The organism is Maritalea mobilis (genome assembly GCF_004363175.1).
GTDB lineage: Bacteria > Pseudomonadota > Alphaproteobacteria > Rhizobiales > Devosiaceae > Maritalea > Maritalea mobilis.
In genome coordinates this window covers 272,193-502,878 of sequence record NZ_SNYR01000003.1, presented here as the reverse complement: position 1 = coordinate 502,878, position 230,686 = coordinate 272,193, and the positions used below count along the sequence as shown (strand labels likewise).

The 230,686-nt window shown below is 52.2% G+C and carries 225 protein-coding genes, 1 tRNA gene and 1 pseudogene (1 of these 227 running past the window's edge); 101 read left to right on the top strand and 126 right to left on the bottom strand.

The window, feature by feature from the left end; translation table 11 throughout:
- From ATL17_RS15105 to ade, 7 genes are all read left to right on the top strand, one after another.
- Positions 1–1,131: the 3' portion of a 2-oxo acid dehydrogenase subunit E2 gene (locus ATL17_RS15105; RefSeq protein WP_133573645.1), read on the top strand. Its footprint begins 465 nt before the window's first position; the window shows 1,131 of its 1,596 coding nt (coding positions 466–1,596); its start codon lies beyond the left edge, outside the window; the stop codon is at positions 1,129–1,131.
- 140 nt (positions 1,132–1,271) lie between these two features.
- Positions 1,272–2,705, top strand: coding sequence for a methyl-accepting chemotaxis protein (locus tag ATL17_RS15100; RefSeq protein WP_166639059.1), 1,434 nt, complete (start codon positions 1,272–1,274; stop codon positions 2,703–2,705).
- Positions 2,706–2,816: 111 nt separating this feature from the next.
- Positions 2,817–4,358, top strand: a complete 1,542-nt coding sequence (locus ATL17_RS15095; RefSeq protein WP_133573643.1) for an ABC transporter ATP-binding protein — start codon at positions 2,817–2,819, stop codon at positions 4,356–4,358.
- Positions 4,355–5,440 (top strand): ABC transporter permease, encoded by a 1,086-nt coding sequence (locus tag ATL17_RS15090; RefSeq protein WP_133573642.1) that lies wholly within the window; start codon positions 4,355–4,357, stop codon positions 5,438–5,440. Before ATL17_RS15095 ends, ATL17_RS15090 begins: the two co-directional genes overlap by 4 nt.
- Positions 5,440–6,360 carry an ABC transporter permease gene (locus ATL17_RS15085; RefSeq protein WP_133573641.1) on the top strand — a complete coding sequence of 307 codons (921 nt, stop codon included), beginning with the start codon at positions 5,440–5,442 and terminating at the stop codon, positions 6,358–6,360. Before ATL17_RS15090 ends, ATL17_RS15085 begins: the two co-directional genes overlap by 1 nt.
- A 48-nt stretch (positions 6,361–6,408) precedes the next feature.
- Entirely contained in the window at positions 6,409–7,482 is a 1,074-nt protein-coding gene (locus ATL17_RS15080) for a BMP family ABC transporter substrate-binding protein (RefSeq protein WP_133573640.1), read from the top strand.
- Positions 7,483–7,599: 117 nt separating this feature from the next.
- Entirely contained in the window at positions 7,600–9,306 is a 1,707-nt protein-coding gene (gene ade / locus ATL17_RS15075; RefSeq protein WP_133573639.1) for an adenine deaminase, read from the top strand.
- 240 nt (positions 9,307–9,546) lie between these two features.
- Here the strand turns inward: ade and guaD are convergent, their stop codons facing one another.
- From guaD to uraH, 6 genes are read right to left on the bottom strand one after another with little or no spacing between them, the layout of a single operon-like run.
- Entirely contained in the window at positions 9,547–10,860 is a 1,314-nt protein-coding gene (gene guaD, locus ATL17_RS15070) for a guanine deaminase (RefSeq protein ID WP_133573638.1), read from the bottom strand.
- Positions 10,861–10,871: 11 nt separating this feature from the next.
- Complete coding sequence (locus ATL17_RS15065) at positions 10,872–12,095, bottom strand: urate hydroxylase PuuD (protein WP_133573637.1); 1,224 nt, start codon at positions 12,093–12,095, stop codon at positions 10,872–10,874.
- Positions 12,085–12,927: a xanthine dehydrogenase accessory protein XdhC gene (xdhC, locus tag ATL17_RS15060; RefSeq protein ID WP_133573636.1), complete on the bottom strand. Its 843-nt coding sequence runs from the start codon at positions 12,925–12,927 to the stop codon at positions 12,085–12,087. The genes ATL17_RS15065 and xdhC overlap by 11 nt, the downstream gene beginning before the upstream one ends.
- Positions 12,927–15,233, bottom strand: coding sequence for a xanthine dehydrogenase molybdopterin binding subunit (gene xdhB, locus ATL17_RS15055; RefSeq protein WP_133573635.1), 2,307 nt, complete (start codon positions 15,231–15,233; stop codon positions 12,927–12,929). The genes xdhC and xdhB overlap by 1 nt, the downstream gene beginning before the upstream one ends.
- Positions 15,233–16,711, bottom strand: a complete 1,479-nt coding sequence (gene xdhA / locus ATL17_RS15050) for a xanthine dehydrogenase small subunit (RefSeq protein WP_133573634.1) — start codon at positions 16,709–16,711, stop codon at positions 15,233–15,235. The genes xdhB and xdhA overlap by 1 nt, the downstream gene beginning before the upstream one ends.
- A gap of 2 nt (positions 16,712–16,713) precedes the next feature.
- Positions 16,714–17,073 carry a hydroxyisourate hydrolase gene (uraH, locus tag ATL17_RS15045; protein ID WP_211197767.1) on the bottom strand — a complete coding sequence of 120 codons (360 nt, stop codon included), beginning with the start codon at positions 17,071–17,073 and terminating at the stop codon, positions 16,714–16,716.
- A 184-nt stretch (positions 17,074–17,257) separates the two neighbouring features.
- Here uraH and puuE point away from each other — a divergent pair, with 184 nt between their 5' ends.
- Genes puuE through ATL17_RS15030 form a run of 3 tightly spaced genes read left to right on the top strand, consistent with a single transcriptional unit; the run spans position 17,258 to position 20,029 of the window.
- Entirely contained in the window at positions 17,258–18,703 is a 1,446-nt protein-coding gene (puuE, locus tag ATL17_RS15040) for an allantoinase PuuE (RefSeq protein ID WP_133573632.1), read from the top strand.
- The gene (locus ATL17_RS15035) at positions 18,704–19,528 is read left to right on the top strand and encodes a bifunctional allantoicase/(S)-ureidoglycine aminohydrolase (protein WP_133573631.1); all 825 of its coding nucleotides are present in this window, start codon (positions 18,704–18,706) and stop codon (positions 19,526–19,528) included.
- The gene (locus tag ATL17_RS15030; protein ID WP_133573630.1) at positions 19,529–20,029 is read left to right on the top strand and encodes an ureidoglycolate lyase; all 501 of its coding nucleotides are present in this window, start codon (positions 19,529–19,531) and stop codon (positions 20,027–20,029) included.
- A 186-nt stretch (positions 20,030–20,215) separates the two neighbouring features.
- On the opposite strand, the gene ATL17_RS15025 is transcribed toward ATL17_RS15030, so the two are convergent.
- Entirely contained in the window at positions 20,216–20,659 is a 444-nt protein-coding gene (locus tag ATL17_RS15025) for an Lrp/AsnC family transcriptional regulator (RefSeq protein ID WP_133573629.1), read from the bottom strand.
- A gap of 243 nt (positions 20,660–20,902) precedes the next feature.
- Here ATL17_RS15025 and ATL17_RS15020 point away from each other — a divergent pair, with 243 nt between their 5' ends.
- The 6 genes from ATL17_RS15020 to ATL17_RS15000 all read left to right on the top strand — a co-directional run bounded on the left by ATL17_RS15020 (position 20,903) and on the right by ATL17_RS15000 (position 25,816).
- Positions 20,903–22,018: a saccharopine dehydrogenase family protein gene (locus ATL17_RS15020; RefSeq protein WP_133573628.1), complete on the top strand. Its 1,116-nt coding sequence runs from the start codon at positions 20,903–20,905 to the stop codon at positions 22,016–22,018.
- Between the two features lie 227 nt (positions 22,019–22,245).
- Positions 22,246–22,419 (top strand): hypothetical protein, encoded by a 174-nt coding sequence (locus ATL17_RS16955; protein WP_166639058.1) that lies wholly within the window; start codon positions 22,246–22,248, stop codon positions 22,417–22,419.
- An 87-nt stretch (positions 22,420–22,506) separates the two neighbouring features.
- Entirely contained in the window at positions 22,507–23,286 is a 780-nt protein-coding gene (locus ATL17_RS15015) for an ABC transporter ATP-binding protein (RefSeq protein WP_133573627.1), read from the top strand.
- A gap of 48 nt (positions 23,287–23,334) precedes the next feature.
- On the top strand, positions 23,335–24,057 hold the full coding sequence (locus tag ATL17_RS15010; protein ID WP_133573626.1) for a transporter substrate-binding domain-containing protein: 723 nt from the start codon (positions 23,335–23,337) through the stop codon (positions 24,055–24,057).
- Positions 24,058–24,176: 119 nt separating this feature from the next.
- Positions 24,177–24,980, top strand: a complete 804-nt coding sequence (locus tag ATL17_RS15005) for an ABC transporter permease (RefSeq protein ID WP_208111223.1) — start codon at positions 24,177–24,179, stop codon at positions 24,978–24,980.
- Positions 24,977–25,816 (top strand): ABC transporter permease, encoded by an 840-nt coding sequence (locus ATL17_RS15000; RefSeq protein WP_133573624.1) that lies wholly within the window; start codon positions 24,977–24,979, stop codon positions 25,814–25,816. The genes ATL17_RS15005 and ATL17_RS15000 overlap by 4 nt, the downstream gene beginning before the upstream one ends.
- 12 nt (positions 25,817–25,828) lie before the next feature.
- Here the strand turns inward: ATL17_RS15000 and ATL17_RS14995 are convergent, their stop codons facing one another.
- The 3 genes from ATL17_RS14995 to amaB form a co-directional block, all read right to left on the bottom strand.
- Positions 25,829–26,683, bottom strand: a complete 855-nt coding sequence (locus ATL17_RS14995) for an SMP-30/gluconolactonase/LRE family protein (protein ID WP_133573623.1) — start codon at positions 26,681–26,683, stop codon at positions 25,829–25,831.
- A gap of 161 nt (positions 26,684–26,844) precedes the next feature.
- Complete coding sequence (locus tag ATL17_RS14990) at positions 26,845–28,074, bottom strand: pyridoxal phosphate-dependent aminotransferase (protein WP_133573622.1); 1,230 nt, start codon at positions 28,072–28,074, stop codon at positions 26,845–26,847.
- 11 nt (positions 28,075–28,085) lie between these two features.
- Entirely contained in the window at positions 28,086–29,567 is a 1,482-nt protein-coding gene (gene amaB / locus ATL17_RS14985) for an L-piperidine-6-carboxylate dehydrogenase (protein WP_425462436.1), read from the bottom strand.
- Positions 29,568–29,779: 212 nt separating this feature from the next.
- On the opposite strand from amaB, the gene ATL17_RS14980 reads away from it, so the two are divergent.
- Entirely contained in the window at positions 29,780–30,715 is a 936-nt protein-coding gene (locus tag ATL17_RS14980; protein WP_133573620.1) for a LysR family transcriptional regulator, read from the top strand.
- A gap of 5 nt (positions 30,716–30,720) precedes the next feature.
- Here ATL17_RS14980 and ATL17_RS14975 read toward each other — a convergent pair whose 3' ends face one another.
- Complete coding sequence (locus ATL17_RS14975; protein ID WP_133573619.1) at positions 30,721–31,302, bottom strand: PAS and helix-turn-helix domain-containing protein; 582 nt, start codon at positions 31,300–31,302, stop codon at positions 30,721–30,723.
- Between the two features lie 156 nt (positions 31,303–31,458).
- Between ATL17_RS14975 and ATL17_RS14970 the strand changes: the two genes are divergently transcribed.
- Positions 31,459–33,402 (top strand): acetoacetate--CoA ligase, encoded by a 1,944-nt coding sequence (locus tag ATL17_RS14970; protein ID WP_133573618.1) that lies wholly within the window; start codon positions 31,459–31,461, stop codon positions 33,400–33,402.
- 29 nt (positions 33,403–33,431) lie between these two features.
- Here ATL17_RS14970 and ATL17_RS14965 read toward each other — a convergent pair whose 3' ends face one another.
- Positions 33,432–34,532 carry a M24 family metallopeptidase gene (locus ATL17_RS14965; RefSeq protein ID WP_133573617.1) on the bottom strand — a complete coding sequence of 367 codons (1,101 nt, stop codon included), beginning with the start codon at positions 34,530–34,532 and terminating at the stop codon, positions 33,432–33,434.
- A 188-nt stretch (positions 34,533–34,720) separates the two neighbouring features.
- Here ATL17_RS14965 and ATL17_RS14960 point away from each other — a divergent pair, with 188 nt between their 5' ends.
- On the top strand, positions 34,721–34,903 hold the full coding sequence (locus ATL17_RS14960) for a hypothetical protein (protein ID WP_133573616.1): 183 nt from the start codon (positions 34,721–34,723) through the stop codon (positions 34,901–34,903).
- Between the two features lie 22 nt (positions 34,904–34,925).
- On the opposite strand, the gene ATL17_RS14955 is transcribed toward ATL17_RS14960, so the two are convergent.
- The 5 genes from ATL17_RS14955 to hutI all read right to left on the bottom strand — a co-directional run bounded on the left by ATL17_RS14955 (position 34,926) and on the right by hutI (position 42,694).
- A complete protein-coding gene (locus ATL17_RS14955; protein ID WP_133573615.1) occupies positions 34,926–37,358 on the bottom strand; it encodes a hypothetical protein in 2,433 nt (810 codons plus the stop codon).
- Positions 37,359–37,469: 111 nt separating this feature from the next.
- Entirely contained in the window at positions 37,470–39,140 is a 1,671-nt protein-coding gene (hutU, locus tag ATL17_RS14950) for a urocanate hydratase (RefSeq protein WP_166639057.1), read from the bottom strand.
- Positions 39,141–39,149: 9 nt separating this feature from the next.
- A complete protein-coding gene (hutG, locus tag ATL17_RS14945; RefSeq protein WP_133573613.1) occupies positions 39,150–39,950 on the bottom strand; it encodes an N-formylglutamate deformylase in 801 nt (266 codons plus the stop codon).
- The gene (gene hutH, locus ATL17_RS14940; protein ID WP_133573612.1) at positions 39,951–41,480 is read right to left on the bottom strand and encodes a histidine ammonia-lyase; all 1,530 of its coding nucleotides are present in this window, start codon (positions 41,478–41,480) and stop codon (positions 39,951–39,953) included. It abuts the gene before it with no gap.
- A complete protein-coding gene (gene hutI, locus ATL17_RS14935) occupies positions 41,477–42,694 on the bottom strand; it encodes an imidazolonepropionase (protein WP_133573611.1) in 1,218 nt (405 codons plus the stop codon). The genes hutH and hutI overlap by 4 nt, the downstream gene beginning before the upstream one ends.
- Positions 42,695–42,785: 91 nt before the next feature.
- On the opposite strand from hutI, the gene ATL17_RS14930 reads away from it, so the two are divergent.
- From ATL17_RS14930 to ATL17_RS14910, 5 genes are all read left to right on the top strand, one after another.
- The gene (locus tag ATL17_RS14930) at positions 42,786–44,156 is read left to right on the top strand and encodes a formimidoylglutamate deiminase (protein WP_133573610.1); all 1,371 of its coding nucleotides are present in this window, start codon (positions 42,786–42,788) and stop codon (positions 44,154–44,156) included.
- Between the two features lie 7 nt (positions 44,157–44,163).
- Entirely contained in the window at positions 44,164–44,892 is a 729-nt protein-coding gene (locus ATL17_RS14925) for a histidine utilization transcriptional repressor HutC (protein ID WP_133573609.1), read from the top strand.
- Between the two features lie 68 nt (positions 44,893–44,960).
- The gene (locus tag ATL17_RS14920; protein WP_133573608.1) at positions 44,961–45,557 is read left to right on the top strand and encodes a hypothetical protein; all 597 of its coding nucleotides are present in this window, start codon (positions 44,961–44,963) and stop codon (positions 45,555–45,557) included.
- A gap of 90 nt (positions 45,558–45,647) precedes the next feature.
- On the top strand, positions 45,648–47,801 hold the full coding sequence (locus ATL17_RS14915; RefSeq protein WP_133573607.1) for a methyl-accepting chemotaxis protein: 2,154 nt from the start codon (positions 45,648–45,650) through the stop codon (positions 47,799–47,801).
- Positions 47,802–47,885: 84 nt separating this feature from the next.
- Positions 47,886–48,368: an MmcB family DNA repair protein gene (locus tag ATL17_RS14910; RefSeq protein WP_133573606.1), complete on the top strand. Its 483-nt coding sequence runs from the start codon at positions 47,886–47,888 to the stop codon at positions 48,366–48,368.
- Here ATL17_RS14910 and ATL17_RS14905 read toward each other — a convergent pair.
- The 5 genes from ATL17_RS14905 to ATL17_RS14885 form a co-directional block, all read right to left on the bottom strand.
- A complete protein-coding gene (locus ATL17_RS14905; protein WP_133573605.1) occupies positions 48,365–49,336 on the bottom strand; it encodes a hypothetical protein in 972 nt (323 codons plus the stop codon). The two genes, ATL17_RS14910 and ATL17_RS14905, sit on opposite strands and share 4 nt — an antisense overlap.
- Before the next feature lie 6 nt (positions 49,337–49,342).
- Positions 49,343–50,314 carry a hypothetical protein gene (locus ATL17_RS14900; protein WP_133573604.1) on the bottom strand — a complete coding sequence of 324 codons (972 nt, stop codon included), beginning with the start codon at positions 50,312–50,314 and terminating at the stop codon, positions 49,343–49,345.
- Between the two features lie 20 nt (positions 50,315–50,334).
- On the bottom strand, positions 50,335–51,924 hold the full coding sequence (locus tag ATL17_RS14895; RefSeq protein WP_133573603.1) for an MBL fold metallo-hydrolase: 1,590 nt from the start codon (positions 51,922–51,924) through the stop codon (positions 50,335–50,337).
- A gap of 97 nt (positions 51,925–52,021) precedes the next feature.
- Positions 52,022–52,576 carry an ActR/PrrA/RegA family redox response regulator transcription factor gene (locus ATL17_RS14890; RefSeq protein WP_133573602.1) on the bottom strand — a complete coding sequence of 185 codons (555 nt, stop codon included), beginning with the start codon at positions 52,574–52,576 and terminating at the stop codon, positions 52,022–52,024.
- A 78-nt stretch (positions 52,577–52,654) separates the two neighbouring features.
- Positions 52,655–53,968, bottom strand: coding sequence for an ActS/PrrB/RegB family redox-sensitive histidine kinase (locus ATL17_RS14885; protein ID WP_246028731.1), 1,314 nt, complete (start codon positions 53,966–53,968; stop codon positions 52,655–52,657).
- A gap of 173 nt (positions 53,969–54,141) precedes the next feature.
- Here ATL17_RS14885 and ATL17_RS14880 point away from each other — a divergent pair, with 173 nt between their 5' ends.
- From ATL17_RS14880 to ATL17_RS14865, 4 genes are all read left to right on the top strand, one after another.
- Entirely contained in the window at positions 54,142–54,597 is a 456-nt protein-coding gene (locus tag ATL17_RS14880; RefSeq protein ID WP_133573601.1) for a DUF2852 domain-containing protein, read from the top strand.
- A 131-nt stretch (positions 54,598–54,728) separates the two neighbouring features.
- A complete protein-coding gene (locus ATL17_RS14875) occupies positions 54,729–55,478 on the top strand; it encodes a M48 family metallopeptidase (RefSeq protein ID WP_133573600.1) in 750 nt (249 codons plus the stop codon).
- Between the two features lie 82 nt (positions 55,479–55,560).
- Positions 55,561–56,067 carry a TetR/AcrR family transcriptional regulator gene (locus ATL17_RS14870; protein WP_133573599.1) on the top strand — a complete coding sequence of 169 codons (507 nt, stop codon included), beginning with the start codon at positions 55,561–55,563 and terminating at the stop codon, positions 56,065–56,067.
- A gap of 8 nt (positions 56,068–56,075) precedes the next feature.
- The gene (locus ATL17_RS14865; RefSeq protein ID WP_133573598.1) at positions 56,076–56,768 is read left to right on the top strand and encodes a DUF1295 domain-containing protein; all 693 of its coding nucleotides are present in this window, start codon (positions 56,076–56,078) and stop codon (positions 56,766–56,768) included.
- A gap of 24 nt (positions 56,769–56,792) precedes the next feature.
- Here ATL17_RS14865 and ATL17_RS14860 read toward each other — a convergent pair whose 3' ends face one another.
- The gene (locus ATL17_RS14860) at positions 56,793–58,871 is read right to left on the bottom strand and encodes a transglycosylase domain-containing protein (RefSeq protein ID WP_133573597.1); all 2,079 of its coding nucleotides are present in this window, start codon (positions 58,869–58,871) and stop codon (positions 56,793–56,795) included.
- Positions 58,872–59,045: 174 nt separating this feature from the next.
- On the opposite strand from ATL17_RS14860, the gene ATL17_RS14855 reads away from it, so the two are divergent.
- Entirely contained in the window at positions 59,046–59,522 is a 477-nt protein-coding gene (locus tag ATL17_RS14855; RefSeq protein ID WP_133573596.1) for a GNAT family N-acetyltransferase, read from the top strand.
- Between the two features lie 25 nt (positions 59,523–59,547).
- Here the strand turns inward: ATL17_RS14855 and gyrB are convergent, their stop codons facing one another.
- The 6 genes from gyrB to mutM all read right to left on the bottom strand — a co-directional run bounded on the left by gyrB (position 59,548) and on the right by mutM (position 68,277).
- A complete protein-coding gene (gyrB, locus tag ATL17_RS14850) occupies positions 59,548–61,977 on the bottom strand; it encodes a DNA topoisomerase (ATP-hydrolyzing) subunit B (protein ID WP_133573595.1) in 2,430 nt (809 codons plus the stop codon).
- Between the two features lie 147 nt (positions 61,978–62,124).
- The gene (gene recF, locus ATL17_RS14845) at positions 62,125–63,258 is read right to left on the bottom strand and encodes a DNA replication/repair protein RecF (RefSeq protein ID WP_133573594.1); all 1,134 of its coding nucleotides are present in this window, start codon (positions 63,256–63,258) and stop codon (positions 62,125–62,127) included.
- 23 nt (positions 63,259–63,281) lie between these two features.
- Positions 63,282–64,406 carry a DNA polymerase III subunit beta gene (dnaN, locus tag ATL17_RS14840; RefSeq protein WP_133573593.1) on the bottom strand — a complete coding sequence of 375 codons (1,125 nt, stop codon included), beginning with the start codon at positions 64,404–64,406 and terminating at the stop codon, positions 63,282–63,284.
- Between the two features lie 195 nt (positions 64,407–64,601).
- On the bottom strand, positions 64,602–66,038 hold the full coding sequence (gene dnaA / locus ATL17_RS14835; RefSeq protein WP_133573865.1) for a chromosomal replication initiator protein DnaA: 1,437 nt from the start codon (positions 66,036–66,038) through the stop codon (positions 64,602–64,604).
- 903 nt (positions 66,039–66,941) lie between these two features.
- Complete coding sequence (gene rpsT / locus ATL17_RS14830; RefSeq protein WP_133573592.1) at positions 66,942–67,208, bottom strand: 30S ribosomal protein S20; 267 nt, start codon at positions 67,206–67,208, stop codon at positions 66,942–66,944.
- 187 nt (positions 67,209–67,395) lie between these two features.
- On the bottom strand, positions 67,396–68,277 hold the full coding sequence (gene mutM / locus ATL17_RS14825) for a bifunctional DNA-formamidopyrimidine glycosylase/DNA-(apurinic or apyrimidinic site) lyase (protein ID WP_133573591.1): 882 nt from the start codon (positions 68,275–68,277) through the stop codon (positions 67,396–67,398).
- Positions 68,278–68,421: 144 nt separating this feature from the next.
- Here mutM and ubiE point away from each other — a divergent pair, with 144 nt between their 5' ends.
- From ubiE to ATL17_RS14785, 8 genes are all read left to right on the top strand, one after another.
- Entirely contained in the window at positions 68,422–69,189 is a 768-nt protein-coding gene (gene ubiE / locus ATL17_RS14820; protein WP_133573590.1) for a bifunctional demethylmenaquinone methyltransferase/2-methoxy-6-polyprenyl-1,4-benzoquinol methylase UbiE, read from the top strand.
- Between the two features lie 11 nt (positions 69,190–69,200).
- Positions 69,201–70,724 (top strand): 2-polyprenylphenol 6-hydroxylase, encoded by a 1,524-nt coding sequence (gene ubiB / locus ATL17_RS14815; protein ID WP_133573589.1) that lies wholly within the window; start codon positions 69,201–69,203, stop codon positions 70,722–70,724.
- Positions 70,725–70,740: 16 nt separating this feature from the next.
- Positions 70,741–71,952, top strand: coding sequence for a bifunctional phosphopantothenoylcysteine decarboxylase/phosphopantothenate--cysteine ligase CoaBC (gene coaBC / locus ATL17_RS14810; RefSeq protein WP_133573588.1), 1,212 nt, complete (start codon positions 70,741–70,743; stop codon positions 71,950–71,952).
- Positions 71,949–72,407 (top strand): dUTP diphosphatase, encoded by a 459-nt coding sequence (dut, locus tag ATL17_RS14805; RefSeq protein WP_133573587.1) that lies wholly within the window; start codon positions 71,949–71,951, stop codon positions 72,405–72,407. Before coaBC ends, dut begins: the two co-directional genes overlap by 4 nt.
- Before the next feature lie 28 nt (positions 72,408–72,435).
- Positions 72,436–73,170, top strand: a complete 735-nt coding sequence (locus ATL17_RS14800) for a DUF2259 domain-containing protein (protein WP_133573586.1) — start codon at positions 72,436–72,438, stop codon at positions 73,168–73,170.
- Positions 73,171–73,173: 3 nt separating this feature from the next.
- Positions 73,174–73,914 carry a molybdopterin-synthase adenylyltransferase MoeB gene (gene moeB, locus ATL17_RS14795; RefSeq protein ID WP_133573585.1) on the top strand — a complete coding sequence of 247 codons (741 nt, stop codon included), beginning with the start codon at positions 73,174–73,176 and terminating at the stop codon, positions 73,912–73,914.
- Positions 73,915–73,945: 31 nt separating this feature from the next.
- Entirely contained in the window at positions 73,946–74,899 is a 954-nt protein-coding gene (locus ATL17_RS14790; RefSeq protein ID WP_133573584.1) for a Gfo/Idh/MocA family protein, read from the top strand.
- A 100-nt stretch (positions 74,900–74,999) separates the two neighbouring features.
- A complete protein-coding gene (locus tag ATL17_RS14785; protein ID WP_133573583.1) occupies positions 75,000–75,413 on the top strand; it encodes a VOC family protein in 414 nt (137 codons plus the stop codon).
- A gap of 26 nt (positions 75,414–75,439) precedes the next feature.
- Here ATL17_RS14785 and ATL17_RS14780 read toward each other — a convergent pair whose 3' ends face one another.
- From ATL17_RS14780 to fabA, 3 genes are all read right to left on the bottom strand, one after another.
- On the bottom strand, positions 75,440–76,171 hold the full coding sequence (locus ATL17_RS14780; protein WP_133573582.1) for a metallophosphoesterase family protein: 732 nt from the start codon (positions 76,169–76,171) through the stop codon (positions 75,440–75,442).
- A gap of 214 nt (positions 76,172–76,385) precedes the next feature.
- Positions 76,386–77,612, bottom strand: coding sequence for a beta-ketoacyl-ACP synthase I (gene fabB / locus ATL17_RS14775; RefSeq protein WP_133573581.1), 1,227 nt, complete (start codon positions 77,610–77,612; stop codon positions 76,386–76,388).
- Between the two features lie 36 nt (positions 77,613–77,648).
- Entirely contained in the window at positions 77,649–78,161 is a 513-nt protein-coding gene (gene fabA / locus ATL17_RS14770; RefSeq protein WP_133573580.1) for a bifunctional 3-hydroxydecanoyl-ACP dehydratase/trans-2-decenoyl-ACP isomerase, read from the bottom strand.
- Between the two features lie 283 nt (positions 78,162–78,444).
- Between fabA and ATL17_RS14765 the strand changes: the two genes are divergently transcribed.
- Positions 78,445–79,242, top strand: a complete 798-nt coding sequence (locus ATL17_RS14765; protein ID WP_208111222.1) for a PhzF family phenazine biosynthesis protein — start codon at positions 78,445–78,447, stop codon at positions 79,240–79,242.
- 124 nt (positions 79,243–79,366) lie between these two features.
- Complete coding sequence (gene irrA, locus ATL17_RS14760; protein ID WP_133573578.1) at positions 79,367–79,813, top strand: iron response transcriptional regulator IrrA; 447 nt, start codon at positions 79,367–79,369, stop codon at positions 79,811–79,813.
- 12 nt (positions 79,814–79,825) lie between these two features.
- Here irrA and ATL17_RS14755 read toward each other — a convergent pair whose 3' ends face one another.
- Positions 79,826–80,398: an SH3 domain-containing protein gene (locus ATL17_RS14755; protein WP_133573577.1), complete on the bottom strand. Its 573-nt coding sequence runs from the start codon at positions 80,396–80,398 to the stop codon at positions 79,826–79,828.
- A 146-nt stretch (positions 80,399–80,544) separates the two neighbouring features.
- Between ATL17_RS14755 and ATL17_RS14750 the strand changes: the two genes are divergently transcribed.
- Together ATL17_RS14750 and ATL17_RS14745 are read left to right on the top strand one after the other, a co-directional pair.
- Positions 80,545–81,546: a 2-hydroxyacid dehydrogenase gene (locus ATL17_RS14750; protein ID WP_133573576.1), complete on the top strand. Its 1,002-nt coding sequence runs from the start codon at positions 80,545–80,547 to the stop codon at positions 81,544–81,546.
- Between the two features lie 4 nt (positions 81,547–81,550).
- Positions 81,551–81,913 carry a hypothetical protein gene (locus ATL17_RS14745; RefSeq protein WP_133573575.1) on the top strand — a complete coding sequence of 121 codons (363 nt, stop codon included), beginning with the start codon at positions 81,551–81,553 and terminating at the stop codon, positions 81,911–81,913.
- A gap of 70 nt (positions 81,914–81,983) precedes the next feature.
- Here ATL17_RS14745 and pnp read toward each other — a convergent pair whose 3' ends face one another.
- From pnp to rimP, 9 genes are all read right to left on the bottom strand, one after another.
- Positions 81,984–84,119 (bottom strand): polyribonucleotide nucleotidyltransferase, encoded by a 2,136-nt coding sequence (gene pnp, locus ATL17_RS14740; RefSeq protein WP_133573574.1) that lies wholly within the window; start codon positions 84,117–84,119, stop codon positions 81,984–81,986.
- A 222-nt stretch (positions 84,120–84,341) separates the two neighbouring features.
- On the bottom strand, positions 84,342–84,611 hold the full coding sequence (gene rpsO / locus ATL17_RS14735) for a 30S ribosomal protein S15 (RefSeq protein ID WP_133573573.1): 270 nt from the start codon (positions 84,609–84,611) through the stop codon (positions 84,342–84,344).
- A gap of 128 nt (positions 84,612–84,739) precedes the next feature.
- Entirely contained in the window at positions 84,740–85,666 is a 927-nt protein-coding gene (gene truB, locus ATL17_RS14730; protein ID WP_133573572.1) for a tRNA pseudouridine(55) synthase TruB, read from the bottom strand.
- Positions 85,667–85,681: 15 nt separating this feature from the next.
- Positions 85,682–86,086 (bottom strand): 30S ribosome-binding factor RbfA, encoded by a 405-nt coding sequence (gene rbfA / locus ATL17_RS14725; RefSeq protein ID WP_133573571.1) that lies wholly within the window; start codon positions 86,084–86,086, stop codon positions 85,682–85,684.
- 46 nt (positions 86,087–86,132) lie between these two features.
- Entirely contained in the window at positions 86,133–86,567 is a 435-nt protein-coding gene (locus tag ATL17_RS14720) for a hypothetical protein (RefSeq protein WP_133573570.1), read from the bottom strand.
- Between the two features lie 107 nt (positions 86,568–86,674).
- Positions 86,675–89,320 (bottom strand): translation initiation factor IF-2, encoded by a 2,646-nt coding sequence (infB, locus tag ATL17_RS14715; RefSeq protein WP_133573569.1) that lies wholly within the window; start codon positions 89,318–89,320, stop codon positions 86,675–86,677.
- 11 nt (positions 89,321–89,331) lie between these two features.
- Positions 89,332–89,958 carry an RNA-binding protein gene (locus ATL17_RS14710; RefSeq protein ID WP_133573568.1) on the bottom strand — a complete coding sequence of 209 codons (627 nt, stop codon included), beginning with the start codon at positions 89,956–89,958 and terminating at the stop codon, positions 89,332–89,334.
- Positions 89,959–89,977: 19 nt separating this feature from the next.
- Complete coding sequence (gene nusA / locus ATL17_RS14705) at positions 89,978–91,597, bottom strand: transcription termination factor NusA (protein WP_133573567.1); 1,620 nt, start codon at positions 91,595–91,597, stop codon at positions 89,978–89,980.
- A gap of 27 nt (positions 91,598–91,624) precedes the next feature.
- Positions 91,625–92,254 carry a ribosome maturation factor RimP gene (rimP, locus tag ATL17_RS14700; protein WP_133573566.1) on the bottom strand — a complete coding sequence of 210 codons (630 nt, stop codon included), beginning with the start codon at positions 92,252–92,254 and terminating at the stop codon, positions 91,625–91,627.
- A 183-nt stretch (positions 92,255–92,437) separates the two neighbouring features.
- Here rimP and ATL17_RS14695 point away from each other — a divergent pair, with 183 nt between their 5' ends.
- Positions 92,438–93,295, top strand: coding sequence for a DUF6544 family protein (locus ATL17_RS14695; RefSeq protein ID WP_133573565.1), 858 nt, complete (start codon positions 92,438–92,440; stop codon positions 93,293–93,295).
- A gap of 3 nt (positions 93,296–93,298) precedes the next feature.
- Here ATL17_RS14695 and trmB read toward each other — a convergent pair whose 3' ends face one another.
- The 20 genes from trmB to ATL17_RS14595 all read right to left on the bottom strand — a co-directional run bounded on the left by trmB (position 93,299) and on the right by ATL17_RS14595 (position 116,403).
- Positions 93,299–94,012, bottom strand: coding sequence for a tRNA (guanosine(46)-N7)-methyltransferase TrmB (gene trmB / locus ATL17_RS14690; RefSeq protein WP_133573564.1), 714 nt, complete (start codon positions 94,010–94,012; stop codon positions 93,299–93,301).
- 20 nt (positions 94,013–94,032) lie between these two features.
- A complete protein-coding gene (gene metK, locus ATL17_RS14685; protein WP_133573864.1) occupies positions 94,033–95,202 on the bottom strand; it encodes a methionine adenosyltransferase in 1,170 nt (389 codons plus the stop codon).
- Between the two features lie 155 nt (positions 95,203–95,357).
- Positions 95,358–95,792 (bottom strand): helix-turn-helix domain-containing protein, encoded by a 435-nt coding sequence (locus tag ATL17_RS14680; protein ID WP_281275900.1) that lies wholly within the window; start codon positions 95,790–95,792, stop codon positions 95,358–95,360.
- Complete coding sequence (gene lnt, locus ATL17_RS14675; RefSeq protein ID WP_133573562.1) at positions 95,793–97,412, bottom strand: apolipoprotein N-acyltransferase; 1,620 nt, start codon at positions 97,410–97,412, stop codon at positions 95,793–95,795.
- 142 nt (positions 97,413–97,554) lie between these two features.
- A complete protein-coding gene (locus ATL17_RS14670; protein ID WP_133573561.1) occupies positions 97,555–98,670 on the bottom strand; it encodes a hemolysin family protein in 1,116 nt (371 codons plus the stop codon).
- 63 nt (positions 98,671–98,733) lie between these two features.
- The gene (ybeY, locus tag ATL17_RS14665) at positions 98,734–99,219 is read right to left on the bottom strand and encodes an rRNA maturation RNase YbeY (RefSeq protein WP_133573560.1); all 486 of its coding nucleotides are present in this window, start codon (positions 99,217–99,219) and stop codon (positions 98,734–98,736) included.
- 6 nt (positions 99,220–99,225) lie between these two features.
- Positions 99,226–100,242 carry a PhoH family protein gene (locus ATL17_RS14660; RefSeq protein WP_133573559.1) on the bottom strand — a complete coding sequence of 339 codons (1,017 nt, stop codon included), beginning with the start codon at positions 100,240–100,242 and terminating at the stop codon, positions 99,226–99,228.
- A 61-nt stretch (positions 100,243–100,303) separates the two neighbouring features.
- Positions 100,304–101,641, bottom strand: coding sequence for a tRNA (N6-isopentenyl adenosine(37)-C2)-methylthiotransferase MiaB (miaB, locus tag ATL17_RS14655; protein ID WP_133573558.1), 1,338 nt, complete (start codon positions 101,639–101,641; stop codon positions 100,304–100,306).
- Between the two features lie 113 nt (positions 101,642–101,754).
- Complete coding sequence (locus tag ATL17_RS14650; protein ID WP_166639056.1) at positions 101,755–102,561, bottom strand: lysophospholipid acyltransferase family protein; 807 nt, start codon at positions 102,559–102,561, stop codon at positions 101,755–101,757.
- 1 nt (position 102,562) lies between these two features.
- A complete protein-coding gene (locus ATL17_RS14645) occupies positions 102,563–103,012 on the bottom strand; it encodes a Fur family transcriptional regulator (protein ID WP_208111221.1) in 450 nt (149 codons plus the stop codon).
- 36 nt (positions 103,013–103,048) lie between these two features.
- Positions 103,049–103,525 (bottom strand): ribosomal protein S18-alanine N-acetyltransferase, encoded by a 477-nt coding sequence (gene rimI / locus ATL17_RS14640; RefSeq protein WP_133573556.1) that lies wholly within the window; start codon positions 103,523–103,525, stop codon positions 103,049–103,051.
- Positions 103,522–104,214: a tRNA (adenosine(37)-N6)-threonylcarbamoyltransferase complex dimerization subunit type 1 TsaB gene (gene tsaB, locus ATL17_RS14635; RefSeq protein WP_133573555.1), complete on the bottom strand. Its 693-nt coding sequence runs from the start codon at positions 104,212–104,214 to the stop codon at positions 103,522–103,524. The genes rimI and tsaB overlap by 4 nt, the downstream gene beginning before the upstream one ends.
- Positions 104,215–104,292: 78 nt before the next feature.
- Entirely contained in the window at positions 104,293–104,856 is a 564-nt protein-coding gene (locus tag ATL17_RS14630) for a NifU family protein (RefSeq protein WP_133573554.1), read from the bottom strand.
- Positions 104,857–104,987: 131 nt separating this feature from the next.
- On the bottom strand, positions 104,988–105,548 hold the full coding sequence (locus ATL17_RS14625) for a universal stress protein (protein ID WP_342775954.1): 561 nt from the start codon (positions 105,546–105,548) through the stop codon (positions 104,988–104,990).
- 3 nt (positions 105,549–105,551) lie between these two features.
- Positions 105,552–106,589, bottom strand: a complete 1,038-nt coding sequence (gene trpS / locus ATL17_RS14620; protein ID WP_133573553.1) for a tryptophan--tRNA ligase — start codon at positions 106,587–106,589, stop codon at positions 105,552–105,554.
- Between the two features lie 114 nt (positions 106,590–106,703).
- Positions 106,704–108,269: a murein biosynthesis integral membrane protein MurJ gene (murJ, locus tag ATL17_RS14615; protein WP_133573552.1), complete on the bottom strand. Its 1,566-nt coding sequence runs from the start codon at positions 108,267–108,269 to the stop codon at positions 106,704–106,706.
- Entirely contained in the window at positions 108,269–111,100 is a 2,832-nt protein-coding gene (locus ATL17_RS14610) for a [protein-PII] uridylyltransferase (protein ID WP_133573551.1), read from the bottom strand. The genes murJ and ATL17_RS14610 overlap by 1 nt, the downstream gene beginning before the upstream one ends.
- The gene (gene mutS / locus ATL17_RS14605) at positions 111,093–113,891 is read right to left on the bottom strand and encodes a DNA mismatch repair protein MutS (protein WP_133573550.1); all 2,799 of its coding nucleotides are present in this window, start codon (positions 113,889–113,891) and stop codon (positions 111,093–111,095) included. Before mutS ends, ATL17_RS14610 begins: the two co-directional genes overlap by 8 nt.
- An 85-nt stretch (positions 113,892–113,976) precedes the next feature.
- Complete coding sequence (gene olsB / locus ATL17_RS14600; protein WP_208111220.1) at positions 113,977–114,939, bottom strand: l-ornithine N(alpha)-acyltransferase; 963 nt, start codon at positions 114,937–114,939, stop codon at positions 113,977–113,979.
- A 186-nt stretch (positions 114,940–115,125) separates the two neighbouring features.
- Positions 115,126–116,403 carry a penicillin-binding protein activator gene (locus ATL17_RS14595; RefSeq protein ID WP_133573549.1) on the bottom strand — a complete coding sequence of 426 codons (1,278 nt, stop codon included), beginning with the start codon at positions 116,401–116,403 and terminating at the stop codon, positions 115,126–115,128.
- 169 nt (positions 116,404–116,572) lie between these two features.
- Between ATL17_RS14595 and rsmI the strand changes: the two genes are divergently transcribed.
- Genes rsmI through ATL17_RS14575 form a run of 4 tightly spaced genes read left to right on the top strand, consistent with a single transcriptional unit; the run spans position 116,573 to position 119,486 of the window.
- The gene (gene rsmI / locus ATL17_RS14590) at positions 116,573–117,463 is read left to right on the top strand and encodes a 16S rRNA (cytidine(1402)-2'-O)-methyltransferase (RefSeq protein ID WP_133573548.1); all 891 of its coding nucleotides are present in this window, start codon (positions 116,573–116,575) and stop codon (positions 117,461–117,463) included.
- Entirely contained in the window at positions 117,460–117,837 is a 378-nt protein-coding gene (locus ATL17_RS14585) for a YraN family protein (protein WP_133573547.1), read from the top strand. The genes rsmI and ATL17_RS14585 overlap by 4 nt, the downstream gene beginning before the upstream one ends.
- A 10-nt stretch (positions 117,838–117,847) precedes the next feature.
- Entirely contained in the window at positions 117,848–118,795 is a 948-nt protein-coding gene (gene gshB / locus ATL17_RS14580; RefSeq protein WP_133573546.1) for a glutathione synthase, read from the top strand.
- A 46-nt stretch (positions 118,796–118,841) separates the two neighbouring features.
- On the top strand, positions 118,842–119,486 hold the full coding sequence (locus tag ATL17_RS14575) for a MarC family protein (protein WP_133573545.1): 645 nt from the start codon (positions 118,842–118,844) through the stop codon (positions 119,484–119,486).
- Between the two features lie 2 nt (positions 119,487–119,488).
- On the opposite strand, the gene blaOXA is transcribed toward ATL17_RS14575, so the two are convergent.
- A complete protein-coding gene (gene blaOXA / locus ATL17_RS14570) occupies positions 119,489–120,289 on the bottom strand; it encodes a class D beta-lactamase (protein ID WP_133573544.1) in 801 nt (266 codons plus the stop codon).
- Positions 120,290–120,479: 190 nt separating this feature from the next.
- Between blaOXA and ATL17_RS14565 the strand changes: the two genes are divergently transcribed.
- The 4 genes from ATL17_RS14565 to ATL17_RS14550 all read left to right on the top strand — a co-directional run bounded on the left by ATL17_RS14565 (position 120,480) and on the right by ATL17_RS14550 (position 124,220).
- Positions 120,480–121,589: an S-(hydroxymethyl)glutathione dehydrogenase/class III alcohol dehydrogenase gene (locus tag ATL17_RS14565; protein WP_133573543.1), complete on the top strand. Its 1,110-nt coding sequence runs from the start codon at positions 120,480–120,482 to the stop codon at positions 121,587–121,589.
- Positions 121,590–121,886: 297 nt separating this feature from the next.
- Entirely contained in the window at positions 121,887–122,726 is an 840-nt protein-coding gene (fghA, locus tag ATL17_RS14560; RefSeq protein ID WP_133573542.1) for an S-formylglutathione hydrolase, read from the top strand.
- Between the two features lie 4 nt (positions 122,727–122,730).
- Entirely contained in the window at positions 122,731–123,435 is a 705-nt protein-coding gene (locus ATL17_RS14555) for an alpha/beta hydrolase (protein ID WP_133573541.1), read from the top strand.
- Positions 123,436–123,557: 122 nt separating this feature from the next.
- Complete coding sequence (locus tag ATL17_RS14550) at positions 123,558–124,220, top strand: hypothetical protein (protein WP_133573540.1); 663 nt, start codon at positions 123,558–123,560, stop codon at positions 124,218–124,220.
- Here ATL17_RS14550 and ATL17_RS14545 read toward each other — a convergent pair.
- On the bottom strand, positions 124,217–125,125 hold the full coding sequence (locus ATL17_RS14545; RefSeq protein ID WP_133573539.1) for a LysR family transcriptional regulator: 909 nt from the start codon (positions 125,123–125,125) through the stop codon (positions 124,217–124,219). The genes ATL17_RS14550 and ATL17_RS14545 overlap by 4 nt on opposite strands.
- Before the next feature lie 462 nt (positions 125,126–125,587).
- On the opposite strand from ATL17_RS14545, the gene ATL17_RS14540 reads away from it, so the two are divergent.
- The 3 genes from ATL17_RS14540 to ATL17_RS14530 all read left to right on the top strand — a co-directional run bounded on the left by ATL17_RS14540 (position 125,588) and on the right by ATL17_RS14530 (position 127,932).
- Entirely contained in the window at positions 125,588–125,794 is a 207-nt protein-coding gene (locus ATL17_RS14540) for a hypothetical protein (protein ID WP_133573538.1), read from the top strand.
- Between the two features lie 70 nt (positions 125,795–125,864).
- Entirely contained in the window at positions 125,865–127,385 is a 1,521-nt protein-coding gene (locus ATL17_RS14535; protein WP_133573537.1) for a YifB family Mg chelatase-like AAA ATPase, read from the top strand.
- 4 nt (positions 127,386–127,389) lie between these two features.
- A complete protein-coding gene (locus tag ATL17_RS14530) occupies positions 127,390–127,932 on the top strand; it encodes a DinB family protein (RefSeq protein ID WP_133573536.1) in 543 nt (180 codons plus the stop codon).
- Positions 127,933–127,938: 6 nt separating this feature from the next.
- On the opposite strand, the gene ATL17_RS14525 is transcribed toward ATL17_RS14530, so the two are convergent.
- Entirely contained in the window at positions 127,939–128,505 is a 567-nt protein-coding gene (locus ATL17_RS14525; RefSeq protein ID WP_133573535.1) for a hypothetical protein, read from the bottom strand.
- A gap of 57 nt (positions 128,506–128,562) precedes the next feature.
- Here ATL17_RS14525 and ATL17_RS14520 point away from each other — a divergent pair, with 57 nt between their 5' ends.
- Together ATL17_RS14520 and ATL17_RS14515 are read left to right on the top strand one after the other, a co-directional pair.
- Positions 128,563–128,982, top strand: coding sequence for a GNAT family N-acetyltransferase (locus ATL17_RS14520; protein WP_133573534.1), 420 nt, complete (start codon positions 128,563–128,565; stop codon positions 128,980–128,982).
- 130 nt (positions 128,983–129,112) lie between these two features.
- Complete coding sequence (locus tag ATL17_RS14515; protein WP_208111219.1) at positions 129,113–131,191, top strand: S9 family peptidase; 2,079 nt, start codon at positions 129,113–129,115, stop codon at positions 131,189–131,191.
- Positions 131,192–131,287: 96 nt separating this feature from the next.
- On the opposite strand, the gene aceA is transcribed toward ATL17_RS14515, so the two are convergent.
- On the bottom strand, positions 131,288–132,577 hold the full coding sequence (aceA, locus tag ATL17_RS14510) for an isocitrate lyase (protein ID WP_133573533.1): 1,290 nt from the start codon (positions 132,575–132,577) through the stop codon (positions 131,288–131,290).
- Positions 132,578–132,704: 127 nt separating this feature from the next.
- Complete coding sequence (locus tag ATL17_RS14505; protein ID WP_133573532.1) at positions 132,705–132,959, bottom strand: hypothetical protein; 255 nt, start codon at positions 132,957–132,959, stop codon at positions 132,705–132,707.
- A 162-nt stretch (positions 132,960–133,121) separates the two neighbouring features.
- On the opposite strand from ATL17_RS14505, the gene ATL17_RS14500 reads away from it, so the two are divergent.
- Entirely contained in the window at positions 133,122–134,534 is a 1,413-nt protein-coding gene (locus tag ATL17_RS14500) for a helix-turn-helix domain-containing protein (protein ID WP_133573531.1), read from the top strand.
- A gap of 370 nt (positions 134,535–134,904) precedes the next feature.
- Here ATL17_RS14500 and hemW read toward each other — a convergent pair whose 3' ends face one another.
- From hemW to rph, 3 genes are read right to left on the bottom strand one after another with little or no spacing between them, the layout of a single operon-like run.
- Positions 134,905–136,068, bottom strand: a complete 1,164-nt coding sequence (gene hemW / locus ATL17_RS14495) for a radical SAM family heme chaperone HemW (RefSeq protein WP_133573530.1) — start codon at positions 136,066–136,068, stop codon at positions 134,905–134,907.
- The gene (gene rdgB, locus ATL17_RS14490; RefSeq protein WP_133573529.1) at positions 136,061–136,699 is read right to left on the bottom strand and encodes an RdgB/HAM1 family non-canonical purine NTP pyrophosphatase; all 639 of its coding nucleotides are present in this window, start codon (positions 136,697–136,699) and stop codon (positions 136,061–136,063) included. The genes hemW and rdgB overlap by 8 nt, the downstream gene beginning before the upstream one ends.
- Before the next feature lies 1 nt (position 136,700).
- Positions 136,701–137,426 (bottom strand): ribonuclease PH, encoded by a 726-nt coding sequence (gene rph / locus ATL17_RS14485; protein ID WP_133573528.1) that lies wholly within the window; start codon positions 137,424–137,426, stop codon positions 136,701–136,703.
- 282 nt (positions 137,427–137,708) lie between these two features.
- On the opposite strand from rph, the gene hrcA reads away from it, so the two are divergent.
- Positions 137,709–138,782 carry a heat-inducible transcriptional repressor HrcA gene (gene hrcA, locus ATL17_RS14480; RefSeq protein ID WP_166639055.1) on the top strand — a complete coding sequence of 358 codons (1,074 nt, stop codon included), beginning with the start codon at positions 137,709–137,711 and terminating at the stop codon, positions 138,780–138,782.
- Between the two features lie 84 nt (positions 138,783–138,866).
- Complete coding sequence (gene grpE / locus ATL17_RS14475; protein ID WP_425462432.1) at positions 138,867–139,490, top strand: nucleotide exchange factor GrpE; 624 nt, start codon at positions 138,867–138,869, stop codon at positions 139,488–139,490.
- A 45-nt stretch (positions 139,491–139,535) separates the two neighbouring features.
- On the opposite strand, the gene ATL17_RS14470 is transcribed toward grpE, so the two are convergent.
- On the bottom strand, positions 139,536–139,955 hold the full coding sequence (locus tag ATL17_RS14470) for a GFA family protein (protein ID WP_208111218.1): 420 nt from the start codon (positions 139,953–139,955) through the stop codon (positions 139,536–139,538).
- Between the two features lie 130 nt (positions 139,956–140,085).
- Between ATL17_RS14470 and ATL17_RS14465 the strand changes: the two genes are divergently transcribed.
- Positions 140,086–142,128 (top strand): putative bifunctional diguanylate cyclase/phosphodiesterase, encoded by a 2,043-nt coding sequence (locus tag ATL17_RS14465; RefSeq protein WP_166639054.1) that lies wholly within the window; start codon positions 140,086–140,088, stop codon positions 142,126–142,128.
- Here ATL17_RS14465 and ATL17_RS14460 read toward each other — a convergent pair.
- Positions 142,125–142,739, bottom strand: coding sequence for an alpha-ketoglutarate-dependent dioxygenase AlkB (locus tag ATL17_RS14460; protein WP_133573525.1), 615 nt, complete (start codon positions 142,737–142,739; stop codon positions 142,125–142,127). The two genes, ATL17_RS14465 and ATL17_RS14460, sit on opposite strands and share 4 nt — an antisense overlap.
- Positions 142,740–143,029: 290 nt before the next feature.
- Between ATL17_RS14460 and dnaK the strand changes: the two genes are divergently transcribed.
- From dnaK to ATL17_RS14420, 10 genes and pseudogenes are all read left to right on the top strand, one after another.
- Positions 143,030–144,940, top strand: a complete 1,911-nt coding sequence (dnaK, locus tag ATL17_RS14455) for a molecular chaperone DnaK (protein WP_133573524.1) — start codon at positions 143,030–143,032, stop codon at positions 144,938–144,940.
- A 70-nt stretch (positions 144,941–145,010) separates the two neighbouring features.
- Complete coding sequence (gene dnaJ / locus ATL17_RS14450; RefSeq protein ID WP_133573523.1) at positions 145,011–146,159, top strand: molecular chaperone DnaJ; 1,149 nt, start codon at positions 145,011–145,013, stop codon at positions 146,157–146,159.
- A gap of 78 nt (positions 146,160–146,237) precedes the next feature.
- Positions 146,238–146,783, top strand: a complete 546-nt coding sequence (locus tag ATL17_RS14445) for an NADPH-dependent FMN reductase (RefSeq protein WP_133573522.1) — start codon at positions 146,238–146,240, stop codon at positions 146,781–146,783.
- Between the two features lie 3 nt (positions 146,784–146,786).
- A complete protein-coding gene (locus tag ATL17_RS17195; protein WP_342775953.1) occupies positions 146,787–147,140 on the top strand; it encodes a histidine phosphatase family protein in 354 nt (117 codons plus the stop codon).
- Positions 147,141–147,167: 27 nt separating this feature from the next.
- The gene (locus ATL17_RS17190) at positions 147,168–147,413 is read left to right on the top strand and encodes a hypothetical protein (protein WP_342775952.1); all 246 of its coding nucleotides are present in this window, start codon (positions 147,168–147,170) and stop codon (positions 147,411–147,413) included.
- Positions 147,414–147,987: 574 nt separating this feature from the next.
- A pseudogene (gene pyrF / locus ATL17_RS17130) lies at positions 147,988–148,683 on the top strand (orotidine-5'-phosphate decarboxylase); the annotation flags it as partial.
- 6 nt (positions 148,684–148,689) lie between these two features.
- Positions 148,690–149,205, top strand: a complete 516-nt coding sequence (locus ATL17_RS17125) for a GNAT family N-acetyltransferase (RefSeq protein WP_342775962.1) — start codon at positions 148,690–148,692, stop codon at positions 149,203–149,205.
- 66 nt (positions 149,206–149,271) lie between these two features.
- Positions 149,272–150,078 (top strand): 4-hydroxy-tetrahydrodipicolinate reductase, encoded by an 807-nt coding sequence (gene dapB / locus ATL17_RS14430; RefSeq protein ID WP_133573520.1) that lies wholly within the window; start codon positions 149,272–149,274, stop codon positions 150,076–150,078.
- 3 nt (positions 150,079–150,081) lie between these two features.
- Positions 150,082–150,696, top strand: coding sequence for a 2,3-bisphosphoglycerate-dependent phosphoglycerate mutase (locus ATL17_RS14425; protein ID WP_133573519.1), 615 nt, complete (start codon positions 150,082–150,084; stop codon positions 150,694–150,696).
- Between the two features lie 45 nt (positions 150,697–150,741).
- Positions 150,742–151,365: a LysE family translocator gene (locus ATL17_RS14420; protein ID WP_133573518.1), complete on the top strand. Its 624-nt coding sequence runs from the start codon at positions 150,742–150,744 to the stop codon at positions 151,363–151,365.
- Positions 151,366–151,563: 198 nt separating this feature from the next.
- Here the strand turns inward: ATL17_RS14420 and ATL17_RS14415 are convergent, their stop codons facing one another.
- A complete protein-coding gene (locus ATL17_RS14415; RefSeq protein ID WP_133573517.1) occupies positions 151,564–152,439 on the bottom strand; it encodes a methylated-DNA--[protein]-cysteine S-methyltransferase in 876 nt (291 codons plus the stop codon).
- Positions 152,440–152,762: 323 nt separating this feature from the next.
- The gene (locus ATL17_RS14410; protein WP_133573516.1) at positions 152,763–153,257 is read right to left on the bottom strand and encodes a DUF2244 domain-containing protein; all 495 of its coding nucleotides are present in this window, start codon (positions 153,255–153,257) and stop codon (positions 152,763–152,765) included.
- Positions 153,258–153,514: 257 nt separating this feature from the next.
- Between ATL17_RS14410 and nth the strand changes: the two genes are divergently transcribed.
- Positions 153,515–154,180: an endonuclease III gene (nth, locus tag ATL17_RS14405; RefSeq protein ID WP_133573515.1), complete on the top strand. Its 666-nt coding sequence runs from the start codon at positions 153,515–153,517 to the stop codon at positions 154,178–154,180.
- A gap of 351 nt (positions 154,181–154,531) precedes the next feature.
- Here the strand turns inward: nth and coaA are convergent, their stop codons facing one another.
- From coaA to hisB, 7 genes are read right to left on the bottom strand one after another with little or no spacing between them, the layout of a single operon-like run.
- Positions 154,532–155,488: a type I pantothenate kinase gene (gene coaA, locus ATL17_RS14400; protein WP_133573514.1), complete on the bottom strand. Its 957-nt coding sequence runs from the start codon at positions 155,486–155,488 to the stop codon at positions 154,532–154,534.
- 9 nt (positions 155,489–155,497) lie between these two features.
- Complete coding sequence (locus tag ATL17_RS14395) at positions 155,498–155,815, bottom strand: phosphoribosyl-ATP diphosphatase (RefSeq protein WP_133573513.1); 318 nt, start codon at positions 155,813–155,815, stop codon at positions 155,498–155,500.
- Positions 155,816–156,601, bottom strand: a complete 786-nt coding sequence (hisF, locus tag ATL17_RS14390) for an imidazole glycerol phosphate synthase subunit HisF (RefSeq protein ID WP_133573512.1) — start codon at positions 156,599–156,601, stop codon at positions 155,816–155,818.
- Positions 156,598–157,329, bottom strand: coding sequence for a 1-(5-phosphoribosyl)-5-[(5-phosphoribosylamino)methylideneamino]imidazole-4-carboxamide isomerase (hisA, locus tag ATL17_RS14385; RefSeq protein ID WP_133573511.1), 732 nt, complete (start codon positions 157,327–157,329; stop codon positions 156,598–156,600). Before hisA ends, hisF begins: the two co-directional genes overlap by 4 nt.
- Positions 157,330–157,341: 12 nt before the next feature.
- Positions 157,342–157,989, bottom strand: coding sequence for an imidazole glycerol phosphate synthase subunit HisH (gene hisH, locus ATL17_RS14380; protein WP_133573510.1), 648 nt, complete (start codon positions 157,987–157,989; stop codon positions 157,342–157,344).
- The gene (locus ATL17_RS14375) at positions 157,986–158,429 is read right to left on the bottom strand and encodes a DUF2628 domain-containing protein (RefSeq protein WP_133573509.1); all 444 of its coding nucleotides are present in this window, start codon (positions 158,427–158,429) and stop codon (positions 157,986–157,988) included. The genes hisH and ATL17_RS14375 overlap by 4 nt, the downstream gene beginning before the upstream one ends.
- Before the next feature lie 9 nt (positions 158,430–158,438).
- Entirely contained in the window at positions 158,439–159,026 is a 588-nt protein-coding gene (hisB, locus tag ATL17_RS14370; protein ID WP_133573508.1) for an imidazoleglycerol-phosphate dehydratase HisB, read from the bottom strand.
- 197 nt (positions 159,027–159,223) lie between these two features.
- Between hisB and hslV the strand changes: the two genes are divergently transcribed.
- Genes hslV through hslU form a run of 3 tightly spaced genes read left to right on the top strand, consistent with a single transcriptional unit; the run spans position 159,224 to position 161,608 of the window.
- Positions 159,224–159,787, top strand: coding sequence for an ATP-dependent protease subunit HslV (gene hslV, locus ATL17_RS14365; RefSeq protein WP_133573507.1), 564 nt, complete (start codon positions 159,224–159,226; stop codon positions 159,785–159,787).
- Positions 159,787–160,278 (top strand): GNAT family N-acetyltransferase, encoded by a 492-nt coding sequence (locus tag ATL17_RS14360; RefSeq protein ID WP_133573506.1) that lies wholly within the window; start codon positions 159,787–159,789, stop codon positions 160,276–160,278. The genes hslV and ATL17_RS14360 overlap by 1 nt, the downstream gene beginning before the upstream one ends.
- A gap of 19 nt (positions 160,279–160,297) precedes the next feature.
- Entirely contained in the window at positions 160,298–161,608 is a 1,311-nt protein-coding gene (hslU, locus tag ATL17_RS14355) for an ATP-dependent protease ATPase subunit HslU (protein WP_133573857.1), read from the top strand.
- A gap of 31 nt (positions 161,609–161,639) precedes the next feature.
- On the opposite strand, the gene ATL17_RS14350 is transcribed toward hslU, so the two are convergent.
- From ATL17_RS14350 to ATL17_RS14305, 10 genes are all read right to left on the bottom strand, one after another.
- Complete coding sequence (locus ATL17_RS14350; RefSeq protein ID WP_133573505.1) at positions 161,640–163,046, bottom strand: nicotinate phosphoribosyltransferase; 1,407 nt, start codon at positions 163,044–163,046, stop codon at positions 161,640–161,642.
- Between the two features lie 228 nt (positions 163,047–163,274).
- Positions 163,275–163,817 carry a fasciclin domain-containing protein gene (locus ATL17_RS14345; RefSeq protein WP_133573504.1) on the bottom strand — a complete coding sequence of 181 codons (543 nt, stop codon included), beginning with the start codon at positions 163,815–163,817 and terminating at the stop codon, positions 163,275–163,277.
- Between the two features lie 280 nt (positions 163,818–164,097).
- Entirely contained in the window at positions 164,098–164,643 is a 546-nt protein-coding gene (gene msrB, locus ATL17_RS14340; protein ID WP_133573503.1) for a peptide-methionine (R)-S-oxide reductase MsrB, read from the bottom strand.
- Between the two features lie 68 nt (positions 164,644–164,711).
- Positions 164,712–165,284, bottom strand: coding sequence for a fasciclin domain-containing protein (locus ATL17_RS14335; protein WP_166639053.1), 573 nt, complete (start codon positions 165,282–165,284; stop codon positions 164,712–164,714).
- A 164-nt stretch (positions 165,285–165,448) separates the two neighbouring features.
- Positions 165,449–165,820: an RNHCP domain-containing protein gene (locus tag ATL17_RS14330; protein ID WP_133573502.1), complete on the bottom strand. Its 372-nt coding sequence runs from the start codon at positions 165,818–165,820 to the stop codon at positions 165,449–165,451.
- Positions 165,821–166,135: 315 nt separating this feature from the next.
- On the bottom strand, positions 166,136–166,870 hold the full coding sequence (locus ATL17_RS14325) for an anti-sigma factor (RefSeq protein WP_133573501.1): 735 nt from the start codon (positions 166,868–166,870) through the stop codon (positions 166,136–166,138).
- A complete protein-coding gene (locus tag ATL17_RS14320; RefSeq protein ID WP_133573500.1) occupies positions 166,860–167,426 on the bottom strand; it encodes a sigma-70 family RNA polymerase sigma factor in 567 nt (188 codons plus the stop codon). Before ATL17_RS14320 ends, ATL17_RS14325 begins: the two co-directional genes overlap by 11 nt.
- Positions 167,427–167,509: 83 nt before the next feature.
- Entirely contained in the window at positions 167,510–167,887 is a 378-nt protein-coding gene (locus ATL17_RS14315; RefSeq protein WP_133573499.1) for a helix-turn-helix domain-containing protein, read from the bottom strand.
- Positions 167,884–168,525: a Smr/MutS family protein gene (locus ATL17_RS14310; RefSeq protein WP_133573498.1), complete on the bottom strand. Its 642-nt coding sequence runs from the start codon at positions 168,523–168,525 to the stop codon at positions 167,884–167,886. Before ATL17_RS14310 ends, ATL17_RS14315 begins: the two co-directional genes overlap by 4 nt.
- A 3-nt stretch (positions 168,526–168,528) precedes the next feature.
- Complete coding sequence (locus tag ATL17_RS14305) at positions 168,529–169,275, bottom strand: Tim44/TimA family putative adaptor protein (RefSeq protein WP_133573497.1); 747 nt, start codon at positions 169,273–169,275, stop codon at positions 168,529–168,531.
- Positions 169,276–169,422: 147 nt separating this feature from the next.
- On the opposite strand from ATL17_RS14305, the gene ATL17_RS14300 reads away from it, so the two are divergent.
- Entirely contained in the window at positions 169,423–169,899 is a 477-nt protein-coding gene (locus tag ATL17_RS14300) for an FxsA family protein (RefSeq protein WP_133573496.1), read from the top strand.
- 82 nt (positions 169,900–169,981) lie between these two features.
- Complete coding sequence (secB, locus tag ATL17_RS14295; protein WP_133573495.1) at positions 169,982–170,476, top strand: protein-export chaperone SecB; 495 nt, start codon at positions 169,982–169,984, stop codon at positions 170,474–170,476.
- A gap of 6 nt (positions 170,477–170,482) precedes the next feature.
- On the opposite strand, the gene dnaQ is transcribed toward secB, so the two are convergent.
- From dnaQ to ATL17_RS14275, 4 genes are read right to left on the bottom strand one after another with little or no spacing between them, the layout of a single operon-like run.
- On the bottom strand, positions 170,483–171,178 hold the full coding sequence (gene dnaQ / locus ATL17_RS14290) for a DNA polymerase III subunit epsilon (RefSeq protein ID WP_425462431.1): 696 nt from the start codon (positions 171,176–171,178) through the stop codon (positions 170,483–170,485).
- A 36-nt stretch (positions 171,179–171,214) separates the two neighbouring features.
- Positions 171,215–171,829, bottom strand: coding sequence for a dephospho-CoA kinase (gene coaE, locus ATL17_RS14285; protein ID WP_133573493.1), 615 nt, complete (start codon positions 171,827–171,829; stop codon positions 171,215–171,217).
- Positions 171,822–172,661, bottom strand: coding sequence for a shikimate dehydrogenase (locus ATL17_RS14280; protein WP_133573492.1), 840 nt, complete (start codon positions 172,659–172,661; stop codon positions 171,822–171,824). The genes coaE and ATL17_RS14280 overlap by 8 nt, the downstream gene beginning before the upstream one ends.
- Complete coding sequence (locus ATL17_RS14275; protein WP_133573491.1) at positions 172,658–173,254, bottom strand: Maf family nucleotide pyrophosphatase; 597 nt, start codon at positions 173,252–173,254, stop codon at positions 172,658–172,660. The genes ATL17_RS14280 and ATL17_RS14275 overlap by 4 nt, the downstream gene beginning before the upstream one ends.
- A gap of 440 nt (positions 173,255–173,694) precedes the next feature.
- Between ATL17_RS14275 and hemE the strand changes: the two genes are divergently transcribed.
- The 8 genes from hemE to ATL17_RS14235 all read left to right on the top strand — a co-directional run bounded on the left by hemE (position 173,695) and on the right by ATL17_RS14235 (position 182,199).
- Positions 173,695–174,729, top strand: coding sequence for a uroporphyrinogen decarboxylase (gene hemE / locus ATL17_RS14270; RefSeq protein ID WP_425462430.1), 1,035 nt, complete (start codon positions 173,695–173,697; stop codon positions 174,727–174,729).
- 4 nt (positions 174,730–174,733) lie between these two features.
- Entirely contained in the window at positions 174,734–175,159 is a 426-nt protein-coding gene (hemJ, locus tag ATL17_RS14265; protein ID WP_133573489.1) for a protoporphyrinogen oxidase HemJ, read from the top strand.
- Between the two features lie 150 nt (positions 175,160–175,309).
- Positions 175,310–176,575, top strand: coding sequence for a transcription termination factor Rho (gene rho, locus ATL17_RS14260; protein WP_133573488.1), 1,266 nt, complete (start codon positions 175,310–175,312; stop codon positions 176,573–176,575).
- Between the two features lie 18 nt (positions 176,576–176,593).
- Complete coding sequence (gene mnmE, locus ATL17_RS14255) at positions 176,594–177,886, top strand: tRNA uridine-5-carboxymethylaminomethyl(34) synthesis GTPase MnmE (protein ID WP_133573487.1); 1,293 nt, start codon at positions 176,594–176,596, stop codon at positions 177,884–177,886.
- Between the two features lie 46 nt (positions 177,887–177,932).
- The gene (gene mnmG / locus ATL17_RS14250; RefSeq protein ID WP_425462435.1) at positions 177,933–179,822 is read left to right on the top strand and encodes a tRNA uridine-5-carboxymethylaminomethyl(34) synthesis enzyme MnmG; all 1,890 of its coding nucleotides are present in this window, start codon (positions 177,933–177,935) and stop codon (positions 179,820–179,822) included.
- Positions 179,819–180,472: a 16S rRNA (guanine(527)-N(7))-methyltransferase RsmG gene (gene rsmG / locus ATL17_RS14245; protein WP_133573485.1), complete on the top strand. Its 654-nt coding sequence runs from the start codon at positions 179,819–179,821 to the stop codon at positions 180,470–180,472. Before mnmG ends, rsmG begins: the two co-directional genes overlap by 4 nt.
- Positions 180,473–180,496: 24 nt before the next feature.
- Positions 180,497–181,297 carry a ParA family protein gene (locus ATL17_RS14240; protein ID WP_133573484.1) on the top strand — a complete coding sequence of 267 codons (801 nt, stop codon included), beginning with the start codon at positions 180,497–180,499 and terminating at the stop codon, positions 181,295–181,297.
- A gap of 11 nt (positions 181,298–181,308) precedes the next feature.
- The gene (locus ATL17_RS14235) at positions 181,309–182,199 is read left to right on the top strand and encodes a ParB/RepB/Spo0J family partition protein (RefSeq protein ID WP_133573483.1); all 891 of its coding nucleotides are present in this window, start codon (positions 181,309–181,311) and stop codon (positions 182,197–182,199) included.
- A gap of 24 nt (positions 182,200–182,223) precedes the next feature.
- Here the strand turns inward: ATL17_RS14235 and ATL17_RS14230 are convergent, their stop codons facing one another.
- Positions 182,224–183,102, bottom strand: coding sequence for a LysR family transcriptional regulator (locus ATL17_RS14230; RefSeq protein ID WP_133573482.1), 879 nt, complete (start codon positions 183,100–183,102; stop codon positions 182,224–182,226).
- An 82-nt stretch (positions 183,103–183,184) separates the two neighbouring features.
- On the opposite strand from ATL17_RS14230, the gene ATL17_RS17260 reads away from it, so the two are divergent.
- Positions 183,185–183,373 (top strand): DUF1127 domain-containing protein, encoded by a 189-nt coding sequence (locus tag ATL17_RS17260; protein ID WP_133573481.1) that lies wholly within the window; start codon positions 183,185–183,187, stop codon positions 183,371–183,373.
- Positions 183,374–183,527: 154 nt separating this feature from the next.
- Here the strand turns inward: ATL17_RS17260 and holA are convergent, their stop codons facing one another.
- The 3 genes from holA to leuS are packed head-to-tail and all read right to left on the bottom strand — an operon-like array spanning position 183,528 to position 187,655.
- Positions 183,528–184,550: a DNA polymerase III subunit delta gene (gene holA / locus ATL17_RS14220; protein WP_133573480.1), complete on the bottom strand. Its 1,023-nt coding sequence runs from the start codon at positions 184,548–184,550 to the stop codon at positions 183,528–183,530.
- Positions 184,547–185,050, bottom strand: coding sequence for a hypothetical protein (locus ATL17_RS14215; RefSeq protein WP_133573479.1), 504 nt, complete (start codon positions 185,048–185,050; stop codon positions 184,547–184,549). Before ATL17_RS14215 ends, holA begins: the two co-directional genes overlap by 4 nt.
- Positions 185,037–187,655, bottom strand: coding sequence for a leucine--tRNA ligase (gene leuS, locus ATL17_RS14210; RefSeq protein WP_133573478.1), 2,619 nt, complete (start codon positions 187,653–187,655; stop codon positions 185,037–185,039). Before leuS ends, ATL17_RS14215 begins: the two co-directional genes overlap by 14 nt.
- Before the next feature lie 169 nt (positions 187,656–187,824).
- Here leuS and ATL17_RS14205 point away from each other — a divergent pair, with 169 nt between their 5' ends.
- From ATL17_RS14205 to ATL17_RS14195, 3 genes are all read left to right on the top strand, one after another.
- Positions 187,825–188,493: a YggS family pyridoxal phosphate-dependent enzyme gene (locus ATL17_RS14205; protein ID WP_133573477.1), complete on the top strand. Its 669-nt coding sequence runs from the start codon at positions 187,825–187,827 to the stop codon at positions 188,491–188,493.
- A 131-nt stretch (positions 188,494–188,624) separates the two neighbouring features.
- The gene (locus tag ATL17_RS14200; protein ID WP_133573476.1) at positions 188,625–189,308 is read left to right on the top strand and encodes a response regulator transcription factor; all 684 of its coding nucleotides are present in this window, start codon (positions 188,625–188,627) and stop codon (positions 189,306–189,308) included.
- Positions 189,309–189,337: 29 nt separating this feature from the next.
- Positions 189,338–189,793 carry a Crp/Fnr family transcriptional regulator gene (locus ATL17_RS14195; RefSeq protein WP_133573475.1) on the top strand — a complete coding sequence of 152 codons (456 nt, stop codon included), beginning with the start codon at positions 189,338–189,340 and terminating at the stop codon, positions 189,791–189,793.
- 1 nt (position 189,794) lies between these two features.
- On the opposite strand, the gene ATL17_RS14190 is transcribed toward ATL17_RS14195, so the two are convergent.
- From ATL17_RS14190 to ATL17_RS14170, 5 genes are all read right to left on the bottom strand, one after another.
- Positions 189,795–190,598: an exodeoxyribonuclease III gene (locus tag ATL17_RS14190; RefSeq protein ID WP_133573474.1), complete on the bottom strand. Its 804-nt coding sequence runs from the start codon at positions 190,596–190,598 to the stop codon at positions 189,795–189,797.
- Between the two features lie 87 nt (positions 190,599–190,685).
- Positions 190,686–191,309 carry a LolA family protein gene (locus ATL17_RS14185; RefSeq protein WP_166639051.1) on the bottom strand — a complete coding sequence of 208 codons (624 nt, stop codon included), beginning with the start codon at positions 191,307–191,309 and terminating at the stop codon, positions 190,686–190,688.
- A gap of 90 nt (positions 191,310–191,399) precedes the next feature.
- Complete coding sequence (locus ATL17_RS14180; RefSeq protein ID WP_133573472.1) at positions 191,400–194,042, bottom strand: FtsK/SpoIIIE family DNA translocase; 2,643 nt, start codon at positions 194,040–194,042, stop codon at positions 191,400–191,402.
- Between the two features lie 163 nt (positions 194,043–194,205).
- On the bottom strand, positions 194,206–195,510 hold the full coding sequence (locus tag ATL17_RS14175; RefSeq protein ID WP_208111217.1) for an ammonium transporter family protein: 1,305 nt from the start codon (positions 195,508–195,510) through the stop codon (positions 194,206–194,208).
- 26 nt (positions 195,511–195,536) lie between these two features.
- Positions 195,537–195,875 carry a P-II family nitrogen regulator gene (locus ATL17_RS14170; RefSeq protein WP_133573471.1) on the bottom strand — a complete coding sequence of 113 codons (339 nt, stop codon included), beginning with the start codon at positions 195,873–195,875 and terminating at the stop codon, positions 195,537–195,539.
- 275 nt (positions 195,876–196,150) lie between these two features.
- On the opposite strand from ATL17_RS14170, the gene ATL17_RS14165 reads away from it, so the two are divergent.
- The gene (locus tag ATL17_RS14165; protein ID WP_133573470.1) at positions 196,151–197,386 is read left to right on the top strand and encodes an FAD-dependent monooxygenase; all 1,236 of its coding nucleotides are present in this window, start codon (positions 196,151–196,153) and stop codon (positions 197,384–197,386) included.
- Here ATL17_RS14165 and ATL17_RS14160 read toward each other — a convergent pair.
- Genes ATL17_RS14160 through trxA form a run of 3 tightly spaced genes read right to left on the bottom strand, consistent with a single transcriptional unit; the run spans position 197,383 to position 199,138 of the window.
- Positions 197,383–197,577 carry a Trm112 family protein gene (locus tag ATL17_RS14160; RefSeq protein ID WP_133573469.1) on the bottom strand — a complete coding sequence of 65 codons (195 nt, stop codon included), beginning with the start codon at positions 197,575–197,577 and terminating at the stop codon, positions 197,383–197,385. The genes ATL17_RS14165 and ATL17_RS14160 overlap by 4 nt on opposite strands.
- Entirely contained in the window at positions 197,577–198,200 is a 624-nt protein-coding gene (locus tag ATL17_RS14155) for an LON peptidase substrate-binding domain-containing protein (RefSeq protein WP_133573468.1), read from the bottom strand. Before ATL17_RS14155 ends, ATL17_RS14160 begins: the two co-directional genes overlap by 1 nt.
- Positions 198,201–198,208: 8 nt before the next feature.
- Positions 198,209–199,138 carry a thioredoxin gene (gene trxA, locus ATL17_RS14150; RefSeq protein ID WP_133573467.1) on the bottom strand — a complete coding sequence of 310 codons (930 nt, stop codon included), beginning with the start codon at positions 199,136–199,138 and terminating at the stop codon, positions 198,209–198,211.
- Between the two features lie 241 nt (positions 199,139–199,379).
- Here trxA and ATL17_RS14145 point away from each other — a divergent pair.
- Positions 199,380–199,454 (top strand) — tRNA-Gly (locus ATL17_RS14145).
- Positions 199,455–199,534: 80 nt separating this feature from the next.
- Here ATL17_RS14145 and ATL17_RS14140 read toward each other — a convergent pair.
- The 4 genes from ATL17_RS14140 to ATL17_RS14125 all read right to left on the bottom strand — a co-directional run bounded on the left by ATL17_RS14140 (position 199,535) and on the right by ATL17_RS14125 (position 202,971).
- Positions 199,535–199,726: a DUF2783 domain-containing protein gene (locus ATL17_RS14140; protein WP_133573466.1), complete on the bottom strand. Its 192-nt coding sequence runs from the start codon at positions 199,724–199,726 to the stop codon at positions 199,535–199,537.
- Positions 199,727–199,735: 9 nt separating this feature from the next.
- Positions 199,736–201,349, bottom strand: coding sequence for an FAD-dependent oxidoreductase (locus ATL17_RS14135; protein ID WP_133573465.1), 1,614 nt, complete (start codon positions 201,347–201,349; stop codon positions 199,736–199,738).
- 31 nt (positions 201,350–201,380) lie between these two features.
- The gene (locus ATL17_RS14130) at positions 201,381–202,331 is read right to left on the bottom strand and encodes an MBL fold metallo-hydrolase (protein ID WP_133573464.1); all 951 of its coding nucleotides are present in this window, start codon (positions 202,329–202,331) and stop codon (positions 201,381–201,383) included.
- A gap of 208 nt (positions 202,332–202,539) precedes the next feature.
- On the bottom strand, positions 202,540–202,971 hold the full coding sequence (locus ATL17_RS14125) for an Lrp/AsnC family transcriptional regulator (RefSeq protein ID WP_133573854.1): 432 nt from the start codon (positions 202,969–202,971) through the stop codon (positions 202,540–202,542).
- 150 nt (positions 202,972–203,121) lie between these two features.
- Here ATL17_RS14125 and rocF point away from each other — a divergent pair, with 150 nt between their 5' ends.
- A complete protein-coding gene (gene rocF, locus ATL17_RS14120) occupies positions 203,122–204,048 on the top strand; it encodes an arginase (protein ID WP_133573463.1) in 927 nt (308 codons plus the stop codon).
- A 48-nt stretch (positions 204,049–204,096) separates the two neighbouring features.
- Here rocF and ATL17_RS14115 read toward each other — a convergent pair whose 3' ends face one another.
- Entirely contained in the window at positions 204,097–204,534 is a 438-nt protein-coding gene (locus ATL17_RS14115) for an Lrp/AsnC family transcriptional regulator (RefSeq protein WP_133573462.1), read from the bottom strand.
- 150 nt (positions 204,535–204,684) lie between these two features.
- Here ATL17_RS14115 and putA point away from each other — a divergent pair, with 150 nt between their 5' ends.
- Entirely contained in the window at positions 204,685–208,245 is a 3,561-nt protein-coding gene (gene putA / locus ATL17_RS14110) for a bifunctional proline dehydrogenase/L-glutamate gamma-semialdehyde dehydrogenase PutA (RefSeq protein WP_133573461.1), read from the top strand.
- 398 nt (positions 208,246–208,643) lie between these two features.
- Here putA and rplS read toward each other — a convergent pair whose 3' ends face one another.
- The 7 genes from rplS to ffh form a co-directional block, all read right to left on the bottom strand.
- Positions 208,644–209,156: a 50S ribosomal protein L19 gene (gene rplS, locus ATL17_RS14105; RefSeq protein ID WP_133573460.1), complete on the bottom strand. Its 513-nt coding sequence runs from the start codon at positions 209,154–209,156 to the stop codon at positions 208,644–208,646.
- Between the two features lie 144 nt (positions 209,157–209,300).
- Positions 209,301–210,218: a hypothetical protein gene (locus ATL17_RS14100; protein ID WP_133573459.1), complete on the bottom strand. Its 918-nt coding sequence runs from the start codon at positions 210,216–210,218 to the stop codon at positions 209,301–209,303.
- Between the two features lie 95 nt (positions 210,219–210,313).
- On the bottom strand, positions 210,314–211,012 hold the full coding sequence (trmD, locus tag ATL17_RS14095; protein WP_133573458.1) for a tRNA (guanosine(37)-N1)-methyltransferase TrmD: 699 nt from the start codon (positions 211,010–211,012) through the stop codon (positions 210,314–210,316).
- A complete protein-coding gene (gene rimM, locus ATL17_RS14090; protein ID WP_133573457.1) occupies positions 211,009–211,551 on the bottom strand; it encodes a ribosome maturation factor RimM in 543 nt (180 codons plus the stop codon). Before rimM ends, trmD begins: the two co-directional genes overlap by 4 nt.
- 44 nt (positions 211,552–211,595) lie before the next feature.
- The gene (gene rpsP, locus ATL17_RS14085; RefSeq protein WP_133573456.1) at positions 211,596–212,000 is read right to left on the bottom strand and encodes a 30S ribosomal protein S16; all 405 of its coding nucleotides are present in this window, start codon (positions 211,998–212,000) and stop codon (positions 211,596–211,598) included.
- Positions 212,001–212,053: 53 nt separating this feature from the next.
- Positions 212,054–212,566, bottom strand: coding sequence for a GNAT family N-acetyltransferase (locus ATL17_RS14080; RefSeq protein WP_133573455.1), 513 nt, complete (start codon positions 212,564–212,566; stop codon positions 212,054–212,056).
- Complete coding sequence (gene ffh, locus ATL17_RS14075) at positions 212,566–214,140, bottom strand: signal recognition particle protein (RefSeq protein WP_133573454.1); 1,575 nt, start codon at positions 214,138–214,140, stop codon at positions 212,566–212,568. Before ffh ends, ATL17_RS14080 begins: the two co-directional genes overlap by 1 nt.
- 313 nt (positions 214,141–214,453) lie before the next feature.
- On the opposite strand from ffh, the gene dapF reads away from it, so the two are divergent.
- Genes dapF through ATL17_RS14050 form a run of 5 tightly spaced genes read left to right on the top strand, consistent with a single transcriptional unit; the run spans position 214,454 to position 219,689 of the window.
- Positions 214,454–215,320 (top strand): diaminopimelate epimerase, encoded by an 867-nt coding sequence (dapF, locus tag ATL17_RS14070; protein WP_133573453.1) that lies wholly within the window; start codon positions 214,454–214,456, stop codon positions 215,318–215,320.
- Positions 215,317–216,579, top strand: coding sequence for a tRNA (N(6)-L-threonylcarbamoyladenosine(37)-C(2))-methylthiotransferase MtaB (mtaB, locus tag ATL17_RS14065; RefSeq protein WP_133573452.1), 1,263 nt, complete (start codon positions 215,317–215,319; stop codon positions 216,577–216,579). Before dapF ends, mtaB begins: the two co-directional genes overlap by 4 nt.
- 9 nt (positions 216,580–216,588) lie before the next feature.
- Entirely contained in the window at positions 216,589–217,995 is a 1,407-nt protein-coding gene (gene ftsY / locus ATL17_RS14060) for a signal recognition particle-docking protein FtsY (RefSeq protein WP_133573451.1), read from the top strand.
- Positions 217,995–219,089 (top strand): threonine aldolase family protein, encoded by a 1,095-nt coding sequence (locus tag ATL17_RS14055; RefSeq protein ID WP_133573450.1) that lies wholly within the window; start codon positions 217,995–217,997, stop codon positions 219,087–219,089. The genes ftsY and ATL17_RS14055 overlap by 1 nt, the downstream gene beginning before the upstream one ends.
- Positions 219,090–219,689, top strand: coding sequence for a septation protein A (locus tag ATL17_RS14050; protein WP_133573449.1), 600 nt, complete (start codon positions 219,090–219,092; stop codon positions 219,687–219,689).
- Here ATL17_RS14050 and ATL17_RS14045 read toward each other — a convergent pair.
- The 5 genes from ATL17_RS14045 to ccmA are packed head-to-tail and all read right to left on the bottom strand — an operon-like array spanning position 219,686 to position 222,529.
- Positions 219,686–220,237, bottom strand: coding sequence for a DsbE family thiol:disulfide interchange protein (locus tag ATL17_RS14045; protein WP_133573448.1), 552 nt, complete (start codon positions 220,235–220,237; stop codon positions 219,686–219,688). The two genes, ATL17_RS14050 and ATL17_RS14045, sit on opposite strands and share 4 nt — an antisense overlap.
- Positions 220,238–220,242: 5 nt before the next feature.
- On the bottom strand, positions 220,243–220,425 hold the full coding sequence (locus tag ATL17_RS14040; protein ID WP_133573447.1) for a heme exporter protein CcmD: 183 nt from the start codon (positions 220,423–220,425) through the stop codon (positions 220,243–220,245).
- The gene (locus tag ATL17_RS14035; RefSeq protein ID WP_133573446.1) at positions 220,422–221,207 is read right to left on the bottom strand and encodes a heme ABC transporter permease; all 786 of its coding nucleotides are present in this window, start codon (positions 221,205–221,207) and stop codon (positions 220,422–220,424) included. The genes ATL17_RS14040 and ATL17_RS14035 overlap by 4 nt, the downstream gene beginning before the upstream one ends.
- A gap of 3 nt (positions 221,208–221,210) precedes the next feature.
- Positions 221,211–221,876 (bottom strand): heme exporter protein CcmB, encoded by a 666-nt coding sequence (gene ccmB, locus ATL17_RS14030; RefSeq protein ID WP_133573445.1) that lies wholly within the window; start codon positions 221,874–221,876, stop codon positions 221,211–221,213.
- Positions 221,873–222,529 carry a heme ABC exporter ATP-binding protein CcmA gene (gene ccmA, locus ATL17_RS14025; RefSeq protein ID WP_133573444.1) on the bottom strand — a complete coding sequence of 219 codons (657 nt, stop codon included), beginning with the start codon at positions 222,527–222,529 and terminating at the stop codon, positions 221,873–221,875. Before ccmA ends, ccmB begins: the two co-directional genes overlap by 4 nt.
- A gap of 179 nt (positions 222,530–222,708) precedes the next feature.
- On the opposite strand from ccmA, the gene acnA reads away from it, so the two are divergent.
- Positions 222,709–225,384: an aconitate hydratase AcnA gene (acnA, locus tag ATL17_RS14020; protein ID WP_133573443.1), complete on the top strand. Its 2,676-nt coding sequence runs from the start codon at positions 222,709–222,711 to the stop codon at positions 225,382–225,384.
- 55 nt (positions 225,385–225,439) lie between these two features.
- Here the strand turns inward: acnA and ATL17_RS14015 are convergent, their stop codons facing one another.
- Complete coding sequence (locus ATL17_RS14015; protein WP_133573442.1) at positions 225,440–226,036, bottom strand: NAD(P)H-dependent oxidoreductase; 597 nt, start codon at positions 226,034–226,036, stop codon at positions 225,440–225,442.
- A gap of 79 nt (positions 226,037–226,115) precedes the next feature.
- Between ATL17_RS14015 and ATL17_RS14010 the strand changes: the two genes are divergently transcribed.
- The 3 genes from ATL17_RS14010 to ATL17_RS14000 all read left to right on the top strand — a co-directional run bounded on the left by ATL17_RS14010 (position 226,116) and on the right by ATL17_RS14000 (position 228,171).
- Entirely contained in the window at positions 226,116–226,676 is a 561-nt protein-coding gene (locus ATL17_RS14010; RefSeq protein WP_133573441.1) for a TetR/AcrR family transcriptional regulator, read from the top strand.
- A 56-nt stretch (positions 226,677–226,732) separates the two neighbouring features.
- On the top strand, positions 226,733–227,467 hold the full coding sequence (locus tag ATL17_RS14005; RefSeq protein ID WP_133573440.1) for a DUF1223 domain-containing protein: 735 nt from the start codon (positions 226,733–226,735) through the stop codon (positions 227,465–227,467).
- Positions 227,468–227,823: 356 nt separating this feature from the next.
- Positions 227,824–228,171 carry a DUF2794 domain-containing protein gene (locus ATL17_RS14000; RefSeq protein WP_246028737.1) on the top strand — a complete coding sequence of 116 codons (348 nt, stop codon included), beginning with the start codon at positions 227,824–227,826 and terminating at the stop codon, positions 228,169–228,171.
- A 553-nt stretch (positions 228,172–228,724) separates the two neighbouring features.
- Here ATL17_RS14000 and ATL17_RS13995 read toward each other — a convergent pair.
- The gene (locus ATL17_RS13995; protein ID WP_133573439.1) at positions 228,725–229,492 is read right to left on the bottom strand and encodes a Bax inhibitor-1/YccA family protein; all 768 of its coding nucleotides are present in this window, start codon (positions 229,490–229,492) and stop codon (positions 228,725–228,727) included.
- A 218-nt stretch (positions 229,493–229,710) separates the two neighbouring features.
- Between ATL17_RS13995 and thpR the strand changes: the two genes are divergently transcribed.
- Entirely contained in the window at positions 229,711–230,250 is a 540-nt protein-coding gene (gene thpR, locus ATL17_RS13990) for an RNA 2',3'-cyclic phosphodiesterase (RefSeq protein WP_133573438.1), read from the top strand.
- Positions 230,251–230,686: the final 436 nt, after the last annotated feature.

Genomic DNA, 230,686 nt, shown 5'->3' with positions numbered 1-230,686 from the left:
ACCGTTGAAATCCCCTCACCCGTGCAAGGTGAAATCACCTGGTTGGGCGCAGAGGTTGGCGATGTGGTTTCCGTTGGGTCGGAAATTGTGAAGCTGGCGACTTTGGATGGCGAAAGCGGGTCACATGAGGCTGATATTCATGTGATTGAAAATGATACCACGCCGGAACCAAGTGCTGTGCCCGCCGCGACCCCAGAAGCAGACAGCAAAGCAGAAGTGTTGCCGCCACGGACCTCTGGCGAAAAAGTGTTGGCGGCGCCTGCTGTGCGCAGCCGCGCCAAATTCCTCAATCTGGATTTGAGCCAATTTACGGGCACAGGGCCAGAAGGCAGCATCAGCCACGAAGATTTGGACCGCTACTTGCTGAGCCAGCAGGCTAAGGGTGGCAGCGCCGCCGCGAGCAAGCCTGCCGCGCCTTATGCGGGCACGGGCGACGAGCCAACCAAAGACGTTAAAGTGGTAGGCCTTCGGCGAATGATTGCGGAAAAGATGAGCGTGGCCAATGCCCGCATTCCGCACATCACCTATGTGGAAGAAATTGACGTGACCGAACTAGAAGGGTTGCGGCAAAGCCTGAACGCGCAAAAGGATGAAACGCAAACCAAGCTGTCGCTTTTGCCATTTTTGATGAAATCGATGGTGACGGCGCTTTCTGAACAGCCTGGCATCAATGCGCATTTTGACGATGATAATGGCATTGTGCATCAGTTTGAGCATGTGCATGTGGGCATTGCGGCACAAACCAATAATGGCTTGATGGTGCCTGTGGTGAAGAATGCGCAAAATCACGGTCTGTGGTCGAGCGCGAAAGAAATCGCCCGGTTGGCGCAAGCAGCCAAGGATGGCAGCGCCAAACGCGAAGAACTGACCGGTTCAACCATCACCATCACCTCACTGGGGGCATTGGGCGGCGTGGTGAACACGCCCGTGATCAACCACCCGGAAGTGGCGATTGTGGGCGTCAATAAAATGATGACCATGCCGAAGTGGGATGGGGAGAAATTTGTGCCACGCAAAATCATGAACCTTTCCTCCAGCTTCGATCATCGCGTGGTGGATGGATATGACGCGGCGGTGTTTATTCAGCGGGTCAAATCATTGCTGGAAAAGCCCTTGATGATTTTCTCGTAAATCAAACTTCGCTATATTTTTGAAGGCCGCTTCGTTGAAAAATGAAGCGGCCTTTATTTTTTCTTACGCTTAATTAAGGTAAATATTTCGTAACTTATTATCCATAAGCTGGCGCATATTTTTCGATCTGGATGAATGTTTTGAGCCAAATTGCACGCGCCGACCAAGCCAATCATGATGAAACAACCTTGGCCGATATTGGCCACCGGGTTGAACGATTGGGCATTGAAATCGCCGATGTGAATGGCGTGGTGAGTGAGCTCGCCGCCCTCGGTGTACAACAGGCGCAAAATGTGAGCACTGTTACCCGCACCTCGCACCAAGTGCTGGCCACCAACACGAAGCTCGCCCAATCCATGGCCGAGGCTGTGCATTCGGCTGAGCAAGCTGAACAGATTTTGCACGACAGCACGGCGCAAATTCAAACCACCATCACCAAAAACAATAAATGCATGCAAGAGCTGAGTGCCAGCAGCCTGCATTTTAAAGAAAGCTTGGGCGCGGTGGATGGCAATGTGCAAGAAGTGCAAGTGGCCAGCCGCGCCATCGCGCAAATTGCCCGCGAAACCCAATTGCTTTCGCTCAATGTCAGTGTGGAAGCGGCGCGGGCCGGCGATGCGGGACGTGGCTTTGCGGTGATCGCCGCTTCAGTGAAAACCTTGGCTGACCAGATTCAAGGTTTTGCCGATCAGAATGCGCAAAATTTGGAAGAGTTGGTGACGGTGTTGACCGGGCTGCAGGAACGCAGCCAGCAAAGCGCACAAACAGCGACCAAAGCGATTGATGAAGCCAAGGCTGCGCAGGAAGCCAGCACCCAATTGACTCATTTAAGCCAAAGCGTTTCCAAATTGGTGAGCGATATTGAAGGGCTGAAGGCTCCAGTGGATGAGAATATCCATGCCTCAAAATCCATTAATGACGAGTTGAGCAGCTTGGACCAAAGCGTGCAGCATTTTGAAAAGCAGCTTGGTCAACTCACGTCACGTGCGGATTCTATTTTGGACATTTCTGAAGATTTGATGGTGTTTATTGCCCAGTCTGGCGTGGAGACGGGTGATACAAAAATTATCCGCATTTGCGAACGCGTGGCGCGAAAAATTGAAGAGCTGATGGATCAGGCTGTGGCTCATGGTACGCTTAATTCAAGAGCTGCGTTTGATCGCCAATATAAGCAAATTCCCAACACCAATCCGGCGCAATATTTCACTGAATATGTGGATTGGACCGACCAGCATTGGCAGCCCATTTTTGAAAAGGTGTTGAGCATGGACCCGCGCATTGTGTTTTGTGCGGCAGTTGATGTGCAGGGCTATTTGCCCACCCACAATAAGGCCTATTCGAAAGCGCCGGGCAGTGACGCAGAGTGGAACGCAGCGAATTGCAGAAATCGACGCATATTTGATGATCGGACCGGCTTGGCTGCGGCGCAAAACACCAAACCATTTTTGGTGCAAACCTATCGTCGCGACATGGGCAATGGCCAATTTGTGCTGATGAAAGATGCCTCGGTGCCAATCCAAATTTCTGGACGCCATTGGGGCGGTTTGCGTATCGGTTATAAAGTGGAACAATAGGCTATTATTTTTGCCAATTGGTCAAACTATCCACAATTGTTTTCAAGTAGCTTGCACGATTTTCGCTAAATCGTCATAATCGCCACAAGTTGGGCATGTGGGCGATAATTTATGACGACAAATGGCGGGGGGACGTTGCTGGCGCTTGATGGCATTTCCAAATATTATGGAAGCTTCAAGGCCAATGACCAGATCAACTTTGCAATTCAGGCTGGTGAGATCCACGCCCTGTTGGGGGAAAACGGGGCGGGCAAATCCACTTTGGTGAAAATGCTCTATGGCAGCTTGCAACCCGATGAGGGGCGCATTTTGTGGCAGGGCAAGCCAGTTCATATCAGCAATCCGGCAGAAGCACGCGCCTTGGGCGTGGGCATGGTATTCCAGCATTTCTCGCTGTTCGATGCCCTCACCGTGGCGGAAAATATTGCGCTGGCCATGCCGAAAGATCAGAAATTATCTGACATTGCGAAACGGCTTGAAGCTGTTTCGAAAGAATATGGCCTGCCGCTGAAAGCCGATGCGCGTATTCATGATTTATCAGTGGGCGAACGCCAGCGGGTGGAAATTGTGCGCTGCTTGCTGCAAGAACCAAAATTGCTGATTTTGGACGAACCCACATCGGTGCTGACCCCGCAAGAATCGGAAGATTTGTTCAAGGTGCTGCGTCGCCTTTCGAGCGAAGGCACGGCAATCCTCTATATCTCGCACAAATTGGCGGAAGTGCAGGCGCTTTGCCAAAATGCCACCATTTTGCGCCATGGCAAGGTGGTGGGCGAGTGTGTGCCCGCTGAGGAAACCCCGCTGAGCCTGGCCAAAATGATGGTGGGCGATGATATTCATGAAATTGCGCCCCGCGCGACCACCAGCGACGGCGCAGAAGTTATTTTGCAAGTCAGCGACCTGACCGCTGACGGATTGACCGGATTTGAAACCAGCCTGAAGCACATCAATTTTGGCGTGCGCATGGGCGAAGTGGCTGGCATTGCCGGGATTGCGGGCAATGGCCAAAGCGAGCTGTTTGCCGTTTTGTCTGGTGAGCGCACCAGCGCGCCGGACATGGTGAAAATTAATGGCGAGCCTGTGGGGCATCTCTCCATTTTGCAGCGTCGCAAAAAGGGCGCCATGTTCGTTTCAGAAGAACGGCTGGGCCATGCGGCTGTGCCGGAAATGAGCCTTTCTGACAATGTGGTGTTGACCCGCCACGGGTTGGAAAAGGATTTGCAAACCGGCCCCTTTATCCGCCACGGCACCGCAAAAAGGTTGAAAGACAAAATTGCGCAAATGTTTGATGTGCGCAAAGGCAATGACGACCCGACCGCTATGTCACTCTCCGGCGGGAATTTGCAAAAATTTGTGCTGGGCCGCGAAGTGATGGCCGGGGCCAAATTGGTGATTGTGAACCAACCCACTTGGGGTGTGGATGCCGGTTCGGCGGCGCAGTTGCGGCAAAATCTGATTGATCTGGCGGCGGCTGGCGCGGCGATTTTGGTGATCTCACAGGATTTGGATGAGTTGTTTGAAATCTCAGATCGGTTGGCGACGATGGCCGAGGGCGAACTGTCTGATTTTGTGCCAACCAGCCAGACCAACCGCAATGAAGTTGGGTTGAAAATGACCGGGGCCTTTGTGCCAGCAGAGGGAGCAAGCGCATGAGACTTGAACTGATTAAGCGCAGTGCGCCCGCCCCCGCTATGCGGTTTCTTTCGCCACTGTTGGGGCTGTTTCTGGCGTTGATTGCCGGGGCCATTATGTTTTCGGCATTGGGAAAAGCGCCAGACCGCGCCCTTTATGCCTTTTTTATCGAACCCATTTCAGAAATGTGGAGCGTGCATGAATTGCTGATCAAGGCAGCGCCTTTGATCTTGATGGGCGCCGGGCTTTGCATTTGCTTTCAATCGAACAATTGGAACATTGGAGCGGAAGGCCAAATGATTGTGGGCGCGATTTTTGGGGCCGCGCTGCCAATTTTGCTGCCTGATGTGCAGAATTTTTTGATCCTGCCGCTGATGCTGATTTTCGGCATTATGGGCGGCATGCTTTATGGCTTCATCCCGGCGCTGTTGAAGGCCAAGTTTAAAACCAATGAGATTTTGACCAGCCTGATGCTGGTTTATGTGGCGCAAATGCTGCTGGATTGGATTGTGCGCGGACCTTGGCGCAACCCGGAAGGGCTGAACTTTCCAGAATCTCGCCGCTTTCATGAATGGGCGCGCATTCCCGAAATGATGCCCGCGGATGGCCGCGCCAATTGGGGTTTTGTGATTGCCATTGTGGTGGCGATTGCTCTTGGCGTAATGCTGGCAAAAAGCCTGAAAGGCTTTGAAGTGAAGGTGATCGGCACCAGCCCGAAGGCGGCGCAATTTGCCGGGTTTGACGCGAAGAAGATGATCTTTTTCTCTTTCCTTTTGGCAGGCGGCTGCGCCGGGTTGGCAGGCATTATCGAAGTGGCAGGGGCCACCGGGCAATTGCGGCCAACCGTGTCGCCCGGTTATGGCTTTACCGCCATTATCGTTGCCTATTTGGGGCGTTTAAACCCGATTGGGGCCATTGTGGCTGGGCTTGTGTTGGCGCTGACTTATTTGGGCGGTGAAGCGGCGCAAATCAGCCTTGGGCTCTCCGACAAAATTGCACGGGTGTTCCAAGGTTTGATCCTGTTTTTCGTGCTCGCCTGTGACACGCTTATTCTTTACAAAATCCGGCTCAGTTTCGGCGCCGCGCAAAAAGGAGCCGCATAATGGGCATGACAGAAGCGATTTTGTTGACCATTGCCACCGCGGCCACGCCGCTTTTGATTGCGGCGATTGGCGAATTGGTGGTTGAACGCTCAGGCGTTTTGAACCTAGGCGTTGAAGGCATGATGGTGATGGGCGCCGTGGGCGGCTTTGTGATCGCCAGCCTAACAGGCAATCCTTGGATTGGTGTGCTGGCGGCGATTGCACTGGGGGTGATCACCTCCCTGCTCTTTGCCTTTCTAACGCTGAGCTTGGCTGCGAACCAAGTGGCGACAGGCTTGTCGCTCACCATTTTGGGGCTTGGTGTTTCCAGCCTGATGGGCGAGCAATTTGTAGGCCAAGCGGGCAAAAAACTTGGCAATCTGGACTTTCCCTTTTTGACCGACTTGCCGCTGGTTGGGCCGCTTTTGTTTGGCCAAGACCCGATCTTTTATATTTCCATCGCGCTGGTGTTCGGCGTGAGCTGGTTTTTGTTCCGCACCCGCGTGGGGCTGACATTGCGCTCTATCGGCAACAACCATCATTCAGCCCATGCGCTGGGCATTCCCGTGTTGCGCTATCGCTATTTGGCGGTGATGTTTGGCGGGGCTTGCGCCGGGCTGGCGGGCGGACATTTGTCGCTGGTTTACACCCCGCAATGGGTTGAAAATATGACTGCTGGGCGCGGCTGGATTGCGCTGGCGCTGGTGGTTTTTGCCTCTTGGCGGCCTGCCCGCGTTTTAGCTGGCGCATATTTATTTGGTGCGGTATCTATTGGACAATTACACGCGCAAGCGTTGGGAATTGCAGTGCCCTCACAATTGCTCACCGCGTTGCCATTTTTGGCGACCATTGTGGTGCTGGTGCTGATTTCACAGAATGTTCGGGCGACGTTGATCAACACGCCCGCAATGCTTGGTCGGCCTTTTGTGCCTGATCGATAAACAATAAAAGTTTGGCATGTTGCCAGACCAAACCTCGGAGGTGAAGAGATGAAAAAACTGCTGATCGGACTTGCTGGCGTTGCCGCAATGTCGCTTGGCATGGCTGCTTCTGCTTTGGCAGAAGACCCCATGAAAGTTTGCTTTGTTTATGTTGGTTCAAAAACTGACGGTGGCTGGACCCAAGCCCACGATATTGGCCGCCAAGAACTGCAAGCACATTTTGGCGACAAAATTGAAACGCCTTTCATTGAGAATGTGGCAGAAGGCCCACAGGCTGAAGGCGTTATCGAACGTTTCGCCCGTTCTGGCTGTGAATTGATCTTCACCACAAGCTTTGGCTTTATGGACCAAACAATGGCCGTTGCTGAGCGCTTCCCTGATGTGAAGTTTGAGCACGCCACTGGCTATAAAACATCAGAAAACGTAACCAGCTATAACTCACGCTTTTACGAAGGTCGCTATATTCTCGGCCAAATCGCTGCGAAAACCAGTGAAAAAGGCGTAGCGGGTTATATCGGTTCATTCCCAATTCCAGAAGTTGTGCAAGGCATCAACGCGTTCACTTTGGGTGCCCAAAGCGTGAACCCAGATTTCAAACTGAAAGTGGTTTGGGTGAACTCATGGTTTGATGCGGGCAAAGAAGCCGATGCAGCCAAAGCCCTGATCGACCAAGGCGTTGATATTTTGACCCAGCACACTGACTCCACCGCGCCAATGCAAGTGGCAGCAGAGCGCGGCATCAAAGCATTCGGCCAAGCATCTGACATGATTGCAGCCGGCCCAGAAACTCAATTGACCGCGATTGTGGACACTTGGGGTGCTTATTACATCAAGCGTGTGCAAGATGTGATGGATGGTACTTGGGAAAGCCAGTCAACATGGGATGGCTTGGCAGAAGGCATTCTTGAAATGGCGCCTTACACCAACATGCCAGACGATGTGAAAGCCATGGCGGAAGCCACAGAGGCGGCCATCGTTTCAGGCGAATTGAAGCCATTTACAGGCCCAGTGAACAAGCAAGATGGTTCTGTTTGGTTGGCTGAAGGCGAAGAAGCTGAAGATGGCGTTTTGCTTGGCTTGAACTTCTATGTTGAGGGCGTTGACGATCAATTGCCTCAATAAGGCTGAAAAGCTTGGTTAAGTTTAAGGGCGGGTCTTTTGATCCGCCCTTTTCTATTGGGCTTATACCGTTTATAATATTTGACCAAACGATAAAATAATTAGTTGGGGGAGCAGGCGATGGATAAGGCAGAACTGGCCAGAATGATCCAAGCGGGTGCGGGCAAACGCAAAGCGGATCTGGTGATCAAAAATGTGCGTCTGCTCGACATCATCACCGGGGAAATCGCCGATAGCGATATCGCCATTGTCGGCAACCGGATTGTGGGTACCCATGCCAGCTATGACGGCGAGCGGGAAATTGATGGCGCGGGGCGCTACGCAGTGCCGGGCTTTATTGACACCCATTTGCACATTGAAAGCTCGCTGGTGTCGCCAATGGAGTTTGACCGCTGTGTGTTGCCTTACGGGCTGACCACCGCCATTTGCGACCCCCACGAAATTGCCAATGTGCTGGGCGCGGATGGGATCAAATATTTTCTCGACGCGTCGGAACGCAGCTTGATGGACATTAAGGTCAACCTTTCCTCCTGCGTGCCTGCCACAGCGTTCGAGACATCTGGCGCGGAGTTGCTGATTGAGGATTTGCTGCCCTATCGCGACCATCCGAGCGTGATCGGGTTGGCGGAATTTATGAATTTTCCCGGCGTGATCAACACCAATGATGACGTGCTCGACAAGCTGTTGGCATTTCAGGATGGGCATATTGATGGCCACGCGCCATTGCTACGGGGCATGGATTTGAACGGCTATCTGGCCGCAAAAATCCGCACAGACCATGAATGCACCAGTGCTGACGAAGCGCGGGAGAAGATGCGCAAAGGCATGGCGATTTTGATCCGCGAAGGGTCCGTTTCGAAAGATTTGAATGCGCTCGCGGAGGTGCTGACCGCGGAAAGCTCCAGCTTTATGGCGCTCTGCACCGACGACCGCAATCCGCTGGATATTCACGAAGAAGGCCATTTGGACAGCTTGATCCGTCGCCTGATCGCCAAAGGCTGCCCGACACATCACGTTTATCGCGCAGCAAGCCATTCGGCGGCGCGGATTTTCGGCCTCGATGATCGCGGGATCGTCGCGCCGGGCTGGCTAGCGGACATTGTGTTGCTCGATGATTTGGAGCAATGCGCGGTGAGCGATGTGATCAAATCCGGCCAGTTGGTTGATGACGACGCGTTTGCGGCGCGGCCCTCGCTTGAGCCGATTGGGCTCAGTTCGATGAAGGCGCAAAAGACCAACCCCGATCAGTTTAAGGTGCCGGCCAGTGAGGGGAAAAACCTGACCCCGATGATGGGCGTGAAGCCGGGGCTAATTTTGACCTATCGCGAAGAAGGCGTGCTGCCACGCGAGGACGGCATATTGCAACCGGACCCGGCGCAGGATGCCATTCAAGTGAGCGTGGTGGAGCGGCATGGCAAAAATGGCAATATTGGCCATGGGTTTGTGAAAGGGTTCGGGCTGAAACAGGGGGCGATTGCCTCGTCGGTGGGCCATGACAGCCACAACATCACTTTGGTGGGCACCAACCCGGACGATCTAAGCACTGCGGCCAACCGCATTATTGAAATGCGCGGCGGCTTTTGCGTGGCGCATGAAGGTAAAATTTTGGCGGAGCTGGCTCTGCCTATTGCTGGGCTGATGAGCGAGCTGCCGTTTGAAGAAGTGGCCCATGCCTTGGAAAAGCTGCGTGATGCGGCGCATGGGCTGGGGTGCACCCTGCCTGAGCCGTTTTTGCAGGTGGCGTTTTTGGCATTACCCGTGATTCCGCATTTGAAGATGACGGATTATGGGCTGTTTGATGTGGATGCGTTTGATTTTGTGAAGTGAGATCGAGCTGGGCGTAAATAAACCAGCGCTCCTGTGTAACCGTTGGTGCTGCATGGATTACCGGATCAAGTCCGGTAATGACGGTGGGGCAAGGTATAGGTTTTAAACAGAAGCAAACTCACATGAGCCGCTGAGCGCACAAAACCCACCAGGCCGCCCCGGACCTGATCCGGGGCCTATTTGCCTATATTTGCGATGATATTTGGTCCCGGCTCAAGGCCGGGACGGCCGCTGGGAGTGTCACCCGGTTAGCTTGGACTTCAGCGCTTCGCCAGCGACATAGGTTTCCATGATGGCGCGGTCGTCGCCCATGGTTTGCAGGAGGAAAAGTTCTTGTTCCAAATCGTGCACTGTTTCCATGCGCAGCTTCATCACCGGGGTTGCTGCGGCGTCGAGGACGATAAAGTCGGCATCGCTGCCTTCGTCCAACGTGCCGATACGGTTTTGCAGGGAAAGGGCTTCGGCGTTGCCCAATGTCGCTTGGTAAAAGCTGACCAGAGGGGGTAGGCGTTGGCCTTGCAGTTGCAGCACTTTATAGCCTTCATCCATGGTGCGCAGCATGGAGATGGACGTGCCGCCACCAATATCGGTGGCCAAGCCAATGCGGCCCTGTTTTTGGTCGCCTTCCATATTTTGCCAATCGAAATGGCCTGAACCGATAAACATATTTGAGGTGGGGCAGAAGACGGCCACCGAGTTTGTATCAAACATAGCGTCGCGCTCGCGGTCGCTCATATGGATGCAATGACCGAATAAGGATTTGTCGCCCACCAGCCCGTATTTTTCATAGATGCCAAAATAGTCGCCAGCTTCAGGATAAAGCTCATTGGTGAAGGCGATTTCGTTTTTGTTTTCATTCAAATGGGTTTGAATATGCAGGTCTGGAAATTCTTTCGCCAACGTTCCTGCGGCTTCCAACTGTTCTGGGGTGGAGGTGATGGCGAAGCGCGGGGTGATTACATAATAATTGCGGCCCAGACCGTGCCACTTTTCAATGCCGGATTTGGTATCGTCATAGGAGGATTGCGGTGTATCGGTGAGCGCTTCTGGCGCTTCACGATCCATCATCACTTTGCCGCCCAGCATCAACATATTGCGGTGGGACGCGGCGCTGAAATAGGCATCGACGGAGCCGGGATGCACCGAGCAAAAGGCGCTGGTGGTGGTGGTGCCATTGCGGATGAGTTCATCCATTAAATGGTCTGCAATACGCGCGGCATGAACCGCGTCGCCGAAACGTTGTTCTTCCACGAAGGTGTAAGTGTTCAACCATTCCAACAGCGATCCAGCATAGGAGGCCAGCACCTGCATCTGCGGGAAATGAATGTGCGGATCGATAAAGCCGGGCAGGATCAGCTTGCCGCGATGATCATCAATCTGAACATTTTGGGCGGCTTGGGTTTTCACCTCATCATAGATGCCCATGGCCGCAATGGTGCCATTGCGCACCAGCAAGGCGCCATCTTCAATATAGCGATAGGCGCTATCATCATCGCGCGCCTGCGGTTTCGCGTGGAAGCTCAGCACGCGCCCACGGACTAGTTTTTCACTCATATTGATCGGTCCTACTGATTTACGCTTTCATACCATGCCACAAGCAACTCGCGCTCTTCCGCTGACATATAGGTCACATTGCCCGGCGGCATAGCGTGGCTGCGCCCGGCTTGGATATAAATCTCTTGCGCGTAAGCGGCAATGGCTTGGTCATTATCCAAAATGACATTTTTCGGCGCTTGATGCACCCCATCCCACACTGGCTCTTCGGTGTGACACATGGAGCAACGGCCCAACACCGTGTCGCGCGCCTCTTCAAATTGAGCGGATGCCATATAGGGTGCGGCATTGAGGGTGGCCATTTTATCTTCGGTGAGGCCCGAGATTTTCGGATTGGTGGACAACCACATGATCAAAATAAACAGCACCGCAGACAGGAACCACGGCCAACCCAAAAACTTGCCGCTTTCGTGCTTGGTGTTGAAGAAATGGCGGATCAGCACGCCGATCAAGAAGATCATTGAGGCGATCACCCAATTATATTGGGTGGCGAAGGCCAGCGGATAATGGTTCGACAACATCAAAAACAGCACGGGCAGGGTGAGATAATTATTGTGCACAGAGCGCTGTTTGGACTGTTTGCCCAAGGCTGGATCAGGCTCCTTACCGGCCTTTAAATCATCCACGATCACTTTTTGATTGGGGATGATGATGAAGAACACATTGGCCGACATGATGGTGGCGGTGAAGGCACCCAAATGCAGCAATGCGGCGCGGCCCGTGAACATCTGCGTGTAGCCCCAAGCCATGAAGACCAGCACGCCAAACAGCAGTACCATCAGGCCCGTATCGCTTTTGCCAATGGGGGATTTGCACAGGAGATCATAAATGATCCAGCCCCCGGCGATGGAGGCGACCGACAGGAAGATGGCGAGCGGCACACTCATATCCATCACATTGCGGTCGATAAGATAAAGATCGGCCCCGACATAATAGACAATGGCGAGCATGGCGAAACCGGAGAGCCAGGTGGTGTAGGCCTCCCATTTAAACCAGATCAAATGTTCGGGCATATGGTCGGGCGCGACCATATATTTCTGGATATGGTAGAAGCCACCGCCATGGACCTGCCATTCCTCACCGCGCACGCCCTTGTGCAGTTTCGGGTTGGGTTTGAGGCCCAAATCCAAGGCGATGAAATAGAAGCTGGAGCCGATCCACGCAATGGCGGTAATCACATGCAACCAGCGCACGCCAAAGGCGATCCATTCGTAAAAAATTGCACTATCTGGCATATTCGCCCCCTAATTTCAACTTGGTTGCTTGCGCCTGCGCTGCCTGTTGCTCAATCAATTCTGCCGCCACCAAAGCCGCGATCACTTCAGGCCGTTTATCTTTGACCTTGGCACCGCCAATGGGTAGCACCAATTGATCGAATGACGCCTTTGGATAGGCATCGGCCAACCACGACCGGAATGTGTTGCGCTTTGATTTTGAGCCGATCATGCCGACATAGAAAAAGCGGTTCATGGCCAAGGCTTCGCCCGTGATCATAAAGTCTAGCGCATGATCATGGGTGAACACCACCACGCCTGCCCCCTCCGGCGCGGTGCGCAATTCGGCTTCGGGTAGCGGGCTGAGGCGTTTTTCAATGCCATCGATTTTGGCCAGTTCTTCGGCGCGCTGATCGATCAAGATCGGCTTGAAGGGCAGCGGCTTTAGCGCCTGTGCCAAAGCGCGGCCCACATGGCCTGCACCAAAGATGTAAATTGGTGTTTGCGCTTGGACTTCGTCGCGCAAATTCTGTTCAAAGATTTGGGCGGCACTCGCATCCAAACGACGCAGAGAGAAAGTAAAATGGCCACCGCAGCATTGACCGATTTGCGGGCCGAGCGGCAACTCGATCTCGCGATGGGTTTGGCCGTGCCGCAACATTTTACGGGCTTCATCCATCATCATATATTCGGCTTGGCCGCCGCCAATTGTGCCAAACACATCCGACGCGCTGACCACCATTTTTGCGTCACTATCGCGCGGGGTGGAGCCTTTGATGGCGAGAATTTCCACCAAGATGGCTTCGCCCTTCGCCTGTGCCCAGAATTGCTGCCAAACGGAAATCGCCATCATCAGCGCTGCCCTTTCAGCCTTTCCACCGCCATCAAAATGCGCTCCGGCGTCGCCGGAGCATCTAGGCGCGGGCAGGTTTTATAATCGTCCACACTGGCCACGGCCATAGACAATGCTTCCAGCACCGACACAGCGAGCATAAAGGGCGGTTCACCCACCGCTTTGGAGCGCTTGATGGTGCGCTTTTCGTTTTTCGACCAAGTGACCAATTTGGTGATGAAGTGGCGTGGTCGATCCGACGCGAGTGGGATTTTGTAGGTGGAGGGCGCGTGGGTTTTCAGCTCGCCCTTATCGGAGAACCAAAGCTCTTCTGTGGTGAGCCAGCCCATGCCCTGAATAAAGCCACCTTCAACCTGCCCTAAATCAATCGCTTCATTGATCGAGTTGCCCACATCATGGAGCAAATCCACACGGTCCACAAAATATTCGCCCGTGAGCGTGTCGATCACCACTTCGGACACAGCCGCGCCATAGGCGTAATAATAGAACGGTGTGCCGCGCCCGGTTTCACGGTTCCAGTGAATATCTGGCGTTTTGTAAAATCCGGCGGCAGAAAGATGTACGCGCTCCATATAGGCGGCGGCGATCAGTTCTTCGAACGGCACTTGTTTGCCTGAGCAATCCAGATGCTCATAGCCAAACTTCACGTCTGCTTCTTCGATCTGGAATTTGTCGGCGGCAAAACGCACCAACCGAGCTTCCAATTGCCGCGCCGCATCGGCAGCGGCCATGCCGTTCAAATCCGTGCCGGATGACGCGGCGGTGGCGGAGGTGTTGGGCACTTTGTCGGTGCGCGTGGCGCTGACTTTAACGCGCTTGGGGTCGACCTGTAATTCATCGGCCAGCACTTGCGCCACTTTCGAATAAAGCCCTTGGCCCATTTCCGTGCCGCCATGATTGAGCAGGATGGAACCATCTTTGTAAATGTGCACCAATGCACCCGCCTGATTGTACCACGTGGCGGTGAAGGAAATGCCGAATTTAACCGGGGTGAGCGCGATGCCGCGCTTCAGATTTTTGTGGGTCTTGTTGAACGCCAGCACCTTTTGGCGTCGGGCCTGATAGTCAGAACTTTCTTCCAACTCATCCACCACTTGAGCGATGATGTTATCATCAACAATTTGGTGATAAGGCGTTTTGTTGCCTGTGGTCGGGCCATAAAAATTGGCGCGGCGCACCTCAAGCGGGTCTTTGCCGAGCTTATAGGCGATCTCTTCAATCACCCGTTCTCCCCCCAGCAGTCCTTGCGGGCCGCCAAAACCGCGGAAAGCGGTGTTGGACACAGTGTTGGTTTTCAGCGGGCGCGAGCGCAACTCGACATTTTCAAGGAAATAGCAATTGTCCGCATGGAACAATGCGCGGTCTGTTACCGGGCCGGAGAGGTCAGCTGAAAAACCGCAGCGGGCGGCAAAGTCGGCATCCAGCGCGTGGATTTTGCCGCTTTCGTCAAAACCCACCTCATAGGTGGCGAGGAAATCATGGCGCTTGCCCGTCATCACCATATCATCGTCACGGTCCGGGCGAATTTTCACTGCACGTTTGTATTTTTTAGCGGCGATGGCTGCGACACAGGCGAACAGCGAAGCTTGTGTTTCCTTGCCGCCAAAGCCGCCGCCCATGCGCCGCACTTCCACATTCACTGCGTGCTGGTGCGCACCCAAAGCGTGGGCCACCATATGCTGCACCTCAGAGGGGTGTTGGGTGGAAGAGATGACTTTGACCGTGTCGTCTTCGCCCGGGATGGCCATGGCGATATGGCCCTCGAGATAGAAATGATCCTGACCGCCAATTTCCATTTCGCCTTTGAGGCGCAATGGGGCCTTTGCCATCGCCTGCTTCACATCACCATTTTTCAAGGTGAGCGGCGCGGTGACAAATTCACCGCCTGCTTTTTCGGCAGCGCGAATATCGAGAATGGCAGATTTTTCCTGATAGCTGATTTTGGCTTTTTTCGCCGCGCGGCGGGCTGCATCGCGATGGGTGGCAATCACCGCAAAAACAGGCTGGCCGAGAAACAGCACCTCTTTGTCTGCAAAGATCGGATCATCATGTAACCCGGTGGGGCTGACATCATTTTCACCCGGAATATCACTGGCGGTGAGCACTCCCAACACGTTTGGATGCGACAGCACGTCGGTGAAATCGATATTTTCGATGGTACCGGATGCGATGGTGCTGAGGCCGATATAGGCGTGCAGCGTGCCGGCTGGTTCATTGATGTCATCAAGATAGTCGGCAGCACCGGCCACATGTTTATGGGCGGATTCGTGCGGTTTTGGACCAAGGGCGGATTGCTTTTGGCTCATCAATTCACCTCCACCAATGCGGCTTGGCGCAATGTATCTAAACTTTCCGCTTCACCAAAATACTCATCATAAAAGCGCAGCAGCAGATTTTTCGCCACTTGCTGGCGATAGGCCGCGCTGGCCCGCATATCGGTCATCGGGGTGAAATCCTGATCAAAAGCATCCAGCGCATTTTCAAATGTGTCGCGGGTGAGCGGTTGGCCATTCAGCGCAGCTTCTACATTGTCCGCGCGTTTAGGCACGCCCGCCATGCCGCCGTAAGCGATGCGCAAGCTGCCAATCTTGTTGCCGTCTGTTTCAAGGTGGAACGCAGCGGCGACGGCGGAAATATCTTCATCCCGGCGTTTGGAAATTTTATAGGCCGCAAAGTGCGCTTCAGGCTTCGGCAATGGCACTTGAATTTGCGCCAAAAACTCGCCGGGCGCGCGATCTTGCTTGCGATATTCGATAAAGAATTTTTCCAACGGCAATTGGCGGGTTTCTTCGCCTTTTTGCAGCGTGATGGTTGCCCCCAATGCGATCAGTGCTGGTGGCGTCTCGCCAATGGGGGAGCCATTGGCAATGTTGCCACCGATGGTGCCCATATTGCGCACCTGAGCGCCGCCGATGCGCCGCCAATAGGCGCTGAGCTGTGTCAGTTTTTCATCAATCAGCGGCAGCAGATCCGTGTAGGTTACACCGCCATTGATGATCAGCTGGCCATCTTTTTCCTGAACCGCATCAAAATCACGAAGCGCTGTTAGAAAAATGGAAGGGGTGATTGGGCGCATAAATTTGGTGACCCAGAGGCCCACATCGGTGGCGCCAGCGACCAAAGTTGCATCTGGGTGCGCCACATAAATTTCGGCCAATTGTGCCTTAGTCTTGGGCACAAAGATTTTGTCTCCATCGCTCTCAATGGCGATGGGCGAGTCATTTTGCAGCGCTTGCAAGCGGTCGATATTTTGCTGGCGTTCCTTGACCAGAAAATCCTGCTCCAAGCTGCCGAATTTTACGATATTCCGCGCGGCTTTGACGATGGGCTGATAGCCCGTACATCGGCAGAGATTGCCCTGCAAAGCTTCCTCAATCTCGGTTGTGGTCGGGTCAGCATTTTCCATCCACATGGCATAGAGCGACATAACAAAGCCCGGCGTGCAAAAACCGCATTGGGAGCCATGATGTTCAACCATAGCTTGCTGGATTGGATGCAGCCCCTGATCGCTTTTCAGATGTTCGATGGTGACGATGTGGGTGCCGTGCAAACTGGCGACAAAGCTGATGCAGGCATTGACGGCCTGGTAGCGCAGCTTGCCGTTTTTCAACCGTCCCACCAGCACGGTGCAAGCACCACAATCCCCTTCGGCACAACCTTCTTTTGTGCCGCGGAGTGTTTTTTCAAGACGTAAAAAATCAAGTAAAGTTTGGTCTGATTTGAGCTTTTCGAGCTCTATGATTTCATCGTTCAGCCAAAAAGAAATTTTTGAATCGAAGTTCAAAATTAGCTCCCTCGATAGGTGGAATAGCCATAAGGCGACACCAAAAGCGGCACATGATAATGGGCATCGGGCTGGGCAATCACAAAGCGCACGGGCACTTCATCCAAAAACGCACCATTCGGCTCTTCAACGCTGTGGCTTTTAAAATAATCTGCCACCATAAAGCGCAATTCGTAGGTGCCGGTTTTTAAAACCCCTTCCAACAGCGGCCCATCAACGCGGCCATCATGATTGGTGCGGGTTTCCAGAATTTTTTCGGCAGTGCCATTGTTCAGCTCAAATAGGCAGAGCTGCAATCCGCTTGCGGGGCAACCGCGCGCTGTGTCCAACACATGAGTTGTGAGTTTGCCTGTCGCCATAATTACCTCCCCCTATTGCATGCATTTTTGCCGTGTTTCTGGGGGTTATGTCAAGAAATTTTAACAATTGGTCAAAAAATTACTGCCGCCCGGCATTTCCCCCTAGGCGCAAATCATCGCTTCATGCATAGTGCATGCTATATGGGATTTCGCCAACGCAAAAATATCAGCATAAAGGGTGGAGCAAATGAGCGATAAACCGCAACGCTATGAACGGGATATGCGCGGCTATGGCCGCCGCAAACCAGCGGTTCAATGGCCGAATGGCGCCAAGATTGCCGTGCAATTTGTGCTCAATTATGAAGAAGGCGGCGAGAATTGCCTGTTGCATGGTGACAAGGCATCCGAAGCCTTTTTGTCTGAAATTGTAGGCGCACAGCAATGGCAGGGCCAGCGCCATTGGAACATGGAAAGCATCTATGAATATGGCGCGCGCGCCGGGTTTTGGCGGGTGCATGAGCTGTTTACCCAATTTGATATGCCGCTGACCATTTATGGGGTGGCCACCGCGCTTAAACGCTCGCCCGAGCAAGTGGCGGCGATGCAGGAGGCGGGGTGGGAAATTGCCTCACACGGGCTAAAATGGATCGAATATAAGGACTTCACCGAAGCCGAAGAGCGCGCCCATATGAAAGAAGCGATCCAGCTGCATTATGAGGCCACGGGCGCTTATCCCAAAGGCTGGTATACGGGCCGCTGTTCGGACCATACGGTGGCGCTGACCCAGGAAATGGGGTGCTTTGATTATGTGTCGGACAGTTATGCGGATGATCTGCCCTATTGGCGGGCACCCCATGGCGAGGCACAACAGCCACAATTGATTATCCCCTATACACTGGACACAAATGATATGCGCTTTGCTGCGGTGCAGGGCTTTAATAGTGGCGACCAGTTTTACTGCTATTTGAAAGATAGCTTTGACGCGCTTTATGCCGAAGGCGAAACGGGGGCGCCGAAAGTGCTGAATATCGGGCTGCATTGCCGCCTGATCGGCCGCCCCGGGCGGATTATGGCGCTACGGCGTTTCCTCGACTATATCCAATCTAAACCCGATGTTTGGGTGGCGCGACGCATTGATATTGCGCACCATTGGATGGAGCATCACCCTTATGCAGCACCAAAATTTGACCTGGTGAATATGAGCCGCACGACCTTTGTGGAGCAGTTTGGCGGCGTGTTTGAACATTCGCCTTGGATTGCAGAACGGGCCTATGAATCTGAGCTTGGTCCGGCGCATGATTGTGCCATCGGCATACATGCGGCATTGGCGGCGCAATTTAGAAAAGCGCGGGAGAGCGAGCGGCTTAAAGTGTTGAACGCACACCCGGATTTGGCGGGCAAGTTGGCAGCGGCGAAACGGTTGACTGAAGACTCGACCAAGGAGCAAGCCGGTGCTGGGCTTGACGCTTTGACGGATGATGAGCGTGCCACTTTCACCGAGTTGAACGAGACTTATACGGCCAAGTTTGGTTTTCCCTTTATCATTGCGGTGAAAGGGCTGAACAAGGATCAGATTCTTGAACAGTTTAAAAAGCGCGTGCATCATGATCGGGATGAAGAATTTGCAACGGCGTGTCAGCAAGTGGAGCGGATTGCTCTATTGCGGCTGAAAGACATGTTTGGGGAGGACTAGATGAGCCAATATTATACGCCCAAAGGTGGCCTGCCGCCGCAAACGCAATTGCTGACCGACCGCGCCAAATTTACAGACGCTTATGCGGTGATCCCAAAAGGGGTGTTTAGCGATATTGTCACGTCCAACCTGCCTCATTGGGACAATACCCGCGCCTGGATAATTGCGCGGCCACTCAGCGGCTTTGCGGAGACCTTTGCGCAATATGTGATGGAGGTTGCCCCCGGCGGTGGCAGCACCCGGCCAGAGCCAGACCCAAGCGCTGAAGGCGTTTTGTTTGTGACCGAGGGCGAAGGCACGCTGACACTTGACGGAGAACAGCACAAACTGGGCGTGGGGTCATATGCCTATTTGGCAGTGGAGGCGGACTGGCAATTGGCGAATGATTCAGATGCACCGCTTCGGTTTCATTGGATTCGCAAAGCCTATGAAACAGTGGATGGGATCGATGCGCCAACGAGCTTTGTGACCAATGAGAACGACCACGACCCCATCCCTATGCCAGATACGGATGGCGCTTGGGCCACCACGCGCTTTGTGGACCCCAGTGATGTGGCCCATGATATGCATGTGAATATTGTGACTTTCCAGCCCGGCGGCGTGATCCCTTTCGCGGAAACCCATGTAATGGAACACGGGCTTTATGTGCTGCAGGGCAAGGCGGTTTATCGGCTGAATGAGGATTGGGTTGAAGTGGAGGCGGGCGACTTTATGTGGTTGCGCGCCTTCTGTCCGCAAGCCTGCTATGCGGGTGGGCCGGAGCCATTCCGCTATCTACTTTACAAAGACGTGAACCGGCATATGAAGCTGAAATTGGGGGCATAAATGGAAGTTCCGTTTATTCCTATCAAGCCGCTGACCATCGAAGCCTTTGCGCCGTTTGGCGAAGTGATTGATCTGGACAAGGCTGATCATTTTCCGATCAATAATGGCATGTGCACCCGCTATAATGATTTGGCGACGGTTGAGCTGGGTGGTGTAGAGCCCCGACCGCTGGTGAATATTTTCCGTGGCAAGCCTTATGATATTCCCCTGCACCTCAAAATGGTGGAGCGACATCCGCTCGGCTCACAGGCTTTTATCCCCATGAGCAAGCGCCCGTTTTTGGTGATTGTAGCGCCGGATGAGGCGGGCACGCCGGGCAAACCAGAGGCTTTTTTGACTCAATCTGGGCAAGGCATCAATTTGAAAATGGGCTGTTGGCACGGGGTGCTGACCACATTGGAGCAGACCAGCGATTTTGTGGTGATTGATCGGGGTGGGCCGGGAGAAAATCTGGAAGAATTTTATTATGAGCCGGGCTTTTTGGTTGGGTTTGCGGATTAGAGGCTTTAGACAAGTGCTCTTCCGTCACCCTAGACTTGATCCGGGGTCCAGCCTCGGCACTCTAGCCACTAGTGCATTGCCCATTTGGTCAAGGCTACATGGATTACCGGATCAAGTCCGGTAATGACGGTGGTGGATGAGGATATTTTGTACGGTGGGTCGTTTTCTTTATCCGGTGGATCTGGTTTACCGCCGATCGAATTTACGACCCAGCACCAGCGACGTCTGCGTGCGGCGGACGCCGGGGATGAGGGCGATTTCGTCGATGATTTCGTCAATATCTTCGAGCTGCGGTGCTTCGACTGACAGGTGCAAATCATATTCGCCATTGATGGCGAGGCAGAGTTTGATTTCAGGGAAGTCTTTCAGCTTATCGGCGATCTGCTTGCCCTGCTGCTGATGCACCTCGATCATCACCAAGGCTTCCACATGTTGGCGGCCCGGATCTTCCGCCAATTGTACTGTGTAGCCTTTGATATAGCCCAAGCGCTCGAGTCGAGCGATCCGCTCATGCACCGTGGTGCGGGCAATGCCGAGTTTTTTGGCAATATCAGAAGTTTTGGCGCGGGCGTTAAATTGCAATTGGGCAATCAATTGCCGATCCAATTCATCCCGTATGGGCTTTTCCATGCCGCCGCTCCCTTCCGACAAATAGTCAAGCATATGATAAAGTGACGATGAGCAAGTTTTTGCCAAGGCGCAAGTGCATCAGGTGGTTAAGCGCGTGTTGCGCAGCTCTTTTTCGTCATTTTGTCGGATATAGCAACCAATTTCCGTCATTTCATCTTGATTATGGCGGTTCAGATTCTATGCGCTGACAGTGCGCGCTGGCACAATTTTACCAGTTTAAAAAATCAAACCAGAGGGACAGATATGAATTGGGATGTTTTGATTGTTGGCGCAGGTAAAATTGGCCGCATGGTGGGCGTGGTTTTGGAAAGCCAGCCTGAATATAGCGTGACCGTTGCCGACACCAATGAAGCTGCCTTGGCGGAAGTGGCCAAATTGGGCCTGAAAACGGCCAAAGTGGACGTGACCAATGAAGATGAATTGGTGGCTGCCCTTAAAGACAAAAATGCCGTGTTGAGCGCTGCACCCTACTTTTTGACCCCTGCTATCGCGACGGGCGCGAAAAAAGCAGGTACACATTATTTCGACCTGACGGAAGATGTGAAAGGCACCAAGTTTGTGATGGACTTGGCCAAAGACGCTGACACTGCCTTTATGCCACAATGTGGCTTGGCGCCCGGTTTTGTGGGTGTTGCGGGTTATCACTTGGCGAAGCAGTTTGACAAGGTTGAAGATTTGTCCATGCGCGTTGGTGCGTTGCCACGCTACCCAACAAATGCGCTGAAATATAACATCACCTGGTCAACCGAAGGCATGGTGAATGAATATTGCAACCCATGTGAAGCTTTGGTGGATGGCAAGTTGGTGGAAGTGCCACCACTTGAGAATTTGCAGACATTCACATTGAACGGCACCGACTTTGAGTGTTTCAACACTTCTGGCGGTTTGGGCACCTTGTGCGAAACGCTTTCAGGCCACGCGAAAAACGTGTCTTACCGTTCGATCCGCTATCCGGGCCACCGCGATATTTTGAAAATTTTGTTGCAGGATTTGAAGCTGCAAGAGCGTCAGGACTTGATGTGCGAAATTTTCAACACGGCTTTGCCAGTGACCAAGCAAGACACGGTAACCGTGTTCTGCACCGCAACGGGCACCATTGATGGCAAATATGAGGAAAAATCTTTCCTCAATGTTTCCACCCCAATGGAAGTGGCTGGCAAAGAGTGGACCGCCATTCAAATCACCACTGCTGCCGGCGTGACCGCAGCGATGGACTTGATGCGGACAGGCAAATTGCCAAGCAAAGGCTTTGTGCGCCAAGAGCAAATCAATCTGGATGAGTTTTTGGACAATCGGTTCGGCGGCATGTTCCTGGGCAAGCCGTTGGCCACCAGCGCTGCGACAACAAAAGCGGCATAATTGTTTAAAGGGCGGGCTTTTGTCCGCCCTTTCCATTTCGGCGATTTTACCTAAGCAAAGTGCGAAATCTTTATTGAATTTTGTGCAAAATAATGACTATTCAGTCAAAATATAATCGGTCATACTGACATGGAACATATCGCAAATTTTGAATTTGCGGATAAAGCGTTGTGAGGGCAGCGCAAATCGGGCCCGAGAAATTGGACCTGATGCGAGGGAGGACATGATTGATGCTTTTGACCCTGACCATTGGTCCGGCAAGGCTGTTGAGCGTTTTTGCGCCATCTCATCTATTGTGTGCAGGCATGGCCCGCGCCAGCATTTTGCGGCGCTGGGGCAAATTTGTTCGACCTCTTGGCTGCACCTTTTTCACGCAAAAACTGATGGATCACTCCCCCTAATTGGGTAGGGTGCGCGGCAAAAGCCAATTGTGCGCCTGCTAAATTTGGGCTAGATCGGTTATTAGCGATCAAAGAATGAAAGAAAATATGTCGGACACGCAAACACCTGTCATTGAAGTACGCGACCTTCACAAAAGCTATGGCAATCTTGAAGTGCTTAAAGGCGTCGACCTTGTGGCCCATAAGGGCGATGTGGTGAGCTTGATCGGCTCTTCAGGCTCTGGCAAATCCACCTTGTTGCGGTGTGTCAATTTGTTGGAAGACAGCCAGCAAGGAGACGTGATTTTTGATGGGGAGCCTGTGCATTGGAAAGGTGAAGGGTTAAACCGTCACCCCGCTGACAAGGCGCAAGTGATCCGCATTCGCACCAATTTGACCATGGTGTTTCAGCAATTCAATCTTTGGGCGCATATGTCCATTTTGCAAAATGTGATGGAAGCGCCCGTCACCGTTTTGGGCGAAGACCCTGCGGTGGTGGAAGAGCGTGCGCGCATGTTGCTGGACAAAGTGGGCATTGGCGACAAGTGCGACAATTATCCCGCTCAACTTTCTGGCGGGCAGCAACAACGGGCCGCGATTGCGCGGGCTTTGGCGATGGAACCGCAAGCGCTTTTGTTTGATGAACCAACATCTGCGCTAGACCCAGAGTTGGAGCAAGAAGTGGTGAAGGTGATCAAGGATTTGGCCAAAGAGGGCCGCACCATGATTATCGTGACCCACGATATGCGCTTGGCTGCAGATGTTTCTGACCATGTTATCTTTTTGCATCAGGGCCGCATTGAAGAACAAGGCACCCCTGATGAGGTGTTTAAGAACACCAAAACCGAACGGCTACAGCAATTCTTGAGTGCGACCGTTCCGGCATAACCAACTCAAGATCTCTTTATAAAAGAGGTTAAACCAAGGGAGACTAAAATGAAAAAATTGATGCTTTCCGTTGCTGTTTTGGCAATGAGCACAAGCTTTGCGATGGCGGACACTGTGCGCCTTGGCACCGAGGGCGCTTACCCTCCATATAACTTCATCAATGATAGCGGTGAAGTTGACGGTTTTGAGCGCGAGTTGGGCGATGAGCTTTGCAAGCGTGCAGAAATGGATTGTGAGTGGGTTACCAACGATTGGGATTCAATCATCCCTAACTTGGTATCTGGCAACTATGACGCGATTATCGCAGGTATGTCTATCACACCTGAGCGTCAGGAAGTTGTTGATTTCACACAGAACTACACACCTCCATCACCTTCAGCATATGCTGCGTTGAGCGCTGATGTTGATCTTGACGGTGGCGTTGTTGCTGCACAAACAGGCACTATTCAAGCTGCGCACATCACCACAACTGGTGCGACATTGCTTGAGTTTGCAACACCTGACGAAACTGTTGCTGCTGTGCGCAATGGTGAAGCAGACGCAGTGCTTTCAGACAAAGACTTCTTGATCCCATTGGTTGAAGATTCAAATGGCGACATGGTTTTTGTTGGTGACGACGTACCTTTGGGTGGCGGCATCGGCATGGCTTTCCGCAAGTCTGATCCAGACATGCGCGGCAAGTTTGATGCAGCAATCCAATCCATGAAAGATGACGGCACATTGAACGAGCTGATCATCAAATGGTTGGGCGAAGACTCACCACGCTTCTAAGAAATTGAGGAAGGGCGGGACTTGTCTCGCCCTTTACCTATATGTTTGAATTCTGCGCAAATCCCGACCAAATTGAAGGCTTAACCTGGCTGACCTGTTATCTGACAACAGGCAAGCATATGAGCTTTTATGCCTCATTTGGCACTGTGTTGTTGCTGTTGGCTGTTACCGCGCCAACCGCCTTGTTATTCGGCTTTTTTGGCGCGTCTGCTGCGCGGTCGCACATTGCACCGCTGCGCTGGCTCGGCAAAGGTTATACCGCCATTGTGCGCGGTGTGCCCGACATTGCCTTTTTCCTTTTCTTCGTGATTGCGCTCGACCAAGCCTTTGAATATGTGCGCCACAAAACCCTGTGCTCGGACTGGACCGAACCGGTGCGGCAAGGCAATGATTTTGTGGTGTGTGCGGCGGCGAAATTGCCGCTTTCCACTTCCCCGCAATGGGTGCACGAAACTTACGGCTTTATTCTTGCCGTGCTGACCTTTGCCATTGTGTTTGGCGCCTTTGCTGCCAACGTGCTTTATGGCGGCATGCGCGCTGTGCCTCATGCGCAGCTGCAAACTGGCGAAGCTTATGGCATGACGCAGCGCCAAGTGTTTTGGCGGATTTTGATGCCGCAAATGTGGGTTTATGCGCTTCCCGGCCTGTCTAACCTTTGGATGATTTTGATCAAAGCGACGCCCTTGCTGTTCTTGCTCGGGGTTGAGGACATTGTTTATTGGGCGCGGGAATTGGGCGGCTCAAAAAGCTCCGCCTTCTCCTATCCGCACCCGGATTGGCGCATCTATTATTTCTTGGGCCTTTTGGTGTTCTATCTCGCCATGACCAAGATTTCTGAAATTGTGTTTGAAAAACTCATGGATCGTTTGAACCTTGGCCAAGCTACCACTGGCGGCAAATCACTTGCGGGAGGTTCAGCATGAGTTGCATTGAAACCATCCAAAATTATGCCTTCCGCTCCATGGGTTTTGGTGAACGCCTGTTACCGCGCTCGGACTTTACCTTATGTGACCAATTCACCCTGATCGGCTCGGGCTTGATCTGGAATGTCTATTTCGGCGTGTTGGCGCTTTGCTTAGGCTTCTTCCTCGCCGTTGCCGTGGCGATGGCCAAAGCCAGCAAGAACCCGTTTTTCCGCGTGCCTGCAGAATGGTTCATCTTTATTTTCCGCGGCTCACCGCTCTTTATTCAGTTCTTCTTTGCTTATGAGCTGTTTGTGTTGTTGCCGAAATTGGGCACCGACATCAATCTGGGCTTTGTGGAAATCACCGTGGAAACACGCTGGCTGACCAAAGCGTGGCTTGGGGCATTGATCGTGCTGTTCCTCAACACGGCAGCCTATTCCGGGGAGATCTTCTACGGCGCGCTTAAATCCATCCCGAAAGGCGATGTGGAAGCTGCCGATGCCTATGGCATTACGGGATGGCCGCGCTTTAAAAAGATCATTTGGCCAACCATGTTGCGCCTCGCCTGGCCGGCTTACACCAATGAAGCGATTTTCCTGTTTCACGCGACAACACTGGTATTCTTTTCCGGTTTTCCAAGCTGGCAACAGCGCGGCGATGCGCTTTATTACGCCAATTATTTTGCGGACAAGACCTTCAACCCGTTTGTGCCTTATCCGATTTTGGCCTTCTATTTTATCTTGCTGACGCTATGTGTGATCGGCATTTATGGAATGATCAATAAGCGCTTGAATCGGCACTTGCCGGAAAATCAAGTGCGCCGCATTAAGGTGCGGCCGCAGATTATTCGCTAGATTTTGGTGCGGTCAGTCTAGGCTGACCGCATATTCTGCTTGCCCCTTCACCACATTTTTCAAGCAAAAAACCTGGCCATCTTGCGCGCTTGGCGGGTTTAGATTTTCAAGGGCTGAGGTGAGGTAAAGGTCCGTAAAGTCGGGACCGCCAAAAGCCGGGCAAGTGGGCTGCTTTGCGGGCACGGAAATGCGCTGCACTTCATAGCCCTGCTCATTATATTCCACGATGCAGGATGCGCCCCAAAGCGCGATCCAGATATGGCCATTTTGATCCACCAATGCCCCATCTGGGTTTAGCTTTTTCTTGCGTAAATCCACATGCACGATCGGCTCGCCCAAGGGCCACCCCTCCGCATCCAGCATTTGCTTCCACACCAGATGAGTTGGCGTGTCTGTGTAATATGCGCATGAACGATCATGGGCGAAGCAGATCGAATTGGGAATCGCAACGTCTGGCACCAACAGGCGCAATTCGCCTTGGTAGAAGCGATAAATGCCCCCCTTCTCTTGCGTTGGATCGGTTTTGGACATGGTGCCAATCCAAAATCCACCCCACGGATCGATGCGTCCATCATTTGAGCGACGGGAGGGCACATCCTTTTCCAAATCCACCAGATGGGTTTGCGCGTTGGTTTCGAGATCATAGGTGAAAATTTGACTCTCAGAAGCGATCACTAATTTGGTTTCATCCAGCCAACCTGCGGCCGTGACAATCTCATCAAACGCCCATTCCAGCGCTTGCCCATCCTTTTGCGAACGTAATTTGCAATTGGGGATATCGAACCAAAAAAGCTGTTGCCGCAAAGGGTGCCAAAGCGGACCTTCGCCCAATGTGTTTTGTCGTTGATCAAATGTCTGTGCAGCCATTGTGCGCTCCTCCGCCTCTTAAATCTATGGCTAGCAAATCGAGACGGAGGGACAAGTCGGAAATGGACCGATTGGACAGATTTCGGACAAAAAAACCCGCCAGTACAAAGACTGGCGGGCAAGAAAAGATCTTTTAAAAAGATCCTTCTGTGGGAAGTTGTTTAAGCCAGAGCGCTTACCGCTTTTTGAATGCGGGATATCGCTTCGACTAATTCTGTTTTTGCTGCTGCGTAGGATATACGAAAATATGGTGAAAGTCCAAAGGCTGAGCCCGGCACGATGGCCACGTGGCTTTCTTCCAAAATATAGCGGCAAAAGTCGCTATCGCTTTCGATGGTTTTGCCGCTAGGCGTTTTCTTACCGATCAAGCCTTCGCAAGAAGCAAAGGTGTAAAATGCACCTTCCGGCACACGGCAGGTAACGCCTTCAATTTCATTGAGGCCAGCCACCACCAAATCGCGTCGCTCCTGGAACGACAAGCGCCGTTCCTCCAAAAAGCTATTGTCGCCATTCAGGGCTTCAATCGCTGCGGCTTGCGACACGGAAGAGGCACAAGATGTGGACTGTGACTGCATTACAGCCATGGCCTTGATCAATTCAACCGGGCCTGCGCCAAAGCCGATGCGCCAGCCTGTCATGGCGTGGGATTTGGACACGCCATTGACCAAAAGAATGCGGCTTTGCAGTTCAGGGGCCAATTGTGCTGGGGTGACGAATTTGAAATCATCATAGGTGATGTGTTCATAAATATCGTCGCTGACCAACCACACATGCGGATTGCGCTTGAGCACATTGAGCAAGGGCATCATTTCATCAGCCGAATAGGCGGCACCGGACGGGTTTGATGGCGAATTGAGCATTAACCATTTGGTTTTTGGCGTGATCGCCGCCTCCAACTGGTCTGGCTGCAAGCGGAAGCCTTTTTCGCCTGGGCATTGCACCAACACCGGCACGCCGCCACACACTTCCACAATATCTGCATAAGTGGTCCAGAACGGGGTGGGGATGATCACCTCATCGCCCGGATTGATCGTTGCCATAAAGGCATTGAACAAAACTTGCTTTGCCCCGGCAGACACGGAAATGTTGGCGGGCTGATAGGTCAGCCCATTTTCCCGTGCCAGCTTGTCGCAAATGGCCTTTTTAAGCTCAGGCGTACCGTCAAGCGGGGTATATTTGGTTTGCCCCGCTTCAATGGCAGCAATGCCTGCTTGTTTTACATGATCCGGGGTATCAAAATCGGGCTCACCTGCGCCCAATATGATGACCGGGTGCCCCTCGGCCCGCAATTCGCGGGCACGAGTGCTGATTTTGATGATCTCAGAAACCGATAGTTTGGCTATGCGGTTGGCCCGGAAAAAGCCGGGATGAGAAACCAGATCGGCGGCCATTTATGTCGTCCTTACTCAATGTCAAAGCTAACGCCCTGCGCCAATGGCAAGGCTGTGCCGTAGTTCACCGTGTTGGTGGCGCGGCGCATATAAGCTTTCCATGCATCAGAACCGGATTCGCGTCCACCCCCAGTTTCTTTTTCACCACCGAAGGCGCCACCAATTTCAGCACCTGAAGTGCCGATATTGACGTTGGCGATGCCACAATCTGAGCCAACAGCGGAGAGGAACTTCTCAGCTTCACGCACATTGAGGGTGAAGATACAGGAGGAAAGACCCGCGCCCACTGCATTTTGCATTTCTAGCGCGTCATCAAAGTCAGAATATTTGGTGACATAGAGGATTGGCGCGAATGTTTCTTCAAACATTGGGCCAGTTTGTTCTGGCATTTCCACCAAGGCTGGACGGTAATAATATGACGCGTCGCCGTTCACATCTACACGCTCGCCGCCAGTTACGGTGCCGCCAGAGGCTTTAGCAGATTCAAGCGCCTTGTTCATATTGTCGGCTGCATCTTTGTCGATCAGCGGGCCAACCAAGGCATCTGATTTCAATGGATCGCCAATGGTGACGCCGAGATAGGCTTTTTTCAACCGGGCAACCATGTCGTCATACATGCTTTCATGCACGAACAGGCGGCGGGTTGTGGTGCAGCGCTGACCTGCGGTGCCCATGGCACCAAATGCGATGGCGCGCACGGCCATATCCATATCCGCTGATGGGCAAACGATGCCCGCATTGTTGCCGCCCAATTCCAAAATGGTGCGGCCGAAGCGTTGCGCCACGCGTGGGCCAACTTGACGACCCATACGGGTTGAACCTGTTGCAGACACCAGCGCCACTTTTTCGTGATCTACCATCACTTCGCCACCGTCGCGCTCGGCCACGAACATGGTGGCCAAACCTTCTGGTGCGTCGCCAAATTTGGCCAAAGCACGATCCAAAATCGCTTGGCAGGCCAAGGCGGTCAAAGGTGTTTTTTCAGATGGCTTCCACACGGTTGAGTTGCCACACACCAGCGCCAAAGCCGCGTTCCAAGACCACACGGCCACAGGGAAGTTAAAGGCAGAAATGATGCCAACCACGCCAAGCGGGTGCCATGTTTCCATCATGCGGTGATCCGCGCGTTCAGTGGCGATGGTCAAACCGTAAAGCTGGCGAGAAAGACCAACAGCGAAATCGCAAATGTCGATCATTTCCTGCACTTCGCCCAAACCTTCAGACGGGATTTTGCCTGCTTCAAGGCTAACCACGCGGCCCAAATCTTCTTTAGACGCCCGCAATTCTTCGCCCAACAAGCGTACCAATTCGCCGCGACGTGGGCCTGGCACTGTGCGCCAAACTTTGAACGCTTCATGCGCTTTTTCAATTTGCGCTTTGATTTCAGCAGCGCTTGATGTTTTTACTTCGGCAATCTTTTCGCCATTGGTGGGAGAATGAACAGCCAAATCGCCGCCTTCCAAAGCAGCTTGGGACACGCCCAATTTGCCCATCAATTCAATGGTTTCAGATTTGAGTGAAGATGCTGACATATTCTATCCCCTTTGGCATTTGCCATTGTTCGTTATGATTGACCGGTTTCGCCGGGGCGAACCCAATGCGCAAAATGTGGCTGGTCAAGTCGAAAAAATTCATTATTCTCATGATAACTTAGGCAAACACCCTAAAGAAGCAATGTTTTTTCATTACTTCATGAGGAAAAATAATGCATACCAGTCGGCGCAACTTTCCTTCGATCAACACGCTCAGCGCATTTGAGTGCGCAGCGCGGCACTTGAACTTCACCCGTGCGGCGGAGGAAATGAACCTCACCCAGAGCGCAATTTCGCGTCAAATACGCGACCTTGAACTGCAATTGGGCGTGACGCTTTTTGAACGGGTGCGCAAACGGGTTGTGCTGACCGAAGCGGGCGCGCGCTTTTTGGCTGACGCGCGTTATCTGATCGAGCAAACCGAAGGGCTGGTTTATCGCACCATGGCCGCGGCAAAGGCTGAGGCCATGTTGTCTATCGCCACGTTGCCGACCTTTGGTTCTCACTGGCTGGCCCCGCGCCTGCCTGATTTTTTGGCAGAGAACCCAGATCTCGCCATCAATATTGAAAGCCGCTGGTCGCCTTTTGCAATGCAAGACCAATTTATTGATGTGGCGGTGCATTTTGGTCGGCCGATTTGGGCCGGCGCAACGTGCCATCCGCTCTGCGCTGAAATGATGGTGCCTGTGGCGGCACCGAGCTTGGTGAAATTGCATCGCTTGAACAGTGCGCAAAAACTGGTCAATACGCCGTTGCTGCATTTGCAAACGCGGCAAACCGGCTGGCGCGACTGGTTTGAACAGCAGGGCATTGAGAACAAGGAGCCGTTTAAAGGCCATCGCTTCGACCAATTCTCCATGATCATTGAAGCCGCATCGGCGGGCATGGGCGCAGGGCTTTTGCCGTTCTATCTGATCGAACAACAGGTGATGCAGGGCAGCCTTAAAGTGATCGACCCTACGCCGCTAAACACCGAAGACGCTTATTTTCTAGCGATTCCGGACGATAAGGCGGAGAAACCCGGCGTGGTCGCCTTTACCAAATGGATTCGCAAACAGATCAAAAATCCGGTGATGCATTTGGATGAGGTGGATAGCCCGATCGCCTAAATATGTTATCGCGCAGAATGATGCGCAGAGAACCAGGCAATCAGTTCTGCCGTATTTCTAACACCTATCGCCTTCATCACCCGTGCGCGGTGTGCTTCCACTGTGCGTTTGGAGAGGTCTAACTCCTCCGCAATCACGGAGTTGGTTTTGCCTTGGGCGACAAGCGCCACGATCTGGCGTTGACGGTCAGTCAACTCATAACCGGATGTGGCAATGGCGCGGGGCAATGGCTCAAAGCAATAAACCGCCTTGGCAAAGGGATTTGCCGATGTCATGGACCGCCCGCGGACCTTGCACCAAAAGCGGGTTTGATCCGCTTTGATCATGATCCGTTCATCATAATAAGTGATGCCCATGGTCATGTTGGTGGACCACATTTGGCCTGTGCGCACAAAGTCCTCAAAATTTGGATAGAGCAAATGGAAGCTCTTATTGCGCAATTCGGCACGACCATAGCCGAAGAGCCGCGCAAATTCTGCATTACATTCCAGAATGATACGATGTTCCGCATAGACAAGCGGCACCGGCATTTCGTGTAAATTGAAATTATATTTTGACTGGGACTGGACGGTTGCGTTGAGGACCATGATGATTGCCCGGCTCTGTGCTTTCTTGTTCAGCAAATGCAGCGGCGGAAGCGCCCTGCGATATACCGTATAAATACGACTAACGCTTGGGTTTTGACAAGCATTATGGTTTGATCACATCACTAAATCTTGGAAAAATGGCTTTTGGGAGGACAAATGGCCAACGATATTTTGTGGACACCATCCAAAACCCGTCAGCAAAATGCAAATTTGTGGGCCTTTGCGGAAAAGACCAAGGCGCTGCACAATTGTGCACCAGACGATTATGACGGATTGCTGCGCTTTTCCATTGACCAACCGCAAGCATTTTATAGCTCCCTGTGGGACGAACTTGGCATCATTGGCGAAAAGGGTGAGCGCACCCTGATCGAAAATGATGATATTCGCAAAGTACGCTTTTTTCCTGACGCCAAGCTGAACTATGCCGAAAATGCACTGAAAAATGCGGATGGCCGTATCGCCATTATCGGCCATCGCGATGATGGCACACGGCGCGAGATTACCCGGAAGGGTCTTTATGATCTGGTGAGCCAGCTGGTGCAGGCCATGAAGGCGAAAGGCGTTGAGAAGGGCGATCGCGTGGGCGCGATTGTGACCAATGATATCGAAGCCATCGCCCTTTATTTGGCCAGTGCGGCCATGGGCACCATTTGGGCGTCCTGCTCGCCGGATTTTGGGCCGGAAGGGGCGACGGACCGACTGGCGCAGATCGAACCTAAAATTTTGTTTGCGGTGCCGCATTACAATTATGCGGGCAAGCATATCAATGTGGCGCCGAGCATCAATGCGGTGGCAAAGGAAGCCAAGATTGAGCATGTGGTGTTGCTGGATACGCCAAAGCCGAACGCCCAATATGAGATTGCGCACCAAACGCTTGATGAATTTATTGCGCCGTTCGCGCCGAGCGAAATTGAATTTGAGCGCATGGATTTTGACGCGCCGATGGTGATCTTGTTCTCCTCTGGCACGACAGGCAAACCCAAATGCATCATGCATCGCGGTGCGGGGCTTTTGATCCAGCATTTGAAAGAACTGGTGCTGCACAGCGATGTGAAGCCAAACGATAATTTCTTTTATTTCACCACCTGCGGTTGGATGATGTGGAATTGGCTGGTGACCGGCTTGGCGGCAGAAGCCACCCTGATCACTTTTGATGGAAATCCATTCTACCCCAAAGCACCGCGCCTGCTGGATTTGATCGACCAAGAGCAGATCAATATTTTCGGCACGTCCGCCAAATATATTGATGCGCTGAACAATTTGAATGTGAAGCCGCGTGAGACCCATTCATTGGCGAGCTTGCGGGCAATCCTGTCGACCGGCTCTCCGCTATTGCCAGAGAATTTCGACTATATTTACCGCGACTGGAAGGACGATGTGCAATTGGCCTCCATTTCTGGCGGCACCGACATTTGCGGCTGCTTTATGGGCGGGGTGCCCACCAAGCCGGTTTATCGCAGTGAGTTGCAAGGCGCGCAATTAGGGTTGGATCTTGCCATCCTAGACGATGATGGCAATGAGTTGATCAATCAGCCGGGTGAATTTGTGTGTCGCAATGCGCACATGTCCATGCCGATCGGCTTTTGGGGCGATGAAGATGGCGAGAAATATCGCAGCGCCTATTTCGACAAATTTGACAATATGTGGGCCCATGGCGACTTTGTGGAAAAGACAGACCATGGCGGCTACATCATCCATGGCCGTTCAGACGCGACGCTGAACCCGGGCGGGGTGCGCATCGGCACAGCCGAGATTTATCGGCAAGTGGAAACGATTGATGAGATTGAAGAAGCCATTGCCGTTGGCCAAGATTGGCAGGGCGATCAGCGGGTGATCTTGTTTGTGCGGCTTAAAGACGGCGTGAAACTTGATGAAGATTTGATCAAGCTGGTGAAAACACGCATCCGTACTGGTGCAACACCACGGCACGTGCCAGCAAAAGTGATTGCGGTTGCGGACATTCCCCGCACCCGTTCTGGCAAAATTTCGGAGATCGCGGTGCGCGACGTGATCCATGGGCGCAAGATCAAAAACACCACGGCCTTGGCCAATGTGGAGTGTTTAGACGCCTATAAGGATTTGGCTGAATTGAAGGCATAAAAAAGGGGCCGATCGGCCCCTTTTTCATTTCAGTCTTTGGAAATCACAATGTCTCGCGAACGCTCCGAGAGCACTTCTGGCCCATCAGCGCGGAGATAGACAATCTCTTCCAACCGGATGCCGAATTTTCCCGGCTGGTAGATGCCCGGTTCAATGGAGAACACCATGCCTTCATCCAAAATCACATCTGATGAGGCTGAGATGTAAGGCTCTTCGTGGATTTCGATGCCGAGGCCGTGGCCTGTGCGGTGACTGAAAAATTCGCCATAGCCCGCCTCGGTGATCACATCGCGCGCGGCCTTGTCCACGTCAGAGGCTTTGACGCCCGGCTTGCACGCTGCCAATGCAGCTTTAACCGCAGCTTCCACCACATCATGCACTTCTTGATAATCATCGCGCAGCGTATCAACCGCAACCATGCGGGTGATGTCGCTTGGGTAGCCTTTTGTGGTGCCGCCAATATCAACCACAACCACATCGCCTGATTTCAACACACGATCTGAGGTGTGGTGATGGGGGAACGCGCCATTTTCATTGGCACCCACAATGTCGAATACAGGTTTGGCGCCTTTAGACATGAAGTGTTCTTTTACGGCTTCTGCAACCTCACGCTCCGTCACGCCGGGACGCGCGGTTTTTGCCGCAATAGCCTGTGCTTCATCCGCGATTTGAGCGTTCAATTTCAGCAGTTCATATTCGGCTTCGGTTTTGCGCATACGCAACGCGCCGACCGTTGATTTGGTGAACTGATGTGCCGCGCCATCCAACTTGTCGAGCAAGTTCAAGGCGAAGTCCGCGCGCATGGTTTCGTCAAGCACAACTTGCTTCACCGCACCGCCCGTGACGTTGGCGAGGGCTTTCTCCAAGGCAGCAGTTGGGCCTTGATCATCTGCCCACTCGAAAAACTCAATGTCCGTATGTTCGCGCACTGCATTTGCATTGAGTGCTGGCATCACAAAGGCTTCGTTTTCTTTGCCGATCAACAGCAAACACATGCGCTCATCCGGGTAAGGCGAATAGCCCAAGAGCCATTGCGTGTGTGCGGTTGGCCCCAACGCCACCAGATCAATATTCTGCGCGCTCATTTCATCGCGCAAACGCTTAAACTTCTGCGCCACAACCTCGTTCATAAGTCCCCCTTGGGCATAAATTACCTTTAGTAAAATTATTTTAGTATTGGTAATATTTATTTGAAAGCGGGTCAATCACCCAAAAGATGGATTGGGTGCAAACAAGGCGTTTCACTTGACCAAGGTCAAACCCCTTCACACAATCATTCTCTATAAGGACTGTGTTTTAATTCATTTGGGGGAAGAAAATGAATAAACTGATTGGCATGTTGTGGATTATTTCAGGTTCTGCAATTGCAGGCGCATTGGTGATCGCCGTTTTGGTGACTCAGATGGTGCCGAATATGGGATTGGGCATCGCAGCGGCAGCCATTTTGGGCTATGTGCTGGCTATCCCCTTTTCCTACATTTTGTCGAAAAAGATGAAATAGCCAACACTTCAATTTTTAGATTTTAGCGCGCACGGCAAGATAGGCGGGTTGTTCCGCCTTCTTCCAACACCAATTCCTGATTGGTGATTTTGGCGCGCACATCGCCCCACACATTGGCAAAGCCGCCATTCACCCGCGCGCGGTGCAAGGCATATTGATCATTCACATAGGCAGTGCCTTTGTTTGGCTCGATCAACGCCACCACTTCACGACCAGAACAGCTATAGCTCTTGGCCACGGCGTCAGGGTCTGCCCGGCCCATGGTCGGCTTGATGCTATATTCCACATCGGCATTTGGTGCGACCATGGTGGTTAGGCATCCGCCGCCAGCGGACCGTACTTCAAAGCCCTGCCCGGCAGATCGGGTAAGCTGTAACCGTGCACTTGGCGGCACTTCCCGCACAAATTGGCGCTGGCCATTGGGGCTTATTTCATAGACTTCAACATGTTGCCCACGATCATTTTTAAACCCGATGGAAATGGCGCGGTTGCCCAAAGGCTGACTGTTGGCAGATAAGCCGCACATAAAGTTCGGATCTGCCTGATAATTGCTCAACACCTGACGTGCCGCAGCGCTTTGGGTGTTGATGTTGATCTTCACATTTGAATCAGACTGCTGGTTGATCAAATCAAAGATATTGATGATGGTGTCCACCGTGTCGTTGCCTGTTGAAGGACGGTCGGGTGACACACCAAAATCATCATCGCCGCCATCCCCAATGTCGGGTTGTGACGCCGGGCGACAGCCGTTCAAGAAACGGCGGATGGCCGTGCCGCTACCTTTGAGTGAGTAGATTGCGGTTTGCTGATCATTGACGCTCCAGCGCACAATGTTGCCCAGGGCAAGCGCCCGCCAAACCGGATCACGCGTGTCGATGGTGGCAATGGGCAGTGCGCCCCAATCAAACCCTTCCACTGACCGGGTGTTCGCCCGGATGCGGCCTGTTTCATCGCCTACGCGCCAATCCACATTGACGCGACGGTTATCAGCTAAGCCACGTGGCGCTGACGCAAACATGATGCGCACCACATCATCTTGCGGAGTGCAGCGTGCTTCAATGCCGATACGGTCTGAACTGAGATCGCCAAACACCAGGCGCAAGTCGCCATCGCGACGTGATGGCGGTGTGCTCCATTGCAGGCTGCTATCATCTGTCACGTCGCCATAAACAGATGGGCCGTTGAAGCGGCTGTTACAGGCTTGAACGAACTCACGCACTGGCCCTGCACTGCCGCTGAGGGACAGCACAAGCCGATGATTATCATTGGCGATTGCTGTGAAGGTGGCGCCAGAGATGAGGCCATTCCACAAGCGATCATCTGTAGACCGCGAAAAGCTTGGTGCCGCGCCAGAACCGACAGGCGATTGCCCACGGTCACCGTTTACAACACCATTATAGCGGCCCGTGGTCCAATTGATGCGTGTACGGCGTGGTAGATCGGCGCGCGATGGATACCCATCCAAATAGATGGTGGCCCGGCGGGACCCCGGCTCACACACGGCACTAAAACCCGTGCGGTTAAAGCTACGCGCTTCAAATTTCAGCGCAGCAATATCGTTTTCATTTTGCGCAGGGATAAAGCGCCAGCTATAGCCCGCCCGCAATGAGGTGTCAGAGGCGAATTTTGGCTTTGGCGTGATGGTCACATCAAAGTTGGAGCCACATAGATCAAGCTGGCCTTCACCCGATGCCCCTGAGGCGAAATCGACTTCCAAATTGCCAGTGCAATTGATGCCTGAATTGTCAGCGAAAACGCGGGTCCGCGCATCATTGCCAATATGGCGAATGATGTTCAATTTTTCGCCATTTAGCTTGATGCCTGTGACCTTGTCGTCACCCCCAGAACGGACTGTGAGAATTTCATAATAGCGTTGTGGCTCAACATCCAAAATCACTTCATTGTTGAAGGCACAAAGGTCTACGGTACGTTTGAAATTGTCAGCACCGGACAAGGCTGCGGACAATTCGCCCACACATTTGAAGCCTGACGGGCCACGGCGAATATCAAATTCTACCCGGTTTGAATTGGCAAAGGCGGTGAACGGTTGTGGCTTTCCATCGAAGCTGAGCGCCAGAATGCGCACATTTTCTTGCGATGGCACAATGGTGATGGTGCGCACAGATGGACCAGAGCCTGTGTCGCCAAAGCTCAGGGCGACCTGCCATTCTTCATCGCATAAATTCAGTTGTTTGCGTAGGAAGCGGCCATTTTTGGCGATCAGCGACAAGGTGGCATAACACTGATTTTCATTCTCCAACTCAATGAAGGCATATTTGCCTGCCTGCGCCACGATGTCTGCGCGCTGGCCATTGATGAAGGCTGATTGCAGCTCAATATTGGCTGGTTTGGTTTCAATGGTGAGAATGCGCGCTGCCGCCGCGCCTTGCACCAGAAATAGAATAGAAAGAATCGCAACGCCGATTTTGGCGCCGAAAGAATTGAGCTTTTGCATGTCCGTCTCCTCAAGCGCCCCCGCGCCTTGCCCAAGACTACTATGCAATTTCAATTTTGTCGAAATTATGTAGGTGAGGCGAAAGCTTAGCACTTCCGCCCCATCCGAAAGTTAGAGAATGCCCGGCAGGTTCAAACCTTTTTCGCGGGCGCAATCTTGGGCGATTTCATAGCCCGCATCTGCATGGCGCATGACGCCGGTGGCCGGATCGTTCCACAAAACCCGCTCCAACCGCTTGGCGGCTTCTGGTGTGCCATCGGCGACGATCACCACGCCTGCATGTTGCGAATAGCCCATGCCAACACCACCGCCATGGTGCAACGACACCCAGGTGGCGCCGGAGGCTGTGTTCAACAGTGCGTTGAGCAATGGCCAATCTGATACCGCGTCTGATCCATCTTGCATGGCTTCGGTTTCGCGGTTTGGCGAGGCGACAGAGCCGCTGTCCAAATGGTCTCGGCCGATTACCACCGGCGCTTCCAATTCGCCATTGGCGACCATTTCATTGAAGGCTAGACCCAAACGATGGCGATCTCCTAAGCCGACCCAACAGATGCGGGCAGGAAGGCCCTGGAACGAGATGCGTTCGCGCGCCATATCCAACCAGTTGTGCAAGTGCTTATTGTCGGGCAACAGCTCTTTCACTTTTTGATCGGTTTTATAAATATCCTCCGGGTTGCCGGACAGCGCCGCCCAGCGGAACGGACCGATGCCCTGGCAGAAAAGCGGGCGAATATAGGCAGGCACAAAGCCGGGGAAATCAAATGCGTTTTCCAAGCCTTCATCCTTGGCCACTTGCCGAATATTGTTGCCATAATCCACGGTTGGGATGCCCCGCGCGTGGAAATCGAGCATGGCTTGCACCTGCACCTTCATGCTGGCGCGGGCTTCCTTTTCTACCAATTTCGGATTGCTTTCGCGCTTGTCGCGCCACTCAGCCATGCTCCACCCAATAGGCAGATAGCCATTGATGGGATCGTGGGCGGAGGTTTGGTCGGTGACAATATCTGGCCGCACGCCGCGCTTGACTAGTTCAGGGAAAATTTCCGCTGCATTGCCCAACAGGCCAACTGATTTGGCTTCGCCTGCCTTGGTCCAGCGGTCGATCATCTCCAACGCTTCGTCCAAGCTTTCAGCTTTTTCGTCGATATAACGCGTGCGCAGGCGGAAATCGATGCTGTCGGGATTGCACTCAACAGCCAAGCAGGATGCGCCCGCCATCACCGCAGCAAGCGGTTGTGCGCCGCCCATGCCACCAAGGCCGCCAGTGAGAATCCATTTACCCTTTAGATCGCCGCCATAATGCTGTCGACCGGCCTCTGCAAAGGTTTCATAAGTGCCCTGCACAATACCTTGGGAGCCGATATAAATCCATGAGCCCGCCGTCATCTGGCCATACATGGCCAAGCCCCTTTTATCGAGCTCGTTGAAATGATCCCAATTGGCCCATTTGGGCACCAAGTTTGAATTGGCAATCAAAACGCGCGGGGCGTCGGCGTGTGTCTTGAAGACACCAACGGGCTTACCCGATTGCACCAGCAAGGTTTCATCGGTTTTCAGCGTTTTGAGGCTATCAACGATCTTGTCAAAATCGCCCCATGTGCGGGCGGCGCGGCCAATGCCGCCATAAACCACCAATTCATGGGGATTTTCCGCCACGTCCGGATCGAGATTGTTCATCATCATGCGCATGGGCGCTTCAGTGGTCCAATCACCACAGATCAGGTCTGGCCCGATGGGCGAGCGAACGGTGCGGGCATTTTTGCGTGGATTGTCAGTCATCATTTCCTCCTATGCCGCGGCGGCGCGGGCGGCTTCGTCCAGCAAAGCCTCTAAGATTGATTTGAGAATGGGGCGCAGGTGGGCGCATTTTTCCGCATCCAGCGCCCATGGGGCATGTTCTGTTTTAAGATAAGCGCTTTGGGCAATTTCCATTTGGAACGCGCAAATATTTTGGTCGGGTTGACCATAATGACGCGTGGTCCAGCCGCCTTTAAAACGACCGTTCCACACACTTTCAAAACTGCTTTGTTGGGCAATTTCAAAGGCACGTTTTTCCATTTCAGGGAAGAGTGTTGCGCCTTCATTTGTGCCCAGATTAAGTGCGGGCAAAGTGCCTTCAAACAGGAAAGGCAGTTCGCTGCGGATGGAATGGCCATCATAAAGCACCGCAAAACCGTGCTTGGCTTTTATCCGCGCAATCTCTTCGCGGATGGCGGCATGGTAGGGCGAATGAAAGGCGATGCGGCGGGCTTCAATCTCTCCGGGCGTTGGCTCCTGCCCTAGGTGATAGAGCGGTTGCCCTTCAAAATCGATGGTGGGGCACAGGGTTGTGGTGTTCTGCCCGGGATAGAGCGACACGCCCTCGGGGTCGCGATTGGCATCAATCACATAGCGGGAGAAGGTGGCGCGAATGGTGGTCGCTTCCGGCATCAAGCCTTCATAGACCTCATCGATAAACCAGTCTGTATCCACCAGCGCGGTGCCGCGTTCATTCAGCCGCCCAGCAATATCGGCTGGCACAAAGGTGCCCACATGGGGGAAGGCCAGAATGAGTGGGCTATCGCCACGGTTGAGGGTGAACGGCTCCATCTACGCCTCCAGCGCCAGATCAATATGCGCAGCCGCCAGCAAATGCGGTTGTTGCACCAATTGGCCTGCTTTCACCAAATCTGGGGAGATGTAGCGATCATCGTCCAAGGCGCTCACCTCATGCTGCACCGCTTCAATTGCCGCCTGCAACGGCGCGGAGGTGGTGAGCGGCGCCCGCAAGCGTATGCCTTGGGCAGCAGAGAGCAATTCAATGCCCAAAATGTGGGAAAGGTTCTGGTTCATATCCAGCAAGCGCCGTGCGGCATGGCAGGCCATGGACACATGGTCTTCCTGATTGGCGCTGGTGGGCGTTGAATCGACAGAGCACGGCGCGGCCTTTTGCTTATTTTCAGACATCAGCGCGGCTGAGGTGACCTCAGCAATCATAAAGCCGGAATTGAGCCCGGGATTGGGCGTGAGGAAGGCGGGGAGGCCGAAGGACAAAGCCGGGTCGACCAGCAGGGCGATGCGCCGCTGGGCGATGGCGCCCATTTCAGAGATCGCCAAGGCGATCTGATCAGCGGCGAAGGCCACAGGTTCGGCGTGGAAATTGCCGCCGGAGATGATTTCATCTTCGCTCACCACCAGCGGATTGTCGGTCACCGCATTGGCTTCCACCCGCAATGTGTCGCCCACTTGCCGCAACAGGCCAATGACCGCGCCCATGACTTGAGGTTGGCACCGCAGGCAGTAAGGATCTTGCACTCGCTCATCGTTTTCCAAATGGCTGTCGCGAATTTGGGAACCGGAGAGCAATGCCCGCAATTGTGCTGCCGCATCAATTTGCCCTTGATGGCCGCGCAAGGTTTGGATCATTTCATGGAAGGGCGCATTTGACCCCATTGCCGCATCGGTGGACATAGCCCCGGTGAGGAGGGAAATTTTGGCCAAATGCCATGCCTCAAACAAGCCTGCCAGCGCCAAGGCGGTGGAGGTTTGCGTGCCATTGATCATGGCCAAACCTTCTTTCGGGCCAAGCACCACTGGGTCCAACCCAGCGCTTTTTAGGGCGTCTGCGCCGCTCATGCGTTGGCCTTGGTAAAAGGCTTCGCCCTCGCCGATCATCACCGCTGTCATGTGGGCCAAGGGTGCGAGATCACCGGACGCGCCGACTGAGCCTTGCCCCGGCACCATAGGGGTGACGCCTTTTTCGAGCATATTTTCGATCAGCTCGATCAGCTCCCACCGCACACCGGACGCGCCGCGCCCGAGCGAGAGCAATTTGAGCACCATCATCAAGCGCACAATATTGGCGGCCAAAGGTTCGCCAACGCCGCTGGCGTGCGAGAGGATCAGATTGCGTTGCAAGGTGGCCGTATCTTCCACAGCGATGCGGGTTTTGGCCAATTTTCCAAAGCCCGTATTCACACCATAAACCGCTGGTTCGCCCTTTGCGGCTTTGGCGATGATCGAGGCTGCGCGTTCCACGGCGGGTTTGACGTCCCGGTCCAGTTGCACGGGCGTGGCAGTGCGAAAGATTTCTTCCAATTGGGTGAGGCTGACCTGCCCCGGTTGCAAGATCATGCTCATAATTTGCCTCCAAAAATACGCGCTTTGAGGGGATTGAATCCAATGCGGTAGCTAAGTTCTGCGGGGTGCTGAATGTTCCAAATGGCAATGTCCGCCCGCTGCCCAGCGGTCAAGGTGCCTCGATCCGCAAAGCCAAGGGCTTTTGCGGCGTGGCGAGTGGTGGCCGCCAAACATTCGTCCGGCGTCATGCGGAACAGGGTTGCCCCCATATTCATGGTCAATAAAAGTGAAGTGAGTGGCGAGGAGCCGGGATTGCAATCTGTGGCCAATGCGATGGGCACCTGATGGCGGCGCAACAGTTCGAGCGGCGGCAATTGGGTTTCGCGCAAGGTGTAAAATGCCCCCGGCAACAGCACCGCAACCGACCCAGCGTCAGCCATGGCTTTTACGCCCGTTTCATCCAAATATTCCAAATGATCTGCAGACAAAGCGCCATAAGAAGCAGCCAGCGCTGCGCCGCCTAAATTGCTGAGTTGTTCCGCATGCAGTTTAATCGGCAAGCCGAGCTTTTGTGCAGCGTCGAACACGATTTTCATCTGTGCGGGTGAGAAGGCGATGCCTTCGCAGAACCCGTCGACGGCGTCGATCAAACCTTCTGCGTGCAGTTGCGGCAATATCTCTTCGGCGACCAAGCGGATGTACTCATCGGGCCGATCTTTATATTCTGGCGGTGTAGCGTGGGCACCGAGGAAGGTGGTGCGCACTGTAACATCGCGCAATGTGCCAAGCTGGCGCGCGGCCAACAGCATATTGCGCTCGCTCTCTAAATTGAGGCCATAGCCAGATTTGACTTCGATGGTGGTGACGCCTTCGGCGATCAGTGCGTCCAACCGGGGCAAGGCGCTTTCAGCCAGCTGATCAACACTGGCAGCGCGTGTGGCTTTCACCGTGGAGATGATGCCGCCACCTGCGCGCGCAACTTCTTCATAGCTTGCGCCTTCCAACCGCATTTCAAATTCGTTGGCGCGGTCGCCACCAAACACAATATGCGTGTGAGAATCGATGAGGGCTGGCGTTGCCAGAGCGCCGTCAAAATCTTCGCTGTGCCATGTGCGATGATCCAATGGGATGTCCTGCGCGGCTCCCACCCAAGCGACCTTTTCTCCATCAATGGCAAGGGCACCATTTTCAATGACACCGCCATAATTCTCGCCATTGGCGATCATCGGGGCGATGCGCAAATTGGTGAGCACATATTGGGTTGGCTTCGCCATGGAAGAGATCCTTTTGCCGGGATTTATCATTGCGCTTTATTCAAATATGTATATGCTTATTTTTATTATGTCCATACATATTAGGTGAGATATGTCGTCGCTATTTGTGAAAACTGCATTGCTGGGCACAGGCTGGGCGCAAAATGTGCGCATTGAATGGAATGCAGACCGCATCACGCAGATTGAAACCGATACCGAAGTGCAAGCCAGTGACCTTGATTTGAGGGATCAAATTCTGCTCCCGGCAATTGGCAATTTGCATTCTCACAGTTTTCAACGCGCCATGGCGGGGCTTACGGAATATCGAGGCGACAGTCGCGACAGCTTTTGGAGCTGGCGGCACCTAATGTATCAATTTCTGGATCAATTGACCCCCGGCGACCTTTACACGATTGCGCGGTTTGCCTTTATGGAAATGCTGGAAGCGGGCTATAGCGCGGTGGCGGAATTTCACTATGTGCACCATCAAGTGGGCGGCGCGCTTTATGATAACCCAGCGGAAACCAGCCATGCGATTATCCATGCGGCGCAGGATGTGGGCATTGGCCTCACCCATTTGCCTGTGTTTTATGCCTATGGCGGCGTGGACCAGCGTGCCCTGCAGGGTGGGCAAAAGCGCTTTGGGCACACAATGGATCAATTTGAAAAGTTGCTCGGTGACTGCGAACAATTGTTGCGCAAAATGCCTGATGATTATCGGTTGGGGCTGGCCCCACACTCATTAAGAGCGGCAAGCCAAGAGCAACTTGATCACTTGGCGGCGCTGCGGCCAAATGATCCGATCCATATGCATATTGCCGAGCAATTGGCAGAAATTGATGAGATTGAGCACCATTATGGTCAACGCCCCATGTCATGGTTGATGACCAACTATGATGTAGATGCGCGCTGGTGTTTGATCCATTCCACTCATTTGACTGATGATGAAACCCAACAATTGGCTAAGTCTGGTGCCGTGGCGGGGCTTTGCCCGATCACAGAGGCCAATTTGGGTGACGGAATTTTCAATGGTGTTGAGTTTCTGGAACTGGGCGGCACATTCGGCGTCGGGTCGGATTCCGATATTCGAATTACCCTGAGCGAAGAGTTGCGGGTGTTGGAACATTCGCAACGTTATCGCCACAAGGGCCGCGCCATGTTGGCCCCTGCCAATGGTTCCAATGGCGCCACCCTGTTTAATGGTGTGGCCAAAGGCGGCGCTCAGGCGCTTGGCCGGGACCATGGGGCGATTGAAGTGGGCAAGCTGGCAGACTTTTTCACCCTTGATCGTGACCGCATGCTGGGCCACGGGCTGACTGGTGATCGGCAATTGGAGCATTGGGTTTTTGCCAGTGACGACCGAGCGATTGATCAGGTCTGGTCCGCCGGGCGGCACATGGTGACGCGTGGGCAGCACAAAAATCATGACGCGATCCGCGCAGACTATATTGCCTGTTTGAAAAAACTGCGGAGCGAATTATAAGCAAGCTATGACAGAACGCGCTTCAGCCTCCCCCTATCTCACCATCAAGAATGATTTGCTCAGCCAAATCCGCAGCGGCCAATTGCGCCCGGGTGATGCGGTGCCGCATGAAGAAACCATTGCCCAGCAATATGGGGTGGCGCGCGCGACGGTACATCGGGCGATGCGGGAATTGGCAGAAGAAGGTTTTGTTGAACGCAAGCGGCGTGCAGGTACGCGGGTCGCTGCTGTAGGCGGCCGCACCACCAAGGTGGATATTGCTTTGGTGCGCGATGAAATTGAGCGTACGGGCGCGCCTTATCGTTTCAAGATTCTCACCCGCAACGTGTTGGTCGAAGATGATTTCGCCCAGCGCATTTTGCGGGTCAGCAGTAAACAGCCAGTGCTTTATCTCGAGATTTTGCACTATGCCGGTGACCAGCCCTATCAGTTGGAAGAACGCTGGATCAATTTAGACGTGGTGCCGAGTGCGGAAACCCAACCTTTTGACGCCACCAACCCCAATGAATGGCTTATTGCGACCATGCCATATGCCGAGGCGGAACATAAATTTTCAGCACAGAATGCAACGGCGAACCAGGCCAAGGCGCTTGCCCTTGCCGAAGGGGACGCTCTGTTTGTGATTGAGCGCCGCACCGCGCTCGATGCGAAAATGATCACCTATGTGCGCATGCTGCATCCGGGGCAGACCTATGCGATGGCAGCCACCAATTTCAGCCTGTCGACAAAAAATTAACTCAGTTGTGATAAGGGCTTAGCTACCGCGCAGGAAAGAGGGATTTTTGCGCGTGGTTAGGGGTTTTCATGAGTTCTTTTGATGTGGCGACCAATATGGGCGGCAATGACGCTCAAATTGCGCTGATCAATGATTTGGCACGGGATTTGGGCTTTCGTCAGATTACGCCCTATCTTAACCTATTGGCCGTGGAAGAACTTACCCGTAAGGTCCCGAACAATTTTTTCCTGTTTGCCACTGATGGCGAGCTGGGGCAGATCAAGTCTCAAATCCAAAATATCCGCAACAGTTCGCGGCCCCGGGTGCGCTTTTCGCCACTGATCTGCTTTGTGGAAGTGCCGCTGCCCATGTTGATTTCGCAATGCATCCAAATTGGGTTTGACGACATTCTCACCCTGCCTTGGGATCCGGCGCAAATGGTGCCGCGCCTGCGCAGACAGATCAATGCGCCGATCACTTTTTATGAAACTTCCACCTACTTTGGGCCGGATCGGCGTCGGTTTAGTCAAAAGCGAGCTGGCTCGACCATTTACAAGAAAAGCCAAGGATATCGCCGCATTGATATTCGACGCGACCCTGTGCACGGCGTTCAAATTTTAGGCGACAGCACGGTGGGCCACGTGGCCAAACGCCATAGCCATCTCTCCACCAATGTGGCGATCTAAGCAATAATCCTTATCTTTACTGGAAACTGCAATTAACCAAGATTGCAGGACAATGGCCCGCATAGATTTATCTGATTGCGAGCGATTGCCATGTTTAAATTGCCTACCTTAAAAATTGCAGCCCGCCTGCCACTTGCCCTTTCCATTTCTGCCCTCGCCATTGGCATGGGGCTTGGCACTGCGAGCTTTTTAATCAGTTCTCAAACCGTGCACGAGATGACCAAGAGTAAGTTGGAAGCGATTGTTGAAAGCCGCGCCATTGCCCTTAAACGCTATTTTGCGCAAGTGCGCGACGATTTGCTTTTGCAGGCCGAAAACCCTGTGGTGGTGGATGCCAGCAAAGATTTTGCCAATGCCTGGCAGCAGATTGAAGGTGATCCGCAAACCATTTTGCAACAGGGCTATGTGGCGCAAAACCCTTTTCCTGTGGGTGAAAAGGACAAGCTGCAAAAAGCAGAGTTGGGCCTTTGGTATGACAGCGTGCATGCGCGCTACCATTCCTATTTCAGCAATTTAATGCGCCGAAATGGCTATTATGATGTGTTCCTGTTCGATGTGGCGGGCAATTTGACCTACACCGTGGCCAAAGAAAATGACTATGCCACCAACTTTGCGGCCAATGGCGGCAAATGGGCTGAGTCAGATTTGGGTGGTGCGTTTCGCAGTGCGGCGAATTTAGCGCCCGGCGAATTCTCTTTCTTTGATATTGCCCCTTACGCCCCCAGTCAGAACTTGCCAGCGACTTTTATGTCGACACCATTGATTGACAAGTCTGGCACCCGTGTTGGAGTGTTGGCTTTTCAACTGCCAGTGGACGAGTTTACCACCATCATGCATGACAAAACCGGGCTTGGCACAACAGGCGAAACCTTTATCGTTGGTGCCGATCACATGTTCCGAAATGATTCAGCCTTCACCGAAGAAAATGATATTTTGAACACCAGCCTCGATTATCAGGCTATTGATGACGCGTTGGCCGGGCAACGTGGCTTTGCCACCACCGACACCTATCGCGGTCAGGATTTTTATCTCTTCACAGAACCTTTCAGCTTCGCTGGGGTGAGTTGGGCCGTGGCCGCCGTTAAGGGGGTTGCTGAATCCAATGAGCCTGTGGTTGCTTTGCGCAATTTGATGTTGATGATCGGGGCCGGTATTTTGGCCGTGATCATTGTCGCTGGCATCCTGTTTGCCCGTACCATTACCCGCCCGATTGCCCGGCTTTCTTCAACCATGAACGAGCTTGCCCAAGGCAAGTTGGATGTAGAAATTGAAGGTGCAGACGGTCAAGACGAAGTGGGCGACATGGCCCGGGCCGTGGATGTGTTCAAGCAAAATGCGATTGAGCGCCAACGGCTAGAAGGCGAAAGTGCCGCTGAAGCACAGGCCCAAGCCCAACGGCAAAAACGCGTGGAAGAATTGATCACCCACTTCCGCACCACAGTTGGTGATGCGCTTGAAATGGTGACGGCCAACAGCGCGCAAATGACCAATACGGCCAATATGCTCAATGAAATTGCCAACAATACGTCTGGGCAAGCGGGCGATGCCGCCAATGCTTCAAAAGAAGCGTCTACCAATGTGAAAGCGGTGGCCGCGGTGGCAGAAGAATTAGCCGCTTCCATTGAAGAAATTTCGCGACAGGTTGCCAAAACCAATACAATCGTCAATTCAGCTGCGGAAGCGGCGCAGTTGACGAATGGTCGGGTGACCCGCTTGGCCGATGCCGCACAAAAGATTGGCGATGTGGTGGCGCTTATTCAGGATATTGCAGAACAGACCAATCTGTTGGCCCTTAACACTTCGATTGAAGCGGCGCGGGCGGGCGAAATGGACAAGGGCTTTGCGGTGGTGGCCACCGAAGTGAAATCACTGGCCAATCAAACCGCTAATGCCACAGAAGAAATTTCCAACCAGATTACGGAAATTCAGGAAAGCACCAAAGATGCGGTGGCGGCCATTGAGCAAATCGCCAGCACCATGACCGAGGTGACACAATATACCACGTCCATCGCCTCCGCTGTGGAAGAACAGGGCGCGGCAACCGCAGAAATCAGCCAAAGCGTCACCCAAGCCGCAACGGGCACGGAACAGGTTACCGGGTCAATCAACACGGTCACCACTGCGGCGGACGAGACCAACCAAAGCGCCAATCAGGTGTTGGTGGCCTCGCAGGATATGGCGCAGCAGGCGCAAACCTTGCGGACAACGGTCGACAAGTTTTTGACCGAAGTTGCGGCGGCTTAAACCCACATCAAAAGGCACTCCACTTCGGGGTGCCTTTTGATTTTGCCGCGTTGCGCAGCACATATTTTGCGCTAAACTTGCGCGATGACCCAAGATTCGCTGCAAAATTTGCCCCCCATTGTGGATGGAAGACAATCTGAAACCGCGCTTAAAGTGCAACGCGGCTGCATGCGGTTTTTGCGTGCGCAACATGACATAACCTGCTTTGCTGAAGTGCCACTGGCCAATGGGCGGCGTGCGGATTTGCTGGGCGTAACGCCAAAGGGCGAAATTTGGATTGTGGAGATCAAATCCAGTTTGGAAGATTTTCGGGTAGACCAGAAATGGCCCGAATATCACGAGTTTTGTGATCGCTTTTTCTTCGCCAAACCGCCAGAGTTGGCTGCTGAAATTTTTCCCGAAAGTGAAGGCCTCATCGTTGCTGACGGACATGGCGCTGATATGATCCGCCCCTCCGGCCTCGACAAAATGGCCCCCGCACGCCGAAAAACCTTGATGATCAAACTGGCCCGCCTCGGCGCCGACCGCATCCACAGCCTGATGGACCCCGGCCCCAGCGCGCTTTAATATCGCTGCGGCGCGAAGTTGCGCCAAGGGCGCAATCTGAACGCTGTAATCTCTGAATCAGAAATATTGGCAATGGCAGGCGCATCTGTTTGTTGATCAAGCTGATTGAGCGCATTCAGCCGACGCTGGGCGGCCAATGTAACATTTTCCAAACGCTGCGGATCTTTTGATGCGAATTCAGACGATGAGAAATGAGGGTGGAAATTGATTTCGTAAAATTGAGGCCTGCCTTCAACCAAGCCAAAATCCACCCGACCATATTCAATATTGGCCAATTCAAAAACGCGCCTTACTTCGTCCTGAAACGCATTTTCCTTCATTAATTTTGCTTCAAATGCACTCGCATCTGGCGGCATATGATCGACATCACGATATTTCACATACCATTTTTCATCAAAGAGCATCATGTTGAAGCTGATGGTTTGATCGATACGATAGGCCGCCAGCTTTGCATAGAATTCGCCTTGATATGGCACTGCGCAAAACTCAATCACGACGAGGTCGTCAAGCGGCTCTCCCTTTTGCTCAAGTTCAGTCAGTGCGTCATCAAGCGCATCCTGATTTTCAAGCAATTGCGTGAGCGGCGGTAAGCTGACGGACAAGTGACGCACAAAAACTGGAAACCGATTTGGTTGCGGCGCGTCGCTGGCCAAATAAGCATTAAATTGATTGACCCCATGGTCATAAAGCGTGCGAAGCAACCGATAGCGGTTTTTGGCTGCGGCCGGATCGTTCAGCGCCTTAAACCCGGCGCCCGCCTCATTAATGTGATGATAAATTTTGCTTGCCAAACGGCGCTCGCGTGGGTGCAATCGATCGATAAAAGTGAAAATATATGTCGCCGCGGGTAACCGCCGGGTGCGGAAGAGCCAGCTGTAAGTTTTGTGCTTGTACGCTGGCGCATCAGGAAAAACTTTAAACCCATGCAGATTGCCACGCTGCCGGTTTGGGCCGATAAAAATAAGCATAAAAACTCAATATCTTTGGGGTGCAAAATTTCGCCAAGGACGAAGGCGAAAGGCTGTTATCTCTGAATCTACAATATTTGCAATGGGTTGAGCAGATGATTTTGAGACCAAAGCCTTCATCGCATCCATACGACGACGGGCAGCAAACTTTGCATTTTCCAACCGCACCGGGCATTTGGACTCATATTCCGACATCGTGAATTGCGGATGGAAATTGATCTCATAAAATTGCGGGCGACTGTCGACCAATGAGAAATCGACGCGGCCATATTCAATTTGCGCTAAATCGAAAACCGTCTTGGCCTCGTCCATCCATTTGTTTTCGCGCAACAGCTTTGCTTCAATTTCCGCAGAGTTGGGCGGCATGGTGTCAACTTCGCCATATTTCACATACCATTTCTGGTCATAGAGAAACAAATCCAGCATATATCGATCATCGATCCGATAGGCTGAAAGCTTGACGAAATAGTCTTCCATATAAGGCTCAGCACGATATTCGATGACAATCAAATCATCTAAAGGTTCCCCGGTCTGAGCTAGTTTTTCAATCGCGATTTCCAACTCACTTTGTGAGTAAATCAGATCTGTGACTGGCGGCAAACTGACTGACAAATTGCGCAGGAAAACGGGGAACTTAGCGGGTTGTGGCGCTTCATCTGCGCGATAGCCATTGAAGTCATTTATGCCCGCGCCATGCAAAGCCCGTAAAATCCCCAGCCTATTTTTGGCTTTGGCGGGATCATTTAGGGCTTTAAAGCCAGTTCCGGCAGCATTGATGTGGCGATAAATCTTGGCCGCCAATTGCCGTTCGCGCGGGTGCAAACGGTCAATAAACGTGAAGATATAGGTCGCTGGGGGCAAGCGGTGTGTTCTGAATAGCCAATTATAGGTTTTGTGCTTGGTCGCCGGCGCATCCTGAAACGCCTTAAATCCAAGCACGTTACCGCGTTGACGGTTGGGTCCGATGAAAATGATCACCTAGCTTGTTCCCGTCGCACCTAAGCTTTGTCCAGTTCAGCGCGGAGGCGCTTCATTAGGTTTAGGCGTTTTTTGTCACTTTGTTCTTCGGTGAGAAGATGGCCGAGCTCGATGGAGAAGCGGGCATATTCGGCGGACCAATCTTGCGTGAATTGTTGCGGATCGATGCGCAGATGCTCGGCTTGATGCACTTCGCCAACGCCGTTGGCGCGCAGTTCAAACTGATCATCCAATTGTGGTGCTATCACCTTGTCTGGCCCCAAGCCTTTTTCGCCTAAAGCCTGTTTCATGGCATCGCGGCTTTCATCTTCCCCATGGGTAAGGAAAATTGCACCGTGCGCGGGCAAGCGTTCGGCAATCCAATCCATCAATTCGGTATGATCACCATGGGCAGAATAGTTGCCGATGGAGCGAATGGCGGCGCGCACAATGTGGTTATTACCATGGATGCGCACTTCATTTTTGCCCGATTTGATCACATGGCCTAATGTGCCCGGCGCTTGGTAGCCAACGAAAAGCACGGTGGATTTTGGATCAGAAATATTGTTGCGCAAATGGTGTTTGATCCGCCCGGCATCGCACATGCCAGAGGCGGCCATGATGATGGCCCCGCCATTGATCCGGTTGATGGCTTTACTCTCTTCCACCGATTCAACAATACGGAACCGATCATCGGCAAACAGCTCTTCAGGGTTTAGTTCCACATCTTGCAGGTCAGCCGCATGGCGCTTGAACACGGAGGTGACGCGGCGCGCCAAAGGCGAATCGAGGAAAACCAATTGCGGGTCAATTTCACCCCGTTTGATCAAGAGGCCGATATCGTGCAGTAATTCTTGACTGCGCTCGACCGCAAATGCGGGAATGACCAAATTGCCACCACGGGCCAGAGCCTGATTGATCTCTTTTTTCAGTGCAGTGCGGCGTTCTTCTAGGGAATAGTCATCTCTATCCCGGCCACCATATGTGCTTTCGCACAAAATGTAGTCAAAGCCAGATGGCGCGTGAGGCTCGAGATAAAACACTTTTTCATCCGGGCCCAAATCGCCAGAGAACAGCATTTTGATGGTCTTGCCCTGTTCATCTTGCACATGCACTTCAATGGAGGCGCTACCTAAAATATGCCCCGCATTCCAAAAGCGTGCTTTTACACCGGGGCCGGGTTCAAACCATTCCTCATAGGGATGTGCTTTAGACCGCGCGATGGTTTCTTCTGCATGCTCGCGGGTGTAGAGCGGCTCGATCAGTTCTTCGCCTTTGCGTGCCCGTTTACGGTTCTGCCGTTCGGCCTCATATTCTTGAATGCCCGCGCTGTCTGGCAGCAAATAATCCATCAAACCGGTTGTGGGTGCGGTGCCATGAATAGGGCCTTTAAAGCCATGCTTGACCAATTTGGGCAACAGGCCCGCATGGTCGATATGGGCATGGGTGAGCAGCACATAATTTTGTTTGGCTGGGTCGAACGGGAAAGGTTTGTCGTTAAGCGCGCGCACGGCTTTGTTGCCTTGAAACAGGCCGCAATCCACAAGGAATTGACCACCCGGATGGGTGACCCGATAGCAAGATCCGGTGACGGTGCCTGCTGCACCATGGAAAGATAAAACAACGCTCATTTTAAAAACCTTTGTGATTTTTCCCGTGTCCGTTGCTTATGTTTAGCAGCCGGATGGCACGGAAAAAAGACAAAGTGCGTTGATTTATCGAAATGTTTTAGCGTGGGGCGCGTTTTGCCAAAATGCGTTGCAAGGTGCGGCGATGCATATTAAGGCGTCGTGCGGTTTCCGACACGTTGCGGTCGCACAATTCATAAACCCGCTGAATATGCTCCCAACGCACCCGATCTGCCGACATTGGATTTTCTGGCGGATCGGCCTTGATCTCATCTTCATCAGCCATCAGCGCTTTGAACACGTCGTCCGCATCAGCCGGCTTGGCAAGATAATCCACAGCCCCCAATTTTACGGCAGTTACGGCGGTGGCAATATTGCCATATCCAGTGAGCACCACAGTGCGCGCGTCTGGCCGCTTTTCTTTCAGCGTGGACACCACATCCAGCCCATTGCCATCTTCAAGGCGCATATCCACCACCGCATAGGCGGGAGGGTTGGATTTAACCTGTGCCATGCCTGCGGCAACGCTGTCTGCCGTGCGCACATCAAAGCCACGCTTTTGCATGGCGCGTTCAAGCCGGGTCAAAAAGGGTTTATCATCATCCACAAGCAGTAAGGACAAATCTTTGTCCAAAAGTTCGGGCACACTGGTCATTGTCGTATCCTCGCAATTGATACTTTATGGCACTATTTCGACCCTAAGGTCAAAACCATCTCGACGAATACGTTTAAATCACTCATTGAGTTCAATCACCTGTCTTGGCCATGCTATTTTGACGCAGGCATGGCGGCCTTCATCGCGGTTGTAAAAGTCGAGGTGGGCGCCCGTGCGCTCCAACAAGGTTTTCGCGATAAAGATACCAAGGCCAAGGCCTCCGGGCTCAGTGGGGTCGCTATCTTTCATATCTTTTGGCCGGGTGGTGAGATAGGGCTCGCCCATACGCATCAGCATATCCTGAGTGTAGCCAGGCCCATCATCACAGATGGATATTTCCAACATCTTGTCGGTCCACCGCACCTTCACCTCAACACGGCTTTGAGCGAAATCTACCGCGTTTTCGATAAGATTACCCAAGCCGTAGATCAGGCCCGAATTCCGCGCCATTTTTGGTTCCTGCCCATCGCCTTGGGCATCAATATCAATATCGATGCCAAAAAAGCGCTGGGGTTCAGACACTTCAGCCACTAGATCACTGGGGCTAAGTTCGTAAAAATGCTCTTCATTGGTGTTGAGGTTGCGCAGTTTTTGCAAAATCTCGCGACAGCGGGTGGCTTGCTCGGTGATCAGTTCCAAATCTTTTTTCAGCGATTGCGGGTCGTCCAGATCGGTCTGCATCTCTTTTGCAGCAAGGGCAATGGTGGCCAGAGGCGTGCCAAGCTCATGTGCGGCGGCGGCGGCCAAGCCATCGATGGCAGAGAGGTGCTGTTCTCGCGCCAGCACCAATTCTGTGGCGCTAAGGGCATCAGCCAATTGCCGCGCTTCGTGGGCTACCCGGTTGGTATAGGCCGCGGTGAAGGCCACACCGCACACCAAGGCGACCCAAATGCCAAACACATATAGATTATTGATGGAGAACGGTTCCGCCCCGCTCCATGGCAGTGGCATATGAAACAGGCCCAACAATGAAATGATGGCCACGGCCAAGGCACTTAGCGCCAAGGTCCAACGATAAGGCAAAGTGGTGGCCGACACGCTGACCGGTGCCAGAAGCAACAAAGCGAAAGGGTTATAAAGGCCACCGGTTAGATAAAGCAGCCCACCCAATTGCAATGAATCATACGCCAATTGGATGGCAGAGACTTGCGACCGCAGACGCAAGGTGGCGGGAAACCGCACCAGCAAAAACACATTTAGCCAGGCAGACATGGCAATCAGGGTGAAACAGGCGGCCAAGGGCAGTTCATAATTGAGCAAAAATGCCACCACCAGCACCCCGGCGCTTTGCCCCGCGACGGCAAGCCAGCGTAAACGCACCAGCGTTTCAAGGCGCAATCTATGGTGGCCGCTATAGGCCAAGGCGGGTGCTGTTTGTTCTGAATCGGTCAATTTTGGCTCCCGAATTTGAATGGGCCGCGGAAATTTTGGGGCATTTTTCCCCGTTTTACGGGCCGCTGGGCGTTGCTTTGTGCTTTTTCAAGACCCTTTTTGCAAAAAATTGGTGCTTGAAGCCACCAAAATCGCGCCCAAATCTAAGTCATCGTTGATGAAGAGGTGATACAATGAGCACACAATTGATTAAACCAGAATGGTCCCCATTGACCATTGGTCTTATGGTTCTTGGCTTTATTATTTTCTGGCCGCTTGGCTTGGCCATGTTGTTCTACATCTTGTGGGGCGAACATTGGGGCGGCTCAAGCGACAAAGCCGAAAAATGGATGAAAAACCAAAAGCACAAAATGAAGGGCTGTCGCGGTTCTAAACATCGCCGTGGCGCAACTGGCAACGCTGCTTTTGATGAATATCGCGAAGCCGAAATTCGTCGCATTGAAGAAGAGCGTGCCCGCCTTGAGCAAGAGCGTGAAGAGTTTGAAGATTTCTTGCGCAATTTGCATATGGCCCGTGACCGTGAAGAATTTGATCGCTTTAAGTCTGAACACCGCGCAAAGCGCCATGATGACGACGAAGATGATCGTTTTTCCCGCCGCGATGATGAAAAGAAACGCGACGACTATTAAAATCTAGCTTCCTCCCTGCCCTTGCGCTTGCCCCCGAAATAAGCGCAAGGGACCCCTGACCCCCAAAACTGATCTTAAGCGGATCTGGCACCCTATTTAGGGTGCCTTTTTTGTTGCCAAAGCAGGTTCATTTGCGCGAAATTCAAATCATGATGTTGAAACGTCGCCAAGCGATTCCCGACAGGCTGACCCTTGATCTCACCGCAGGTTCGGTGGATGTTTTGGTGCGCCAAAATGCGCGGGCCAAACATTATCGCTTATCGCTGCATCCCAAACATGGCCCCACTTTGACAGTGCCGAAACGTGGCAATTGGCCCGATGCGCAGGATTTTTTGCGACGGCATCATGATTGGCTCAATCAACGCATGGACAAGATTGCCTTGCCTCGCCTAGTTGAGCCGGACATGGCGCTTCCCTTGCGTGGGGTGCCGCATATTTTGGGCCGTACCGAGCAATTGCGCGGTTTGGTGCAAATAGATGACGCGCTACAGCGAATTGACGTGCCGGGGGCGCCTGAACACTTTGCCCGCAAGTTGGGCGATTGGTTAAAGGCGCAGGCGCGGCAGGATTTGGAACGGCAAGTGCAGCTCCACGCGGCGCGTTTGAAGCTTTCGCCCAAGGGGATCACCATTCGTGATCAAACCAGCCGTTGGGGATCTTGCAGCTCTTCGGGCCAATTGAATTTTTCGTGGCGATTGGTGTTGGCGCCCCCCTTTGTGCTGGACTATGTCGCCGCGCATGAGGTGGCGCATTTGCGTGAAATGAACCATTCACCCCGCTTTTGGCGCACGGTGAAAGAGACCTTGCCAGACATGAAACTTGGTCATGATTGGCTGAAGGAAAATGGGCGCGAGCTGATGCGCTATCAAATCACCCGTTAGATATTTTTGTTCTTTTTCTTGACGCACGCAATTTTAGCGCCTACATACAAACCGACCGGTCGGTTTGTATGTGGAGACTTAAATGGCGCAGCTCAAAGATCAATTATTGGACATCGCTTTCGATATGTTTTTGGCCCAAGGCTATGATGGCGTGGGGCTTAGCGAGGTGATCAAAAAAGCGGGTGTTTCCAAAGGCGCGCTCTATCATCATTTCAGCTCAAAGGACGATTTGATCGACCAGGTGTTGCAGCGTTATTTTCTCGATGGCTTTGCCGCGATGGATTTTGAGGCCTTTGCCAATGCCTCGGACACGGATCAACTTCACCTGTTGCAGACTGGCTATCAATCCATGTTCGGCGACACCGCCACTTTCAACAAATATGGGCTGGCCCGGTATTTCGCGCTGTTTTTTGACAGTATGGCGCGCAACCAAAAATTTGGAGATGCGATCCGCAGCTATTACACGAAAATTGAAACTGCTTTGTCTCCGCAAATGCTGTCTCTTTTGCGCCAGATGGAAGGTGAGATTTATCTCGCCGCCATCCACCATCGCCAACCTGATTTTTCATTCCTCCCGCACAAAGATTGAGGTGCATTATGCTTGAGCTATATGGTTCAAAATCAAAATCTGTTCCGCAAAAAATCACCATCACATTGATAGAACTGGCACTGATCGGGCTTTCGGCATGGATCATGTTTGGTAGTGGCGGACCACTGATCGCCAATCTGGTTGACTGGTCGTTGCCCGCAACTACCCCCACCCGCTACGGCGTGATCTTGGCCTTCAATATCGTCATTTTACTACGCATGGGCTTTATGATGTTTTATCTGATGAAGCGCACTTTGCCTTGGTCTGAAGCCTTCGCTGTGCCCGCCGCTTTTGCCCTCTATTATGTGGGCTTCGCCATTTTGGTGCTGCCGAATGATGCGCCGCTGGGAATGGTTGATTATGCGGCAATCGCCTTGTTTGCGCTTGGCTGCCTACTCAACACATGGTCCGAACTGCAACGGCATGTTTTCAAGCAAGACCCGGCAAATAAGGGCAAGCTTTATACTGGCGGGTTGTTCGCCTATTCCATGCACATCAATTTTTTTGGCGATATTGTTTGGGTGGGTGCCTATGCGCTGATCGCCGGGCACTGGCTGGGCGCCGCCATTCCGCTGATGCTGTTTTGCACTTTCGCGTTTTACAATGTACCGCTGTTGGATGCCTATTTGCGCGACCGCTATGGCGAGCCATTTGAGGCCTATGAAGCACGGACCAAAAAACTGATTCCGTTCATCTATTAGGCGAGCAAGATCATCTTCTCGCGCCTAGTTGCGCGAGAAGATTTCATTGATCAAATCACCAAGATTGCGGCGTTGCCCCTCTTGCGGCTGCGCCTGCCGATTGGTCATCGGCTCCAACACTTGATTCTGATTGTCAAACCGCACATTGCCGCCCGGAATTTGCGCAACGGCTAAACCTTCATGGGCTTCTTGCATAAAATCGTGCCAGATTTGCACGGGGATATTGCCGCCGCTTGCCTTGGTGGGGGTGTCATCATCATTACCCACCCATACGCCGGTGACGAGGCGCGCGCTATATCCCACAAACACAGCGTCACGGTTCTTTTGGGAGGTACCCGTTTTACCCGCGATGGGCCAATTGCCAAACTGTGCTTTGCGGCCTGTGCCCACTTCCACGGCATGCACCAACATGTCATTCATCATGGGGATATATTCAGGCGCGATCACCTGACCGGGGCCCACAGGTTCGTGATTGTAAAGCACTTCGCCATCGGCGGTTTCAATGCGCGAAATAACCCGCGCGATAATGCCCTCGCCACCATTGGCAAATGGCGCATAGGCTGCGGTGAGCTCAAGCAATGAAATGCCTGTTGTGCCCAACGCGCTTGAGGGCACCGCATCAATATTGCTGGAAATACCGAGCTTATAAGCGGTTTGCGCAATCTGGCGTGGGCCAAGCTCAATGGCCAATTTGCCCGCAACAACGTTGGACGACATGGCCAATGCATCACGCAATTGAATGCGCCCGCGATATTTGCCGCCTGCATTTTCCGGCGACCAATTCTGGTAGGTGAATGGCGCATCTTCCACCACTGTGTCTGGCCGATAGCCGTTTTCCAACGCGGTGAGATACACAAATGGTTTAAACGCCGAGCCAGATTGCCGCCGTGCAGTGACCGCGCGGTTATATTGGCTTTGGGTATAATCAATACCGCCCACAATGGCCTGCACTGCGCCATCCGGGGTCATAGACACCAGCGCGCCTTGGCTAAAGGCTCGTTCTTCGCCCTGTTCCCGCACAATTTCTTTGATCAGGAATTCAGCCTGTTTCTGCATTTCCCAATTGATGGTGGTGTAGACAATCACGTCCTGATTCACTTCACCCAGATAGTTATCCATCAAGGTTTCCACCCAATCGGCCACATAATATTCAGTGCCGGTGACGCGGGTGCGGATGCGTTTGTTGGGATCAATAGCGGCCGCTTTTGCCTCAGCTTCTGAGATGTAGCCTTCTTCCGCCATGGCATTGAGCACCAGGCGGGCCCGGGCAGCTGCCCCTTCGGGGTTTTTGTTCGGCGCCAGACGTGACGGCGCTTTGAGGAGGCCCGCCAAAATGGCGGATTCGCCCAAGGATAGATTACGGGCAGACTTCCCGAAATAACGCTGGGCTGCCGCCTCAATACCATAAGAGCCTGCGCCAAAATAAACCCGGTTCAAATAGAGCTGCAAAATTTCGTCTTTGGTGAAGTTCTGCTCCAACCAAACGGACAAAAGCGCTTCTTGAATTTTCCGGCCATAATTTTGGTCTGGCGTTAGGAATAGATTTTTCGCCACCTGTTGGGTGATTGTGGAGCCACCGCCCGTGATGCGGCCTTCAATCGTGTTGTTAACGAAGGCTCGGGCGATGCCGATCGGATCGACCCCGAAATGGTCGTAAAAGCGCCGATCTTCAATCGCTAACACGGCAGCAGGCACGAAATGCGGCAATTCATGAATGGAGACCGCTTCGCCCCCCATTTTACCGCGGTTGGACAATAGCCGCCCGTCGGCCGCAACAATGCGAATATTGGCCGGGCGATCCGGAATGGCCCATGTGTCAGAGGATGGCAATTGCATGCCATAATAGGCGACAACGCCGATGACCGCGATGCCGGCCCAAACGCCCAGAACCACGCCCCAATAGAATAGCCGCCGAAAGACCCGCCAGAAGGTCCATTTCTGCTGCTTTTTCGCCTTACGACGTGTTGTTTTCTTTTTCGGAGCAGCTGTTTTCGCCGCCGCTTTGGTTTTGGTGCGCGTGCCAGACTTTTTGCCTTTGTTCGCGCCCACACGATCAGCGGTGGTTAATTTCAGGTCGGATGATTTGGATGGTTTACGCGCCACCAACAGCCCTCACGGATTTGATTAAAAGTCGAGGAAAGTGCTTTAACAATGTAATTGTGGCCGGTTTATGGGGTGTAAACATTTTTGCAACACCGCATTTTTCTCTCTCGCTGCCCTTTGCATGCGCACAGCCATCACCTTAAAGAAGGCTTTTGGCCAAATTGTGAGCAAGTGATGAGTTCTTCCCTTTCCATTCGTACGGCGCGCAAAGAAGATATAGCTGCGCTATCCGACATTTTGATCGCAACATTTGAGCAAGTGTGGCACCCCCGGCTTACTGGCCCCGGCATTGAAAAGGGCAAAGATTTCCCCACGCGTGTGCTTGATTATCTCGAGCAATATGTCGCCGACATTTATGTGGCAACATTGGATGACAAGCCTTTGGGGATGATCCATTGGATTGGTGACTTTGTGGCTGCTTTGCATGTGTCGCCTGCAGCGCAAGGCAAAGGGGTTGGCAGCTCACTGTTGGCCTTTGCCGAGCAAGAGATTGTCAAATCGCATGGTCAGGTGCGACTGGAAACCGACAGTTTTAACGTTCAGTCCCGCGCATTTTATCAAAAGCATGGGTTTGAGGAGATTAAGCAATATCCCGATGAAGAATGGGATAGCGGGTTCACCACGATCTTGCTGCAAAAGCCCCTAAAATAAAAAAGGCGCCCTAAGGCGCCTTTAACTATACATCGAGGTTGGCCACGCTCAGGGCATTTTCCTGAATAAATTCACGCCGCGGCTCAACCAAATCCCCCATCAATTTAGAGAAGGTCTCGTCTGCCACATCGCTTTCTTTAATGTGCACACGCAGCAAAGAACGAGCGTTTGGATCGAGCGTTGTTTCCCACAATTGGTCGGGGTTCATTTCACCCAGCCCCTTATAGCGCTGCATAGAGATGCCCTTGCGGCCAAAGCTGGTCATCGCATCATAAAGCGAGAACGGACCAAAAATCTGCTGGTGCTGTGCTTTACGTTCCAGCTTGGCCAAACCTTCAAACAGATTGCCCAAATAGCTGGCCAGTTTTTCCAGATTGCGCGCATCGGTTGAGCGCAGCAAGCCGCTGTCAATTTTATGGCTTTCCAACACGCCACGCACAGTGCGTTCAAAAATGTAACCTTCAGCCGGGTCAAATGTTCCCTGCCAACCTTGCTCCGTTTCGGCTGATACAAGATCAAGTCGCTGCGCAACGGTGTTGGCCATTTTTTCGCCCTTGGCTGGGTCTTCAAACACTTCAAGGCTCAGCGCGCCGGAGATTGCGCATTGCTCTACAATCTGCCGATCATAACGTGCATTCAGACCATTGATGGTGTGCACCATATCCCGGCTTTTGCCAGCCAGATCGAGCAAATCTTGCCCCGTGTGAGTGACGCCTGCGGCAGTGATCAGCGCAGCATCTTCCAAACCAGTGTTTAGCAAATATTCTTCGAGTGCTTTCTCATCTTTCAAATATTGCTCTGATTGACCGCGACGCACTTTGTAAAGCGGTGGCTGCGCGATATAGACGTGGCCATTTTCGATCAATTCAGGCATTTGCCGATAGAAGAAGGTGAGCAACAGCGTACGAATGTGCGCCCCATCCACGTCCGCATCGGTCATGATGATGATTTTATGGTAGCGCAATTTTTCGATATTGAACTCTTCGCGCCCGATGGATGTGCCGAGCGCCATCACAAGGTTGCCAATTTCTTGGCTCGATAGCATTTTGTCAAAGCGCGCCCGCTCAACGTTCAAAATCTTACCACGCAGCGGCAAAACGGCCTGAGTGCCCCGGTCACGGCCCTGAGTGGCCGATCCGCCCGCACTATCACCCTCCACTAGGAAGAGTTCTGATTTGGCCGGGTCTTTTTCCGAGCAATCTTTAAGCTTGCCTGCCAGATAGGACACATCCAACGCGGTTTTACGCCGGGTCAGCTCCCGCGCCTTGCGCGCAGCTTCACGCGCCGCAGCAGCTTCGGCCACTTTTGAGATGATGTTCTTAGCTTCCTGCGGATGCTCTTCAAACCATTGGTTCAAACGCTCATTGACCACTGATTCCACCACGGGGCGGACTTCGGAGGACACAAGCTTGTCTTTGGTTTGAGATGAGAATTTCGGGTCCGGCACTTTAACGGACAGCACGCAGGTCAGGCCTTCACGGCAATCATCGCCTGTCAGCGACACTTTTTCGCGCTTAAGCACGCCTGAGCTATCCGCATAGCCTGTGACTTGCCGGGTCAACGCCCCGCGCAAGCCCGCCAAATGGGTACCGCCATCGCGCTGCGGAATATTGTTAGTAAAGCACAACACGTTCTCGTGGTAACTTTCGTTCCACCACAAGGCCAGCTCAACGGTAATGTCGTCTTTTTCAACGGTGATATAGATCGGGTTTTCAATCAGCGCCTGCTTGGATTTGTCCAAATAGCGGACAAAGGCTTCCAAACCGCCTTCGTAAAACAGCTCAACTTCTTTATCTTCGCCGTGGCGTTGATCTCGCAAGATGATGCGCGCGCCGGAGTTCAAGAAAGCCAATTCGCGCAAACGATGCTCGAGCGTATCATAGCTAAACTCCACCATGGTGAAGGTTTCAGGCGAGGGCAGGAAGGTCACTTTGGTGCCTGTTTCGTCGCCAGCATCGCCAACCACTTCCAAAGGTGCGTCTGCCACGCCATGGGTAAAGCGCATGCGGTGCACTTTGCCTTTGCGCTTCACTTCAAGCTCCAACCAGATTGAAAGCGCATTCACCACAGAAACGCCCACGCCGTGCAAGCCGCCCGACACCTTATAGGAGTTGGAATCGAACTTACCGCCCGCATGAAGCTGGGTCATGATCACTTCGGCAGCAGAAACGCCTTCTTCTTCGTGAATATCGGTTGGAATGCCGCGACCATTATCGGTGACAGAGACAGAACCATCCGGGTTCAATGTCACGGTCACATAGTCGGCATGGCCAGCAAGCGCTTCGTCAATCGCGTTGTCCACCACCTCATAGACCATATGGTGCAAGCCAGAGCCATCATCGGTGTCCCCGATATACATGCCCGGCCGTTTGCGCACCGCATCCAAGCCCTTGAGCACGCGAATGCTTTCCGCACCATATTCATTATCTTGAGGGGTCTGATTTTCTTCGCTCATTTGCACCGAATCACAATCTGTTTAGCTTCTCTTTTTCTAGACCTTTTTGGCCCTAAACCAAAGCGTTGCAGCCCGATTTTGCCGCTTTTTCTTGGGATTGTCGCCCCTTTTGGCCACTCAAGGCGAAATTGTCATAAAATTATGATGCTAAAGCGCCAATTGAGCGTCTTTTACCGCGATGAACTGGGCCTCGTCGCCCAAGGCTTCAAACAGCATTTTGTCGGTGCCCGTCATCCAACATTGGGTGCCCAATGCGTTGAGAATCTCAAACAAGGCCGCGCGACGCGACGGGTCCAAATGCGCAGCGATCTCATCCAGCAATAAGAGCGGCGAGATATGGGTGATCTGGCGCACCAGCTCGGCCTGCGCCAAGATAAGGCCGATGAGCAAGGCTTTTTGCTCGCCCGTGGAGCAAAGCCCGGCTGGCATTTGCTTATCGACGTGCGTGACCTGCATATCCGTGCGATGCGGCCCCAAGGTGGTGCGGCCAGCACCGCGATCAATTTGGCGGCGATTGCGCCATAAATCAGTCAGGAAGCTCTCTAAGGCACTCGAGGAGACAAACTCCTCCTGCAATTCATCTTGCGCTGCAAGGGCCACATAAGCCGCAGGAAACGGCGCATTGCCGCGTGTTTTATCCAGCAATTGGTTGAGATGGGTGATCATATCCACCCGCGCAAAGTGCATTGCCGCTGCATGGGTGGCCATTTGCGCTTCAATCGCGCTCATCCAGCCGGGGTCAAAATCTGTTTCCAGCAGCTTATTGCGCTGGCGCATGGCCTTTTCAAAAGCATTGGCCTCTGCCCCATGGCTGGGGATGAGGGTCATCACCAATCGGTCAAAGAAGCGGCGGCGATCGCCTGCGGGCCCGGTGAACAAGCCATCCAGCGCTGGAGTCAGCCAAAGAATGCGGGCATATTCGCCCAATTCCTCGACGGATTTGGCGGCGCTGCCATTGATCCGCACCCGGCGGCCCGTTTGCACGCCTTGATCTAGCCCGGTGCCCATATCGACAGGCCCCATTGGCGTTTCAAGGCTAGCGGCCACGGCCCAGCCGGTTTCGCTGGTGTGCAGGGCCAACTGCTCAAAGGCAGCACGGCGCAAGCCACGCCCTGGCCCAAGCAAAGAAATTGCTTCTAATAGATTGGTTTTGCCCGCCCCGTTTGGCCCCGTCAGCACCACATGGCGCGCGTCAGGGTCCAAAGCCGCACTTGCATAATTGCGGAAATTGGTGAGCCGCAATCTGGAAATATAATGGGTGGGCAGTTCTCTATGTGCCATGGATGGCCTGCCCTTTTATCCCGCTATACCCGCATTGGCATCAAAATATAAAGCGCCCGGTCGGATTCATCTTCTGACAAAACAATGGTTGGTGAACCGCTGTCCGAGAACATGAAGATGGCCTGCTCTGAATGCACCTGCTCGATAATGTCGAGCAAGTAACGGGCATTAAAGCCGATTTCAAAGCCTTCATGCTCAAATTCGATGGGCAATTCTTCACGCGCCGTGCCGTGGTCTGGGTTGGTCACGCTCAGCTCCAACAAGCCTTCACTTAGGCCAAGTTTCACGGCCTTGCCGCCCCGGTCTGATGCGATGGTGGACACACGGTCAACCGCTTGTTTCAGCGCGTTGCGATCAACCGCCAAGCGTTTGTCATTGTCCTTCGGAATCACACCTTCATAATTCGGGTATGTGCCTTCGATTAGTTTTGACAACAGCACCACACCGCCCAATTCAAAGCGGATTTTGCTGTCTGAAAGTTCGATCACCACATCCTGATCATCATCGCCCAGAAGCTTTTGCACTTCGGCAACTGTTTTGCGGGGCACGATGATAGATGGCATGCCTTCAGAACCCTGTGGCGCTGCGGTTTCAGCGCGCGCCAAACGGTGACCATCTGTGGCAACAGCGCGCAAGATCACGCCACTATCGTCGCTCATGGTGTGGAAGAAAATACCATTGAGGTAATAGCGGGTTTCTTCCGTAGAAATAGCGAACTGGGTGCAATCGATCAGATTTTTCAGCGCACCAGCTTTCAAGGTGAATTTGTGGCTAAAATCGCCAGACTTCAGGTCTGGGAAGCCGTCGGGCGCCAAGCAGGTCAGATTAAAGTTTGAGCGGCCAGAGGTGATGGTCATTTGCTCATTGGTGCCATCTGTTTCCAGATTAACTTCTGCACCGTCTGAAAGCTTGCGCACAATCTCATACAGCGTATGGGCTGGAACTGTGGTGGTGCCAGCAACACCCACCATGGCGGGCACGCTTTCAGTGATTTCAATATCCAAATCGGTTGCCCGCAATTCAAGCTGCCCATCATGAGCATTGATCAACACGTTGGACAGGATGGGGTATGTGGTCCGCCGCTCAACAACACGGTGAACATGGCCCAAAGATTTGAGCAAATGGTTGCGCTCCAAAGTGACCTTCATCTGACGTCTCCCATGCTGCCATCGTGATTTATCGATGGCGCTTATCATTGATCTATTCGGGGTTGCGAAACTGGCTTTTTCTGGCGCAAAAGGCAAGACCTAACTCGCGCAAAACCCGCAATAACAACAGAAAACGGCGCATCTTTTGTCAAGATGCACCGTTTTACCCTCCCCCGAGAATTTTTTCTCGCGTTTCTACTCTTCGATCATGCGCTTAAGCAGTTCAACTTCTTGCGCAAATCCGGTGTCCCCGCCCATCAATTGCTCCACTTTACGCACAGCGTGCAACACGGTGGTGTGGTCGCGATTGCCGAAGCGACGGCCAATCTCTGGCAATGAGCGCGAGGTCAACACTTTTGATAGATACATCGCGATCTGACGTGGGCGTACCACAGAGCGTGAGCGACGTGAGGACAACAGATCCGGCTTAGACACTTTAAAGTGCTTGGCCACTGTTGTTTGGATCTCATCAATCTTCACCCGGCGTGTATCACGTGTGCGCAGCAGATCGTGCAGTGCTTTTTCAGCCAGCTCGATGGTGATCGGTTCTTCCGTCAATTGGTTGGCGGCCACCAAGCGGTTCACCGCGCCATCCAAATCTCGGCCATGCGACAGCACATTGCGGGCAACATAATCCAACACAGGCGCTGGGATATGCAAACCTGGGAATTTAGCTGCGGCTTGCTCAGCCCGCTTTTCCACGATGGCCCGACGCAACTCTTCATCCAAAGGCTGGATCGGCACCACAAGACCACCAGACAGGCGCGACCGCAAGCGATCATCCAACATGTCCAAATCCCGTGGAGGCGCATCGCCCGCCACAACAACTTGCTTGGCACCAGTGAGCAAGGCGCTCAAGGCTTGACCCAATTCAGTAACAGATTTGCCTTGAAGGAATTGCATATCATCGATGAGCAACACATCGATTGAGCGGAGCCATTCTTTAAAAGCAATTGCGCTTTGGCGCTGTACCGCTGTGATGAAGTGATACATGAAATGGTCGGCAGTGAGATAAACAATATTGCGGTTCTTGTCGCCTGCACCTGCTGCCCACGCAATGGCGTTCAGCAAGTGGGATTTACCCAAGCCAACAGAAGAATGGATATAAACCGGGTTAAAGGCGGCAGTGCCTTGCGCAGCAGCTTGCGCCACCTGCTTGGCTGCGGCCAAAGCCATTTCGTTGGCAGAGCCGGTCACAAAGCTATCAAAAGTGAGTTTTGGGTCCAGCGCAGAGCCTGAAAGCGCGTCGCCCGCTTTAATGCGTGCATTGTGCTGAGCGCCGGTGCGCAAACCTTGCGCCGTAGTGGTTTTCGCCTCTGGCTTCGCAGTCTCTGGTGTGCTGTTTTGCTGAATTGTGGCCCGCGGCTTGCCATTCACACGTACGGTGAGGTGCAATTGGCTAACTTGATCTGTTTCTGATGTAAATGACTCTAAAATACGATCTTGATAGTTTGATGTAATCCATGAGCTTAAAAAGCGGGTTGGAACGGACAGGTGCGCGATGCCATCGCAAATCTCTTCCAATTCCATTGACGCGAACCAAGATGAAAAAACATCTTCACCCACGCTTGCCCAAAGTCTTTTCTTAACACGCTCCCAAATCTTAGACTGATCCGCCCCCAAATCTGCCATTAGCTCTCCACCCATTTGTTGTGATTGATTGGTCGCAACGTCTTGTTGTTCTGTTTCTTGTCCGAAGTCGCGCGCCAAAAGCGTTGTGTGGTTCATTATGTGCCTCTGTTTGCCCAAATCTCACCCGTCTCCAACCCCGCAAAGTTGGCCGCACGACGGGTTTTCTTGCCCCGTAAACATAGCAATATCGATCGCTGAAATATTCAACGTTGAGAATTGCCGGTTTATTTTAAAGTTTAGCGATAATCGCCAGAATGTTTTCTATTGAAACTCACAAGACCTGGTGAGCTAAGAAAAGAATGATGCGAGTTCTTTACATATATTACGAAACTCGAGCCCAACACGCTCGTTTTTCTTGTGTCGCATCACAATGCCCCCGGTTAGAATAATATGTGGCAATTTTTTACTCACATATCATCAGTCTTCGTTCCAACGAGGATCATATTAGCCTTGAAAATTGTGGGTTTCAACCGTGGAATCTCGCAAAATGGGGATTGACTCTTTGTTCAAAATTGCGGTTGAGCAAGGGTGAGTCTGACCCCTTCTTTTTAAGGCGTTGACTCTTCTTACAAATTCAAAAATCAAGCCCTAAAATGACGTTAATAAAAAATTTACTTTTTCTGATTTTTCCGCTGATTTGGGGTCATTATTTTGCGTTTCGGCGTAAGCAGACCCCACATTAACCCTTTGAAATTTATTATTTTTTCGCTGCACATATCAGTTAGATGACAAAATTTTAAATAGATTCAATGGTTTGGGCTTTTCGATTCCACTTGGCGAAAATTAGCTGCCAATAGGTTGAACCAAAATTTGTCTGAGAGCGCAAAAAATGCACGCAAAAAGCCCTTCTTCGATTTCTCAAAGAAGGGCTTTCAAATTTGAAATGTCTTGGGTGTTTATGCCTTAAGCAGAAACAGCCTTAACACGTGACGCCAAGCGCGAGATTTTGCGAGCAGCCATGTTCTTATGAACGACGCCTTTAGTTGCGGCGCGCATAATTTCAGGCTGAGCAGCTTGCAATGCCTGTTTCGCAGCAGCACCATCGCCAGAAGCAATTGCTTCTTCTACTTTGCGGATGAATGTGCGCATGCGCGAACGGCGTGCTTTGTTGACCTCGGTCTTACGCTCAATCTTGCGTACAGCCTTTTTTGCTGACGGAGTATTTGCCATGCTTTTCCTCGTTATGCGTTTTCGGCTCAAATGATCGTTCATTCCAACCGAAATAAAAGCGGCGGCACAGCTGCCGCCAAAATTTCGTTGGCGCGTTATAGAGCGCCTAAGTGATCACGTCAATATCAAAATACGCCAAAAGGCGTGGCCTCAGGGCAACATTGCCCCGCTTTCGCCGCGCCTGATGCTAGCTTTGACAAGTGGGGCACACAAAGGTGGAGCGACCAGAGAGTACCCGGCGCTCAATAAGTGAGCCGCAGCCTTCATTAGCACAGACTTCTCCCTCGCGGCCATAGACTTTAAATTGGTGCTGAAAATAGCCCAGATCGCCCTGCGCATTTTTGAAGTCTTTTAAGGTGGAACCGCCCGCCTCAATGGCCACCAGCAGGGTCCGCTTGATGGCTTGGGTCAACCCATCGAGTAAGGCAGGCTCTTTCTTATGGGCATCGGCCAAGGCCGCCATTGGCTTAAAGGGATCAATGCCCATTTCAAACAGCGCCTCACACACATAGATATTGCCGAGACCAGCCACGATACGCTGATCCAGCAGCCCGGTTTTCACCGGGCTTCTTTTCCCGGCAAAGCGCATTGCCAAATGCTCGGCACTAAACTGATTAGACAGTGGCTCGGGCCCGAGATGGTCCAAATGCTTATTGGGCGCCCCATCGGCGATTAAATCCATATAGCCGAAGCGACGCGGGTCATTATAGATCAGCTCAACCTCCCCTTGGGTCGGATGGGTTAGGCGCATGGTCACATGGTCATGTTTGGGCGACAATTTTTGCTTATGCACCCGCGCCTCCGCATCAGGCACATATTGACCGACTTTGAAGCTGCCACTCATGCCGAGATGGGCCAGCAGATTTTCCCTTGAGCTCAGTTCTACCACCAAATATTTGGCGCGCCGCCCCACATGCTGAATGGTTTGGCCCTCAAGCCGTTTCACCATATTGTCGGGAAAAGGGAAGCGCAGGTCTGGCCGATTAAGTTTCACTTCATTGATGGTGGCACCGGTTAGAAAAGGTTCGAGACCGCTTCTTACTGTTTCAACCTCGGGCAATTCGGGCATAGGCTTTATCCATATTCAATGAGGCATCCAAATGGTTTACCTCTTTTTACCTGCGTCAATCCATTGCACCCATATCTTGGTCTGTTTTGTTGGAAATCCAAAACCTCTTGGGATATGGTGCGGCGAAATTGAAGGAATATCTAAATGACTGACGCACAACAAACCACACATTTCGGTGAACGCGAAGTGCCTTTGGGCGAAAAGCAAGGGCTTGTGAATGATGTGTTTCACAAGGTGGCCGACCGCTATGATCTGATGAATGACATGATGAGCGGCGGCATGCACCGGGTGTGGAAGGATGCGTTTGTGGCCAAGCTGGCGCCACCAAAATCTGGCAATGATCATTATCATGTGCTCGATATGGCGGGCGGCACGGGCGATATTGCCCAGCGCATTATGTCTGCTTCACACGGCAATGCAAGCGTCACTGTGTCAGACATTAATAGCGATATGTTGCGCGTGGGCGCGGAACGGGCGAAGAAATGGCGCTATCAGGATGGCGTTGATTTTGTGGAAGCCAATGCGGAAGAGCTGCCGTTTGAAGACAAGAAGTTCGATGCCTATACCATCGCCTTCGGCATTCGCAATGTGCCGCAGATTGATCGGGCCTTGCGCGAAGCCTATCGGGTGTTGAAACGCGGCGGTCGCTTGATGGTGCTTGAATTTTCAACCGTAGATGTGCCGGGGCTTGATAAGGTTTATGACCTTTTCTCTGATCATCTGATCCCGCCCATGGGCAAGATGGTGACAGGCGATGGCGACCCGTACCAATATTTGGTGGAGAGCATTCGCAAATTTCCAAAGCCAGAGCCGTTTGCGCAAATGATCCGCGAAGCCGGGTTTGAAAATGTGAGCTACACGCCGCTCACCGGCAACATCGCCACCATTCATTCTGCTTGGAAAATTAGATAGGCACCGCATCTATGAGCATTTCAGCCTATTTTCGCTTGGTTCGCGCTGGCTATGTTTTGGCCCGCGAAGGTGCGCTTTCCGTCACAGAAGGGCAAGGTATTAAAGGCCCGGCGGCCCGCGCGATCAAATTGGCACGGCTGATTGAACGGCGCTCTGTGCGCAAGACCGGGCGGGTAGAGCGCCTGTCAAAAGCGTTGCAAAAACTCGGCCCGACCTATGTGAAATTGGGGCAAATGCTGGCCACACGGCCCGACATTGTGGGCGCCCATGTGTCTGGCGACCTGCAAGGGCTGCAGGATCAAATGCCGCCCTTTGACCAAAAGCTGGTGCCGCAGATTTTAAAGTCTGCGCTAGGCAGTGCGGCGGATAGGCTGGACAAGGTTTCTAACCCCATTGCCGCCGCTTCCATTGCACAGGTGCATGAGGCCTATATTGATGGGCAAAAGGTTGCCGTTAAATTGTTGCGGCCCGATATTGAAGAGCGTTTTTATAAAGACCTTGCCTCTATGCGTGCCGCGGCCAGCTTGGCGGAACGGTTTGTGCCGAAGTCGCGGCGTTTGCGCCCGCTTGATGTGATCAAGACCTTGGAGCGTTCTGCATTTTTAGAGATGGATTTGCGGCTGGAAGCGGCGGCCATTTCGGAAATGAATGAGAACATCGCCGACGATCCGGGCTTTGAAATTCCAACTGTTGTTTGGCCGCAAACCTCGAAAGAAGTGATGGTCACCTCTTGGATGGATGGCATTCCCATCCGCGATCATGCCAAAATCGACTCTGCCGGGCTGGACCGCAAAAAGATCGCCAAAGATTTGCTACAAAGCTTTTTGCGCCATGCGATCCGCGACGGTTTTTTCCACGCGGATATGCACCCGGGCAATCTGTTTGTGGCCCCCAATGATGGCACTGTGCGGGCGGTTGACTTCGGCATTATGGGGCGTATTGGGCCGGAGGAGCAGAAATTTCTCGCGGAAATTCTTTATGGCTTTATCACCCGCAATTATCAGCGCATTGCGCAATTGCATTTTGATATTGGCTATGTGCCGAAAGATCAGTCTGTTGATGATTTTGCCCAGGCGCTGCGCGCCATTGGCGAACCGCTGGTAGGCCGTTCTGCTGATGAAATTTCCATGGCAAAAGTGCTCACCCAATTGATGGATGTGACCGAGCTGTTCAATATGCAAACTCGCACTGAACTGGTGATGTTGCAAAAAAATATGGTGCTGGTGGAGGGCGTGGCCCGTTCGCTTGACCCAGAGTTGAACATGTGGACCACAGCAGAGCCAATCGTTTCGGAATGGGTGAAGCGCAAGGTGGGGCCGGAAGGGATCATCAAAGATGCAATTGCCACAGGTAACGAGTTCTTGCTGGCGGCGAAAAAACTGCCAGACCTGCTGAACCGCTATGAAAAAATGCTGGAAGATGCAGAGCAGCAAAAGCAAAACACGCCGTTTTTCATGAAGCGATGGTTTGCCGCCCTTAGCACAATTTTGATGGTTTTGGTTGCCGCAGCGGCGTTGAAAACCCTATTGTTCTAAAAACGAGGGAACATCTATGCTTGAAGGCCGCAAAATCTTATTGATCATCACCGGGGGCATTGCCGCCTTTAAGGCGATTGATGTGATGCGTTTGATCCGCAAAGCAGGTGGAGAGGTGCAGCCTTTGATGACGGCCGCGGCGCAGAATTTCGTGACGCCGATGACCGCCAGCACCGTTTCAGGCAAGCCGACCCTAACCGAATTGTTTGACCTCAGCCGCGAAGCTGAGATCAACCATATTGAACTGGTGCGCGACGCGGATTTGATTGTGGTGGCCCCGGCGACTGGTAATTTTATGGCCAAGATGGCCCACGGCATTGCCGACGACTTAGCATCCACAGCGATTTTGGCGCGAGATAAGGATGTGATCGTCGTCCCCGCGATGAATGTGCGCATGTGGGAATCGGCGGCAACCCAGCGCAATTATCGCCAATTGCTAGCTGATGGCATGCAATTTCTGGGGCCGGTTGAAGGCAGCATGGCCTGTGGTGAATTTGGCCCAGGCCGATTGGCGGAACCGCCAGAAATTTTTGACGCAATCTGCGCCTATTTTGACAAAGGCCAAAGCCTTAAGGGCAAGCATTTTATCGTCACCTCCGGCGGCACACGTGAGCCGATTGATCCGGTGCGGTTTATCTCCAACGCCTCCTCCGGCAAGCAGGGCACGGCTATCGCTCAAAGTCTTTTAGACCGTGGCGCGAAGGTGAGCTTTATTTATGGCGCATCAGATGTGCCGCCGCCCGTGGGCGCGAATGCGATTACCATTGGCAGCGCGCAAGATATGTATGATGCGGTGCATCAAGCCTTGCCGGCTGATGGGGCGATTTTCTGCGCCGCCGTAGCCGACTGGCGGCCAGCGCAAGCGGGTGCCGAAAAGATCAAAAAAACACCCGGCGAAACGGCTGCGCCCAGCATTCAGATGGTGCTCAACCCGGATATCTTAAAGTCTGTTGCCCAGTTGGACGCAGCGACACGTCCTCAATTGGTGGTGGGCTTTGCGGCGGAAACCGAAAAGCTGGTTGAACATGCCCGCGCCAAGAGGCAACGCAAAGGCTGCGATTGGCTGTTGGCCAATGATGTGAGCCCTGAGATGGGCACATTTGGCGGTGACCAGAACAAGATTATATTCTTCCGCTCAGATGAGCCGCAAGAATGGGACAAGATGAGCAAAAAAGGCGTGGCTGAAAAGCTGGCAGACCTTATTGCAAAAGAATTTAAGGGAGCATGATGGTCGAGGTTCAGTTTAAAGTTTTGCCCCATGGCGAAGGGCTTGAGGCACCGCAGCAGGCGACATCTGGCGCGGCGGGCTTAGACCTGCGCGCAGCGGTGCCTGAGAATGAACCTATGATTATTGAACCGGGCGAATTTAACATGGTTCCGGCTGGCCTCTCCATCGCGTTGCCCGATGGCTATGAGGCACAAGTTCGGCCCCGCTCTGGCCTTGCAGCCAAGTTTGGCGTGACCGTTCTCAACAGCCCCGGCACGGTGGATGCCGATTATCGCGGCGAGCTAAAAGTCATCTTGATCAATCATGGGAAAGCGCCCTTCACCATCAATCGCGGTGACCGCATTGCGCAGATGGTGATTGCGCCGGTTGAAAAAGTGGTCATGATAAAGACAGAATCTCTGTCTAGCACTGATCGAGGTGCGGGCGGGTTTGGTTCAACTGGGGTGTCGTCATAGGCGGCACGCTTTGCAAAGAGGTGCTCGAATGACCTTGTCTACTCCACTTTCTCGCCTTGCGCTGGTCGCAACAATTTTCCTGACACTTATTTCCACCGCCCTTGCGGGTGATCGCGCCTTGCTGAATGCCATTGGCTATTCAGAAGATGGTCGCTATTTCGCCTTTGAAGAATTTGGCGTCCAGGATGGCTCCGGCTTTGCCTATTCAAATATCTATCTTATTGATATTGCAGAAGATAAATGGGTGGAAGGCTCACCTTATCGCGTGCGGTCAGAAGAGGAAATGACCCCGCTTCATGTGATCCGTGCGCAGGCCGCCAGCCAAGCATTTGCTGATCTGGAAGCCTATGGCATTGTCACCCCAGCAGATATGATCGCCTTCCAAGCAGATGGCGAGCCCGAAATTGATGAAACACGCATCGCCTTTAACGTGCCGGGCTTTATGGGTCCTGCACCGCGTGATCAAATGTATGAAATCGCCCTCGATATTTTTAAGGCCCCGTCTACAGAACCTTGTGTCGATTATATGGGCCAAGAGCCGATGGGTTTTGCGGTGAACTTGACCGATTTGGACGGCAATACGGACCGCATTTATGAAGATGGGCATATCCCAAAATCGCGCGGTTGCCCGATCACCTATCGCCCATCAGCGGTGTTTATGCCCTTCCAGTCTTATAGTCTTGACCATGCTGTGTTGCTGGTTTCAGTTTGGGCACACGGATTTGAGGGGCCGGATCGTCGCTTTATTGTGGTGCCGCTTTAATTTATGTCCTTAAGCGCTGAAGAAACCGCCCGCTATGCCCGCCATATTGTGTTGAAACGCATTGGCGGGGTTGGGCAACAGCGCCTTAAAGCAGCGAAAGTGCTGATCATTGGTGCTGGTGGTTTGGGCAGTCCTGCCCTTGCCTATCTGGCGGCGGCGGGCATTGGCACCATCGGCATCATCGATGATGACCATGTCTCGCTTTCCAATCTGCAGCGCCAGATTGTGCATCGCACATCAGATGAGGGAATCGCCAAGGTGGCTTCAGCGCAGCGCTTTGCTGCCGACCTCAACCCGCATATTACCGTGAACACTCATCAAATGCGCCTGACAGCTGACAACGGTGATGCGCTGATCAGCACCTACGATCTGGTGCTGGATGGCAGCGATAATTTTGCGACGCGCAAGCTGGTCGCGGATCTGTGCGCTCAGCACCAAAAACCGCTCGTCGCGGGGGCAGTCACCCTGTTTGATGGCAATCTGACGGTCTTTATGCCTTATCAGGATGATAATCCGTCGTTTGACGACCTCTATCCCGCAGCGCCAGAGAATGAAGCGCAATTTTCTTGCGAAGAAGTCGGCATATTGGGGCCAATTACTGGGGTTATTGGCAGTCTCCAAGCACTTGAAGCAATTAAGTTGATCACAAAGGTCGGCGCCCCTTTGGTGGGCGAGTTGCTGGTTTATGATGGGCTGAATGCCAGCACCAGCAAAATGAAATATCGACGCCGCGCCAAAGCTTGATTATCGTTGCCTCAAAAAAAGGGTAAGCGAGATGAGCAAAACAATCGCCGTAATCGGATTGGGCATTATGGGCCAACGCATGTTGCACGCGTTGAGCACTTATCCGGCATTTGAAGTGACCCACATGTGGGACCCGAGCGAAGCGGCACAACACGTCGCGCGAGACATTGCCCCCCACGCCAATATTCCCGCAACGGCTGAAGCCGCGATTGATGCGGTGGATTTGATTTATCTCGCCTGCCCACCAGCGCCACGACATGTATACGCCAAATATGCGGCTGACTTGGGCAAGCCTTTATTTTTGGAGAAACCGCTCGGTACGGATGTAGCCGCCAGCCGCGAATTGGTGCACCATTTAGAGGCGGCACAGCTGCCGACAGCAGTGAACTTCGTGCAGGCGACTGGCGCGGCGTTGGCGCATGTTCAATCTGCGGCAATATCCGGCGAGATGGGCGAACTTGCGGGCATCGATATATTCGTCTCCTACGCCCAATGGCCCCGCGCTTGGCAAGTAAAAGCCGATTGGCTGCGCTTTCGCGCCGAAGGCGGCATGACCCGGGAAGTGATTTCGCACTTTATGTTTTTTGCCGAACGAGTGATGGGGCGTGTGCAATTGGATTGGGCGCATGTCGACTATCCCGATGATGAGTTGTGCGAAACCAATTTGGCGGCACGGCTGACCAATGAGAAAGGCACAAAGCTCAATATTTTCGCCAGTGTCGGCGGCGCGCAACCTGACCGGCAGGAGATTTTCATCAAAGGCGAAAAGCAAAGCTTTTCCGTGCGGCAATTCAGCGAGCTATGGGTCACTGATGGCGAGGGCTTTACTCAAATTGTTGATCCGGGTGCCAATGCCCGCCTTGATGGCCTGCATGCGCAGCTCGACCATTTTGCACGCATGATTGAAGGCAAAGACCATCTTTTGGCCACGCCACAGGAAGCCTTGAGCGTGCAGGAAAAAATTGAAGCCATGTTGGCCAGCTAGCGCGCTAAGAAAAGCTCAACCAAATCAACAGGCTTTGCTTGACGGTTGGACCAAAAATCACAACAATCGCGCTTATTCTTTAAAAGATAGGTTGTCCCTTATGAAATCGATTTTCCACTTGGCCTATCACGTAACCGATCTCAACGTGGCCCGGTATTTTTATGGCGAAATTCTTGGTTGCCATGAAGGCCGCAGTGCCGAAAGTTGGGTTGATTTCGACTTTTTTGGCCATCAAATTTCACTGCATGTGGGCATGCCGTTTAAAACGGCGCGCACCGGCATTGTGGGCGACCACAAAGTGCCGATGCCGCATCTGGGTGTTATTCTTGAACATGGGGATTGGGAGAAATTGGCCGAACGCCTTAAGCGCGCCAATGTGGATTTTATCATCCCTCCACAAGTGCGGTTTGAGGGCGAACCGGGCGAACAATGGACCATGTTTTTCACTGATCCATGCGGCAACCCGATTGAAGTTAAAGGCTTCAAAAATATGGATGGCGTTTTTGCCAGCTAAGGATTAGGGCGCGGCTTCAGTCGCGCCTATTCTGCCTTAAGCGCTTCCCGACCGTTATCGGTCAAAACCCAGCTTTCTGATCCTTCAAATACGGCCGCTGTTAGGGGCTTGCCATAGCCTGCACCTGAATCAAGATTGACGCGGTTTCCATAATGTGTGGCTTCGGGCACTGTGGTGTGGCCATGCACAATTAGCCAATCATGTGGACGCGGGTCATCCAAAAAGCCCTCTCTGATCCACACCAAATCATCTTCTGTTTGCTGCTCTAGGGCCACGCCGGGGCGAATGCCTGCATGGACAAACAGCAACTCACCTGTGGTGAGCGTGAGGGGCAAATTGTTAATGAAGTCCAGATGGTGCTGTGGCACCGCCTCTTGCGCATCTTCATGCAATTGGAAAATACGTCGATCAATATCCGCATCAATGCCGTAAGACGCGAGGGTTTCCACGCCGCCAATGCGCTCATGAAACCAGTCATAACCTGGCTTTAGCCGATAATCGGTGCGCGGATAATCTTCCATAAACATGGAAAACATCCGGTCATGATTGCCCAAAATGCAATGCCAATTTTTGCCGGACTTTACCCCGTCGGCCAACAATTCGATCACGTCTTTGCTGTTGGGGCCACGATCCACATAATCACCTAGAAAGACAATCTTTGCATTTGACCCACCATCGCGTTCGATCTTGTCGAGCACTTTGTGTAGCTGCTCCAACTGGCCGTGAATATCGCCAATGGCGTAAACTGGGTCGGTCATGATTTTCCTCGAACTGATGGGCGTAACCGAAGGGTTGCCGCGTTGGCAAGAAAAAGGGGCCCGTTGGCCCCTTTATTATTTTCGCCGCCACCGGACACTTCGTGTCCGTCCCCGGCACCCGCGGCTTTTTTTCGCGCCGCCGTCGTTCGCTACGCTCACTACCCCGGCACCCCCGCCGATTGGTGCCTAGCGCAAGCGCAGCGCGATATGCAGATTATGCGTCCGGATGCTTGAAAATCAACGTTGCGTTGGTGCCGCCGAAGCCGAATGAGTTGGACATGACGCAGCCAATATTTTGATTATCACGACGCTCGCGCAAAATCGGCATATCTTCGAACTCTGGGTCGAGTTCAAAAATGTTGGCGCTTTCGCACAAGAAGCCTTCATTCATCATCATCACGGAATAGATTGATTCCTGTACCCCAACAGCACCCAAAGAGTGGCCGGTTAGAGATTTGGTGGCGGACAATGGCGGACATTTGTCTTCATTGCCAAACACCGCGCGAATCGCTTCAATTTCCTTGATGTCGCCAACTGGCGTGGAAGTGGCATGCGGGTTGATATAATCAATCGGGCAATTCACAGTTTCCAGCGCCATGCGCATGCAGCGCTCAGCCCCTTCGCCAGATGGCGCCACCATGTCATAGCCATCAGATGTGGCGCCGTAGCCCACAATTTCAGCCAGAATATTCGCGCCACGTGCTTTGGCGTGCTCATATTCTTCCAACACCATCACGCCTGCGCCGCCAGCGATGATGAAACCGTCACGGTTTTTATCATAAGCGCGGGAGGCCACTTCTGGCGTGTCGTTATATTTTGAGGTCATTGCGCCCAACGCGTCGAACATGTTGGACATTGACCATTCAAGATCTTCACTGCCGCCCGCAAAAACAATGTCTTGCTTGCCCATTTGGATCTGCTCATAGGCATTGCCGATGCAGTGCTTTGACGTCGCGCAAGCAGAGGTGATCGTGTAGTTCACACCCTTGATTTTAAACGCAGTGGCCAAAGTTGCAGAAGCTGTTGAACTCATAGCTTTAGGCACGGCCAATGGCCCAATGCGTTTCGGGCTCATTTTTTCGCGGGTAATGTCTGCCGCATTGATCAATGTTTCGGTTGAAGGACCGCCAGAGCCCATCACAATGCCTGTGCGTGGGTTGGAGATGTTTTCTTCTTCCAAACCGGCCTGCTCAATTGCTTCTTGCATGGCAATATAGTTCCATGCGGCGCCCCGTGCCATAAAGCGGGTTGTGCGGCGATCCAACACAGAAAACGGATCCAATGTTGGTTCCCCATGCACTTGGCTGCGGAAGCCATATTTCACATGGTTTTCTGCGCGGGTGATGCCCGGCTTTGCGTCGCGCAAGCTTTGCAAAACTTCTGCGCGGTTATTGCCGATGGAGGAAACAATCCCCATGCCTGTGATGACAACTCGTTTCATTTTGTCCTCTTACACTCTCGTGTGATGCGGTTAGGCCTATTGGTCTTCTAGGCCGATCAGGCCCACACGCAAATTTTCGGCTTTGTAAATGATTTCGCCGTCAGCTTTTACCCAGCCATTGGCAACGCCAAATGGCAAAGGCGCACGCATGTGCTTTTTAATATCAACATGATATTGCAGCAGCTTTTTGTCATTTGTGGCTTGGCCAACAAATTTAATAGAGCCGCCCAAAGCGCGGCCACGGCCCGGCGAACCTGACCATGAGAGGAAAAAGCCGATCATTTGCCACAGCGCATCAAGGCCCAAACAGCCTGGCATCACCGGATCGCCGATAAAGTGGCACTGATAGAACCAAAGGTCTGGGTTCAAATCCAACTCGGCAGTTACGCTACCTTTGCCAAATTCACCGCCATCGGAATCGATATTGGTGATGCGATCAAACATCAACATTGGCGGCGCTGGTAGCTTGGCGTCACCTTGCCCAGGCAGTTCGCCGCGTCCATGCAAAATCAAATCATCGTAACTAAACTGATGGGCGCGCTCTGTCATAAGCCCTTTTTCCCTTATTCTCATTTCGCGCAACACCTGCACGGCATTGCCAATTGTGTGTAACCCAAAAACAAACTTGATTGTCCAATAGCATTTTTGGGTCGTTGCGCAAAGTTATTGCATTTGATTAACCCATATAGGGCGCGGGAAGGAAGGCCAAGCCCAAACAGGCCAATTGCCCGGCTTTTTTACGCATTATTGCGTTGCCAGTCCCATTCTTCCTCGTCATCATGCGACCAATTTCTAATGGCGCTGTGGCTGAATTCACAAACAGGGAATCACTATGCAAATTTTTCAAGTTGATGCGTTCACCGATCAGTTGTTCAAGGGCAACCCTGCTGCGGTGATGGTGTTGGATGATTGGCTGGATGCCGAACTGATGCAGCGCATCGCCATGGAGAACAATCTTTCAGAAACCGCATTTGTGCGTAAACGCGAAGCAGAGGATGGCTGGGACATAAGATGGTTTACCCCAACCCATGAAGTCAGCTTTTGTGGCCACGCAACACTCGCCAGCGCACACATTCTACATAGTGAATATCAAGCGTCGATGCCGTTGAAGTTTCACGGTCAGGTTGGCGCATTGGGCGTGAGTTTGGCACAAGATGATGAGCGCGCGCCCAGCTATCGGCTGGATTTTCCCGTGGTGCGGTTTGAGGTCTTAGACGCGTTGCCGGACGAAATTGGGCCGAGTTTTGCGGCAACGCCGATCCGCATTTTCAAATCCTATGAGAATTATTTTGTGCAGCTTGAAGATGAAACCAGTGTACGCGGATTTGAGCCAGACTTGTTGGCGATGGCCAAGCTGGGCACCGAGGGTGTGGTGATTACCGCCAAAGGCGACAAGGTCGATTTCGTGTCGCGCTATTTTCTGCCCGGCGGCGGCATTGATGAAGACCCAGTGACCGGGTCTATCCACACAAGCCTTGTGCCCTTTTGGGCCGAGCAATTGGGCAAGACCGAATTAGACGCGGTTCAGGCCTCCAGCAGGGGTGGCAATTTGACCTGTCGATTGGTCGGCGACCGCGTCCATATAGTTGGATCTGCAACAACTTATTTGCGTGGCAGCCTGTCGCTTTAGGCTTTTAGGGGCGCAATGCACCGGATTTGTTGCAATATGGGTGTTAATCTTGTACATGGGATTTTGTTGAACCCCTTGTGGGACGCGCCTATAGTGCGCTTGAACCAAATTGGGATGAGTGTGAATGGACCAGTTGCAAAAATCTAGCTTTCGTCAGCCAAGTTCTCGGGGCCCGTGCTTAACCGCCGTGCTGCGAATGGCCGGCTTGCGCCCAACGCGGCAGCGTTTGGCCTTGGCAGATTTGATTTATGGCAATGGCCATCGCCATGTGAGCGCGGAAGCCTTGCACGCGGAAGCGGACCAAAGCGGTGTCGCCGTTTCTTTGGCCACGGTTTACAACACGTTGCGTCAATTTAAAGATGCGGGCCTGTTGCGCGAAGTGACTGTGGATGCGGCCCGCACCTATTTCGACACAGATACGTCTGACCACCACCATTTCTATATTGAAGATGAAGATCGCGTGATCGACATTCCTTCAAATGAGATTGTGATCCAAGGCCTTCCGGATGCACCGAAAGGCATGAAGATTTCACATGTGGATGTGGTGGTGCGGGTGCGCCGCGAAAACTAAACCGCTTTCGGCTTAGTCAAACTCTTCGTCAGCGTAAACGCCCCAGACAAATTGCTGTTCAACCCAGCCTTTGAAATTGATCGCGCTGGCATTTTCACCTTCTGGCTGAAAACGGCCTGACACTTCGCACCAGCTTTCAGCACATTCTTGCACATTCACCAACACTTTTGGCGCCAACTGCGCCCGCAATGGTGCGCCCCGATCTGCACGTGCGTAAAGCGGAATCGCTTGCGATTGTTCGTTCAGCCACGGGGCGATGATGCCGGTGCGGCGGCCTGACAAAAGGCTTTGATGTATCCAGCCTTCATCGCCATCCGAATCGCGCACTTTGCGCCAAGTATCAAATTCTTGAATAATCTCGACCGGCAGTCCGGACTGGGTGAAAATCCAAGCCACTTGATATTTTTGCCCGGGTCCATGGCGCACATTGATTTTGGCAGAGCCAAGAGACACAAAGCGCGGCAAAGGCAAGCCGGAAGGGCCTGTTTGCTGCGCGAAAGACGGGGTGACCACCAGCCATAGGGCGCAAAGCGCCAGCCAAAATGCTTTGAACTTGAAGCGGGATGGAACAGCAAAAAAACGCATCTCTATTTCATCTCTTGTTATTGGGACCAAGGCTCGATATTTTACCCCGCAAATAGGCAAAGACACCTTAATGTTAGGCTAAAACGTCACTCTTTTATGTGGTTCATTTCCCACCGAGTGCGCGTGTTCGGGTTGAAAGGGAATTTATGCCTCACACGAACGCCCGTGTAGTGGTTACGCGGCAATTGCCCATACAAGTTGAAGAGCGCATGGCCGCGTTGTTTCATGTGGCATTTAACACAGCAGATAAGGCCTTTACCACCCAACAATTGATTGAGGCGGCGCAAAATTGTGATGTTTTGGTTTCCACCATTACCGACAATTTAGACGCTGATGTGATCAACCAGTTGGGGGATCGTGTGCGCATGATTGCTCAATTTGGCAATGGGGTGGACAATGTTGACGTAAATGCCGCCGCCGCACGCAACATCACCGTCACCAACACGCCAAGCGTTTTAACCGATGACACAGCCGATATGACCATGGCGCTGATCCTCGCCGTGCCACGGCGGCTTGTTGAGGGCAGCCAAGTGCTGCTTAAAGATGGATCTTGGCCCGGCTGGTCCCCCAACTGGATGCTTGGCCGGCGTCTTTCTGGCAAAAAATTGGGTATTGTGGGGATGGGCCGCATTGGCACCGCCGTGGCCCGCCGCGCCAAAGCTTTTGGCTTGAACATTCACTATTATAGCCGCTCCAAGCGCCCAGAAAGCCTAGAAGATGAACTTGGCGCGACCTATTGGGATAATCTTGAGGAGATGTTGGCTGAGGTGGATATTGTGACCCTGCACACCCCCTCTACCAAAGCGACGCGACACCTGATCAATCGCGATAATATTGGCCGCATGAAGCCAGATGCGTTTCTGGTCAATTTGGCGCGGCCCAATCTGATCGATGAAGACGCTTTGATCAAAGCCATTCAAAGCGACCAGATCAGCGGCGCGGCTCTAGATGTTTTTGAGCATCATAAACCGATCAATCCCGAATTGCTGGAGCTGGCCCGGGCCAATAAAGTTGTGCTGACCGCCCATATGGGCTCAGCCACGCTGGAAAGCCGGATTGAAATGGGCGAAACCGTGCTTGTGAATATCCGCACATTTTTAGATGGTCACCAACCGCCACACCGGGTGTTGCCGGATCAAAAAGGATAATTCATTGGCCGACCCCACCATCAGCTACCCACCCGATTGCAACAATTCGCCAAAGAACCAATTGATGGTGGATTTTTGCCTCTTTATCTTAGGCGCGGGCCATCCCTCGCTTGGAGAAATTGTTGAAGCGGACGCGGTTTGGCAGCAGCAAGTGGATCATCTTGTGAAAGGCCACGACGATATTATCGCGGCGGCCAAGGCACGGGACCTGCCCAAAGATATTGAGATTTTCAACGTGGCCACCCACGGCAAAGTTGGCTTTGTGGATGGGGTTTGCCAAACTGAACAATCCCGGTTCGGCTTTTGCTTCAAAGTCGTATTCAAAAGCGCTGCAGCAAAGCGGGTCAGCAAAATCGTCAGCTATTGAACGCATTTGACACAAAAAAGCCCGGCGCAGACGAAACTGGCCGGGCTTTGATTAGGTTAAAGGCAACCGACTATTCGTCAGCTTCTTCTTCCTTTTTGATTTCTTCACCAGTTTCCTGGTCAACCACTTTCATGCTCAAGCGCACTTTGCCGCGGTCGTCAAAGCCCATCAGCTTCACGTAAACGCTGTCGCCTTCTTTGATGATGTCTGTGGTTTTCTCAACGCGCTTATCCGCCAATTGAGAAATGTGCACCAAGCCGTCGCGTGGGCCGAAGAAGTTTACGAAAGCGCCAAAGTCTACGGTTTTCACCACAGTGCCTTTGTAGATTTCGCCAACTTCTGGCTCATCTGTGATGGATTTAATCCATTTCACAGCTGCTTCAATGGCTTTGCCATCTGAAGAAGAAACTTTGATGGTGCCTGTGTCGTCAATGTCGACTTTCGCGCCAGTTTTCTCAACGATTTCGCGGATCACTTTACCGCCTGCGCCAATCACTTCACGGATTTTGTCCGTTGGGATTTGCAAGGTTTCGATACGTGGCGCGAATTCGCCCAATTCTTCACGGGCACCGTCAAGCGCTTTGGACATTTCGTCCAAAATATGCGAACGGCCGCCATTGGCTTGGGCCAAGGCTGTTTTCATGATCTCTTCGGTAATACCGGCGATCTTGATGTCCATTTGCAGCGATGTGATGCCTTCAGAAGTACCAGCCACTTTAAAGTCCATATCGCCAAGGTGATCTTCGTCACCCAAGATATCAGACAATACTGCGAAGCGCTCGCCTTCCAAAATCAAGCCCATAGCGATGCCAGAAACCGGACGCGCCAACGGCACGCCAGCATCCATCAAGGCCAATGAGGTGCCACAAACGGTGGCCATTGAAGATGAACCGTTTGATTCAGTGATTTCAGACACAACACGCAATGTGTAAGGGAAATCTTCTACCTTTGGACGCACTGGGTTGATGGCGCGCCATGCCAATTTACCGTGGCCCGTTTCACGACGGCTTGTGCCACCCATGCGGCCAGCTTCACCCACAGAATATGGAGGGAAGTTGTAATGCAGCATGAAGTTTTCTTTGCGGGTTCCGTCTAGGCTGTCGATGAATTGCTCATCATCGCCTGTGCCCAATGTGGCCACAACAAGTGCTTGTGTTTCACCACGTGTAAATACGGCAGAACCGTGTGTACGTGGCAATACGCCAACTTCTGAAACAATTGGACGCACAGTTTCAAGGTCACGGCCGTCGATACGGCGACCTGTGTCCAAAATGTTCCAACGCACGATTTTGGCTTGCAAAGATTTGAACACCGCACCGATTTGCTCACCAGTGTATTTGGCTTCTTCCTCTTCGCTGGCAGGCGCAAAGTGATCTTTCACTTTGGCTTTCGCCGCGTCTACAGCTTCGTAACGTGCTTGCTTTTCAGTGATTTGGTAAGCAGCGCGCAAATCGTCTTCCACCACTTTCAGCATTTCTGCTTCAAGTTCTGAATGATCTTCAGGGGTGAATTCGCGTGGCTCTTTTGCTGCCAATTCAGCCAATTTGATGATCGCTTCGATGACTTTTTGACTTTGCTCGTGGCCATACATCACCGCGCCGAGCATCACGTCTTCGCTCAATTCTTTGGCTTCTGATTCCACCATCAACACAGCGTCTTGCGTACCGGCCATCACAAGATCCAGCTTGCTGTCAGCAGCGGTTTCTGGTGCAAAGTTCAGCACATATTCGCCATCAACATAGCCCACACGCGCAGCGCCGATTGGGCCCATAAATGGAACGCCAGAAATGGTCAGTGCTGCTGAAGCGGCAACCATGGCCAAAACGTCTGGCTGGTTTTCCAAATCATACTGCAACACAGTGATGACCACTTGGGTTTCGTTTTTATAGCCATTTGGGAACAGCGGGCGGATTGGACGGTCAATCAAGCGCGAAATCAATGTTTCGGCTTCAGTTGGGCGCCCTTCACGCTTGAAATAGCCACCAGGGATTTTACCTGCAGCATAGAATTTTTCTTGGTAGTTCACGGTCAGTGGAAAAAAGTCCACGCCCGCTTTTGCTTCTTTGGCAGAAACAACAGTGGCCAAAACAACAGTTTCGCCCAAAGTTGCCACAACGGCACCGTCTGCCTGACGGGCCATTTTACCAGTTTCAAGGGTCAGCGGTTGGCCGCCCCAGTTCAATTCAACTTTATGATGATCAAACATTTTTAGTCCTTTAAATAGGCGATAGATGCTCGTTCACCCTTGGTGAACGCAGCCTGTCGCCATTGATCTTTTTAAAGGAACAAACCAGCAAGCAAGATGGCAAGGCGCTTTTAATTGGCATGGCTGCCACGAAGAAAAAGCGTCCGACGATCCTGCTCCGGCATTGTTCCTTTCGTTCAAACAATATGGAGGGCGTAAAGCCCTCCACATCAAGTCTTTGCCTTAGCGACGCAAGCCCAAACGCTCAATCAGCGATTGGTAACGTGCCACGTCTTTGTTCTTAACATAGTCAAGCAAACGACGACGTAGGCTAACCATTTTCAAAAGACCACGACGAGAGTGGTTATCTTTCTTGTGGTCTTTGAAGTGTTCGGTCAAATTTGAGATGCGCTCTGACAGAATTGCAACTTGCACTTCAGGAGAACCAGTGTCCCCTGCTTTAGTGGCATATTCTTTAATCAATTCTTCTTTGCGCTCAGGCGTAATCGACATCGGCCAATCCTTTCTAAAATGAAGGCTTAAAGGTCACCTTGCGCCGAGATGTCGTCCAGCACAGGGTCGTTTTCCCGCAAAGGCGGTTGCGCGGGTGTATATAGGAATTTGCCGCAAATGAAAAGACTTCAATTGCGTTGAGCGGAATCGGGCAAAATCACCCGGCTCGGCTTAAACTGCCCCTTTTCCACTCGGCCAATGGCCAACACATCGCCTTTATGAGTGGCATAGGCCACCTCAAGGCTGATCGGCGCATTGCGCCCCAACAACAAAGCAGGATTGCCCATGCGCACGGCTTGGGCTTGCTTTTGGTCAAGGCTCACCTCGTCCAAATGCCCCAGCGCATCCGCGATTGGTCGCAGCGCCTGATCACGGCTGATGCTATCAGCATAATCTTCAAGATATTCAATGCTCACCGCATCATCTTGTGTAAATGGGCCAACGGCGGCGCGGTGCAAGCGCGACACATGGGCCACACTGCCCAGCTTTTTGGCGATGTCCCGTGCCAATGCCCGCACATAGGTGCCTTTTTGGCAGGTGACGCGCAAAGTGGAGATTTCTGCGCCATGCGCCAAAACCTCAAGGGCTTCAATTTCAATCTCACGCGGCGGCATGTCAGGTTTTTCGCCAGCGCGCGCCAAATCATAGGCACGCTCGCCATTAATTTTGATAGCGGAGAAGGCCGGGGGAATTTGGGTAATGATTCCCGTGAAACACGGCAATATGTCTGTGAGTTCTGCTTCGGTTGGGCGGTGATCGGAGGTTTCGATCACCTCGCCTTCCACATCGTCAGTGGTGGTGGCGCTGCCCCATGCGATATCGAACTCGTAAATCTTGGTGCCATCTTGCACAAAGGGTACGGTTTTCGTGGCTTCCCCAAGGGCAATGGGCAAAATACCGGTGGCCAAAGGGTCCAACGTGCCCGCATGACCAGCCTTCTTGGCCTCAAACAACCATTTGATTTTCCCCACCGCCTGGGTAGAAGTCATATCATAAGGCTTATTGAGAATGAGCCAGCCGGAAATGGCGCGTTTCACGCGTTTTTGCTGCGACATAACACCTTGATGCGTTTAGTAATCTTGATCGTCTTCGTCGTCATGGTCGAGATCGCGCGCGACCCGATCTGAACGCAATAATTCGTCAATCCGTCCGGCTTCATCAAATGTGTCATCCACAAAGAAGCGGAAATCCGGCGCATATTTCAGATCAATATTCGGCGACACCTGCCCACGAATAAATTTCTTATTCCGGTTGAGCGCAGCCACCACCGTTTCGGCATTTTTGCCGCCCAAGGGCATGATATAGACCTTGGCCAATTTCAAATCTGGCGACATGCGCACTTCTGGCACCGTGATAAAGGCACCGACCAAATCGTCATCCATCACTTCATCACGAGACAAAAAGCTCGACACAGCATGCCGCACCAATTCACCCACGCGCAATTGGCGTTGGGAGGGGAGTTTTTCACCACTCATAATCTTTGCCTTCTTGGTTTAGTACACCAATATTACAACTTGTATTTTAAAGACATGCCCAAGTCTTATATCCAATTATCTTCTCAACTTTTCTATCTTGATTTGATGCCACATAGATCATGAAGTCTCGTGTGCACATGAGTTGTCCGATATCAAGTTTATAACGACTCACAAGATATTCTTTGCCGTGTTGAGGGTCATGCTCCAGCTGATACTCGGATTTTGTGCCAGCGTTCTCAATTTCATATCCTGAAGAAAACAAACTGTCTTCTACTTCAGACAACGCCATCCCTTTTTCGAAATGCTCGGGGATTAGCGACAATCCTCTTGAGCTTCCGCGAGGGGCACAATTGTCGCAATCCCAAATGAAATTCTGCGCGAGACGACGATTTAGAGAATCAAAATATAGGTCAGGCCGATAATCCGTCCAAATGGCATAAAGAATTGTCCCTGAAATCAAGCCCAAAACTGCTATAGCCACTCGATCTGACCTACGAAGCACTTTGCTACCTCTTCTGAATTGATCCAGAAGTAAAGTTATGGCGCCATTTGGCGCCATACTCAAATTCAACTCTGCAGCCGAGTGACTTACAAAGTCCGCGCGACTTCTTCAACGCGGTAACATTCGATTACGTCGCCTGCGCGCATGTCTTCATATTTCTCGAATGCCATGCCGCACTCTTGGCCTGCATTCACCTCTTTCACTTCGTCTTTGAAGCGCTTCAAGGTAGAAAGCTTGCCTTCGTGGATCACCACATCATCACGGATCAAGCGCACGCCAGCGCCACGTTCCACAATACCATCGGTTACGCGGCAACCTGCCACGCGGCCCACTTTGGTGATGTTGAACACCTCAAGAATTTCGGCGTTACCGATAAAGGTTTCGCGCACTTCAGGTGACAACAAGCCAGACATGGCTGCTTTCACGTCGTCCACGAGATCGTAGATGATGTTGTAATAGCGAATTTCAACGCCTTCACGGGCCGCTGCTTCGCGTGCTTGCTTGTTGGCCCGCACGTTAAAGCCAATCACGATAGCTTTAGAGGCTGCCGCCAAGGTCACGTCAGATTCGGTGATACCGCCTACGCCAGCAATCAGCACTTGGGCAGACACTTCGTCCGTCGCCAACTTGTCAAGCGCACCGTTGATCGCCTCAACAGAACCTTGCACATCACCTTTGATGACCAATGGAATCTTGGCCAAATCTTCGGTTTTCAGCTGGCTCATCATTTGCTCAAGCGATGTCACGCCGCCCGCAGCTGATTTTTCACGCTGCTTGCGCTGACGATATTCGGTAATTTCACGCGCTTTGGCTTCATGTTCCACAGCACCCAACAAATCACCTGCGTCCGGCACACCGGTAAAGCCGAGAATCTCAACTGGTGTTGAAGGACCAGCTGTTTTGATTTGCTCGCCCTTATCGTTGATCAAGGCCCGCACTTTCGCCCATTGTGACCCCGCCACAACGATGTCGCCAACGGCCAATTCGCCGTTTTGCACCAATACGGTGGCCACAGAGCCGCGGCCTTTATCCAATTTGGCTTCAACAACAATGCCTTGCGCCCGGCCTTTTGGATTGGCTTTCAACTCCAAAATTTCGGCCTGCAGGATGATTGCGTCCAAGATGCCTTCAAGGTTCTGCTTTTTCATGGCAGACACTTCAACGTCGAGGATTTCACCGCCCATGCTTTCCACAAACACTTCATGTTGCAACAATTCGTTGCGCACGCGGTTCGGGTCAGCTTCTGGTTTATCCATTTTGTTGATCGCCACGATAATCGGCACATTTGCTGCCTTAGCGTGTTTGATCGATTCAATGGTTTGCGGCATCACGCCATCGTCCGCCGCAACAACCAAAACGGCGATGTCGGTGGCTTGCGCCCCGCGTGCCCGCATGGCGGTAAAGGCTTCGTGGCCTGGTGTATCCAAGAAGGTGATTTGGTGCCCATCACGGTCAACCTGATAGGCGCCGATATGCTGGGTAATACCACCAGCTTCGCCAGAAACCACATTGGCTTCACGGATCGCATCCAAAAGTGATGTTTTACCATGGTCAACGTGGCCCATAATGGTCACAACTGGTGCCCGTGGCTTCAAATCATCTGGATTTTGCTCAGCAGCATCTTCAAACAAGCCGACTTCTACGTCAGATTCGGCAACCCGCTTCACGGTGTGGCCCAATTCTGCTGCGATCAGTTCGGCTGTGTCTGCGTCCAACACGTCATTGATGGTGGCCATTTGGCCCTGCTGCATCAACAATTTGATCACATCTACCGCACGTTCAGCCATCCGGTTGGCCAATTCCTGCACGGTAATGGCCTCTGGAATGGTCACTTCACGCGAAATCTTTTCTTTCGCCTGTTGTGGGCCGCGGCCTTTTTGCTTTTCACGACGACGCTTCATCGCTGCCAAAGATGGGCCGCGATCGCGTTCACTGTCGCCTGAAAGTGCAGAGGTTACGGTCAAACGTGTGCGACGACGGTCGTCACCAGCTGGTTTTTTCGAAGGTTGTGGACGCGCTGCCCGTTTGGCGCGCTCCAGCTCTTCTTCATTCACCAAGCTCTTATTGCGTTGACCATCATGCTTGTGGTTCACACCCTTACGGGCTGGATCAGCCGCAGGTGCTGCTGGTTCAGCAGGTTCCGGCGTAGCTTTTGCCTTGGCTTTTGGCTGTGCTTTTTCTTTTTTCGCTTCTGCTTCTTCGCGTGCAACGCGTTCAGCTTCTAGGCGCTCTTCTTCTTCAATCCGGCGCCGTTCCGCTTCTTCACGCTCTGCCTTACGCCGTGCATCTTCCTCTGCACGACGGCGGGCAGCTTCTTGTGCCTGACGCGCTTCTTCTTCAGCCCGTGCGGCAGCTTCGCGCAATGCGCGTTCGCGTGCAGCTGATTCAGAGCTGGTTAGCCCTTGCTGTGGCTGAGGACGCGGTGCCCGCTCTTGCTGCGGTTTGCGATTTTGTTGACGCTGGCCGCCACCTTGCTGTGGCTTTTGACCACCAGCTGATTGTTGCGGACGCTTTTCACCTTGCGATGCTGGCGCAGCACCTTGCTGAGGCCGCGCGCGATTCGCACCCGCTGCTGGCGGGTTGATCCGGCGATTGCGTGTTTCCACCACGACGGTCCGGGACGACCGTGTGCCACCTGGGCGCGCGCCACCACCAGGCGCACCTTTCAGCGTCAGGGTCTTTTTGCCCCCGCTACCAGGTGTTGCATCTGATCTTTTGTCCTTATCACTCATATATCCGTCACTCACCCTGTGTTCTCAGCCATAAATCGCACCAATTGATTGGCCCGATCCACTGCAGATTTTGTCGCCGCGCCGCCTACCAGCGCTGCATGTATCACATTTTTGCCGCCCAATGCCAAACTCAATTGTTCTGCATTGAGAAAATCTATTTGCGGCACCTCATCTTCCAGCTCCATTGCGCGTAGAAGTTGGGTTATTTTCTTCCGCCCATCCATGCTGCCATCGCTGGCGGCAATCAGGGCGTTGATCTTCTCTTTTTCGATTGCGGAGCGCACCTTTTCATAGCCCGTGACCAGATGGCCGCCTTTCATGGCTAGGCCTAATGCACCCAACAATCGCTTTTCCAAATGTGCCTGGGTGATTTCCACCAAATTATCCGGCACATTGACTTGGGTTTTTAAGGCACGGGCGAAAGCTTTTTTAGCCACCGCCTGCGCCAATATTTGTCTGTTCGCCGTCACCCATACGCCACGTCCGCCAGCTTTTCCAGCAATATCAGGTAAAATCTCGCCATTTGGACCAAGTGCAAACCGAATTAACTCGGACTTGGGTAAGGATTCGCGTGTCACACAACAGGTGCGCAAATTCTTATCCACTTTGTCGCCCATGGCATATTTACCTTGTGGCATTTGGGTTGTTTCCAGCGTCTTACTCCTCTTGCGCTTCTGCGCTTTCAGCGTCTGCTTCTTCGTCGGTCAGCTCTTGATCACCATCAAGTTCTTCTTGGGTGATCCAGCCAACTTTTACGCGGGCAGACATAATCATCTCTTCAGCTTCTTCACGGCTGATCGGGAAGTCTTTGAAAATGCCGTCATAGAATTTGACTTCGCCATTTTCGCGTTCTTTCCAACCCACCAGATCATCTGGTGTGTAGCCTGCGAAATCTTCGATGGTTTTCACTTCATCTTCGCCCAAAGCCACCAACATGGCAGCGTTTAGACCGTCAATTTCATAAAGCTCATCTTGAACGCCCAATTCGGTCCGCTTTTGATCGCGGTCGCGTTCAGCCTGCTCCAAAAATTCTGCCGCACGGGCCTGAATTTCTGCTGCAGTTTCTTCATCAAAGCCTTCGATGGAAGAAATTTCGATTGGCTCAACATAGGCCACTTCTTCCAAAGACGCAAAGCCTTCTGATGCCAAGAGTTGGGCCACCATCTCGTCCACATTCATGGCATTCATGAATAGGTCTGAGCGTTCGGTGAATTCTTTCTGGCGACGCTCGCTCTCTTCTTGCTCAGTCAAGATGTCGATGTCCCAACCGGTCAATTGTGAGGCCAAGCGCACATTTTGACCGCGACGACCAATGGCCAAGGACAATTGCTCATCCGGCACCACAACTTCAACACGCTCAACTTGCTCGTCCAGAACCACTTTCACCACTTCAGCAGGCTGCAATGCAGACACCACCAAATCAGCGATATTTTCGGTCCATGGGATAATGTCGATCTTTTCGCCTTGCAGCTCGTTCACAACAGCCTGCACGCGCGAACCACGCATACCCACACAAGCACCTACCGGATCGATAGATGAATCGTTAGACACCACTGCAATTTTCGCACGTGAACCTGGGTCGCGGGCGATAGAGCGGATATTGATCACACCATCGTAAATTTCTGGCACTTCTTGCGTGAACAATTTGGCCATGAATTGCGGGTGCGTACGTGACAAGAAGATTTGCGGGCCACGCTGTTCTTGGCGCACATCATGGATGTAAGCACGTACACGGTCGCCATAGCGGAATGTTTCACGTGGGATCAATTCATCACGACGGATAATCGCTTCGCCACGACCCAAATCCACAATCACATTGCCATATTCAACACGTTTCACGGTGCCGTTGATGATTTCGCCAATGCGGTCCTTATATTCTTCATACATGCGCTCGCGTTCAGCATCGCGCACTTTTTGTACAATCACTTGCTTGGCAGACTGAGCTGCAATCCGGCCAAACTCGATGGGCGGCAGCGATTCGGTCACATAGTCACCCAACTGCGCCGCAGAATTGCGGTTGCGTGCATCTTCAAGGCTGATCTGGCGGCTATATTCTTCAACGGTTTCCACCACTTCCAACAAGCGCCACATTTTCAGTTCGCCGGTTGATGGGTTGATTTCCGCCTTCACCTCAGTCTCAGCGCCATAGCGCGAGCGAGCAGCTTTTTGAATGGCATCCTGCATTGCCTCAATCACGATCATCCGATCGATTGATTTTTCCCGCGCTACCGCGTCGGCAATTTGCAGCAGTTCAAGCCTGTTTGCACTGACAGCCATTAGTTGGTCTCCTTAAGAGGCATCAAGTTAAGCTTCATCTGTCCCATCCTTATCGTGGTCAGCTTCATCAAGTTCTGTTTCCAATTCAGGATTATCCAGCGGGCTTGCCGCTTCCTGACGGGCACGTGCTTCATCAAGCAATTTGTCGGTCATCACCAATTTGGCTTCTGCCAAATCTTCGATCTTCAGCGCCCAAACCGGTTCTTCGCCTTTTGGCGTGTCGGGAATATGGATCAATATTTGATCTTCATTCACCCCTTGCAAGGTGCCGCGAAATCTTTTGCGCCCGTCCTGCAATTGTGCCAATTCAATTTTGGCCTCGTGTCCCGCCCACATTTCAAAGTCTGACAAGCGCACCAATGGCCGGTCCACACCGGGGGAAGACACTTCCAAATGATAGGCACGCTCAATCGGCTCTTCAACGTCCAGAATTGGCGAAATCTCGCGTGAGAATTTTTCGCAGTCTTCGATGGTGAAGTCGCCTTGGGCATTTTCTGCCATGATTTGCAGCGTGCAGCCATTATCACCGGTGACGCGCACGCGCACCAAGCGATAGCCCATATCTTCAGCTACAGGCTCAAGGATCGCCCAAATCCGCTCTTCCAGCGGCCCTGCGCGCCCAAAGGCTTTTTCATTTAAGTCCAAAAGCTGTTTCATTGGCCCCTAATATCAAAAAAGAGCGGGACCGGCTGGACCCACTCTCACATGTTCAACTGTGATTTTGACGCCTTTATAGTCCGAAATTCGCTTATTCGCAACCCATTTGCGCAGTCGTCGCTTGACGCCGATCAAGGCACGCCCGTGTCCATCAACTATTGTGCTGCAAAAGGAGTGACATAGATGGGCGTCAAAATGATTACATTGTGGTGGATTTTACCGCTGATCATATTGGGTTTGGTGCTCGGCTTTTATGGCCGCAATCTGCTCGACAAAGCTGAACTGCATCAAATTACACAAGATTTGAGCACTCCGGCTGGGCAGGACGTTGAGACTTATGATCCAGCGCTTGTTTCAGACTTGCCTGAAGCAGCGCAGCGTTATTTCAACTTCTCTTTACGGCCCGGCGCAAAGCTTTACCGCAATGTTCGGTTGGAGATGCATGGCGAGTTGGGCCTTGGTGACAAGGCACAACCGAATTATTTTCCGTTCACCGCCACCCAATTTATCGTTCCAGACCGTGGGTTCACTTGGGCGCTGCGCTCCAATAGCTTCCCGATGCTGATCAGCGGCAGCGATATGATGTGGGACGACCAATCTTGGACCCGGTTTTGGCTGTTTGGCAATGTCCCCGTCGCCCGCGATGGGGGAAGTGACGATCATTTTAAATCGGCTGAAGGGCGATTGTTGGTGGAACTGGCCGCTTGGTCGCCTGCTGCATTGTTGCCGCAAAATGGCGTGGCCTGGACACAGGAAGGGCCTAATATTGCCCGCGCATGGCTCACCACATCAACAGGTCGTCATTGGGTCGACGTGCATTTAAATCAGGATGGCCAGCCCAAAGCCTATGTGATTGAACGCTGGAGCAATGCCAATGCGGAGGGGCAATATAGGCCACAACCTTTTGGCGGCACGCCGAGCACATTCATCGATATTGAAGGCACCAAAATTGCGGCCCAAGTGGATGTGGGCAACCATTTCGGCACAGAGGATTATTTCCCCTTCTTCAAAGCCAGCTTGGATAAGATCGAGTTCTTTTAAGGTCTATTTGCGGTAAAAGCTGAAGTAGAATGAGGAGCGACCTTCGCGCTTGGCCTTTTGCTCATAGCGCGTGGGTTGCCAATCAGCCCAAGGGGTGCGCCATTCGCTGGCATGTTTGGGCTGCCAGGCAAAATCATCTCGCCGCACCATATGGGCCAAAACCCATGTGGCATAATCATCAATATCTGTCGCAACCCGAAATTCAGCGCCCGGCTTCAAAATTCGCGCCAGTTCGCCCAATGTCACTGGGTTTACGAACCGCCGCTTATGGTGGCGCTTTTTCGGCCACGGGTCGGGATAAAGCAGATAGGCCCCTGCAACGGACTGATCCGGCAGGGCCCGCAACAAATGCAGCGCATCTTCGCGATATAGCCGAACATTTTCCAGATCGTCCTGATCGATGGCGGCGAGCATTTTGCCAACGCCGCCCATAAAGGGTTCGCAGCCAATGAAATTTTGCGCGGGTTTGGCCTTGGCATGTCGTGCCAAATGTTCGCCGCCGCCAAAGCCAATCTCTAAAAAGAGCGGCGCGTCAGATCTGTCGCCAAACAGCTGTTTAAGGTCAGGTGCGCCCTTTTCCAGATCGATCTCAATGTGGGGCAGCAACTCATCCACCAGCTTTTGCTGGGTCGAATAGAGTTTATGGGTCGAGCGACGCCCAAAAAAGGCACGCCGCTCGGCTTCAAGGCCAAAGTCAGTTTTGTTTTTTTCCGTCATGACCCGGCGATGTACTGGTTTTAGGTCAATTCGGCCAGAATTTTTTCGGCCAAATCGGTCCGTTCCCAAGAAAAACCGCCATCTTCATCAGGCTGACGGCCAAAATGACCATAGGCTGCGGTGCGTTCATAGATGGGCTTATTCAGCTCCAACGTCTCACGAATGCCACGTGGCGACAGGTTCATCACCTTGTTGAGCACTTGGCCGAGCTTTTCTTCATTCACTTTGCCGGTGCCGAACAGGTCCACAAAAATGGACAGGGGCTTGGACACGCCAATGGCATAAGACAATTGGATCACGCATTTATCGGCCAAGCCTGCAGCCACCACATTTTTCGCCAAATAGCGGGCAGCATAGGCAGCCGAACGGTCGACTTTGGTGGGGTCTTTGCCAGAAAATGCACCGCCGCCATGAGGGGCAGCGCCGCCATAAGTGTCCACAATGATTTTACGGCCTGTAAGACCCGCATCTCCATCTGGACCACCGATCACAAATTCACCTGTTGGGTTCACATAGAATTCGTCTTCAGGGCACATCCAGCCTTCGGGCAAGGCATCAATCACATAGGGACGCACAATTTTGCGCACATCGTCTTGTGTTAACCCACGCTCATGTTGGGTCGACAATACGATAGATGTGGTGCCCATGGGCACGCCATTCTCATAACGCAAGGTAACTTGGCTCTTCGCGTCAGGCCGCAATTGCGGCACATCGCCATTGTGGCGGGCATCTGCCAGCGAGCGCAAAATCTTATGGGCGAACAAGATTGGGGCTGGCATCAATTCTTTGGTTTCATTGGTGGCAAAGCCAAACATAATACCTTGGTCGCCTGCGCCTTCATCCTTGTTGCCAGAGGCATCTACGCCCTGGGCAATTTCAGGCGATTGCTCGTGCACGAAACAATCCACTTGCGCATTTTGCCAGTGAAAGCCTTCCTGCTCATAACCGATATTTTTGATGCATTCGCGTGCGATGGCTTCCATGCGCTCCGCATCCATGGTTTTGGGGCCGCGGGTTTCCCCGGCCAAAACCACGCGATTGGTGGTGGCTAATGTTTCAACAGCCACGCGCGAATAGGGGTCTTCCTTTAAAAAACCATCCAAAATTGCATCCGATATGCGATCGCAAATCTTGTCTGGATGACCTTCTGACACTGATTCGGAGGTAAAAAGATATGAAGAGGACGCCACACGCATAGCCTTTCATTATTTGAACAAAACCCACCTTGCAGGCAAAGTGATTGCAAAACCCTAAAGCCATCAGGCTTGGGTTCACCTTCATAAAGGTTGGCACCATCTTATGCAATAAGGATATAAAGAAAACGTTATATCTTTAGGGCAAGTCTTTAAGTTCGTCGGCTTTTGGCCATGGGCGAAATATTATTCGCTTCCCCATTCTTAGCCATTTGCTCTGCCAATTGAACCAAAGTGTCCCGCGCATGGGGGCTATCTATCAGGTCATAAGCTTTGAGCAGCCGAATGCGTTCATCTGCTGGGCCCATGGAGAAGGCATCTTGCCCTTCTTCCCCAAACCCGCCTTCCGTTGCGGCTTGATAAAACTGACCTGGTTCTACGCCGAGTATACGCGCCAGAACGGCCAAACGAGAAGCGGGCACACGATTGGTGCCCGTTTCGTACTTTTGAATTTGCTGATAAGTAATACCCGCAGCGTCTGCGAGCTTTTTCATCGACATACCTAATTCTTTTCGACGTTGGCGTAGAAAAACGCCAACTTGAGTATCAATGGCATGCGGTTGACGGGGTGGTGCTGAATGTCCCAACTATGTCTCCCAAGTGTGGCGCCAGCGATTTCGCAAAAAAACGGCAAATATGGATGCGCCAATAATTAAGTAAAATAATAGGTAAGTGTATTGCGAAAAGATTGTCTTCTCAAGGGGGTATGGTATTTGTGCGAGGGCTAGATCGGGCGTATCTACCGGAATTTGCGTAGTAATACGTCCAATTGGGTCTGTCACAAATGTGTGACCCGTGTTCGCCACCCGCACCAAAGGCAAGCCTTGTTCCACCGCGCGCACCCTTGCGTGATGCGCATGTTGTGCTGGTCCAATTGTGCCTTGGAACCAAGCATCATTGGTGAGGTTGAGTATCCATTCCGCATTTTCAGCCTTTTGGCCCAACGCGCCAGAAAAAATCACCTCATAACAAATGAGCGGCAAAATGGCAGGTGTGTTTTGGGGCGCAAATGCCAAACCTGTTTCCTTGCCTTTTACAAAACTGTCTGCCGCCGCCACAAATTTGCGCAGCCCCAATTGGGTCAATAGCGATTTAAGCGGCAAATATTCACCGAAGGGCACCAGACGGCGCTTATCATAAGAGGCGATGATTTCGCCTTGATCATTGATCGCCAGAATCGAATTGAAAACTTCATTATTTTGGTCGGAAAAGCCGCCCAAATCATAATTGCGGCGCGCGGCGCCAGTGAGCAGCAATGTATCTTGCGGCAACATGCGGGCAATGCGGGCTAAGGCCTCTGGCTCTTCGGCCACATAAAATGGAAACGCGCTTTCTGGCCAGATTAGATGGGTGGTGCTGATCAAACCCGGATCATTCGGGTCTATGCGTGTTTGCGACAAGCCGAGCAAAGAATTGAAAATCGCATCTTTATATTGCGGATCCCATTTTTGATTTTGCGGAATATTTGGCTGCACCAACCGCAAGCGCACATCTGGCCGCGGCTCAAACGGGGCTTGGTGATAACGCCATGCGCCCAGCCCGGCCATAATGCCCAAGCCCAATAAGGCGATAACAGGCAAATATTTTGCCCTGTCGCCCGCCAAAGGCGTGACCCACAACGCCAGACTGGCACCGACCAATAGCGCAATAAAGCTGAGGCCATGAACGCCAAGATATGCGGCGCTTTGCATCAGATAAGGATGCGCAGTCAGCACATAGCCGGGCACGTTGAACGGCAATCCGGTGAGCACGATGCCGCGCAAAAATTCAAACAGCGCGATAAAGGCAGCAAGGGCGAAGATGCGTTGGGCATAGTCGGACCAAAATAAATGCGCAAAGGCGGTGCCGAATGCCCAAAAAATCGCGAGGAAAGCTGGAAGCCCTAAAATGCCGATCGGCAAGGCCCACAAAAATAGATCGCCATCTACAAAGAACGCAGCGCCCAGCCAATGCAAGCTGACGGTAAAATAGCCAAAGCCAAATGCCCAGCCGATCCAAAAGGCAGGACCAAAAAGCTTGCGCCAACCGGATTGGGTTTCCACCCCATCCAAAAACCACACCAGCGCGGCAATGCCGATAAAAAATAATGGAAGGACTTTGAAAGGTGGCAAAGCAAGCGCTGCCAACGCACCGATGATGAACAGCGCGATATAACGTTTGGGACCATGGGACAACACACACCAATCGGCAATAGCGCTCAGTCTCACACCAACATCCCTTCACTCAAATTTGCTTGGCTCTCGCCCGGCAGGTTGATTTGGGCAAGTGAATCCTGATTTGTCCTATATTTCAATGGACAAGTTTTGCCGATTTAATCCGACATTTTTGTGGAGGCTGACCGCCACTGATTTAACCAGTGGCGGATGCTTTTTCTTTTTCCGGTTCGGCTTTGGCTTCGGCTGCTGTCGGCTTCGGCCGATTTGGATCTATATTTTGCGCAGCGGGCGCAAATTCGCCGGGGCCAGCAGGTCGTGTGCGTGTGCGCAACCCACGACGACGGCGGGTGATTTTGATCTTTTTCACGCGGCGAGGATCAGCCTGCATAATTTCAAATTCGAACCCACGTACTTTGGCGATCACTTCGCCACGTACGGGCACGCGATCTACCAAATTGATGATCAAACCGCCAAGTGTATCCACATCTTCTGCCGCTTCACCGGGCTGGAAGTTTGGACCAAGCTCATCAGATAAATCTTCCAACTCGACCCGCGCATCTGCAATCAGCGTGTTTTCGTCCACACGCTTGAGCTGGCTGGCGTCCGCTTCATCATGTTCGTCTTCAATATCGCCCACCACGGCTTCCAGCAAATCTTCGATGGTCACCAAACCATCGGTGCCGCCATATTCATCCACCACAATCGCCATGTGAACGCGGGTGGTTTGCATGCGCTGCAACAAGGTTGCCACAGGCATAGAGGGCGGCACGAACAACACATCGCGCACCATTTTCCGTTGCTTGGCAATTTGCGTGCGCAAGAGCGGGCTTTTCAGCTTTTCCGGTTGGTCCGGCTTTTCATTTTCTGGCTGTGGTTCCGCCAGCGACAGCAGCAAATCCTTAATATGGATCATGCCGATAATATTATCGAGATTGTCGCCATAAATGGGCAGGCGCGAATGACCCGCCTCGCGGAAACGCGCAATAAGAGAGGACATGGACGCATTGTCTTCGCACGCTTCAATATCAGCGCGCGGCACCATCACATCTTCAACACGGGTGTGGGCAAGGTTCAGAACATTTTGAATCAGCGCTTTTTCACCGGCAGAAAAGGCGCCATCGCCTTCTGTTTCGGTGTTGTCATCCAGCGCAACTTGCAAATCTTCGCGCAATGAAGGCGCTTTACCGGTGAGCTTGGCACGCAAACGCGCCCAGAATGAACGGGGGGCTTCCTCAGTGTAGGAACTCTGGTCGCCAACTTGGCGATGCGGCCGATCCGCCGCGGCGATAGATTGATCTTTATCGTTCATGTCGATCGGTTTTAGCTAAAACCGTTTTCTCTCCGTGCTTTTGGCCATTTTCTTTTTGGCCGTTTATTGTTCAACTATGTCGGCATAAGGGTCTGCAATGTCAAGCCGCGCCAATATTTTTCGCTCTGCGGCTTCCATTTCTTCTGCCTCATCATCTTCCAAATGATCATAGCCCAAAATATGCAGAAAGCCATGAACAAGCAAATGGGCGAAATGATGGTCGAATTGTTTTTGTTCCGTTTCCGCTTCTTGCTTCACGGTTTCATAGGCAAAAGAAATATCGCCCAACATGCCTTCAATGGCTTCATCCGGCTCAATTTGCGGGAAAGAGAGCACATTGGTGCTTTTGTCTTTTTGCCGCCAATTGGCATTCAGCTTTTGCTGCTCTTCATCATTGGTCAGCAGCAGCGACAATTCGGCGGGCCCTTCGATCACCAATCCCAATGTGTCGAGCGCGGTGCTGACAATATGATCAATTTGATCTGCTAATGGCTCTGGCCAACGCTCATCATTGCGCAGCACATCAATCTCAATCTGATAAGCCGACATAAGGCGTTAGGCCTCATCTTCTTGCGGCTTGCCATCGTAAGCGCGGATGATGCGGGCCACCAATTCGTGGCGCACCACATCTTTATCCGTGAAGCGGGTGATCTGAATGCCTTTGACGCCATTGAGCAAATCCAGCGCTTCCACCAAGCCCGAGCGCACGCCATTGGGCAAGTCGATCTGGCTTGGGTCGCCGGTGATAATCATTTTTGAGTTTTCGCCCAAACGGGTCAAAAACATTTTCATTTGCTGGGTTGTGGTGTTTTGAGCTTCGTCCAAAATCACCACGGCATTGGACAATGTGCGCCCACGCATAAAGGCCAGCGGCGCCACTTCGATGGTTTGGCTTTCAAGGCAGCGTTCAACAATTTCCGGCTGCATCATATCATAAAGCGCGTCATAAAGCGGGCGCAGATAAGGATCGACCTTTTCCTTCATATCGCCGGGCAAAAAGCCCAAGCGCTCACCCGCTTCCACCGCTGGGCGCGACAAGATGATACGGTTGATTTCGCCGCGTTCCAACAAGGTAGCCGCATAAGCCACAGCCAAATAGGTTTTGCCCGTGCCCGCCGGGCCAACGCCAAACACCAATTCCTGCCGATCCATGGCGCGGATATACCCATCCTGCGCGGGGGAACGGGCCACAATGGTTGATTTACGCGTGGCGATTTGCGCCATGCGCACGCGGCCGCGTTTTTCAAATGTGGGCAATGTGAGTTGGCTATCTTCTGTCAAAATCATCCGGATGACCCCATCCACCTCGCCGGGCGTGATGGCTTGGCCATTTTCCAACATTTCATAAAGGGTTTCGAGGGTACGGCGGGCTTGGTCCACCGCCACATTGCTGCCGGACAGAAAGACGTGATTGCCCCGCGATATGGTTTGAATGCCCAGTTTTTGTTCGATCAGCGCAAGATTTTGGTCGAATTCACCATATAGCTGGGACACCAGCCGGTTATCTTCAAAAGCAAGTTCCACATCATTGGTGGTGTTTTGCTGGCCCTCAGGCGACCAAGTTTTTGTCAATCAGCGCTCCTGTCGAATCAAGTTAAAGCCTTACCCCAACTATACGCATCTATTCAGATTATTATGTGACAATCTTACCAAAGAGTGAAAATTTCCCGGTATCATACATAGAAACAGGTCGAATTGTGCCAATTAGAGACAAATCTGCTTCAACTTGTACGGGTTGCAGATAGGGTGACCGCCCAACGATCTGACCTTCGTCGCGGCCTTTTTTCTCAAAAAGTACGGGGAAGGTTTTGCCCACGCATGAATCATTGAACTCTTTTTGTTGGGCGTTGAGCAATTCTTGCAACCGCTGCAACCGCTCATATTTCACATCTTCTGGCACTTGCCCGTCCATCTCCGCGCCGGGGGTGCCAGGGCGAGTTGAATATTTGAAGGAATAGGCCGCTGCGTAGTGCACGTCTTTCACCAACTGCATGGTGGCTTCAAAATCTTCTTCCGTTTCACCGGGGAAGCCGACAATAAAGTCGCCTGAAAGCGCCAAATCAGGCCGTGCGGTGCGGATGCGGTCGATCAGATCCATATATTCTTTGGCCGTGTGCTGGCGGTTCATGGCCTTCAAAATCTTGTCAGACCCAGCTTGCACCGGCAAATGCAGATAAGGCATCAGCATATCGAGATCGCGGTGCGCCTCGATCAACGCATCATCCATATCGCGCGGGTGCGATGTCGTGTAGCGAAGGCGCTCCAACCCCTTAATGTCCGCCAAACGATAGATCAGATCGGCCAATCCGGTGCTGTTCCCCTTTTCATCGAGGCCGTGATAGGCGTTCACATTCTGACCCAGCAGCGTGATTTCTTTCACGCCACCATCGACCAGATTTTGCGCTTCAGCCACCACTTGCGCCACGGGGCGAGACACTTCAGCACCGCGGGTATAGGGCACCACACAGAAGGAACAAAATTTGTCGCAGCCTTCCTGCACGGTCAAAAAGGACGTTAGGCCACGGGCAATGGTGGTTTCCTTTTTGGCTTTGGGCAAATGCTCAAATTTGTCTTCTGCCGGAAAGTCAGTTTCCACCACCTTTTCATTGGCGGCGCGGCCCACCAATTCAGGCAATTTGTGATAGGATTGCGGGCCAAAAACCAAGTCGACCACCGGCGCGCGGCGCATAATCTCTTCGCCTTCAGCCTGAGCCACACAACCGGCAATGCCGATCATCATCTTTTTGCCTTTGGCTTCTTGCGACTGACGCAAAATGCGTAAACGGCCCAGCTCTGAATATACTTTTTCAGCTGCTTTTTCGCGAATATGGCAAGTGTTCAGCACCACAAGATCAGCATCATTGATCTCTGTGGTTGCCTCATAGCCAGACGCTGCCAGCGCATCACTCATGCGATCACTGTCATAAACGTTCATTTGGCAGCCATAGGTTTTGATAAAGAGCTTTTTCATCGCAGTCACAAATTCTTTTCGCCAATAAGGGGAAGTTCAGGAGCGACTTGTTACACCAAAATGAGCCCTGTGCAAACCACCGGAAATGCGACGATTCTGCTGATGTTGCAAATTTAGCCCTGATGCACCTGCGGCAATGGCAAACCACGGTTCAAAGCCACCAACATGGCCCGCACTTGGGCATGGGCTTTTTGGGTGATGGCCTTGCGGTTCATTTCCGCGTCGATCAGCATCGGTTCGCCCAGCATAATGGTCACCGATTTTGTGCCCGACAGCAAAATGTCGCTCAAGTTATCGGTTAGCCCCATATCGCCAACCCAAGCAATTTTGGTGCGTTCAGCGCGGGAAATGGGCAAGCCGTTCAGCTTGGTATAAGCGATGCACATGGGCTGGATGTAAATCTCTTCACCCCCGCCAGACTTCATAGCCATTTGGGTTGCCCCAACTAGCGCGGAGCGGAAAGGCAAAACATGGCTGCCAATGTCGGATGTGCCTTCGGCAAACAGCACCACGCCGCGCCCTTCATTCATGCGCGCGCCCATTTCAGTGGCCACGCGGCCCGTATCGGTTTTGCGGGTGCGGTCGACAAAAATGGTTTTTTGCATTTTGGCCAAGGTGCGCACGATCGGCCAGCGCCCCACTTCGGCTTTGGCCACAAAGCTGATGGGCAGCACGGCGCCAATGGCTGGAATATCCATCCAGGAAATATGGTTCGACACCAAAAGGGTGGGTTTGCCTTTGGCGATTTTGCCCACCACATTCACTTTGATGCCCAAATATTTGCAGAGCAATTTGTGCGCCAGCATCGGGATCACATTCCATTGTGGCAAGCGCAGCCACAAAATCACCTGTTGTATCAGCCCCAACACCAGCAAAATCGGCACAATGATGAGGAAGAAGATTAAGCCGGATAGGATCATATTAGTCTTCTTCTGCCTCTTTTGCCGCATCATTGAGCGGCACGCCATAAAGCTCCAAGCGGTGGTCCACCAATTTATAGCCGAGCTTGCGGGCAATCACTTCTTGGATGGCTTCGATTTCTTCATTGCGAAATTCGATCACACGGCCTGAGCGCACATCGATCAGATGATCATGATGTTCATCGGGGATCGGTTCAAACCGGGCGCGGCCATCTTTAAAATCATGCTTGGCGACCAACCCTGCTTCTTCAAACAGGTTCACGGTGCGATAAACAGTGGACAGGGAAATGCGTTCATCGATCTTCGAGGCGCGGCGGTAAAGCTCTTCCACATCCGGATGGTCGGTTGCCCCCTCCAGCACCCGCGCGATCACGCGGCGCTGTTCGGTCATGCGCATGCCAGACTTTTCGCACATATTTTCCAAATGGCTGACGTCTGCATTTTCGCTCATTAGACCTATCCTTTTGTGCGCACTATTGCCAACGGGTTAGCCGAGATCGGCACGCATGACAAGTGCGGTGGCCGTGTGGCCATCTGGTCGCGGATAATAGCCGCGGCGCGTGCCCACTTGGGCAAATCCATATTGGGCATAAAGATTTTTCGCCGGCTCATTGTCTTCATCCACTTCCAAAAACATCTTGGTGACGGGAGAATAAAACAAATCTTGCCACATGGCTTTCATCAACGCATCGCCTAATTTTTTACCGCGAAAACGCTTGCTCACCACGATGGTCAGCAGCTCGCACTCATCATTTTGCACCCGCAAAATGGAAAAGCCGGCAATTTTGCGGTGTTTGTCGCACGCCACATAGATGGGCGTGTCTTTGTTGCTGATATAGGCCACAAAATCGGGCACTGACCAGCCCCGGAAAAAGCCCTCTGCGTGCAGCTTGGCCAATTGTTCTGCGTCTTGGCTGTCTGCCATTTCGATGTGCAAACCGAGCGGCGCTGACCAGATTTTCATCGGGCATGTCCCTCGCGGGCAATGCTTTTGCCGCTTTGCGGTTTGGCATCGGCAGCGCGCACATAAAGCGGCTCTGGCTTGTAATTATCCGCAGCGATCAATGCGCCATAGCGGGCCACACGGGCAATATCGAGCCATTCGGCCGCATCAGAATTACCCTTCGCACCGCATTGGTCGATGGCGAAATCTGCACCAGTGCCCAACACCAAATCACCCCGATTGATATGTTCTTCAATCCGGTCATTTTCCAGCAGTTGCGGCGCACCACTTGGTTGGCCGGGGGCGGCAAAGGCTTGGAAGTAATGTTGGTCGCGCCGTGCATCGAACAGCACTTTATGAGGCGTTTGTGGTGGGGCGGAAAGCGACATGGCTTCCAAGGTGGAAAGGCCAAGGACGGGCTTATTCAACGCCACGCCGAATCCGCGCGCAGCGGCAAGGCCCACCCGCAAACCAGTAAATGAGCCTGGGCCTGTGGTGACCACAAAGCGGTCAATTTCTTTGATGGTGAGGTGCGCGTCTGCCAACAGTTCGTCCACCATGTCGATCAAACGTTCGGCATGGCCACGGCTGCGCGGTTCAACAATTTGGTGAAGTTCGCCATCAGCCCGCACCAGCGCGCCCTGACAATATTGGTGCGCTGTATCAAGCGCTAGAATTACAGGATGTTGGGGGCGAAGCTCATTTTCCATAGGCAAATGGTTTGTCGGTTCTCCGCCCACAAATCAAGTCAAAAATATGCGTCGATAACGCAAGTCGGTGTGAACCGCCTAGATTTGCTGAACGTCTTCCACGCCCGGCACAAAGTGACGCAACAGGTTTTCAATGCCATTTTTCAATGTCGCGGTTGAAGATGGGCAACCTGAACACGCGCCTTGCATGTGCAAATAAACAGTGCCTTGCTTAAAGCCTTTAAAGATGATGTCGCCGCCATCCATGGCCACCGCCGGACGCACACGTGTATCCAACAATTCCTTGATCACTTCGACCATCTCTTTGTCGTCTTCTTCAAAGAATTCCTCAGCTTGGGTGTTTTGCGCTGCAGTTTCGCCATCGCTCAAAAGCGGCTGGTTCGACATGAAATGTTCCATGATCGAACCCAAAATGGCAGGCTTTAGATGCGCCCAATCACTGTCATCTTTGGTGACTGCGATAAAATCTGCGCCAAAGAACACACCGGTCACCCCATCAATGGTGAACAAAGCGCTGGCCAAAGGCGAAGCTTTTGCAGCTTCTTCATCCCGAAAATCCTTTGGCTGCTCCGGCAACACATCGCGGCCCGGCAGAAATTTCAAGGTTTGTGGGTTTGGCGTCGCTTCGGTTTGAATAAACATGACCGATCTCTCCGATTAATCTTGTCGGGCGGTTTGGACACCCGAAATCAGTTTAGAATGATTTTAAAATAGTCTTTTGCGCGTCAAAGGCAAGCATTGAATCGCACAAAATTTCGGCAATTTGAGGAAATTTATGCCAATTCCGCGATCTGACTGTCGGTCAAAATGCCTGGCACAATTGCCACGGGAATGGGCAAAGCGTTGGCCCCGCGTGCTGCCAATGTGCTGACCAAAGGCCCTGGCCCATCGGTTGAGGTGGAAGACGCCAGCACCAGAATGGAGATATTTTTATCTTCGCTGATCAGCTCTTCAATCTCGTCGGCGGTGCGGCCTTCGCGGATTTCGCGCTCCACTTGGATATTGCCGATTTGGGCGATTTTGGTTTCTGCCTCATCCAACCATTGATTGGCTTGTTCATAGGCTTCGGCGCGCATCACATCTTCCACACCGATCCAGTGCTGAAAGTCATCCGGCTCTATCACCACCAAAAGTTTGACGATGCCACCCGTGCGCTTCATGCGGTAGGCGGCAAAGGTCACCGCCACCCAACATTCTTCTGTGCCGTCCAAAACGGCTAAAAATTTACGCCCGCCAAAATCTGGCATTTGGGCTGTCTGATCTTCGTGCTCAACGCTCATGGCGACATGCTGCCACCGAAATGCGCTTTTGCCAAGCGCATTTCGATCAGGCATATTTTAGCTAACAAAACCAACGATTTGGCGCACATGCTTCATGGTTTCTTCTGCGATTTCGCGGGCACGACCTGCCCCGTCACGCAAAATATTGTCCACTTCAGCCGGGTCCGCCAACATGCGCTTGGTTTCTTCAGAGATTGGGGCCAATTTCTCAACCGCAAGCTCCGCAAGAGCGGGTTTAAATGCACCAAACCCTTGGCCACCAAATTCTTTCAGCACATCTTCTGAGCTGATATTGGCCAAGGCCGCGTAAATCTCAACCAAATTGCGGGCTTCACGACGATCTTCCAATCCCTCCATCTCTGATGGCAAGGGTTCAGGATCGGTTTTTGCTTTCCGCAGCTTTTTGGCGATATCGTCCGCACTGTCCATCAGGCCAATGCAGGCCATTTCGGAATCATCTGATTTAGACATTTTCTTCGACGCATCGCGCAAAGACATAATCCGCATGGCCGGGCCAGAGATTAATGGCTCCGTCAGCGGGAAAAAGTCACCATCTTCAAAACCTTCTTCAACAATTTGCTTTTTGAAATCATTGTTGAATTTTTGCGCAATGTCGCGGGTCAGCTCCAAATGCTGCTTCTGGTCGTCGCCCACCGGCACATGTGTGCCGCGATAAAGCAGAATATCCGCTGCCATCAAGCTTGGATAAGCATAAAGACCCAAGGAGGCATTTTCGCGGTTTTTGCCCGCTTTATCCTTAAATTGGGTCATGCGGTTCATCCAACCGATACGGGCCACACAATTGAAAATCCATGCCAGCTCTGCATGCTGCATCACTTGGCTTTGGTTGAAAATAATGGATTTTTTCGGGTCTACGCCGGTGGCAATATAGGTCGCGGCAATTTCCCTTGTCTTATGGCGCAAATCTTCAGGCTCTTGCCAGACCGTAATCGCATGCATATCAACCACGCAAAAGATGCAGTCAAACTGCTCTTGCATGGGGGCAAAACGACGGATCGCGCCCAGATAATTGCCTAAGTGCAAATCACCTGAGGGCTTAACACCTGAGAAAAGGCGGTTCTGAAACTCGGTCATGGATCAACCTATTTACAATCTACAATGAATTAACGGGGTTACTTATAGCGGAATAAAACAAAAGGTGAAGTGGGCCATTGCCGGAAATCGCGAAGGACATGTTCGCTTTGCGAATTAGCCTTTGGTCGGCTCTGTGGCCAAGCGACGCCATCGGCGCAAATCATAAACGCCAAAAAGCTGCACCATGCCGAAATAGGCCACCGCACCAGCGCCAACCAACGCCAACAAGGCGACAAAGCGCACCGCTACAAATTGGTCGGCAGCGAAATAGGGGGCAAGCAGCCATTGGCCGCCCACCAGAACCCAGCCCATGATCGCAGCGCCGAGGCACAAATAGATCAAGCCATTTCGGGTTTCGCGGGTGAGTTGGAATTGCTTTTTCCGCATCAAGCCACCCGCCAACAGCACCACATTGGTCCAGCCCGCAATGGTGGTCGCCGCAGCGATGCCCACATGTTTGAAGAAGGGGAATAGCGCCAGCGAAAATCCAATATTGACGGCGACGGTGACCACCGCAAACATGGCGGGGCTGGCGGTGTTTTCCCGCGCAAAAAAGGCAGGCTGCAATATTTTGGCGAGCACAAAGCTGGGCAAGCCCAACGCAAAAACGGCTAGGGCCATGGCGCTTTGTTCAGCAGCAAAGGCCGAGAAGGCGCCATATTCAAACAAGGTTTTGATGATCGGCTCCGCAATCACAAATAGGGCGACAGCGGCCGGCACAGTCAACATCATGGCGAACAGCATAGATTGATCTTGCACCCGCGCCGCACCCGCAAAATCTTCGGATTTTAAGCGCCGCGACAATTCCGGTAGCAGCACCACGCCGATGGCAATGCCAATGATGCCCAGCGGCAATTGATAAAGCCGATCGGCATAATAAAGATAAGACACGGCGCTGGCTTCATTGGATGCGATGTTGGTGCCCACGACAATATTGATTTGGGTGACGCCGCCCGTGAAAATGGCGGGCACAGCCAGGGTCCAAAAACGGCGCAGATCTTTATCCAATTTCGGCAGCGAGAGGGGCGGCAAAAAGCCGGTACGCACCAGCGCAAAGATCACCATCACCACTTGAGCCACGCCGCCCACCAGCACGCCGATGGACAGCCAAAACCCTGATTGAGCGATTTCAGGTCGTGTGAAAGCGAGCACCGCCAAAAAGCCGACCAGCACGACATTCAGCAATACCGGGGCCAAAGCCGCGGCCAGAAATTTGCGCAGCGAATTCAAAATCCCCGCATAGGCGGCCATTAAGGACATGCAGGCGAGATAGGGGAAGCAGATTCGGGCAAAGAGCACGGTGAGCTCGAACTTGTCTGGGTTTTCCTGAAAGCCCGGGGCCAAAATCATCACCAATTGCGGCATAAATATTTCGGCCAGCACCGTCAGCACGAGCAGAAGTGCAATCAGCGATGAGATGATGTTTTGCGCAAATTTCACCGCCGCTTCATTGCCCTGGGTTTCCAGCGCCTTGGCAAAGAGTGGAATAAAGGCCGTGTTGAACGCGCCTTCGGCGAGAATGCGGCGGAACATGTTGGGCAAGCGAAAGGCGGCCACGAAGGCATCGGCCACTGGCCCTGCGCCCAAAATCGCCGCCATCATAATGTCGCGCACGAAGCCCAGCACACGCGACAACAGGGTCGCGCCCCCAACAGAGGCAAAATTGCGCACCAAGCTCATCAGGCAAGCCCTTTAAGGGACGCGCCTTCGCGCAGTTTTTTGTGGCGCTTGGCCCGAAGCGCCTTCTTCTCGCGCTCGAACCCGGCAAACACTTCCAACAGGCTTTCTTTGATCTTTTTCTGCCGCGCCTTATCGGTGATTTGCATGCCTGTCAGGTCAGTGACGTAGAAAACGTCAATCGCCTTCTCACCATAGGTGCCGATGTGCGCTGACTGAATGGTCAGGCTCAAATCTGCCAGCTCACGGGTCAGATCATGCAGAAGGCCTGTGCGGTCCAACCCTGAAATCTCAATGACGGTGAATTTGTTGGAAAGCGAGTTTGAAATGTAAATATCTGTCGGCACAGAGAAGGGCTTGAGCCGCTTGTTTAGCTTGGAATCTCGGCCCAAATCTTTTGGTAGATTTTTCTCGCCCGACAGCAATTTTTGCACGGTTTCGATGATTTTCAGGGCGCGAATGCGTTCATCTTCATCGGCGGTGAAGGTGCGCTTCAGTCGCAGCGTATCCAGCGCATGGCCATCCCGCATCATAGAGATTTGCGCGCCCATAATATCCGCATTGGCCAAGGTGCAGGCCCCGGCGATCAGTGACAAAAGTCGCGGATGGTCTGGCGTATAGATCGATAGCTCTGTGATCGCTTCAAAGGCTTTCACGCTGACGCAGCCCGCAAAGCTTTGGCCAAGCTGGTTGGCCTTGCGGATCATCTTGGCATGCTCCATTTGCAGCTGAAATTCAGAGCGCACCCAATAGGTGGAATAATGGCTTTCGATATAGTCTTCGCGCTGATTTTTCGGCCAATCACGCAGGGCTTGGCTCAAGCGTTCTTTCGCTGCCTCGATCCGTTCGGACTGGCTGATTTGTGAATGGCCGCCCGAAAGCAATGGCTCGGTAGCATAGTAAAGCGCGCGCAAAAGCGAGCCTTTCCAGCCTGTCCATACGCCGGGGCCGACGGCACGAATATCGCACGCGGTAAGCACCAACAGCAATGAAAGCCGGGCGGGGCTTTGTACGATGTCGGCGAAATTGGCTGCGGTTTGAGGGTCTTGCACGTCCCTCGCCTGTGAGATTTCACTCATCACCAAGTGATTTTGGATCAGCCAGGCGATGGTGTCGGTTTCGGCAGGCGTCAGGCCAAAACGTGGGCACAGCTTGCGGGCCACTTTGGCGCCTGCCGTCGAATGATCTTCTGGCCGGCCCTTAGCAATATCGTGCAGGAACAGGGCCACAAAAAGCAGTTTGATGTCCGCGAGATGCGGCAGCAATTCATGGGTCAGCGGCAGTTCATCTTTTAGCCCGCCTTCGACAATTTCGGCCAGCACGCCGACCGCACGGATCAAATGCTCATCCACCGTATAATGGTGATACATATTGAATTGCATCAGCGCGACGATGCGGCCAAATTCAGGGATGAATTTTCCCAAAATATCCGCCTCATTCATGCGGCGCAAAATGCGCTCTACCGATTGTGGGTGAGTTAGAATTTTGAGGAAATATTCGTTGGCTTTTTGATTTTGCCGCAGATGTTTGTCGATCAATTGCCGGGAACGGGTGAGCTCCTTGAGCGCATCTGGATGGAACAGCAGCCCTTCGCGCCCCGCCACCCAAAATACTTTGATCAAATTGACCGGATCTTTTTCAAAAACCTGATCATCTACAATGTTGATCCGGCCACGATCGACCACAAAATCTTTCTCGCCTTTGATCTTGCGTCGCCCAGAAAGGCTTTTGCGCACACGGCCCAGCACGTCCACATCTTTGGCGTGATTGAACTCCAGCGACGTGCAGAAGATACGGGTCAAGTCGCCGACATCTTTCGCCACCGAGAAATAGCGCTTCATCAAGCGTTCCACAGGTCGCAAACCCGCGCGACCGCTCACATGCAAGCGCTGGGCCAAATCCTGTTGCAGCTCGAACGAAAGTTTTTCTTCGGAGCGCCCGGTCAGGAAATGCAAGTGGCAGCGGATGGCCCACAAAAAATCCTCGGAGCGTTGGAAGCGCCGGAATTCTGCGCGGGAAAAGACGCCTTTTTTCACCAGCTCGGCACTGGTGCGCACGCGGTAGAAATATTTCGCGATCCAGAACAGGGTGTTCAAATCGCGCAGACCGCCTTTGCCGTCTTTAATGTTCGGTTCCACCACAAAGCGTGTGTTGCCAATTTTCTCGTGCCGATCATCACGCTCAGCCATTTTGGCGGCGATGAACTCCGCGCCGCTATTGGCCACAATCTCGTCGGCAAATCGCTGTTGCAGCTCGTCATAAAGCGCCAGATCGCCAATGATTTGGCGGCTTTCTAGCGTGGCGGTGCGCACAGTCATATCCGCCTTTGCCATGCGGATACATTCATCAATAGAACGCACAGCATGGCCGACCTTTTGGCCCAAATCCCACAGCAAATAGAGCACATATTCAGTGACGCTCTCGCCCCAAGGGGTTTGCTTATAGGGCAGGATAAACAGCAAATCGATGTCTGAGCCGGGGGCCAAGGTGCCCCTTCCATAGCCACCGACCGCCGCGATGGTTAGCGTTTCCGCATCAGATCTGTTGGTGACGGGGAACACATAGCCAGAGGCGAACTTAAACGCCATTTTGATGATTTCATCTTGGGCGGCGCACAAATTCTTGGCGCAACGCTTGCCCTTGCCATTTTCCAGCAAATCTTGCTCGGATTGGCTGCGCGCATCGGCCAATGCTTTTTTGGCCGTAGCCAGCACAATTTTGCGGGCATCGTTGCTGGCGGGAGACAGCTCGCCCAGCTGATCGAGAATATGTCCGATCAAATCGTCTGCTTTTTGCAGTTTAAATGCTTTTGGCATCCGATTATTTTCAGGCATTTTCCCTCGAAAGTTTCTTCAGTTCGTAAATCAAATCAATCGCTTGGCGCGGCGTCATTTCATCAGGATTTATGCTTTTCATTTTTTGTGCAAGCAAATCTTGATGTTTTTCGACCTTTGGCTGCGGACGTGCGGCAAAAAGTGGCAATTGGCTCATGCCTTCTTCCATGCTGCCCGCTTCGCGTTTTTCCAAAATATCCAAAACTTCTTGCGCGCGGGTTACCACATGGTCCGGCAGCCCCGCTAATTTTGCCACCTGAATGCCGTATGATCTGTCGGCAGTGCCTTTGGCCACTTCGTGCAAAAACACCACGTCGCCTTCCCATTCGCGCACCTTCATGGTGTGGTTGCTCACCCGATCCAACCGCTCTGAAAGGGCGGTGAGTTCGTGATAATGGGTGGCGAAAAGGGCACGGCATTTGGTGTTTTCGTGCAAAGCTTCCACAGCGGCCCAAGCAATAGATAAGCCATCAAATGTGGCCGTTCCGCGACCAATTTCATCAAGCACCACCAGTGAACGGGCTGTTGCGCGGTTTAGAATGGCGGCAGTTTCTACCATTTCGACCATAAAGGTTGAACGGCCATGGGCTATATCATCTGCTGCCCCGACGCGCGAGAAAATGCGATCCACCACGCCGATATGGGCAGAACGCGCAGGCACATAAATGCCCATTTGCGCCATGATGGCGATCAATGCATTTTGCCGCAAATAGGTGGATTTACCGCCCATGTTCGGCCCGGTAATCAGCCAAAGGGCACCCACTTCGCCCGCTGCTTCTGGCCCGGACAAGTCACAATCATTCGCCACAAAATTTGTGGTGCCTTCTTTTTGCAGCATCATTTCCACCACCGGGTGGCGGCCGGATTCAATTTCAAAGGCGGTGCTGTTGTCAATTTTGGGGCGGCTATAATTGCGCTCAAGGCCCAACAGCGCCATTGCTGTGGCAAAATCCAGTTCTGCCAACGCATCGGCAAGCTGTTGCAACGCTTTGGTCTCGTTCAAAATTTCCGCACGCAATTGGGTGAAAATGCCCTGCTCAATCGCCACTGCCGCCTCGCTGGCGCGGGTGATTTTACCTTGCAATTCAGACAATTCATTGGTGGTGAAACGCACCACATTGGCCAAGGTCTGGCGGTGGATAAAGGTTTGATTGAGCGGTTCGCCCATCATCTTATCGCCATGGGAAGCTGGCACTTCAACGAAATAGCCCAGCACATTGTTGTGCTTCACCTTGATGGATTTGATGCCGGAAATGTCGGCATAATTGGCTTGCAGCGCCGCGATAATCTGGCGGCTTTCCGTTGCCAATGTGCGATATTCATCCAGCTCCGGATTGTAGCCTTTGGCCACAAATCCCCCATCACGGGGCAGCAGTGGCAATTCCTCTTTCAAGGCACGGGCCAAATGGTCGGCCAGAGTTTGCGGTGAGGCCTCCAATGCCGCGACAATTTTTTGCACGCCTGTGCTTGGATTTCGGATTTGGCTGAGCGGCGCCAAAAGATGGCCAGCGGCAATCACGCTTGCGCCGATGGCGGCCATATCGCGCGGGCCACCCCGATCCAGTGAAAGGCGCGTTACGGCGCGCACCAAATCTGGTGCAGCTTTTAAGCGGCCACGAATATCGGTGATCAGCAAGCTATCACGTGCAAAATCATCGAGCATGTCCAATCGGTCATTGATAGCTTGCGGATCGGCCAAAGGTGCCGCAATGCGCGACGACAAAAGGCGGGAACCGCCAGCGGTTACGCAATTATCGAGGCAATGGCGCAAGGCCCCTTTGGTTTCGCCCCGGTTGGTGCGCAGCAATTCCAACGACGTGCGAGTAGCCGCGTCAATCATCATTGCATTGGCCCCGCCCACGCGCGGCTGGCGCAGCGGCACCTGTGCCCCGCGTTGCGTCTCGTCAATATAGCCGATCAATGCGCCAATGGCGGACCGCACCAACCGGGAAAAGGCAGATGGGTCCAACTGGTCGGCGGCAAAATATTTGCTAATACGGTCGCCCGCCAAATCAGAATCGAACAGGTCTACCCGCTCTTCGGCCAACTGAATATCAGCAGCGGCGGGTACGCCGCCTGCTTCGATCAGGGCATCGCGGGTAGCTGCGGTTAGCACCAGTTCGCGCGGCTCAATACGTGCCAATTCATCGCTGATCATTGGCGCGGCAATTTCGGCATAGAACAGATCGCCCGTGGAGATATCCGCATAGGCAATCGCAAAATCCTTTTCGCCATGGCGCAGCATGGACAAGGTGGCGACATAATTGTTGCTGCCGGTGGGCAGCAAATCATCTTCGGTGATGGTGCCAGGGGTGACCAGCCGCACCACATCGCGCTTTACGACAGATTTTGAACCGCGCTTTTTCGCTTCCGCCGGGTCTTCCATCTGTTCGCAAACGGCAACGCGATAGCCTTGGGCGATCAGCTTTTTCAAATAGTCCTGCGCCGCATGCACCGGCACGCCACACATGGGGATATCTTCATCCAAATGTTTGCCGCGTTTAGTGAGGGCAATCCCAAGTGCTTTAGACGCAATTTCGGCATCTTCGAAAAACAACTCGTAAAAATCGCCCATGCGATAGAACAGCAAACAGCCGGGATTAACCGCTTTGATCTCCAAAAACTGCGCCATCATCGGCGTAGGTTGGCTGGAGCTGGCAGGTTTTTTAGGCTTTTTCGGTGGTTCAGCAGCGCCATATTCTTCTTGCTCAATATCATGAGCAAGCGGAGCAGCATTTTCGGCCGCAGGCGCTGTTTCGGGCTTTGCGTTTTGGTCGGCGTGTTCGGTCATGCACAAAATCACATATTTGAGGCGATTAAGGTGAAAACACTATGCAAGTGTGCAGGGCTTGCCAACAGCGATTGATGGCAAATTCTCAGTTTTTCCGGTCTAATCCGGTCAGGGTGCGGAAATGTTGCTTATAACGCTCCGGCATTTGGTCCAATAGCGTGATGATCATCACATCTGTGGTGCCAAATTGCTTGTCGATGAAAATACCATCGCCGACATAAGCGCCGATGCGCAAATAGCCTTTGATCAAAGGCGGTAGCTTTTTCATGATGGCGCGTTCATTGATCTTGTCAGCCGCCATATAATCGACTTTCCCCGCCACATCTGGCTGGGGTGACACCCGCCATCCTTCTGGCGCGGGGCAATGGTGGTGCAAAAAGCTCAGGGCTTCTTTGTGCTCATCAGGGTTTGTGCCTTCAAAGCTGGCCACGCCGAAATACACATCAATATTGTTCAGCACGGCATAGGCCCAAAGCCCCACCCACAAAGCTTCCATGGTGCGTTTATCGCGATATTCGGGCAATACGCAGGAGCGGCCCACTTCGCAAAAACCTTGCTGCCAATGGGTGGCCAACATGGGTTTCAAATCAAACTCCGCAGCGGAGTAAAAACCATTCGCTGCCAGCGCCACTTCAGAGCGCAAAGCTCGATAAGTGCCTACAATTTTTGGCCGACCGGTTACGCCTTGGGCGCTATCGTGATCAAGCACAATAATATGGTCGCATAGGGGATCATACTCATCCGCATCGCGCTTGGTACGGCGCGTGCGGGCATCAGCCTTGGCTGACATTTCTTCATAGAATACTTTATAGCGCAGCTCTTGCGCCTTGCGGACTTCGCTGGCGCTCATCGCCACGCGCACTTCCAGTGGACCAATCCGCGCCAAGGTCATGGGCGATGCGAAAGTTGTTTCCTGGTCAAGATCACTCAGGGGCACCGTCGGCCGTGAGCTAAGCCCTGGCACCACCGACAATAGATTGTGATACCATTTCGAAGATGGTCGGTGCTGCGGGGCCGTTTCCCGGCCCTTTAGATCGAACATAAACATTTGACGCTTTTTACCCCTACATGCCGCGCGCCCAAAGTGCGCGGTTTAAGCCCTTTGGCTCACTATAAGCAGTTTAGAATGAAGGTGCAAAAACTTTGCGCCGCAATGGTGAATGGGGAAACAGAACACGCCTTCGGGGTTTAGACCAAAGGCGTGCACATTGCTTAACTTTAGAGGTTGATTGCTTTATCGCGTTGCGAGGGTGCCTGCACTTGGCATTTTGGCGCTGTCCACCACGCGGCTGCCGCCCAGCTCAACCTGTTTGATCACCAAAGCATGTTCGTTGGCGCCGCTGTCGGTGAAGCGGAATACGCCGTCTTGGCCGGAAAAGCCACTGGCGCGGGTCAATTGGGCCCGATCATATGGCGGGGTTGACGTGGCAAGGCTGGTGGAGTTGGCCAACAATACGGCGGTATAGGCGAACGTGACCATTGGATGTGGCGTCGCGCCATAAAGCGCTTCATATTCTGGCTTCAATTTGTCATAGCCTGCTCCATCCACCGCAGGGAAAAAGGCCCCGGCCAAAAATGGAGTTTGGCTGATTCTTTCATCGCCATCCCAGTCAGCTGAGCCAAGAATGGTCAGGCTGTTTTTATCAATCTGGGCTGCTTCCAACAGCACAGCGATTGATGGGGCGGTTGCCCGATCAGGGATAAACAAGGTGTCGATTTGGCCAGAGAGCAGGAACGGCACCACTTGTTCAACCGCGGTGCGGGCTTCTGTTTCGTTGGCGAATTGATAAATGCCTTGCACATTGGCGCCAGTTTGTGACGCGGCAACCCGGAACGCGCCTTCTTGGATTTGGCCAAAGGCGGTTTTAGGCACAATCGCAGCAAAGCTTTTGCGACCGAAATTCTGGGCATATTGCAAGGACCGTTTGACTTCCGTCTCTGGCAGCACATTGAGTAGATAAATGCCAGATGCGGCAGCGCCCGAATTGTTGGAAAAGCCGATCAATGGCACGCCAGACGACCGCGCTACGGCGCCGGCAGAGCGCACGCTATCTGACCGCAATGGTCCAAGAATCAGGCTTGCGCCTTCGGTGATGGCTTCGGCTGCGGCCGTGCGCGCGGTTGAGGCATTGCCGCCTGTGTCTTTAACCACCAGTTGCACATTGCGCGGGAAGCCGGCGGAGCTATTGATTTTATCAATCGCCATTTTCGCGCCATTGCGCATGGACGTGCCGACGCTTGAAAGGCCTTCATTGCCGCTTAGGGGCAGCAAAAGCGCCACCCGCACATTGCCTTCGCCAATAATTTCGCCTTTGGCTGGGGGCAGATTAGACTGGCTGCTTAAATCTGGGCGCTGCACACCGCGATCGGCCCCGGTTGATGGGCCAAAACTGAAATCAGGTGTACATGCCAAAAGCGCCGCGCCAGCGCCAAGGCTGACCAACCATTTTGCCCCTTGGGCGAAAACTGATTTAGCTGTGATTTTTTTGGCTGCCGCTTGCACTGATGCCATGCCCCAAACTCCTATTTGATTTGCACGTCCGCCAAGTTGTACAAATCTTATACCGCTTTTTCGCCGCAGATTCGGCTTGATCACGGTGCTTGTCCCCGATGCGCGATCCACTATAGTGTGGGCGCTTAAATGCTGAAATCAACATATATTTAGGAATTGAGCAAATTCTATGGCGCAATTATCCCCGGATCGACGCTATTTTATTGGCGAACATGGCATGAATGCATCAAAAGTGCCGCCGGGGCTCTATATTGTGGCTACGCCAATTGGTAATTTGAAAGATATTACCTTGCGCGCCTTGGAGATTTTGGCCGGTGCTGATTTGATTCTGTGTGAAGACACACGCACATCGGCCAAATTGCTCTCTGCCTTTGGCATTAAAACACCCCGCAAAGCATTGCATGAGCACAATGAAAGCCAGATGGCTGCCCATTTTGTGCAACAGGTGAAAGAGGGTGCGGCGATTGCGCTGATTTCAGACGCAGGCACGCCCCTATTGTCTGACCCGGGTTTCCCCTTGGTGCGTGAAGCGGCAAAGTCAGACATTGATGTGGTGGCCCTGCCCGGTGCGTCGGCACTGCTGGCGGGCCTTGCTGTGGCAGGCTTACCAACTGATCAATTTTCATTTTTGGGCTTTTTGCCGCCAAAGCAAATGGCGCGGAAAGAACGGTTGAAAGAGCTAATGGGTCGATCGGAAACGCTGGTGTTTTACGAATCCCCCAAGCGTGTTGCGGCGTGCCTTGAAGCCATGGCGGAGATTTTTGGCGCTGACCGACAAGCGGTTGTGGCGCGAGAGATCACCAAAAAATTTGAAACGCTATATCGCGGCGGCTTGGGCGAACTTGCCGCACAATTTGCGGGCCAGAGCGTGAAGGGCGAATTGGTGATTTTGGTGGAGGGCGCCCAAATGGCCAGCGAGCCAGATCAAGATGAATGGCAGGATGCGCTTGCCGAACGGCTGAAAGAACTGCCGCTGCGTAGCGCGGTTGATGAGGTTGCCCAAGGCTTTGGCCTCAAGCGCAAACAAGTTTATCAAGCGGCACTGGAGCTTAAAAAATGATCGAGCGCCGCCAGCAAGCCGAGCGTTATGGACGCAAAAGTGAGCGGCTGGCGGAATTGTTTTTGCGCATTAAATTTTATCGCATTTTGGCCCGACGGGTAAAAACCCCTGTGGGCGAGTTAGACTTGGTGGCCCAGCGGGGCAATCAGATCATTTTTGTGGAAGTGAAGGCCCGGCGTGGCCGTGGCGCGCTTTATATGGCGCTAGAACAAATCAAGCCCCACCGCCATCGGCGGGCAGCGCAATATTGGTTGGCCAAAAATGAGCAATATGCTAGCCATCAAAAACAATTTGATGTGATCGGTCTTGCGCCTTGGCGCTGGCCCATCCATATCCAGAACACGTTTATGGCCGAAGATGTTTATGAAGGGTAACAGGCGCCTTATGACTGATAAGAAACTAAAAATTGCCGTGCAGATGGATCCCATTGGCGCGATTAACCCCGCAGGTGATTCCAGCTTTGCCATGATGTTGGAGGCGCAGGCGCGCGGCCATGATGTGCATTATTATACGCCTGCCACGCTGAGCCTTGAAAATGGCGTTGTGAAAGCGGAAGTGGCGTCGGTCAAATTGTTTGATGACAATGATCATTGGTTTGAGCTTGGCGCTGCATCGCTGACCGATTTGAGTGAGTTTGACGTGATCTTGCTGCGGCAGGACCCGCCATTTGATATGCATTATATCACCACCACCCACATGTTGGAGCGATTGCTGCCGAAAACGCTGGTGGTCAATCACCCGGATCATGTGCGCAACGCACCTGAAAAGATTTTGGTGACCGAATTTCCAGATTTGATGCCACCAACCTTGGTGACGCGTGATCGGGCGCAGATTGTTGATTTCCGCAAGCGTCATGGCGATATCATCGTCAAACCGCTTTATGGTAATGGCGGCGCGGGCGTTTTCTTTTTGAAGCAAGACGATCATAATCTGGTGTCGCTGCTGGAAATTTTTGAATCGAGCTTCCGCGAACCCTTTATGATCCAGCAATATTTGCCGGATGTGCGCAAAGGCGACAAACGCATCATTATTATTGATGGCGAACCGGTGGCGGGCCTCAACCGCATTCCCGCTGAGGGCGAAAGCCGCTCCAACATGCATGTGGGCGGACGACCTGAATTAAGCGAACTCACCGCGCGGGAAAAAGAAATTTGCGCCAGAATCGCCCCCGCCCTGAAAGAGCGCGATTTTATCTTTGTCGGCATTGATGTGATTGGCGATTATCTCACCGAAATTAACGTCACTTCGCCCACTGGCATTCGTGAAATCAAACGATTTGGCGGGCCAGATATTGCCGCCCTGATTTGGGACGCGATTGAAAAGCGCCGCTAGAAGTGTAAAACTCAGCCCCAGACAAGCATTATGGGGCTGAGTGCTTATGCCAATTGAAACCTTCCTGGTGTCTTTCACCACCTATTTCGCGACCATTGGGCCAGCGGATATTGTGGTGCTGTTTGCAGCATTAACCGCAGGGGCCACGGCGGCTGAACGCCGCGCCATGGTGTTTAAAGGCGTGGTGATTGGTGGCGCGGTGCTTTTGTTCTTCGTGTTTTTCGGCGAACCGCTTTTATCCATTTTTGGCATCAGTTTGCCCGCCCTGCGCACCGCAGGCGGCATTCTCTTGTTGCTGATTGCTATTGATATGGTGTTTGCCCGCTCTTCAGGCGGCACCTCCACCACGGACGAGGAAAATGCGGAAGCCGCTTCTTCCTCAGATATTTCCGTATTTCCTTTGGCCACACCGCTGATTGCCGGGCCGGGGGCGATTGGGGCCACCATTTTGCTGATGGCAGATGCCAGTGGCGACCCGCCACGCCAGGTGGCCGTGGTGGCGGGCCTTTTGCTGATTTTGATGCTGACCTATTTGTTTTTGCTCGGCGCCACCCAATTGCAACGCATATTGGGCTTTACCGTGCTGCATGTGATCTCACGCATTGTCGGCGTTTTGCTCGCGGCGCTGTCGGTTCAATTCATCTTTGATGGGTTGATGACCAGTGGCCTTTTAGGGCGCATGAGTCTTTAAGCCTATTCTGTTAGAAATGGTGTGAGCGCCACTAAAACATTGGTCTGCGCCCGCTTGCCGGTGGCCCCTTCCATTTTGCGATCATCTTGGCGCAAACGCACGAAGACGCGGCGCTGATCGCCTTTTTCTGCCCAACCAACATACCAGCCATAGGGCCGATCCCGATCATATTGACCATTTTTGGTTTGCGGATAGGCCATGCCGGTTTTGCCAAACACTTGCCAGCCATTGATCATTTGTGAGGGCATAATGTCTCGGCTGAGCGCGTAGGTGCGTTCTGATAATTTGAGGTCTTTATTGGTGTACCGCGCCAAAAGCTGCAATTGCTCGTTTGGCGAAATTTTCAATGATGATGCCAACCACGCACGCTCTAAGCCATTGTTTTTGCCTGCGTCGCCCGAAAAATCCTGATTGCCATAGCTAAAATCTTGCGCGTAGGCGTTTAATTTCTCCACGCCCATTTGCTTGGTGATCAATTGGGAATACCAGACCACCGAATATTTCAGCCAGTCGGTTGGGTCGGTTTCACGTTTCCAGTTTTTTCCGCCCCACGCGGCATAGCCATTTTTAAACGGCCATTTTGGCGCGTTTGCATCTGTTATGATGCCGTCTTCAATCGCCATCAGAGCCAAAGCAAACTTAAATGTTGATGCGGGCGTGGCCCGGTGGTCGCAATCACCTTCTTCCAGCAAAGGCGTATTTTTCACTGGATCGGCGATTAGCGTGCAAATGGGCCCAGCTTGCGCCGCAGGCACAAAAAGAGCGATGGAAAAAGCGGCGGCGAGAATTGGCTTTAAAAACATGAAGAATAACCTTGCTGCATTATTTTGGTTGCAGATTGCCCTGCCTAATATGGCCGGAATATGAATGAACTAACATTGTCGCACTGAGGATGCGTATATTTATGCTGCGGGCAGAAAATTTTGCTGAATTTCCCCACTCGCCTTATGGGTGATTCTCAGATAGCGTTTAGAAAAAGAACGGGAGGCCAAAATGGATGTAAGAGCTGCAATCGCTACCAAAGCGGGCGCACCATTGGAAGTGACAACGGTACAATTGGAAGGCCCGCGCGACGGGGAAGTGTTGGTGGAAATCAAAGCCACGGGCATTTGCCATACGGATGAATTCACCCTGTCTGGTGCCGATCCTGAAGGCATTTTTCCAGCTATTTTGGGCCATGAAGGCGCAGGCGTTGTGGTGGAAGTGGGCAAGGGCGTGACCTCGCTCAAGCCGGGCGATCATGTGATCCCGCTTTACACGCCAGAATGTCGCGAATGCGAATATTGCCTCAACCCGAAAACCAATTTGTGCCAAAAAATCCGCTCCACCCAAGGGGCCGGTTTGATGCCAGATGGCAGCTCGCGCTTTTCCATCAATGGCGAGAAAATCTTCCATTATATGGGCACATCAACCTTTGCCAATTTCACCGTGGTGCCTGAAATTGCGCTGGCCAAAATTAACCCGGACGCCCCGTTCGACAAGGTTTGCTATATCGGTTGCGGCGTGACCACTGGCATTGGCGCGGTGATCAACACAGCCAAGGTTGAACCCGGTGCAAACGCGGTGGTGTTTGGCTTAGGCGGCATCGGCCTTAATGTGATCCAAGGGCTACGCTTGGCCGGGGCCAATATGATTATTGGCGTGGACACCAACCCAGAAAAGAAAGCTTGGGGCGAGCGCTTTGGCATGACCCATTTCGTCAACCCGAAAGAGGTTGAAGGCGATATGGTGCCTTACCTTGTGGATTTGACTGGCGGTGGCGCGGATTACACCTTTGAGTGTATCGGCAATGTCAATTTGATGCGGCAAGCGCTGGAATGTGCCCATAAGGGCTGGGGCGAAAGCATCATTATTGGCGTGGCCCCTGCTGGCGCAGAAATCTCCACCCGTCCGTTCCAATTGGTAACAGGCCGCACCTGGAAAGGCACTGCCTTCGGCGGCGCCCGTGGCCGTACCGATGTGCCGAAAATTGTTGATTGGTACATGCAAGGCAAAATTGAAATCGACCCCATGATCACCCACACGCTGAGCCTTGATGAGATCAATAAAGGCTTTGATTTGATGCATAGCGGCGAAAGCATCCGTTCTGTGGTGGTGTATTAGAGTTTGGTTGGTTTGATGCACGCTTGAGCCGTTGCGCCACTCCACACTAGGCCGCCCCGGACCTGATCCGGGGCCAGCTCTTCTAGGGTTGCACTTTGGTCCCGGCTCAAGGCCGGGACGGCCATAGAGGAGCTTTAACACGCTTTATCCCCATACCTGCTCAGCGTCTATGATGGGCACCAATCGGCGGGGGTGCCGGGGACGGACACGCAGTGTCCGGTGGCGGCAAAAAAATGGCGGGGGTGCCGGGGTTACGAACGCAGTGAGTGACGGCAGCAAGAAATAACGAGGACAAAAATGACATTAGAAACCATTTCCAAAGCCAAGGCCTTTGATGGCGTTCAAGGGGTGTATCGCCATCAATCTGTCGCCACCAATTGTGAAATGACATTTGCGGTGTTTGTGCCGCCGCAGGCCAAAAAGCAAAAATGTCCGGCCCTGTTTTATCTGTCTGGCCTCACCTGCACCCATCAAAATGTGATGGATAAGGGCGAATATCGCCGCATGGCTGCGGAATTGGGGTTGATTATTGTGTGCCCCGACACGTCACCGCGCGGCGAAGATGTGGCCGACGATGCGGATGATTGGCAATTGGGCAAAGGCGCGGGCTTTTATCTTGATGCGACGGAAGCCCCGTGGGCCGCCCATTATCAAATGCAAACCTATGTGCGCGATGAGCTTTATGATCTGGTGCTGGCCAATTTCCCGATTGATCCAGCGCGTGTTGGGGTTTTTGGCCATTCCATGGGTGGCCATGGGGCGCTGACCCTAGCGTTGAAAAACCCTGAGAAGTTTAAGAGCTGCTCTGCTTTTGCGCCAATTGTGAACCCCTCTAGCTGCGATTGGTCCACCAAAGCGCTAACCGCCTATCTCGGTGAAGATAAAGCGACATGGCGCAATTATGATGCGGTACAGCTGATTGAAGACGGCGCGCGCTACGACACGATTTTGGTCGATCAAGGCAGTGCGGATGGTTTTCTGGATGATGGCTTAAAGCCTTGGCTGCTGCAAGATGCCTGCGAGAAGGCCGGGATCGATCTGACCCTCAATATGCGTGAGGGATATGACCATTCCTACTATTTCATTTCCAGCTTTATGGATGATCATTTGCGCTGGCATGTCGCTCGGCTGGGATAGCCCAATGATTGAGCAAACGCATCAGCTTTCCGGCTCCAATAGTCCGTTCAATGTCACACATCTGGCCGTTGGCCCCAATGCGCCAACATTATTGTTTGCTGCCGGGCGCGGCGGCAGTCCGGATCGGCATCACGCCTTGCTGCACAGTTTTCACACAGCGGGTTTCAATGTGATTGCGCCACATTTTGAGATGCTGCCAGACCCAGTGCCGACGCGCGCCGAGTTACTGGAACGGCTAGACCGGCTTTGCGTCGCTGCAGATCAATTGGCGGTGCCCACTACGCGCTTGTTTGGCGTTGGCCATTCGATCGGTGCGAGCCTATTGCTCAATTTGGCCGGGGCAACGGCTTACACCATCAAGCGCGAGGCGATTGAGCACCCATTTTCCTTTAAATTTACGCATTTGGCACTGCTGACCCCTGCCATCGATTTCTTCCGTGGCCCCAACGCCTTAGACGCGCTTTCAACGCCATTGACTGTGGTCGGTGGCAGCGAGGACAATATTATCCCACCCAACGCGATCCAGCTTTTTGCCGGTCTCTGCCCGCCGCAATTGGAAGTGAGCGTGCAGATGGTGGTAGGCGCACACCATTTCAGCTTTATGGACCAAATGCCCCCGCATATTGCGGATCATAATCCCGAAGAACGGATGGCGGTTTTGGGTGGGCTGTATACGCACATCCAGCAGATTTTTGCACAAAAGGTGTAATCAAAACGACACGGTGGAACTATATGAATGTTCACGCGTTTCTGATATGAAGCCTTTCAAAAGGCGCGCTTTGCAAAAGAGTTTAGGCAAGGCCGCAAACAACGAAGTAATTGGGTGCTGTCTTGTCGAAATCGACCTCCAAATCAGTTTTGCTAGCGTTTTCCTTGTGCGTTCCCGCCCTTCAGGGCGCGGGCGCACAATCTTTGCCGGGCGATGTGCCGCCAACCACTATGGTTGACCCTGCGCCGGTGATGACCAGCGATGCGTTTGATGAGTCTGTGTTTATTTTCGGCGGGCGCTATCACAAAGGCTATTTCGGTCACACTTTCACGCCCAACCCGATCCCTGAAAATTTCTATGGTATAGCCCTTGGCTATCAGAAATTTTTCATCACCGATCCTGAAGGCTGGAATTGGGGCCTTGAAGCTGGTGTGGCTGGCCGCTTTGGCGAAGGCCCTGCCACTGCTGAAGTTTGGGCCGGTGGTGTTGGCCGCTATAATGGTTGGGTGCTGGGCGATACAGTTCGCGTTTCCCCGTCGCTTACGCTGGGCCTCAGCGCAGTCACTGACACATTTGGCATCGCGAAAGAGCGGGAAGAGGCACAGGATATTCCTGCCAATCTGCTCTTTTATGTGGGGCCGGAAATCAGTTTTTCCCATGTCGACAATCCAGAGCTTGAAGTGTTCTGGCGGGCGCAGCACCGCTCAGGCGCGTGGGGCACCACTGGTTTTGCGCCCATTGATGGCGCCAATGCTGGCATGGTTGGGGTGCGGTTTAAGTTTTAAATCCGTCGGTTAGGCATGGTTTCATCGAGCTTGGCAAACAGCCATTCTTCGAACCTTCTAACCTTTGGCCAATTTTCGCGCCCTTTGGGATAACACAGCCAAAGGGCCTTTTCTTCACGATGCACATAATCAAATGGCTGCACTAAACTGCCATTGGTCAGCTCAGGGTAAAACAATGCTGGGGTGAGCAGCGCCAGCGCATGGCCAGACAGCGCCGCGATGCCATTGATATATTGCACATCCAACACTGGGCCGCGCGCTTGTGCCATGCCTTTTGCATCAATGCCTTGCTGCTCGAGCCAAATGCGCCACCATGGATCGTGCGGGCTGGCCATGGGTAGCCCCATGATGTCTTCGGGCTTTTCAATCGTGTTTTCTTCTATAAAACATGGGGCAGCCATCACTGTATAATCGAAATGGAATAGCTTTTTGGCCACCAGCCCGGGCCAGTCGCCATGGCCGGATCGAATGGCAATGTCCATACCAGAGCTGTGAAAATCCAAGATCACATTGCTCGAAATATCCACTTTGACGGCCACATCACCATTATTGATGTGAAATCCACCAATATAGCGGGCCAGCCAGGAGCTGGCGAAGGTTTGCACCATGGTGATGGTCAGCAAATCATCGCGCTGGCCTTTGGCTTCTGCAAAGCCGCGCCGGATGATTTCAAAAGCTTCGGTTACGGATGGGGCCAGCCGCGCACCTGCTTCGCTTAGAATAACTTGGCGCGCATTGCGGATAAAAAGTGGCTCACCAAATCGATCTTCCAATTGCCGGATTTGATAGCTGATGGCGGCCTGGCTCATATTCAGCTCTTCAGCCGCTTTGGTGAAACTATTGTGTCGTGCCGCAGCATCAAATGCCCGCAACGCGGTGAGCGGAGGCAATGGGTCCAGCGCCATAGATAAAATCTCCTTATGCTAGAGGCCAGAGCTTTTGTTGGCCAACAGCATGGCCACAATTCATATTGTACGCAACATTTTTCTTTAAGGAGTTGAATAATGCCCTTACAAATTGCGTCGATACCCTTCAAATCACCCCTTCTGCGCAAAATCATTCACTTTGCGCAGCGTGGTCCGAACCTTAGTTCTCCTCAGCCGAGACCTAAAAAAACTAAATATAGCACATATCATTTGTCGCCGCATTTGCGGCGTGATCTCGGCATTGAGCCTTATGGGCATATCAAGCGTGGACGCTAATTTCGTTTTCCCTGACCAAGACAAAACCGAGGTGCGGAGCTGAACCTTTAAACTGATGACCATGCCATGCATAAAATTTACTTATGCTAGAGGTCATAGCTTTTGTTGGTCAAAGGCACGGTTGAGGTTCATGCTCTTAGCACCCCTTCAGCAAAGGAGCTGCACATGACCAACTTCCCTAAACCGAACCATGGCTTTTTTGCCCGCTGGCGCAAAAGCTCCCCTTCAACTGAAACCGCGATTAACACCGCAATGGTGGAGAAAAAGCCCACTGCATCCCATCATATGGACAACCCATTGCCGCCACGCATGCAGCGTGATGTGGGCTTGATGGGCGGCATGTTCTCAACTGCATTGGGCAGACGTTCCTGAAACGTTCTTGCGTGTGACCATATCCCCTGCTAGGCTTCGTGATAATACTTAGTTTGGTTTTTGGAAATTTATGGTCACGCGCATTCAAACGGTCGCGTTTCAGGGCATTCATACTGTGCCTATTGACGTGCAAGTGCAGGTCGCCAATGGCATGCCTGCTTTCAATATTGTTGGATTGGCCGATAAGGCCGTGGCGGAAAGTAAGGAGCGGGTGCGCGCTGCGCTCAATGCATCCGGCTTGTCGCTGCCCCCCAAACGCATTGTCGTCAATCTCGCCCCCGCTGATTTACCGAAAGAAGGCAGCCATTATGATTTACCCATCGCCTTAGGCCTTATGGCCGCGATTGGGGCGATCTCGCCTGATATGGCCAATGGCTATTTGGTCTTGGGCGAATTGGCTTTGGATGGCCGCATTTCGCCGGTTGCAGGGGTGTTGCCCACTGCCATTGCGGCCCAGACCATGGAACTTGGCTTAATCTGCCCTAACGCAGCTGGACCGGAAGCGGCATGGGCGAGCAACGAGCTTGATATTGTGGCGCCGGAAAGCCTATTGGCGCTGATCAACCATTTAAAAGGGGCGCAAATGTGCGCCCGTCCGCAACCCAAGCGGCAGGAGATGGGCGCTGATCTGCCCGATATGGCCGACATTAAGGGGCAAGAAGGCGCCAAACGGGCGCTGGAAGTGGCCGCCGCTGGAGGCCATAATTTCTTGATGGTTGGGCCGCCCGGTGCGGGCAAGTCCATGTTGGCGGCGCGACTCCCTTCTATTTTACCGCCCCTAAATCCGCGCGAGCTGCTGGATGTGTCCATGGTGCAATCGGTCGCCGGACAGTTGGCGGGCGGGCAATTGTCTGATCGACGGCCCTTCCGCGCTCCGCACCATTCTGCGTCGATGGCCGCGCTGGTGGGGGGCGGATTAAAGGTGAAGCCGGGGGAAGTGTCACTTGCCCATAATGGGGTGCTGTTTTTAGATGAATTGCCCGAATTTTCGCCGCAAGTGTTGGACAGTTTGCGCCAACCTCTGGAAAGCGGTGAAACGGTGATTGCCCGCGCAAATCATCGGGTCAGCTACCCGTCGCAATTCCAACTGATCGCGGCCATGAATCCGTGTAAATGCGGCATGGCGGGCACGCCGGGGCACACGTGCCGCCGGGGCGATCGTTGTGCAGCTGATTATCAGGCCCGCCTGTCCGGCCCGTTTTTGGATCGAATTGATATTCGGGTGGATGTGCCCGCTGTATCTGCCCTTGATATGATTGATCAAGGCAAGGCAGAACCGAGCAAATCCATCGCGCAACGGGTGGCGCGGGCGCGCCAGGTGCAGCAAGATCGCTATGCGGATTTGGCAGATAAAGGCATTCACACCAATGCCAAGGCCAGCGCAAATATCATTGAAAAAGTGGTCGAGTTGAAAAGTGATTCCAAGCAGCTTCTGGTCAATGCAGCGGAAAAGTTCAATCTGTCGGCCCGGGCCTATCACCGGGTTTTAAAGGTGGCCCGCACCTTGGCAGATTTGGAAAATCAGGCCAATGTGGAGCGACATCATGTGGCCGAATCCCTCGGCTATAGGCTTAATTTTAATCTGGGATAGACTTATGGACCCTGTGGCCCGCCCCTTTGTGAAGTTGGCGCAGAATAATCGGCTCGCCAATTATCGCTTGCTCACCGCCATTTCAGCGCTGGACATGAATGAATTTAAAAAGGAACGCACATCCTTTTTCCCGTCCTTATGGGAAACCTTGAACCATATTCTGGTGGTTGACTGGTATTATGTTGACGCGCTTGAAGGCGGCAATCTTGGCGTTGATGCATGGAAGGATGAAACACCGTTTGATGATCCCGCGGCACTGCGTGACGCGCAAAGCGAAGTGGATGAGCGGTTGGTCTCATTTTGCCAAAATCTAGATGCGGCAAAGTTGGAAGCAATCGTGCACTTACACAACACCACTGAGCCCGCGGAAAATGTGTTGTTGCATCTGTTTCAGCACCAAATTCACCATCGTGGGCAAGCCCATGCGATGCTCGCTGGCAGTCCAGTTAAGCCTCCCCAATTAGACGAATTTCTGTTCGCCATTGATCAACCTTATCGCGCGGAGGATCTTGCCGCGATTGGCTGGACGGAGACTGATCTGGTTTAACTGCGCTTATTTATCCCGCGCCGTCGGCAAATAGCGCAAATTGTTTGCATCCAGCTTTGCCTTTTTCGCCAATTTCTGAAAACTGGTTTTGCGCTTGGAGAGTTTGAACGGCAAGCCTTTGCTCAGCCCCAACGCGTCGCCCTTCACCCGCTGTATGTCTGTGAACATGATGTAGATGGATTGGGCGCATTGCCATTGTCCACCGGGCACTTTGGTGTAAGGATTGACGCTGTTGGCCTGATAGCGGAAGCAAGTTTGCGGAAACCCATCTTTGCCTTTGTTCACCTTCCACTCGCCGCGCACAATGGCCCGATTGCCGGGATACCAGAGATAGGTTTTGCCATTTGGCGCAAAATATTCGACTTGGGTGCCATAGGGCTTGTTATAAGTCATCACTGTGTTGCCCGCATAATAGGATTTCACCTTGCGGACCCGGGCTGTATTTTCGACCAAAAAGGCTTCATTGATGCCCTTTGGCGCTTGCGCAAATGAGGTTGAAATTGAACCATTGCTCAGGCCCACAACCAAGCCAGCCAAAACCAAGACACGACATAAACGCTTTATAAAATTCATTTTAAAAATCCACTCTGCACGTTATGTGCGATCCAACCAAATATAGATGAAGCCAACATGACCAAGATTCAGATCGAACACAAGACGCCTACCCCGCAAGAATATTGCGATATGCGGGTTTTAGCTGGCCTACAGCCTAAATCTTTAGACGCGGCGCAAATCGCCATGAAGAATTCGCTATTTGGCGTGTGTTTGCGTGATGAACAGGGCGCCTTGATTGGCATGGGACGCGTTATTGGAGATGGCGGTTGCTTTGCGCAAGTAACAGACATTGCTGTCGCACCCATCCATCAAGGCAAGGGTTTGGGCAAGCAGATTTTGCAAGCCATTGATGAATATATCAAAGCCAATTTGCCCACCTCCTGCTGGGTGAATTTGTTTGCCGATGGGGAGGCCCATCACCTTTATCGCCAATATGGGTTTGAATTTACGGCCCCCCATTCTGTGGGGATGGCACAAAAGATGAGAACCGCCTAAAAGCTCGGGCGCGCGTGGACTTCAATGTGGCTCAATTCAAGTGCGAGTTTATCGGTTAAACGGATAAATTCATCCTTGTTCGGCGGCAAATGCGCCTCATCTCTTTGGCATTCTGCCAAGGAGCACTTATATGTCATATTCAATCAAATCATCTGGGCTGGCCGCCACGGTCGCCTGTTCAATTTTACTTTCAATGGCCGGAGGCACAATGGCACCCGCATTTGCATCTTCCCCCCAATATGACCTTATTCCGCGCGAAGCGCTGTTGGGCAATCCCACCCAATCGCAAGGCCGCATCAGCCCCGATGGGAAATGGCTAAGCTGGCTCGCACCAAAAGATGGGGTGATGAATGTGTGGGTGGCGCCCGCAGACGCGCCAGACGAAGCCCGCGTGATCACGCAAGATAAGTTGCGCGGCATCAATGCCCATTTCTGGACCCCAGATAGCGCTTATATTCTGACCCAACAGGATAAAGGCGGCGATGAGAATTTCCATCTTTACGCCACCAATATTGAAACCGCAGAAACCCGCGATCTTACGCCCATCAAGGATGGGGCGCGGGCACAAATGTTGCAAATGAATAAGGATTATCCCGGCCGCGCCATTATCGGCATTAATGAGCGTGATCCGCAATTTTTTGATCTTTATGAGCTGGATTATCACACAGGCGAAATGAGCCTGTTGGCCGAAAATCCGGGCTATGGCGGCTGGGAAATTGATAATAGCCTCACCCCGCGTTTTGCAGTGGAAACCATTCCCGGTGGCGGCGCCAATATTTATCATGTGAACGCCAAAGGCGAAAAAGGCGAACTGTTTCAATCCATTGAAAATGATGATTTTTTCAATACCAGCCTGATCGGGTTCACCAAAGATAATAAGAGCATTTATATGCTCGACAGCCGTGGGCGCGACAAAGCCGCCTTCACCAAGGTGGAAATTGAGACCGGCAAGGTAACGGAAATTGCCAGCAGCGATCTCGCAGATATTTCGAACATCGCGTCAGACCCGGTGACGCTGGAGCCGCTGGCTTATGCAGTCAATCATTTGAAGGCAGAATGGACTGCTTTAGATCCGTCTGTCGAAGATGATCTTGCCTATTTGAAATCACAGTTCAAAGGCCAGATCAGCATCACCAGTGCCACGCGCGACAATCGCAAATGGGTGGTGGTTGATGATGCGGCGGAAGCGCCGGGCACCTTCCAGCTTTATGATCGCGACAGCAAAACATTGACCGAACTGTTCTCCAGCCGCCCAGCCCTCGCCGACGCGCCATTGCAACCTATGCATCCCGTGGCGATTAAAGCGCGCGATGGGTTGGAACTGGTGAGCTATTACACTTTGCCACCGGGCAGCGATGAAGATGGTGACGGCATTCCAGATAAGCCTGTGCCAACCCTATTGTGGGTGCATGGCGGGCCGTGGGCACGCGATGGCTATGGCTATAACGCCACCCACCAGTGGATGGCCAACCGAGGCTATGCGGTGCTTAGCGTCAATTATCGCGGCTCAACTGGCTTTGGCAAAAATCACGTCAATAAAGCCATCGGCGAATGGTCTGGCAAAATGCATGATGATTTGATCGATGCCGTCGACTGGGCAATCGAACAAGGCATTGCCGACCCTGACAAGGTTGCCATTGGTGGCGGCTCTTATGGTGGCTATGCCACGTTGGTGGGCGTTACCTTCACGCCAGACAAATTTGCCTGCGGCGTTGATATTGTGGGCCCGTCTAATCTGGTGACCCTGATGGAGAGCTTCCCGCCCTATTGGCGACCTGTTTTGGAAGGCACCTTCTATCGTCATATTGGTGATCCGGCCAAGCCAGAAGATCGGGAACGCATTGTGGCCCAGTCGCCTTTGACCCATGTGGACAAGATCAAAGTGCCGCTCTTGATTGGCCAAGGGGCAAACGACCCACGCGTCACCAAAATCGAGGCAGATCAAATCGCTGATGCGATGAAGGAAAAGAATTTGCCGGTGACTTATTTGAATTACACCGATGAAGGTCACGGCTTCCAACGCCCAGAAAACCGCCTCAGCTTCTTTGCGACCATGGAAGGCTTTTTGGCCGAATGTCTGGGTGGTCGTGCCGAGCCGATTGGCGATGCTTTTAAAGGCTCATCTGCCGAAATCCTTGCAGGCATTGATGAGGTGAAAGGCCTGGCCGAAGCCAGCAAAGCTTTAGCATCTGGCCAAAAGGCCGACTAATTTGAATAAAAAAACCGGCGGGGAAACCCGCCGGTTGAGTTTTGACTTTTGGCCGTCAACTGTGGGGACAACGACCTATTGCCAAAGGGTAGATGCTTAGAACTGTGCAGTTTCGGTGGATTCGGCCATGGCTGTGGTTGAGCTGGAGCCTTGGCTAACCGCCATGGAAACGGCATCGAAATAGCTGGTGCCCACTTCGCGCTGGTGCCGTGTGGCCGAAAAGCCGCGGCTTTCCGCACCAAATTCTGCCTGCTGCAATTCTGAATACGCCGCCATGCCGCGATCCTTATAGCGGCTCGCCAGATCAAATGTGGTGTAGCTGAGATTGTGGAAGCCAGCCAAGGTGATGAACTGATATTTATAGCCCATCGCGCCCAATTCAGCTTGGAATTTCTCCATCTCTGCTTCACCCATATGCTTCGCCCAGTTGAACGATGGTGAGCAGTTATAAGCCAGCATTTGCTCTGGATATTCGCGCTTGATCGCTTCAGCAAAGCGGCGGGCATCATCCAGATTTGGCGTTGAGGTTTCGCACCAGATCAAATCCGCATATGGCGCATAAGCCAAACCACGGGCAATCGCGGCATCAAACCCACCTTTCAGGCGATAGAAGCCTTCTTCGGTGCGCTCGCCCGTTACAAATGGTGCGTCATATTCATCAACGTCTGAGGTGATCAACCGTGCCGCTTCCGCATCCGTCCGTGCCATAATCAATGTGGGCACGCCCATAACGTCAGATGCCAAACGCGCGGCGTTCAATGTGCGGACGAAGGTTTTTGTTGGCACCAGAACCTTGCCGCCTAAGTGGCCGCATTTCTTTTCAGACGCCAATTGATCTTCAAAGTGTACCGCGGCGGCACCTGCTTCAATCATGGCTTTCATCAATTCAAAGGCGTTCAACTGACCGCCAAACCCGGCTTCCGCGTCAGCAATAATCGGTGCGAAGAAATCATAATCGGTGGTGCTTTCACCAGACAGTTTTTCCATTGTCTGGATCTGGTCTGCCCGTTGTAGCGCCTTGTTGATGCGCTTAACGATGGCGGGCACGCTGTCCGCAGGGTAAAGCGATTGGTCAGGATACATATTGCCTGAATTGTTCGCATCTGCCGCAACCTGCCAGCCGGACAAATAGATGGCTTTCAGCCCCGCTTTGATCTGCTGCACCGCTTGGTTGCCCGTGAAGGTGCCGAGGGTCGGCACATAATCTTCACTATGCAAAAGCTGCCACAATTTTTTGGCGCCATTTTCCGCCAATGAATGTTGGATCGGCAGCGATCCCGCCAATTTGGCCACATCTTCTGGCGTATAGTTGCGTTTGATATTTTTCCAGCGGTCTGGTGCCCATTCTGGGGCTTTGAACTGATTTTGTTGGTTGCGGTCGAGCATATCTCTTCTCCCTTTAGATATACCCCTCCCAGCCGCCGGGAGACCCCGGCGGTGGACACCGCATGAGCTACGGCATCGTTTGGAGGGTAGAATAGTCAGTAAATTTGGCGCTTAGCCCTGATGAGACTTATTGTCCTTGCCGGGGGCTGGACCGGCGGAAGGTGGCGGCGATCATTTGCGCGCCTTCAAACATATCGGTGCTGGGATTATCGCCATCCGCTAAGGCAAACCGATGTTTATCGACAGGACCAACAATCGCATAACCCTCTGCATCGAGGCCGCGCGCCTTAAACTGACGCATGGCGTCAGCCACAGTGCGCGCAATGATTGTGATGTACTGATCTTGCGTTTGCGTGTGGGGCATTTCGATTGTGTGTGTCATTGTAATTCTCCATTTTCGGGCCAATCCCGAAGTGACCATGTAAAGATTTGACAAACGGGATCGAAATGCAAGATAATTCGTAATATCAAGGTGTTAAGCTGTAAATCCTTGTAAAGTGGCGCAGAAATATCTGTAAATTTCTGTAAAGTTCGGGAGGGACAAATGGATAAGGCCGGACCACAAATTGGCGGTAAAATCAGGCGCTTACGGCGGCAAAAACATGTGAGCCAAGCAGATCTGGCCAATGCGCTGGGCATCTCTGCGAGCTATTTGAACCTTCTGGAACACAATCGCCGCAACATTACGGTGCCACTGCTTTTTAAGCTCGCGGGCCATTTTGGCATTGAGCCGGGCGAGCTGGTGGAAAGTGATGAGGGGCAGTTGGTTGGCGATCTGATGGAGCTTTTTGGCGATGATATTTTCGCCGATAGCGACCTCACCAATCATGAAATTCGCGATCTCGCTTTTTCCAACCCTAATGCCGCGCGGGCGATATTGCGTCTGTTTGATAAATATCAGGAAACCAAAGGTGGCGTTGCAACGCAGGCAAGTGACCAGCAAAGCGCGGTTGGCTATCATATGGCCACCGAGGCCATCTCAGATTTTATTCAGGAAAACGCCAATCACTTTCCGGCGCTGGAGGCGGCAGCTGAGCGGGTGCGCCACGACATTGATCAGGCCGCAGACAATTTTGAATATGGGATGAAGGCCTATCTGGCTAATGTGTTTGGCATTGAATGCAAATTGGCGTCGCTGCCCCATGGCGTGGCCCAACGTTTTGACGAGAATATATCGCGGCTATTCATTTCCGATGTGTTGGCACCAGAGACGGCGCTTTTCGCCGTGGCCCATCGGCTAGCGCTTCTCTCAGCGGAACATGAAATCAATCGCATAATTGATCAATCCACGCTGCCGGAAGAAGGCGATGCACCGCTTTTGGCCCGCAATGTATTGGCCTCTTATTTCAGCGCGGCGCTGGTGATGCCTTATGAGCCCTTTTTGCGCGCCTGCCGCGAATTTCGCTATGACGTAGAACGTATTTCCCGGCGCTTTGGCGCCAGCTTTGAGCAGGTTTGCCACCGCATGACCACCCTGCAACGCCCCGGTGCGCAAGGCATTCCGATGCATTTGGTGCGCACTGATATTGCGGGCAACATCTCCAAGCGCTTCTCCCTTTCCGGCATCCACATTCCGCGCCATTCCGGCGCTTGCCCGCGCTGGAATATCTATTCCGCCTTTTTGCAGCCGGAAAAGGTTAATATTCAAATCTCGCAAATGCCCGATGGGGAAAGCTATTTCTGCATTGCCAAAAGCATCGCCAAGGGCGGCTATCGCCACAACGCCCCGCGGCGGCATCTTTCCATTGGTTTGGGTTGCCATATCTCGCACGCGAAAGAGATGATTTATGCGGACGGTATTGATTTGAAAGATCAAAGCCAATTGGTGCCCATCGGCGTCGGCTGTCGCATCTGCCCCCGCCTCGAATGCGGCCAACGCGCCCATCCCCCTGCTGATCATCGCTTCCATTTGGACAGTTCGCAAAAGCTGGAGAATCTTTACGCGAAGATGCGGTAGTGCATTGGGCTGATTGTTTGGTCTCGCGGCTAATCGGTGTTCTTTTACGCGCCGCCACCATTCGCTGCGTCCATTACCCCGGCGCCCTCGTCAATGGGTGCCCCGATTTTGTAATGTGCTTTGATAATAGTCCCTTGGCGGCCGCCCCGGATTTGATCCGGGGCCAATTAGCCCATTTTGTGAGACACGGCACCTATTACCCTCTCCAGCGTCATTGCAAGACTTGATCTTGCAATCCAATTCAGTGCTCGTTTCGGCACGCGCTGAGAAAAATATCGATTACTTTGCGTCTTTGCCTGCGTGAAATGGATTACCGGATCAAGTCCGGTAATGACGGGAGGGGGATTGGAAGCGGCAGACCAGCCGACCCTTACGCCGCCAAATCCGCCACCACCGCATCAAGCACGGGAAAGCCTTTGTCGGTGACGCGCAAATTGCCGTTGTCGAGATATTCGATAAAGCCAATGCCCATCAAATGTTCGATCTGTTCGGATTTGAGAGGTTGGCCTGCCAATTGCTGGAACCGCACGGGGTCAATGCCGGTTTTGAGGCGCAAGCCCATCAGCAGATATTCGTCACCCTGTTCGCTGCGAGAAAGGGCATCATATTCGATGAAACCAACGCCCTTTTCATCCACCCGTTCGGCCCATTTAAAGGGCATGCGCTCGGTGGAGGTGGCGATGCGTTTGTCGGCGATGACCAGGCGGCCATGGGCGCCGGGGCCGATGCCCGCATATTGGCCATAGTGCCAGTAAATCAAATTGTGGCGGCTTTCTTCGCCTGGCTGGGCATGGTTGGAGATTTCATAGGCGGGCAGCCCATGATCTTCGCAGATTTCCTGCGTCAGCTCATAAAAATGCGCGCCGAGATCGCTGTCAGGCATTTGCAATTTCCCAGCCTGAAACAGGTCAAAATAGCGGGTGCCTTCTTCAATGGTCAGCTGGTAGAGCGAAATGTGACGGTCGGCGATGGAAAGGGCTTCCAGCAGCTCGTCTTCCCATTCTTTTAGGCTCTGGTGTGGCCGGGCATAGATCAGATCATAGGAGAATCGATCAAAGGTTGACCGAGCCAAATCCAGCGCCTTTTTCGCTTCGTCAACGGAGTGCAAGCGGCCAAGCGCAGCTAGTGGTTCGGCCCGCAAGCTTTGCACACCAAGGGACACGCGGTTTACGCCAGCTAAGCGGTAATTTTGAAACTTTTCCTGCTCAACACTGGTGGGGTTTGCCTCCAAGGTGATTTCCACATTGTTGGCCAAGCGCCAATTTTGATTGATTGCCGAAATGATCCGTTCGACGCTGCGCGGGTCCATCAAAGAGGGGGTGCCGCCGCCAAAAAAGATGGAGCTGACCACTTGGTTCGGCACCAATTGGGCCTGATGCTCAATCTCTTTGATGTAGCGGTCCACATAGGCTACCTCATCAAACGCGCCGCGATGCACATGCGAATTGAAGTCGCAATAGGGGCATTTGGCGGCGCAGAAGGGCCAATGGACATAAACGCCGAAAAGTTCAGGATCGGTGGCAAAATCAGCCAATGCAGCAGGCCTTTACAAATTTGGAGAAGGCGCGCGAGCGGTGGGACAATCCAATTTTATCTGGCGCCCAAGCGTGTTTCTCATCTTCGGTCATTTCGCCGAAAGTGCGGTTGTGCCCTTCTGGCAAGAACATGGGGTCATAGCCGAAGCCTTTTTCGCCACGGGGCGGCCATACGAGTGTGCCGGAAACACGGCCCTCAAAACATTCGGTATCGCCTTCCGGTGTGGCGAGGCACAGCACCGCCACAAAGTCTGCTGTGCGCTGGCCCGGGCCCATGGCGCCTTTTTGCATCAGCTCTGTGTGCACCTTGACCATGGCATTGCCAAAATCGCGTTCTGGACCACCCCAGCGGGCAGAATAAATGCCCGGCGCGCCATCCAGCGCATCAACGCTGAGGCCAGAATCGTCGGCCAACGCCCACAAATTGGCGGCTTTTGCTGCCGCGAGGGCCTTTAGCTCGGCATTTTCGTGATAGGTGGTGCCAGTTTCTTCCGGCTCCGGCAAATCAAGTTCTGCCGCGGAAACAAGTTCCAAGCCGAACGAAGACAGAAGTGTGCGCAATTCACGCACCTTGCCCTCATTGTGGCTGGCCACCACCAGTTTTTGGCCGCGTTCCAAGGTCAGTGCCATGTTAAATTGTTTCCCCGTTCAAAACCCGCTTTTGCATGTCGACCAACTCGCCAATGCCCTTTTGCGCTAAACCGATCAAGCTTAGCAATTCGTCAGCGCTGAAGGGCGCTTCTTCGGCAGTGCCTTGAATTTCAACAAATTTTCCAGCGCCAGTCATCACGAAATTGGCGTCTGTTTCCGCCGCGCTATCTTCGTCATAATCTAGATCAAGCACTGGGGTGCCTTGATAAACGCCGCAGGAAATGGCCGCGAGGTGATCGCGGATTACATTCTCACCGACCAGCTCCCGTTCTTTCATCCACGCAATAGCATCGGCCATGGCGATAAACGCGCCGGTGATGGAGGCTGTGCGGGTGCCGCCGTCGGCTTCGATCACGTCGCAATCCACAGTGATTTGGTTTTCGCCCAAGGCCTGCATGTCGATTACGGCGCGGAGTGAGCGGCCGATAAGCCGTTGAATTTCTTGGGTGCGGCCAGATTGCTTGCCTGCAGTGGCTTCCCGGCGCATGCGCTGGCCGGTGGAGCGAGGCAGCATGCCATATTCGGCAGTGACCCAGCCCAAACCCTGACCACGCCGCCATGGCGGCAGATTGGTTTCAACGCTTGCAGTGCACAATACGCGGGTATTGCCAAAGCTGATCATGCACGACCCTTCGGCATGGTTAGAGACATTGCGTTCAATTTTCACTGACCGCATTTGATCGGGCGCGCGTTTGGAGGGTCGCATGATTTTTCCTTATGCTTTAAGCGTTTGACCCAGCCTCTTAGCGGCTTCAAAGCGCAAGGTAAAGGGATCGTTAATATGGATTTTGCTCCGGGCAGCCCCCAAATGGCAAAAAGGTGAAAAATTACAAGAATTTCAACTATAATTATGCAAATTTTCGCAAAATTTTAGCAGAGCTCTAAAGTGTGTGGACAGGTGCCGAAGGGCTTCAATTTGATCAGGGGCTTGGCCTTGGCGCAAACAGCGCTTAAATAGGAAAAGTAATCACCAAATTGATGGATGAGTATGACCAACAACCAAGATTTTCTATCTGTGCTCAATGCGCGTTCGCAGGATATTTTCCGGCGGCTGGTTGAACGTTATTTGGAAACCGGCGAACCGGTTGGCTCACGCCAATTGTCGCGCGCATTGGATATTTCATTGTCCCCCGCCTCCGTACGCAATGTGATGGCGGATTTGGAGGATTTGGGATTGATCGCCGCACCGCACACTTCTGCGGGGCGTGCCCCCACTCAGTCTGGTTTACGCTTCTTTGTGGACGCCATGTTGGAAGTGGGCGCGGTGAATGAAGAAGAGCGCCGCGCGATCACGCAAAATTTTGCCGATGTGGCACAGCATGAAAAGGTCGAAGATGTTTTGACCCAAGCCAGCCAAGTGCTTTCTGGCCTGTCGCGCGGGGCCGGGTTGGTTTTGGCGCCGAAGGCTGACATCGTGCTCAAGCATATTGAATTTGTGCAGCTTGAGAAAAACCTCGCCATGGCCGTGATGGTGGGCGAAGATGGGCATGTGGAGAACCGCGTGTTCCCCATTCCTCCGGGCCTGACCATGAGTGAGCTGGCACAGGCCTCGAACTATCTGTCGAGCTTTGTGGTGGGCCACACGCTGAAAGAAGCGCTGCAGCAAATGGAAAAAGCGCAGCAGCGCCAGCAAACTGAATTGGACGATTTGACCAACAGTTTGGTGGAGGCTGGGTTAGCGACCCTTTCCAAAGACACGAATGACCAAAGCCCCACCTTGATTGTGCGGGGTCGCGCCAATTTGATCAATGACACTATGGCCAATGAAGAATTGGACAAGGTGCGCCAGCTTTTTGATGAGCTGGAAAGCAAAAAGGCGATTATCGACCTGCTTTCTGATACAAGGGATGCGGACGGGGTGCGGATTTTTATCGGCTCGGAAAACAAATTATTTTCCCTGTCCGGCTCCTCGGTCATTTTGTCGCCCTTTACCGACCATAATGACAAAGTTGTCGGGGTTGTGGGGGTGATTGGCCCCACCCGGCTCAATTATGCCCGGATTGTGCCTGCTGTGGATTATACGGCCCATGTGGTCTCAAAATTGATCCATAAGCGGGGCTGAGGCCAAGACAGAGCTTGAAATTGATCGCCCAATGGTCGATATGCGGGGCAACAGCGAATTTAAATCAATAGAGTTAGAAGCCAAATGATGAGCGACGACGAAAAAAAGCTAGACGAAACCGAAGTTCAGGACGCGGCAGCAGGTGCCGAAGCGCAACAAGGCGCTGATGCGCCTGAAGCGGCTGATCCGCATTCGGCTTTGGAAAGTGAAAACGCCAAACTGAAAGATCGTTTGTTGCGCGCAGTTGCCGAAATGGAAAATCTGCGCAAGCGGACCGAACGCGATGTGAAAGATGCACGCCAATATGCGATTGCCAATTTCGCCCGCGATATGTTGACCGCGACTGACAATCTTTCTCGCGCGTTGATGACCATGCCGCAAGAAGCGCGTGACGAAGCGGAAGGCACATTTAAATCCCTGATTGAAGGGGTGGAGATGACCGAACGCGAAATGATCCGCCTGTTGGAAAAGAACGGCATTAAGAAAATTGAGCCGAAAGGCGAAAAATTTGACCCGCATTTCCACCAAGCCATGTTTGAAGTGCCCAACCCGGACGTAGCCGAAGGCACAGTGACTGAAGTGGTGCAAGCTGGCTATGTGATTGGCGAGCGCGTGTTGCGCCCAGCCATGGTGGGCGTGGCCAAAGGTGGGCCAAAAGTTGCGCCTGCAGCAGCCGACCAAGGCGAAAATATCGATAAGTCAGTCTAATTTTTTAAATTAGCGAATCTGTTTAATGGCGCTTAGGGCAAAGCCTTAAGCGCCATTTTTATTCACCGCTTCAAACACTTGTTTGGCGGTTTTCTTGACGCTTTTTTCGCTTAAAAAGCCTATATAATCTGGCTTGGCATCAGTAAATATTTCTTCTGTAATTTCAAATTCTTGCTGGTCAAACAGGCCAGCAGAATAGATGTAATCCATGCTGCCCACCATGAGGTGATAAAATAGCGTGGTGCCGCAGTTTTTGCAAAAGCCCCGTTCGGCCCAGTCTGACGATTTATATCGACCAATTTGAGCATCGCCTGATGTGCGCAACTCGCTATCGCCATGCACCCCCAGCAAGGGGCCACCACCATTGATTTTGCGGCAGGTGTCACAAAAACACGCTCCAATTTTGGTTGATATGTCCGGCACATTGATCTCCACCGCGCCACACGCGCATTTCCCCATCGCCATGCTACTTCACTCTCCACTTAATTGTTTATTCAGGATATTTTTAATCGCACCCGAACTGCTTGATGTATCTTAACTTAATTTGATCGTGCCGTCTTTTAATATGTCCATACTTATATTTTTAGGACGTTCCATGAAGATCAATTGGAAAAGCAAAAAACTCTATCTAGCGGTCGGGGTGACGGCAATTGCCGCCATTGCCGCGTGCATCTATGCCATGTCGACCATTCTCAACCACATGCTGCTCGAAGATGCGCGCGCTGATGGTGTGGCCTGGGCGGACAATGCGGCGACGCAAACGCACCAGATTGAGCGATTGCTGGAGAGTGAAGCCAATTTTTCTTTGACCGAACGTATCTTGCGACAACTCCGCGATGTGGGGAACATTTATTCGGTTCAGTTTATCTCGCCAACTGGCGAAGTTAGATTTGAAGCCAACCAATTCCATGCCGAAGAAACCGCTGGCTTAGTCGCAGATCATGAACATGACGATCACTGGACTGAGGGGGGTACTCAGTTTGTTGAGGCGCTTGTTGGGCCACATATGCATGTGGATGGCACCTTCCACCAAAATCTCGTGCACACTTTAAGCGTTGATCTTGCAAGCCACACAGTGCGGTTGGGCACAGGTGATGGGCACCGTGAACCGCTTCATTTTGCCGAGGTGAACCACCCGGTGCTGAAAGATGGAATTTTGCAATATGCCTTGCGGGTGCGGGTGGACCAAACCGAACGCTTTATATTGTTTCAAACCGCCATTTGGGAAATTTCGCTTTTGCTCGGCGCGACGGCACTGTTTGTGGTTGGCGTACCTGCCTATCTGAGCGTACGTTCGCGCAAAGAAGCCGATTTGGCGGATCAGCGCGCCCATTATTTGGCTAAACATGACTCCATGACCGGCTTGGACAATCGAAACAATTTTTTGACCAAGCTCGAATATTCCTGCAACAACAGCCAGCGCGGCGGCGAAAAGCTTGCCCTGATTGCCATTGATGTGGATGGTTTTAAAGAAATCAATGATGGCTATGGCCATGATGTGGGTGACGAGTTGCTGGTGCAATTTTCGGCACAGCTTAAATATGAATGCGAGGATTTCCGTTCAATTGCTCGGATCGGCGGGGACGAATTTGCCTGCTATACGCGGTTTGATGATGAAGCCGAAATGCGCGACTTTATTGACAATTTGCAAAAAGCACTGTCGCACCCCTATGAGATTAAAGATCACAATTTGATCGCCACCGTAAGCGTTGGCGCGGCGTTTTATCCCACAGACGCCAAAGACGTGACGGACTTGATGAAAAAGGCCGATATTGCGCTTTATGCGGCAAAAACTGACGGACGCAATGGGCATGCTATTTTCGATCAAGCCATGGAACAGGATATTGCGGATCGGCGGGTGCTTGAAGCCCTTATCCGGCATGCCACACAACATCATTCTTTCGATCTATATTTTCAGCCGCTTTATTGCGGGCGTCGGCACGAGCCATGTGGTTTTGAAGCGCTGATGCGCTTGCAGGATCAATCTGGCCAGTTTGTTTCACCTGAGAAGTTTATCCCCATCGCGGAAGAAATGGGGATTATGGAGGAACTGGGCGAAGCGATTTTGCAAAAGGCTGCCACTGCAGCGATGAAATGGCCTTCCCATTTGCGCTTGGCGGTTAATCTGTCGGCTGTGCAGTTTGAAAGCGGCTCGCTGATTGAGCGGGTGAAGGCGGTGCTTGCCAGAACTGGCCTACCCGCAGATCGGCTTGAGCTGGAAATCACTGAAAGCCTGCTGATGCAAAACACCAAACGCAATTTGCGCCAGCTTAATGAGATTAAGGCATTGGGTGTTTCGATTGCCATGGATGATTTTGGGACCGGCTATTCTTCACTTGGATATTTGTGGCAATTCCCGTTTGATAAAATCAAAATTGACCGTTCTTTCCTTGGCGGCGATGAAAACAGCAATGAAAAGGCGATGCAGGTTATCTCCACCATCATTGCCCTCGGCCATTCGCTTGAAATGCATGTCACCGCTGAAGGCGTGGAAACTGAAAGCCAAGTGGCCATGCTCAACAAGCTGGAATGTGATCAGTTACAAGGGTTCTATCTCGGCCGCCCAACGCCGGAAGCCGAATTATCCAAATATTGGGACGATGAAGAACAGGACAAATCTGCGCTTGAGGCTGTTTAAAACGCCGTCACACGCCGCAATGTGAGATTAATGCGACCGCCCTCCGGGAAATGCGCTGGATAGGCTGACAATAATGGTGAGCTTTGCGGCAGCACCCGGTCAATGCCGTGATAGGCCAAGCGGCTTTCCCCTTGCAGCAAAATAATGTCTCCTGACGATAATTCGAAACTTGAGGTTTTATCTTTTCGGGTTTGCCCGCCCAAGCGGAATCGCGCCCGATCGCCCAAGGAAATGGACATGACCGGCGCCTCAAATGTCTCTTCATCACGGTCCTGATGCAGCCCCATTTTGGCGCTGGTGACGTAATAATTGACCAAACAGGCTTCTGGCGGCACTGGGCATTGAGTTAAATCTGCCCAAAGATCCAACACTTTTTGCGGCATTTGCGGCCAATTTTGCCCGGTTTCGGGATGTGTTGGCTGGTAACGATAGCCACCATCCTTGTCGGCCACCCAGCCCAAAGGCCCCAAATTGGTCATGCGCACAGAGAAGGCTTTGCCCGTACGCGGCATACGCGGCACAAAAAATGGCGCTTGATCAATTGCCTCAACCAATTGAGACAAAAGCTCTTTTTGCTCAAGTGATGAAAGTTGACCCGGAAAAAGTTTCATTTTTATCGCTCCCACCATCGCTTTTTGCGTCAATAGACGTTATATAGCCGCGGCTAAATTTTCGGGGACAGATTTTTCTGTCATTGAATCGAGATAAAGCGCCTAGAAATTTTTTAAATTTTCTCCGCTATGCGCTTGAAGCAGGCATAAGGCCTTCTTATATGTCGATCAATACCAAGGGGCGTGCGGCGGCGCGTTCCAAATCTTAAGGGACCCGAGCGGCGAAACGCCGGTTTAAGACTGCTGGAAACGGGGTCAGACAAGGGTCTGCCAACAAAGAGGTTGAATAAATGGGTAAAGTAATTGGGATTGACCTTGGGACCACCAACTCATGCATTGCCGTGATGGATGGTTCTGAGCCAAAAGTAGTTGAAAATGCGGAAGGCGCCCGCACCACCCCTTCCATGGTGGGTTTCACAGAAAATGAGCGCCTTGTTGGTCAGCCGGCGAAACGCCAGGCCGTAACCAACCCAGAAAATACGCTTTTTGCGATTAAACGCCTGATCGGTCGTCGGTTCGATGATCCGATGGTGGAAAAAGACAAAAAGCTTGTGCCTTACAAAATCGTGAAAGCCGACAATGGCGATGCGTGGGTGGAAGCCAATGGCGAAAAGCACTCTCCATCACAAGTGTCTGCTATGATCCTTCAAAAAATGAAGGAAACAGCTGAAAGCTATTTGGGTGAAAATGTAACCCAAGCGGTGATCACTGTGCCGGCTTACTTTAACGATAGCCAGCGTCAGGCCACAAAAGATGCCGGTAAGATTGCCGGTTTGGAAGTTTTGCGGATCATCAACGAGCCAACAGCAGCAGCGCTTGCCTATGGCTTGGACAAAAAAGAAGCAGGCACCATTGCGGTTTATGACCTTGGTGGTGGTACCTTCGATATTTCGATCCTTGAAATTGGCGATGGCGTTTTTGAAGTAAAATCCACCAATGGTGACACCTTCTTGGGTGGTGAAGATTTTGACATGCGCTTGGTCGATTATTTGGCCGACGAGTTCAAAAACGAAAATGGCATTGATTTGCGTGGCGACAAGCTGGCTTTGCAGCGCTTGAAAGAAGCTGCTGAAAAAGCAAAAATCGAATTGTCATCTTCAACCCAGACCGAAGTGAACTTGCCATTTATCACGGCTGACCAATCTGGTCCAAAGCACCTTCAGTTGAAACTGACACGTGCCAAGCTTGAGCAATTGGTTGCTGAATTGGTGAAACGCACCATTGATCCTTGTAAAGCTGCATTGAAAGATGCGGGCATTACTGCGGGTGAAATTGACGAAGTTGTTTTGGTTGGCGGTATGACCCGTATGCCAAAAATCCAGGAAACTGTGAAAGAATTCTTCGGCAAAGAGCCTCATAAGGGTGTGAACCCTGACGAAGTTGTTGCGATGGGTGCAGCCATTCAGGCTGGCGTGTTGCAAGGCGACGTGAAAGACGTGTTGTTGCTTGACGTAACCCCATTGTCTTTGGGCATTGAAACTTTGGGCGGCGTGTTCACTCGGTTGATCGACCGGAACACAACTATTCCGACCAAGAAAAGCCAAGTGTTCTCAACTGCGGAAGACAATCAGTCTGCTGTGACCATTCGGGTTTCACAAGGTGAGCGCGAAATGGCTGCTGACAACAAGTTGCTCGGCCAGTTCGACTTGGTGGGCATTCCACCTGCACCACGCGGTGTGCCTCAAGTTGAAGTGACCTTCGACATTGATGCCAACGGCATTGTGAATGTGTCTGCGAAAGACAAAGGCACAGGAAAAGAACAGCAAATCCGTATTCAGGCTTCTGGCGGTCTTTCTGATGATGAGATCGACAAGATGGTCAAGGATGCGGAAGCCAACGCGGATGCCGATAAGAAGCGTCGCGAGTCTGTGGAAGCGAAAAACCAGGCGGAAGCTTTGGTGCACTCAACTGAGAGCTCGCTTTCAGAGCATGGCGACAAGCTTGATGACGAAACCAAATCAGCCATCGAAGATGCTTTGGCTGACTTGAAATCAGCGCTTGAAGGCGATGATGCGGAAGTGATCAAAGAGAAAACTTCCGCCCTTGCTCAAAGCTCCATGAAACTTGGTGAGGCGATGTATCAAGCCTCACAAGAAGATGATGGCGACCAAGACGACGCCAGCGACGACAATGTTGATGATGTTGTTGACGCGGACTTTGAAGAGGTCAAAGACGACGAAGACGACAAAAAGTCTTCATAACACCTCTTACGCACAAATGGCGGGTTCAGCCTGACGCTGGGCCCGCCATCAATCTTGGAGCATAAGCGCCATGGAAAAACGCGACTTTTACGAGGTTTTGGGTGTCGACAAATCCGTCGATGACAAGGCCCTCAAGTCAGCTTACCGCAAATTGGCCATGAAATTTCACCCGGACCGCAACCCGGGCGATGCCGAAGCGGAAGCAAAATTCAAAGAAATTTCTGAAGCCTATGACACGCTGAAGGACGCGCAAAAGCGCGCGGCGTATGACCGCTTCGGTCATGCAGCCTTTCAAAATGGCGGTGGTGGCGCGGGCGCCCATGGATTTGGCGCCGACTTTTCGTCCTCCATGTCCGACATTTTTGAAGATATTTTCGGCGATTTTATGGGCGGCGGTGGCCAACGGCGTGGCCGCAACTCACAATTGCGCGGTTCAGACCTGCGCTACAATCTCGAAATTGATCTGGAAGAGGCCTTTGAAGGCCGCACCGTGGAAATTGACGTGCCCACCATGGCCGAATGCGACACCTGTTCAGGGTCTGGCGCAAAACCGGGCACCGGCTTTTCCACCTGTGGCACCTGTTCTGGCCATGGCAAAGTGCGCGCGGCACAGGGCTTTTTCACCATTGAGCGCACCTGCCCGCAATGTCACGGTCGCGGTGAAACAATGGACCAACCTTGCACAGATTGTTCTGGCCAAGGGCGGCGGCAGGAAAACCGCAATCTGAGCGTAGATGTGCCCAAAGGCATTGAAGATGGCACCCGCATTCGCCTTTCTGGCGAAGGGGAAGCTGGCATGCGCGGCGGCCCTTCTGGCGATCTTTATATTTTTATTTCCATTCGCCCGCACGAACTGTTCCAGCGCGATGGTGCGGACCTGTTCTGCCGTGTGCCCATTTCCATGACCACAGCGGCCTTGGGTGGTGAATTTGAAGTGCCGGGACTGGATGGCAGCCGCGCCCGCGTGAAAGTGCCACATGGCACGCAGGCAGGCCAACGCGTGCGCCTGAAAGGCAAGGGCATGCCCGTGCTCCGCGCGTCGCAAATTGGCGATATGTATATTCAGATGGATGTGGAGACGCCGCAAAATCTAAGCAAGCGCCAACGCGAACTGCTTGAGGAGTTTGCCGAATTGTCCACCAAAGACAATAATCCGTCCTCCAATGGGTTCTTTTCCAAAATCAAAAGCCTTTTTGAAGGCATTGCTGACGGCAAATAAAAAGAAAAAACTTATTAAAAGGCTTGACGCAAGCGTTCTGATGGGTTTGTTTGCCGCCAGTTAGGAAGAGAGATCATTATGGCTAAGTTTTTGGCGGTTTCCGGGTCCATTCGGCAAGGTTCATATAATGTGGAGCTGGCGCACTATATGGTGCGCCGCGCACAGGAAAAGGGATGGGATGCAGAATATATCGATTTGCATGACTATCCGATGCCCCTGTTCAATGAGGACTTAGAGCAGAGCGAAAAGCCTGAATGTGCGTTAGAGCTGGCCAAACGTTTTGCCGAGGCAGATGCCGTATTTTTGGCGACGCCAGAATATAATGGCTCTGTGACCCCGATTTTGAAAAACACGATCGACTGGCTGACCCGTCAGGGCCAGGGCGCCTTTTCCCATGCGATCTTTGGCATTGGCTCCGTCTCCTCCGGCGCATTGGCTGGCGTGATGGCCCTTTCGCATATGCGCGATATTCTGTCGAAACTCAGCGCCTTAATGGCGCCTACCCCCTTGGGTATTGGCATGGGCGCAACGGCCTTTAATGAAGAAGGCGAAATTGCCGACCCGCGCATCAAAGCCCGGGCTGATAAATTGGTGGATGAACTGACCAGCATCAAGCGGGGATAGAGGTTGACCTCTTTATATCTGACCCATCCTGAAGTTGTGATTGACCCTCATTTGGACGTGACCAAATGGGGGCTTTCTTTTACTGGGCGCACGCGGATTGAAGCCGCCGTTGATCGGGGCATCTTTGACGATATCGAAATGATCATTTCCAGCGACGAGCAAAAGGCCATTGATGCGGCAACGCTTATTGGCGACCATCTCAGCCTGCAATTTCAAACCGATCCGCGCTGTGGCGAAAATGATCGGTCTGCCACCGGCTTTTTACCAAAAGATGAGTTTGAAGCCGTCGCCACCCAGTTTTTCGCGCATCCAACCCAGTCCATTCGTGGCTGGAAACGCGCCATTGACGCGCAATAGCGAATAGTTGACGCCGTAAACGACCATATGAAGATGGCGGCTGACCAGCATATTCTGTTTGTCGGGCACGGGGCCGTTGGCACTTTGCTCAAATGCCATGTGGCCCAACGCCCCATTTCACGTGAGGAAGATCAACATCATCTCGGCGCCCCCGGCGGCGGCAACATTTTTGCTTTTCACTGGACAGAAAAGCGCCTCGTTAGTGATTGGGTGGCGTTGGAGGAATGGGCCGATCCGCAACCGCTACATGGATTACCGGATCAAGTCCGGTAATGACGTGGGAGTGTTTTTTACGTGCACGGTCGAATAGCATCATATTCTCTCGTACCGGGAGGCTAGGCACCTAACCTCCGGCTAGGCGGCGTAAAGCCTGAAAATTGCGAGCTCCTCGCGCCGCTCGTCTACTCTTCTCCTCGTGAGGTTATCCTAGAAGCTTCTACCCCGTCTAAGGGCGCGCCAGACCTGATCCTGGGTCAAACAACGTACCTAATTGAGCAAGGTACCCACTTCACACTCTGGCGTCATTGCAAGACTTGATCTTGCAATCCATTTGAGGGCAACAGCGAAGCACCTAAATGATGGTGCAATGCCGCATCCTCCGATCACATCAAAGCGACCCTACCTTGTGTCCAGCGTGAAATGGCCCCCAAGATCAAGTCTTGGGGTGACGTTGGTGGGGAGGAAAGGGTAGACAAAACGCTGGCGTGGGGCACCAATCGGCGGGGGTGCCGGGGACGGGAGCGAAGCGAGCGGTGGCGGCAAAATAAAGATCCGCATTAAAACTTGCCGTTTTCCCCGAACTGTGCGATGCAACAACTCCGACGCCACTAGCCGCCGGAGCCCACAAATGAGCAATGCGACCCCCCAATTGATCACCGCCCTTGATGTGCCGACCCGTAAGGAAGCAGAGGCGTTGGTGGAGCGGATGGATGATCGTGGGGTGTTTTTTAAAATTGGCTATCAGTTGATTTATGGCGGCGACGGGCTGGGCCTTGCGCGGGAACTGAAACGCGCGGGCAAAAAGATCTTTATGGATGTGAAGTTGCTCGATATTCCCAACACGGTGGAAAAGGGCGTGGCAGGCCTCGCCGAGCTGGGCGCGGACTTTGTAACCATCCACGCCGAACCCCATTGCATGGCAGCCGCGAAACGCGCGGTGGAAGGCACCGACACCAAATTGCTAGGCGTGACGGTGATGACCTCGCTGGATGATGAAGATTTGAAAGCATCTGGCTATGCTTATGGCGTGAGCGATTTGGTGGCGCGGCGGGCCAAGCAAGCGACTGAACTCGGCATTGACGGGGTGATTTGCTCGGCGCAGGAAATTGAAATGGTGCGCAACTTATCGGGCGGCAAGCTGATGGCGGTGACGCCTGGCATTCGCCCTAAAGGCAGCGCCGCAGACGACCAGAAACGTATTTTCACGCCCTATCAAGCCATTGAAGCAGGCGCGGCGCACCTTGTGGTGGGACGCCCTGTTTGTAAGGCCGATGATCCGTTTGCCGCAGCGGGTGCCATCAATGATGAAATTCATGCGGCCAATGATGCGGTGACCCATATCCGTCCCGCGGACCCGGAAGATGCGGCCACATTGTCTGAGATCGATCATGACGCCACCAAGCGTTTCGACAATATGGGCGGCGCGTATGCCGCAGCGAATTTGACGGGACTGTCGGCAGAAATTTATGCCGAAAATCTGCGCAAGAATGAATTGTTCTGGCTTATTGAGCATCGCGACTTGCCTGTTGGTTTTGTCCGCGCTCGACCAGTGGATGATTTGCTTTACATCGCCGAAATCTGTGTCGCCCGCGCCCATCAGGGCAAAGGGTTGGGCCGTCGCCTGCTCGCCCATATGCGCCAATATGCGCGGGAAAATGACTTTAAGGGATTGGCGGGCCTCACTTGGAAGCATGTGCCCTTCAATGGACCTTATTATCTCCATAATGGCTTTCATGAATGTTCACTTAGCGATGCGGGCCCAGAATTGCGGGCCATCGCCACTAGCGAAGATGAGCAAAAATTGAACGCCATTGGCGAGCGGATGATTTTTGGCGAACTGTTTTAGGCCTCTTCCCCTTTCCACCACCCCATTTTCTGGCTATCAAAGGGCCAGCAATGGAGAAGGTCTTTCATGAACGATCTTAAAATATTGATTTTGGGTGCTGGCGGCCGCATGGGGGGTGCCAATATTCGCGCCATTCATGCCACCAAAGGCGCCGTGCTAAGCGCCGCCGTGGAGCGCGCTGGCAGCCCACATTTGGGCAAGGATGCGGCGCAATTGGCCGGGTTGGAACCGCAGGGCGTTTTGATCAGCGATGATTTGGACGCAGCGATTGCCGAAAGTGACGCGATCATCGATTTTACCGCCCCGCAAGTTTCGATTGATGTGGCCAAGCGGGCGAAAGGCAAAATTCATGTGGTGGGCACCACCGGCTGGACCGCGGAACAGGATGCCGAAATTGAAGCTCAGGCTGGCCATCTCACCTTGGTGAAATCTGGTAATATGTCGTTGGGCGTTAATTTGCTGGCAGCGCTGGTGGAAAAAGCGGCGCGGGCCTTGCCCAAAAGCTTTGATATTGAAGTATTGGAAATGCATCACCGGATGAAGGTGGACGCCCCTTCCGGCACCGCTTTGCTGCTGGGGGAAGCCGCTGCCAAGGGTCGCGATGTTGATTTGGCCGAACAGGCCGTGCGCACCCGCGATGGCATCACTGGGGAACGCGAGGAAGGCACAATTGGTTTTGCCACGCTTCGCGGCGGCACGGTGACTGGTGAGCATGATGTGATTTTTGCGGGCGAAAAAGAGCGGATTAAATTGGGGCATATTGCCGAAGACCGTTCGGTTTTTGCGCAAGGTGCTATTCACGCTGCCCTTTGGGCGAAAGACAAGCCCGCTGGGCTTTATTCAATGATAGATGTTTTGGGATTAGAGGAATAAATCATGGATCGTAGATTGATTTTGGTGCGTCACGGCCAAAGCGAATGGAACTTGAAAAACCTGTTCACCGGCTGGAAAAACCCGGGCCTCACCGACAAAGGCATTGAAGAAGCCAAAGAAGCTGGCAAATTGCTGAAATCGCGCGGCTATGAGATCGAAATTTGTTACACCTCAGCTCTAAAGCGCGCCCAGCATACGCTTGATTTAATGCTTGAAGAAATGGGCATCACCAATATGACCATTATCCGCAATCAGGATTTGAATGAGCGCGATTATGGCGATTTGGCCGGGCTGAACAAAGATGACGCGCGGGAAAAATGGGGCGACGAGCAGGTGCATATTTGGCGCCGTTCCTACGACACTCCGCCTCCGGGTGGCGAAAGCCTCAAGGACACAGCAGACCGCGTGTTGCCTTATTATAAGCGCGAGATTGAGCCCCGCGTTTTGGATGGTGGCACGATTTTGGTGGCTGCGCACGGCAACTCGCTGCGGGCTTTGGTGATGGCGCTTGAAGGCCTGTCGCCAGAAGAAATTTTGAAACGCGAAATCGCCACGGGTAAGCCGATCATTTACGATCTGGATGAAAATGGCAAAGTGCTGAACGTGGAAAATATCTAATGTAAGAGAGCCCCGAATGGGGCTCTTTTTTTAAGGAGTTGGCCAATGAGCTTGGAGCTTTGGTTGGCGTTTATTGCCACTTACAGCCTGATTTCCATAGTGCCCGGCCCTAGCGTGCTAATGGTGGTTTCGCAAGCGCTCAATAATGGACGTCGTGCGGCGCTTTATTGCGTCGCGGGAGACATTGTTGGCGGTTTTGTCATCATCGCGCTGGCGCTTTTGGGCGTTGGTACATTGCTAGCCACTTCTGCGCTCTTGTTTCAAATTGTGAAATGGTGCGGCGTTTTCTATCTCGCTTATCTTGGCATTCAACAAATTTGCGCCGCGCGGCAGCTGGCCCCAATGGATGTTCAGCCACAGGCCAGCCAACAAAGCCTGTTTGAAAGCCTGCGGGCCGGATTTTTTGTTGGCGTGCTAAACCCGAAAGCGATCATGTTTTACGTGTCGTTCCTAGCGCAGTTTTGGGACCCGAACGGCAATACGACCACCCAATTTTTTATTCTCATCGCCACGTCAACGGTGATTGTTGGTGTTGTTTTGGGCGGCTATGCCCTGCTCGCAGTGCAGGCCCAACGGTTTTTCCAAAGCATAAAAGCGCGACGTCGTTTAGGATATGCTTCGGGTACTGCTATGCTTGGCGGTAGCATTTGGGTTTCGGCTACGCGTTAGATTTTTACTCAAGGTTGGGCAGTGTTTGGCTCATGATCTTCCCCTCTGTGGTCGTCCCGGCCCTGAGCCGGGACCAAGTATCGCGCAAGAGAGTTGGCCCCGGATCAAGTCCGGGGCGGCTCGTTGGGTGGAGAAATGTCAGCGACAATATCATTAGGGGGTTAGAGTGGACTAACGCTGCATCGAACAGCCACGATATCAAATAGAATTTTTTTCCAATTGCCCGGCTTCCCAGCCCAGCATGGCTTTTTTGCGGGTCAGGCCCCAATGATAGCCTGTGAGGGCAGCGTTTTTGCCGATCACGCGGTGGCAGGGCACGACAAAGGAAATGGGGTTACGGCCAACCGCCGCGCCTACCGCGCGGGCGGCTTTTGGGGATCCAACCTCTTCAGCGATTGCGCCATATGAATTGGCTTCCCCCGGCTTGATTTTCAAAAGGGTTTGCCACACACGCACTTCAAAATCAGTGCCGATCATCGCCACGCGAATGGGCTGATCTTGCTGCCATTGATGGGGCAGAAACACCCGGTCAGCCCAATGCGCGGTTTCAGCTTGGTTATGAATATAGGTGGCTTTGGGCCAGCGCGACTGCATGTCGGCCAGCGCAACCTGCTCCTTTCCAGCATCGGCAAAGGCAAGGCCTGCCAGGCCATAATCTGTGATCATCAATAATGCTTGCCCAAAGGGCGATGGATGAAAGCCGTAGCGAATTTCCAGACCCTCGCCCTTGGCTTTGTAAAAGCCCGGCGGCATCGCTTCATGGGTTACGAACAAATCATATAGGCGCGCGGGCGAGGACAAGCCCAGTTCCAATGACGCGTCAAAAATCGGCAAGTCTGCTTTGAGCATTTGGCGCGCACGGTCGAGCGTGATGCAATGGGAAAAGGCTTTCGGTGTTAGCCCGGCCCAGCGACGAAATAGGTCAGTCAATTGCCGCTGCGTCATGCCCAAGTCGGCAGCGATGCGGTCAATCTGATGCTCGTCAGCCGGGGTTTCGTGCAATTGCTCGACAACCTGCCGCACAATTTCATAGTCAGAAGCGCAAATTTCTAGCTGATGCATGTTTTGATCCATTTTCAAGCTCCTGCATTTGAACGTGAAGCTCAATATAGTGCAAGATGGATTTGGGGATCGACCCGGTTTTGACGTTATTACGCGCCGCCGTCGTTCGCTACGCTCACTACCCCGGCACCCCCGCCAATTGGTGCCTCGCTTTTATGCTGTGGCGGGCTTTACACCAACCCCTCACGTCATTACCGGATTTGATCCGGTAATCCATGTAGCGGCGGCTATGCGAAAACACTTATGTTGCACAACTTCACCCATGCTGCTTGGCCCCCGGATCAAGTCCGGGGTGACGCGTTAGGGAGCACCAACACTTCTACGCCCAAAAACTCCTACCGCTTCGCGCGCGAAAGCTCTTGTCCGAAGGTGCGAGCGAAGCTGGTTTTGTCGGCAGGGTTGAGGAATTCGCCCAGGGCGATGCGCTGTTGTTTGGCGATCAGGTGGAGGCTATCGACCTCATCTTCCGCATTCAGTTTGGTGACCAAGCGCGCCCAAAATGGATTGAGCTCAAACTCTTTGATCCGGCCTTTAATATCTACTTTGCGGATGCGGATGGCATCGGGCCAAAGGCCGACTTCTTCATATTGTTTTTCGCCCTGTTTAGATCGGGTGAGCGCCCAATAGAGCAGTAAAATATCCAGGCCCATAAAGCCCACAATCGGCCAAGCGCCCATTAGAAAGAAGGTGAGGCCGGGAATAAGTGCCAAGACGCCCGCAATGATGGTCACCACCAGAATGCCGCGCTCGCTTAGAGAGCGGTGTGGCCGCAGGGTGGCTCGAAACAGGGGCGGGTCTAACTGGTCATCAAATTGGTGATCGGCAGACATTTGCGCTTTTCATTCCTTTTTGATCATGGCCTATTGGGCCACATCTGCCCATTCTACATCGCATATTTATGCAACGGTTGGAATGCGGCCATTGGATGCCCTTCGAGTTGGCCAGAAAGCCAAAATCTGCTGCATAATCCAACCTTGAATATGTCGTGCATGTCCTGCGGTTGTATTATTTGCATCTTTAGCCTTTCTAACCAGCAGAATTGGACTAAATTGGGCAGACTTGACCCAACCACGCGCAAGAGGACCCAATGGCTCAACGGACACGACTGACGAAACAAACGATAAATGACATGTTCGCCAAATTTGAGGCGAACAATCCGCATCCTGAAGGGGAATTGGATTATGTCAATATCTTCACCCTGTTGGTGGCGGTGGTCCTCTCCGCGCAGGCAACGGATGCAGGGGTGAACAAAGCCACAAAGGCCCTGTTTGAAGTCGCCGATACGCCTGAGAAAATGTACGCCTTGGGCGAGGACAAAATCCGCGATTACATCAAGACCATCGGGCTTTATCGCAACAAGGCGAAGAATGTTTATGCTTTATGTAAGGCATTGATTGAGCAGCATAATAGCGAAGTGCCGGAAGACCGCGAGGCACTTGAGGCGCTGCCTGGCGTCGGACGGAAAACCGCGAATGTGGTGCTGAATATTGGGTTTGGGCACCCGACCATCGCCGTGGATACCCACCTTTTCCGCATCGCCAACCGCACTGGATTAGCCCCAGGCAAAAATGTGCTGGCGGTTGAAAAACTGTTGCTGAAAGTCATTCCAAAAGACCATTTGCTAAATGCTCACCACTGGCTGATTTTGCATGGCCGCTATATTTGCAAAGCACGCAAGCCGGAGTGTTATCACTGCATTATTGTCGATGAATGCAAGTTCAAGGACAAGGTGATGGAGGCGGGGAAGAAGTAGTTTTTGTGCGCGCCTTCGTTTGCTGCGCTCACTTTCCCAAGTCTTTTTTGCCGCCACCAGTCGCTACGCACCCGTCCCCGACACCCCCGGCTCTTTTTTCGTGCCGCCGTCGCTCACTCCGTTCGCTACCCCGGCACCCCCGCCAATTGGTGCCTCACTTTGGTGTTGTGCAGGGGATCGCCCCACCCACTCACGTCATTGCCGGACTTGATCCGGTAATCTATGTAGCGGTTGAGGTTTGGCATAACGCCACTTATGCCGTGCAGCTGCATACATGCTGCTTGGCCCCCGGATCAGGTCCGGGGTGACGTTGGTGGGGTTAGGATAGGTCGTGCACTGGCCCGACACCCACTACAATTTTCGCAATTGTACCTTGTTGATCGCGTGGTCGGCGCCTTTGGTGAGGACGAGGTCGGCGCGGCCGCGGGTGGGGAGGATATTTTCTTGCAAATTGGGCAAGTTGATCTGTTCCCAAATGGAAGCGGCGAGTTTTTTGGCTTCTTCAATGCTCAGCTTGGAGAATTGGTGGAAAAAGCTTTGCGGGTCTTTAAAGGCTGTTTCGCGCAATTGCAGAAAGCGTTCCACATACCATTGGCGCAAATGGGGTTCTTCCGCATCGATATAGATGGAAAAATCAATAAAATCAGACGCGAACAGGATGGGGCGGCCATCGCGGGGTAAATCGCCGGGCTGCAGGATATTAAGGCCCTCAACAATTAAGATATTTGGGCGGTCGACAACGATTTCTTCGCCTTTCACCACATCATAAACAAGGTGCGAATAGGTGGGGGCTTTGACGTTGGGCTTACCCGCTTTGATCGAGGCCAGAAATTTCAAGAAAGCTGGGCGATCATAGCTCTCGGGAAAACCCTTCTTTTCCATCAAGCCGCGCTTTTCCAATTCCGCGTTGGGCAGCAAAAACCCATCGGTGGTGACCAAATCAACCTTCGGAGAGGATGGCCAGCGCTGCATCAAGGCATGCAGAATACGGGCTGTGGTGGATTTGCCGACAGAAACTGATCCGGCAACGCCAATAATAAAGGGCGTTTTGTCGCCATTTTGCTGCAAGAATTTGCCTGCAGCGCTGTGCAGGCCCTGAACCGCTTCCACATAATAGGCCAGCAACCGCGTCATCGGCAGATAGACTTGTTGCGCTTCTTCTAGCGAGATCGGATCATTGAGCGCGCGCAGGCGCTTCAGATCGTCCAAATCCAAGGTCATGGGTTCGCCATGGCGCAGGGCGGCCCATTGTTCGGTGGTGAATTCGTGATAGGGGGACAGTTCTGGCCCCAAAGATAGCGGATTCATGTTTCCCCCCTATTCGGCGCGACTGGCCTTTTCCTCTAGCCCGGATTGCCCGGTGCGTTCGGCCAGCACCGATTCGACCTCTTCAAGGCTGATATTGTGGGCTTTGAGCACCACAAGTAAATGATACAAAAGGTCAGCACTTTCGGCCTTCAGCTCGTCGCGGTCACCTTGAATGGCGGCGATTACGGTTTCCACCGCCTCTTCGCCCAATTTTTTGGCCGCGCGTTCGCCGCCATTGGCCAAAAGCTGGGCGGTGTAGGATTTTTCTGCCGAGGCAGTGGCCTTTTGCGCGATGATCGCTTCCAGCGCTTTTAAGTCAAAGCTCATTTACGCCTCCTCATCCAACCGCACGGGCACGCCCTGCTCCGCCATATAGCGCTTGGCTTCGCCAATAGAATAGGTGCCAAAGTGGAAAATAGAAGCAGCCAACACCGCACTGGCATGGCCGATTTTCACGCCATCCACCAAATGGTCCAAATTGCCCACGCCACCAGAGGCGACAACGGGCACGCTCACCGCATCAGCGATGGTGCGCGTCAATTCTAGATCGAAGCCAATTTTGGTGCCGTCGCGGTCCATTGACGTGACCAGCAGCTCGCCCGCGCCGCGCTTGACCATATCGGTGGCAAATTCAACCGCATCAATGCCCGTGGCATTGCGGCCACCATGAGTGAAGATTTCCCAGCGTGGGGTTTCACCCTCTTTATGTGCCGCCTTTGCGTCAACCGAGACGACAATGCATTGGTCGCCAAATTTATCGGCGGCGCGGTTGATAAAATCCGGGTCGCGCACCGCGGCGGAATTGATGGAGACTTTATCGGCACCTGAAAGCAGCAGCTTGCGAATGTCCTCTACCGCGCGAATGCCACCGCCCACGGTGACGGGCATAAAGCAATGTTCTGCCGTGCGGGCCACGACGTCAAAAATCGTATCACGCTCCTCATGGCTGGCGGTAATGTCCAAAAAGCACAATTCGTCGGCCCCGGCGGCGTCATAGGCGATGGCGGCTTCTACCGGGTCGCCTGCATCCACCAGATCGACAAAATTGACGCCTTTAACGACACGGCCGTCTTTGACATCAAGACAGGGAATGAGGCGGGTTTTAAGGGTCATTCTACCCTCGCTAATTTTTCAAGTGCTGCGGGCACATCAATGCGACCATCGTAGAGGGCGCGGCCGGAGATGGCGCCTTCGAGTACCTGCATTTCAGGCTCGGTCATCATCTCAATATCGTCCATCGAGGCCAAGCCGCCAGAAGCGATCACCGGGATGGTGGTGGCTTTGGCCAATTCCAATGTCGCGTCCCAATTGATGCCGGTGAGGATGCCATCGCGGTCAATATCGGTGAAGATGATCGCGGCAACGCCTGCACCTTCAAATTTTTGCGCCAGTTCGATGACATCCAATTCAGACGTTTCGGCCCAACCTTCCACGGCGACTTTGCCGCCCCGGGCATCAATGCCCACAGCAATTTTGCCGGGATAAAGCTCGCACGCCTTATAGACCAAATCCGGATCGCGCACGGCGATGGTGCCGAGAATGACGCGGCTGAGGCCACGATCAAGCCAGGCTTTGATGTGATCGAGTGTGCGAATACCACCGCCCAATTGCACGGGCATATCGACCTGTTGGATGATTTTTTCCACCGGATCGCCATTGACGCTTTCACCTGCAAAGGCGCCATTGAGATCGACCATATGCAGATATTTAAAGCCTTGCGCATGGAATTGCTGGGCTTGGTCCACCGGGTCATCATTAAAGATGGTGGCCTTATCCATATCGCCTTTTTGCAGGCGTACACATTTGCCGTCTTTCAAATCAATGGCGGGAAAAAGGATCATCAATTCGTCTTTCTAGATTTTCCAATTGAGGAAATTTTCGATCATGGTCAGGCCCACCGCTTGCGATTTTTCCGGGTGGAACTGGCTGGCGACAATGTTATCGCGGCCTATGGCGGCCACATGGGTGCCGCCATAATCAAAAGTAGCGATCACATGGGACGGATCTTCGGTCAAATAGTGATAGGAATGCACAAAATAGGCGTGCGGATGGCCAGCCATATGGTCAAACACAGGATGCGGACGCACAAGATTGAGGTTGTTCCACCCCATATGCGGCACTTTTAATGTTTCATCATTTGGGGCCAAAAACTCTACGGTGCCAGGAATCCAGCCCAAACCTTCACTGGTTTGCTTTTCCAAACCCTTGGTGGCCAAAAGCTGCATACCAACGCAAATGCCCAAAAACGGTTTTGCCTTTTTGTTGGCGTGCTCATCCAGTGCGTCCACCATGCCGTCCAGCGCAAACACGGCATTGCGGCAATCGGCGAATGCGCCCACGCCGGGCAGCAAAATCCGGTCGGCCGCCTGCACATCTTCCACCTTGTTCGACACAAGGACCTCAAAGCTGCCATTGGCTGATTTTGCCGCGCGTTCCACTGCCTTATGGGCGGACTTCAAATTGCCTGCGCCATAATCGACAATCACAAATTTTTCGCTCATAGAACAGAAGTCTCCGGGCGTTCAGCGCTGAGGAAAGGCGAGCTGGACTGTGGTGCGGGTTCTGGCTTGTTTTTTTGCGCAAAAACCCGCGTGGCCATATAGCGATAGGCGGCATCATCATGGGTTGCAGCGGGCACCATGGCCTTCAGCACAAAGCCTTTGCGTTCCAGAAAACGCCCCCGAATGGAGCCTGCCTCAAACCCGATGAGCAGCGCCACCAGAATGCCGATCCACCAAGATGCATCTTCACCCACAAAAAAGGTCACAAAGCCCAAGATAAAGGCCACGCCCACATAGGCGAGCAATTCGAGCCACATCAAATGCACAAGACACCAAATGGGGGTTAGAATGGCCGCAAACCATGAGAATTTGTCGGCCACAATTTCCAGCTCTTCTTCGCCACCTTCAACTGCTTTTTCGTAAATTGAATATAGCCGCATGGGAAATTCCTATAGCGCGCCCTTGGTTGAAGGGATGCGCCCTTCAAGCTTGGGATCAATTTCAACTGCCTCACGCAGCGCGCGGGCCAGGGCTTTAAAGCAGCTTTCAGCGATGTGGTGATTGTTGCTGCCATATTCATTGCGCACATGCAGGGTGATGCCTGCATTCATGGCGAAGGCCTGGAACCATTCTTGAAACAGTTCCGTATCCATATCGCCCACCTTGTCGCGGGAAAATTCAACCTGCCACACCAAGAAGGGCCGGCCAGAAATATCCAGCGCCACACGAGACAGGGCTTCATCCATCGGCAAATCGCACGAGGCATAGCGGCGAATGCCCTTTTTGTCGCCCAGCGCGTCTTTCACCGCTTGGCCGAGGGCAATGCCCACATCTTCGGCCGTATGGTGCATATCAATGTGCAAATCGCCTTTGGCCTTAATGGTGATGTCCATCAAACCGTGGCGGGCAATTTGATCCAGCATATGATCCAAAAAGCCGATTCCGGTTTCAATTTTGGCGGTGCCTTGACCGTCCAAATTCACTTCAACCTGAATATCGGTTTCGTTGGTTTTGCGAGAAATTTTTGCACTGCGCATAAAAACGCCCCTCAGATGATCTATGTTTGGCATCGCTAAAAGCCCGTCAAATCGGGCAACGCGGCCAATTTTCCCCTTCCTCTTATCAGGTTGAATCGAAATGGGAAAGGTCGACAAAGGGCCAAAAGGTTGCCCCACTATGATTGTAATCATCATCGAAGTTCTTAAATATGAGGCTGCGATAACGGAGACGATATATGCAAAATCAACAACAAGGTTCTGCCGGTTGGCGGGGAACCACTATTTTGACCGTGCGCAAAGGCAACAAAGTTGTTGTTGCTGGTGACGGTCAAGTTTCACTCGGCCCAACTGTTATTAAACATGGCGCGCGTAAAGTACGGCGCTTGGCAGGCGGCAAAGTGATCACCGGATTTGCGGGCGCAACTGCAGATGCCTTCACGCTATTTGAGCGCCTGGAAGCCAAATTAGAGCAATATCCCGATCAATTGATGCGCGCTTGCGTGGAATTGGCCAAAGATTGGCGGACCGACCGCTATCTGCGCCGTTTGGAAGCCATGATGATTGTGGCCGACAAAAAGGACAGCTTGGTTTTAACCGGCACGGGCGACGTGCTTTCCCCCGATAGTGGGGTGATGGGCATTGGCTCGGGCGGCAATTATGCATTGGCGGCGGCCAGCGCGTTGATGGACACAGATTATGACGCGGAAGAGATTGCCCGTCGGTCCATGAAAATTGCGGCTGAGATTTGCGTTTACACCAATGAGAGCTTGACCGTTGAAACCATTGATTTGGACGATTGATGGTTGATATTCGCCGCTTAGCGCCTGCGGATGCGGAAATTTTTCGTGAAATCCGCATCGAAGGCTTTCGCAACCACCCAACTGCTTTTGGTTCGGGCTTGGCCAATGTGATTGACCAACCCCTGAGCTTTTTCGAAAGTTGGCTTTCTGATTTAAATACCTATGGGGCGTTTGATGACAATGAGTTGGTGGCGGTGGCGGCTTTTGCCCAAGGCAAAGGTGCTAATGTGCACCACACGGCAAGTTTGATTGCGGTTTATGCCCGCCCGCAAGCGCGGGGCAAGGGCATTATGGGGCGCATGGTGGAGATCATGTGCCAAGATGCCAAACAAGAGGGCATTGAGCAGATGTCTCTGTGTGTGGTGACCGATAATCAAGCGGCGATAAAGACTTATCTCAAATTGGGGTTTGAGCGCTACGGCCTGGCCCGCAAGGCCATCAAATATGATGGCCAATATTATGATGAAGATTTGATGGTGCGCTTTTTGTAAGGCACCGGAAGGAAAAATGATGAGTGAATTGAGTTTTTCTCCTCGTGAGATCGTTTCTGAATTGGACCGCTATATTGTGGGCCAAAAAGATGCCAAACGCGCCGTGGCCGTGGCCCTGCGCAATCGCTGGCGGCGGCAACAGCTGGACGCAGAAATGCGACAGGAAGTAAGCCCCAAAAACATCCTTATGATCGGGCCAACTGGCGTTGGCAAAACCGAAATTTCCCGCCGCCTGGCCCGGTTGGCGCAAGCGCCGTTTGTGAAGGTGGAAGCCACCAAATTCACCGAAGTGGGCTATGTGGGCCGCGATGTGGAGCAGATTGTGCGCGATCTGGTGGAAGCCGGCATTGGGCTTTTGAAAGAGAAGAAGCGCAAAGAAGTGCAAGCCAAAGCGCATTTGAAAGCGGAAGACCGGGTGTTGGACGCTTTGGTGGGCAAATCTGCCAGCCCGTCCACCCGCGACAGCTATCGGCAAAAGCTGCGCAATAATGAGCTGGACGACAAAGAGATCGAAATTGAAGTGTCAGCCGCGCAAGGCTCAAACATGTTTGATATTCCCGGCATGCCCGGGGCGCAAATGGGCATGATTGACCTCAGCGATATGTTGGGCAAAGCCTTCAACCAAAAAGGTGTGAAGCGCACGGTTAAAGTGGTCGACAGCTATGAATTGCTGATCAATGAAGAAGCTGACAAGCTGCTGGATCAGGACAAGATTGTTGCCGAAGCAATTGAGCTGGTGGAAAATCACGGCATTGTTTTCCTCGACGAGATCGATAAAATTTGCGTGAAAGATGGCCGTTCCGGCGGCGAAGTAAGCCGCGAAGGCGTGCAACGCGATTTGCTGCCGCTGATTGAGGGTACCACCGTGTCTACCAAACATGGTCCGGTGAAAACAGATCATATTCTGTTTATCGCTTCTGGCGCTTTCCATGTGGCCAAACCGTCAGATTTGCTGCCGGAATTGCAAGGTCGCTTGCCGATCCGGGTAGAACTACGTGCCCTCACCCATGAGGATTTTGTACGGATTTTGAATGACACGGATGCCAGCTTGATCAAGCAATATGTGGCGCTGATGAACACAGAAGGCGTGACGCTTGATTTTAAAGATGATGCGATTGATGCCATTGCGCAATTGGCTGTGGCCATCAATGCGAAGGTGGAAAATATTGGCGCCCGGCGATTGCAGACTGTGATGGAAAAATTGCTGGAAGATATTTCATTCGATGCGCCAGATAAAAATGGCGAAACCATCGAAATTGACGGCGATTATGTCCGCAAAGCGGTGGGCGAACTGGCCGAAGATACAGACCTCAGTCGGTTTATCCTTTAAAATGATCAGCGGGGCGACAAGCCCCGCTTTTTTATGATGTTTCTTCTGCCTGTTGCCGCACTTCGGTGAAGCTAAGATGGGTGATTTGCGGCACACCCTGTTCCAACCAATAAACTCGCTTGAGCATATTTTCAGAGTCGGCGATTTGTTCAGGCAAAATGGTTTTGGCCACCAATTGCCCCTGCTCCTCAAACACCCCTTGAATACCCCGCTTTGAGGTTTTCTTTTTGTCGGTTTTGGGCTCTTTATAAATGGGCTGAATGTCGCCATTGCGCTCAATGGCGCAGGCTTTCATGGCGAATTGGTAGCTGTCGCGCGATACGGCCTGCAACAGGCCACCGCCCATGCCAAAGGCCACATTGTCCACGGCCCAGCCCTTCTCGATCATTGCGTCGAGAATATCTTTGAGGCTGTTGAGATAGATGCCATCGCCCTGGATAACGCGCACATGCGGGTCCAGCACCTTAAAGCCTTTGCTGTTGGTGCTATAGCCGAATTTGTCGCCTAGAACCTCAAGAGTTTGGCAGACAATTTCAACCGGATCGCCGCTATCTGGCCGAACCACGAGCGTGCCGTCACGCGCCAAAACCTGCTCTTTCAGCTCGTCGCCCCAGATATTTTCCAGCGCGTTGAACAGATCATAGCTGTCAGACACCACCGCCACGAGACCTTGGGGGAACTTCTCTAACATATTGGCGTAGGCGTCTTTTTCCCCTGCCCGGCCCCAACTGGTCATGGTTGAATGTTCGGCGGCGGGGATGGAAAAGCCTGCCATAAAGTGCGGATCGTCACCGCCATAATATTGGCGGGCCATGGGCAGGGCTGACACTGTGTCTGTGCCTTGGAAATTGACCAGATGGGCCAAACCGCCAATTTGCGCTGTTTCTTGAGAAGACGCACCGCGCGCACCAAAATCATGCAGCTTAAAGGGCAATTGACCTGTCACATCGTCTGAAGATTTTTCCAGCGCCGCTTTGATCTGCTGTTTGATCAGAAACGAATTGGTGGCCACGGTTGTGGGATACCAAACGCCGCGCAAAATGGCGGTTTCCAGATAAGAGGTGAGCCAAGCACATTTAGGATCTGTGTTGTAAATCAGCGCCAGTGGCACGCTGGTTTTGGTGACAGTGCCTTCCTTCAACGCATTGATAGCGATCGGCATATAGCCGTTATGCTTTTCTAAAATATAGGCCCAACCCTCGCGATGAAACGGCAGGCCATGGGCAGTGAAAATCTCTTCTGCCTCATCAATATCTTCAGCCGTGATTGGCGTGGTCAGATAGGATTTGATGAACATTTGCAGCCCGAAAAACAACAGATCATGATCCTTTGGGCCGCGGGCCTCAATATAGGAATAAACGGTCGTTACGCCTTCGGGATATTGCAAAAAATGTGACGCTTTATAGCTGTCGGTATTGAGAATAGGGTTGGTGCGCATAGGACAATTCGCATCTGGAGAAAATTTGCCTCACCATAGCGAATAATTTTTGCCGTGCAATCAAGGGCGTGCACTTTCACTTGTGGCAAATGGCGCAGCGAGAAAAGAAAAGCGCCCTGAAGGGCGATCAGGGCGCTTCCATTGCCATTGTCAGCAGACTTATGGATGGGGAAGAAAGGTTGGCTTAAATCACTTAAGCCAACCGGAGACTGACAAGGCGATATAAGCTTATTTTGGCACCAAAACAGCGTTCACCACGTGGATCACACCATTGGTTTGCTCAAGGTCTGCTGCGGTGACTTGGCCAGCATTGCCGTTTTCGTCGATGATGAACACATTGCCGTCACGCACTTCAGCTTTGAGCATGTCGCCGCTTACAGTTTCGAACTCATATGAACCGCCATTATCTTCAATGGCTTTCAACAGATCAGCTGCACGCACATCGCCAGCCACAACGTGGGCGGTCAATACTTTCGTCAACTGGTCTTTATTTTCTGGCTCCAACAATGTTTCCACTGTGCCTTCAGGCAAAGCAGCAAATGCATCATTTGTTGGGGCAAAAACAGTGAATGGGCCGTCACCTTGCAATGTTTCAACAAGGCCAGCGGCTTGCACAGCAGCCACCAAAGTGGTGTGTGCTTCAGAAGCGATTGCTGTTTCAACAATGTTCATTTTCGCGCCGTGACCGTCTGCCAAAGCAGGGGCAGCGGCGAAGCCGATTGAAGCAGCAACAAAAAGGGCAGATGACGTCTTAAGGATAGATTTTAGCATGATGTTCTCTCCAAGATTAAAACTATCCGTTGGCCAACGGTCAGCAGAGAAACGCGCTGGTTTTTGAATCCGATCAGTTGGATTTGATAACGTTTTTGTGAGCTTTAGATTCAATGACTTAGCTAGGGAACTTTGACAGCTCGAATATTTTTCAAGCCAGATTTTTCCACTCTAAATGACAAAAAAGCCAGGTTCGGGGCGCGAACCTGGCTCTTGGGGGTCATATGGATGATCTAAGATCAGCTTGCTTGGAGGATGACAATAACCCCTTTGACCGCCGCTAAGCGGCTTTGAAATTCAGGGCGATGCCATTTAAGCAATGGCGCTTGCCTGTTGGTTTTGGTCCATCATCAAAAATGTGGCCCAAATGCCCGCCACAGCGGCTGCAATGCACTTCCGTGCGGGTCATGAATAATTTGTTGTCGGGCTTGGTGCCGATGGCCGCTTCATCCACCGGAGCCCAAAAGCTTGGCCAACCGGTGCCGCTATCATATTTGGTTTCAGACGGATAAACCGCTTGGTCGCACCCGGCACAATGATAAATGCCTTCTCGCTTTTCCTCTAACAAATCAGAGGTGTAAGCCCGTTCCGTTTGTTCTTCGCGCAGCACCTTATATTCATTTTCGGTCAGAATGTTTTTCCATTCTTCCGGGGTGCGCGAAATTTCAAAATCGCCTTGATCATTGGCTGTGGCTTCGTCGCCTGCGCGCCAGAAATATGTGCCAGTGCCTACGCCAGCCACCGCAAATGCCCCCACGCTCAGCCCAATCTTTTTCAAAAATCCGCGACGATTATTGCTTTGATCTTGTTTGGTTTCACTAGACATTTGCCAATCTCCCTTTGGGGTCGAAATATCGGGCTGGCCCGAAGGCCAACCCAACGCTCACGATAAGCTTATTTTGGAACCAATACTGAGTTTACAACGTGGATCACGCCGTTTGATTGGTTCACGTCAGCAATGGTCACTTTAGCGGCATTGCCGTTTTCGTCGATGATGTACACATTGCCATCATTGATTTGAGCTGACAGAGCGTCGCCGCTCACTGCTGTGAAGTTATATGTGCCGCCATTGTCTTCGATCATTTTCATCAAATCAGCGGCTTTAATGTCGCCTGCAACCACGTGTGCGGTCAGCACTTTGGTCAACATGTCTTTGTTTTCAGGCTTCAACAGTGTTTCAACTGTGCCTTCTGGCAAATCTTCAAACGCAGCATTGGTTGGCGCGAACACAGTGAATGGGCCTTCGCCTTGCAATGTTTCAACAAGACCAGCAGCTTTCACAGCAGCCACCAATGTGGTGTGATCTTTTGAGTTCACAGCGTTTTCAACGATGTTTTTATCAGCATACATTGGCGCGCCACCCACCATTGGGTTTTCGTCCATTGCAAAGCCAGCACCAGCTGACGCAAAACCGATTGACGCTGCAACAAATGCTGCTGATGATGTTTTCAAAATTGTCTTAAGCATGATGTACCTCTCCGTTTTTATGATCACCCTTATTGAAGGGTTACTGCAGATACGGGGGCGTTTTCAGCTTTGTTTCAAAAAGCGCATATTTTTTTGAACTTTTTTGAAAAATCGTTTTATTTCAGTAGGATATTGGCCGATAAAATTTCACCGGCCAATAGGTCTCACATCAATTTAATCATGAGATCGATGCAATCTGGCTGCACCGTATCTTCCGCAATCTTGTTCATTTGGATATGACCACACAACAAACAGGCATGTTTAAGTTGCCAGCCCTTCTTCTTGTGCCTCACCAAGCCAATTGGTTTCATCAGGCCTTCACAAATGTTGCGTCTGTCGCCCGGTTTCAGGTCCACATGCTTTGAATATAGGCAATGTGGACAATGATTGCGGTAGCTCCCATTGGAAAGCGGGGCAACTTGCTGCTGACAATACTCGCATTGAAAGCAGGTATTTTCTGAATTTCTCGCCACTTCTGACTCCTTGTTTCGAATTTCGAAATCAAGGAGCAGGGTTCCGTTTGTTTTTACCGCCATTAGCTGGCGGCTCTAGGCTTGTTGAGGGAGGGACAAATTCGCCGCTTGGCCATCGCGGCTACTTTCAGTTCCTGCTTGTGGGATTCTTGCTCTTAATGTCTCCCACTCGAAGTCACTCGCTTGCGGGCAAGTGCCACTGATAAGTGTCGATCTCAACTCACTAGCTGGAAAGGCACCGTCCCCTGTCAGCGTGCGTGATTACATAAATATCCCATCATCTCTCCTAGGTTGATTTGTTAGACGTCGAAAGAATGCACAAAAAAACCGGGACGGTACAGGCCCGACCCGGTTTGAATTTTTGCGATGTTGTTGCGCTTAGATGGTGCGCAGTTGGCCGGTGGCGATCACGGGGCCGGTTGGCAAGCCGGTGGGTGAGCCACCCAGCGGCTCTACTGAGATTGCAAATGTTGCGCCTTCGCCCAATTGTTCGAGGATCGCTTGGTCAATTTGCAGATCAGCGCTGCCCTGTGCTTCCACTAATGCCAATGAGATTGGGTTGCCCTCGGCGGGCACCAACCACAATTCATGATCATGTTCGGTGCTGGCCTGCATGTTGGTGAGCACAGTCATCCGCCCTTCCTCACGGTTTAGGCGGGCCACCATGGCGGGGCCTGCGCCCTCAGCCGTTAATGTGGCAACCAGATCTTGCGTAACTGGCGCGGTTTGTGGCGTTGTGAGCGGATTGCCGTAAATCAGCAAGGCCAGTGCGATGGCTGCAAGGGCACTGGTGCCAAAGCTGAGGCTGCGCCATAGGTTGACGCTTTGCCACCAAGCCGCGAAACCTTTGGCTTGCGCTGGCGCTTCAACCAAGCCCAAGCGATTTTCGATTTGGCTCCACACAGCCGGTGATGGCATTTGCGGTTCCACATCATCCAACATGGGGGTGAGCCGCGATGTCCATCCATCCACCTCATGGCGAAAGCTGACATTCTGATCATAAAGCATGGTGGCCTGCGCGTGCTCATCTTTATCCAGCACGCCCATGGCGAATTCGGCCGCCAGCCATCGCTCTTTTTCGTTCAGATCAGTTGTATTCACGCTATTGCTCATTTCCCAAACATTCCTTTAGCGACAGAAGTGAGCGCCTTATCCATGTTTTCACTGTGTTAATTGGCACTTTTAACTCATCCGCCGCCTGCTGATAAGACCAGCCGCCCAAATAGGTGCGGCGCACACATTGGGCATGATCTTTCTTCAATTGTTCAAGACACAGATCAATCTGCTTGGTCACTTGGCCAGAGATTGTGTGTTGCTCGGGCGTTGGATCTTGATCGGGCAGATCAAAATGATCATCAATTTGCTCGGTGGGTTTGCCCCGCGCCCGCACTCGATCAATCGCCTGATTGCGCACAATCGTTGAAAGCCATGCCACCGGTGTTGCCCGCCCCATTGCGTAACGATCGGCCTTTTGCCAGATCTTCACAAAGGCATCCTGCAGCACATCTTCTGCTTCTTGCTTGTCTCTTAAGATACGGAAACAAACGCCAAAAAGTTTCGGCGCCATCAAAGAATATAGTTCTTCAAATGATTTTTTGTCGCCAAGAGCGGTGCGACCTATAAGGAATTCGAGCGTTTCGGCGCTAATCTTGCGGTGCGCATCATTCATTTAATATCACCTTTGGCCCAATGGAACTTGGATTTTAAAAAGGGCTAGTACAGTTTACGCAGCGTTGCGCATTATGGATGAAATTATTTTTTCGCACGAGCGCGGGCGCCGCGCTGTTCAACTTCTTGAATAAGAAAATCTAAGTCTGTTTGTTCCAAAGAACTGATATTTTGCGCCAGCTTGTTCGACAATTCGGTGGCTTTTGGATCAAGGCCCGCCGTGTCGAGCGTGATTTTTGGATCTGACAAATCTGCCAGGCGCTGCAATTCCTCAGCTTCATCCCAAATCACGTTAAAATAGGAAATGATGCGTTGCAACATGTACCAGGTTGGTTTGCCCCGATGGCCATGCTCAAGCGCAGAAAGATATGCGCTCGACACATTTAAATCTGCCGCCATTTGCTTGAGCGTGATTTTCCGATCACGTCGCATTTGGCGCATTTTGGCACCTAATGGGGTCATTTCGGATTCCGTTTCAACCTAATATAGAGCGCACCCTCCCCGCCATGGGATTGGCCGGCCCCTTCTGTGCCTGCAATCATGCTGCGCAGATGCGGTTCTTCCAGCCATTGGGGTACACGATAGCGCAACACGCCCTTTTGCTCAAATTGGGCAAAATCCGTGCGGCGCACGCCCTTGCCGGTAATCACCAGCAAGTTGCGCAATCCACGGGCATATGCGCTGGCCACAAAATGGCTCAACGCGCCGTGGGCTTCATGCTGGCGCATGCCGTGCAAATCCAAAGTCGCGTCAATTGACAGGCGGCCACGGCTTAGGCGCCGCTTGGTTTTCGGGTCGATGCGTTTTTCGCTGACCTTACTGCGCACCACTGAATTGATGTGCGGCTGTGCGTTTATTTGCTGTTGTGGGGTGTGCGGCACCAGCGGCGCCCATTCCCGCTTGCCAGTCAAATTTGTCGCTGCACTGGATTTAAGATTGTGAGCGGTGCTTTTCAGCTCAGTCTGTTTGGCTTCGGGCGGGGTTAATTTGCGCAAAGATTGCAGCTTTTCTGGCTTAAGGGGTGACACGGACCGTGTGACCTCGGTCCATAAATGCCAATCCCCCATATCCTGAGCTGATTTTTTGCCCCGCCGCGCCATGGATCAGTCCAACTGATCAGTGCGCACCAATTTCCAGTTTGGATCGCGTGATTTTACAGGCCGTGCAAAGGTCCACTCGTCAGCAATATCCATGATGGCTTCCAAATCGCCTTCAACAACTTCGCCGGATTTGTCGCGCACGGCGCTGACCACTTGGGCGCGATAATCGATGGTGACCAAGGCATCTTTGCCTTCAAATTCCACATCAACAATGTCGACATTTTTAAAGCCAACAAAGGTGAACTGGTTGGTTTGGCCCTGTGCTTCACGCTCATTAATGGCTTTTTCAAACTCATCATAAATTGAGCGATCAAGCAGCATTTTCAAGGTTTTCTTGTCACCTTGGGCAAAAGCCACCACAATCATTTCATAGGCTGAGATGGCACCATCCAAAAATTGCTTTGGTGAGAAATCGCGGTCCAGATCGCTCAATTCTTGCAGCCCTTTGGCCACTGTTGGGCGATCTTTGGCAATCCGCTCAATCTCAGCTTCAATTTTCAAGCGCCGCTTTTGCGCATCCAATTGCGGACGTGAAGGCGAATCACGACGGCCCAGATCAATCACATTGCCAGCATCTTTTTCGCGGGCACTTTCAGTGTCAGGCGCATTGTCTTTTTCATTTTTATTGTCTTGCTGGTAAGGCGGGCGCTCATGTCCGGTGCGCGTGCCCAAAACGGACCGCAGCCGGAAAAGCACAACCACAGCAATAATCAAAAAGATAAGGGTGGTTGGATCTAGAAAGTCTTGCATATCTGCCTCATCATGCGCGGATGCGCGCTCGCAATTTCATTATTTCTCCCTATATATATGTCAACATACGCTTATGGCCAGCTTTGAGACCATTGATTGGTCAAAGAAATGTCATTTTGTCACATGAGCCATTGAAAAGGAGTTGCTTTGTCTCGGATTTTATTTGCCCTGTTTGTGGTGGTTCCCATCATTGAGATTGCCATTTTTGTCGCCTTAGGCGGATTGATTGGCTTTTGGTGGACCATGGGCGGCATTGTGTTCACGGCTATTTTGGGCTCCTTTTTGCTGCGGCAGCAAGGCATGTCAGTTTTGTTTTCCATTCAAAACAAACTCAATGCAGGCGGCTTTCCCGCCCAAGAGATTGTTGACGGGGTGATGTTGGCCATTGCGGGTGCTTTGTTGCTGACCCCCGGCTTTTTCACCGATGCGGTGGGCTTTTCGCTGTTTGTGCCTCAAGTGCGGCATTTTCTTTTTGCTGAATTGCGCAAGCGCGTGAAAATTGTGTCTGCCAGTTCTTATCAAAGCCAATATCATTCAGGTTTTTCTGATCCACACCGTACGCGCGATGAAGATGGCGTGATCGATTTTGACGATGAAGATTGGCGTGACGATAAGCGCGGATAGAAGGGTTTTTTGGCTTCTTGTCGTGTGGCAGGAAAAGTGATAGCCACAGGGGCAAAGAATTCTAATCAAAATGGGCAGGAACATGGCCGAAGAAGAAAATAAGACACCCGCTGGTGATCAACCCACTCCATCACTCAACATTGTTGGGCAGTATATTAAGGATTTGAGCTTTGAAAATCCGAATGCACCAGCTTCATTGAGTGCTGGCAGCGCGCCGCAAATTAGCATTTCGATCAATGTGGGCGCTCAAAAGCAGCAGGATGAGCTTTACGCTGTCGAATTGACCATCAATGCCAAAGCAGAACGTGACGACAAAGTATTGTTCAATGTTGAGTTGGTTTATGGCGGTTTGTTTGCGATTAAAAACTTCCCTGAAAACCAATTGCACCCGCTGGTGATGATTGAGTGTCCACGCTTGATTTTCCCATTTGCGCGTCAATTGTTGGCAACCGTCACACAATCTGGTGGTTTCCCACCATTGTTGATGGAACCTGTAGATTTCTCTTCAATCTATCGTCAAAATTTGGAAGCAGCGGCCGCTCAACAGCAGGCCAATGGCGAAGCCAAGCCAAATTAATTTGGTTTAGCGCCAATATTTGGCCCAAAGCGCCTCTTCATTCATTTGAAGCACAAAATCTTTGTGGCGCTGAATTTGATCTTGGGTCAAACGAGATGGTAAAGGGGTCGGGCGTTGCCGCGCGGCCTCTTTTTTTATGGTCACGCCTTCATTCTGGCTTTCAGTTTGCGCGGCGAGTGACAGGCCCACCTGGCGCCCCCCCAACAGCTCAAGATAAACTTCAGCCAAAATTTCACTATCGAGCAAGGCGCCGTGCAAAGTGCGGCGGGTGTTATCAATGCCATAATGGCGGCAGAGCGCATCCAGATTCACCCGGGCGCCGGGGTGCTTTTTGCGCGCCAGCATCACAGTATCGATCACTTCATTTTCAAGCCGCCGCTTTTTCGCCCATTCCAGTTCGGCCTGCAAAAATCCCATATCAAATGGCGCGTTGTGAATGACCAGCACCGAATCAGCGACAAATTCGAGAAAATCGTCGGCGACATCTTGGAAAAGCGGTTTATCGGCCAGAAATTCATTGCCCAGCCCGTGCACCCGAAACGCTTCTTCCGGCATATCCCGCTCTGGATTGCAATAAACGTGATAATTATTGCCTGTGGGGATGTGGTTGATCAGCTCAACACACCCAATTTCAACCAGCCGATCGCCCGTAGCCGGGTTTAGGCCTGTTGTTTCCGTATCCAAGACAATTTCGCGTTTCACTAGCAACTTCCAATATGATGCGGTGTTGCGGCTATTTTAGTGGGCTTTGGCGGCCAAACAAGCTTTGATGATCTCATCCACAGCCGATTGCGTTTGCATCTGGTCGGTGCCGGTATCAATTTCAAAATCGGCACGGGCGCGTTTTTCATGTTGCGGCATTTGCCGGGCAATAATGGCGTCGAGTTTTTCTTCGGTCATGCCCGGGCGTGCCAGTGCACGTTGTTTTTGAATTTCGGGATCGCAAAAGGTCACGGCGACAAAATCGGTGGGATAATTCTTGCCTGTTTCAAATAGAAGCGGGATTTCCAGAATGGCCAATTCTTCTTTATCCTCGGCAGCTTGATCCAAAAATTTATGCATTTTTTGCTGCACCATTGGGTGGATAAGTGCTTCTAATTTGGCCAAATTTTCAGCATTGCCGACCACTTGTTTTGACAGCGCAGCCCGATCAATTTTGCCGTTGATGATCGCCTCGGGGAAAAGCTCGCGCATGGGCGCCACGGCTTCACCTTCATATAGCTCATGCACCGCCTTATCCGCATCATAGATGGGGATATCGCGCTTGGCGAACATGCCTGCAACGGTGGATTTTCCTGTCGCAATGGAGCCGGTGAGACCCAGAACAATTGGCTTTTGAGCTGTGTTAGCCATTTTCAATCTCCGCCAACATATAATCCATCAATGCCTGATCCACCTCAGGCTTTTGCCCGAACCAGATTTCAAAACCTGGAACCGCCTGATGCAGCAACATGCCCAGACCTGTGGCAATATTTAACCCGCGATCTTTCGCGTCTTGCAGCAATGGCGTCATCAGCGGGGTATAAACAATGTCTGTGACAATCGCTGTTTCGGGCAATTTATGCACATCCAATTGCTCAAACTTTGATCCATGCATGCCGATGGAACTTGTGTTGACCACGAAGTCCGCATCTGCAGCCAATTCATTAAATTTATCAAGTGTTTGCGGTATGATCGGTCCGTCAAATTCTTGTGCCAATTGTTCAGCACGGGCGAGGGTGCGGTTAAGCAAATAGATGGTTTTGAACCCTTTATCCACAAGCGCTGACAAGATGGCCCGCGCGGCACCGCCTGCACCCAGAATGATCGCACATCCTTTATGACGATCCCATTGGGGCAATTGATGGTCAAGATTGGCTAAAAAGCCATACCCATCAGTATTGTCGCCGCATATTTTGCCATTTTCGGCCCACACGGTGTTCACAGCGCCAATTTTTTTTGCCGTTTCGGTGTGCCGATCACACAGGTTAAACGCTAATTGTTTGTGGGGAATGGTGACATTACCACCGCGCATTTCGCCATTGCGCACCTGCTCAATCAGTTCCGGCAAATTATTCTCATCCGTCTCAATTGCCGTATAAGTGCCTGAAATATTGTATTTTTTCAGCCAATAGCCGTGCAAAAGTGGGGATTTAGAATGTTTTACCGGATTGCCCGTTACAAAGGCTTTTGGCGAGGTGCTCATGATAGGGCTCCTACGTCTCGAAGGGCTTTAAGCAAGGGCAAGAGGGGCAAGCCCAATACGGTGAAATAATCGCCATCCACTTTTTCAAACAATTGCACGCTTGGCCCTTCTAATTGATAGCCGCCGGCGCACTGCAACAATTCATCACCGGCGATTTTGATCACTTTTTCCAGCTCATCATCTGTGAAATTTCGCATGGTGAGTTTTACCGTCTGGCTGGTTTCGGCCAAAATCTCATTGTTTTTCGCAATAATTGCAGCACTGACCAGGCTGTGGGTTTTGCCGCGCATCATTTTCAGCTGTTCGCGCAGATGTGCGCCGTCGCGCGGCTTATGTAGCGGCGTTTGGCCCAGCATGATGGTTTGGTCCGCACCAATGACAAAATAATCCGGATGTTTTTGCGCAACGGCAAATGCTTTTGCCGCCGCCAAATGGGCGGTGCGGGACTTTTGATCCAGTTTTGACAATTGATTATTCCGTTCAATTGCGCGTTCATCCACATGGGCAGGGACAATATCAAAATTGAGCCCAGAATTACGCAACATTTGCACTCTTGAGACGCTTTTCGAAGCTAAAATAATATTATTTTTCATATATTTAACTAGTTATCCCCGCTGGCTTGTGGGTAAATTATTCAAGCCGCTCACAATCCGCTCTCCAATGGTTTTACACCCGGTTTTTTCACCGCTTGCTTGAATTTCATGCACAGCTTTTGCCATGGTTAAAAAAGGCTTAAGGAAAATGTGGATTTCGGGCATAAGACTCCTTATCCAAAACAGTACCCGATTTGCACACAGCTTTTCCACTAGTTATGCAGTAACCAATAATTAACCGTTAATCCTTTGTTAACGGGCAAAATTTACGTTTCGTTAACTTTTTGATCGTGGACAGGCGAAAATTTGCTCAACATGAACGGGTCTAAGTGCCGCATGTGGATTGGGGTTGTGGGAAACAAAGAATTCCTGCAAAACACAGCTAAGAAGAAAAAGAAGAAAGATATAAATATCTTATCTATTGGTTTTAATTGGAAAAGGTGGACCCATTGACTGACCGCAAATTGCTGCAATGTGTATTAGGACAGAAATTTGATGTGCCCCCCATGTGGATCATGCGGCAGGCAGGACGATATTTGCCAGAATATCGTGAGGTACGTGCATCTACCAAAGGCTTTCTAGATCTTTGCTACACGCCTGAAAAAGCGATTGAGGTGACCTTACAGCCTTTGCGTCGTTTTGATCTGGATGCAGCTATTTTGTTTTCAGACATTTTGGTCATTCCAGATGCGTTGGGACAGTCTGTACAATTTCAACCAGGTGAGGGGCCTTTGCTTGAGCCTATTCAAGGTATGGATGATTTGAAGCAGTTCTCTGTTGAGAATGTTCTCGATCATCTCCAACCTGTGTTGGAAACGGTGTCTGGATTACGGTCTAAGATCGATGACGATAAGACCTTGATCGGGTTTTGTGGGGCGCCATGGACGGTGGCAACCTATATGATTGGCGGTAAAGGATCGCCAGATCAGGCCGCGGCACGGATTTTTGCTTTGCAACAGCCTGAAGCCTTTGCGCACTTGATGGACATGCTGGTGGAAGCCAGCGCGAGATATTTGATTGCACAATTCAAAGCTGGTGCCGATGTGGTGCAGATTTTTGAAAGTTGGGCGCTTAATCTCGACGAAGTGGCGTTTGAAAATTATGTGGTCGCGCCAACGGTTAAATTGATCAATAAGGTCCGGGCGGAGATTCCTAACGCACCGATTATTGGCTTTCCGCGCGGCGCGGCTGCCAATGTGCCAAAATATATTCAGCAAACCGGGGTAAATGCGGTTGGTATCGATTATGCGATGCCGCTTCATTATGCAAAGGCGCATATTGCGCCGTTGGCGACCGTACAGGGCAATTTGGACCCTCTTCGGCTGGTGGCGGGCGGCGATCAGATGAATCGCGCTGTAGATGCCATTCTAGAGGCTTTTGCCGACACACCGCATATTTTCAATTTGGGTCACGGCATTGTGCCGCAAACGCCAATTGAACATGTGGAGCAATTGGTTCGGCGCGTGAAAGGGTAAATTGATGCTTTGGGTCAAGTCATTACATATAATTTCCATCATCGCATGGATGGCGGGCATGCTCTATTTGCCGCGCTTGATGGTGTATCATGCTGATGCGGAAATTGGCTCAACCCAAAGCGAAACGTTCAAAATTATGGAACGGCGATTGCTGAAGGCCATCACCACGCCTGCCATGGTGGCAAGCTGGATTTTTGGCCTTTGGCTTGTGTTTGGCTATCAAATGGCGAGTTTCACTGACTTTTGGTTTTTGGTGAAGTTTGCTGGCGTGATTGCCCTATCTGGCATGCATGGCTACCTATCGAAGTTGGTGAAAGATTTTGCACAAGATCAAAATCAGAAAAGCGCCAAGTTCTTTCGGATGATCAATGAAGTGCCAACTCTATTGATGATTATTATTGTCATTATGGTTGTGGTGAAGCCGTTTTAGTTAAATTGGTTGAGCCAATAGTTTTCTTGAACAGTGATTTGAATTGGGTTATAAGCTCAACCACTTGATGCGAACTGATTTGTTTAATCTGGTTCCGCACACTTTAATCCCACCCTTAGTTTTATCTGCCCACATTAGGATGCGTCCTTCATGCAGAATATGAAGCTCCGCGAGCTTAAGGCTAAAACACCAGCCGAACTTTTAGCATTTGCCGAAGAAGTTGAAGTCGAAAATGCAAGCACCTTGCGCAAGCAAGAATTGATGTTTGCGATTCTTAAACAATTGGCCGAAAATGATGTCGATATTACCGGGGAAGGCGTTGTTGAAGTCTTGCCGGATGGTTTTGGCTTCTTGCGCAGCCCTGATGCCAACTATTTGCCAGGTCCTGATGATATTTATGTCAGCCCTTCGCAAATTCGGCGCTTTTCTTTGCGCACAGGGGACACAGTGGAAGGTCAAATCCGCTCCCCGAAAGATGGCGAACGTTATTTTGCGTTGCTTAAAGTCAATTCGATTAATTTTGAAGAACCAGACAAAGCACGCCACAAAGTCAATTTTGACAATTTGACACCTCTTTATCCGGATGAACGCTTCAATATGGAAGTAAGTGATCCGACCACCAAAGATAAGAGCGCACGGATTATTGATCTGGTTGCGCCTTTGGGCAAAGGCCAGCGGGCCTTGATCGTGGCGCCGCCACGCACCGGTAAAACGGTTTTGCTGCAAAATATTGCGCAATCTATCGCAACAAATCATCCAGAATGTTATTTGATTGTGCTGCTGATCGATGAGCGGCCGGAAGAAGTGACCGATATGCAACGTTCTGTACGCGGCGAGGTGATTTCTTCAACCTTTGACGAGCCTGCCTCACGCCACGTGCAGGTTGCTGAGATGGTAATCGAAAAAGCCAAGCGCTTGGTTGAGCATAAGCGTGATGTGGTGATTTTGTTGGATTCGATCACACGTTTGGGTCGGGCTTACAACACGGTGGTGCCATCTTCCGGTAAAGTTCTGACCGGTGGTGTGGATGCCAATGCACTACAACGGCCTAAGCGGTTCTTCGGTGCTGCGCGTAATATTGAAGATGGTGGTTCTTTGACCATTATCTCCACGGCCCTGATCGATACAGGCAGCCGCATGGATGAAGTGATTTTTGAAGAATTTAAGGGCACGGGTAACTCTGAGATTGTGCTTGATCGCAAAGTTGCTGATAAACGCGTGTTCCCGGCGATCGACATCACCAAGTCTGGTACACGGAAAGAAGATCTGCTGGTGCAAGCGGATACATTGAAGAAGATGTACGTATTGCGCCGCATTCTGAACCCAATGGGAACAGTGGATGCCATCGAATTCTTGTTGGATAAGTTGCGTCAAACCAAGTCCAATTCAGAATTTTTCGATTCCATGAACACCTAAATTAGGAGTGCCGCTGCAATGGATACCATTATTGCGTTGTCCAGTGGCGGCCTCCCTTCCGGGGTGGCTGTTTTAAGGCTTTCCGGACCTTCTTCAGCTGAAGTTCTAAGTTCTTTTGGCGTGACACTGCCGACTGCGCGTCATGCAAAGCTCGCAACGCTTAGAGATGATGCTGGTCGCGTGATTGACGAAGCGCTTATTCTCTATTTTCCCGCACCACATAGCTTTACTGGCGAAGATGTGATTGAGCTTCAATGTCACGGCAGCCAGGCCGTTGTGCAAAAGTTGCTTTCCCTCGCGACGTCACACAAAAATGTACGTCTCGCTGAGCCCGGTGAATTTTCCCAACGTGCATTTGAAAATGGGAAGATGGACCTCACCGAAGTTGAGGGTCTAGGCGATCTGCTAGATGCTCGCACAGAAAGTCAACGTGAGTTGGCCATGACACGAATGCGAGGCGGTGTTTCTGAAAGGGTCACCACATGGCGAGATCAAATCATCAATTTGTTGGCAGAAATTGAAGCACGCCTTGACTTCAGCGATGAAGGGGATGTCGATGATGAGTTACCCCCAAAATTTGCACAAGATTTAAACAGCTTAATCACAAATCTTGAACAGGCCTTGTCTGGCTTTTCCCAAGGCCAAATTATTAAAGATGGTTTCCGCGTGGCGTTGGTGGGCCGACCAAATGTTGGTAAATCCACATTATTAAATGCACTTGCAAAATCTGACCGCGCTATTGTTACAGATATTCCAGGGACCACCCGCGATGTGATTGATGTTGAGATTGATATTAAGGGACAATTGTTCCAGATCTTCGATACGGCCGGAATCCGTCAAACGGAAGACCAGGTGGAGCTTGAGGGTATTACACGATCCTATAAGGCGATAGAGCAAGCGCATTTGGTGATTGAGTTAATCGACGGCAAAACACCAGAGCCTCAAATTTACCCGCGTGCAGATTGGACGCTTTATACAAAATCTACCGAAACTAGCGGTGATTCACGTGAAACATTATCTGTGTCTGCAAAAGAGGGCATAGGTATGACTGAGTTATTGAACAAACTCCACGAGATTACGCGCAACTCTAAGGATTCACGTGAAACAAGCCTGATCTCTCATGAGCGTGATCGACAGGCACTTGAAGACAGTCTTTTTCACTTGCGTGCTGGGGTAGATTTAACTAAACCTCTCGAATTCGTCGCGGAAGATTTAAGACAAGCGACCATTCCGCTTTCTCGCCTTATTGGTTTAGTAGATGCGGAACAGATTTTAGATCGACTATTTGCAGGCTTTTGTATTGGCAAATGATTCACGTGAAACATGTCCGTTTTGGATTCACGTGAAACAGGGATAAATCACCATGCTCAAAGAAAACCAGTTTGATGTGATCATTGTTGGCGGTGGCCATGCGGGCTGCGAGGCTGCAGCCGCGTCCGCACGTGTTGGCGCCAAAACAGCATTGGTTACCCACCAATATGCAAAGATTGGGGAGATGTCTTGCAATCCTGCTATCGGCGGATTGGGCAAAGGTCATCTAGTGCGCGAAATCGACGCCCTGGATGGGTTGATGGGCCGTGTGGCTGATCAGGCGGGTATTCAATATCGTTTGCTCAATCGGCGTAAAGGGCCCGCGGTACGTGGACCGCGTGCACAAGCTGATCGAAAGCTATACAAACAAGCGATGCAAGCAGCTATTGATGCGCAGGACAATCTCAGCGTTATTGAAGGTGAGGTGGACGACATCATCACTGAGGATGGTGAAGTTGTTGGTGTTCAGCTTGGAAATGGCGACACTCTGAACTGCGCAAAAGTCGTTTTGACGACCGGAACTTTTCTGCGCGGACTTATCCACCTTGGCGAAAAGAAGATTCCTGCGGGCCGTGTGGGTGAGGCACCAGTGCTTGGTCTATCTGATCGGCTAGAAAAACTTGGCTTGCAGCTCGGTCGACTCAAAACCGGCACGCCGCCGCGATTGGATGGACGCACGATCAATTGGGACGTTCTTGAAGTTCAGCATGGGGATGAAGAGAAAGAAGCGTTCTCTATGTTGACCGATGAGATCACAGTGCCGCAGGTGCCTTGTTATATAACGCGGACAGATAAAAAGATGCATCAGATTATCGAAGATAATTTGCATCTCTCAGCGATGTATTCTGGTCAGATCGATAGTAAAGGGCCACGCTATTGCCCGTCCATTGAAGACAAGATTGTTCGTTTCAATGATCGGGATAGCCATCAAATCTTTCTGGAGCCGGAGGGTTTGGACGATCACACAATCTATCCAAACGGATTGTCGACCAGCTTACCGGAAGATGTGCAATATCAATTTATCCGTGCCTTGCCAGGTTTGGAAAAGGCTGAAATTATTCAACCGGGTTATGCCATAGAATATGATTATGTTGACCCACGTGAGTTAACACACGAACTGGAGCTTCAAAAGCAGCCCGGCCTTTATTTGGCAGGTCAAATTAACGGCACCACAGGTTATGAAGAGGCGGGCGCGCAAGGCCTTCTGGCTGGTGCGAATGCCGCGCTTGCCGCGAAGGGACGGAGCGGTATGCATTTGTCGCGTACCCAGAGCTATCTTGCTGTGATGATTGATGATTTGGTGACACGTGGTGTCACTGAGCCTTATCGCATGTTTACCTCACGCGCGGAATTTCGCCTTCATCTCAGGGCGGACAATGCTGACCAGCGCTTAACACCTATTGGGTTACACTATGGTCTTGTAGGGGCTGAAAGGGAAGCTGCCTTTGGTGCAAAGATGGATGCGCTAAACCATGCTAGCGCTCTTATGAAATCATTAACCATCACGCCAAACGAAGCCGCGAAACACGGATTGAAAATCAACGCAGATGGTGTTCGACGCTCGGCCTTTGATCTACTGTCTTATCCCAACATAGGTTTTGACGAGTTGAAAAATATCTGGCCGGAGCTAAGCCAACTGGATGATAAAGTTGTTGAGCAGGTGAGTGTTGATGCGCAATATGCGGTGTATCTAGATCGGCAGCAAGCTGACGTCGAGGCCATGCAGCGTGATGAAAAGCGCACTATTCCTGAATGGATGGATTATGAGCAATTATCGGGTCTTTCTGGTGAGATGCGTCAGAAGCTCAACGCGGCACGGCCGAAGACAATTGCTCATGCGCAAAAGATTGAAGGCATAACGCCTGCGGCCATTACTTTGATTTTAGCCGTGATCAAACGCGGTTATTTGGTGAAGAAGACTGGAACTGATGCATGAGTTCCGATCAAGCTTTGGTTGCCGATTATCTTTCTGCCATAGATGGATTTGAGCCATCTGACGTGACGCAGGTCGTTGGCGCACTGCAATTTTATGAGGTGCAGCTCGCGAAATGGCAGAAGATCAAAAATCTTGTTTCACGTGAAACACTGTCAGAAATTTGGTCAAGACATTTCTTGGACTGCCTGCAACTTATCCCAATGATTCCCAGCGATTCTAAGGTGATTCTCGATATGGGCAGCGGGGGTGGATTTCCTGCGATTCCCTTGGCGATTGCTTTAAAGAAGCGAAAAATCGTTGTTCATATGGTTGAATCCAATGGGCGTAAAGGTTCTTTCTTGCGGCAGATCGTGCGCGAACTTGAATTAAATGCGATTGTACATACCGAACGTGCTGAGTCGCTGAAAAGCCCGGAAATCGGGCATATTGATGTTTTTACCGCGCGTGCTTTTGCATCTTTAGATGATATTTGTGGCTATATCTATCCGCTTTGGCAGCAAAATTCTGTGGGTCTTTTCCAAAAAGGCCGGGGATATAAGAAAGAAATTGAAGAATCTTTGCAGAATTGGCGCTATACTTATTCCACAGTGGAAAGTAAGACCCTTGAAGACGCAGCCATCGTTGAATTACGCGATTTAGCGCAGAAATAGGGTCATTATTGACAGGAGGCGTCGATGCGGCCGCGTATTCTGACTTTAGCGAACCAAAAGGGTGGAGTGGGTAAAACCACGACAGCTATCAATTTGGCAACGGCTTTGGCCGCGATTGGCGAACGTGTTTTGATCGTGGATATTGATCCGCAGGGTAACGCCAGTACTGGTATTGGCGTTGAGCGCAGCACGCGCCAATATTCTGCCTATGATCTGATGACAGGTGAAGTTGAGTTGGAAAACGCAATTGTGCACACCAATGTGCCAAATGTTGCGATTGTGCCTTCCACAATGGATCTGTTAGGGCTTGAGTTGGCCATTGCGGAGAAGGGTGATCGCGCTTTCCGTTTGCGTAATGCTTTGGAAAATGCTGGCAGCCTCTATCATGAAGGTAAGCCGATTACCTATATTCTGGTTGATTGTCCGCCGTCGCTTAACCTATTGACGATTAACGCACTTGCCGCAGCAGATGCGGTTTTGGTGCCGATGCAGTGCGAGTTTTTCGCACTCGAGGGTTTGAGCCAACTGCTTCAAACTATTGAACAAATTAAGACGAACCTAAATCCTGGACTATATGTTCAGGGCGTGATCATGACCATGTTTGACAAGCGCAATAATTTGTCGATGCAGGTTTTGGACGATGTGCGCGAACATTTGGGCGAACTTGTCTATGACACGGTAATTCCGCGTAATGTGCGGCTGTCAGAAGCGCCATCATATGGAAAACCAGCGCTGCTTTATGATTTGCGCTGTGCGGGTTCTCAGGCCTATTTGCGGTTGGCCACCGAAGTGATTAAGCGTGAGCGCCGGTTGAAGGCGGCATAAGGGTTAAAGCGATGAATGAGAAAAATTCAAATAGTCGGTTGGGACGTGGTTTGGCAGCTTTGATTGGCGATACACCGCCAATGGATGCGCCGCGCCATGCAGATAGCTCAGGCATTCGTCGATTGCCGGTTGAATTTATTGTCGCCAGCCCAAACAACCCGCGCCGTCACTTTTCGGCAGAAGAATTGGAAGATCTGACCAATTCGATCCGGGAAAAGGGCATTATGCAGCCGATCCTGGTGCGCCCGAGCAAGGTAGAGCCGGATCAATATGAATTGGTGGCTGGTGAGCGCCGTTGGCGCGCGGCACAGCGTGCTGGCTTGCATGAAGTGCCTGTTATTATCCGCGAACTGGATGACCGTGAAGCGCTTGAATTGGCGATCATTGAGAACGTTCAGCGTGCTGATCTAAATCCTCTTGAAGAATCAAGAGGTTACGATCAATTGATGCAGCAATTCGGTTATACGCAGAATGATTTGGCGCAAGTGATCGGCAAAAGCCGTTCGCATGTGGCGAACACATTGCGTTTGATGAAGCTGCCAGAGAGCGTGCAAGGCTACGTGGCCGATGGCGCTCTATCAGCAGGCCATGCGCGTGCTTTGATCACAGCGAAAGATCCTGCGGCACTTGCCCAACGGATCGTTGAAGGTGGACTTAGTGTCCGTGAAGCTGAGAATCTGGTGCAGAAGCAGGCGCGTGCAGATGAAGAAGGTGCGAGCAGTGCTGCAACGAAACGCAAACAAAAAGATTCAGACACATTGGCCTTGGAAAAGGAATTGTCTGATCGCTTAGGCTTGAAAGTGTCGATCGACCATAAAGAGCGTGGTGGCAAGATTGAGATCAAATACCGGACGCTCGATCAATTGGACGATGTGTGTTCGCGTTTGCAGCGTAATGGCTAAGCCATTTAACAAGATTTAAGTGAATTAGACGGGCTCTGGCCCGTCTTTTTTTGTGCCAGCAAACCGATCTTGGTGATTTTGTAGCAAATTAGCCAGCCGATCAGCGACTTTGCGTATGATGGGGCGATGGCGCTCTTCATGATGCATGACGAGCCAATGCTCCGTCTGCAAATCGTCAATTGCGGTACTTGTCCGCACCAAGCGTGGGTCATCATCACCGATAAAACAGGGCAACATAGCTTGCCCCAACCCCGCCGCGGCCAATTCGCGAATGCTGAGTGAATCACTCGCATGTACAACAATTTGAGTTGAATAATGCTCGTTCATCCATAAGGCCGAGCGTGCATTGGTCAGTGGGCCGTTGGCACCAATGAAGCGGCTTCTGATTTTTTCCGGGCTGCCAGCTTTTCCATAAAGCGCATAATTCACAATGCCGACTTTGCGTCCGGCCAACCATTGTTCCTGTGGTCTGGCATTTCGAATGCCAATTTCGGCGTGGCGATGGCCGATGTCGACGCGTTCTATACCGGTGACCAATTCAATCTTGAAGTTTGGTTCTTCTTGCCAGAGCTGATGCATGTGCTGCGCCAGGAAAGAGGAGGTCCAAGGGCCCGCTGATATGCGTACAGTTGGTTTTACATTGAGCTGTTCGCTCCAACTTTGCAGCGCGGACATGGATTTTGAGACGTTTTGCGCATGGGCCAGAAGATCTTCGCCCAACTCGGTGAGTTGATAGCCACGTGGAGAACGGCGAAATAGGGGATTGCCAACAAGTTCTTCAAGCGCGTTGATGTGTCGGCCAAGCGTTGCCGGGCTGATGCCTGTTTTTGTAGATGCGCCCGTGAGGCCGCCAGCCTCAGCGACAGCCACAAACAATCTTATATTGTTCCAATCGATCTTCATTTTTCATTCTTGCAAATTGATTTGCGAAATCAGCGCTATATTGACCGTATTTCCACCGGATATGGTCTCATTCCTATCATAAATGAAAAATGGAGATGTGGCCATGTTGGCAAGAAGAGGAATTCTTGGATCGTTCAATTGGTTATTTCGTTATGTGCGAGCTGCGCGGCTAAAATTTGAGTTGGATCGAAAAAGTGACCGTCAGTTGGCGGATATTGGATTGCGCCGCGAGGAGATCAATCACATCAGTAAAAGTTGGATCAAAGAGTGAATAGTTTCTTCGTGAAACAGCGAAAATTTGGATTTTTGTGCGTTTCTGTGGTCGCCTTCAGGTGTAAAAGTCGGGCCATTGCACGCTGAAGGTGACGAGAGAATTGCATCAAAAACGGTCATTTTAGGATGATTTCACGTGAATCATCTAAAAATTAGTGTCGAGCCGCTATAGTTGCAATGGCCAGCAGGGCTTGCCGTGTATGGGCAATATCCAAAGCTGCGTTTTTCCGCGTTTGCGCAATTGCATCATAAATGCGGGTACAGGCCGTAGCGAGGTTGCCGTATGACCATGTTCTGATTTGTGTTTGTACTTTTGCTTTGCGGGAAAAGTGGATGGGCGGTCGTGCGCTGTTCACCAGTTGCTCCAGCGAGGCGCCTTCTTCCATTTTTGTGCGCTGCGTGCGCAGCCACGTGAAATGCATGAGTGATCTTGTGAGAATGGCGGAAGAATGAATGCCGCTATCAAATGCCCGGGCGAGAGCCTGGTCCAGTTTCTGCACATGGCCCGTGCCTGCGCTGTCGATAATTTCATCTAGAGCCAACATGGCATTGTCGCCGCACAGGGTTATCACATCGTCAAGGGTGACTTTTTTGCTATGGGCGGCATAAAGAATTAGTTTTTCAACTTCAGACCGGGTGATTTGACGGTCGTTACCCAGCTGATCTTTCAATGCCTGTAGTGCGTCATTATCAATTTGAACCTGATTGTCGCGAAACATCTCGCGCATCAGTTGGTCTAAACTGCGGGCATCGTCGGCAAAGCAGGGCAGGGCGCGGGCCGATTTGGCTTTCTCCATCACTTTGCGCAAATTGTCTTTTGGCGTGAGGTTGCCCGCTTCAACCAATAAAATGGAAGGAACATCCTCGGCGGCGAGGCGTTCCAAGGTTGGAGCTACCGCATTTGTGGCGCCGCGGACCCGCACAATGCGTTGTCCACCAAACATGGAGCTGGTGTTTGCTTCGGTTTCGATGGTCGCATCAGGATTGTCCAAATCAGCAAATTGCAGGCTGATCAGATTCATGGGGTCGGCATCTTTGCCCTGAAAATGCTTTTGCAGCTGGTCTGTTGTTTCACGCACACGACCTGCATCCGGTCCGTAAATCAAAATAATGCCGGATTTCAGGTTGGGCTTGTTTAAAAAGCCGGGAACGTCACGTGCTTTTAAGGCCGTCACTGCGTTGGTGCCTCATTGAAAAACTGCAACAAATCAATTTCCACCAGTTTGGCAGCGGCTTCGCCTGCGCGATGTTCAGCATCTTGCGCGGCTGCTTTGTCAGCAACCAACTGACCAGATGTTTGATAGGTGGCCGTGGCAAAGCGTGAGCCAGAAAGCACTGTTTCTTCACTATCTTGCTGAATGAGCTGATAGGAGATGGTGACTTTCATCTCTTTTTCATTGCGCGCAAATTGCGAGCCAGCTTTAAACAAGGCCCGTGCGCTGGCACCAGCACTTAGGTCCAACTTATAAGTTGCGCCCGTTTCTTGGCCGAGGTCGAAGCGGATTTTTTGGAAAATCACTTGCTCCAGCCGCGTGTCTGCTTCGGCATAGGTTAAATCGAAGTCTTTTTTGCCAGCAGTTGCGCCTTGATAGGCCGGTTGCAAAGTGCAGCCGGCCAGTAAAGTGGCAGTTAGACCCGCCAAGGCGGCAAGTTTAAATGGTTTAAATAACAACATTTACAATTCTACCTGGTACCACGATCACCTTTTTCGGTGCGTTGCCATCCAGCATGCGCGCAATTGGCTCGGCTGACAAGGCAGCCTGTTCAATTTGCGCTTTGGTGGCATCTTTCGCGATGGTCAATTCAGCACGTTTTTTACCATTAACCTGGATTGGCAACATGATTGTGTCGTCGGTCAAATATTTCTGGTCAGCTTCTGGCCATGATTCATCCACCAACAATGTGTCCTGACCAAGGTGGGCCCAACATGTTTCGGTCAAGTGAGGCACGATTGGGTTGGACAATTTCACCAAAGTCTCAATGGCAAATTTCAGTCCTTTGCGCTCGTCGCCTGCGGCATCGCCTTTGATCTTTGCCATAGATTTTGAAATGGCATTTGCCAATTCATAGATCTGGGCAATCGCACGGTTAAAGCGCAAATTGTCGTAAGCGTCGGTTACTTGATCGATGGCGCGGTGCGCAGACTTCAGCAAATCTTCCGCATCCATTTGGGCTTTTGGACCAATATTTTCATTGTCCAAAATCTGTTTTGCATCGTCTACCAAACGCCATACGCGTTGGATGAAACGCCACACGCCTTCAATGCCAGACTCGGTCCATTGTACGTCACGCTCTGGTGGCGAGTCAGATAATACGAACCAGCGAGTCGCGTCTGCACCAAAGCTTTCTGACATGGATGACAAGTCGATCACGTTCTTTTTCGACTTGGACATTTTTTCAATCGAGCCAATTTTCACTGGCTTGCCTGTGTCTTTCAACACGGCTTCGCGCTTGCCATCTTCTTCTTTCAAGTCGATTTCGGTTGGCGCGATCCAGTCACCTGCTTCTGACTTATAGGTTTCGTGGGTCACCATGCCTTGGGTGAACAGACCTTTGAACGGTTCGGTGACAGACAAATGGCCTGTCTCTTTCATCGCGCGGGCGAAGAAGCGAGAATAAAGCAAATGCAAGATCGCATGTTCCACGCCGCCAATATATTGATCGACTGGCAACCAATGGTCAGCCAAGTCACGCACCGTTGGGGTTTTTGCCCGTGGTGCGGTGAAGCGCGCAAAGTACCAAGATGAATCCACAAATGTATCCATCGTGTCGGTTTCGCGCCGGGCAGGGCTGTCACAGTTCGGACAGTTCACATGTTTCCATGTGGGGTGATGATCCAACGGGTTTCCGGGTTTGTCGAAGGTCACATCATCGGGCAATTCGACCGGTAATTGATCGTCTGGCACATGCACAACGCCGCAATTGTCGCAGTGAATAATCGGAATCGGGCAGCCCCAATAGCGCTGGCGTGAAACGCCCCAATCGCGCAAACGATAGTTTACCTTGCGCTCGCCTTGCTCGCGATTATTGATGGAGATGTTTTCCAACCGGCGAGCAACTTCGTCGAAGGCTTCTTGCGGTGTCATCCCGTCCAAGAATTTTGAGTTGATCATCACGCCATCATCGGTGAAGGCCTCATCGCCGATCTCGAAGCTCGCGGCATCTGCGTCTTTTGGCATAACCACGGGCACAACAGGCAATTCATATTTGCGGGCGAAATCCAAATCGCGTTGGTCGCCAGATGGGCAGCCAAAAATAGCGCCGGTGCCGTAGTCCATCAACACAAAGTTGGCGACATAGACGGGCAGGGTCCAGCTATCATCAAACGGGTGTTTCACGTGAATCCCGGTGTTGAAGCCTTTTTTCTCTGCGGTCTCCAATGCGGCGACAGATGTGCCCATGCGTCGACATTCTTCAATGAAGGCCTGCAATTCAGGATTATCTTTTGCAGCGGCTTGGGCCAAAGGATGGTCTGCGGCGACAGCCATAAAGGACGCACCAAAAATTGTGTCCGGGCGGGTGGTGTAAACTTCCAACTCTGAATGGCCTTCAGGTGCGGTGTGTTCATCCAACGCCCAGCGCACCAACAAACCTTCAGATTTGCCAATCCAGTTAGACTGCATCAAGCGCACTTTTTCCGGCCAGCCCTCAAGGTTGGCGATTTCGTCTAACAAGTCTTCTGCAAAATCTGTGATCTTGAAGAACCATTGGGTCAGTTCTTTTTGCTCTACCAATGCGCCAGAACGCCAGCCGCGACCATCGATCACTTGCTCGTTGGCCAAAACTGTTTGGTCCACTGGGTCCCAATTCACTTTAGAGCTTTTGCGATAAACCAAACCTTTGCTCAAAAAGTCCAAGAACAATTTTTGCTGCTGGTGATAATATTCAGGATCGCAAGTTGCGAATTCGCGTGACCAATCCAAGCTCAAGCCCAAAGAGATCAATTGCTCTTTCATGGACTCGATATTTTTATAGGTCCATTCTTTCGGGTGGGCGTTGTTTTGCATGGCCGCATTTTCAGCTGGCATGCCGAACGCGTCCCATCCCATCGGGTGCAAAACATTAAAGCCTTTGGCGCGTTTGAACCGGGCAATTACATCACCCATTGTATAGTTCCGCGCGTGGCCAACATGGCAACGACCTGATGGGTAAGGAAACATCTCAAGGACGTAATATTTCGGCTTTTCGCTTTCCTCATTTAGGGCGAAGCTTTGGTTTTCGTTCCAAACTTTTTGCCAATGCGGTTCGCTTTCACGCGGGTTGTAACGTTCCGAAGTCATACCGGTTTCTTTTGTCCTTGAATAATATTGATCTGTGGTTCAAACCTTGACGTTGACCTTCACCAGAATTTGCCTTGTCGGTCAAGCTTTCATCAGGAACATGGGTCCTTGTTGGGTCTTTGAAAGCATGAGACAGAATAGGGCAGGGACATTGAAAAAGAGGTAAAAGATGGGCGCAAAAGAATTGGATCAAGTTTGGGCAAATATGGCGCAGGCGGCGAAGCGGTTTGACGGTGCAGAACGCGAAGCGCCGAAGCTGATCGCCGTATCTAAAACCTATGGGCCGGAAGATATTGTGCCGATCCTTGAAGCGGGTCAGCGTGATTTTGGTGAAAATCGTGTGCAGGAAGCGCAGAGCAAGTGGCCAGATTTGCGGGCACAATATCCTGATCTGGTGTTACATTTGATCGGGCCGCTGCAAACCAACAAGACAAAAGATGCGGTGGAGTTGTTTGATGTGATCCACTCGCTTGATCGCGAAAAGCTTGCCCGTCATCTCAAAAAGGAGATGGAAGCGCAGGGCAAAAATATCCCGCTTTTCATCCAGGTCAATATTGGTGAGGAAGAGCAAAAGAGTGGCATTGCGCCAGACCAGTGTGCGGAGTTTGTGCGCTATTGCCAAGATGATCTTGGTCTCGACATTCAAGGATTGATGGCCATTCCACCTGCAGGTGAACCGCCGGCACCTTTTTTTGCGCGTTTGGTTGAACTCGGAAAATCAGTTGGCCTTGAGAAGTTTTCTATGGGCATGAGTGCTGATTATGAAACGGCCATCGAAATGGGGGCCAGCTATGTGCGGGTTGGTTCTGCCATTTTTGGGGCGCGTGACTATAATTAGACCCGCGATAATTTTGGCCATTAACTACACGAATTGCTAACGCCCTTGTGATGAGCATGTGAAACACGCATGATGTTAGATAGAGCTGTTAGTGATTTGCCGTTTGGCCAGAACAATTTTGGATAGACCTTATGAATAAACGCCGTTTGTTGATCGTGGATGATGAAGCGGAACTGCGCCAAAGCTTGGTTGAGCAATTGGCCCATTATCGCGAGTTTGACATTGTGGAAGCTGAAAATGCCAACGGTGCATTGCAGCAGGCCAAAGAGGGACATTTTGATCTGCTGATTTTGGACGTGGGTCTGCCAGATATGGATGGGCGTGAAGCGGTGAAAATTTTGCGGCAAGATGGGGTGAAGTCACCGATCTTGATGCTCACTGGTCACGATAGTGACGCGGACCAAATTCTGGGTTTGGAGAGCGGCGCCAATGATTATGTCACAAAGCCGTTCCGCTTTTCTGTTTTGCTGGCGCGGGTTCGTGCCTTGCTGCGGCAACATGATCAAAGCGAAGATGTGGTGTTCTCAATCGGGCCATACCGCTTTCACCCGTCGACCAAAACACTTGAGACAGACGACAATCAAAAAATTCGGCTGACCGATAAAGAGACTTCAATCTTGAAATTTCTCTATCGTCAGGGCGCGAAAACGGTGTCGCGCGATGTGCTGCTTCAAGAAGTTTGGGGCTACAATAATCGGGTGACCACCCATACTTTGGAAACCCATATTTATCGGCTGCGGCAAAAAATTGAGCGGGATCCAACGCATGCCCGCTTGCTTGTCACTGAAGAAGGGGGCTATCGTTTAGTCCCATAAGTGGTGAAGCGTTTTGGGGGACGTGGCACATGGCACTTGAAAAAATGATTGAGGTTCTGGGGCAGGTTGATTTCTTCCAGAGCTTCTCCAAAGACCAGATCAATCTGGTGGCTTTTGTTTCTGATTTCCGTCAGGTGAAAGAGGGCGAACTTTTGATCACCGAAGGCGACGTGGCCGAAGGCGCATTCATTTTGGTGTCTGGTCGCTTGGCGACTGAACATGAAGGCGCGAAACATGCGGGCCCCATTGTGGATCTGCCCGGTGCTCTGATTGGTGATATGGCGCTTTTGGCGGAAACTCCGCGCGGGGCCAGCATGCGTGCGCTTACGGATTGCGAAGTGGTTTTTGTGCCACGTACACATTTCAAGAAACTGATTCAAACATATCCCGAGCTGGGTGAAATGATGTCCGCCCATATTCGGCAGTCGCTTTCCCGCTATGTGGGAAACCTCACCTCAGTTCGCGCCAAATTGAAAAGCGGCTAGGCTATTCAAAATGGGTGATGATGGGCACGTGGTCTGAAGGCTTTGGTGCCCAACCGCGTGCATCGCGCAACACTTCTGTTCTTTGTGCATAGGGCGCGACGTCTTTTGTCGCCCAAATATGGTCAAGGCGTCGACCACGGTCAGAGGCTGACCAATCTTTTGAGCGATAGCTCCACCATGAATAGATGCGCTGGTCATATGGAATATGCTGCCGCACCAAATCTGCCCAAGCGCGTTTGGCTTGAATGGCGTCCAGCTTTTCCGTTTCGATTGGGGTGTGGCTGACCACTTTTAGCAATTGCTTATGTGACCACACATCATTTTCATGTGGGGCAATATTAAAGTCGCCAACGATCACATGGCCATTGTCAAACTCTGGTCCGTCGAACCAGCTTTCCATCTCGTCGAGAAAATCCAGCTTGTGTTTGAACTTGGGATTGATCAATGGATCAGGTTCGTCACCCCCAGCCGGAATGTAAAAGTTATGTACATTGAGCGAACCGAAGTGGGCATCCACTTTCACTGAGATATGGCGCGCGTCGCCCATTTGGCAGAATTCACGCTTGTGCTCTTCCACGATTGGAAGGCGTGAAATGGTGGCCACACCGTGATAGCTTTTCTGACCATTCACCGCCTGGAATTCATATCCGGCTTTGGCAAGTGCTTTGGCAGGGAACTGCTCATTTTGGCATTTGATTTCTTGCAAACACAAAATGTCAGGCTTGTGATTTTCCAAAAACCCAAGCACCAGCGGCAGGCGCAGTCTTACGGAATTGATGTTCCAAGTTGCAATTGATAGCGCCATAAAAAATCCCTCGCCCGATCGTTCGAATCATGAATGAACATAATGACCGATCAGGGCGAGGGAGCAACCCGGTTTTTAAAAACTGCCTTATTCGCTGCGAGATTTGTAATCTGCAGGAATGTAGAAGTAGGCCTTCGGAATATCGATGTCTGTGGTTGTGTCGTAAATTGAGAATGTCACTTCACTGCCATTGGGTTCGGTCAATGTCCACTGATTGAGCTCTTTGGTGGCCAAATCAAAAATCATGGTGACTGAAACCAGCCCGATTGGTGTGTCGTCAGAGACAGAAACGGCAATCATCTCTTCCGTTTTCGTCACGTCCGTGATGTTTGTTTCGAACAGATTGATGTTATCTGACAGAAATTGACGAAGCGGCACCCGGTGTTGTGGGTAGGCGTATTTGGTTTTTTCTTTGCGGTCCAAAACATAAAAGCCGCGGCCAACCGATACCACTTCTTCGCGTGATGGCGGCGCATATTTGAAGCGCACTTTTTCTGGGCGGCTAATGTAAAAAATACCTTCGGCCCGATTACCTGCGCTATCCAATTGGATGAAGCGGCCCGCCATTTGCTCGATGGCAGAATGGTGCGCGCTGATGTCGTTGATGATGTCCACTTCCTCTTGGGTCAATTGACGATCAAGAGCGTGAGCAGAAAAAATGGCGCTGAATGAGAAAAGCAGCGCGGCGAAGCTAAGCTTGAAAAAACGCATAAAGCTGTCCTTTGTCGCACATTTGTTTGTGCGCATCATGAGCGGTGAATGTGGCAAACAGATGAGCATATGGTGGTGATAGTGTAGCCTTTAAAGGGCAGATTCATCATCCCCTACCAAAACCTCACGCTTGCCAGCGTGGTTGGCTGGGGAGATGACCCCTTCTTCTTCCATACGTTCGATCAACGTGGCCGCACGGTTATAGCCGATGGAAAGCCGCCGCTGGATATAGCTGGTGGAGGCTTTGCGGTCGGCCAGAACAATATTGACTGCCTTGTCGTAAAGCTCGTCACCTGAATTGCCGAGATTGGATGTGCCGCCGATGCCGCCTTCTTCTTCGACTTCTTCGGTAACATTTTCCAAATATTCTGGTGCGCCTTGTGCCTTCAAATGTTGCACAATGGCTTCAACTTCGCCGTCGGCCACAAATGGACCGTGCAAGCGACGGGTCCGACCGCCTCCAGCCATGTAAAGCATATCGCCCATGCCGAGCAATTGTTCCGCCCCTTGCTCGCCCAAAATGGTGCGGCTGTCGATTTTTGAGGTGACCTGGAATGAAATCCGGGTTGGGAAGTTGGCTTTAATCGTGCCAGTGATCACGTCAACCGATGGACGTTGTGTGGCCATGATCAAATGGATGCCCGCGGCACGCGCCATTTGCGCGAGGCGCTGGATGGCGCCTTCAATATCTTTACCCGCGACCATCATCAGATCGGCCATCTCATCAACGATCACCACGATGAAGGGGAGTGGCTCGAGATCAAACTCTTCGCTCTCAAAAATGGCTTCGCCAGTTTCACGGTCAAATCCGGTCTGTACCGTACGGGTGATGACTTCGCCTTTTTTCTTGGCTTCGGCCACGCGCTGGTTGAAGCCGTCAATGTTCCGCACGCCGACTTTGGACATTTTTTTGTAGCGGTCTTCCATTTCGCGGACTGCCCATTTGAGTGCAGTCACGGCTTTGGCCGGATCGGTCACCACAGGTGTCAGCAAATGGGGGATGCCGTCATAGATCGAGAGTTCGAGCATCTTTGGATCGATCATGATCAAGCGACATTGCTCAGGCGTCCAACGATAAAGCAATGACAGAATGAAGGTGTTTACCGCCACCGACTTACCGGAACCAGTTGTCCCCGCGATCAGCAAGTGGGGCATGCGCGCCAAATCAGCGATGATGGGTTCGCCGCCAATGGTTTTGCCCAAGCAAAGTGGCAGCTTACCTTTCACTTTTTCAAAATCTTGTGAGGCGAGCAGTTCGCGCAGATAAACAGTTTCGCGATTTTCGTTTGGCAGTTCAATGCCGATAGCGTTGCGGCCAGGTACCACGGCAACCCGTGCAGAAATGGCGCTCATTGAGCGGGCAATATCGTCTGCCAGTCCGATGACGCGAGAGGATTTAATGCCGGGGGCAGGTTCCAATTCATAAAGGGTGACAACCGGGCCGGGGCGCACATTGATGATGTCGCCTTTCACACCAAAATCTTCCAGAACGCCTTCTAGGCGACGCGCATTTTCTTCGAGTGTCTCTGGCATATGTTCTTTTGCAGTGCCGGTGTTGGGCACATCTGCCAAGTAAGACAGTTCCGGCAATTCAAAGCCATCATCATGCAGCAATGATGTTTGTGCTTCTTGGATGACACGACGGCCAGGAGCGGGGCGTGGCGCAGGCGCGGTTACCCGAGGCTTGGCAATGGCGGCAGTTGGCTCGGCGGCAGGTTGTGCAGTTGGCGGCTGGGCGCCGGCCATCTGAGGTTCCGCTGGCTCGTCATCAAATTCTGGGTAATCAATATAGTCTTCGGCAAAATCAACGCTTGCATTGCCTTCAACATAGCTTTGGGCATTGCGCGCCATGTCATCATCAAAGCGAGGTTCGATGCGCGGAGCATTTGTTGGCGCTGCGTGTGTTTGCGCGGTGTAAGGTTGAGGCTGAGGCTGCGGGGTGGGACCATTGTCCAAAACAGGCTCAATGTTTTCACGTGAATCATTGTGATGAGCGCGTTTTTCCTGTTGCCGTGCCCGCGCTTTTTTCAGCGCAATGCTGGCAGAAAAGATCGAGTGGGTGATGGCGCCAAGTGTGATGGCGCCCAAATTTCCGATGGCAGACAGGATGGCCATGCTGACGGATTTAGGCGAATCTTTTTGCTTGCTCTTTTGCGGTTCGTGGATCGCAAATGGATCGATAGACCGCACAGCCAGCCAGAACGAAACTGCGGCGGGGGTGAACAGAATCAATGCGAAGAGCCAACCGGCTTGCTGCACCACCACATCGCCAGCCACAAAGCTGGCCATGGCTGAAAAGCCCAAACCGATAATGCCACCCAAACCGGAGGGCAGGGGCCACGTTGTTGGCGCGCTGAAAAAGGCCAACATGCCGCAAATCAACATGGAGGCGATCAGCCACAAAAGGCTGCGCAACGCCATGTGGGTTGGCAATTTGCGTTTGATCATTTTCATGGACCACAAAACAGGTGGGACCATGAGCGCCAAAATGCCGAGGCCGAAAAACTGAAATCCAATATCGGCGATCACCGCGCCGGGGAAGCCAAGCCAATTGGAAACAGGCGAATCGCTGGCAAAGCTCAGGCTTGGATCATTTACAGACCAAGACATGAGGGCCAAAAAGACGAGCGCCAAGGCGCACAGCGATAGGATCCCCATAAGGCGCAAGGGGATTTTCACGGCGATGGCCGTGTCGCGTTTTTCTTGTTTTTCAATGGCAGTTGACGTTGGCATGCGGCTTCAACAGATCTCTTTTAACGCAGTTACTCAAACGATAAAGCTAAAATGCTATAGTTAATTTGGCCCTAATTTTGGGCGAAAAAACGGTTGAGCAGTGCACATAAAAAAGCCCGGCCAAAAATGGCCGGGCCTTGGGATCTGGTTATTTGTTGTTTTGTTAGAATTCGGGGTAAGCCTCAACCCCAACTTCAGCTTTATCCAGTCCCAAAGATTCAGTTTCTTCATCCACACGGATGCCCATGGTGACTTTGAGGGCCATCCACACCAAAGTTGAGGCCACAAGGGTGAAAGCGCCGATGGCGAGAATGCCCACAAGCTGAACGCCGAAATTGCCTGAGCCGCTAAGTGGGGTTACCAACGTACCCCAAATGCCGGCGAGCAAGTGCACGGGGATCGCGCCAACCACATCGTCAATTTTCAGTTTGTCGAGTAGTGGCACGGCGAACACAACGATCACGCCGCCAGCGGCGCCGATGAACAGAGCAAGTGGCACGCTTGGGGCCAAAGGCTCAGCGGTGATGGACACGAGACCAGCCAGTGCGCCGTTGATCACCATGGTCACGTCGATCTTTTTATAAATCAGTTGCATCAAAACGATGGTGGCAATCGCACCTGCGGCTGCGGCTAGGTTTGTGTTAACGAAGATGCGTGACACGTCACCTGCGTCGGCAATGGTGCCCAGGGCCAACTGAGATGCACCGTTAAAGCCGAACCAGCCGAGCCACAGGATAAACATGCCCAAGGTTGCCAATGGAATGGACGAACCTGGCATTGGTGTGATGTGGCCGTTTGGACCATAGCGACCTTTACGTGCGCCGAGGATAATTGCGCCCGCCAAGGCCGCCCAGCCACCCACGGAGTGTACGAGAGTTGAACCCGCAAAGTCTGCGAAACCCATGCCAGCTAACCAGCCAGCACCCCACTGCCAAGAGCCTGTGATCGGGTAGAGAATACCGGTCAAAATGGCGGTGAAAATTAGGAACGGCCAAAATTTAATCCGCTCGGCCATAGTGCCTGAAACGATGGACGCTGTGGTGGCACAAAAGACCATTTGGAAAAACCAGTCAGAGGCCACGGAATAGCCAGCGCTGTGATCGTCTGCGCCAGGGGCGGGGAAATCATAGGGGCCGAAAGAGCCGATGAAACCGCCATCAACGCCTGTGTACATCAAATTATAGCCGGTTAGCCAAAACATGATGCCAGCGATGGAATATAGCGCGATGTTTTTAAGGCCTTGCATGGAGACGTTTTTGGAGCGGACCAACCCCATTTCCAGCATGGCAAAGCCTGCGGCCATCCACATAACGAGGAAGCCACCGATCAAAAACAAAAGCGTGTTGAAGATCATGGCATATTCAGGGGTGGGGGCGGCGTCTTGCGCTTGGGCTGCGGTGGGCAGCAACAAGCCCAGCGCCACAAGGGGTGCAGTTTTAAGCACGCGATTTGAGAGTAAGCTGTTCATTTTTTTCTCCAGCATCTTTTTTTGAGTTAGAGCGCTTCAACGCCGGTTTCGCTGGTGCGAATGCGCATTGCGTCTTCGAGATTCAGCACAAAGATTTTGCCGTCACCGATGCGGCCAGAGCGGGCAGCATTGGCGATGGTTTCCACCACATCGCTGCTTTGTTCATCTGAAACCGCAATGTCGAGCTTGAGTTTGGGCATGAAGTTCACCGCATATTCGGCGCCACGGTAAATCTCGGTATGTCCTTTTTGCCGCCCATAGCCACGCACTTCAGCCACGGTCATGCCGTGAATGTCTTTTTCGCTGAGTGCGGTGCGTACATCTTCAAGACGGGACGGTTTGATTATGGCACTTATCAGTTTCATGATCGGTTCCTCTTGGTTGATTGCCCGGCGGGGCAATGGTCACCGTCATAAGATTCAAAATGCGTGCCAGTTTTTTGTGTCGAGATAAGATATTGATTTTTAGGGATTTTCCATAAGTTGTCTGACGATCAATTTATGGGCGGCTTATTTTACATGCACAATAAATGTGCAGAATCGAATGTGTGCCTAAAGATTCACCTGCTGCGACAAGGCGGAACTTGTTTTTATTTTGGCTTGGGTCCAAAGTGCGGCTCAGTCAAATCAATAGGTGCATCATGGCGCGAGCAAAATCAGAAGCAAAAAAGCTGGATATTTTGATTGTAGGGGCGGGACCAGCCGGGCTTACGCTGGCGCTGGCGTTGAAGCAGGCCATGCCGGAATTGAAAGTTGGCCTGAATGATGTGCGCAAAATTGAAGTGCCAGAAAAAGATGGCCGCGCTTCAGCATTGGCTTTGGGCGTAACATCGGTTTTTGAGGCGCTAGGCGTTTGGGCCGATATGTTGCCTGATGCCAGCCCCATTGATGGCATGAATATTACCGACAGTTCGGACAAGGATTTAACCCGCCCGCTATTTTTGCGGTTCGAAGGCGATGTGCAGCCCGGTCGGCCATTTGCGCATATGGTGCCCAACAAAACCACAATCGGTGCTTTGATGGGAAAGTTGAATGCATTTGATTTGGAGATTATTGCGCCAGACAAGGTCACAAAAATTGAGCAAGGCGGCGCTCATTCCATCGTTCATTTTGAAAGCGGATTGATTGTTCATGCGGCGCTGGTGGTTGCTGCCGATGGCGCGCGGTCCGCATTGCGGCAGATGGCGGGCATTGAAACCACCGGTCATGATTATGGTCAATCTGGCATTGTGACCACCATCGAGCATGAGCTTGACCACAAAAATGTGGCTTACGAGCATTTTCTGCCACACGGCCCTTTTGCCAGTTTGCCATTGCCCAACAAGCGGTCGAGCTTGGTTTGGTCAGAGAAAACCAAATTGGTGCCTGACATTCTGGCGATGCCGGAAGAGGAACTAGCCCGCGAAGTTGAACGCAAAATGGGGTCGAGCCTTGGCAAGGTGAGCATTTTGGCGCCGGTACAGGCTTTCCCCTTGCGGCTTCAAATTGCCAAAGAATTTGTCGGTGATCGGTTGGCTTTGATTGGTGATGCGGCCCATGTGGTGCATCCGATTGCGGGGCAGGGCATGAATTTGGGGCTGAAAGATGTGGCCGCCTTAGCGGAAGTGCTGGTGGAAGCTGCACGCCATGGCGAAGATTTGGGCGGCGTAGACGTTTTGGATCGCTATCAAAAATTGCGTCGTTTCGATACGGGCTTGATGGCATTGGCGACCGATGCGCTCAATATTCTGTTTTCAAATGACCAACCCTTGGTGCGCGTCATGCGCGATGTTGGTCTTGGGCTGGTGGATCGGGCGCCGTTTTTGAAAAAAGCCTTTATCGGCCACGCCGCCGCGGCCAATGATGATTTGCGCCTACTAAAAGGCTTGCCGCTTTAGCGGAGCTCTTCTTCTTGCAGGTGCCGGGCGCTATCAAGCACCAAAAGTGGCACCCCTTCTTCAATGGGGAAGGCAAGCCGTGCCGCGTGGGACACCAATTCTTTGCCATTGGCGGAGAGTTCTAACCGTGTTTTGGTGAACGGGCAGACCAGCATTTCCAACATTTTTGGATCAATATTATGGTTTTCCATTATTGCATCCGTTGGGTTGGGTCGCTGCGCGACATCTCCACTTCTGCCAGCGCCATCAACATTTCGGCACGTTCTTTAAGCGTTGCTGCTTCCAGCAAGGCTTGGCGTTCGCGCGATTGATAGGGGCTGGCCATGACGCAGCTATTCACCAAGTCTTCGGTTTCGGTGTCTTTGATCTCAGACCAGTCCAATTCGAACTCTGCGAATTTGGCATAATTTTTCAGCACTTTTTCAAAGCGCTTGCGGTCAAATTCGCTGAGATCTTCAGGGTCATGTTGATCTGCTTTGAATTCGCTATAGGTCACTTTTGCGGTGCGATAGGGCGTTTCAAGATCAATAATCTCTTTGCTAAGATTAAACCGGGAAATGCCAGTTAGCCCAATCATATAGCGATTTTGCGGCAATTCCTCGAAATGAGTAATGCGGCCCAATGTGCCCACCGGGGCCAGCCCGTCTTTATCGTCTAAAGCGGGCTGGATAACGCCAATATGGCGGTCGGATTTCAATGCCTCATCCACCATTGCCACATAGCGCGGTTCAAAAATGTGCAAAGGCAACACCGCGCGTGGGAACAGCAATAACCCCTCCAACGGAAAAATAGGGATGTGAGAGGGTAAATGCATTAAATCTCCTATCGGAACAGTAGGCCAGAAAGCATGCGACGGGCCTTGGCGGTAGCAGGGTCAGCTGGGCCCCAGGCTTCAAACAGCTCAAGCAGTTTGGTGCGGGCGCCGTCCTCATTCCACTCGCGGTCAGCCTTCATAATATGCAATAGATGCTCCGCAGCTTTCAATTTTTCACCTTCTGCATTGTAAGCCAATGCAAGGTCGTAACGTAATTGATGGTTTTCCGGATCATTTGCCACATCAGCTTCCAGCTTGGCAGAACCGCCTAATGCCGCAGCTTCCTCGCCTAATTTCAGGGCAGAATCGAGGCTTTTAAATTCAGCGCTTTGCTGGCCTTCTTCAGAAACTTTGGCCAATGTATCACGAGCATTTTGCTCATTGCCCATTTTGTGGTGAATGGTGGCAATGCCGATAATGGAAGCATCATTTTGCGGATCAAACTGCAAAATCTGCGCATAGATTTGTGAGGCGCTGCCAAAATCACCGGCATCCATTGCTGCTTTGGCCTGTTCCAACGCTGCTTCAATTTGCGCGGCTGGATCATTTGGGTTGGCCGGTGCATTGGCGGTGACTTTTTCGATAAAGGCTTTGATTTCGCTTTCAGGAATTGCGCCCATAAAACCGTCAATTGGGCGACCACCCACAAAAGCAATAACCGCTGGAATAGATTGAATGCCCATTTGGCCGGCAATGGCTTGGTTTTGATCAATATCGATCTTGACCAATTTCACTTTGCCATTGGCTTCGCGCACCACTTTTTCGATCATCGGGCCCAATTGCTTGCACGGGCCACACCATGGCGCCCAAAAGTCCACCAGCACGGGAACGGTTTGGGAGGCTTCCATCACATCTTTTGCAAAGTTTGCCGTATCTGAATCTTTGATCAGATCATTTGCCTGGGTCTGCCCATTTTCTGGGGTCAGATTGGCTTGCATTGAGAATTCCATAGAACACCTGAAGGTTGATCGCTTTGGGATTGAATGTGGCGTGGGCAATTTAGAAAAACAAGAGAGAAGCGCTAAAACCGCCCAGAACGCCGCAAAATTCGTTCGCGAAATTTAACGTTAAATCAGCGGATAGCATAAAAGTTTCACAGATGCCAATTTTTGACTTGCAATTGCTTTCTTCATTAGGCATATAAGCGCCGAACGTTGATCATATGATCTCGTTTCGGATGCGGGCGTAGCTCAGGGGTAGAGCACAACCTTGCCAAGGTTGGGGTCGTGAGTTCGAATCTCATCGCCCGCTCCAAATATTCGGTTTACCCCAACCGAAAAAATAAGCGCCACTAGGGCGCTTTTTTTATGTCCAGATTTTGCGTTGAGCTTGGGTTAGATTTTGGCTGCTTTCAATGCTGCAGCCAAAATATCGCGGTCGCCAATATGGTTGGCGAGAATCAGCAGCAAGCGGGCGTTTAGCGCATCACTATCTTCTTTGCTCAACCCTTCATGGGCCGCCAATAGTTCAGCATAAAAATCATCCGCATTGGCAATATTGGGCTTTAAGTTCAAACGTTCGCTCATTTTTGCCTCCTAAACAGATTTGCCGATGGCGCGGCGTAGCGCGTTGGTGAAATAGGTTTGATCAAATGTATCATGCCGGGCCGCCACATGCTGGTCGGGCCGGATCAAATATACCGCTTGTTGTGCGTTGCCCAAATAGCGTTCTTTGATGGCGTTGCTGGTGTCATCTGCGCTGGATAGGGCCAAACGCTTGATCTTGATGCCATCCACGTCCAACTCATTTGGTGCGTCTGCATTGATGGTGAGCAGGGTGAATTGGTCGCCCAATTGATCCAGCAGGAATCCCTCGCCCAAAGGTGCATCCGCACACGGTGAGCCTGGGCGGCTGCGCGTTGGGCCGTCAAGTTTGTCTTCACTGTTCAATTCAGATTGGTCGTACGTGCAGGGCACAGAGAGCCGCCCGGAATTGACCAGCGGACGTGCAAATTCGTAATGCTCTGATAAATCCAACACCGCATCCCGCAACAGGCGCGACATGTCGGATTTTGGCGTGATAAAGTCAGTTGAGCGGGAAGAATTGAGAATATTCTCATCCGCGCCATAGACCCGTTCATCATCATAGCTGTCGAGCAAGCTTTCAGGCGCTTTACCGTCCATCACCAGTTTCAGTTTCCAGCACAAATTGTCTGTATCTTGCAGGCCAGAATTGGCGCCACGGGCGCCAAATGGCGACACCTGGTGCGCCGAATCACCGGCAAACAAAACGCGGCCATGACGGAAATTTTCCATGCGGCGGCATTGGAATGTGTAGATGGACACCCATTCCAGCTCGAAATTGACATCGTCGCCCAGCATGGCTTTGAGGCGCGGGATCACATTTTCCGGCTTTTTCTCTTCTTCTTTGTTGATGTCCCAACCTAATTGTAAATCAATGCGCCACACGCCATCTGGCTGTTTGTGCAGCAGCGCTGATTGACCCTTATTGAACGGGGGATCAAACCAGAACCAGCGCTCGGTGGGGAAGGGCGCATCCATAATCACATCGGCGATCAGGAAATTATCTTCAAAGATGCGGCCAACAAAGTCTAAGCCCATCATTTGCCGCGTGGGCGAGGAGGCGCCATCGCAAGCAATTACCCAATCAGCCTCCAGCTGATAGGGGCCTTCTGGCGTATCAATGGTCAGGTCAACATGGTCGCCCTTATCATCGATTTTGATCAGCTTGTTGCCACCGCGAATTTCAATGGGCGCGCCTTGCTGTTGCAATTCGCGGGCGCGATTGACCAGATATTCTTCGAAATAATATTGCTGCAAATTGATAAAGGCGGGGCGGCGATGGCCTTCTTCCGGCAGTAGGTTGAATTCATAGACTTGGCGTTCATCAAAGAACACTTTGCCCAAGTTCCACACCACACCTTTATCTACCATCGGCTCGCCACAGCCCAACCGATCCAAAATTTCCAAGGGCCGCTTGGCAAAGCAAATGGCGCGAGAGCCAAAGCTCACCTTGTCATTTTCATCGACAATAATGGCTTCAATGCCCTGTTGCGCCAAATCGATCGCGGCGGCAAGGCCAACTGGCCCTGCGCCGATGATCACCACTTTGCGCCGCACGGGCTGGGCCGCATTCTGGTCGGCCTGCCGTGTGTAAGGATAAAGCGGCGTTTCAAAAATCTTGGTCATTAGGTCTCCCCCCTCTGGCAGCCTTTTCCATTTAGCCTTGCAATTGGTTCCACATGTCCATGTCGCGCTCGGCGGTCCAGATACGCGGCGTGTCTAGGCCGCGGGCTTCGTCATATGCGCGGGCCACATTGAAAGGCAGGCAATGTTCGTAAATGGCATAGTCTGCAAATTTAGGATCGCATTCGGCGCGCACAGCGTCCCATGCTTCCTTCAAGCTGCCACCACGGGCGGCAATTTTTTGCACCGGCTTGAAGGTGGAAGAAACGAAATCGCGGGTGTTTTCAATGGCGGCATTGACCATTTTTTCGCCCACAAGCGCATCGCCACGGCCTGGTGCGATGGCGTCAACATTATAGGCTTTGATGGCATCAAGCGTGTTGCCCCAATCGGCAAAATGGCCATCGCCGCAATAGCAGGCGGAATGATATTCAACGATATCGCCCGTGAACATCACATTTTGATCGGGGACATAAATCACCGCGTCGCCCGCCGTGTGGGCGCGGCCCAAATGCATAATGTCGACTTTGCGATTGCCGAGATAAACGGTCATTTTGTCGCTGAATGTGGTTGTTGGCCAAGTGAGGCCGGGAATGCTTTCATGACCTTCAAAAAGACGCGGGAAGCGCTGGAACTCGCTGTCCCAATCTTCCTGTCCGCGTTCAACCACCATAGAGCGGGCTTTATCAGACATGATGATCTGTTGCGCGCCATAGGCTGAGGCACCGAGTACACGCACGGCGTGATAGTGGGTGAGCACCACATGTGAGATCGGCTTGTCAGTTACTGAGCGCACGCACTCAATCACTTTGTTGGCCAAGCGTGGGGTGGCTTGAGCTTCAACGATCATCACCGACTCATCCCCAATGATCACGCCGGAGTTTGGATCGCCTTCTGCGGTGAAGGCATAAAGACCGTCGCCCACTTCGGTGAAAGAGATGTTCTTTTCCGTTGTGTCCCCTTGGGAAGCGAATGCTTTGGCCATAATATACTCCTTTGACGTGATGCGATGATTATGTATTGCGCGTTGCAAGGTGCGCGAGAATAGCATTGCAGGGATGGTGTGTGAAACCATATGCTTATCGCGTTAAGGACTAATAGTTGTTTTTGTAACTAACAAGATCGCGCGCGACGAACCGCGTTCGCTAGCGCAGAAAAATGCGCGTCAAATTGTCATCAATTCGGCTAAGGCTTTAATCCAACCGCGATTTGCGTGGAGCCAGTAAGATGTTGGTTTCCGTTAGGCTAACGCCTTCAATCAGGCGGATGCGCCGCAAAACATCGTCAAATTCGATCAAATCTTCGGTTTCGAGCTGGGCGATAATGTCCCATTTGCCATTTGTGGTGTGCAAGGTGCGTACCTGCGGCAAGCCCAACATGGTTTTGATCACCGCTTCGGCTGAGCGGCCTTCAATTTCCACCAAGGTAATGGCATGGATGCTTTTGTCGTCGCGGGGCGACCCCGTGATGATCGTAAACCCTTTGATCACGCCATTTTGAGTTAGGCGATCAATGCGCGCTTTGATGGTGGCGCGAGATACGTTGAGCGATTGTGCGAGGCTCGCCACCGGGGTGCGGGCATCGTGACGCAACAAGGCGATAAGGCGGGTATCAAGTTCGTCCATTTGATCAAAATGCACATAAGTTGGTTTCGATTTGCGAAAGCATAGCGCAATTTTGCGCATATATCTATCTTTTCGTTGATCATGCCCGGCGGCATACTGCTCAAAACGCCGAAAAGGCGAGAGCTAGGGTTCAAAATTTAGGATAAGCATATGGCGAAGGGCTCAATTGCGCTGATCGGCGCCCCTGTAGATGGTGGCGCGGGCATGTCCGGCTGTATTATGGGGCCTGCTGCGTTGCGGGTGGCCAATATTGGCGGCGCGTTGCAAGATTTAGACTACACTATTGAAGATTGGGGTGATGTAACCCCGGAAAAAGTTGAGCTGAAGCTGAGCGGTGCTACCCATCATGAAAATGAAGTGGCTGGCTTTGCGCGTTCGCTTTACAAAACAGGCGTTGATGCATTTTCAAAAGGGTTTTTGCCTATCTTTTTGGGCGGCGACCATTCGCTTTCCATGGGCACGGTTACAGCCGCGGCCCGGCATGCGGCCGCAAAGGGCAAAAAGCTACACGTGCTTTGGCTGGATGCGCATCCCGATTTCAACCGGCCAGATACATCACATTCCGGCAATATGCACGGCATGTCTGCAGCGTTTTTCTGTGGTGAAAAGGGCTTTGATGGCATTTTGGATGTGCCGATTGATCCGGTAGATCCACGTGATTTTCATGTGTTTGGCGTGCGCTCCATCGATCAGCAAGAAGGCGAATTGCTGCGTGATCGCGGTGTGGACGTGATGGATATGCGCCATATTGATGAAAAGGGTGTAGCCAGCTTGATCCGTTCCGTTCTGGAAGCGGTGAAGCGCGATGATGCCATGTTGCATGTGAGCTTGGATGTGGACTTTCTTGATCCGGTCTATGCCCCCGGCGTTGGCACCACTGTGCCGGGCGGGGCGACCTATCGCGAAGCCCATTTGGCGATGGAAATGATTTGCGATAGCGGTCTGATGACTTCTTTGGATTTGGTTGAGCTTAACCCTTATCTGGATGAACGGGGCAAAAGCACGCGCATGTTGGTCAATCTCACGGAAAGTGGATTTGGCCGTCGGGTCTTTGACCGTCCAACAAGCGCATTTTAATTTGTTGCACCGGTGAGCCTTTTAAATGCTGTGCGTGGGGTGCAGCGCTTAAATATCTTTCACCGTCTCCATCGCCACAAAGGTGGAGGTTTGTGCAACATGGGGGAGGGCAGAAATGACCTCCCCCAATATGCGGCGATAGGCTGAAATATCTTTTGTGCGCACTTTCAACAAATAATCAAAGCTGGCCGCAATCATATGGCATTGCTCAATTTCGGGTGTGTTGCGCACCGCTTCATTAAAATTGTCTAGGGCTTTCGCGCGGGTATCTGAAAGGGTCACCTGCACAAAGGCGATGTGGCCATTGCCTAATTTTTCATGATTGACCCTTGTGTGGTAGCCTAAAATAATCCGGTCACGCTCCAGCTTTTTCACCCGCATTTGGGTGGGCGTTTTGGATAGGCCGATTTTTTCGGCCAAGCCCGCCATAGACATGCGGGCATTTTTGGCCAAAGCGGCGATGATTTTTTTATCGATGGCATCCATTTGGCCTGTCCTTGATCATTTTGCGTGACTTATGTGTTTTATTAGCATGTTGAATAGTTGTTTTGTACTGCAAAATTCAATTCATTAGACCAATGGTCTTTAAGTGATCAGTTAAGATGGCGCAAAATTCTTTCGGTTCTGGGAGGTCTCATGTTGGACCAAATTCGTGAAACAATGCGGGCAAATTATTTGCCGGATGAAGCAACAGCCGTAAAACGGCTTTTGGATATGGTGGCGCTGGAGTCGGGTGATCGGGAAAAGATCAGCGAAGAAGCGGCACGCTTGGTGCAGCAATTGCGTGATGAAGCGCAGCAAGGGTTGATGGAAACCTTCTTGGCTGAATATGGCCTGTCTACAGATGAGGGCATTGCCCTGATGTGTTTGGCTGAAGCCATGTTGCGGGTGCCGGATGGGCCAACCATCGATGATTTGATCAAAGATAAGATTGTTGATGAAGATTGGGCCAAGCATTTGGGGGCTGCCGAAAGTCTTTTGGTGGAAGCGTCCACCCTTGGTCTTGTGGTGTCGAAGACCTTGCTTAACGACAAGAAGAAGGGTGTTTTAAAGCCGCTTAGCCTTTTGGGGCGCCGCATGTCAGAACCTGTGATCCGCACCGCGGTGGGGCAGGCTATGTGCATTATGGGGTCACAATTTGTGTTGGGCCGCACCATTGAGGAAGCCTTGTCCAACGGGGCAAAGCCAATGGCGAAAGGCTACACTTATTCCTTTGATATGTTGGGCGAAGCTGCGCGTACGGAAAAAGATGCGCAACGCTATCACGCTGCCTATCTTGATGCGATCCATCGCTTGGCGAAAGATGCGGTGCATGGGGATGTGCGGAAAAATCCAGGCATTTCCATCAAGCTGTCTGCGCTGCATCCGCGTTATGAATTCGGCAAGCGCGAGACGATGGTTGATGAAATGGTGGCGCGGGTGTTGGAGTTGGTGAAGCCAGCCGCCAAAGCGCAAATGGGTCTCAACATCGACGCGGAAGAGGCGGATCGCCTCGATTTGTCGCTCGATATTATTGAGAAAGTTTTGTCTGACCCATCGCTAGATGGTTGGGATGGCTTTGGCATTGTGGTCCAAGCCTATGGTCCACGTGCTTCTTACGCCATTGACTGGCTTTACGCGCTGGCAGAAAAGCTCGACCGTAAAATCATGATCCGCCTTGTGAAAGGCGCTTATTGGGATACGGAGATTAAACGCGCGCAGGTGATGGGGCTTTCTGGCTATCCCGTGTTCACCCGCAAGGTGAATACTGATGTGTCCTATTTGGCCTGTGCCCGCAAATTGCTGGATATGCGCGATCGAATTTATCCGCAATTCGCCACACACAATGCCCACAGCGCCTCCGCTGTGTTGCATTTGGCTGGCAATGATCGGGAAGGTTTTGAATTCCAGCGGTTGCACGGCATGGGCGAAGGCTTGCATGAAGCTTTGCGCCAACAGAACGACACGCGTTGCCGGATTTATGCGCCGGTTGGGGCGCACCGCGATTTGCTGGCCTATTTGGTGCGGCGTTTGTTGGAAAATGGCGCGAACTCCAGCTTTGTGAACCAGGTTTACGACAAGAAAATTCCACCAAGCATGATTGTGGCGGACCCGATTTCGGAAGTGTTGGAATTGAACCCGATTGCCAACGATAAAATCCCGATGCCGAAGGATCTGTTTGGCGACAAGCGTCTCAATGCCAAAGGGTGGGACATTACAGATCCGGTCGAGTTTGCAGCTTTGGATGCCGCTCGCTCTAAATTCTCGGGCGACTATAAATGGAATTTCGCGCTGGATGCTGCGCTTGGCGAAAAGGGCACCGTGCAAAAGCTGGTGAACCCAGCCAACCCGCAAGATCACGTGGGCGAAATTGCCAATGCGACGCCTGCGGCAGTGGCCAAAGCTGTTGAGCTGGCTGCAAAGGGCCAAAAAACTTGGGGCACAAAGGCACCAAGTGAACGGGCAGCAGCATTGCGCAAGGCGGCTGACCTTTACGAAGAGCATGCGGCAGAGCTATTTGCCTTGGCCTCACGCGAAGCAGGCAAAAGCCTTTTGGACGGCATTGCCGAAGTGCGCGAAGCCGTAGATTTCTTGCGCTTTTATGCCAATGAAGCGGAGCGTTTGGGCGAGCAGGACGATGCGCGGGGCGTGATCGGCTGCATTTCCCCATGGAATTTCCCTTTGGCGATTTTCACCGGACAAGTGGCAGCCGCTTTGGTTGCGGGCAATGCGGTTGTCGCTAAGCCAGCGGAGCAAAGCCCCTTGATGGGTGCGCGGGCCGTTGAATTGCTGCATGAAGCAGGCGTGCCGAAAGATGCACTGATCTTGGTGCCGGGCGCTGGCGATATTGGTGCAGCACTGACCTCGCAGCCGAATTTGGGCGGTGTGTGTTTCACTGGCTCTACCGAAGTGGCGAAATTGATCGACAAGCAATTGGCCAAAACCGCTGACAGCGATGCCATGTTGATTGCGGAAACTGGCGGTTTGAACGCCATGATCGTCGACAGCACCGCATTGCCGGAGCAGGCAATCCGCGATATTCTCGCGTCATCTTTCCAAAGTGCGGGTCAGCGCTGTTCAGCTTTGCGCATGCTTTATGTGCAAGAGGATGTGGCCGACCATGTGCTTGAAATGCTTTATGGCGGGTTGGACGCAATGCAGGTGGGCAATCCTTGGGATTTGGCCACAGATGTTGGTCCGGTGATTGATGCAGAAGCGCAAAAAGATATTTCGGACTATTGCGCCACGCTGACCAATGAAGGGCGCTTGCTTAAGAAAATCAATGCACCGAAAGAGGGGCATTTTGTTGAGCCGCATATTTTCAAAGTCAGCGGCATTGAAGAGTTGGAGCGCGAAGTGTTTGGCCCGGTGCTGCATGTGGCCACCTTTAAGGCCCGCGACATCAATAAGGTTGTTGATGCGGTGAACGCTAAAGGCTTTGGCCTCACATTTGGTTTGCACACCCGTATGGACAATCGGGTTGAAGCAATTGGCAAGCGCATCAAAGTGGGCAACTTCTACGTCAACCGCAACCAGATCGGGGCGATTGTTGGCTCGCAGCCCTTCGGTGGCGAAGGGTTCTCCGGCACGGGTCCAAAAGCAGGTGGGCCAAACTATCTGCCGCGTTTCCGTGTGGCTAAACGGGCACATGAAATTGCCGAAACTGGTCAAATCGGCGCTATCGACATTGCCACGGCCTTTGAGGAAATCTCTTTCATCGAATGGGCGGATCGTGATGATCGTGCGCAGATTTTGGGTGATGATGAGCCAAAAATGGCAAAAGAACTGCCTGGCCCAACTGGTGAGTTTAACCGCATCAGCTACACACCGCGCGGCCGGATTTTGGCCGTTGGTCGCGGCAATGATTTGCTTGAGCTGGCCAAAGCCGCATTGCTGTGGGGTAACCGATTGGTGGTTGTCGGCAGCCCGCTGCCGTCAGAACTGGCACGGCTAAAAGCCGCTGGCGCGCCAATCAGCTTGATTGAAGGCGCTGTTGATCCTGAAAAACTTGACGGTTTGGCCATTGATGCAGTCGCATTGGCCGGGCAAGGCGAGGGCATTCAAAAATTGCGTGCCGCCATGGCCGCGCTGGATGGCCCAATTGTGCCGTTCATCACCAGCCCACACGATGTGGCGGGCTTTGTGCATGAGCGTGCAATTTGTATCGACACCACCGCCGCCGGCGGCAACGCTTCCTTGTTGGCGCAAACCAGCTAAGATCGTTTGGTATTTGATTTGAAGAAGGCGGCTCTCGGGCCGCCTTTATTTTTGCCGCCACCGGACACTTCGTGTCCGTCCCCGGCACCCCCGCCGATTGGTGCCCGCCATCGGCTTTGTGCCTAGTGCGGTGCATATCGCCACCCCCTACCGCCATTACCGGACTTGATCCGGTAATCCATTTCACACTAACCAAGGCGCAGAGACTTGCACTCTAAAAACCAGCGCGTGCCAAAACGAGCAGTGAATTGGATTGCAAGATCAAGTCTTGCAATGACGCTGGTGGGCTGGGTTTGGGAAATGGCGAAAACGTAGCCTCATCGCGGTGATTGCGAGACGCCAATAAAAAACCCGGCACAAAGGCCGGGTTTTTAAAAGAAAATAGAAAAACGCAAAGCTTATTCTGCGTTGTTTTCCTCTGCAGCGCTTGCTTCGGCTTCAGCCTTTGCAGCAGCTTCTTGTGCTTCTTTAGCAGCAATTTTATCTGCTTCGCGTTGGGCGCGTGCATCAGCGGCGGCTTGACGCTCACCGTCTTGAATGCGCTTTGTGCGTGCGTTTGTTGCTTCGAAAATACGTGCAGATTTACCGCGACGCTCACGCAAATAGTAAAGTTTCGCGCGACGGACTTTACCGCGACGCAACACTTCGATCTTGTCGATCATTGGTGAGTAAATTGGGAATACACGCTCAACACCTTCGCCGTAAGAAATCTTACGCACAGTGAAGCTTTCATGAAGGCCTGAACCTGAACGGGCAATCACAACGCCTTCATAGGCCTGCAAACGTTCTTTGTCGCCTTCACGTACTTTCACCCAAACTTTAACGGTGTCGCCGTGAGAGAATTCTGGAATTTCGCGCTTGGCTTCAAGCTCTTCGCGCTGCTCTTTTTCAAGCTGCTGAATAATGTTCATTTTTTCGTCCGATTGTTCTGGTGCCAGTCAGAGCGTCCCACAATTCTCATTGCCCGAAAGCCGGAAAAAGGGACGAATACACAGGTCTTGGTGTTTAAAGACAAATTTATTCTGGCGGGCTATAGCGCAAAAAACGGGCAGAGTCTATGGGTTTTCTGCCCAATCAGGCTGAAAATGCCAATGTTCAGGTGGCTTCTGTTCTATTTTGTAATTTTTCTGGCAGGTTAAGTGGGCATATGCCTCCCGTCCTGCAGCGTCAGCATCTTGAAGCGGGAGGTTGAGAAGCTGATCGATTATTTTTAGCTTTGGCGCCAGTTGAGGATCTTCTATTTGTTCATTGTAGTTGAAAAGAGGCGTAATATCGAAATCTGCAGTGATTGTAACAAACTCCAATAGGGGACGAAGGCTCAATAGTTCGGCGAAATCTTCATGTGGGGAGGAGAGTGAATAGAAAGTGAGATATTGGGAACGATCAAGTAACGCAAATTGCTGTCGGATTTCCTCCTCCGAGAACTGTTTTTCGCAATCATGAATGCATGATCTTGATTTGTTTAAAGCCGGAGCATCTTTTTTGACCTCTAAACAGTGGAAAGCGTTAGCCATCAAAAATTCATGCTCCAGAAAATGTACCAGTTCATGAGCAAGAATATATGTTAGCGCGTTCGGCTGTGTTGCGCCCTTGAAATCAACATAGTGGTACAAGGCTTCATTATTAAATAAGCCTAGTCCAAAACTATCAAATTCTCTCTCAAGCGAAGCATTGTTTTTAAAGAGGTTTTCGTTGAGATAAATCTTTGAAGCAAAACTAAAATGCTGTCCCAGCAATCCATCTCGTTTGCCGATCTCAATGTGATTTAATTCACAGGTCAGTTGGCTAAATAAATCCGGTAGCTTTTTTAGTTCTTCGCGAAGTGTAACCGCATATTGATCGCTGGCATGTTGGTTACATGCCCCGGTTTCATCGGCTACGCAGATTTTGTTTGGCAGTTTATCGAGGCAGCGAGGGAGCTGTGCAAAGCTTGATGATGATAAAGCGTTGATAAAAATAAGTAAAAAATACAAAAAACGTATGAGAATATCCGCTCTCCTGAAAATCAAAAAATATAAAATGATATTTCAGATATGGTATTTACTAAGGTCGGGTACAACCTTCTGATCTATTTGTTTTTCTGATATTTTTCCCACAAATCCGGGCGGTTCTGTTTAGTCAGTTGTTCGGATTGTTCTTGTCGCCACTGGTTGACCTTTTTGTGGTCGCCGGAAGTGACCACTTCAGGAATGGGTCCGCCTTCAAACTCTGCGGGACGGGTATATTGCGGATATTCCAGCAGGCCGTTTTCGAAACTTTCATCGGCTTCGCTTTCGGCGGAACCCATGACGCCGGGGAGGAGGCGCACGGTGGCTTCCAGCATGGTCATGGCCGCCACTTCGCCGCCGCACAGCACGAAATCGCCAATGGAGATTTCGGTGAGGTTGCGCTTGTCGATCACGCGTTGGTCTACGCCTTCAAAACGGCCGCACACAATCACCACGCCGGGGCCATTGGCCCAATCTCGCGCCATTTGTTGGTCAAATGGTTTGCCGCGCGGGCTCATCAAAATGCGCGGGCGCGGATCGTCTTCTGGCGAGATGTGATCAATTGCTTTGGCCAAAATGTCGGGTTTGAGCACTAGGCCGGGGCCGCCGCCTGCAGGCGTGTCGTCCACCTTTTTGTGTTTGTCAGTGGCAAAATCGCGCAATTGGGTGGCGTTGAGAGACCATAGGTCATTTTCAGCGGCGCGGCCGATGATGGATGCGCCCAATGGGCCGGGAAAAAGATCAGGAAACAGGGTGATGATGTCCGCTTTGAACATCACTCAAACGCCTCTTCATCATCCACAATCACTTCAACAGGCGGCACGATGATCAAATAGCCTTCGGCCAAATTGATGGTGGGCACGCTTTGCTTGGTGAAAGGATAAAGGTCGGTTGGGCCTTTTGCAGGTCGGATTTCCAACACATCGCCAGCGCCATAATTTTGCACGGCAGCAACGGAGCCAAGCTCTTCGCCCTCTGGGGTGCGCGCTTTCAGCCCAATCAAATCTGTATAGTAGAATTCATCATCATCTTCGGTTTGCGGCAGGCGTTCGCGCGGCACATAAAGCTTGGTGCCGTTCAGCGCTTCTGCATCATTGCGAGTTTTGGATTCCTCCAAAATGGCCACAAGCATGTTTTTCTGCACGCGCGCTTTTTTGATGGTGATGGTTTGTTCCGCTTTATTGGTCAACAGCGGGGAATAGGCGGCGAGATCAGTGGGGTTTTCGGTAAAACTCTTGATCCGAACTTCGCCTTTAATGCCGTGGGCCGCCCCGATCTGGCCCATTAAAACCAGATTGTCTTTTTGTGTGCGGCCCATAGCGTGTTCCTTATGCAGTCAAATTCTGAAAGAGTTCAGAAGACTTACTCTGCAGCGTTTTCTTCTGCTGGTGCATCAGCGTTTGCGGCTTCTTCAGCAGCAGCTTTCGCATCTTCCTCAGCCTGACGCTTTTCTTCCAAACGCTCTTGCGCTTTTTTACCTGGAAGGGCTTTTTTCGGGTTGTTGCGTGCTTCACGCTTCAACAAGCCTTCAGCGTCCAAAAAGCGGTGTACACGGTCAGTAGGCTGGGCGCCAACACTCAACCAATGCTCAACGCGCTCTTTGTCCAGCTTGATGCGGTCAGCTGAATCTTTAGGCAACATTGGGTTGTAAGAGCCGATGCGCTCGATAAAGCGGCCGTCGCGTGGTGCGCGAACGTCAGCAACAACAACGTGGTAATAAGGGCGCTTTTTAGAACCGCCGCGTGACAAACGAATTTTAATGGCCATTGATATTCTCCTAATTTGGCTTTTAACCGCTTTCGGGCGGTAATTTCGTTGATTTAGTTGTTTGGATTAGGGTGTCGATAAACCCGCGCGGGGCTACCCCCCAAATCGATCAAATCCTCCGCTGTCGCGCCCACCTTCTGGGCAACTTTTTGTGAGGAAATATTGTCATCATCAATGTAACTGACCACGGTTTCCCAGTTGAGGGTATTAAAGGTGTGATCAATTACTTTGCGCACCGCTTCGGTGGCATAGCCATTGCCCGCTGCCGATTTGGCAAGGGTGTAGGCAATTTCCGGCTCGGGCCAATCCAAGGGGTGCAAATGGCCAATCATGCCGATAAAATTGCCGCTGGCTTTCTCTTCCACTGCAAACATGCCATAGCCGCGCAGGGTCCAGTGGCCGATTAAGCTTGCAAATGCTCGCCAAGCGCGCTCTGGCGGAATAGAGCCTCCAACAAATTTGGTCCATTCCCCATCAGTCCAGATGTCGGCATAGGCGTCAAAATCCGCAGGCTGAAAGGGCCGCAAAATCAGACGTTCTGTTTCGAGGGTGGGGATGGTGACCATTATTTTTTGCCACCCAATTTAGGGCCCAAACCGGGCAAGCCGGGGAAACGTGGTGTTGCGCCGCCTTTCAGCAGATCATCAACGCTTTTGGGCAATTCTTTTTTCGGGGCTGCTTGGCTTTGAAGCTCTTGCAGATCAGGCATTTCGCCGCCCGCACCCATTTGCTTTTGCATTTCTTCCAGCATTTTCGGGTCAAGCTTTGACGGGTCGATATTGGGCATGCCTCCCATGCCGCCTGGCATCATGCCCCCGAGCATGCCAGCCAAACCGCCTTTGCCTTTGGACATTTTTTTCATCATGTCGGCCATTTGGCGGTGCATTTTGATCAGCTTATTGATGTCTTGCACGGAGGTGCCAGAGCCAGCGGCAATGCGCTTGCGGCGCGAGGCGTTTAGCAAGGCTGGGGTGGCCCGTTCTTTTTTGGTCATAGACTGGATGATGGCGACTTGGCGGTCGAAAATCTTCTCATCGAAGTTTGCGCCATCAAGCTGCTTTTTCATTTTGCCCATGCCGGGCATCATGCCCATCAGGCCACCCATGCCGCCCATTTTTTTCATCTGAAGCAGTTGGTTTTTCAAATCATCAAGATCGAAAACCCCCTTCTTCATTTTCTTGGCCATTTTGGCCGCTTCTTCTTGCGACACGGTGTCGGCGGCTTTTTCCACCAGCGACACAATATCGCCCATGCCCAATATCCGGTCAGCGACGCGAGAAGGGTAGAAATCTTCTAGATCGGTGAGTTTTTCACCTGTGCCGAGAAATTTGATCGGTTTGCCCGTCACCGCGCGCATGGAAAGCGCTGCGCCGCCGCGGCCATCGCCATCGATACGGGTCAGCATAATGCCGGTCACGCTCACACGTTCATCAAAGGAACGGGCAAGGTTTACTGCGTCTTGACCGGTCAGCGCGTCAGCTACGAGCAAAATTTCGTGAGGGTTGGTGGCCGCTTTAATCTCAGCGGTTTCCGCCATCAATTCTTCGTCGATGTGGGTGCGGCCTGCTGTATCGAGAAACAGCACATCATAGCCGCCCAATTTGGCGGTTTTCTGCGCCCGCTTGGCAATCTCAACGGGGCCTTGGCCTTGAATGATTTCGAGTGTATCTACGTCGATCTGCTCGCCCAACACCCGCAATTGTTCCATCGCGGCGGGGCGGCGTGTATCGAGAGAGGCCAGCAAAACCTTTTTGTTTTGCTTTTCTTTCAGGCGCTTGGCGATCTTACCTGTGGCGGTGGTTTTACCCGCGCCCTGCAGGCCGACCATCATAATGGCAACGGGGGCCGGGGCGTTTAGATCCAGCGGTACCGCCTCATTGCCCAGCACGGCGACCAATTCGTCATTGACGATTTTGACCACTTGTTGGCCGGGGGTGACCGATTTGGTGACTTCGGCGCCAACAGCGCGGTCGCGCACTTGTTCAACAAAGCCGCGCACCACTTCCAAAGACACGTCAGCTTCAATCAGGGCTCGGCGCACTTCGCGCAGGGCTGCATTCACGTCGCTTTCAGACAGATTGCCGCGCCGTGTTAGCCCATCAAAAATGCCGCTTAACCGATCGCCCAGACTTTGAAACATGGTCACCTCTTTATATGTCGTTTTGTGCTTTGGTCTCCAAAGTGGGGCTTCCGTTCGGCAAAATCAAATTTTGCAAACAAAAAGAGCATCCATGGGCGCAACGCGCTGATGGATGTTGACCCCCAAAATCGGCAAATTCGCTTTGGGTAGTGACTCGAGCACAACTCGACACGGTAAATATCGGGTGTTGCTTTAAGGCAATCGTGGCAAAGAGTCAATTCACCGCGGCCACTAAGGGTAGTAATTTAACCCAATCTGCGCCATATAGAGCGATGAAATGTTGTAAATCCTGATCAAAGGTCTCGTAAAATCCATGGCTGATACAGTCCAATATTTGAAAATGAACGGTTTGGGGAATGATTTTGTGGTGCTTGATGCGCGGCAGAAACCGCTCAAGCTCAGTCATGATCAAGTGCGTTGGATTGCGGATCGGGAACAGGGCATTGGCTGCGATCAGCTGATTGTTTTGGAGCATAGCCCGCTAGATGGTGTGGACGTGTTTATGCGCATCTATAATGCCGAAGGCGGCGAAGTGGATGCTTGTGGCAATGCCACGCGCTGCGTTGGCTATTTGGTGGCCGAAGAGCTGGGCAAGAAAGCAGTGACCATTCACACCAATGCTGGCTTGCTGAATGCCGAGCTGAAGGGCGATGTGGTGAGCGTGGATATGGGCACGCCTCGCTTGGCGTGGGATCAGATTCCGTTGGCAGAAGAATTTGAAGACACGACCGGGATCGAATTACAGATCGGGCCCATTGATGCGCCTGTGTTGCACACGCCTAGCGTGGTGAATGTGGGCAATCCCCATGCGATCTTTTGGGTGAAGGATTTGGACGCGCATGATCTGGCGCGGCTTGGCCCGATGCTTGAATATCACCCCATGTTTCCAGAGCGGGCCAATATCTCATTGGCGCAGGTGATGGGGCGGGACCATATTAAAGTTCGCGTTTGGGAGCGCGGGGCAGGGCTGACTGAGGCTTGTGGCACGGCAGCTTGTGCTGTGGCTGTGGCGGCGGTGCGCAAAGACTTGACCGACCGCGAGGTGACGATCAGCTTGCCGGGTGGAGATTTATACCTAGAGTGGCGCGCGAGTGACCATCATATTATCATGACAGGCCCGTATGAATTGGACGGGGAGGGGACATTACCGGCCGAACTTTTTGAGGAAAGTGCTGCATGAGTATTGAAACCCTCACCTTCGGGTGTCGGCTCAACGCTTTTGAATCTGAAGTGATGAAAGATCATGCTGGATCGGCGGGGCTCGACAATATTCTCATCGTCAATAGCTGTGCGGTGACGCAGGAAGCTGTGCGCCAGACCCGTCAAGCCATTCGCAAGGCGCGGCGAGAAAATCCAGACATCAAAATTGTGGTGACGGGCTGCGCGGCTCAAACCGATGCGGAAAGCTTTGCCGCGATGGGTGAAGTGGACCTTGTGGTCGGCAATGGCGAAAAGATGAAGCGGGAGACTTATGAAGGTCTCAAATTCGGCATTGGTGGCAATTCGAAAATCCTTGTCGATGATATTATGAGCGTCAAGGAAACCGCAGGCCATTTGATCGAGGGCATGGATGGCCGCGCCCGCGCCTTTGTGCAGGTGCAAAATGGTTGTGACCATCGCTGCACCTTCTGCATTATTCCTTATGGCCGTGGTCCGTCGCGGTCTGTGCCCATGGGCGTGGTCGTCGATCAGATCAAAAAGCTGGCCGATAATGGCATTGGCGAAGTGGTGTTGACTGGGGTGGACATCACCTCCTATGGCCCGGATTTGCCGGGCAAGCCGAGCCTTGGCGCGCTGACCCAAGCGATTTTAAAACATGTGCCACAATTGCCGCGCCTGCGCATTTCGTCCATCGATTCCATTGAGGCGGATGAGGCTTTGATGGAGGCGATCAAGTCTGAACATCGCTTGATGCCGCATCTGCATTTGTCGCTGCAGTCGGGCGACAATATGATTTTGAAGCGCATGAAGCGGCGGCATTTGCGTGAGGACACAATCCAATTTGTGAATGAGGCAAAGGCGATGCGCCCCGATATGGTGTTTGGCGCCGACATTATTGCCGGGTTCCCCACGGAAACCGATGAGATGTTCGCCAATTCCATGGCGATTGTGAAAGAATGTGATCTCACCTATTTGCATGTGTTCCCCTATTCGCCACGGCCAGGCACCCCGGCGGCGAAAATGCCGCAAGTGGACAAGAAGGTGGCCAAGGACCGGGCGGCGAAACTACGCGCTTTGGGTGAACAGCAGTTCGACGCGTTCTGCGCCAGCCAGATGGGGGACACTAAATCGGTGCTGATTGAACGCGACAATCTGGGGCGCACAGAACAATTTGTGCCGATCAGGGTTGAAGGCGCACCCGGCGAGATTTTGGATGTGAAAGTGACGGGCCAGGATCAGCATGGGCTGATCGGTGAAAAGCAATTGGCTGTGGCGTAAGAGGATTTTATGGCGGAGAAGAAAAAGGGCTTTTGGTCGCGGCTGTTGGGGGGCAAAGATGAGCCTCAACCTAAAGAGACGCCGCAGGATCAAACTGAAGAAACCTCCGCTGATGTGACGCCGGAAGGCACCACTGCGCTTGAAAAAGAGCAGCTTCCAGAGGTGGTTGAGGCGGCAGAGGATGCGCTGGATCAGATTGAAGAAGATCTGAAAGAAGCGCCAGACGCCGAACCGCCCACCCCTGCGGCGGAAGGGGCCGCGGCTGAAGCTGTGGAGACGGTCGAAGAAGAGCTGAAAGAGATTTCCGAACCGGAATATGCTGCTTCTGAGCCTGAGCCTGAGCCTGAGCCTGAGCCTGAGCCTGAGCCTGAGCCTGAGCCTGAGCCTGATGTTGATAGCGAACAAACGACGGCAGGTGGCGATGATAAATCCGGCGGGGGTGCCGGGGTAGCGAACGAAGTGAGCGACGGCGGCGCGCAAGAAGACTCCGGCGAGAAGAAAAAAGGCTGGTTTGCTCGTCTGCGCGATGGGCTGAAACGCTCCTCCGATCAGCTCACCGACAATATTTCCTCGATCTTTACCAAGCGCAAGCTGGATGATGAAGCGCTGGAAGAGTTGGAAGATACGCTGATCCAGGCGGATTTGGGCGTGGAGACCGCCATCCAGATCACTGAAAAACTGGCCAAAGATCGCTTTGATAAAGAAATCAGCGTGGAGGAAATCCGCTCAGTATTGCGCGATGAGGTGAGCAAGGTTTTGGCCCCTGTGGCGGTGCCGTTCGAGCTGGGCACTGCGCACAAGCCGCATATTTTGTTGATGGTGGGCGTGAACGGGTCAGGTAAGACCACCACCATTGGCAAGCTGGCGGCGAAATATAGCCGTGAGGGCAAAAAGGTGATGTTGGCGGCGGGCGATACGTTTCGCGCGGCAGCGGTTGAACAACTTTCGGTTTGGGGTGAACGCTCCAATGTGCCAGTGATCACGCGGCCAACAGGAGCGGATGCTTCAGGTTTGGCTTTCGACGCGGTGAAAGAAGCGCAAGAACAAAATTGCGATCTGTTGATCATTGATACGGCGGGCCGTTTGCAAAATCGTGATGAGCTGATGGCTGAGCTTGAAAAAATCATTCGTGTGATCAAAAAGCTTGATCCCGAAGCGCCGCACACCACCTTGCTGACGCTGGACGCGACTACGGGGCAGAATGCGCTTAATCAGGTGGAGATTTTCGGCAAACGGGCCGGGGTGACTGGCTTGGTGATGACCAAATTGGATGGCACAGCACGTGGCGGCATTTTGGTGGCGATCGCGCAAAAGCATAAATTGCCCGTGCATTTTATTGGCGTGGGCGAGACCATCGAAGATTTAGAGCCGTTTGAGGCAGATGATTTTGCGGCAGCGATTGCGGGGGCACAATAATGGTGGCACGGGAAAAAATGTTGGCGTGCACGCATGTGTTGCACGCGTTTGTGCCGTTTAAACCGGCTGATTTGTTCGCGAAATTGGCGCAGTCTGACTATGCGCAATTGCCCAGTGATGTCTATGGTGATGGCGGGGCAAGCGATGTGGTGGTGGAACGGCTGAAGGAACTGTTCGGCACCAGCGGCGCACGCTTTTGCATTAAGGGCATGATCGCGCAAATGGCCGCTTTGCGTGCCGCTGTGGAGCGGCAGGGCAATAATATAGTTGCCATTCACCGCATGACCCATTTCGACATTGATGAAATGGAAGCGGTGGAGATTTTGCACCCGATCCAGTTCCGGCGTTTGGGCACAGCCTATCAGCCTTTCACTGTGGACGATCTGGAGAAGATGGGCGAAGTGCCCGGCGTGGTGAGTGTTGAGCTACCTGTGCGGCGGGCAGGCTATAAGCTGACTCCATTTGAGGAATTGGTGAAAATATCTGAATGGTGTCGCGCACGTGGCGTACATTTCCATATTGATGGGGCGCGGGTTTTTGGCGTTGCCGAAGCCTATGGCAAAAGCCTTGCTGAGATTATGGCGCTGTGTGACAGCCTTTATTGCAGCTTTTATAAAGAGTTGGCCAATATTGGTGGCTGCGGCTTGTTGGCGGATGAAGAATTTCTGGCCGAAAGCGATGTCTGGTTCACCCGCCATGGCGGCAATGTGCCGTTTGAATTTCCGCAGGCGATTACAGCCCTGATTGGGTTGGACGAGTTTTTGCCGCGCGTGGGTGAATTTACAGCTTTCGCCAAGGCGTTGGCGGTTGAGTTCAACAAAATTGACGGGGTGCGCACCGTGCCAATGGTGCCGGAGACGCCCAATTTTCAAGTCCATATCGAAGCGCCAAAAGCGGCGCTGGAAGCGGCCTTTGAAAAGCAAATTGATGCGGATAAGGTTTGGTTGTCTGGCCACACTTTGCCCACTATTTATGATGAAGTGCAGGCGATTGAAGTGGCCATTGGCGCAGGCAGCATGTCGCTGAGCGTTGAGGAATGGGCCAACTATCTATCGCAAAGCGTGGGCATGGCCCGAAACGAGATTGAGGTTTAAATGAGCGAAGAGAAAAATCCCGCGGAAGAGCTGAACTGGGAGGAGCTTAAGCCACAGCTGATTAAGTTGGGTTTGGAGCTTGGCCCCTTGGTGCTGTTCTTCATATTGAACGGCCGTGCGGGCATTTTTGTCGCCACCGCTTGGTTTATGGGCGCCATGGTGGTTTCGCTTGTTTTGAGCTGGTTGATTTTGAAGCGCATTGCCGTCATGCCGTTGGTGACGGGCGTCGTCGTGCTGATTTTTGGCGGGCTGACGCTTTATTTGCAGGATGATACGTTCATCAAACTCAAGCCAACCATTGTGAACATGCTATTTGGTGGCGTGCTGTTGGGGGGCTTATTGTTTGGCCATTCGCTGCTGCGCTATGTATTTGGTGACGTGTATAAATTGCGCGATGAAGGCTGGCGCATTCTCACTTGGCGCTGGACGATTTTCTTTTTCGTTTTAGCGCTGATTAATGAGATTGTGTGGCGTAATTTCTCGACCGATTTTTGGGTCGCGTTCAAAGTGTGGGGCATTATGCCACTCACCTTGATCTTCTCATTTGTGCTGGTGGTGCCGGTGCTGAATAAATATGCGCCAAGCGGCGAAGAGGCTTAAGACGCCTCTTGCGCCTCTAATGCTTTGGCGATGGCGGGCAGCACTTGATTTTGGAAGCTGTCTTCGCTCATCGGGCCGGTATGTTTGTACACAATCACGCCGTCCTTATTGACGAGATAGCTCTCCGGCACGCCATAAACGCCCCATTCTAAGCTGACGCGGCGGTTCCGGTCGGCACCCACGGCATCAAAGGGATTGCCGAGCTTGCGCAAAAAGTCGCGGGCGTTTTCCGGCTGGTCATTATAATTGATGCCAAAAATCTTTACATCGCCGCGTTCGGCCAAGCGCATCAAAAATTCATGTTCTTCGCGGCAGGGCACGCACCAGCTGGCCCAAACATTTACAAGGCTCAATTGGCCTTTGAGGTCGGCGCTGGAAAAGCCTGGCTGATCATGGCCTTCAACAGGGTCTAGCGTAAATTCAGGAGCGGGCTTGTTCATCAAGGCTGAGGGCAGCAGGTCTGGATCGCGGTTGATCTGGCTGGCAAAAAGCGCAAACAGCGCAACGGTCAGCACCAAGGGCAGGGCAAAAATCAGCGTGCGTTTCATGGCGGTTACTCCGGCTTGATCGGCGTGCGTTCAGACCGACGTTTCAGCCCCATCGCTTTCAGCGTTGCCAAGCGGCTTTCCTGTTTTTTGTACGAAAAGACCACCCAAACGCAGAGCGCAGCGATCAAAAATGCAGATAGGCCATAGGCCCCAAAAATATATTCGAAATGTTTGCCGGATTCGATCATGGCTTTTGGGTCCTTAATTGTTGCGCATATTGCCGTTCAATCGCGCGGGCGCGGCGGCGCAAGATTTCGGTGCGCATGGAAATGAAATGCAGCAGCAAAAACAGGAATGAGAAGGCAAAGAACATCACAAATAGCGGCAGCAGAATGGAGGGCGGCATGGTGGGCCCATCCAAACGGAACACAGAAGCTGGTTGGTGCAGCGTGTTCCACCAATCCACTGAGAATTTGATGATGGGCACATTGATGGCGCCAACCAAAGTAATCACCGCGATGATGCGGCCGGCACGCACTTGATCTTCAAAGGTGCGCCACAGAGCAATGATGCCCATATAGATAAAGAGCATGATGAGGGTGGAAGTCATGCGCCCATCCCACTCCCAAAAGGTGCCCCATGTGGGTGCGCCCCATAGGGCACCGGTGATCAGCGCGATGGCGGTGAAGGTTGCGCCCAAGGGTGCGGCAGCTTTGGCCGACACATCAGCCAAGGGGTGTCGCCACACCAGTGAGCCAATGGCGGCAATTGCCATCACCGCATAGCAGAATTGGGACAGCCAAGCGCTGGGGACATGCACATACATGATGCGCACGGTTTCGCCTTGCTGATAATCTGCAGGTGAATTGAAGAACGCCAGATAAAGCCCATAGGCCATCAAAATGGTGGTGATGCCCACCAGCGGCCAAATGAAATAGCGCGACCATTCAAGGAAATAGCCGGGATGGGCGATCCGCGAGAAAAAGCCCAAATCTTGTGGCGTTGGTTCTTGAGGTTTTGACTCTGTCATAGACTATTCTGCTGCCATTTTTAATGCGAGTGCCGCCGCAAACGGGGTGAACACTAAACTGAGCAAGGTAAACCCTGCAAGGAACAAAAGTGCCGCATCCTGTGCGTTGGCGATTGCGCCGCTGGAGACCGCGCTGACCCCGAAAATCAATGTAGGGATCGAGAGCGGCAAGATTAAGATCGGTGCAATCAGGCCCCCGCGTTTGATGGATACGGTTACCGCCGCGCCGATGGCTCCAAAGCAAATCAGCGCTGGCGTGCCCACCAATAGGGTGAAAATCACCCGAAGGGTTTGATCTATCTCAAGATTGAGCAATATCGCCAAAACAGGGGTGGCGACAATCAGGGGTAACGCAGTTGTGACCCAATGGGCGCAGATTTTGGCGACCACAATCATCTCAAGCGGCAGGCTGGCTTGGCGCATGGCCAACAGCGAGCCATCTTCGTGATCCATACGGAACAGGCGGTCGAGCGCCAACAAAAGGGAGAGCAGCGCGCTGATCCAGATGATGGCGGGGCCGAGCTGGGCCAATTGATCCTTATCCGGGCCGATGGCAAAGGGCATGATGGCCCCGGTCATAATGTAAAATAGCAGCACGGTCAGGCTATCGCCGCCAATGCGGGTGGCCAGTTTCATATCGCGGGTGAGCATGGCGAGAAATGGTTTCATGAGGCATGGTCCACAGCTGAGTACCCGATCATTACGGTTTTCACCGCTTCTGGCGCGAGATGAGGAATGTCCAAATGGGTCGCCGCGATCACAATGCCGCCTTCGGCGCAATGATCCGCGATCAATTGCCCCACCCATTGGTCGCCTTGCTTATCAAGGGCGGAGGTGGGTTCATCCAAAATCCAAATGGGGCGATTGGCCACCAGCAGACGGGCAAGGCCCAGTCGTCTCGTTTGGCCAGCGGAGAGAATTGAGGCTTCAGAATCCTGAATTGCCTCCAGCCCAGCGGCTTCAATGGCGGGAAGCACATTTTCTGTGCCGCCATAAAGCTGCGCCCAGAAAGTGAGATTTTCTTTCACGGTGAGGGTGGTTTTGACCCCCGGCACATGGCCCACAATGTGCAAATATTCCCGAGGTTCGCGCTCCGGATCTATATTTTCAAAGCTGACGGTGCCAAATGATTTGGGCAAAACCCCATAAAGCGTGGCAAGGCATGTGGACTTGCCGGCGCCGTTTGGGCCGCGCAAAAGAATCACTTCACCGGGCTGCGCTGTGAAGGAAACGCCGGAGAAAATCTCAAATCCGCCCCGCTCGCAGGCCAAATTCATCACATTTAATGCAATATTTTCAGGGTTTTTGCCGTTTTTTCTCATGAGAAGCACATAATGGCATTAAGTTGAGGCTGGCAAGAGGCGGTGTTATTCTTTATAAAGCGCGCGAGCGCCATTATGGGGACAATGGTAACTCGTTTCACGCTTGTTGGTTTTTGCCGATTGATTTGGGCAAAATGACCAGAGCTCATGTTGAAACTCCGAACATACAGGCAATGCACGTGACACAGACCTCATTGAACAGTTTTAACGCCAAACAGACCCTTAAGGTCGGCGATAAATCCTATACATATTATTCCTTAATTGAAGCAGAGAAAAACGGCCTTGAAGGCATTTCGCGCCTGCCGCATTCTTTGAAAGTGGTGCTCGAAAACCTTTTGCGTTTTGAAGATGGCCGCACGGTCACCAAAGCAGACATTGAAGCCTGCGCAGCATGGTTGAAAGACAAATCCTCTTCCCATGAAATCTCATACCGTCCAGCACGGGTGTTGATGCAGGACTTTACTGGCGTTCCAGCCGTTGTTGATTTGGCCGCCATGCGCGATGCCACTGCAAATTTGGGCGCTGACCCGCAAAAAATTAACCCGCAAGTGCCTGTTGATCTGGTGATCGACCACTCTGTGATGGTTGACTATTTCGGCACAGGCAACGCCTTCACGCAAAACGTCGCCCGCGAATATGAGCGTAATGGCGAGCGTTATGAATTTTTGCGTTGGGGCCAAGAAGCATTTGATAATTTCCGCGTTGTGCCTCCCGGCACCGGCATTTGTCACCAGGTTAACCTTGAATATTTGGCCCAAACTGTTTGGACCAAAGAAGAAAATGGTGAAACGGTGGCTTACCCAGATACGCTTGTGGGCACAGACAGCCACACCACCATGGTCAACGGCTTGGCCGTTTTGGGCTGGGGTGTTGGCGGCATTGAGGCGGAAGCGGCCATGTTGGGCCAGCCGATCTCTATGTTGTTGCCAGAAGTGATTGGTTTCAAGCTTGAAGGTGAAATGCAAGACGGCATCACCGCAACCGACTTGGTGTTGCGCGTTGTTGAAATGTTGCGTGAGCGCGGCGTTGTGGGCAAATTCGTTGAATTTTTCGGCCCAGGCCTCGACAATTTGACCTTGGAAGACCAAGCGACCATCGCCAACATGGCGCCAGAATATGGTGCAACTTGTGGTTTCTTCCCAGTTGATAGCGAAACATTGGCTTATTTGCGCACTTCTGGTCGTGATGAAGACCGTGTGGCGTTGGTTGAAGAATATTCAAAAGCTCAAGGCATGTTCCGCACGAGCGATAGTGCTGATCCAGAATTCACCGATGTGCTTTATCTTGATCTGAAAGATGTTGTGCCCGCGATTTCTGGTCCAAAACGTCCGCAAGACCGTGTGAATCTTTCTGAAGCGAAAGAGAAGTTTGCCAAAGCTTTGGCGGGTGAGTTCGCGAAAACTGATGCGCCTGCTGCTAAAGTTGAAGGCACCGATTATTCCATCACCCATGGTGATGTGGTGATCGCCGCGATCACTTCTTGTACCAACACATCAAACCCTGCGGTTTTGGTGGCGGCTGGCCTTGTGGCCCGCAAAGCGCTTGAGCTTGGGTTGGAAGTGCAGCCTTGGGTGAAAACTTCATTGGCGCCTGGTTCACAAGTTGTGACTGATTATCTGACAGCCTCTGGCCTGCAAGATGATTTGGACAAGCTTGGCTTTAACCTTGTGGGTTACGGCTGTACCACATGTATCGGTAACTCTGGCCCATTGCCTGAGCCAATTTCTGCTGCCGTTCAGGCAGAAGATTTGGTGGCGTGTTCTGTACTTTCCGGTAACCGGAACTTTGAAGGCCGCGTGAACCCAGATGTGAAAGCAAACTATTTGGCGTCACCGCCATTGGTTGTGGCTTATGCATTGGCAGGTAAAATGACTACTGACATCACCTCTGAGCCTTTGGGCACAGGTAAAGATGGTCAGCCCGTTTACTTGAAAGATGTGTGGCCGAGCTCACAAGAAATCGCTGAAATCGTGCGTGAAACAGTGACCCCTGAAATGTTCAAGGGCCGCTATTCAGACGTATTTAAAGGCGACGCAGGTTGGCAGGCTATTAAGGTTGAAGGCGGCGAAACATACGCGTGGAACTCTTCTTCAACTTACGTGCAGAACCCACCATATTTCGAAGGCCTCACTAAAGATGTGAAGCCGATTGAAGATGTGAAGGGCGCGCGCATTTTGAGCCTGTTTGGTGACAGCATCACCACTGACCACATTTCACCTGCTGGTTCGTTTAAATCAGACACACCAGCCGGCCGTTATTTGACTGACCGTCAGGTTGCGCCAAAAGACTTCAACTCTTATGGCTCTCGCCGGGGTAACCACGAGATCATGATGCGCGGCACATTTGCCAATATCCGCATCAAGAACCAAATGGTGCCAGGTGTTGAAGGTGGTTTCACTAAAGGGCCAAATGGCGATGTGGAAGCCATGTATGACGCCGCGATGCAATATGCTGACAATGACACACCATTGGTTGTGTTTGGCGGTAAAGAATATGGCACAGGCTCTTCACGGGACTGGGCAGCGAAGGGCACACGTTTGCTCGGCGTTCGCGCGGTTATCGTTGAAAGCTTTGAGCGTATTCACCGTTCAAACCTCGTAGGTATGGGCGTGTTGCCATTGCAGTTTAAAGATGGCGCCAGCTGGGAAAGCCTTGGCCTACAAGGTGATGAAGAAATCACCATTGAAGGCTTGGACAAAATCTCACCACGTTGCGATGTAACTGTGAGTGTGAAATCTGCTGACGGTTCAGCAAAAGAGTTCACTGCTCTTTGCCGCATCGATACAGAAGATGAGCTGGAATATTACCGCAATGGCGGCATCTTGCATTACGTATTGCGCAACTTGGTTGCCTAAGCAAATGCACCTCGGCCAAATATGGCCGAGGATTTATTGAATTAAGAAGCGCGGTTTAGGCCGCGCTTTTTTTATGATTTGATGTGAAAACACGCGCCCGCTCGGCAATCTTTGCGAGATGGGTTTGCCGCTGCTCTGCTGGCATATTGCGGATTGGCGAGATGTGGGTGAACTGCACAGGTTTCAGCCCGACAAATTTCAGAATCTGATTTTTCATCAATTTGGTTTGCGCGCTGCCATAGGCGAGGCGATAAAACCAGTCCGGTGTGTCAGATGTCATGATCACTTCGGCGGTTTTGCCTTTGAGGTGACCAATGGGCAAAGCCTTTCCTTTTGCATAGCTATAGGCCAATCCAGGCAGCAACAGCCGATCAAGCAGGTGTTTCAGTTCGCTGGGCATGGTGCCCCACCAAAGCGGATGCGTAATCACCACATGATCTGCGGCGCTTATCGCATCCCAAAGGGCTTGAATGTCCTCATTCCAGCTTTCTTGAGTGGGTTTAGCGGCAATCGGTGTGGGGTCGATTTCCATTTGTGACAAGGCGAAAAGGTTCACATCGGCATTGTCCTTGGCCCCGAGCTGATAGGCTTCGGCGAGGGCTTGGGTGAAACTGTCGGCGCGGGGGTGGCCGGAAATAATAACAATCTTCATGGGATACTTTCAATAATTGACCGTGGTCAATTTATATATTTTACTTTTTGACCGCGGTCAATTGTGTTAGGAGAATTCTATGAATGCACGTGTTGAAGGCAAGCAAAAGCGGGCACATGCCACCCGCGCCCATATTCTCAATTGCTTTGCGGCGCTAATGGCGCGCCACAGCTATGATGAGATTTCAATTGCGCAAATTGCGGCTGCGGCTGAGGTGGGCAAGGGGACGGTGTTGGCTCATTTCAGCGAAAAGCTGGCGCTGGCGGCGAGCTTGTTTGCGCAAGAGCTTGAACAATGCCAGCAACAGATTGAACAATTTGGCCGCATTCAAAGTGCGGCGCACATGCGTGAAATTTTCACGCCCTTCTTTTCCCTCATCATGCGGGATGATGTGTTTATCCGCCTGATTGTGGGTGAGGGCCAAAATTTGTGCCGTCAAATGATAGAACCTGCAGAAGAACAATTATTTGAAAGCTTGGCACACCAGCTTGATCTGGGGAGACCTGCGCAAGAATTGGACGTGATTGCTGTGCGCGGATTTTTGGTGCATGCGGCGGTGATGTACCGCGCTTGTGACGCAGGTGAGGCAGTGATCGACGAGTTTGAAGCTTTGCTCAAAAACTATCTTTTTCAAAATTGAGTTTGCTCACTCCAATGTGACTGGTCTGTTACGCGGGACTGTCGTAATAAAATGCCATGAGAAAATTGATTGTTGCATTGACGGTGCCCTTGTTGGCCGCGCTAAATCTGTCTGCCGCTTGGGCCATGGAAATGAAAACCAGCCCAAAGGCAGTGCTGGAGCTGTTCACCTCTCAGGGGTGTTCATCCTGCCCTTCAGCGGATGAAGCCTTGCGCGATTGGGGCAAGCGGGACGATTTGATCACCATCGCCTACCATGTGGATTATTGGAATTATATCGGGTGGGAAGATGTGTTCTCCGCGCCGAAATATTCCAAATTGCAACGCGCCTATGCCAAGAGCTTTGGTTCTGAGCGTGTTTATACGCCGCAATTGATTGTGAACGGTGAGAAGGATGCGGTTGGCTCGCGGCGCGATGATGTGAATGCATTGGTGGCCGGGGCAGAATTGCAGCTGGGTGTTGATTTGGCGCTTGAAGATGGCAATCTGCTCATCAATTTGTCGCGCAATGGCGCTGCCGCTGCAGATGCCACCATCTGGGTGGTGCCGTTTATTTCTGCGGCGAAAACGGCCATCGCCCGGGGCGAGAATGGCGGTAAAACGCTGGCCTATAGCTATATTGCCCGCAATCGGATGCCCATTGGCATGTGGCATGGGGAAGACACCCATCAGGTCGAACTGCCCTTGCAAGATATTCTCACCGACCGTGCCGATGGCATGGCGGTTTTGGTGCAAGCCAAAGGGGCCAAAGGCCCTGGCCCCATTCTAGGCGCCGCTTCTATTCAGAAATAAAAACGCCCCCGAAAGGGGGCGCAAAGGGTATCTGGAGGCCATCCAAACTGATTTTGGAGGTCCAGCACCCTGAGCTGGCTTATTTGGGGGCAAACCGCTCAGGGGCTGGGTACTGGAGGCTATGATTTCTTTTTAACGATGTATTTCGGCAACAGTTTGCCGGAAATGTGATTAAATTGGGGCCAATTTGGGATGTTGTGATTTCTGGGCTTAGATGGCCAAAAATGCCCGATTGCCCAATAGATTGCACGCTGGGGCTTGTCACACCGCCAAATCGGCGCAATCATTTACAAAGTGATTTGAACCACAGGGTGTGAAATTTGGCCTCATCTCCAAGCAAAGGCGACAGCCAGCATATTCGATTGGTACATTCCAACGAATCATCGTCAAAATCGCCTCCGGCTCCGATGAATGTGAGCTTTGACCGGCACGAACTCTCCACCATTCTCAATGTATATGGCCGTAAGGTCGCCAGCGGCGATTGGCGTGATTATGCCATTGATATGCTCAAAGATCGCGCCGTATTTTCCATTTTCAAACGCGCCAGCGAAATGCCGGTTTTCCGGGTGGAAAAAGATCCAAGCCTGCGGCGCAAGCAGGGACAATATCGTGTGGTCGGCCAAAATGGCCAAGTGCTCAAGCGCGGGCACGAGTTGGCGCAAGTGCTTAAAGTGCTGGATGGGGATATTAGCTTGGTGAAATAGGGGGGTGTTCTCCTATTTTGTCTCGTGGCTGTTCGGTGCCGGATTTTTGTGCGCCGGCTGTCCGTCGCTTTCATGCCGCGCTCGTGCTGCGCAGGCTGGGCTCCCCTTCTTTGTATGCCGTCATCGGCACCCCCAGCTTTTTTTACGCGCCGCCGTCACTCGCTGCGCTCGCTAACCCGGCACCCCCGCCAATGGGTGCCCCATCTTACGTCGTGCAGGGCGCAGCTACACTCTCTCACGTCAATACCGGACTTGATCCGGTAATCCATGTAGTCGCCTGGCTGGGTCAAAACACATATGTGGTGCACCTTCACAGAAGCTGCTTGGACCCCGGATCAAGTTCGGGGTGACAGTGCCGGGGTGCAGAGGTATTTCGGAGGAAAAAGAGTAGACGAGCGTAGCGAGGACCCCGGGCCACTTTTGGCCCGCGCCTGTGCAGGTTAGGCGCCGAAAGGCGCTGCTCAACCGTGAACGAAAAATAATATCCCCCAACAAAAAATCCCCGCCTCAAATGAAGCGGGGATCTTAATTTCAGCGCTTAGCTGTTGGGTCGCTATTCGCGATTGCCGAACAAGCGTAGCAACATCAAGAACAAGTTGATGAAGTCCAGATAGAGGGCCAAAGCACCCATAAGCATTTTCTTGCCCATGGTTTCTGAGCCGTCGCCTTCATAATAGTTCTCTTTGATCTTTTGCGTGTCGTAAGCGGTGAGGCCAACAAACACCAACACACCAATGATGGAGATGGCGAAGGCCAAGGCGCCTGATTGCAAGAAGATGTTTACAACAGAAGCCAAAATGATGCCGATCAAGCCCATCATCAAGAATGAACCCATAGCGGTCAGGTCACGCTTGGTGGTGTAACCATAAAGGCTCATCGCGCCGAATGTGCCGGCAGTGATGAAGAACACGCGGGCAATGCTTTCGCCTGTATAGACCAAGAAGATCGAAGACAGTGAAAGGCCCATGGCGACTGAGAAGCCCCAGAACACCAATTGTGCTGTGGCAAATTTCATTTTGTTGATGCCAAAGCTAAGGGCAAACACGAAGGCCAAAGGTGCCAAAGCCACAACCCACTGCAATGGAGACCCATAAAGGGTTGCACCCAAAGAGGTGAGGTAATGTGAACCCATTTGCGCCACAGCTGCATCAGGATTGTTGGTGGTTGTGAGCATGGTCAAGAAATAGGCCACCACACCGGTGATGCCCAAAGCAATGCCCATATAGTTGTAAACACCCAGCATATAGGTGCGCAGGCCCTCATCGATTGCGGCCTGAGCGCCGCCTCGTGAGGCTACTGTTTGACGATCATATTCTGCCATAGATGAGTTCCCTTTCAGCAATAAGTCCGGCATTTTGCCGGGGTTATACAATCTTGCCCGTAATATGGCGATGAATTCAGACAATTTCAAGATGTACGTTTTAGGGGAAATGCCGGTTTAGTCCTTGAGGCGACAAATAAAATTTTCGCCAAATTGTCACACGAATCATGATATTCTTGGATTGAGCGATAATGCTGCACATCTAGAAGGGAGGTTTTATGCCCCGTCTCTTCACTGGTCTGGAAATTCCAGGCGATGTTGGTTTCGCGCTTTCCTTAAAACGAGGCGGCCTACATGGCGCGCGTTGGATTGATCCCTCAAATTATCACATTACCTTGCGTTATATTGGCGATGTTGATCACCGCACCGCTCATGAAATTGTGCATGAGCTGGATCGGCTGTCGATTGAGGACCCGTTCGACGTCACCTTGTCTCATCTTGGGGTTTTTGGCGGCAAAAGGCCGCGGGCGCTTTTTGCAGGGGTCGACCCTGCGCCAGAATTGCTGCAATTGCACGATAAGCAAGAGCGAGTGATGCAACAATTGGGGTTAAGGCCCTCTGGCCGCAAATATTCGCCCCATGTCACGCTGGCAAGATTGAGTGACGTCCCGCCCCAAGATATGGCGCACCATTTGGAAACATCTGGTGCGTTTTATCCATTACGGTTCCGAGTGGCGCGATTTGTGCTCTACTCAGCCCGCGAATCAATTGGCGGTGGGCCTTATTTGGTGGAAGAGGCCTATCCGTTGGCAGCTTAGATTGGTCTCGATGTTTTTTCGCGCCGCCGTCACTCGCTGCGCTCGCTACCCCGGCACCCCCGCCAATGGGCGCCCCGATTTTGAGCTGTGCTTTGTTGTTAATGACCCCTTTGGGCCGCCCCGGACTTGATCCGGGGCCAAACTGCCAAAGGTAGAAGCAGAGCACCAACCAATCTCACTAGCGTCATTGCAAGACTTGATCTTGCAATCCAATTCACCTTTCGACTTGGCAAGAGTTGTGTTTTTGAACCTAAGTCTCTGCGCCTTGGCCTGCGTGAAATGGATTACCGGATCAAGTCCGGTAATGACGGGAGGGTGTGGGGACATGCACTGCGTTTTGCACAAAGTTAGTGGTACGCACCAACTGGCGGGGGGGCCGGGGTAATGAGCGCAGCGAGTGACGGCGGCGCGTAAAAAAGCCGGGGGTGCCGGGGTA

Coding starts and splice junctions, on each gene's coding strand:
- ATL17_RS15095 (WP_133573643.1), top strand. CDS start 2,817: ATGACGACAAATGGCGGGGGGACGTTGCTGGCGCTTGATGGCATTTCC.
- ATL17_RS15090 (WP_133573642.1), top strand. CDS start 4,355: ATGAGACTTGAACTGATTAAGCGCAGTGCGCCCGCCCCCGCTATGCGG.
- ATL17_RS15085 (WP_133573641.1), top strand. CDS start 5,440: ATGGGCATGACAGAAGCGATTTTGTTGACCATTGCCACCGCGGCCACG.
- ATL17_RS15080 (WP_133573640.1), top strand. CDS start 6,409: ATGAAAAAACTGCTGATCGGACTTGCTGGCGTTGCCGCAATGTCGCTT.
- ade (WP_133573639.1), top strand. CDS start 7,600: ATGGATAAGGCAGAACTGGCCAGAATGATCCAAGCGGGTGCGGGCAAA.
- guaD (WP_133573638.1), bottom strand. CDS start 10,860: ATGAGTGAAAAACTAGTCCGTGGGCGCGTGCTGAGCTTCCACGCGAAA.
- ATL17_RS15065 (WP_133573637.1), bottom strand. CDS start 12,095: ATGCCAGATAGTGCAATTTTTTACGAATGGATCGCCTTTGGCGTGCGC.
- xdhC (WP_133573636.1), bottom strand. CDS start 12,927: ATGATGGCGATTTCCGTTTGGCAGCAATTCTGGGCACAGGCGAAGGGC.
- xdhB (WP_133573635.1), bottom strand. CDS start 15,233: ATGAGCCAAAAGCAATCCGCCCTTGGTCCAAAACCGCACGAATCCGCC.
- puuE (WP_133573632.1), top strand. CDS start 17,258: ATGAGCGATAAACCGCAACGCTATGAACGGGATATGCGCGGCTATGGC.
- ATL17_RS15035 (WP_133573631.1), top strand. CDS start 18,704: ATGAGCCAATATTATACGCCCAAAGGTGGCCTGCCGCCGCAAACGCAA.
- ATL17_RS15030 (WP_133573630.1), top strand. CDS start 19,529: ATGGAAGTTCCGTTTATTCCTATCAAGCCGCTGACCATCGAAGCCTTT.
- ATL17_RS15025 (WP_133573629.1), bottom strand. CDS start 20,659: ATGGAAAAGCCCATACGGGATGAATTGGATCGGCAATTGATTGCCCAA.
- ATL17_RS15020 (WP_133573628.1), top strand. CDS start 20,903: ATGAATTGGGATGTTTTGATTGTTGGCGCAGGTAAAATTGGCCGCATG.
- ATL17_RS15015 (WP_133573627.1), top strand. CDS start 22,507: ATGTCGGACACGCAAACACCTGTCATTGAAGTACGCGACCTTCACAAA.
- ATL17_RS15010 (WP_133573626.1), top strand. CDS start 23,335: ATGAAAAAATTGATGCTTTCCGTTGCTGTTTTGGCAATGAGCACAAGC.
- ATL17_RS15005 (WP_208111223.1), top strand. CDS start 24,177: ATGAGCTTTTATGCCTCATTTGGCACTGTGTTGTTGCTGTTGGCTGTT.
- ATL17_RS15000 (WP_133573624.1), top strand. CDS start 24,977: ATGAGTTGCATTGAAACCATCCAAAATTATGCCTTCCGCTCCATGGGT.
- ATL17_RS14995 (WP_133573623.1), bottom strand. CDS start 26,683: ATGGCTGCACAGACATTTGATCAACGACAAAACACATTGGGCGAAGGT.
- ATL17_RS14990 (WP_133573622.1), bottom strand. CDS start 28,074: ATGGCCGCCGATCTGGTTTCTCATCCCGGCTTTTTCCGGGCCAACCGC.
- amaB (WP_425462436.1), bottom strand. CDS start 29,567: ATGGGCAAATTGGGCGTGTCCCAAGCTGCTTTGGAAGGCGGCGATTTG.
- ATL17_RS14980 (WP_133573620.1), top strand. CDS start 29,780: ATGCATACCAGTCGGCGCAACTTTCCTTCGATCAACACGCTCAGCGCA.
- ATL17_RS14975 (WP_133573619.1), bottom strand. CDS start 31,302: ATGGTCCTCAACGCAACCGTCCAGTCCCAGTCAAAATATAATTTCAAT.
- ATL17_RS14970 (WP_133573618.1), top strand. CDS start 31,459: ATGGCCAACGATATTTTGTGGACACCATCCAAAACCCGTCAGCAAAAT.
- ATL17_RS14965 (WP_133573617.1), bottom strand. CDS start 34,532: ATGAACGAGGTTGTGGCGCAGAAGTTTAAGCGTTTGCGCGATGAAATG.
- ATL17_RS14960 (WP_133573616.1), top strand. CDS start 34,721: ATGAATAAACTGATTGGCATGTTGTGGATTATTTCAGGTTCTGCAATT.
- ATL17_RS14955 (WP_133573615.1), bottom strand. CDS start 37,358: ATGCAAAAGCTCAATTCTTTCGGCGCCAAAATCGGCGTTGCGATTCTT.
- hutU (WP_166639057.1), bottom strand. CDS start 39,140: ATGACTGACAATCCACGCAAAAATGCCCGCACCGTTCGCTCGCCCATC.
- hutG (WP_133573613.1), bottom strand. CDS start 39,950: ATGGAGCCGTTCACCCTCAACCGTGGCGATAGCCCACTCATTCTGGCC.
- hutH (WP_133573612.1), bottom strand. CDS start 41,480: ATGAGCATGATCTTGCAACCGGGGCAGGTCAGCCTCACCCAATTGGAA.
- hutI (WP_133573611.1), bottom strand. CDS start 42,694: ATGGCGAAGCCAACCCAATATGTGCTCACCAATTTGCGCATCGCCCCG.
- ATL17_RS14930 (WP_133573610.1), top strand. CDS start 42,786: ATGTCGTCGCTATTTGTGAAAACTGCATTGCTGGGCACAGGCTGGGCG.
- ATL17_RS14925 (WP_133573609.1), top strand. CDS start 44,164: ATGACAGAACGCGCTTCAGCCTCCCCCTATCTCACCATCAAGAATGAT.
- ATL17_RS14920 (WP_133573608.1), top strand. CDS start 44,961: ATGAGTTCTTTTGATGTGGCGACCAATATGGGCGGCAATGACGCTCAA.
- ATL17_RS14915 (WP_133573607.1), top strand. CDS start 45,648: ATGTTTAAATTGCCTACCTTAAAAATTGCAGCCCGCCTGCCACTTGCC.
- ATL17_RS14910 (WP_133573606.1), top strand. CDS start 47,886: ATGACCCAAGATTCGCTGCAAAATTTGCCCCCCATTGTGGATGGAAGA.
- ATL17_RS14905 (WP_133573605.1), bottom strand. CDS start 49,336: ATGCTTATTTTTATCGGCCCAAACCGGCAGCGTGGCAATCTGCATGGG.
- ATL17_RS14895 (WP_133573603.1), bottom strand. CDS start 51,924: ATGAGCGTTGTTTTATCTTTCCATGGTGCAGCAGGCACCGTCACCGGA.
- ATL17_RS14890 (WP_133573602.1), bottom strand. CDS start 52,576: ATGACCAGTGTGCCCGAACTTTTGGACAAAGATTTGTCCTTACTGCTT.
- ATL17_RS14880 (WP_133573601.1), top strand. CDS start 54,142: ATGAGCACACAATTGATTAAACCAGAATGGTCCCCATTGACCATTGGT.
- ATL17_RS14870 (WP_133573599.1), top strand. CDS start 55,561: ATGGCGCAGCTCAAAGATCAATTATTGGACATCGCTTTCGATATGTTT.
- ATL17_RS14865 (WP_133573598.1), top strand. CDS start 56,076: ATGCTTGAGCTATATGGTTCAAAATCAAAATCTGTTCCGCAAAAAATC.
- ATL17_RS14855 (WP_133573596.1), top strand. CDS start 59,046: ATGAGTTCTTCCCTTTCCATTCGTACGGCGCGCAAAGAAGATATAGCT.
- gyrB (WP_133573595.1), bottom strand. CDS start 61,977: ATGAGCGAAGAAAATCAGACCCCTCAAGATAATGAATATGGTGCGGAA.
- recF (WP_133573594.1), bottom strand. CDS start 63,258: ATGGCACATAGAGAACTGCCCACCCATTATATTTCCAGATTGCGGCTC.
- dnaN (WP_133573593.1), bottom strand. CDS start 64,406: ATGAAGGTCACTTTGGAGCGCAACCATTTGCTCAAATCTTTGGGCCAT.
- dnaA (WP_133573865.1), bottom strand. CDS start 66,038: ATGGCAGATTTGGGGGCGGATCAGTCTAAGATTTGGGAGCGTGTTAAG.
- rpsT (WP_133573592.1), bottom strand. CDS start 67,208: ATGGCAAATACTCCGTCAGCAAAAAAGGCTGTACGCAAGATTGAGCGT.
- mutM (WP_133573591.1), bottom strand. CDS start 68,277: ATGCCCGAATTGCCCGAGGTTGAAACAGTAAGAAGCGGTCTCGAACCT.
- ubiE (WP_133573590.1), top strand. CDS start 68,422: ATGACTGACGCACAACAAACCACACATTTCGGTGAACGCGAAGTGCCT.
- ubiB (WP_133573589.1), top strand. CDS start 69,201: ATGAGCATTTCAGCCTATTTTCGCTTGGTTCGCGCTGGCTATGTTTTG.
- coaBC (WP_133573588.1), top strand. CDS start 70,741: ATGCTTGAAGGCCGCAAAATCTTATTGATCATCACCGGGGGCATTGCC.
- dut (WP_133573587.1), top strand. CDS start 71,949: ATGATGGTCGAGGTTCAGTTTAAAGTTTTGCCCCATGGCGAAGGGCTT.
- ATL17_RS14800 (WP_133573586.1), top strand. CDS start 72,436: ATGACCTTGTCTACTCCACTTTCTCGCCTTGCGCTGGTCGCAACAATT.
- moeB (WP_133573585.1), top strand. CDS start 73,174: ATGTCCTTAAGCGCTGAAGAAACCGCCCGCTATGCCCGCCATATTGTG.
- ATL17_RS14790 (WP_133573584.1), top strand. CDS start 73,946: ATGAGCAAAACAATCGCCGTAATCGGATTGGGCATTATGGGCCAACGC.
- ATL17_RS14785 (WP_133573583.1), top strand. CDS start 75,000: ATGAAATCGATTTTCCACTTGGCCTATCACGTAACCGATCTCAACGTG.
- ATL17_RS14780 (WP_133573582.1), bottom strand. CDS start 76,171: ATGACCGACCCAGTTTACGCCATTGGCGATATTCACGGCCAGTTGGAG.
- fabB (WP_133573581.1), bottom strand. CDS start 77,612: ATGAAACGAGTTGTCATCACAGGCATGGGGATTGTTTCCTCCATCGGC.
- fabA (WP_133573580.1), bottom strand. CDS start 78,161: ATGACAGAGCGCGCCCATCAGTTTAGTTACGATGATTTGATTTTGCAT.
- ATL17_RS14765 (WP_208111222.1), top strand. CDS start 78,445: ATGCAAATTTTTCAAGTTGATGCGTTCACCGATCAGTTGTTCAAGGGC.
- irrA (WP_133573578.1), top strand. CDS start 79,367: ATGGACCAGTTGCAAAAATCTAGCTTTCGTCAGCCAAGTTCTCGGGGC.
- ATL17_RS14755 (WP_133573577.1), bottom strand. CDS start 80,398: ATGCGTTTTTTTGCTGTTCCATCCCGCTTCAAGTTCAAAGCATTTTGG.
- ATL17_RS14750 (WP_133573576.1), top strand. CDS start 80,545: ATGCCTCACACGAACGCCCGTGTAGTGGTTACGCGGCAATTGCCCATA.
- pnp (WP_133573574.1), bottom strand. CDS start 84,119: ATGTTTGATCATCATAAAGTTGAATTGAACTGGGGCGGCCAACCGCTG.
- rpsO (WP_133573573.1), bottom strand. CDS start 84,611: ATGTCGATTACGCCTGAGCGCAAAGAAGAATTGATTAAAGAATATGCC.
- truB (WP_133573572.1), bottom strand. CDS start 85,666: ATGTCGCAGCAAAAACGCGTGAAACGCGCCATTTCCGGCTGGCTCATT.
- rbfA (WP_133573571.1), bottom strand. CDS start 86,086: ATGAGTGGTGAAAAACTCCCCTCCCAACGCCAATTGCGCGTGGGTGAA.
- infB (WP_133573569.1), bottom strand. CDS start 89,320: ATGAGTGATAAGGACAAAAGATCAGATGCAACACCTGGTAGCGGGGGC.
- ATL17_RS14710 (WP_133573568.1), bottom strand. CDS start 89,958: ATGCCACAAGGTAAATATGCCATGGGCGACAAAGTGGATAAGAATTTG.
- nusA (WP_133573567.1), bottom strand. CDS start 91,597: ATGGCTGTCAGTGCAAACAGGCTTGAACTGCTGCAAATTGCCGACGCG.
- rimP (WP_133573566.1), bottom strand. CDS start 92,254: ATGAAACAGCTTTTGGACTTAAATGAAAAAGCCTTTGGGCGCGCAGGG.
- ATL17_RS14695 (WP_133573565.1), top strand. CDS start 92,438: ATGGGCGTCAAAATGATTACATTGTGGTGGATTTTACCGCTGATCATA.
- trmB (WP_133573564.1), bottom strand. CDS start 94,012: ATGACGGAAAAAAACAAAACTGACTTTGGCCTTGAAGCCGAGCGGCGT.
- ATL17_RS14670 (WP_133573561.1), bottom strand. CDS start 98,670: ATGAACGATAAAGATCAATCTATCGCCGCGGCGGATCGGCCGCATCGC.
- ybeY (WP_133573560.1), bottom strand. CDS start 99,219: ATGTCGGCTTATCAGATTGAGATTGATGTGCTGCGCAATGATGAGCGT.
- miaB (WP_133573558.1), bottom strand. CDS start 101,641: ATGAAAAAGCTCTTTATCAAAACCTATGGCTGCCAAATGAACGTTTAT.
- ATL17_RS14650 (WP_166639056.1), bottom strand. CDS start 102,561: ATGATCCTATCCGGCTTAATCTTCTTCCTCATCATTGTGCCGATTTTG.
- ATL17_RS14645 (WP_208111221.1), bottom strand. CDS start 103,012: ATGAGCGAAAATGCAGACGTCAGCCATTTGGAAAATATGTGCGAAAAG.
- rimI (WP_133573556.1), bottom strand. CDS start 103,525: ATGAAAATCTGGTCAGCGCCGCTCGGTTTGCACATCGAAATGGCAGAC.
- tsaB (WP_133573555.1), bottom strand. CDS start 104,214: ATGGAAAATGAGCTTCGCCCCCAACATCCTGTAATTCTAGCGCTTGAT.
- ATL17_RS14630 (WP_133573554.1), bottom strand. CDS start 104,856: ATGTTTATTCAAACCGAAGCGACGCCAAACCCACAAACCTTGAAATTT.
- ATL17_RS14625 (WP_342775954.1), bottom strand. CDS start 105,548: ATGCCTGATCGAAATGCGCTTGGCAAAAGCGCATTTCGGTGGCAGCAT.
- trpS (WP_133573553.1), bottom strand. CDS start 106,589: ATGACCGAGTTTCAGAACCGCCTTTTCTCAGGTGTTAAGCCCTCAGGT.
- murJ (WP_133573552.1), bottom strand. CDS start 108,269: ATGAGCTTGGTGCGCAATTTTGCCTCTGTTGGGGGCGCGACCCTGTTG.
- ATL17_RS14610 (WP_133573551.1), bottom strand. CDS start 111,100: ATGCCTGAAAATAATCGGATGCCAAAAGCATTTAAACTGCAAAAAGCA.
- mutS (WP_133573550.1), bottom strand. CDS start 113,891: ATGACCGAACACGCCGACCAAAACGCAAAGCCCGAAACAGCGCCTGCG.
- olsB (WP_208111220.1), bottom strand. CDS start 114,939: ATGTTTATGTTCGATCTAAAGGGCCGGGAAACGGCCCCGCAGCACCGA.
- ATL17_RS14595 (WP_133573549.1), bottom strand. CDS start 116,403: ATGGCATCAGTGCAAGCGGCAGCCAAAAAAATCACAGCTAAATCAGTT.
- rsmI (WP_133573548.1), top strand. CDS start 116,573: ATGGCGCAATTATCCCCGGATCGACGCTATTTTATTGGCGAACATGGC.
- ATL17_RS14585 (WP_133573547.1), top strand. CDS start 117,460: ATGATCGAGCGCCGCCAGCAAGCCGAGCGTTATGGACGCAAAAGTGAG.
- gshB (WP_133573546.1), top strand. CDS start 117,848: ATGACTGATAAGAAACTAAAAATTGCCGTGCAGATGGATCCCATTGGC.
- ATL17_RS14575 (WP_133573545.1), top strand. CDS start 118,842: ATGCCAATTGAAACCTTCCTGGTGTCTTTCACCACCTATTTCGCGACC.
- blaOXA (WP_133573544.1), bottom strand. CDS start 120,289: ATGTTTTTAAAGCCAATTCTCGCCGCCGCTTTTTCCATCGCTCTTTTT.
- ATL17_RS14565 (WP_133573543.1), top strand. CDS start 120,480: ATGGATGTAAGAGCTGCAATCGCTACCAAAGCGGGCGCACCATTGGAA.
- fghA (WP_133573542.1), top strand. CDS start 121,887: ATGACATTAGAAACCATTTCCAAAGCCAAGGCCTTTGATGGCGTTCAA.
- ATL17_RS14555 (WP_133573541.1), top strand. CDS start 122,731: ATGATTGAGCAAACGCATCAGCTTTCCGGCTCCAATAGTCCGTTCAAT.
- ATL17_RS14545 (WP_133573539.1), bottom strand. CDS start 125,125: ATGGCGCTGGACCCATTGCCTCCGCTCACCGCGTTGCGGGCATTTGAT.
- ATL17_RS14540 (WP_133573538.1), top strand. CDS start 125,588: ATGACCAACTTCCCTAAACCGAACCATGGCTTTTTTGCCCGCTGGCGC.
- ATL17_RS14535 (WP_133573537.1), top strand. CDS start 125,865: ATGGTCACGCGCATTCAAACGGTCGCGTTTCAGGGCATTCATACTGTG.
- ATL17_RS14530 (WP_133573536.1), top strand. CDS start 127,390: ATGGACCCTGTGGCCCGCCCCTTTGTGAAGTTGGCGCAGAATAATCGG.
- ATL17_RS14525 (WP_133573535.1), bottom strand. CDS start 128,505: ATGAATTTTATAAAGCGTTTATGTCGTGTCTTGGTTTTGGCTGGCTTG.
- ATL17_RS14520 (WP_133573534.1), top strand. CDS start 128,563: ATGACCAAGATTCAGATCGAACACAAGACGCCTACCCCGCAAGAATAT.
- ATL17_RS14515 (WP_208111219.1), top strand. CDS start 129,113: ATGTCATATTCAATCAAATCATCTGGGCTGGCCGCCACGGTCGCCTGT.
- aceA (WP_133573533.1), bottom strand. CDS start 132,577: ATGCTCGACCGCAACCAACAAAATCAGTTCAAAGCCCCAGAATGGGCA.
- ATL17_RS14505 (WP_133573532.1), bottom strand. CDS start 132,959: ATGACACACACAATCGAAATGCCCCACACGCAAACGCAAGATCAGTAC.
- ATL17_RS14500 (WP_133573531.1), top strand. CDS start 133,122: ATGGATAAGGCCGGACCACAAATTGGCGGTAAAATCAGGCGCTTACGG.
- rdgB (WP_133573529.1), bottom strand. CDS start 136,699: ATGGCACTGACCTTGGAACGCGGCCAAAAACTGGTGGTGGCCAGCCAC.
- rph (WP_133573528.1), bottom strand. CDS start 137,426: ATGCGACCCTCCAAACGCGCGCCCGATCAAATGCGGTCAGTGAAAATT.
- hrcA (WP_166639055.1), top strand. CDS start 137,709: ATGACCAACAACCAAGATTTTCTATCTGTGCTCAATGCGCGTTCGCAG.
- grpE (WP_425462432.1), top strand. CDS start 138,867: ATGATGAGCGACGACGAAAAAAAGCTAGACGAAACCGAAGTTCAGGAC.
- ATL17_RS14470 (WP_208111218.1), bottom strand. CDS start 139,955: ATGGCGATGGGGAAATGCGCGTGTGGCGCGGTGGAGATCAATGTGCCG.
- ATL17_RS14465 (WP_166639054.1), top strand. CDS start 140,086: ATGAAGATCAATTGGAAAAGCAAAAAACTCTATCTAGCGGTCGGGGTG.
- ATL17_RS14460 (WP_133573525.1), bottom strand. CDS start 142,739: ATGAAACTTTTTCCGGGTCAACTTTCATCACTTGAGCAAAAAGAGCTT.
- dnaK (WP_133573524.1), top strand. CDS start 143,030: ATGGGTAAAGTAATTGGGATTGACCTTGGGACCACCAACTCATGCATT.
- dnaJ (WP_133573523.1), top strand. CDS start 145,011: ATGGAAAAACGCGACTTTTACGAGGTTTTGGGTGTCGACAAATCCGTC.
- ATL17_RS14445 (WP_133573522.1), top strand. CDS start 146,238: ATGGCTAAGTTTTTGGCGGTTTCCGGGTCCATTCGGCAAGGTTCATAT.
- ATL17_RS17190 (WP_342775952.1), top strand. CDS start 147,168: ATGAAGATGGCGGCTGACCAGCATATTCTGTTTGTCGGGCACGGGGCC.
- dapB (WP_133573520.1), top strand. CDS start 149,272: ATGAACGATCTTAAAATATTGATTTTGGGTGCTGGCGGCCGCATGGGG.
- ATL17_RS14425 (WP_133573519.1), top strand. CDS start 150,082: ATGGATCGTAGATTGATTTTGGTGCGTCACGGCCAAAGCGAATGGAAC.
- ATL17_RS14420 (WP_133573518.1), top strand. CDS start 150,742: ATGAGCTTGGAGCTTTGGTTGGCGTTTATTGCCACTTACAGCCTGATT.
- ATL17_RS14415 (WP_133573517.1), bottom strand. CDS start 152,439: ATGGATCAAAACATGCATCAGCTAGAAATTTGCGCTTCTGACTATGAA.
- ATL17_RS14410 (WP_133573516.1), bottom strand. CDS start 153,257: ATGTCTGCCGATCACCAATTTGATGACCAGTTAGACCCGCCCCTGTTT.
- nth (WP_133573515.1), top strand. CDS start 153,515: ATGGCTCAACGGACACGACTGACGAAACAAACGATAAATGACATGTTC.
- coaA (WP_133573514.1), bottom strand. CDS start 155,488: ATGAATCCGCTATCTTTGGGGCCAGAACTGTCCCCCTATCACGAATTC.
- ATL17_RS14395 (WP_133573513.1), bottom strand. CDS start 155,815: ATGAGCTTTGACTTAAAAGCGCTGGAAGCGATCATCGCGCAAAAGGCC.
- hisF (WP_133573512.1), bottom strand. CDS start 156,601: ATGACCCTTAAAACCCGCCTCATTCCCTGTCTTGATGTCAAAGACGGC.
- hisA (WP_133573511.1), bottom strand. CDS start 157,329: ATGATCCTTTTTCCCGCCATTGATTTGAAAGACGGCAAATGTGTACGC.
- hisH (WP_133573510.1), bottom strand. CDS start 157,989: ATGAGCGAAAAATTTGTGATTGTCGATTATGGCGCAGGCAATTTGAAG.
- ATL17_RS14375 (WP_133573509.1), bottom strand. CDS start 158,429: ATGCGGCTATATTCAATTTACGAAAAAGCAGTTGAAGGTGGCGAAGAA.
- hisB (WP_133573508.1), bottom strand. CDS start 159,026: ATGCGCAGTGCAAAAATTTCTCGCAAAACCAACGAAACCGATATTCAG.
- hslV (WP_133573507.1), top strand. CDS start 159,224: ATGCAAAATCAACAACAAGGTTCTGCCGGTTGGCGGGGAACCACTATT.
- ATL17_RS14360 (WP_133573506.1), top strand. CDS start 159,787: ATGGTTGATATTCGCCGCTTAGCGCCTGCGGATGCGGAAATTTTTCGT.
- hslU (WP_133573857.1), top strand. CDS start 160,298: ATGAGTGAATTGAGTTTTTCTCCTCGTGAGATCGTTTCTGAATTGGAC.
- ATL17_RS14350 (WP_133573505.1), bottom strand. CDS start 163,046: ATGCGCACCAACCCTATTCTCAATACCGACAGCTATAAAGCGTCACAT.
- ATL17_RS14345 (WP_133573504.1), bottom strand. CDS start 163,817: ATGCTAAAATCTATCCTTAAGACGTCATCTGCCCTTTTTGTTGCTGCT.
- msrB (WP_133573503.1), bottom strand. CDS start 164,643: ATGTCTAGTGAAACCAAACAAGATCAAAGCAATAATCGTCGCGGATTT.
- ATL17_RS14335 (WP_166639053.1), bottom strand. CDS start 165,284: ATGCTTAAGACAATTTTGAAAACATCATCAGCAGCATTTGTTGCAGCG.
- ATL17_RS14330 (WP_133573502.1), bottom strand. CDS start 165,820: ATGGCGGTAAAAACAAACGGAACCCTGCTCCTTGATTTCGAAATTCGA.
- ATL17_RS14325 (WP_133573501.1), bottom strand. CDS start 166,870: ATGAGCAATAGCGTGAATACAACTGATCTGAACGAAAAAGAGCGATGG.
- ATL17_RS14320 (WP_133573500.1), bottom strand. CDS start 167,426: ATGAATGATGCGCACCGCAAGATTAGCGCCGAAACGCTCGAATTCCTT.
- ATL17_RS14315 (WP_133573499.1), bottom strand. CDS start 167,887: ATGACCCCATTAGGTGCCAAAATGCGCCAAATGCGACGTGATCGGAAA.
- ATL17_RS14310 (WP_133573498.1), bottom strand. CDS start 168,525: ATGGCGCGGCGGGGCAAAAAATCAGCTCAGGATATGGGGGATTGGCAT.
- ATL17_RS14305 (WP_133573497.1), bottom strand. CDS start 169,275: ATGCAAGACTTTCTAGATCCAACCACCCTTATCTTTTTGATTATTGCT.
- secB (WP_133573495.1), top strand. CDS start 169,982: ATGGCCGAAGAAGAAAATAAGACACCCGCTGGTGATCAACCCACTCCA.
- coaE (WP_133573493.1), bottom strand. CDS start 171,829: ATGGCTAACACAGCTCAAAAGCCAATTGTTCTGGGTCTCACCGGCTCC.
- ATL17_RS14280 (WP_133573492.1), bottom strand. CDS start 172,661: ATGAGCACCTCGCCAAAAGCCTTTGTAACGGGCAATCCGGTAAAACAT.
- ATL17_RS14275 (WP_133573491.1), bottom strand. CDS start 173,254: ATGAAAAATAATATTATTTTAGCTTCGAAAAGCGTCTCAAGAGTGCAA.
- hemJ (WP_133573489.1), top strand. CDS start 174,734: ATGCTTTGGGTCAAGTCATTACATATAATTTCCATCATCGCATGGATG.
- rho (WP_133573488.1), top strand. CDS start 175,310: ATGCAGAATATGAAGCTCCGCGAGCTTAAGGCTAAAACACCAGCCGAA.
- mnmE (WP_133573487.1), top strand. CDS start 176,594: ATGGATACCATTATTGCGTTGTCCAGTGGCGGCCTCCCTTCCGGGGTG.
- rsmG (WP_133573485.1), top strand. CDS start 179,819: ATGAGTTCCGATCAAGCTTTGGTTGCCGATTATCTTTCTGCCATAGAT.
- ATL17_RS14240 (WP_133573484.1), top strand. CDS start 180,497: ATGCGGCCGCGTATTCTGACTTTAGCGAACCAAAAGGGTGGAGTGGGT.
- ATL17_RS14235 (WP_133573483.1), top strand. CDS start 181,309: ATGAATGAGAAAAATTCAAATAGTCGGTTGGGACGTGGTTTGGCAGCT.
- ATL17_RS14230 (WP_133573482.1), bottom strand. CDS start 183,102: ATGAAGATCGATTGGAACAATATAAGATTGTTTGTGGCTGTCGCTGAG.
- ATL17_RS17260 (WP_133573481.1), top strand. CDS start 183,185: ATGAAAAATGGAGATGTGGCCATGTTGGCAAGAAGAGGAATTCTTGGA.
- ATL17_RS14215 (WP_133573479.1), bottom strand. CDS start 185,050: ATGTTGTTATTTAAACCATTTAAACTTGCCGCCTTGGCGGGTCTAACT.
- leuS (WP_133573478.1), bottom strand. CDS start 187,655: ATGACTTCGGAACGTTACAACCCGCGTGAAAGCGAACCGCATTGGCAA.
- ATL17_RS14205 (WP_133573477.1), top strand. CDS start 187,825: ATGGGCGCAAAAGAATTGGATCAAGTTTGGGCAAATATGGCGCAGGCG.
- ATL17_RS14200 (WP_133573476.1), top strand. CDS start 188,625: ATGAATAAACGCCGTTTGTTGATCGTGGATGATGAAGCGGAACTGCGC.
- ATL17_RS14195 (WP_133573475.1), top strand. CDS start 189,338: ATGGCACTTGAAAAAATGATTGAGGTTCTGGGGCAGGTTGATTTCTTC.
- ATL17_RS14190 (WP_133573474.1), bottom strand. CDS start 190,598: ATGGCGCTATCAATTGCAACTTGGAACATCAATTCCGTAAGACTGCGC.
- ATL17_RS14185 (WP_166639051.1), bottom strand. CDS start 191,309: ATGCGTTTTTTCAAGCTTAGCTTCGCCGCGCTGCTTTTCTCATTCAGC.
- ATL17_RS14180 (WP_133573472.1), bottom strand. CDS start 194,042: ATGCCAACGTCAACTGCCATTGAAAAACAAGAAAAACGCGACACGGCC.
- ATL17_RS14175 (WP_208111217.1), bottom strand. CDS start 195,510: ATGAACAGCTTACTCTCAAATCGCGTGCTTAAAACTGCACCCCTTGTG.
- ATL17_RS14170 (WP_133573471.1), bottom strand. CDS start 195,875: ATGAAACTGATAAGTGCCATAATCAAACCGTCCCGTCTTGAAGATGTA.
- ATL17_RS14165 (WP_133573470.1), top strand. CDS start 196,151: ATGGCGCGAGCAAAATCAGAAGCAAAAAAGCTGGATATTTTGATTGTA.
- ATL17_RS14160 (WP_133573469.1), bottom strand. CDS start 197,577: ATGGAAAACCATAATATTGATCCAAAAATGTTGGAAATGCTGGTCTGC.
- ATL17_RS14155 (WP_133573468.1), bottom strand. CDS start 198,200: ATGCATTTACCCTCTCACATCCCTATTTTTCCGTTGGAGGGGTTATTG.
- trxA (WP_133573467.1), bottom strand. CDS start 199,138: ATGCAAGCCAATCTGACCCCAGAAAATGGGCAGACCCAGGCAAATGAT.
- ATL17_RS14140 (WP_133573466.1), bottom strand. CDS start 199,726: ATGAGCGAACGTTTGAACTTAAAGCCCAATATTGCCAATGCGGATGAT.
- ATL17_RS14135 (WP_133573465.1), bottom strand. CDS start 201,349: ATGACCAAGATTTTTGAAACGCCGCTTTATCCTTACACACGGCAGGCC.
- ATL17_RS14130 (WP_133573464.1), bottom strand. CDS start 202,331: ATGGCCAAAGCATTCGCTTCCCAAGGGGACACAACGGAAAAGAACATC.
- ATL17_RS14125 (WP_133573854.1), bottom strand. CDS start 202,971: ATGGACGAACTTGATACCCGCCTTATCGCCTTGTTGCGTCACGATGCC.
- rocF (WP_133573463.1), top strand. CDS start 203,122: ATGGCGAAGGGCTCAATTGCGCTGATCGGCGCCCCTGTAGATGGTGGC.
- ATL17_RS14115 (WP_133573462.1), bottom strand. CDS start 204,534: ATGGATGCCATCGATAAAAAAATCATCGCCGCTTTGGCCAAAAATGCC.
- putA (WP_133573461.1), top strand. CDS start 204,685: ATGTTGGACCAAATTCGTGAAACAATGCGGGCAAATTATTTGCCGGAT.
- rplS (WP_133573460.1), bottom strand. CDS start 209,156: ATGAACATTATTCAGCAGCTTGAAAAAGAGCAGCGCGAAGAGCTTGAA.
- rimM (WP_133573457.1), bottom strand. CDS start 211,551: ATGGGCCGCACACAAAAAGACAATCTGGTTTTAATGGGCCAGATCGGG.
- rpsP (WP_133573456.1), bottom strand. CDS start 212,000: ATGGCCATTAAAATTCGTTTGTCACGCGGCGGTTCTAAAAAGCGCCCT.
- ATL17_RS14080 (WP_133573455.1), bottom strand. CDS start 212,566: ATGGTCACCATCCCCACCCTCGAAACAGAACGTCTGATTTTGCGGCCC.
- ffh (WP_133573454.1), bottom strand. CDS start 214,140: ATGTTTCAAAGTCTGGGCGATCGGTTAAGCGGCATTTTTGATGGGCTA.
- dapF (WP_133573453.1), top strand. CDS start 214,454: ATGGCTGATACAGTCCAATATTTGAAAATGAACGGTTTGGGGAATGAT.
- mtaB (WP_133573452.1), top strand. CDS start 215,317: ATGAGTATTGAAACCCTCACCTTCGGGTGTCGGCTCAACGCTTTTGAA.
- ftsY (WP_133573451.1), top strand. CDS start 216,589: ATGGCGGAGAAGAAAAAGGGCTTTTGGTCGCGGCTGTTGGGGGGCAAA.
- ATL17_RS14055 (WP_133573450.1), top strand. CDS start 217,995: ATGGTGGCACGGGAAAAAATGTTGGCGTGCACGCATGTGTTGCACGCG.
- ATL17_RS14050 (WP_133573449.1), top strand. CDS start 219,090: ATGAGCGAAGAGAAAAATCCCGCGGAAGAGCTGAACTGGGAGGAGCTT.
- ATL17_RS14045 (WP_133573448.1), bottom strand. CDS start 220,237: ATGAAACGCACGCTGATTTTTGCCCTGCCCTTGGTGCTGACCGTTGCG.
- ATL17_RS14040 (WP_133573447.1), bottom strand. CDS start 220,425: ATGATCGAATCCGGCAAACATTTCGAATATATTTTTGGGGCCTATGGC.
- ATL17_RS14035 (WP_133573446.1), bottom strand. CDS start 221,207: ATGACAGAGTCAAAACCTCAAGAACCAACGCCACAAGATTTGGGCTTT.
- ccmB (WP_133573445.1), bottom strand. CDS start 221,876: ATGAAACCATTTCTCGCCATGCTCACCCGCGATATGAAACTGGCCACC.
- ccmA (WP_133573444.1), bottom strand. CDS start 222,529: ATGAGAAAAAACGGCAAAAACCCTGAAAATATTGCATTAAATGTGATG.
- ATL17_RS14015 (WP_133573442.1), bottom strand. CDS start 226,036: ATGAAGATTGTTATTATTTCCGGCCACCCCCGCGCCGACAGTTTCACC.
- ATL17_RS14010 (WP_133573441.1), top strand. CDS start 226,116: ATGAATGCACGTGTTGAAGGCAAGCAAAAGCGGGCACATGCCACCCGC.
- ATL17_RS14005 (WP_133573440.1), top strand. CDS start 226,733: ATGAGAAAATTGATTGTTGCATTGACGGTGCCCTTGTTGGCCGCGCTA.
- ATL17_RS13995 (WP_133573439.1), bottom strand. CDS start 229,492: ATGGCAGAATATGATCGTCAAACAGTAGCCTCACGAGGCGGCGCTCAG.
- thpR (WP_133573438.1), top strand. CDS start 229,711: ATGCCCCGTCTCTTCACTGGTCTGGAAATTCCAGGCGATGTTGGTTTC.